The sequence below is a fragment of the Maritimimonas sp. 2304DJ26-3 genome (assembly GCF_056591635.1).
Genome location: NZ_JBWQOK010000004.1, coordinates 1 through 230686 on the forward strand (window position 1 = coordinate 1; position 230686 = coordinate 230686).

Here is a 230686-nt window from a genome sequence, read left to right on the forward strand (position 1 = left end):
TATAAAAAGACAAACATCAAATTATGAAGAAATATCTTTTAATACTTTGTATACTTAGCTTAACATTTGCATATGCGCAAGAGGGTTCAGGTAAATACAGTATCAAAAACTTAGAAGTCAATACTGAAAATTCAGATTTTGGTACTTCCTTTTTAGGAGATGGTAAACTTGTATTTACATCACCAAGAAAAGGTTTTAGAATAATTAGAGATGTTTGGGAACCGAACGGACAACGATTTTTAGATCTCTATGTTGGTGATATTGGTGAAGGAGGTGATATTGCAAATAAAGAAAGATTGCAAGGAGAAGTAAATAGTAGATATCACGAAGGAAACGCTGTATTCACTAAAGATGGTAAAACAGTATACTTTACAAGAGATAATTATTATAGAAAACGTCTAGCGCAAGACAATAAAGGTTGGACAAATTTAGCCATGTTTAAGGCGACGGTAAATGAAGAAGGCGAATGGATTAATATTATACCAATGCCTTTTAACAATGTAGAATATTCTGTTGGCCACCCTGCATTAAGTGAAGATGAAAAAACACTTTATTTTGCATCAGATATGCCAGGAACTTTAGGTGAAACAGATATTTTTAAGGTAGATGTTAATCAAAGCGGTTTTGGTGTTCCAGTTAATTTAGGCCCGAAAGTAAACTCAAAAGCTAAAGACTGGTTTCCATTTGTAGACGGAGAAGTATTATACTTCACTTCCGATCGCTATGGCGGAAAAGGTGGAGCTGATATTTATGCAAGCAAATTAACAGGGTATACACTTGATCCAGTTTTACTAAATGAACCGATCAATACAATCAACGACGATTTTGCGTTTATTATAGATAAAGAATCAAGAAAAGGATACTTTTCTTCAAACAGACCAAATGGTAAAGGTGATGACGATATATATTCATTGATCGAAGAAGAGCCTGTAGAATTTAAATGTAAGCAATTAATTGTAGGTGAAGTTTTAGATAAAAATAGTGGTGATTTCCTACCTGGTGCAGAAGTTACATTACGTGACAACGAAGAAAATATCCTGCAAACAGTTACTGCAGACGACAAAGGAACTTTTTCAGTCGATATCGTTTGCGAAACGGAATACCAGCTAGAAGGAAAAAAAGAAGGATATACGCCTCAAATAAAAAACTTTACTACTTCAGATGTTGGAGATATTGAACTCAAGATTAGAATATTATTAGGTGAGGGAGATATTAACTTAACTGCAGATGGCAGAACTACAGAAGATCAAGGTGAAGATGTAAAACCAGAAGGATTACCAGACGTTTTACCAGACGAAATAGTTCGTTTAAGAGCGAGTACTTATGCAGTAAATATTGAGCCGATTTATTTTGACTTAAATTCATCTTATTTAAATAAGAAAGCACAACAAGAGTTACAAAAAGTGATTGACTTGATGAATAAATATCCTAAGATGATCATTGAGTCAGCTTCACATACAGACACAAGAGGTCCTGATGGGTATAATATGTGGTTGTCTGATCGTAGAGCTAAATCTACAGTAAACTTTATTATAGAAAGAGGTATTGACCCTAGAAGAATTACAGGTAAGGGTTATGGAGAAACACAATTAATAAACCAATGTTCAGAAGGTGTTGAATGTACAGAAGCCGAACATGAAAAGAACCGAAGAACTGAGTTTGTAATTATAAGAATGTAAAGATTAAATAATTAAATATTTTGAAAGCCTGTGAATTCTCACAGGCTTTTTTTTACTAATGACAATACTTTTATTCACTTTTACGTTAGAATAAGAGTAAAATTTAGGTGTTATGAGATTTTTAATTTTATTTTTTATGTTAATGAGTATCTCTATAAGTGCTCAGGATCAAAAAATAGATGTTATTGAGGTTGTAGATACTGTCAAGAGATGTAATCAAATTGTTAAAGGTGAAGTGAGAGACAAAGCCACAAATGAACTCTTATCAGAAACTATAATCACTTTAACAGATAAGCAAGGCAATCCTCTAGAAACGCAAATGACTTTAGAAGATGCGATTTTTTCTTTTGATCTAAATTGCGAGACTACATATGTTATTACGGCTAGTAAAGATTCGTACACATCTCAATCAAAAGAATTTACAACCAATAGCTTGGCAGAAACAACATTAAGAACTATTATTTCGCTAGACAAAGGTAGAATAGATTTTATAAAGAGTCCTGTTGAAACGGAAACAGCACAATTAGCAGATATTAAGTCTAATATTGTTGCTGAATCAATCGAAGTTAAAAAAGAACTTCCTCTATCACAACAAATTACTCTAAAAAAAGAGACTACTACGGTAATAGCTAAAACAACTACAGATAATAACTTAGATACAGATATAAAAATTAGTTCAGTAGAAGTACAAGATAAGGTTTTAACAAAAGTAGTTCCAGAAGTAAAGACGATAAAAAATTCTGAAAACAAAGATGTTTTGGTTATAAAACCAGTATTTTTTGAATATGAGTCTTCGTATTTAACAAAGCAAGCAAAAGAAGAATTGCTAAAAGTGGTTGATATAATGAAAAAGAATCCCGATTTGGTTATTCAAGCTACTTCGCATACAGATGCGAAAGGCCCAGAGAAATATAATATGTGGATGTCTGAAAGAAGAGCCAAAAGAACCATAGAGTACATTGTTAAAAGAGGAATTGACAAGAAAAGAATATCAGGTAAAGGTTATGGTGAATCAAAATTGATTAATGATTGCACGGATGGAGATGATTGCACTGATGAACAAAGAGCTATCAACCGTAGAACCGAATTTGTAGTTATAAAAAAATAATAGTTTAAAAATATTGTAAAGGCCTTCGTTTATCGAAGGCTTTTTTTATTTAGAACATATAGTTTATTACTTTTGGTACAGCATTTGATTTACACTCTAAAAATTGTCTAAATGAAGCTATTATTTAAAATTATAATTGTTTTAAGTCCTTTTATTTTGTCAGCTCAAATTGAAAGAGCAGATTCAATAAAAGCTGCTACTTACAGCGTAAAAAACCTTAAGGCAAATACTAAATATCAAGATTTTGGATCTACTTTTTATGGCAAGAATAAAATTGTTTTTTCTTCTACTAGAAAAGGCGGTTGGAAGGCAAAGACAAAATCTTACTTAGATTTATATATTGGTGATGTTTCTGAGAGTGGAGAAATATCTAATGTAAAATCATTTTCTAATGATGTAAACACAAAATATAATGATGCCTTTGTTGCATTTTCTCCAGACTTAAGAGAAGTATATTATACCTCCAATAGTTATAACAGAAAAACAAAGTCTCCAAACTTAAAAATATTTAAAGCAACAGTCTCTAGAAATGGCCAGTGGCAAAACCCAGTGTCTTTACCATTTAATAGCGACGATTATGATACTGGTCACCCTGTATTAAGTGATGACGGAAAAACATTATATTTTGTTTCAAATATGCCAGGTACTCTTGGTGATAAAGATATTTTTAAAGTATCTGTAAATAATGGGCATTATGGAGAACCGGAGAATTTAGGACCAACTATCAATTCTGAAAAAAAGGAATATACGCCTTACATTGATGGAAACATTATTTATTTTTCTTCCAACCGAAAAGGAGGTAAAGGGGGATTTGATATTTACATGAATAAACTGGACGGATCTGTAGCGAACCCAATAAATTTAGGTGCGCCAATGAATAGTAAAGGAGATGATTTTTCCTTTATAATTGATAACGAAAAACAGAAAGGATACTTTTCTTCAAATAGAAATGGTGGTGAAGGTGATGATGATATTTATTCGTTTATTCAAGAAACAGTGATCCCTATTTGTGATCAATCGGTTACCGGAGTAGTTAAAGATGCTGTTACTGGCTTTGTGGTACCGAACGCCTTTGTTGCTTTAATAGATGCCAACGGTAATCAATTAAGAAAAGTACAGACAAAAGCTGATGGTTCTTTTTACTTCGGTTTAGATTGCGCGTCAACCTATGAACTTGAAGCTACTAAACCGGGATATTTCGATACTTCTTCCATTGTAGGTACTTCTAATGTAAATGGATATTCAAATAGAGCAGAATTGATTATAGAAGAGAAAGAGTTTATTATAAGAAATGGTAAAGAAATGCTGAATGTAGCTAATATCAGTTTTGAGTTAAACAAATCAGATATAAAAGAAATATCTAAGAAAACATTAGGAAAGGTTGTTCGCTTAATGAATAAATATCCTAAAATGATTATTGATTTTGGAGCTCATAACGATTCTAGGGGTCCAGATGGTCTTAATCTATCATTATCACAAAGAAGAGCAGTAGAAACTATTACTTATTTAATTAACCAAGGTATAGACCCAGTAAGAATAACAGGTAAAGGATATGGGGAAACGAGATTGTTAAATAAATGTTCAAATGGTGTTAAATGTACAGATGCAGAGCATAGACAAAATAAGCGAACTGAGTTTGTGGTTGTAAAGAAAGGATAATTTTTAAAAAATGACTAAAATCCCAATAATAAATTGTATATGAATTTAAGCAACTTAATTAATAGAGGGCTTTTATTAGTTTATGGGCCATTGGTTTTATTTGTTATTATTAGTGGCTTAGTGGCAAATTGGGTTGCAGTGAATATTTTGAATTCAGATAAACCAGATTTTATTGTTGCTATGACAGTTATAGTGGCTATAATAATTGATTGGTTATGGTGGAGTTATAAAGTTGTAAAATGGAAATATTGGGCGTTTTCTCAAATTGCAACTAATGAAAGTTGCGAATTATATGAAAGAGCAATAGATGTTGGATTAATTTGGCCAACGGGGAGTATTTTTAATAAAACAGAAATTTGGAGTAAGTCAGATAAGTATAAGTGGAAAAGCATAAAACCAGAAATTCGACAGTTATTTGAAAAAAGATAATAAAACACCTCAAGAGAGGTGTTTTTTTTATGCTATAATCACTAGTTATTAATAAAATATGTAATTTCGCGAGTCCAATAGAATTTTGATAGAAAAATGAGTGCTAAGTTCAAAGAATATAAGGGTTTAGACCTGGCAAATGTAGCTGAGGAAACACTACAATTTTGGGAAGAAAACGATATTTTTCAAAAAAGTATCACTTCTCGAGATGAAAATAAACCATACGTGTTTTATGAGGGGCCACCTTCAGCAAATGGATTGCCTGGTATACACCATGTAATGGCGCGTTCTATTAAAGATATTTTCTGTCGATATAAGACATTAAAAGGTTATCAAGTAAAGCGTAAAGCTGGTTGGGATACTCATGGTTTGCCTATAGAATTAGGCGTAGAAAAAGAATTAGGTATCACTAAAGAAGATATTGGAAAAAAAATATCTGTAGAAGAATATAATGCTGCTTGTAGAAAGGCCGTGATGCGTTATACTGATGTTTGGTTAGATCTAACAAAAAAGATGGGTTATTGGGTAGATATGGAAGACCCATATATTACCTATAAATCTAAATATATTGAGTCGGTATGGTGGCTGTTGAAGCAGATATATGATAAGGGATTACTCTATAAAGGATATACTATTCAGCCTTATTCGCCAAAAGCAGGTACAGGTTTAAGTTCTCACGAATTAAACCAACCAGGAACCTATCAAGACATTACTGATACTACAGTTGTCGCACAGTTTAAAACAAAGGAAGAAACGCTTCCAGATTTTCTTCAAAATGAAGGAGATATTTGTTTCTTAGCTTGGACGACCACTCCATGGACATTGCCAAGTAATACAGCATTAACAGTTGGACCTAAGATTGACTATGTCTTGGTAGAAACGTATAACCAATATACATTCAAACCGATGAATGTTGTGTTGGCTAAGAACCTTGTAGGTAAGCAATTCTCAGGTAAGTTTTATGAAGTTGAAGCAAAATCAGACTTACTAGCCTACTCCGATGGTGACAAAAAGATTCCTTACCATGTGGTAAAAGAATTCAAAGGAAAGGATCTAGTAGGTATACAATATGAGCAATTGTTGCAATTTGCGTTACCCTATCAAAATGCTGAAAATGCATTCAGAGTAATATCAGGTGATTATGTAACCACGGAAGACGGTACAGGTATTGTACATACAGCGCCTACTTTTGGTGCTGATGATGCTTTGGTAGCTAAGCAGGCAGTACCAGAAATACCACCAATGTTGGTATTAGATGATAATGATAATCCAGTACCATTAGTTGATCTGCAAGGTCGTTTCACAAAACATATGGGTGAGCATGCAGGTAAATATGTAAAAAATGAATACTATGCCGATGGCGAAATTCCAGAAAGATCTGTAGACGTTGAATTGGCGATTCTGTTAAAAGAAGAAAATAAAGCCTTCAAGGTTGAAAAATACAAGCATAGCTATCCTAACTGTTGGAGAACTGACAAGCCTATTTTATACTATCCTTTAGATTCTTGGTTTATAAAAGTGACTGAGAAACGTGATAGAATGTTTGAGTTGAATGAAACTATAAATTGGAAGCCTAAATCAACTGGAGAAGGACGTTTTGGTAATTGGTTAAAGAATGCAAACGATTGGAATTTATCACGTTCGCGTTATTGGGGTATTCCATTACCTATCTGGAGAACTGAAGACGGTGCCGAAGAACTAATGATTGGCTCTGTAGAAGAACTGAAGCAAGAAATGAAGAAGTCAGTTGAAACTGGTTTGATGGACAAAGATATTTTCAGTGAGTTCGAAGTTGGCAACATGTCTGAAGATAATTACGATTCAATCGATCTTCATAAAAACATAGTTGACAAAATTGTATTGGTTTCCAAAAAAGGACAACCAATGAAACGCGAATCTGATTTAATAGATGTTTGGTTCGATTCTGGTTCAATGCCATACGCACAATGGCATTACCCTTTTGAAAATAAAGAATTGATAGATGATAATAAGTTCTATCCAGCTAACTTTATTGCAGAAGGAGTAGATCAGACTCGAGGATGGTTTTATACATTACACGCCATTGGGTCGCTGGTTTTTGATTCAGTTGCTTACAAGAACGTTGTATCAAATGGATTGGTACTTGACAAAGAAGGTAAGAAAATGTCTAAACGATTAGGCAATGCTGTAGATCCGTTTTCTACTATGGAAAAATACGGGCCAGATGCTACACGTTGGTATATGATCTCAAATGCCAATCCGTGGGATAATCTAAAGTTTGATATTGAAGGTGTAGATGAAGTGCGTCGTAAGTTCTTCGGAACCTTATATAACACATATTCATTCTTCTCATTATATGCTAATATAGATGGTTTCTCTTACGAGGAAGAAAATATAGTCACAGAGAAACGCCCCGAAATCGATCGTTGGATACTTTCTGAATTGAATACATTAACTAAAAATGTAGATAATTTTTATGCAGACTATGAACCGACAAAGGCAGCTAGAGCAATTCAATACTTTGTAACTGAAAATTTAAGTAATTGGTTTGTGCGTTTAAGCAGAAGACGTTTCTGGAAAGGCGAATATGGTCAAGATAAGATTTCAGCGTACCAAACTTTATATACTTGTATGACGACGGTTGCTAAATTAGGATCACCAATTGCACCATTTTTTATGGATCAATTGTATCGAAATTTAACAGAAGTTTGTGCTAAAAATAGTGCAGAATCGGTACATTTAGCTGATTTTCCTGCATACGAAAAAGAATTGATTGACGTTTCATTAGAACGTAAGATGCAAAAGGCACAAGCAATTTCGTCTATGGTATTGTCATTGCGTAAAAAGGAAATGATCAAAGTACGTCAACCTTTACAGCGTATTATGATACCTGTGTTAGATGCACAAGACAAAGAAGATGTAGAAGCTGTTGCTGATTTAATTACGGCTGAGGTAAATGTTAAAGAGATAGAATTGATTGATGATGCTTCAGGTATTCTTGTTAAAAACGTTAAGCCAAATTTTAAGGTGTTAGGACCTAAATTTGGAAAAGATATGAAGTTGGTGGCTGCTGAAATTCAAAAGCTTACTCAGGATGATATTATAGCTGTTGAAAAAGAGGGGCAATTAAGTATTGAAATTAATGGTAAAAATACTATATTGAGCCTCGCTGATCTAGAAATTTCATCTCAAGATATTGAAGGTTGGTTGGTTGCTAACCAAGGCAATTTAACAGTAGCATTAGACGTTACTATATCTGATGAATTAAAAAAAGAGGGCATTGCTAGAGAATTAGTAAATAGAATACAAAATTTACGTAAAGAATCTGGTTTAGATGTAACAGATAAAATTAAATTAAGTGTTAAAAAAGATGGTGTCATAGATGATGCTATTTTAATTAACGAAGAGTATATTAAAACTGAAACCCTGACTAATGAGTTGGTGTTAGAAGACGAGGTTAAAAGCGGTATAGAAATTGCTTTTGACGATGTAAACACCAAGTTATTAATCGAAAAAAATTAGAGTATTATGACAGATAATAAAGTAAGATATTCTGACAAAGAATTACAAGAATTTAGAGAGATCATAGAGAAGAAGATTGCTACAGCTCAAGAAGATTTAGAGTTAATTAGAAGCTCTTATATGAATAACAGTAATAATGGTACTGATGATACATCGCCTACTTTTAAAGCATTTGAAGAGGGTTCAGAAACCATGTCTAAAGAAGCTAACGTTCAGTTAGCTATTCGGCAAGAAAAGTTTATTCGTGACCTTAAGAATGCCTTATTGCGAATTGAAAATAAAACATATGGTATTTGCCGTGTCACAGGTAAATTGATACAGAAAGAACGTTTAAAACTAGTGCCTCATGCTACTTTAAGTATTGAAGCCAAAAAACGTCAATAAGAATTTATAGAGCTTCCTAACTAGGGAGCTTTTTTTTGGTCTACATTCTATAATAATATTCTTATTTTTGTGGACTTTTTAAAAATGTTTCGTTGAAGAAAGCAGTATTCATCATTATTATAATTCTCTTAATAGACCAGATCAGTAAGATCTGGATAAAAACTCATTTTGAATTAGGAGATGAAATTAAGGTATTAGGTTTAGATTGGTTTCGTATACACTTTCTTGAAAATAACGGAATGGCTTGGGGTAAAGAATTTGGTGGTGAAAATGGCAAACTATTTTTAACCCTATTTCGTCTTGTAGCTATTACAGGTATTGGGTACTGGTTATATACTGCTGTTAAAACTAATTCTCCAAAAATTTTAATCACTTCTATAGCATTAATTTTTGCAGGAGCTTTAGGTAATATTATAGATTCTGTTTTTTATGGTCAGCTTTTTGGAGAAAGCACGTATAACTCAGTAGCAACTTTTTTACCTGAAGGTGGAGGTTATACTTCTTGGTTTCATGGTAAGGTAGTAGACATGTTATATTTCCCATTAATAGATACACAATTACCAAGTTGGATACCAGCTATAAGTTTTATTTGGCCAGATTGGCTACCTTTTTTAGGAGGTAAAGATTTTAGCCTTTTTGTAGATAGACGTTTCTCTTTTTTCGACCCTGTGTTTAATATTGCAGATATGGCAATTTCTACTGGAGTAGGAATCTTATTAGTATTCAATAAAAAAGCGTTTCCTAAAAAAATTGAAGAAGAAAGTGATTATATTAAACCACCTGTAGAGGTAAAGCATTACGAAAAACCTAAATCGTAATTTTTAAAAGAAGTTAAAATGTTTAACTTCGCTCAGTGTCAAATTCCGCTTTAGAAATACAACTTAAAACCTTACCAAATTCACCAGGAGTTTATCAGTATTTTGATAGAGATGATACTATTTTATATGTAGGTAAAGCAAAGAATATTAAGAAGCGAGTGGCATCTTACTTCACTAAAAATCATGAGTACGGTAAGACTAAGGTTTTAGTTAAAAAAATTGCTTCAATAAAGCATATTGTAGTTGAAACCGAAACGGATGCTCTACTATTAGAAAATAACCTGATAAAAAAATATCAACCGCGTTATAATGTAATGCTTAAGGATGATAAAACCTATCCTTGGATCTGTATTAAGAAAGAATTTTTCCCTAAAGTATTTTTAACAAGGAATGTTATAAAAGACGGATCAGAATATTTTGGCCCTTATACATCTGTAAGAACCGCAAAAGCCTTATTATCATTAATTAAAGAATTATATCCGCTACGTACTTGTGCTTATGACCTTTCGCCTATAAATGTTGAAAACAAAAAGTATAAGGTATGTTTAGAATACCATATTAAAAATTGCAAAGGTGCTTGTGAAGGATTGCAACCAGAATCTGAATATTTAGAAGATGTAAAAGCAATTAGAAATATTATTAAAGGAAACTTTAAAGAATCATTACAACGATTTAATCAGTTAATGAATGATTTTGCAACTAATTTAGAGTTTGAAGAAGCTCAAAAAATTAAAGAAAAGATTGATTTGTTAGCAAATTATCAGGCAAAATCTACTGTTGTCAATCCTTCAATAAATAATGTAGATGTATTTTCTATTATTTCAGATGAGAGCTACGCTTATATAAACTTTTTTAAGATTGCTAATGGTGCTATTATTCAATCGAATACTACTGAGTTAAAAAAGAAATTAGATGAATCTGATAAAGATCTTTTAGAGTTAACTATTGTGGAAATAAGGCAACGATTTAATTCACAATCTAAGGAAATTTATGTTCCGTTTGGAGTTGATTTAGGAGATGATATAAAAGTTACAATTCCAAAGCTAGGAGATAAAAAGCGAATTGTAGAATTATCTACAAGAAATGCTATGTATTTCCGCCAAGAGCGATTTAAACAGATAAAGATTGTAGATCCAGATCGTCATGTAAATAGAATTATGACGCAGATGCAAAAAGATTTAAGGTTGAGTAAACAGCCAAGACATATTGAGTGTTTTGATAATTCTAATATTCAAGGATCAAACCCAGTGGCTTCTTGTGTTGTATTTAAAAATGGAAAGCCAAGCAAAAAAGAATATCGACATTTTAATATTAAAACTGTAGAAGGACCAGATGACTTTGGATCTATGGAGGAGGTAGTGCACAGACGATACAAACGACTACTAGAAGAAGGACAAGACCTACCACAATTAATTGTTATAGATGGAGGAAAGGGTCAATTATCATCGGCTTTAAAAAGTTTAGACGTATTAGGTTTAAGGGGTAAGATTGCTATTATTGGTATTGCCAAAAGATTAGAAGAAATTTATTATCCAGGTGATTCGATTCCTATGTATTTAGATAAGAAATCAGAATCGTTAAAGATCATTCAACAATTAAGAAATGAAGCACATCGGTTTGCGATTACTTTCCATAGAAATAAACGAAGTAAAAGTGCTATACAAACTGAGTTAGAATTGATTCCTGGTATTGGTAAACAAACAATAGTGACACTGCTGAAACAATTTAAATCTGCTAAACGAGTTAAGAATGCATCGTTGGATGAGATAACTAAAGTAATTGGTAAGGATAGAGCAACTAAAATATTTAACTTTTACAATACCAAATAATGCTATACATTTATATCAAAATTGATAGATGAGGAGGCTTCTAATTTTTATACTTCTATTTACTGTTTTTAGCGCTTTTTCTCAAGATTTAACTTCAGAAAATAAGGATTTAAAAGTCGGTTTGGTGCTTAGTGGAGGAGGTGCTAAAGGCTTTGCACATATTGGCGTTTTGAAAGTGCTAGAAGAGGCTGGTGTTCGTATTGATTATATTGGTGGCACTAGTATGGGGGCAATTATAGGTTCGTTATATGCATCTGGTTACAACGCGTCAGAATTAGATTCTATAATTAATTCGTATGATTTTAATGAATTGATGCAAGATAATTTACCTAGAAGATCAAAATCAATTTATCAAAAAGAAAATTCTGAACGTTATGCACTTACTCTGCCAATTAAAAACGGTAGCATAGGCTTGCCTTCTGCATTATCTAAGGGGCAGAATGTATTTAATGAATTGTCTAAATTAACAGAACATATCCATTTTATAGATGACTTTACTCAGTTACCAATTCCTTTTTTTTGCGTCGCAACAAATTTAGAAACAGGTCAACAAGAGATCATTGAAGAAGGATTTTTGCCAGAAGCAGTTAAAGCTAGCGGCGCTTTCCCTACATTGCTTGACCCCGTAGAGATTGGCAATAAGTTATTGGTAGATGGAGGGATAGTAAATAATTTTCCTGCAGATATTATGCGTCAAAAAGGGGTAGACATTGTTATAGGAGTTGATGTTCAAGATCAGTTAAAAGTAAAAGGAAGCTTAGATTCTGCACCCACCATTTTAATGCAAATCGTAAATTTTCAGATGTATGATGATGTTGAAGAAAAAAAAGCTTTGGTTGATAAATATATGCACCCAGATATTACTGGTTATACTGTAGTTTCATTTGATGATACTAAAAAAATTATTAAACAAGGCGAAACTATTGCTAAAGAACAACTCTCATATTTTAAAGAGCTAGCAAAAAAACAAAAACCAAGTAATATAATTCAAGGTAAAACAATCCGTGTAAAACGGAAAAACCTACAAATAGACAATGTAATAATTAAGGGAGCAAAGAATTATACAGAAGAGTATATTCTTGGTAAATTAGGAATTAAAGAAGGTGAACCACTGACATATGAAGAATTTTCCAAGGGTATCAATCAATTATCAGCCACAAAAGATTTTAAAAGCATTCAATATAAATTTGTAGATAATAAGACGGTTGAATTTAAACTAAAGGAGAACGATGTGGCCTCTTTTTTACAAATCAGTGCTCATTTTGATGATCTTTACAAGACATCTGCTTTGTTAAATGTAACGTCAAAACACTTCTTATTTAAAAATGATGTGATTTCTGCTGATCTTATTTTAGGAGATAACATTCGCTATAATTTCGACTATTTTATTGATAATGGGTTCCATTGGAGCTATGGTTTTAATTCACAGTTTAATAGATTTGATAAAGGTATCTTTAAAAGCACATTTGCTAGTTTGATAGATGATGAAATGGATGCTAAACTTACTACCAAATACAATGATTTCACTAATCAACTATACGTACAATCATCTTTTACTAATGGCTTTGCTTTACGACTTGGTGCTGAAACAAAATATTTGAGAGTTCTTACCGAAAGTGTTACTAATAATCAAACCATTAAAACTTTTTACGATAATACCACTTATGGAAACGCTTTCGCAGAAGTAAAAGTTGACACCTATGATAAAGCATTATTCCCTAAGAAAGGATTTTTTTTAGATGTAAATTACAAAGCATATTTGCTTTCTATTGATGATAATAATATAGATAGAGAGTTTAATCCGTTTACTCAATTAAAAGGCAAGTTAGGTTTTGCTCATACCTTTGGAGATAAATTAACAACACATATTATTTCGGAAGCTGGTGTTACAATTGGCGAAAATGATATTAAAGTTCATAATTTTCATTTAGGCGGAAATAATGAAAATTTCGTAAATAATTTTACAAGCTTTTACGGGTATGATGTTGGAGATTTAAGTGGAGAAGGGTATTTAAAATCAGCATTGACCTTAAGATATGAGCTTTTTAAGAAAAATTATTTATCATTTACGGCTAATGCAGCAAGAGTAGATGATGATTTATTAAATAAAGGAGCAATATTTGAGGATACTAGGCTAGGTTATGCTGCAGGTTATAGTATTGAATCTTTTTTAGGCCCAATAGAAGTAAAGTATACTTGGTCACCAGATACTTCTAGCAATATTTGGTTTTTTAATGTAGGATTTTGGTTCTAAACCAAAACCCTACATCTCATTGTTAACCAAAACAAAAAATCTTATTTATCTAAAGCCAAATCAGACGCAGTTTCTACTATTTCTGTAGAAGTTTCTGATTTACTTCTTAACCACATTTTAAATTTTGTTGCTAAAAAGAATAAAATAGGTACAACTATTAATGTTAAGAATGTAGCGATAATCAATCCGTAGATTACGGTTTTTGCTAAAGGACCCCAAAAAATCACATTATCACCACCAAAATAAATGTGAGGATTAAACTCACTAAATAGCGTAAAGAAGTTAATATTAAAACCAGTAGCAAGAGGTATTAATCCTAGGATAGTGGTAATAGCAGTTAGTAATACGGGACGTAGACGCGCTCTACCTCCTCTAATAATTGCTTCGCCTAAATCCTCAGCCTCTAAGTAGTTGTCTTCTTCTACACTTTTCTCCACCTTTTTTCTATCGATCAATAACTGCGTATAGTCTAATAGTACAACACCATTATTTACTACAATTCCGGCTAAAGAAATTATACCCATCATGGTCATCATAATTACAAATGGAGCTCCAGAAATGATTAATCCGCCAAATACACCTATTAAGCTTAAAAAGATTGCCAACATAATTATTGCCGGCTTTGATACAGAGTTAAACTGGAATATTAGAATAAAGAAAATTAATCCTAACCCAGTAAAGAAAGCACCCATTAAAAATGCCATTTGTTTATTTTGTTCTTCTATCTGCCCTGTATAATCAATCTTTACAGAAGCTGGTTTTTTAGTGAAATTTTTCATTTCATTTTGTACCTGGGCAACAATAGCACCTGCATCAGTATAACCTGGAGCTAATGCCGAATATACCGTTACAACTCTCTTAACATCTTTGTGTTTAATAGCGCTAAAACCTGAGTTGTTTTTCTGTTTTGCCACTGCCGAAACAGGAACTTCTTTTACAGTGCCAGAAGACTGATCTCTGAATATTATTTTTTGATTAAAAAGAGCGCTCGTATTGTACTTGTCTTCTTCATTAAATCGAACATAGATATCATAATCATCACCATCTTCTTTGTAGACACCTGCTTTAGCACCGAAGATTGAATTACGCAATTGTTGGCCTACTTGACCAGCACTAACGCCTAATTCGCCAGCTTTTTTACGATCTACTTGAACCAACATACCAGGCTTTGATTTATTAACGTCAATTTTTAATTCGTCAATGCCTTGAATATTTTTTGAATTAATATAATCGCGCATTTCTTCAGCCGTAGCAATTAGCTCATTATAATCTTTACCTTCTAGTTCTATATTAATTGGGTATCCTGCTGGAGGTCCAACCGCCTCTTTTTCAACTGAAATTGCCACCCCAGGGTAAATATCTTTTAAAGCTTCTTGAACTTTCTTTTGTAGCTCTTTACTATCAGCTCCTCTACGGTATTTATACTCTCGCATTGATGCGGTAATTTTACCTCTATGTGGCATTTCTGCTGCAGAACCACCATCTGTTTGAGGGTTACCCGCTCCTTCGCCAACCTGAGATACAGCACTTTCAACTAAAAAGTTATAGTCACCATCTACGTAAGTTCCATCATTTAAGATGTTGTATACTCTGTCTTCAATTTCTTTAGTAATGGTATTGGTTTTTTCAATATCTGTACCTTGAGGATATTCAATATATACAATAATTTGATTGGGTGTATTATCAGGGAAGAATTCCACTTTGGTTCTTTGGCTTGCAACGGAAGCACCGAACCCGCCAAAAGCAACAAATAATAGTAGAAAAGTACCTATGGAGATTGCGTATGGTCTCCATCCCGTTAAGGCTGAACGAAGCATACGTTCATAAAAACGTTCCCATCGAGGTAACGTCTTATTTTGAAAAGTATTAGCCCACTTTCTTAAGAATAATCTATATGCCCATAGTAAAATAGCAGTAGTGAACATCAATGAGCCTAATGCTCTATATGCACCACCAAAGACCATAATTAGACCACCAATTATCACTAAAATAGCTGTAATTCGAATCATTCTGTTCATCGGCATTTCTTGATCTTCAGTTTTCATAAATTGAGAAACCATTACTGAATTGAAGAAAATAGCAACAAACAACGATGAACCTAATACTACCGATAGAGTTACAGGAAAATAAATCATAAACTGCCCCATTACACCTGGCCATAAACCTAATGGTACAAAGGCGGCAACTGTTGTGAGCGTAGAAATAATAATAGGGAAAGCGATTTCACCAATTCCTTTTTTTGCCGCTTCAATTCTTGGCATGCCTTCATCCATTAAACGATAAACATTCTCTACTACCACAATACCATTGTCGACTAACATACCTAACCCCATAATTAACCCGAAAAGGATCATCGTATTCATGGTGTATCCCATAGTGCTTAAAATCATCAAAGACATAAACATAGACATAGGTATCGCGAAACCAACAAATAATGCATTTCTAAATCCTAAAAAGAACATTAAAACGGTTACTACTAATATTACCCCAAAAATGATATTGTTTACTAAATCATCAACTTGTCCGATAGTTCTAGACGACTGATCATTTGCTATAGTAACTTTTAAATCCTGTGGAAAAACATTGTCAATTGCATCTTTGACAATTACTTGAATTTTCTCTACAGCCGCTACCATGTTTTTGCCTGAACGTTTTTTAACATCTAGCATAACAACTGGAGCACCTAACTCTCTAGCATAAGTGGTTTTTTCTTTATCTTTAAAAGCAACAGTCGCAATATCTTTTAGATAAATTGGGCTGTTTTTTTCTGATTTTACTACAAAATTTTCTAACTGCTCTGGCGTGTCTATTTCACCTATAATGCGTATTGTACGTCGTTGACCACTGCTAACCATATTACCAGCAGACATGGTTAAATTACCATTTCCAATAGCGCCAATCACATCATTAAAACTCACTTTGGCAGCCATCATTTTATAGATATCTACAGCTACTTCAACTTCTTTTTCTTGAGCCCCACGTATATCCGCTTTTTTGATTTCAGATAAATCCTCGATTTCATCTTGTAGATATTCAGCAAACTCTTTAAGCCTATTTACCGGATAGTCGCCAGAAATATTAATATTAAGTATTGGCATCTCTTCAGACATACTTAATTCAAAAACATTTGGTTCTACCTTAGCATCGTTAAAAGTTGGCCAGTCTTCGCTGGAAGTTTCTGTGTCAATTTCGTTTTTAACCTTTTGTTTAGCTTCTTCTACAGTAATGTTCTCATCGAATTCTACAATAACCATAGAATAATCTTCTTGTGAAGTAGAAGTGATTTCAACTACATTGCTTACTGTTTTAAGCTTATCTTCTAGCGGATCCGTAATTAATTTCTCAATATCTTCTGCTGTGTTACCAGGAAATAATGAACTGATATAGATCTTTGTTTCTCTAATCTCAGGAAAGTTTTCTCGCGGCATACTAAAGAAAGCAGAAATACCTAAATAAAGGAATACCGCAATCAACACATACATAGTAGTTTTGTTATTGATTGCCCAAGATGATAAACCAAATTCTTTATCGACTTTCTTTTTTTGTTTTTCAGTCATGATGCAGTTATGCTTTTAATATTTTCACTTCTTGTCCATCTTTAACACTACGAGCGCCTTCTTGAATAATTTCAGCACCGTTTTCTAATCCTTTTAGAACTTCAATTACATCACCTTGCGTTTTACCAGTCTCTATAATTACTCGCTTAGCTATACCTTGTTTTTTACCTTCAATTTCTTGAATGTTGTCTACTACATAAATATACTGATGACCAGATGCGTCTTCAGAAATAATACTTTGTGGAATTAGCAAAGCGGTATTATTAGTATAGTCGTTTATTTTGAGTTTTGCTGTTAGGTTTGGCTTAATGCTTTTATCCTTATTAGTAATGCCAATTTCTGCTTTAAAAGTTCTATTTGCAGGGTTAATAAAATTTCCCGCTTGACGGACTTTTGCATCAATGGTTTTGCCTAAAACAGGAAATTCAACTTCAACTTTTTTACCTTTAGTAACATTGGTAACATAGCTTTCTGGCACATCGGTTTCTATATACATATTACTGAGGTTTACGATTCTAAATACCTCAGACCCTTGTCCTGGAGCTACAACAGTACCTTGTTCTTTTATCACATCATCCACAACACCACTAAAAGGAGCTCTTATTGAATATTTAGACACTGTTTTTTTAAGTGATTTTAGTGAACTTTCTAATGATTTATAATTGGTTTTAGTATTTAAATATTGAATTTCACTACCTATTTTTTGATCCCATAAACGTTTTTGACGATCATATGTAGTTTTTGCAAGAGCCACTTGAGCTTCCATTTGAGCAATATCGCTATAAGCCCCACCATCATCTATAGTTGCCAGTAGCTGTCCTTTACCAACGCGTTGACCTTCTTTAACATAAACACGTAAAAGAGTACCTGCCATTTCTGGATATACAAGTACATTTTGCTTTGTTTGAACATTGCCTTGTAATTCTAAGTAATGATTAAAAACCTGCTCACTAGCTTTAAAAGTTGTGATCAATGGGATTTTTTGAGTTGGATCTAACTCAGCTATCTTTTCATCTAATCGCTTTAATTGATCAGCAATTTCTTGTTGTTGAGCAACAACTTCTGTTCTTTTGGTTCTAATTGCCTCTAAATTTCCTTCAGAAATAATAGATTCAACAGTTTTTTGTTCACCTCCTCCACACGAAGAAAGGACTAATGCTGCTATTAAGATTAAATATAAATTTTTCATTGTTGATTTTATTTTAATGGAATATTTAGTGCGTTTTCTAATTTTGCTTTGTTAGCGATAATATCTAATATTGATTGTAGGTAACTGTTTTGTTGAGAGTACAATTGATTTCTAGCTTGAAGTAAATCAATACTCGTTGTAACACCTTCGTCAAATTTTATTTTTTGTTTTTTTTCTATGCGCTCGGCTAAGCCTAGATTTTTCTTAGCTGTTTCGTAGTTTTCAATACTCAATTCATAATTACTACGTGCTTGATCTTCTTGTAAATTCAGTCGTTGTATTGTTTCTTCTAAACGAATGTCAGCACTTTCTAAAGCAATCTTTGCTTGTTGAGTTTTGGCACTTCTACCTAAGCTACTAAAGATGGGAACATTTAAGCCAACACCTAACATTGATGTTGATATCCATTGCTGAGAAGAATTTAATAAATTAAAGGTATTTGAATTAGCTAACTTGGAATAATTTACAAAAGCACTTAGTCTTGGTAAAGACTTGCTTTTTTCCAACTTTAATAATAATCTACTGCTTTCGCGATCATTTTCGGCAATTTTAAAATCAATATGACTGTTTAGATTAAACTCTTTAGAAAGCAACTGTAAATCCGTATTGCTTAGAACCAAATCATCTAATGTTTCTGTTAAATTTAGCTTAGTGTCAATCTCATTGCCTAAGGATAGATTTAACAATTTGTATGCAATTTCTTTATTTCTATCTGCATTTCTCTGTTGCGCTATAATGTTTCCCTGTGTAATTTCGAATTGTTCAACTGTTTCCAACTCGACTAATCCATTTTTAAGCCCTTCACGAGCACCTCTTAGTTGGCGATCAACAGTTCTTTTGTTTCGCTTTAGAATTTCTATACGTTCTTCGGCTACTAATACATTTCCATAAGCATTAATTACTGCTTCACGCGTAGCTAATTCAGTCTTCTCCTTAGCTTGTTCTGTAATCTTTAAAAAAGTTTTTGCTGATTGTAAACCCACTAAGTATGATCCATCAAACAATAATTGCTCTAATGTAACAGTACCTGTGATATTATGTTTAGCTGCAAAATCGATAGTACCATCTTGATCAAAATCAACACCAGGAAATTGTTGTTTTAAATTGTTTGTATAGTCTATTTTACCATTTACCTGAGGCAAACCTATAGTGGTAGTTTCCCATTTTCTCTTAATAGCCGCCTCAATATCGTTTTCAGCAACTTTTATGTTGTAACTATTTTTGATTGCATAATTAATAGCTTCTTGTAAGGATAAATTCATTTCCTTTTCTTGAGCTCTTATAAATACTGATGAAAACAAGAACAGTATTAATATCAAATTAAATTTTCTCATTCAATTTTATTTTTTCAATTGATTTTCAATTTCTTCAATTCCTTTTGAGGTACAGATTCCACGTAAGTGATATTCTAAATAATGATCCATAAGTTCATTCATAGAAAATTGTTGCAACGGAAATAAATCTTTGTCTTTAATACCGATCATTCCATTAAAATACAGTCTAGAGATAAAGTCTATATTAATAGTCTTTCTAAATAACCCCTGGCCAATACCTTTAGTTAAATTTTCTTGAATAGATTTTTGCATAAACTCGAATTGCTTTTGTTTAATGGATGCATAAATCTTAGGGTAATATTTTTGTAATTGATATTGCGGTGATGATTTTTCATCTTTTAAATGATGCATCACAAAGCGTTTGATTTCGAATAATTCGACAATAGGATTCTTTTGTTGTTCATGTATTAAGTCTATTCCATCGCAAATTGTACAAAACATTGTAGAAGTGACCTCATCTATCAAATCGGTTTTGTTCTTAAAGTGAGTATATATGGTTTTTTTAGAAACACCAATTTCTTTAGAAATATCGTCCATTGTCACACTCTTAAACCCAAGAGTTAAGAACATTTCTGTAGCTTTATGTAAAATCTTTTCTTTCATAAATTATTGGCAAATATATTCAGGAAACTTTAAAAACAAAAAAAGTTTCCAAAGTTTTACAAAAAATTAACATTTGAATATTTTCATTCTATATGATTACTTTATTTTTACAAAAAATAAAAATTTTGATATTAGAAGATTATAAAGAGATCTTTTTGAATTACTTATCAGAAAAAGTAACTGTTAAAGAACCAAAAGGCCTTTACGAGCCAATAGAGTATATTGTGAACCTTGGTGGAAAAAGACTTCGACCTATATTAACTTTAATGAGTTGTAATGCTTTTGGTGGTAATTATGAAGATGCTCTAGATGCGGCTCTGGCCATTGAGATGTTTCATAATTTTTCTTTAATTCATGACGATATTATGGACGAGGCTCCCTTAAGAAGAGGTCAAGAAACTGTTCATAAAAAATGGAATCTTAATACTGGGATTCTCTCTGGTGACGCCATGATGATTTTGGCTTATCAGTTATTTGAAAATTATGAATCAGAGAAGTTTAAAAATTTAGCAAAACTATATAGTAAAACTGCATTACAAGTTTGCGAAGGTCAACAATATGATATTGACTTTGAAACCAGAAATGATGTTCAAATTGATGAATATTTGCAGATGATAGAATATAAAACTGCAGTATTAGTAGCAGCTTCACTGAAAATGGGTGCTATAATAGCAGGCGCTTCCGAAAAAGATACGGATTTTATTTACAATTTTGGATTGAATTTAGGAATCGCGTTTCAATTGCAAGATGATTTTTTAGATATATATGCGGAAGAAGATTTTGGAAAAATGAGGGCTGGAGATATTATTGAGAATAAAAAGACATGGTTATATCTTAAAGTGTTGAGTTTAGCTGATGATAACGACAAAGAAAAATTAAAAAAGTTGTATTCCAATCAAAACGAAAGCAATGACCATAAAATTAGTGAAGTAACAAAGATTTTTAATAATTATAATGTTCAAAGTTTAATTAACTCAGAAATCGAACTTTATACAAATAAAGCACTTTCAGCATTAGAGGCTTCTTCTTTAACAAATATTTATTTAAATGATTTTAGAGATTTGAGTAAAACTTTAATGACTAGAGAGGTATAAAAGTATTTAATTAATCGTTGTGTAAAACATAAATAATTGGTAATATTGCACCCTTAAAATAGGTCCTATAGCTCAGTTGGTTAGAGCACCTGACTCATAATCAGGGGGTCCATGGTTCGAGCCCATGTGGGACCACAAAAGAATATATTAAGTTAAAAATAAACTTTACTTAACACTAAAAGTTATATATTAGTGGTTTGTGGTTAAAAAGAATTTATATATTTGCAATTAATTAACGTTTTAAACGTTACTTGTTAAGTAAAAAGGGGAAGTTTATGTTTAAAAAATACAATACATTATTACTTGTTTTAGTATTATTTTTCACTACAAGTAATATGTTTGCTCAAACATGTCCACCAGGATGTAGACCACATCCAACAAGGCCAGGAGTATGTATTGGTCCTAGTTGTCCACCTGGGCCTCCAGGTTTGCCAATAGATGGCGGATTAGGATTTTTATTGGTTATGGGTGCCGCCTATGGTATCAAGAAACTGAATTATAAGAAATGATTTTTATTGTTTAAGAAGTTTAGCAACATACTTACCTACTACATCAAATTCTAAATTAACAATATCATTAATTTTTAAAGTTTTAAAATTGGTGTGGTCATATGTATAAGGTATAATCGCCACACTAAAACTATTTATTTTCGAATCAACAACAGTAAGGCTTGCACCATTAACTGTTATAGACCCTTTTTCGATTGTAAGATTGTTTGATTTACTATTATATCCGAAAGAAAAAATCCAACTTCCATCAGCTTGTATAATATTTAAACATTTGCCAGTTTGATCTACATGTCCTTGTACAATATGCCCATCTAATCGATCACCTAGCTTCATGGCACGTTCAAGATTAACGTTATCTCCGATACTAAGATTACCTAAATTGGTTTTTGAAAGAGTCTCATCAATAGCAGTTACGGTATAAATAGATTTATTAATGTCAACAACAGTTAAACAAACACCATTATGTGAAATACTTTGGTCTATTTTTAACTCAGTTGTTATATCACTTTCTATTGAAATATGCAGATTATTGTTTTGCTTTTTTAAAGCAACTACTTTTCCAATTTCTTCAATAATTCCAGTAAACATATTCGGTTATTTTAAATAAGATTTAAAGAGGTTATTCGGTAAGTTTTGCTACTTTCGTTGTAGAATAACAAGGTGTTACCTTAGTCCTCAAAAATAATAATTATTAAATTGTTCAATGGGAAAAGATGAAAAAATAAAAGTTGGTATATCTGTAGGAGATATTAACGGAATAGGGTTTGAAATTATTTTAAAAACGTTTCAAGATTCTAGAATGTTAGATTTTTGCACGCCTATTATTTTTGCTTCATCAAAGCTTGGAAGTTTATACAAGAAAATATTGGGATTTAATGACTTAAAAATTTATTCAACAAATGATTTGAACAAATTAGATGCTAATAAGTTGAATCTTTTTAATGTTTGGAATGAACCTGCCAATGTAGAAGTTGGAAAAGAAACTCAAGATGGAGGTAGGTATGCTTTTTTGTCATTGCAAAGTTCTGTAAAGGCCTTAAAAAATGAACAAATAGACGTTTTGTTAACAGCTCCAATAAATAAGCATAATATTCAATCTGATAAATTTGACTTTAAAGGTCATACGGAATATCTTGAATCGGAATTTGAAGGAGAAAGTTTAATGATTCTTATGACAGACGAAATTAAGATCGGTTTAGTTACAGGTCATATACCTATTAATAAAGTTGCTGAGACAATTTCTTCTGAATTGATAGAGAAGAAAGTGAACATTATGTATAACTCGTTAAAGCAAGATTTTGGAATATCAAAACCAAAGATTGCTGTTTTAGGTCTTAACCCACATTGTGGTGATAACGGAGTTATTGGCGAAGAGGATGATGAAATAATTAGACCTACATTAGAGAAAATGCAATCTGAGAGAAAACTGGCATATGGGCCGTATTCGGCAGATAGTTTTTTTGGCTCAGAAATGTATAAAAAATTTGATGGTGTTCTGGCAATGTATCACGATCAAGGCCTTGGGCCATTTAAGACTTTGTCTTTTGGTAACGGTGTTAATTTCACTGCAGGTTTAAATATTGTTAGAACTTCGCCAGATCATGGTACAGCCTATGAGATTGCTGGTGAAAATTTGGCAAGCCATAATTCTTTTAAAGAAGCACTTTTTAATGCGATAAGTATTTATAAAACGAGAAAGTCTAATAAAAAGTTAGAGGAGAATAAGTTGGTGGAAAGCAAGTAATTAAAAGTTTATTTTTTTTAGTTAGAATTGTAATTATTTTTTATCTTTGCGCGCTCAAATTGATGTTGATAGAAAATGGATAAAATGTTTATCATTCCTTTTGTAGGATTAAAAGAAGGAATTCATCGATTTGATTACGTTGTAAATAACACGTTCTTTGAGTCTTATCCTTATGATGAAATATTAGGAGCAGATATAAAAATCGCCCTTAATTTTGTTAAAAAGAGTACTTTGCTAGAGTTAAGTTTTAGTACTCAAGGAAATATTGAAGTTGCTTGCGACCTTACTAACGAACGTTATAAAGAACCTATAGAAACCTCGCTAGATATAGTAGTTAAATTTGGTGACGAATTTAATGATGAGAATGAAGATATATTAATTATTCTTCATTCAGAACATCAGCTAGATGTTTCTCAGTTTATTTACGAAATGATCGTGTTGGCTGTTCCTTTAAAGAAACAACACCCAGGTATTGCAGCAGGAACTTTAAAATCAGATATTTTAGATAAACTCGAAGAATTACAACCAAAAGAGAATAATAATAGTCAAGATACAGATCCAAGATGGTCTAAGTTAAAAGACTTGTTAACAGATAAAAAGAAATAACGATGGCACATCCTAAAAGAAAAATATCAAAAACTAGAAGAGATAAAAGAAGAACTCATTACAAAGCTTCTACACCTCAAATAGCTGTTGACCCAACAACGGGTGAAGCACACTTATATCATAGAGCTCACTGGCACGAAGGTAAGTTATATTATCGTGGCCAGGTAGTAATAGATGGAGCAGAAGTAGAGGCTTAGTATTTAAAATTAAAAACCTTCAAAAACCCTCATTTTTGAGGGTTTTTTTTATGTTTTATGTTAAAAATGAGTAAAAAACAAGACTTTTTTGTCAAAAAACCCAAATAATTTTTATTACTTTGACCCCACTTTTGTGAAAGATAAGACCTAAAAATTATCTAAACCGATTACTATGAGTAAGATTACTGCAGCGATCACAGCCGTAGGGAAGTATCTTCCAGAATATGTGCTTTCTAACCAGATTTTAGAAACAATGGTAGAAACCAATGATGAATGGATTACCACCAGAACAGGAATTAAAGAACGCAGAATCTTAAAAGAAGATGGTAAAGGATCTTCGTTTATGGCGATCAAAGCAAGTGAAGACTTAATTTCTAAGACAAATCTTGACCCTAAAGAAATTGATCTGGTTATTGTAGCATCAGCAACACCAGACATGCAAGCGGCATCAACAGCAGCATTTGTAGCATCTAGTATTGGAGCAACAAATGCTTTTTCATTTGATATGGATTCTGCTTGTTCAAGTTTTTTATACGGTATGTCTGTTGCTTCAAGTTTTATAGAAGCTTGTAAATACAAAAAAGTATTGTTGATTGGCGCTGATAAAAATTCATCAATGATTGACTATAGTGATAGAGCAACATGTATCATTTTTGGAGATGGAGCAGGTGCTGTATTATTTGAAGCAGATTCTGAAGGATATGGCTTACAAGATGAATACTTAAGGACTAATGGAGAGGGAAGAGAATTTTTACAAGTTCAAAAAGGAGGATCTGTCCACCCATTTAGAAAAGGAGAAGTTTTTGGTGATGGAGAGGGTTATTTTGTAAAGCAAGAGGGCAGAACAGTATTTAAAAATGCTGTATTTAATATGGCAGATGTTTCTGAGAAAATTCTTGAAAGAAATAATTTAGTTAAAGATGATGTTGCATGGTTGGCAGCGCATCAAGCTAATAAGAGAATTATAGATGCTACCGCAGAGCGTATGGGTTTAGAAGAATCTAAAGTGATGATGAATATTCATAAATACGGAAATACCACATCTGCAACATTACCATTATTACTAAACGATTACGAAAATCAACTTAAAAAAGGAGATAATATAATTTTTGCTGCTTTTGGTGGTGGTTTCTCTTGGGGAGCCATTTATTTAAAGTGGGCGTATAATTCATAACTTAAGAACTAACTACTAACTCTAATATAAAATGGATTTAAAAGATATTCAGAATCTAATAAAATTCGTAGCCAAGTCAGGTGCTAGCGAAGTGAAATTAGAAATGGAAGATGTTAAAATTACGGTTAAAACTGGTACTGGTAAGACCGAAACTACTATTGTACAACAAGCTCCGATGGCCCAAGTTCCTGTTACTCCTGTTGCAAGTGCTCCAGCTCCAGTTACAGAAGCACCTACTAAAGCAGAAACACCGGCAGATGATGATTCTAAATATGTGGTGATCAAATCACCAATTATTGGAACCATGTATAGAAAACCATCACCAGATAAGCCTATGTTTGTCGAAGTAGGTAGTACTATAAATGTTGGTGATACAGTTTGTATTATAGAAGCAATGAAATTATTTAACGAAATTGAATCTGAAGTTTCTGGAAAGATCGTTAAAGTATTAGTTGATGATTCATCACCTGTCGAGTTTGACCAACCTTTGTTCTTGGTTGACCCATCATAATTTCGTACTAACCTAACATTAGAAATTATGTTTAAGAAAATTTTAATTGCCAATAGAGGTGAAATAGCTCTTCGTGTAATTCGAACATGTAAAGAGATGGGCATTAAAACTGTTGCTGTTTATTCTTCGGCAGACGAAGAAAGCTTGCATGTAAAGTTTGCCGATGAAGCTGTACGTATTGGTCCTGCTCCAAGTAATGAATCTTATCTTAAGATTTCTAACATTATTGCAGCGGCCGAAATTACGAATGCTGACGCCATTCATCCTGGTTATGGATTTTTATCAGAAAACGCAAAGTTTTCAAAGATATGTGAAGAGCACGGCATAAAGTTTATTGGCGCTTCCGCGGAAATGATCTCAAAAATGGGAGACAAAGCTACTGCTAAAGCTACGATGAAGGAAGCTGGTGTACCATGTGTTCCAGGGAGTGATGGAATTATCAAAGACTTTAAGGAGTGTGAGAAGATAGCGAAAGAAACAGGTTATCCTGTAATGCTTAAGGCTACCGCTGGGGGAGGTGGTAAAGGAATGCGTGCTGTTTGGAAGAAAGAAAACTTAAAAGATGCCTGGGATTCTGCTAGACAAGAATCTAAAGCTGCTTTTGGTAACGACGATATGTATATGGAAAAGCTTATAGAAGAGCCACGCCATATTGAAATTCAAGTTGTGGGAGATTCTACGGGTAGAGCATGTCATTTATCTGAAAGAGATTGCTCTGTACAACGTCGTCATCAAAAATTAACTGAAGAAGTACCTTCTCCATTTATGACAAGTGCTTTACGTAAAAAAATGGGAGAAGCTGCTGTAAAAGCTGCTGAATATATAAAATATGAAGGTGCTGGCACAGTAGAATTCTTAGTTGACAAGCACAGAAATTTTTATTTCATGGAAATGAATACACGTATTCAAGTAGAGCATCCTATTACTGAACAAGTAATAGATTTCGATTTGATTCGTGAACAAATTCTAGTAGCTGCTGGTGTGCCAATTTCAGGTAAAAATTATACTCCTAATTTACATTCAATTGAATGTAGAATTAATGCGGAAGACCCATACAATGATTTTAGACCATCACCCGGAAAGATTACTACATTACATGCGCCAGGTGGACATGGAGTGCGCCTAGACACACATGTATATGCAGGATATATGATTCCACCAAATTACGATTCTATGATTGCTAAATTGATTACCACTGCTCAAACCAGAGAAGAGGCAATTAATAAAATGAAGCGCGCATTAGATGAATTTGTTATTGAAGGTATAAAAACTACAATTCCTTTCCATAGACAGTTAATGGAGCATCCAGATTATTTGGCTGGTAATTATACCACTAAATTCATGGAGGATTTTGAAATTGAAGCAGAGGATTAACAAATTTCATTTTTTAATAAATAGTAAAGGGTATACTTAAGTATATCCTTTATTTTTTTAATTTTATATCAAAATCAGAATAAGATGAAAGAAAAAGGCTTACACATTGATGGTATTGATAAAATTATCCTTAAAAATTTAATGAGTGATGCTAGAGCTCCTATTTTAGGTATCGCTAGAGAAGTAGGTATCTCTGGTGCCGCTATTCATCAACGATTACGAAAATTAGAAAAATCTGGGTTATTAGCTGGTTCTAAATTTATAATAAATCCAAAGGTTCTTGGTTACAAAACATTAGCTTTTGTAGGAATCTTTTTAGATGCTGCTAGTACTTATAAAGAAGCGATAAAGAGACTTAAGGAAATTGATGAGGTGATAGAAAGTCATTATACTACTGGCAACTATGCTATTTTTGCAAAGATATTATGTAAAGATAATGAGCATTTAATGCATGTATTAAATAAGCAAATACAATTAATAAAAGGTGTAGCAAGAACAGAAACTTTTATATCACTAGAACAACAGATAGATAGACAAATTAAAATATAAAAAACCCCGCTTAAGCGGGGTTTTTTATATGTTACTAATATGCTTAATCTCTGCCTAAAATTTGCCAAGCCCAATATAAAAGTGTCGCAAGAGAACCTAATGCAGCCACTAAATAAGTGCGAGCTGCCCATTTTAAAGCATCTTCTGAACCTTTATATTCTTCTTGGCTTACTATGTTTTTATTTTTTAGCCATGCTAGAGCTCTATTGCTAGCATCATATTCTACAGGTAAAGTAATAAAGCTAAATACAGTACCCAGAGCCATAGCTACCAAACCAGCTATAGCTACCATATAACCAATACCTGTACTGCCTGAAGCAGCCCCTAAAACCAGCCCTCCAATTACTAAGTAAGTTGAGAAACGTGACGTAATACTTACTGCAGGAACTAATTTAGAACGCAATGTTAACCACTCATAAGCTTTTGCATGTTGTACAGCATGACCAACTTCATGCGCTGCAACAGCAGCAGCAGCAGCATTTCTTTGATTATAAACACCTTCACTTAAGTTCACTGTTTTATCTTTAGGGTTGTAATGATCGGTTAACATTCCCTTAGTAGAAATAACCTTAACATCATTTATTCCATGATCTGCTAACATTTTTTCTGCAATTTCTGCACCACTCATTCCATTGCGCAACTGTACTCTAGAGTAATACTTGAATTTACTTTTTAATTTATTGCTTATGATCCAACTTACTAGAGCAATAATTCCAATAAGTGCATAAAATCCCATCATAATATGTATGTTTTTTAATTGTTAATTTAATAATCTTGATAAATTTACAACATAAATTATTCCAAAGTTCTAAAAGGATTCTTAATTTGTCCTTTAAAAGAAGATGTTTTAATTATTTTATTGAAATTCAACTAATTATATTTATTCTCTATTCGATTTAGTCGAAAATAAAAGCATGACAAAAGTTCCTGAAATATTACTGATATATACTGGTGGTACCATTGGTATGATAAAAGATTATGAAACCAATGCCCTTAAAGCATTTGATTTTAATCACTTATATGAAAAGATACCTGAGTTAAATCAACTGAATTGTAATATAGAAGCTGTTTCGTTTAACGAACCTATCGATTCATCTAATATGAATACGAAGTATTGGATTGATATTGTAGATATTATTGAAGAGTATTATTATCAAAAGGATGGTTTCGTAGTGCTTTCAGGTTCTGATACGATGTCATATACATCTTCTGCAATTAGTTTTATGGTTGAGAATCTAAATAAACCAATCATTTTTACTGGCTCTCAGCTGCCAATAGGAGATTTAAGAACTGATGCTAAAGAAAACTTGATTACTGCTGTACAGATTGCAGCTTCAAGAAACAAAAATGATGAACCATATATTAAAGAGGTAGGTTTATATTTTGAATACAAGTTATATAGAGCTAATCGTACAACTAAAATTAATGCAGAACAGTTTGAGGCATTCACTTCGTCGAATTATCCTCCGTTAGCAGAGAGTGGTGTGCATTTAAAATTTGATGAGAACTCCTTACTTAAGGAATCTGAAAATGGTAGGTTAACAGTTAGAAAAAAATTAGAAGATAAAATTGTAATATTAAAATTGTTTCCAAGTATTACCAGAAATGTAGTTGAAAGTATTTTGAACATTCAAGATTTAAAAGGAGTTGTTCTGGAAACGTATGGATCGGGTAATGCTCCTTCAGAGAAATGGTTTATAGAATTACTAAAAGAAGCATTAAAAAAAGGATTAGCTATAGTTGATGTAACTCAGTGTGCAGGCGGAAGTGTTATACTAGGGCAATATGAAACCAGCGTTCAATTAGAAAAGATAGGATTGATAAATGGCAAAGATATTACTACAGAATCTGCGGTTGCCAAACTTATGTATCTTTTAGGTGAAGATATCCCTAAACAAGATTTTAAAACTATTTTCGAAACTTCTTTGAGAGGAGAAATGAGCTGATTTTTATCTTAAAACTTTTATTAAACAATTTTTTTTTTGTTACTTGCTCATCCTTAAATTAAAAAAAAGCATTTTTAGGAGAGATGGCCGAGTGGTTTAAGGCGCATGCCTGGAAAGCATGTTTACGAGAAATTGTATCAAGGGTTCGAATCCCTTTCTCTCCGCACATAATAGCTTTTTTTAATAAAAATTTATATCTTTAACCCGTTAACTAATTTAATTAATTAAGATTTACACAATGAAAAAAGTATTTACTATCCTAGCAATCACAGGATTATTTTTAGGTTCAGTTCAAAGTAGCTTTGCTGCTGTAGCAACTGTTATGCAAGAAGAAGCTGCTGCAGAGCAGACATTTCACCAAATTGTTAAGCAACGTTTTATAGAAGGAGGTCCATTATTTATGGGTATTGTTCTTGTTGTATTGATTCTTGGTCTAGCAATTGCTATCGAAAGAATTATCTACTTAAACATGGCAACTACAAACACTAGCAAATTGGTAAGTAGTATCGAAGATGCGCTTTCTTCTGGCGGAGTAGAGGCTGCTAAAGAAGTAGCGAGAAACACTAAAGGCCCTGTTGCTTCAATATTCTATCAAGGTTTAGATAGAATGGATGAAGGTGTAGAACAAGCTGAAAAAGCTGTTGTAAGCTATGGTGGTGTACAAATGGGATTGTTAGAAAAAAATATTTCATGGTTATCATTATTTATTGCATTAGCACCAATGTTAGGTTTTATGGGTACTGTAATTGGTATGATTGATGCTTTTGATGCAATTGCTGCTGCTGGTGATATTTCTCCAGGAATTGTTGCAACTGGTATTAAAGTGGCATTATTAACTACAGTATTTGGTTTAATTGTTGCAATAATTCTTCAGATATTTTACAATTATATTATCTCTAAAGTAGATGGTATTGTAAATAATATGGAAGATGCTTCAATTTCACTTGTTGACCTATTGGTTAGACACAAAAAATAATCAATACTATGGATTTATATAAAATATTTAAATATGTAGCCGCTGCTGTTGGTATCATCGCAATCATTTTTTTGGTTCGAATGATGATGATCGGTGGTGATGCTATACAAGATGATCCGAGTCAACAAGGAGTAGCAAACGCTTTTGTAATGTTTGCATATTGGTTGCTAATTATTGTTGCTGGAATAACGATTGTTTTATCAGTTTTGAACTTGGTGAAAAATCCACAAAACTTAAAAAAGACCTTAATGGGATTAGCAGCTCTTGGAGTTTTATTGGCTATCTCATATTTTATGTCTTCAGGTGATGCAGTTATAGATGGTTTTGGTAATGTTGTTAAAAACGGAGAAGCTGGTAGTACCTCTAAATGGGTTGGTACATTAATAACATTTACTGGAATTTTAGGAGCGATAGGCTTAATAACTATTGTTTTGGGCTTTTTTAAAAGATTAAAATAAACTTATGGCTAGAAGAGACACCCCAGAAATTAATGCAGGATCGATGGCAGACATTGCCTTCTTACTATTAATATTCTTTTTAGTAACAACTACGATGGATATTGATACTGGGATTCCTCGCAAATTGCCAGAGAAACAACCAGAGGACATTACACCTCCAATATTAAAAGAAAAGAACGTTTTTGAAGTTAATATCAATAGACGTAATGAAATTTTAGTAGAAGGTGATCAGTACATGCAAGTTGATGAATTGAGAGAAGCTGCTATCAAATTTATTGATAATGGTGGGGGTACTGCAGCTGATATGGCAAAAGAGAACTTAAAGGTTTGTACTTGGTGTGAGGGAGAGAAAGATCCTACTTCATCAGATCATCCAAAAAAAGCAATTATTTCACTACAAAGTGATAGAGGTACGTCTTATGCTACTTATATTGCTGTTCAGAATGAATTGGTAGGCGCGTATAATGTTTTAAGAGATAGATATTCAAACAAAAAGTATGGCAGAGATTTTGATGATTTAAACAAAGATCAGCAAAAGGAAATTAAAATTGATATTTATCCTCAAATTATCTCTGAGGCAGAACCAACAAAATAGAAGAATATGTCTAAATTTAGAAAAAAGAAAAAAGGAATGCCTGGTATATCTACGGCATCTTTACCAGATATCGTATTTATGTTATTGTTCTTTTTTATGGTTACCACAGTAATGCGTGAGACCGAAATGAAGATTAAAAAACCTACGTTGCCTAAAGCAACAGAAGTTAAGAAGTTAGAAAAGAAGAGTTTAGTAAATTATATCTATGTTGGTAAATCTAAAGATGGAGCAACTAAAGGAGATAAAGTTCAATTAAACGATAAAATTGCATCTGTTGATGAAGTTCCAGCTTTTATTTTTCAAGTTAGAGCTAAGCATTCAGAAGAAGATATCCCTAAATTGACAACTTCTATTAAAGCTGATGTTGAAGCTAATGTTGGTACGATTACAGATATTAAACAAAAATTAAGAGATGTAAATGCTCTTAAAATTAACTATTCTACGCTCAAAGGAAGTGCGCTAGATAATGTGAAGAACTAATTAAATTAGTATATAATTAAAAAGGCAATCAATTATTGATTGCCTTTTTTTATTTTGATACATTTGTTAGTATATCATGAAGAAAATTACATTAATACTTCTATTCTTTTGTGCATTAAGCGGGGCACAGTCAGATGATTCTAGATATTTAGAAGACCAAATTTATTTCGGGTTGTCTTATAATATTATGAACCAGCGACCGGATAGTATTTCTTCTAATGGATTCTCTAACGGTTTTTTTATTGGCTTTATTAAAGATATTCCTATCAATGAAGAAAGAAACTTTGGCTTTGGTTTAGGATTAGGATATGGTAGAAATACCTACTTTCAAAATTTAAAGATATCTGAATTAAATGATAATACTATTTTTGAGTCTTTAGAAGGCCAATCTTTTTCTCGAAATAAATTTTCATTGCATAGTATTGAAGTCCCTTTTGAAATTAGATGGAGAACATCAACTCCAACTCGGTATAAATTTTGGAGGGTGTATACTGGTATTAAATTTGGATATATTTTCTCTTCTGATGCAAAATTAAAACAGGGTGCCACAGTCAAGGTTCGAGGAATCGATGAGATCAATAAGTTTCATTATGGGTTGACTTTAGCGGCAGGTTATGGTACTTGGAATGTAAATGTATACTATGGCTTGAATAAAGTTTTCTCTGATGCATATCTCGCTCCATCAAATGAGAAAATTGATATTAGAGAATTAAGAATTGGTCTGATATTTTATATACTATAAGATAGATATAAACTGTAAGAAGCAAGTTGAGCTACTACTCCTATTAAAAAACCAATATAGACTTCTAAATTTTTATGGGCTTCGAGTTTTAGTCTAGAGGTCGAAATCAATCCAAACAAGGCAAACAAGAATATAATCAGCCCTAATAAGTTTAATTCGTAATGATAGCTTAAAACTGCCGTAAAACCTATTAATCCACCAATACTGATTGTGTGTAAACTAGACTTTATTTTCAAATAAAATAAAATGTAAACAATAATTAATGCTATACCACATCCAAAAAAAGAAAATGCTAGCAGGTCAACAAAATTTGGGGTTAGTAGTAACTTTCCTAATAAGAAGAAAAGAAAGATCATAAACAGTACCGGAAACTTTCGCTCATTTATCGTTTTTAAATGATAATCTTCTACCAGTTTTAACCTCTTTAAAAAGAACAATAATAGTATAGGTAAAATATAAGTTGATGAAAAAACAATACCTAAAACAATGCGTTCACTATCATCGGGAATATGAGAGGGTATAATTATGAAATATAAAAAAGATGCAATAGTAGAAAATAAAACCGGATGGAAAATGTAAGATACAGCGCGCCAGAATAACATGTTAGATTTCTTTACGCAAACGAGCAACAGGTATACTCAATTGCTCTCTATATTTTGCAACCGTTCTACGAGCAATTAAATAACCCTTTTCTTTGAGGAGAGCAGCTAATTTATCATCGGTTAATGGTTTTCTTTTGTCTTCATCTTCAATAACAGTTTGAAGAATTTTTTTAATCTCTCTAGTTGAAACGTCCTCACCTTGCTCGTTCTTCATAGATTCAGAGAAGAATTCTTTAATCAATTTAGTACCGTATGGAGTATCTACATATTTACTGTTAGCGACCCGCGATATTGTTGAAACATCCATATTAATTTTATCAGCTATATCCTTTAAAATCATTGGTTTTAGTTTACGCTCATCACCAGTTAAAAAATAGGCCGATTGATGATGCATAATGGCGTTCATGGTTAATAACAACGTTTGTTGACGTTGCTTTATAGCATCAATAAACCATTTGGCTGCATCCAATTTTTGCTTAATAAATAGCACAGCATCTTTTTGAGATTTCGATTTGTCTTTAGACTCTTTATACCCTTTCAACATATTATTATACTCAGAAGATACATGTAATTCTGGGGCGTTTCTAGAGTTTAAAGTCAACTCTAATTTTCCTTCGATAATTCTGATAGAAAAATCAGGCACAATTTGCTCAACAATTTTATTAGAACTGGCATAAGAACCGCCTGGCTTAGGATTTAATTTTTCAATTTCTTGGATTGCAACTTTTAATTGCTCTTCAGAAATATCAAACTTTTGAAGTAGTTTTTTATAATGTTTCTTAACAAAATGGTCAAAAGCAGTATCGAGGATTTTAGTAGCTAATAACCTGCTTTCTGTTTCTTCTTTACGCTTCAATTGGATTAGAAGGCACTCTTCTAGATTTCTAGCACCTACACCAGCAGGATCTAACTGATGTACCACATCTAACATTTGCTTTACCTCATCTTCAGATGTGTAGATATTAGCTGTAAAAGCAAGGTCGTCTACAATATCTTCTACAGATCTACGTATGTAACCACTTTCATCTATACTCCCTACTAAAAATTCAGCTATTGTTCGTTCTTGTTCATTTAAACGAAACGTATTTAATTGATTCTTTAGATGTTGATTAAATGAAGTACCCGCTGCATAAGGTATATGTTTTTCATCGTCGTCCCTACTGTAGTTATTTGCATGGAGTTTATAACTAGGCGTTTCATCATCACTTAAATACTCATCAATATTGATATCAGTCTCAATAGAATCATTACCAGAATCGTCATATTCATCTTGAGATGTATCACTAAAGTCATCTCTTTCGTCTTTACCACTATCTAAAGCTGGATTCTCTTCTATCTCTTGTTTTATTTTTTCTTCAAAAGCCTGAGTTGGCAACTGAATCAATTTCATTAATTGAATCTGTTGCGGCGATAATTTTTGTGATAATTTATATTGTAAATGTTGCTTTAACATACAAACTTAACTCTGATTAAAATAAAAATACAAAAAAGTACTAATATCATTTTCGCTAATGCGCAATCTTATTAAAATTCTGCATTCTGAGGTGTTCTAGGAAACGGGATTACGTCTCGAATGTTGCCCATTCCTGTAATGAACATGACTAGACGGTCAAACCCTAAGCCGAAACCTGAATGAACAGCTGTGCCAAATTTACGAAGATCTAAATACCACCATAATTCTTCTTCGGGTATATCTAAATCTGCCATTTTTTCTTTCAAAACGTCTAAACGCTCTTCGCGCTGAGATCCACCGACAATTTCTCCGATACCTGGGAATAAAACATCCATTGCGCGAACTGTTTTTTCATCTTCATTTAAACGCATGTAAAATGCCTTAATACTAGCAGGATAATCAAATAGAATCACAGGACACTTGAAATGTTTTTCTACCAAATAGCGTTCATGTTCACTTTGTAAATCGCTTCCCCAACCTTCTATTAAATACTTAAACTTCTTTTTCTTATTTGGTTTAGAATTTCTAAGAATATCTATAGCTTCGGTATAAGATATTCTTTTGTAGTTATTGCTGACAACAAAATTTAGTTTTTCAGAAAGCGTCATTTCATTTCGTTCTGTCTGAGGTTTGTGCTTGTCCTCGTTAATTTGACGCTGTTCTAAAAAAGTGATATCATCTTTGTTATGTTCTAAGACATAAGAGATGGAATATTTTAAGACATCTTCTGCCAAATCCATATTTCCATCTAAATCCATAAATGCTACTTCTGGTTCTATCATCCATAACTCTGCCAAATGCCTAGAAGTATTAGAATTTTCAGCTCTAAATGCAGGGCCAAACGTATAGACTTTACCAAGTGACATTGCATAAGTCTCTGCTTCTAGTTGACCAGAAACAGTTAGATTGGTTTCTTTTCCAAAAAAATCTTTTTCAAAATCTACTTTTCCGTCTTTATTATTTGGGACATTTTCTAAGTCTAATGTTGTTACCTTAAACATTTCTCCTGCACCTTCGGCATCACTTCCTGTAATAAGAGGTGCATGCATATGAAAAAATCCATTTTCATTAAAATATTTATGAATAGCAAAAGATAATGAAGATCTTAAACGCATTACAGCGCTAAATGTATTTGTACGCGTTCTTAAGTGAGCATTTTCTCTTAAGAATTCAAGTGAATGCTTCTTTGGTTGTATGGGGTATTCTTCGGGATTAGAATCTCCCAATATTTCAATACTTGAAACTTGTATTTCAACCGATTGACCTTTACCTTGACTTTCAACTAAAATGCCAGTTATAGCTACGGCTGCTCCAGTAGTAATACGTTTTAACAACTCTTCATTGGTATTTTCAAAATCGACAACGCATTGAATATTTTTAATGGTAGATCCGTCGTTTAAAGCAATAAACCGATTAGCCCTAAAAGTACGCACCCATCCTTTTATATTTACTTCTTGGGAAAATTTATTTGATTGTAATAATTCAGCAACGTTCTTTAGCATTCTTCTAAATTTTATCGAATGGCAAAGATACTAATTGCTTTATGATTCACGAATTAAGAAATGTGAATTATTTAATAAGGTTCATTAAATATTGGCCATAACCACTCTTTAATAAAGGTTCAGCGATTTCTTCTAATTGAGACTTAGAAATAAAACCTTTGATGTATGCAATTTCTTCTATACAACCGATTTTTAACCCTTGCCTTTCTTCTATAACTTGCACAAATTGTTGCGCTTGTATTAATGAATTAAAAGTGCCCGTATCTAGCCAGGCAGTACCTCTACTAAGTGTACTTACTTTTAATTTACCTTGCTTTAGATATTCTTTATTTACATCTGTAATCTCATATTCACCTCTAGCTGATGGTTTCAGATTTTCAGCAATTTTAACTACATCATTATCATAAAAATAAATACCCGGCACTGCATAGTTCGATTTAGGTTTCTCAGGCTTTTCTTCAATTGAAATTACATTATTGTCTTTATCGAACTCAACAACTCCATAACGTTCAGGGTCAGTTACTGGATAGGCAAATACTGTTCCACCACTATTCTCAGAAGCATTAATTAAAGCACGGTGCATTCCTCCTCCATAAAAAATGTTATCACCTAAAACTAGTGCAACTTTATTATTACCTATAAATTCTTTACCAATTACAAATGCTTGGGCCAATCCATTAGGTATTTCCTGAACTGCGTATCGAAAATTACAGCCCAGTCGCTTACCATCTCCTAATAAGCGCTCAAAAAGAGGTAAATCATGAGGAGTTGAAATGATTAAAATATCTTTTATGCCAGCCAACATTAATGTTGAAAGAGGATAATAAATCATTGGTTTATCATAAATAGGCATCAATTGCTTACTTACGGCTAACGTTAATGGATGTAGTCTAGTTCCACTGCCACCGGCTAAAATAATTCCTTTCATATTTCTTCTTTAATAACTTCTTCTAATTCTTCAATCTGCCCATCTTCATCTTCCTTTGGTAGGATTTTCATAGCAGGCTCCTTAAATACTTTTTTATTTGCTATTCGCTGCTCTAATGATAATAATAACGATGGTAGCAATAATAAATTTGATACCATTGCAAATAATAAAGTAACAGACACCAACCCACCTAAGGCAATTGTTCCTCCAAAGCTAGAAACGATGAATACTAAAAACCCAAAGAAAAGAACAATAGATGTGTAAAACATACTTACACCAGTTTCTCTTAAAGCGGCATAAACAGATTTTTTCACACGCCAGTGATTTGCTTGTAACTCTTGTCTGTATTTTGCTAAAAAATGAATAGTATCATCAACCGAAATACCAAAGGCTATACTAAACACTAAAATTGTAGATGGTTTAATAGGTACACCCAAAAATCCCATTAATCCAGCTGTTACCAATAAGGGTAAAATGTTAGGCAAAAGAGATATTAATATCATTTCAAAAGACCTAAACATCCAAGCCATAAAAATCGAAATAAGTAAAATAGCTAATGATAAAGAAACCACAAGATTTCGTATTAGATAGTTAGTTCCTTTTAAGAAAACCAATGCTTTTCCAGTCATTTTAACATCATAACGTTCTTTGGGGAATTCTTTGTCAATTCTAGCTTGTAAACGTTCTTCAATACGCTCCATTTTTTCAGTACCAATATCTTTCATAAAAGTAGTGATACGGGCATATTGACCAGTTGAGTCTACAAAGTTATTTAGCAGATCAGAATTGGCATCAGAGTTTTTTGTAAACTCTAAAATAAAAGCGCGTTCTTGCCCGTTAGGTAACTGATAGTATTTTGGATTTCCATTGTAATATGCTTGCTTAGAATATTTTACTAAGTTTAAAACAGAAACTGAAGGAGATAATTCGGGTATTTCATCTATAATTTCATTTAGCCTATCCATTCGCTTGAGTGTGGCTAATTTCATAACACCTTTTTTGCGTTTGGTGTCAATAATTATTTCTAAAGGCATAATACCACCAAATTCCTTTTCAAAGAATATAATATCTTTAAAAAAGGGTTTTCCTTTTGGCATATCTTCAATCATACTACCAGAAATACGAATCATATAAACCCCGATAATACTCGTCACTATAATAAGGACAGTAGAAATATAAATTGCAATACGCTTATGGCGCACCATATTTTCCATCCAATCTACAATGCTTTCTATCCATTTTTTTTCAAGATGCCTTAAATGCTTATCCTTTGGTTTAGGTTGGAAACTATATATAATCGGAATTATAAGAAGTGACAACATAAATATTGCAAGAATATTAATTGAGGCTATAATACCGAACTCATTTAATAATTGACTCTTGGTGAAAATAAATGTAGCAAAACCAGAAGCTGTTGTTACGTTGGTCATTAATGTGGCATTACCAATTTTTGAAATTACCCGCTGTAATGATTTTGCTTGATTGCCATGACTCTTTACCTCGTGTTGATACTTGTTGATTAAGAAAATACAATTAGGAACACCAATGACAATTATTAATGGAGGAATCAATGCCATTAAAACAGAAATTTCATATTGAAATAAGCCGATAAACCCTAACGCCCAAATTACACCGATACTAACAACAAGCATGGTGATAAATGTGGCTCTAAATGACCTAAAAAAGAAAAAGAAAATCAATGAGGTGACTAACAATGCTAGACCAACAAAGATGCCGATTTCATCAATAATATTTTGGGCATTCATAGTACGTATGTAAGGCATTCCAGAAATGCGAACGTCAACTGTATTGTCTTTTTCAAATTTTTCTATAGTAGGATTGAGAATATTGAAAATAAAATCTTTACGCTTTATAGTATTTACTATATCTTTTTTTACATAAATAACAGAACGAATTGTGCCTGTTTCTTTATTGAATAGGAAATTGTCAAAGAAAGGTAAGTTATCAAAAAGCTCTTTTTTAATTTTTAAAACTTCAGTATTGGTTTTAGGATTTTCTTTATAAAGTGATTCAACAGTGAACTTTTTATTTGCATTGTCCTTTTTTAACTTCTTGATATCACCTATAGAAACACTAAAGTCAACTTCTGGAAACGTATCTAGTTGTTGAGAGAGCTTATTCCAGTTATTAAATTTTTCAGCAGTAAAAATGGTAGAATCTTGAACTGCTAAAATGATAATGTTACCTTCTTCACCAAAAATATCTAAGAACTTGTTATACTCAACATTTACTGGATGATTAGATGGTAAAAGATTAGCCTCAGTATGAGAAAATCTAATATTCTCAGTTTGAGTATATAAAAAATAGGTTATAAGACTTAAAATGATAAGAATAGGGATTCTTCCTTTTAAAATTATTCTAGAAACAACTGGCCAAAAGTTCATCAAAATCGCCTATTTTTTAAGATTAACAAAGGTAATAAAATAGTTTAGGTAATTTGAAGTGTTGGTTTAAAAACCTAAGCTTAAAACATAGGTTAATTTTACAGCTAAATTATCTGAAAATTTATCATTGCTATAAGCACCATATCTGTAGAATGAACTGATGCCAAACCCTTTAAATAAATGGTTTAGAACAAAGCCAGATTCTAAGTAGCCTTTATTCATTTTTTTGATAGGAATACTGTGATTTTGTGGCTCATCAATTGTGCCAATTGCAAATCTAGATATAAGGCTTAAGCGAGGTCTAAATTTTTGACTGATTCTAAATCGTTTAAAATTATGTCTTGCATGTAATGAAACATATCGTTCAGAGATAAATTCATTGAAAGTCATGGTCTCAAAGGCATTAGCGCCAGAAAAATTGATTCTCTTCCGCCAAGGATTTCGTAACGAATAATTAGGCGTTGCATTATATAAATGCGTTAGTGGGGCGTTTCCTCCAACAATGCCTCCTTGAAGCAAGAAAGATGTAGAGCTATTTCTTAAAAGTTTTATCACATGTTCTATTTTAAAATTGAACTGTGTAAAATCAACATCTCCACCGATTATATTTTCAAAACTTTTGGTTAATTGAGCAGTTATTTTAGGATACCCTTTTTTAATTGCAATTTTACCAACTGGCGAGTTCATATATTTACTAAAAGGCGTCCATTTTACAGCTAGAGTTGCAGTAGTTAAATTATAATCTTCAAAAATTTGCCCACCATTTGTGAATAGATAATCGAATTTGGTATTAAATCTACCATGATTTAATTTTAGTTTTGATTCAACATTCGGAAAAACATCATGCTCAATATTTATATCGTAAGAACGATACCCATAGAATTGACTAATGTTCAAATTTCTAGGATTTATTAACGAAAAAGAAGTGTCATCAAACAAAAAATCTATTTTTGCAGCTTCTTGTAAGTCGTCTGTATAACTAAAAACCAACCAAGTATTATTGTATTTGTTTAATCTGAAGGCTGCCCCAATTCTATATTTAAATTTAGCGTCTTTAAAACCATAAGCGGTATAACCTTCTAATCGAAATTTACTTGAAAATTTCGGATTTGTAACCCCTCCAAAACCTAATCTAAAGCCTTCATAGTTATTAAAGTTGATGAGTTGACTTAGATCAAAATCGAAGTATTTAGTAGGATAATATCCTTTCAATATTTTTCTGGCAATATTTAGTTTTTTTTCAGCACCTTCTTTATGTGAAATACTATCAATGATTCTATAAGTTTCTATTCCTCGCAGAGAAATGGAATCTGTTCTAAACTGATTCCAATATGTTTCATTACGATTGGCAATATCATCATGTATTTCAATACTAGAAGCTGAGTTTAGGACTTTGACAGGTTCGTTAATACTAATATCAAAGTTCTTGGTTCTAGAAATTAAATACGAAACATCACTAGGGTCTTTCTTATTTGTTTTTACAATTGAGTCATTTCCTTTACTAGCACTAAATACAATTGAGCCAAATAATTTTACTGGAGTTTTGTTATTTCCTTTGCGGAGAGAGATTTCAGTTTCTTTAGGGAACCAAATATTATACTTGGGTCGATACTCAAAACTTTGTATAGCTTTTACATTTACAGCGCCTTTAAGCTGCGCAATACCTTTTTCTAGGGCAAATTGATTTGAATTAATGTATAGAACACCTTCGAGGCCGATATCATCACTTGCTTTTTTTGGCTTGTAATAAACCATAAAAGTTGAGTCTTTAGAATGCTTAATGGTGTCTAATATTTTATAATTATATTTTTTAATTGCATTCTTTGCTAGTGGATTTATGTATTTGTTACCTAACAATGAATAAATTTCTTCATAAAAAGTAAAATTTTCTATATCTAAAGCTAAGAATTCATAAATAGGTTGTTTAAATCCTGCCATTCGAGAAGCTAAAACGGTTTCTTTTTTATTTTTTCCTCTTTTATATGTGTGTTCAGATATTTTTTCTGAAAGATATAAATGACTTTTATCTATTCGTTTTTTGAATTCATAGTTAATAGAGTCGATCCTTTTAAATACTTTTTTATTGTTTTTTAAAACGAAAACTGAATCAATATTACCAGAAATTGAATCTGGATCAGCGCTAACAATAAATTTGTTATAAGATGTGTATTTAAAGGAGTTTAATTCTTTTTGAATGTAATTTTTATTTCTATTGTATATAGTATTCTGTATAATTCTTAAAGCAGGATTCTCTTTTGCAACTACAACGACTTCGTTTAAACTTTCTTGACTTGGTTGCAATAGTATGGTAATATAGTTCTGGGATTGATTTATGGAAATTTTTTGAGATTTATACCCAACATAAGAAACGGAAAGTTGGGTTATTGTTTTTTTTGACCGAATAAAAAACTTACCGTCGGCATCAGATAGTTCCCCTAAACCATTATTTGTAATTATTGTAGCAAAAGGAAGTGGTGTGTTGGTCTTAGCGTCTTTAATAATTCCTGAAAAAGAGCTTTGAGCAAGAAAAAAAATAGGATAGAATACTATAAATAAAAAGACCGATCGCTTCATTTAAAATTTTTGGCACTCAAAGAAATACCAGATAAAATTAAAAAGCAACCTCTGCGGTTGCTTTTAACATAAGTTTATATTTGATCAAATGACTCACAATTACACAGTCATTATTTCTTCTTCTTTTTTAGCATACATTTCATCAATAACCTTTATATATTTATCTGTCATTTCTTGAACATCAGCTTCAGCATTTGATTTCATATCTTCAGAAACATCTAATTTTTTAATATCATTATTGGCATCTTTTCGCGCATTACGAACACTTACTTTGTCATTTTCGGCTTCAGCTTTAGCTTGCTTAGCTAGTTCACGTCTACGTTCTTCTGTTAATGCAGGAACATTTATAATTATAGATTCACCATTATTCATTGGGTTAAAGCCAATATTGGCTATCATTATTCCTCTTTCAATTTCTTGAAGCATGTTTTTTTCCCAAGGCTGAACTGTAATAGTACGAGCATCGGGCGTATTTACATTTGCAACTTGATTTAAAGGTGTTTGAGAACCATAATAATCTACCATCACACTTCGTAGCATTGCTGGGGAAGCCTTACCGGCTCTTATATTTGCTAGCTCCTTTTTTAAGTGAGCCACGGCATTGTCCATTTGTTCTTTTGCAGTATCTATTATAAATTCAACTTCTTCGTTCATGTTAAAAAAATTTCTAATTCGAATTTAGCAAATCAAAAAGTAAGCCACAAATTATAGATTTACTTTTGTGCCAATATTTTCTCCAGAAAGCACTTTCATTAAATTACCTGGCGTATTCATGTCGAAAACAACAATAGGTAACTCATTTTCTTGACTTAGAGTAAAAGCTGTTGTATCCATTACTTTTAATCCTTTTTTCAATACATCATCAAAAGAAATATCATCAAATTTTATGGCATCGCTATTTTTTTCTGGATCTGATGTATAAATACCGTCTACTCTAGTTCCTTTAAGAATTACATCTGCTCCAATTTCAATTGCTCTTAAGACAGCAGCAGAATCTGTAGTAAAATAAGGATTGCCTGTACCACCACCAAAAATTACGACACGACCTTTTTCTAAATGTCTCATTGCTTTTCGTCTTATAAAAGGCTCAGCAACTTCATTTATTTTTATAGCAGACTGCAGTCTTGTTTGTATTCCAGCATTTTCTAAGGCACTTTGTAAGGCTAGTCCGTTTATAACAGTAGCAAGCATACCCATATGATCTCCTTGCACGCGATCCATGCCATTGCTGGCTCCAGCCACGCCTCTAAAGATATTGCCGCCGCCAATTACAATAGCAACTTCTACACCTTTCTCTACTACATCTTTAATTTCATCAGCGTATTCTGCTAAGCGTTTAGGGTCTATGCCGTATTGCCTTTCTCCCATTAAGGCTTCACCGCTTAGTTTTAATAAAACTCTTTTGTATTGCATTTTTTTGAAAGTTTGACAAATATACAAATTATAGAAACAAAAAAACCTCGCCATTTGGCGAGGTTTTAATTCCACGAAAGTGAAAAATATATTATCCTAAAGCAACTCTTTTAAAATCACTTACAGTTACATCTCCAATAGATTTTACATATTGAGCAACACTAACTTTACTATCTTTAATAAACGCTTGGTTTACCAATGTGTTATCTTTAAAGAAACGCTTGATCTTACCTTTAGCAATATTATCTAACATAGTTTCTGGCTTACCTTCTTGACGTAATTGATCTTTAGCAATCTCAATTTCTTTTTCGATTACTGAAGCATCAACACCTTCTTCGTTTAAAGCGATAGGGTTCATTGCGGCAGCTTGCATAGCAACATCTTTTGCAACAACATCAGCACCTTCAACGTTTGCAGATAAACCTACAATTGTAGCTATTTTATTACCGGCATGTATATAAGAACCTACAAAAGGAGCTTCTACTTTTTCGAATGCATTGATATCTAATTTTTCACCGATAACACCTGTTTGTTCGATTAATTTATCCGCAACAGACATTCCATTGAAATCAGCAGCTAAAAATTCCTCTTTAGAAGAAGCATTTAATGCTAATTCAGCTAATTCATGTGCAAGGCTTACAAAGTTTTCGTTTTTACCTACAAAGTCAGTTTCGCAACCTAACACGATAGATACACCTACTGTGTTATCTGCATTTACTTTTGCAATAGCAGCACCTTCAGTTGACTCACGGTCAGCTCTTTTAGCAGCTACTTTTTGTCCTTTTTTACGTAAAATTTCAATTGCTTTATCGAAATCACCTTCAGCTTCTACTAATGCATTTTTACAATCCATCATACCAGCTCCAGTGGTCTTTCTTAATCTATTTACTTCAGCAGCGGTTATTTTAACCATTGTACTCATTCTTTATAAATATTATTAAACTTTTATTTTTCTTCTTTTACTTCTGCAATAGCTTCTGCTACTTTAGCTTCCTCAACTTTTGGAGCGGCAGCAGCTTCTTTTGCAGCAGTAGCTTTATCTTTGTCAGCTTTTCTTTCTGCTAAACCTTCCGCAATTGCGTCAGTTACAAAAGATAAAATCTTATCAATAGATTTAGATGCATCATCATTTGCAGGAATTGCAAAATCTACTGGTCTAGGATCTGAATTTGTATCTACCATTGCAAAAATTGGAATATTCAATTTTTGAGCTTCTGCTATAGCAATATGCTCACGCTTAGTGTCAACAACAAATACAGCGCCTGGTAAACGAGTCATATCAGTAATAGAACCTAAGTTCTTTTCTAATTTAGCTCTTTGGCGATTGATCTGTAAACGTTCTCTCTTTGATAAAGCATTAAAAGAACCATCTTGTTTCATTCTATCTATTTGAGCCATTTTTTTTACGGCTTTACGGATAGTTACAAAGTTTGTCAACATACCACCTGGCCATCTTTCTGTGATGTAAGGCATGTTTACGTTCTTAGCTTTATCTGCAACGATGTCTTTTGCTTGCTTTTTAGTAGCTACAAATAATATCTTTCTACCAGAAGCCGCTATCTTATGAAGCGCCTTAGAAGAATCTTCAATTTTAGCAGCAGTTTTATACAAATCTAAAATGTGAACACCATTACGCTCAGTATAAATATACGGAGCCATGTTTGGATTCCATTTTCTAGTCAGGTGACCAAAGTGTACACCTGCATCTAATAAATCTTTAATTTCAATGTTTGCCATCTTGTTTTTTAGTTTACGTTCCGTTTAATTAGCAATAATTAAGTAGCCACTAGGTGAGTCTTAACTATTTGGGTGCTAAACTTATACGATAACAGTTTATAATTAATAATATATGATTAACGTTTAGAGAATTGATATTTCTTACGAGCTTTTTTCTGACCGAATTTCTTGCGCTCTACCATTCTAGGATCACGAGTTAGTAACCCTTCTGGTTTTAATACCGTTCTGTGTTCTTCATTAATAGAAACTAATGCTCTGGTGATCGCCAAACGAATTGCTTCTGCCTGACCTGTTACACCACCTCCATAAACATTTACGCTGATATCGAAAGATTTTTCGTTGCCAGTTAACATTAATGGTTGCATTACTTTATATTGTAAAGTACCAGTAGTAAAATAATTTTTTAATTCTCTTTTATTGATAGTAATGTTTCCTTTACCTTCAGAAACATATGCACGAGCTACAGCCGTTTTTCTTCTACCTATCTTGTGTATTCTTTCCATTATCTAAGATCGTTTAGGTTTAATGCTTTTGGATTTTGAGCTTCGTGTTTGTGCTCAGCACCAGCATATACATGTAAATTTCTAAATAAAGCGCTACCTAATTTATTTTTAGGTAACATTCCTTTTACTGCTTTTTCTACTAATCTAGTAGGGTTTTTGTCAAACATTTCTGTTGCAGTAAGCGATCTTTGACCTCCTGGGTAACCTGTATGGCGGATATATGATTTATCTTCCCACTTGTTTCCAGTTAAATTAATTTTTTCTGCATTGATAATTACAACATTATCTCCACAGTCTACATGAGGTGTGTAGTTTGGCTTGTATTTACCTCTAATTAGCATTGCTACTTTAGAAGCTAAACGACCCAATGTCTGCCCGTCCGCATCAACTAAAACCCACTCTTTGTTTACTGTGGCCTTGTTAGCTGATACTGTTTTGTAACTTAATGTGTTCACACTATTAGTTTTTGTCTGTTAATAATTTATTTTATCCCTTTTCTAAGGGAGTGCAAATCTACAACTATTTATTTATATAACAAACAGTGATTTAGCTATATTTTTTATGATTGTTTTTTAACGTAAACAAAAAGTTAATTAACAGAATTTTAAGACAGGTAAATGATAATTTCGGGAGTTTGAATGTAACACTCAGAAATTAGTGTGGTCTTTACTATCAAACAAACTAAATAATACATCAGCAGCCGCATGAAAAATCTACCTATCTTATGTTTTTTTGCATTTCTTATGTCTTTTAATGTTCATTCGCAAAAAGAAGATAAGAAGAAAGAAATAATTACTAAGAGGATATATACAACCAAGTTTCTCGGTCAAGAAAAGGCACCAGTGATCGATGGTTTGTTAGATGATGTTAGCTGGAATATCGTTGAGTGGGATGGAGATTTTATAGAATGGAGACCTGACGAAAATACACCTCCACATCAGCAAACTAAATTCAAAATAGTTTATGATAAAAAAAACATTTATATAGCAGTAAAGCTATATGATAAACAACCAGATAGTATAGTGAACCGTTTATCTAGACGAGATGGATTTGCTGGCGATTGGATCGAAATTAACTTTGATAGTTATCATGACCTTAGAACAGGTTTTTCATTTAATGTTACTTCGGCTGGTGTTAAAGGAGATGAATTTATTTCAGCAAATGGTAACAACTGGGATTCTAGCTGGAATCCCGTTTGGTACGCAAAAACTAATATTGATAACGAAGGTTGGACGGCCGAAATGAAAATACCATTAAGTCAATTAAGATTTGGAAAGGCTAAAGAGCAAATTTGGGGATTACAATTAAATAGAAGAATTTTTAGAAAAGAAGAAAGATCTTTATGGCAACGTGTGCCACAAGATTCTCCAGGTTGGATTAGTGAATTAGGTGAATTACATGGACTCATAGATCTTGAACCTCAAAAACAATTAGAAATACAACCTTTTACCGTAACTAAAGCAGATAATTATCCTCGCGAAGACGGCAATCCTTTTCGGGATGGTAGAGACTCTGAATTGAATGGAGGATTAGACGCTAAAATTGGCATTACAAATGATCTTACTTTAGACCTAACTGTTAATCCTGATTTTGGTCAAGTAGAAGCTGACCCTTCCGCTATTGCATTAGACGGGTTTGAGGTCTTCTTTAGGGAGCAGCGACCATTTTTTGTAGAAAATAATAATATTTTTAATTACCAATTTTCTAGATCTAATGCAGGAGATACATTTGGATCTGATAATTTATTCTTTTCTAGAAGAATAGGACGTAGCCCACAAGGGTTTCCAGATACCGTAGATGGTGAATATGTAGATCAACCTGTTAACACTACAATACTTGGAGCAGCTAAGTTTAGTGGCAAGACCAAAAATGGTTGGTCTATAGGTGTTTTAGAAAGTATGACTGCAAAAGAATATGCCGATATTGCTGAGGTGGTAGATGGAGAAATTGTTTCAAGAAGAGATGAGGTTGTTGAGCCCTTAACTAATTATTTTGTAGGTAGATTACAAAAGGATTTTAACGAACGGAATACATTTATAGGAGGTATTTTTACGGCTACCAATCGTAACCTACCAGAGCATTTGGAATTTTTACATGAAGCTGCTTATTCAGGAGGTTTAGATTTCAAACATCAATGGAAAAACAGAGCTTGGTATTTAGGCGGAAATGTGGTTTTTAGTCATGTTAAAGGTACTAAAGAAGCTATTCAAGATACTCAAAATTCATTCAGACATAGATTTCAAAGAGTTGGAGCAAGTTATTTAGATTATGACCCAGAACGTACCTCATTAACGGGAACAGGAGGTAATATTCAAATAGGTAAACAAGCACAAGGTAATTGGCGTTTTGAAAGTGGTTTTACTTGGCGATCTCCAGAATTAGAATTGAATGATTTAGGTTTTCAACGTCAAGCGGATGATTTAAGACATTATACTTGGGTAGGCTATAGATTCTTAAAACCGTTTTCGATTTTTAGACAGCTTGGTTTAAATTATAATCATTGGTCTGCTTGGGATTTTGGAGGAAATCATAATTTATTGCAGTTTAATGTAAATAGTTGGGCAAATTTTAAGAATAACTGGTTTGGTAATTTGGGCGTCACATATGTAGGTGTAAATCAGTCGAATTTTGCCTTACGAGGTGGTCCGAGACTACGTTTTACGCCAAGTATATTCTTTTGGAATAATCTTGGCACAGATAATCGAAAAAAAGTGCGATTCAATATTGGACATAATGGAAATAGATCTTTCGATAATTCACGAAATAGATATCGAGTATATTTTGGCATTTCGTATCAACCATTAAATTCATTGAGGTTATCTTTAAATCCATCGTATAATCATAACAGTGATAAAATACAATATGTTGAAAATGTTGAAGTAGGTAATGATATAAAATATATTAATGCTACTATAGACCAACGAACACTAAGTGCTTCCCTAAGGGTTAACTATACAATCAATCCAAATTTAACAGTGCAATATTGGGGGCAACCTTTTGTGTCAAGAGGTAGGTATATGAATTATAAATACATAACGAACCCTCAAGCGAGTGATTTTGAAAATAGATTTCAACCAATTACAGATACTCAAATGAGTTTCGATGAGGATGAACAAACTTACCTTATTGATGAAAATTTAAATGGAACTACTGATTATTCTTTTGGTAAGCCAGACTTTTCTTTTGTGCAATTTCGCTCGAATTTAGTTGTACGTTGGGAGTATATTCCAGGCTCAGAAGTATTTCTTGTTTGGTCTCAAGGAGTAACTGGAGATGGAAATCCATCCAATGATCTTTTAGCTAATCTTGACAATCAAATTCTCGGTCAAGAAAAAGAGAACACATTTTTAATTAAGGCAACCTATCGTTTTAGACTATAAACTTTAACAAATTGACGCGTTGAATTAACAAAAAGTTAAGATACCATTATAGTACCTTGCCAACGCATAATGGTGGTGAATGGAGAGGCATAAGTTAACCATACACTATGTTCATAAACCGATTAATTCAAAGTTATTTAGCTTTTTTTTGTTTAATTATTTTTCAATTCTCTTTAGCTCAAGAAGATGAGAAATCAAGAGTTCCTAAACGTATTTACACAACTCACCATGTTACACCAGACAAAGTACCGGTAATAGATGGTAAACTTGATGATGAGGGTTGGAATGTGGTTGAGTGGGCAACAGATTTTATAGAAAATGAACCCGACGAAAATACTCCACCAACTTTTCAAACACGCTTTAAGATTGTTTATGATGACAAAAATCTATATGTAGGCATTCAATGTTTTGATAAAGCTCCAGACAGTATTATTAATCGTTTGTCTAGACGAGATGGATTTGTAGGTGATCGTGTAAATGTGCTTATAGATAGTTATCATGATGAACGAACTGGTTTTGTATTTACTACTACAGCAGCTGGTGTAAAAGGCGATGAAATAGCAACTGATAATGGCGATAATATAGATGATAGTTGGAATCCCGTTTGGTATACAAAAGCAAATATTGATAGTGAAGGATGGACTGCCGAAATGAAGATACCTTTAAGTCAGTTACGTTTCGGAAAATCTAAAGAACAAATTTGGGGATTGAACGTTGTTCGCAGAATTTTTAGAAATAATGAGACTTCTTTGTGGCAACGAATTCCTGTTGATGCCCCAGGCTTTATAAGTGAAGCAGGCGAGTTACATGGATTAATAGGTTTAGTACCTCAAAGACAATTAGAAATACAACCTTTTACGGTTTTGCAATATGACACCTTCCCAAAAGAGGAGGGCAACCCTTTTCGTGATGGCGATGATTTCACATTGAATGGAGGACTAGACGCTAAAATTGGAATTACAAATGACCTTACACTAGATTTAACAGTAAATCCAGATTTTGGACAGGTTGAGGCTGATCCAGCGGCAATTGCCTTAGATGGTTTTGAGGTGTTTTTTAGAGAACAAAGACCATTTTTTGTTGAGAATAAAAATATTTTTGACTTCCGTTTTGGTGGTAATCAGGATAATTTGTTCTTCTCCAGGCGTATAGGTAGAAATCCGCAGGGATCAATTACTACAAATGGCAACGATTTTATAGATAGAAAAGCGAATACAACTATTTTAGGTGCAGCTAAATTTAGTGGAAAAACCAAAAATGGTTGGTCTATTGGGTTGTTAGAAAGTTTGACATCAAGAGAAATTGCTGAAGTTGCAAACTATGATTCTCCCGATCAAAGAAGAGAAGCTATTATTGAGCCACTAACAAATTACTTGGTAGCTAGAATTCAAAAAGATTTTAACAATCGCAATACTTTTGTTGGAGGTATTTTTACAGCAACAAATAGAAATTTAGGAAGTCAATTTAGTTTCGATTATGATTCAGATAATGAAGAATACACAAATTCTCAAGATGAGGTTGTTAATCCTTTTACTATCGATAGAAAAGAAAATAATTTAAATTACCTGCGAGAAGCTGCTTATACAGGAGGTCTTGATTTTAGACATCAATGGAAAGATAGAAAATTTAATATTGAAGGTAATTTGGTATTTAGTCACGTCAGAGGAAGTAAAGAAGCCATTGAGCGTACCCAATCTTCTTTAACACATTTATTTGGTAGAGTAGATGCAGAACATGTTGAAATTGATCCTAATAGAACTTCTTTAACAGGAACAGGAGGTAAATTAGAATTTAGTAAGCAAAGTACTGGCAATTGGCGTTATGGAATTGGTGCGAATTTCCGCTCGCCTGAATTAGAATTGAATGATATTGGTTTTCTCCGTCAAGCGGATGAAATACGTCAATATGCTTGGTTAAATTGGAGGTTATTAAAACCAACGAAAACCTTTAGAAATATATGGACTGGGATTAATATGTTTACCACTTATGATTTTCAAGGTAATTATAATCGTATTCAGTATCGTTTAGGAGGATTTGTACGATTTAATAATAATTGGTGGCTAGATGGCGCCGTATTTCATAAACCTAGAATTTATACCAATACCATATTGCGTGGAGGACCAAGATGGCGTTTTTCAAGAGAAAACATAAGCTTTTTATTTGCAGGTTCTGATCAAACTAAAAAACTGAGCTTTAGAGCTGGTTATATATATTCGCAAGCCAAACAAAATAATTTTTCCTTCTTTAAGTTAGAGGCTGGTATAACATACCAACCTATAAATTCATTTAGTATATCGTTTTCACCAGAATATGAAAAGAATCCAAACAAAACCCAATATGTAACAGAGAGAGAGTTTGAACAAGTTATAAATGGCGAAACAGTTACCGAATCTCGATACATTTTAGGAAAGATTGATCAGCAAACCTTAAGTGCAGCTATAAGATTAAATTACAATGTTAATCCTAATTTAACAGTTCAGTATTATGGGCAACCTTTTGTTTCGAGAGGTAGATATTCAGATTTTAAATATGTTTCTAAAACTCCTACCGCGAATGACCTATATGATCGCTTTGTACAATATGACTCAAATGAGATAGAAGAAGTAGATGGAACTTACTTAATTAATGAAAATGGAGGTGATATTGACTATGAATTCGGAAACCCTGATTTTTCTTTTGTTCAATTCCGTTCAAATTTAGTTGTTCGTTGGGAATACATTCCTGGCTCTGAAGTTTTCTTGGTATGGTCTCAAGGTGTTACAGGTTCTGGAAACGCAAATAATCACTTATTTAGAAATTTAAATAATCAAATTCTAGATCAAGAAAAGGACAATACTTTTTTAATTAAAGCGACTTATCGATTTAGAAGGTAATTTAATGCGCCTCTAACCAATTCTCACCAATACCTAATTCTACATCTAATGGTACAGCAAGCTTGTAAGCGTTTTCCATTTCGGATTTGATGATTGGTTTAATAATGTCTAATTCATCTTTATGAGCATCGAAAACTAATTCGTCATGTACTTGTAAAAGCATTTTTGACCTAAAGTTTTCTTTACGGAAACGTTCATGAATATTGATCATAGCAAGTTTGATAATATCAGCTGCACTACCTTGTATAGGCGCGTTTACAGCATTACGTTCTGCTGCACCTCTAACTACAGCATTTCTAGAATTAATATCTTTTAAATAGCGTCTACGCCCTAGAACAGTTTCTACATAGCCATTCTCTCTAGCAAAATCTACTAATTCAGACATGTAATTTCGTAGTTTAGGATAGGTTTTGTAATAGGTATCGATTAATTCTTTAGACTCACTTCTTGTTAGAGAAGTTTGATTACTCAAACCAAAAGCCGAAACACCATAAATGATTCCAAAATTTACAGTTTTTGCATTGCCGCGTTGTTCTCTAGTAACATCATTTATAGTAACATTAAACACCTTTGCAGCGGTTGAAGCATGAATATCTTCACCATTTTTAAATGCTTTTATCATGGTTTCCTCTTCACTTAACGCTGCAATAATGCGAAGCTCAATTTGCGAATAATCGGCAGCTAATAAAACATAATCCTTATCTCGAGGAATAAATGCTTTTCTTACCTGGCGACCTCTTTCAGTACGGATTGGGATGTTCTGTAGGTTAGGGTTATTTGAGCTTAATCTACCTGTTGCGGCTACTGCTTGTGCATAAACGGTATGAATTCTTCCAGTTTTAGAATTTATTTCATTTGGTAAAGCATCTACATATGTACTCTGCAATTTTTTATATTGTCTAAACTCCAAAATATCAGATACAATTTTATGGTCTTTAGCTAGATATGACAACACATCTTCGGCGGTGGAGTACTGACCCGTTTTTGTCTTTTTTGGTTTATCGACTAATTTTAATTTATCAAAAAGAATAGGACCTAATTGCTTAGGCGATGATAGATTAAATTCTTCTCCTGCCTGCTCGTAAATACCTTTTTCAAGCCTATTTATATCATCGGTTAAATCCAAAGAAAGCGAAGCTAAAAATTCGGTATTAATATTTATACCTTCTATTTCCATAGCGGTTAATACAGATACTAAAGGAATTTCAACATCATCAAATAATTTTGTCACTTTTCCACTGGTTAATTCTTTTTCAAAGTGTTCTTTTAGTTGCAAAGTAATGTCAGCGTCTTCTATAGCATATTCAGTTTGATCTTTTAAAGGAACCACACGCATAGAGAGTTGATTTTTACCTTTTTTACCAATTAATTCTGTAATAGAAACAGGTTGATAATTTAGATATGTTTCAGAGAGCACATCGATATTATGACGCATATCTGGGTTAATCAGATAATGAGCGATCATTGTGTCAAATAATTTTCCTTTTACAGGAATATTATAATTTGATAACACCTTAATATCATACTTTAAATTATGCCCTATCTTTTCAATAGATGTGTCTTCAAAAAAAGGTCTAAACTCTTCGAGGATGGTTTGCGTTTCTTTTTGATCTTCTGGAAATGCCACATAATAACCCTTGCCTTTTTCCCAAGAAAATGCAATACCAATCAGTTCAACTTCTAAAGCTTTTAATCCGGTAGTTTCGGTATCAAAACAAACAGATTTTTGCTTGAGTAACTTTTCAAGTAATAACTTTCTTGAAAGCTTAGTATTAATAAATTGATAAAAATGAGATGTGTTCTCAATAGTTTTATAACCAGTTGTTTCAGCAGCTTCTTGTGTAACAGCTCCTGCTCCTGGTGTTGCAAATAAATCAAATTGACCGTTAGTAGGAACTGCCTTTTTAGGCTTAATTTCGGTTATTTTTGTTTGGGGCGCATCGCTAGTTTCTGTACCAAAAGTTTTGATAAAATTTTCGGTTAAACGTCTAAATTCTAATTCGGTAAAAACTTCTTTTACAGAATCTATATCTGGTTTTGAAAGCTCAAAATTTTCTTCATGAAAGTCTACAGGAACATCAAGCATTATTGTTGCTAGTTCTTTAGAAAGTAAGCCTAATTCTTTATTAGCTTCTACTTTCTCTTTCATTTTTCCTTTTAATTCATGAGTATTAGCTAGTAGCCCTTCCATGCTTCCATAAAGACCAATAAACTTTTTTGCTGTTTTTTCACCTACTCCAGGTAAACCAGGAATATTGTCTACAGAATCTCCCATCATTCCTAAAAAGTCTATGACTTGCTCGGGTCTTTCGACTTCAAATTTTTCTTGCACTTCTTTAATACCCCAAGTTTCGTAGCCGCCACCAAAGCGAGGGCGATACATAAAAATATTTTCTGATACCAATTGGGCAAAATCCTTGTCTGGTGTAACCATAAACGTTTTATAGCCTTGCTTTTCAGCTTTTTTCGCCAACGTACCTATAATGTCATCGGCTTCATAACCTTCCTTTACAATAATAGGTATATGCATGGCTTTTAAAATCTGCTCTATATATGGAACAGCAATTTTAATAGCTTCAGGTGTTTCATCTCGATTTGCTTTATAAGCTTCGAACATTTCAACACGGTCTACACTACCACCTTTGTCAAAACAAACCGCTAAATGATCTGGTCGCTCACGTTTTATTACATCTAATAATGAATTTGTAAAACCCAAAATAGCTGAGGTATCCATACCTTTTGAATTGATTCTTGGGTTCTTTATAAATGCATAATAGCCTCTAAAAATTAGAGCATATGCATCAAGTAAAAAAAGACGTTTTTGTTCTGACATGAGTGAAAGTTGATAAGAGAATCAAAGCTACGAAACTTTAACAGGATGTTAAAATAGATTCTTTGTTTTAGGTTTATATTTGTTAGAATTTTACAAAAATTGAGGTATGCTTCGTTGGATTATTTTTATTACCATTTATTTAGTTATTGATTTTTATGCTTTTCAAGCATTTAAAACAACTTTTAGAAATAAGTGGTTGCATTTTATTTATTGGTTAATAACAGTTTTGATTATCGGTAATTTTGTATATCAAATGGTAACTTATAATCGTGGTGTTGGATTAACTACTTCGGTAAATAATTCTATTGGATTTTTCTTAACGCTTATGGTGCCTAAACTGCTCATTGTTATTTTTATGTTTGGCGAAGATATTATTCGTGTGCCACAAGCTTTATATAGAATGGCCACTGAAGGAAAAGCAGCTGAAGGCAATTATTTTCCGTCTAGACGTAAATTTATTAGTCAAATTGCATTGGGCTTAGCCGCGATACCGTTTACTTCTTTACTTTACGGAATGTATAGAGGAAAATACAATTACAAGGTTTTAAAATATTCATTAGAGTTTGACGATTTACCAAATGCTTTTGATGGATTTCAGATAACTCAAATATCAGATATTCATAGCGGAAGTTTTGACAATAAAAAGAAAATAGAATACGGTATTGATTTGATCAATCAGCAAGATTCTGATATTATTTTATTTACAGGAGATATGGTAAATAATCGTGCAGACGAAATGTTGCCATGGTTAGATTCTTTTAAAAAGCTAAATGCTAAAAAAGGAATGTTTTCTGTACTAGGAAATCATGATTATGGAGATTATGTTCAATGGGAAAGTGAAGAAGCAAAGGCTCAAAACATGGATAAACTAAAAGATATCGAAAAAGAAATTGGTTTTGATCTTTTGTTGAATGAGCACCGGTTTTTAGAAAAAGATGGCGACAGAATTGTATTGGTTGGTGTTGAAAATTGGGGAGCTGGTGGATTTAAAAAAGTTGGTGACTTACAGAAAGCATCGTCTGGCGTTGAAAAAGATGATTTTAAAATTCTTCTGAGTCATGATCCAAGTCATTGGGAGGAAGAGGTGAGAAAAGATGAGAAAAAATACCATTTAACATTAAGTGGTCATACTCATGGAATGCAGTTTGGTATTGAAATTCCTGGATGGATTAAGTGGAGCCCCGTTAAGTGGCGCTACAAGCATTGGGCGGGCATTTATGAAGAAGCTGGTAGATACATAAATGTAAATAGAGGCTTTGGGTTTTTGGCATATCCAGGTCGAGTTGGTATATGGCCAGAAATTAGTGTTATTACCCTAAAGAAAAAGCAAAAAGGAATGGTTTAATCAATAGCTAGTTAAAATGGCCTTAAGTAAGTTGTTGAAAAAGAGCTATAAAAACGGTTTGATTAATAAAAAAGTATATTATATTTGCTTGTAGATAGTATTATTAGCCCAAATGTTATTGTCTAAATAAAATTCATGCTTATGGCAAAATTTGGCGAATTAATTAATTCGAACATTCCAACGTTGATCGATTTTTATGCTGATTGGAATGAAAATAACACAAGTCTTCACTCTGTGCTAAGAGATGTTGCGGCTGCACTTGGCGATAAAGCTAAGGTTATCAAAATAGACATTGATAAAAATGAGACTTTGGCTAATGCATTACGTATAAAAGGCAACCCTACTTTTATTATCTATAAAAATGGCGAAATGAAATGGCGGCAGTCTGGTGAACAAGATGCGAATACACTCATTAGTTTAGTACAGCAGTACGTTTAGAGAGCCCTTATTTTTTTAAAAATATAACCTTTTTTACTGAAATACTCAAGCACTTTTGGTAGCACATACAATACATTTTTTGAAGCTTTTTTACTATCGTGAAATACAATGATACTGCCAGATTTGGTGTTGTTTATTACATTTTCAACTATTTTTTCAGGATGTAAGCTCGAATCCCAATCATAGGACAAAACATCCCACATAATAATTTTATAGCCTAATTTTCTTAGTTGTCTTGCTTGTGAGTTTTTTATTTTTCCGTATGGGGGTCTAAACAGCTTAGAGTCTATTTTCTCTTTGGCTTTTTGAACATCATCAATGTAAGTTTGAATATTGGCTTTCCAACCTTTTAAATGACAGTAGCTGTGATTACCGATTGCATGCCCTTCTTTAACAATTTGATTAAAAATAAATGGATTTTTCGATACATTGTTACCAATACAAAAGAAAGTACCTTTAGCATTGTAACTCTTTAAAATATTTAATACTTGCTCAGTAACTTCTGGTGTTGGTCCATCATCAAAAGTGAGATATAAAGCTTTTTCGTTAGAATTTTTATTAGTTATGTTCCAAACATAGTTCGGAAATACTTTTTTAAAAATCCATGGAGTTTTTACCAGCACTAATTGTAGGTTATTCTAATAGACCTTCAAACATCTTTACAGATTCGATATATCCTTTCTTTAATTCATCAGCAAAAGGCTCATCGAATTCATCAGCTGTTGCAACTACATTATTATACATAATAAGTGTAGTTTCTATGTCATCATAATTTTTTGCAATACCATATTTGTCTAAACTACTATAATAATCAAGGCGATCTCTAAAAATATTAACCAGTGTATTGGCAACATTTTGAGCTTTTTCTTTTTTGTCTATTTTATAATAGTTTTCAATATACCCTAAGACCATTCCAAAGTGACCGTAACGAGCAATCGGCATTTTTTCGATTGATAAATCTAAAATTTCTTCGGCTTTAACCTTTTTATTTTCTTTTATCAGGGCTTCCGCTAGACGAACTAAATTATTTCTAAAAGAGATTCCATTCTTACGTGTTTCTACATCTACATAAATGTCATCACTGTTCGAATTTTTCCAATCCCATTTCTTAACGTTATTGTACATTATGTCTGTATTGATGCGACCAATATCTAATATGCTTCTGGGGCGCCCATCTGCATAAGTACTTGGCGTTTTGATAGGGACAAACTTATATGCCAAACCTTCTAATTGTAGATAGTCTTTTAACCAGATATACTCTTCTGCTGCATGCGCACCACCCGTAAAATAAATAGGACGTTCCCAATTAGTATTAGCCAGAACATCTAACATTAAAATTCTGTTTTTAGTCAAACCGTTTTCATCAATGTCAAAATCGATATATGGTAAGATTTTATCTGCATCTTCTGGAGCTACAATACCATTCTTTAATACAGCTTCTTTATCAACATACAATCGTAATTTATTAGTGGGATAGATCTTTTCAGGGTTTCCATCTTCATCAAAATCAATAAATGTTCTTGGGTTATCACTTTTTAACCATTTCATAAAGAAATCGATATCTACTCTATTTTCAAATGGTTTTTCCTTTGTAGAATCTCCTTCAAATAAATTGATAGTATCTTTTACTGCAACATTTCTTAACTCAATAGGTATATGATAAGCTACATCTAAAGTACCTGTTCTATATTCATTATGTGTTAATTCAGAAGGAATAGGATCGGCATCATATGTTTTGCGTTTTTGTTGATCTATATACCAATCTGTAGCAAATAAACTTGTATTTACTAATTTAATATCTGTTCGGTAGTTTTCAACCTCCTGCATATACCATAAAGGGAATGTGTCGTTATCACCGATGGTGAACATGATGGCGTTTTTATCTGTAGAATCTAAGTATGCCTTTGCGTTATTATGCGTTGCCCAGCGACCTGAACGATCGTGATCATCCCAGTTTTGGAAACCCATTAGTATGGGTACTGCTAATAGCGATACCCCAGTTATAGTGAGCGCGGCTATCCTTGGGTTCAATTTATCTTTGAGCTGTTCAAATAATGCAAGTACACCAAAGCCTATCCAAATAGCAAAAATATAAAAGGAGCCTACAACAGCATAATCACGTTCTCTAGGTTCAAATGGTTTCGGGTTGGTATAGAAGATAATAGCTAATCCTGTAAAAGCAAAGAAGAGTAGTAAGACGTAAAAACTCTTTTTATCAAACTTTATATGGAACAATAAACCGATTAATCCTAAAATAAGAGGTAAGAAATAGTATGTATTTCGCCCTTTATTATCTGCCATTTCTGGAGGTAAATTATCTTGTGAGCCTCTTAGAAAATTATCAATAAAACTAATGCCACTTATCCAATTACCGTGATTATCTAAATTACCTTGAATGTCATCTTGACGTCCAACAAAATTCCACATAAAGTAACGGCCATACATATAACCGAACTGATAGTCGAACATAAATTTTAAGTTCTCAGCAAAAGTCGGTCTACGTTTACTTCGTTGAGGTATCCCCGCAACAGCTTTATAATTTGCAACTACGCTTGGTGATGGATCTACCATTCTAGGTATAAACCCTTTGTGTTTATCTGTGTAGTTTGGTAATGCGTTCTTATATCTATTTACAATTACATATTTACCAGCTTTTTTGTCTTTTTCGTACTTAGGTTTATCATCTCTGTACGGATCATTTGGATCTTGTTGACGTGTTTCAGAATAATAAGAGTCATAAAAAATACTAGCATCACCATACTGTTCACGATTATAATATGCTAGTAATTCTCGAGCACTAGAAGGATTATTTTCGTTGATTGTTGTATTTGCATTTGCACGGATTGGTAGCATTAACCAGGAAGAAAACCCGATCATAACAAATAGTAAACAAAGGATGATCAAATTGGTATTGAACAATTTCTTCTTACGAGTGTGACGAATACCAAAATAAAATGCCGCAATTAAAATAATTCCAGCGATGATACTACCAGAATTAAATGGTAACCCGATTGAATTAACAAAGAACAATTCTGACGCACTAAAAAATGATAGTGTATATGGGAATAAGAATTTAAACACAAACACAAGTACTAGTACAGAAACTATGTTTGCAATTATGAATTTTTTTGATGTGATATTATCATACTTTTTATAGAAATAGATAAAAACGATAGACGGAATTACCAATAAAGATAAAATGTGAACACCAAAAGATAACCCAACTACAAAACTAATAAGCAATAACCATTTATGACCACGGGGTTCATCCATTTCAGCTTCCCAACGTAGACCCAACCAGAATAACAAAGCCATTAAAAAAGATGACATAGCATATACTTCTGCTTCAACAGCACTAAACCAAAAACTGTCAGAAAATGTATAAGCTAAAGCACCAATCAAACCACTTCCTAAAATTGCAATTGTTTTTCCATCTAATAATTCTTCTGTTCTACCAACAATTTTTTTAGCCAGCGCGGTAATCGTCCAAAATAAAAATAGAATTGTAAATGCACTCGCCAAGGCAGACATAAAATTTGTCATTTTTGCTATTTGAGTAACGTCACTAGTAAACATTGCAAAAAAGGCACCTAGCATTTGGAATAAAGGTGCACCTGGTGGATGCCCTACTTCTAATTTCACAGCAGTAGAGATATATTCCCCTACATCCCAATAACTTACTGTTGGTTCTAATGTTAATGTATATGTAATGAGTGCAATTGCAAAAGCCACCCATCCTAAAATAATGTTTAACTTTTTATAATTGAAGTTGTTCATGAATTCATTTTTGTACTGTGGGCGAATTTACTAATAATTATCGATTAAAGCTGGTGAATTATTGTGTGTAAGGCTGGATACACTTATTAAATTTGTGTTAAAGTTGGTGTTGAATTTTTTTATAAAAAAATTTGCTGAATAAAAAGATTGAATTAAATTTGCACCCGCATTGGCCCATGGTGTAATTGGCAACACACCGGTTTTTGGTACCGACATTCAAGGTTCGAGTCCTTGTGGGCCAACAGAAAAGCTCTCAGTTATGAGGGCTTTTTTATATTTTAAAAGTCATTACTGGTCGTAAAGCATGGTTTGCTAAGTCTTTACTAATACTTTCACTAAATAAATTGTACAAACCACTTCTACCATGTGTATTTATGGCTATAACATCTGCATCAATTTCTCTAGAAAAATTTAAAACACCTTCCTCTATAGTAGTATCGTTATATACATTCATAGTATAATTGCTAAGCTCATAATTATCAATGAATTTATATAATCGCTCGTTCGACTTTTTAGTAGATTCAAATTTGTGAATGGTATTGATATATAGTAAATGAAGTTTTGCATTAAAAAGATCTCTATACTCTAAAACTGTAGGGAAAGTTTTTTTGCTTTCATCACTAAAATCTGAAGCAAAAACCATATCCTTTACTTCAAAACTATCAATATCTTCTTTAATAACTAAAACCGGTATATGAGAATGTCTAACCACTTTTTCTGTATTAGAACCTACTAACATTTCTTTTAGGCCAGTAGCCCCTTGAGAACCCATAACAATTAAATCAACATCTAGCTTTTTGCTTTCTTCAATAACACCTTCAAAGGCTTTGTGAAATCGAACATCTTCTTTAACCACTAATCCTTCAAAAAACGGGAATGCCATAAATTCTTCAAACTTTTTATGTACTCCTTTCATATAATAAATAGCTTGAGCACCGCTACTAGAACCGCTAGAATTTCCTGGATCTATCGTTTCAGAAGGTACATCAAACATATGTAGTAAAATAACTTCACTATTTGTTTTATTGGCAATACTAGCAGCAACTTTACATGCGTATTTTGCCTGATCGGAAAAGTCAACAGGAACTAAGATTCGATTCATAATTAGTTGATTTAATGTTAGCTCTATAAATATAGTAATATTAACAATACAATCTTGTTTTGCTAGTATTAAAATTAGTTTGTATATTTGCACCGAAAATAAAGGTAATAGAAATAGGAGGGGACGGAGAGTCCCCTCTTTTTATACAGAAAATGAACCAAGAAGCGGTCAAGAATTTAGTAGACGAAGCGATTTTAGAGAATGAACGATTGTTTTTAATCGACCTTAAATTTTCTGCAGATAATAAAATTATTGTTGTTGTAGATGGTGATGATGGAGTTCCGTTAAAAGAATGCATACGGATTAGCCGTCATGTAGAACACAATTTAGATAGAGAAGAAGAAGATTTTTCTCTTGAGGTTACCTCGCCAGGAGCTACCGAACCATTGGTTAACAATAGACAGTATAAAAAGAATATTGGTAGAACCTTAAAAGTAAAAACCGAAACTGAAAGTTTAGAAGGTAAACTTACTAGTACAAATGAAGATGAAATTGTACTTGAGTGGAAGGCTAGAGAACCAAAATCTCTTGGTAAAGGAAAAGTTACTGTTGTAAAACAAGCAATAGTTAAATATATAGATATTAAACAAGCAAAAGTGAAAATAAATTTTTAATTTAAGAATGAAATGGAAAACATCGCATTAATTGAATCTTTTTCAGAATTTAAAGACGATAAAAGTATAGATAGGGTTACCTTAATGGCTATACTTGAAGATGTGTTTAGAGCAGCATTAAAAAGAAAATATGGTTCTGATGAAAATTTCGACATCATTATAAACCCTGATAAAGGAGATTTAGAAATTTGGAGAAATAGAATTGTAGTTGCTGATGGAATGTCAGAAGATGATAATGAAGAAATAGAGTTATCAGAAGCGAGAAAGATTGAGCCAGATTTTGAAATAGGTGAAGATGTGTCTGAAGAGGTTAAATTAGTAGATCTTGGTAGAAGAGCAATTTTAGCATTACGTCAGAATTTGATTTCTAAGATTCATGAACACGACAATACAAACGTGTTTAAACAATTTAAGGATCTCGAGGGCGAAATATATAGTGCAGAAGTACATCATATTCGTCATAATGCGGTAATATTACTAGATGACGAAGGAAATGAGATTATTTTGCCTAAAAGCGAGCAAATAAAATCTGACTATTTCCGAAAAGGAGAATCTGTAAGAGGAATTATTAAATCGGTAGAATTAAGAGGTAATAAGCCTGCAATTATTCTTTCGAGAACATCACCAGATTTCTTAACAAAACTATTTGAACAAGAAATTCCTGAGGTTTTTGATGGTTTAATTACTATAGAAAGAGTAGCTCGTATACCTGGTGAAAAAGCAAAGGTGGCGGTAGATTCTTATGACGATAGAATAGATCCTGTTGGAGCTTGTGTTGGCATGAAAGGTTCTCGTATTCACGGTATAGTTCGTGAATTGGGTAATGAAAATATAGATGTTATCAATTACACTAAAAACGATAAAATATTTATAGCTAGAGCATTAAGCCCTGCTAAGGTTGCTTCAATGGAAATTAAAGAAGCTGCCGAGGGAGAAAAATCTCGTGTAGATGTTTATTTAAAACCAGAAGAAGTTTCAAAAGCAATTGGTAAAGGCGGTGTAAATATCCGTTTGGCTAGCCAGTTAACAGGTTATGAGTTAGATGTTCAACGTGAAGGTATTGAAGATGAGGATGTTGAATTAACGGAATTTACCGATGAGATAGAAGCATGGGTAATCGAAGAATTCAAGAAAATAGGTTTAGACACGGCTAGAGGTGTTTTAGATCAAGATGTAAATGATCTAGTAAAAAGAACAGATTTAGAAGAAGAAACAATTATTGATGTTCAGCGTATTTTAAAAGAAGAATTCGAAGATTAATCTAAAATTTAGAATACCAAGAAAATAAGAAGTAAAATTATAGTATTATATGGCTACATTGAGGCTAAATAAAGTTTTAAGAGAATTAAATATTTCATTAGATAGAGCTGTTGAGCATCTTACAAAGCAAGGCTTTGAAATAGAGGCTAGACCAACAACTAAGATTTCTGATGAAATATATAATGTGCTCTTAGACGAATTTCAAACCGATAAAAGTAAGAAAGTTGCTTCGCGTGAGGTTGGAGAAGAAAAGCGTAAAGAAAAGGAGGCACTGCGTATTGCTCATGAGAAAGAGTTAGAGAAGAAACGGTTAGAAGAAGAAGCCAAAAAAGAAGTCTTTAAGCCCGAGACTGAGAAGTTGTCTGGTTTAAAAACTGTTGGTAAAATTGATCTTGATAACAAGAAACCAGCCAAAAAAGAAGAGCCTGTAAAGAAAGAAGAGGTTAAGGCAGAAGTTGAAGCACCAAAAAAAGAGATTGAAACTGTTCAACAAACAGAAGAAACTCCGGCAGAAGAAAATGCTGAACCTGCTAAGATTGAAACAAAATACAAGAAACTTTCTGGGCCAAAACAGGTGGGTGAAAAGATTGATTTAAAGCAATTCGAGAAACCTAAAAAGAAGCCAGAAGATAAAAAGAAAGCTGAAGCTGAGGCAAATAAAAAGAAGAGAAAACGTATCAGTAAGCCTGTAAACTACAATCAAGGTCAAGGGCAACGTGGTGGACAACGTGGAGGTGGAAACAATTTTAGAGGCAGAAATGATAATAGAGGTAATAATGCCGGTAGAGGTAGAAAGGCTGTTGTTAAAGAAGAGCCATCTGAAGAAGAAATCCAAAAGCAAGTACGTGAGACTTTAGAAAAACTTCAAGGTAAATCTAAAAAAGGTAAAGGAGCAAAATATAGAAGAGAGAAAAGAGATGCTCACCGTCAACAAACAGAAGTTGATGCAGAATTACAAGCAGCAGAAAGCAAAACATTAAAAGTAACAGAGTTTGTTACGGTTAGTGAGATTGCTACCATGATGGATGTTGCTGTTACGCAGGTAATTTCAGCTTGTATGTCTTTAGGTATGATGGTGACTATGAATCAGCGTTTGGATGCTGAAACCTTATCTATTGTAGCCGAAGAATTTGGGTATGAAGTTGAATTTGTAAGTGCAGAAGTAGAAGAAGCTATCGAAGAGGTAGTTGATCAAGAGGAAGATTTAACTCCAAGAGCTCCAATTGTAACGGTGATGGGTCACGTAGATCATGGTAAAACATCGTTGTTAGATTACATTCGTAATGCGAATGTTATTGCGGGTGAGTCAGGTGGAATTACACAGCATATAGGTGCTTATGCCGTAGAATTAAAAGACGGTCAAAAAATTACATTCTTAGATACACCAGGTCACGAAGCCTTTACAGCTATGCGTGCTCGTGGTGCTCAGGTAACCGATTTGGTAATTATTGTAATTGCGGCGGATGATTCCATAATGCCACAAACAAAAGAGGCTATCAGTCATGCCCAGGCAGCTGGCGTGCCAATTGTATTTGCTATAAATAAGGTTGATAAACCGGATGCAAATCCTGATAAAGTTAAGGAAGAGTTAGCAGGTATGAATCTATTAGTAGAAGACTGGGGTGGTAAAGTACAATCTCATGATGTTTCTGCTAAAACAGGTCAAGGTATCGATGAGTTGTTAGAAAAAGTATTGTTAGAAGCTGAATTATTAGAACTGAAAGCAAATGCAAGTAAAAATGCTATTGGTACTGTTGTAGAAGCTTTATTAGATAAAGGGAAAGGATACGTTTCTACCGTATTGGTTGAAGCTGGTACATTACGTATTGGTGATTTTATGCTTGCCGGTAAGAATAGTGGTAAAGTAAAAGCTATGCACGATGAGCGTGGTAATGCATTGACTGAAGCAGGACCTTCAACACCAGTATCAATTTTAGGATTGGATGGAGCTCCGCAAGCAGGTGACAAGTTCAATGTTTTGGATGATGAGCGCGAAGCGAAACAAATTGCTTCTAAGCGTTCGCAATTACAGCGTGAGCAATCGGTTAGAACACAACGTCATATTACATTAGATGAAATTGGTCGTCGTATTGCCTTAGGTGATTTCCAAGAATTGAATATTATCCTTAAAGGTGATGTGGATGGTTCGGTAGAGGCATTAACAGATTCATTACAGAAATTATCTACCGAAGAAATTCAGGTGAATATTATACATAAAGCCGTAGGTGCTATTACAGAATCAGATGTTTTGTTAGCATCGGCTTCAGATGCGATTATTGTTGGTTTTAACGTAAGGCCTTCTGGTAGTGCAAGAACCTTAGCAGATAAAGAAGAAATTGATATCAGAAATTACTCAATTATTTACGATGTAATTAATGATGTTAAAGATGCTATGGAGGGTATGCTATCACCAGAAATGAAAGAAGAAATTACTGGTAATGCCGAAATTAGAGAGACTTATAAGATTTCTAAGATTGGTACCATTGCAGGTTGTATGGTTACAGATGGTAAGATCTTTAGAAATTCTAGAATAAGAATTATTAGAGAAGGTGTGGTTGTCTTTACAGGTGAATTAGCTTCATTAAAACGATTTAAAGACGATGTTAAAGAAGTTGCTAAAGGTTACGACTGCGGTATGCAGATCAAGAACTACAATGATATTAAAGAATTAGATATTATTGAAGCCTACCAAGAAGTAGCTGTTAAGAAAACGCTGAAATAATTAGTGTCAGATTGAGTGATCTTGATATTTGTCAAGATTGTATCGAAATCTAAATAAAAAGTAAAACCCAAACATCAACGTTTGGGTTTTTTTATACTTAAAATTTTTAAGTTTCGCTTATCGGTTGCGTGTATGATTTTTGCGGAACGTTCCGCGAGGAATATTCCGATGGAAATCATATTTTACTAAAAGTAAGAAATTTTCTTATGCTTAACCAACTGAAGCAACTAATTATACACGTTGTTACCTGCTGGCAGTTTCATTTTATTGATCAACTTTTAGTTCATATAATTATTCTCTTATTATAGTGTAAAGTGATGGTGTTGGTTTTAGTCCCTCGACAGGAACAATGTTAGGTTGTTGCATCATTTTTTTAATTGCTTCCATAAACGCTTTCGGGCTTTCCCAAACAGCTACATTAATCAGCTCAAATTTAGCATCGTCTTTTATTGACTGATGTAATTTTGTAGATACATAACCAGGTTGCGTTTTTAAAAAATCTCTACAATCTTCCCAATATTTAATTGAGGCTTCTAGTTTTCCAGCTGGCACTTCAAATGGATTAATTAGCACTGTATGATTTTTGTTCTCACTTGTCATAGTTTTTTCGTTTTTAATTGTTGTTTCAGTTTTTTTCTCGTTGTTACACGATGTTATTCCTAAAAATAAAAGTGCAATAAAAATTGTTTTTGTGATGTTTACTGTGTGTTTCATATTGTTTAATTTTAATTCGTTAAGAGTAAAAGCTAACAACATCCTAACTAATATTTTGTCTTATCTTATTAATGACAGATAGAAAAACTTCTATCTCGTTTTTAGCAATACCTTTTGTAGCGTTGTCTATAAAAATCTTGGCGATTTTGTTCGCTTTTTTAATTTCTATTGTTCCTTTTTCTGTAATATGAATGAGTTTTAATCTTCGGTCAGTTTTAGAGGGTTTTCTTTTTACAAACAGTTGTTTTTCAAGAATGTCTACCATTCGTGTTGTTGCAGAGTTATCTTTGTTTGTAATAGTTGTAATTTCTTGCATCGAACGGTTATTTTTTTCGAATAGCACGTTGAGTAACTCTAATTGTTCTGGTGTTATTTTTAATCCATTCTCTTTTAAATGCCTTTTAAATTCTTTAAGAATAATTATTCTTGTCGCTACTATTTGATAAGTTGGACTTTGCTCTCTGAATGATTTCATATTAATTTGACTAATCAATATTTGACTATGCAAATATAATTATAATTTTTTATAACTCATTTTAATTTTTTCAAGTGAGAACTTTCGTTGGGTTTAAAAACTGTCCTTTCGGATTTGGTTGCTTGCAGGTAATGCTTAGATATGGTTTCGTTTTAATGAGCTATATCGGTCGATAAGCGAAGTTCGAAGAAGTTAAGTTAAGAAACAAAATAAATTACTTTCTATGAAAGTTCTTAATTTCTTATGCGACTTAGCTCACTAATAGTTAACTTAATTAAATTCACAATCAAAATGAAGAAATTAGTATTGCTTATTGCACTTGTAAGTGTTATTGCATGTAAAAAAAAGGAAGAAACTCCTAAAGAACCGCAAGTAGAAGAAACTGTAGAATTAGTAAAAGAAGAACCAAAAGTAGATTATGCTAGTTATGGTATGAAAGACAATGACGCTCCTAAAGGTTTAGAAAAAGGCTCAAAAGCGCCAGAAGTAAATCTAACAATCGACGGTAAACAAGTTGCTTTAGCAGATTTATATAAAGATCAAAATGTAGCTGTTATCTTTTATAGAGGTTATTGGTGTCCATACTGTAGTAAACATTTAGCTGAGTTCGCTACACGTGCAAAAGAATTAGAAGATAAGGGTATTAAGTTAATAGCTATAACGCCAGAAACCGAAGAAGGTATTGCTAAAACGAAAGATGCTTCTAAAGCAGAATTCACCATTGTTTCTGATACAGACGGGAGTTTACAAAGAGCTTTTGATGTTGATTTTGGAGTTACAGATGGTTATGCCGGCAAGGTTAAAGAAAAACTTAGTGTTTCGATAAATGAAAACAATGCAAATGGTGAAGCAATATTGCCTGTGCCTGCAACTTATGTGATCAATAAAAATGGCGAAATTATCTATGCTCATTTTGATCCAGATTATAAAAAGAGAGCTAGTGTAGATGATATTTTAGGAGCAATCTAGTTTATAACTAAACAAGAATAATAAAAAAAGCCGCTTGTTAAGCGGCTTTTTTATGTTTTATAAGGGAGCTTTACCCCTTAATTTTTGAAAGGTCTATAGATTTAGTATTGTTGTTTTTGTTTAAATCTGCCATTCTATTTTCAGGATCTATCTCTACAGATTGTACTTCTTTTTTTGCAGTAAAAGTATAATTTGTTTGTACCCAAGCCCAGTCGTTTATTATTGTAGCTTCTGTAGGTTTTTGACCCAATAACATTCTTAATGGTATGTAAAAGTTCTCTACAGTTCCGTCAGTATAAGTTACTTTTATATCTATAGGCATTGGTAAATTACCATTACGTTTTAAAGACACTTTTTTACCTTCAATTTTATCAACTCCATAGTCTATTACATTGGTGCTCTGTGTCCAATAGTTCAGATACCAATCTAATTGTAAACCAGACACTTTTTCTGCAGTACGCTTAATATCATTAGGCGTAGGATGTTTGAATTTAAAATCTTCGTAATATTTTTTAATGGTTTTTTTAAGATTATCTTCACCAATTATATAACCTAATTGCACTAAAAACAACTGCCCTTTGCTATAAGCCGAAGATGAATAAGATGTATTAAAGTGATAACGATCTGCGTGCATACTTTGAGGTTCTTCGATGCCTAGTCTTACCATTTTTTCATAGCTACTAAAAGCACCCAAATGCGGATTTTTTTCTTGTTTATTCAATACTTTATCTACAGCAAGATCTGAGATGTAAGAAGTAAAACCTTCATCCATCCATTCATGTTTTTGTTCATTGGTTGCCAATAAGAACTGAAACCAAGTGTGTGCTAATTCGTGAGATGTCACACCAACTAAACTGCCAAAAGTACGTTCGCCAGTGATTAAGGTACACATGGCATATTCCATACCCCCATCTCCAGCTTGAATAACAGAATATTGCTTGTAAGGATATTGACCAATATTCTTATTAAAGTAAGTCAATAACTCAGCAGTTTTTGGCTGTAATTCTTTCCAATTCTTTAAATATGTTTTAGACAGCGTATTTTTATAAAAAAAGTGTAGCGTTACATCGTTTTCACCCTTTATTTTATCATGAATGTATTCTGGATCTGCCGCCCAAGTAAAATCATGAACTTTAGGCGCTTTAAAATGCCATGTCAATTTTTTTCCTTTCGGACGAATTACTTTTCCAGTTTCATATCCATGTCCTATTTTATTAGGGTTTTGTAAATACCCACTTCCACCAATAACATAATCTTTATCAATACTAATTTTTACATCAAAATTACCCCAAACACCATGAAATTCTCTGCCAATATATTGGCTTGCATGCCAGCCTTCAAAATCATATTCAACTAATTTTGGATACCATTGTGCCATTGATAAAGCAACGCCTTCTTTGTTATTTCTACCAGAACGACGAATATGAACAGGTACTTGACCTTTAAAATTCATATCGAATGTTACTTTTTCTCCTGGTGCAATGGGTTTATTCAGCGTTACTTTTAGGATAGAACCAATAGTTTCATGTTTTACATCTGCGCCATCTTGTTTTAGAGATTGTACCTTTATATAACCTATTTCATTTGGTTTTAATTTAGAAATTCTACTTTCAAAGATTGGTTTCTCTGCTGAGCCTATATTATTTACCATTTTCGGACTAGGATCGGCAATAGTCTGCAATCTAATATCCATTTCACTTCCCGGTTGAAAAGCATTAAAAAATAAGTGATAAAAAACCTTATCTAATGTATCTGGTGAATTATTAGTGTAAACTATTTTTTGAACACCATCATATTGAAAGTTTTCAACGTTCATGTCAATTTCCATTGTGTAATCAACATGTTGTTGCCAATAAGTGGTGTTTTGAGCATTCAATGAAAATGCAATAAGAGTAATTATTGAAAGTAATACGTTTTTCATGTTTTAAAATTTGTTCTGCAAGATACCAATATCAAGATTGATACCAAAAAAGGCACACTCTATTTGAGTATGCCCTTTTTAAATGTTTGTGTTAAAAACGAGATTATGATTTGTTTGCTAATTTCTCTGCCATTTTTAAAGCATTATAGGCATTTAATATTTTACCCGAAACTGATAAATCTTTAAATGGAACCTTTTCAGTTTTGCTTCCCGGCAGTAATACTTCACCTTCATATTCGATACCAGAATCCATGATAATAATTTTAACCTGCTTGGCTGTTAAAGTAGGATAATATGAACGTATAAGAGCAGCTACACCTGCTACCTGAGGAGCTGCCATAGAAGTACCTTGAATAGATTCATAAGAATCTTTAGGGAATGTAGAATAGATCTCTGAACCAGGGGCAAAAACATCTACATTTTTCTTACCATAATTAGAAAAAGACGATACAAGATTCTCATTATAATTACGTGTCATAGATCCAATAGTCAAGACATTATCAGAAATTTCTACATTTTTGTCTTTAGAATCATTAGGAAAATTATCATCAGTATCTAAATCCTCACTACTATTTCCTGCTGCATGCACTAATAATACATCTTTGTCAGCTGCATATTTTATTGCATCAAAAACCCATTCTGCATTTGGCGAGTAGCTCTTACCGAAACTCATATTCACCACTTTTGCTCCGTTATCAACTGCATAACGAATAGCCAAAGCCACATCTTTATCATACTCATCACCATCTGGTACAGCGCGTATTGCCATAATTTTTACATTATGTGCAGCACCATTCATGCCAATATTATTATTTCGCTTTGCTGCTATAATTCCTGATACATGAGTACCATGACTTTCATCATCTTTAGAGCCAATTACGTAGCCATTGCCGTAAATTTTATCATTAATATCATCAGGGTTATCACCTGCCAATCTACCATTAAAATCTAATTTATATTGTGCATTTACTTGGTTGCCATAATGATCAGCAACATCATTGTTATGCTCAATTATTCCATCCAGGTCCTTTAGAGCATCTTCGACAGTTGCGCCTGCATCTAAAATTTTCATAATAACCATTTTACCACTCATCAATTTTTGATCCGCAAGCGTTATTGAATTTAAATTGTTTAAATTCAATTCTTTATCTCCTAAGAGTGTTTTAATGGAATCATTAGTTTTAATGATTATTTCTTTAATATTTTTATACTGATCTTTTTCACTAATAGCCTTTTCAATTTGACGATTGGCGTTAGCGTTTTTATCGTCTACTATTTTTTTAAGTTTTACATAAAGATCATAATCAGCCTTATTTTCTTCAGTAATTTGATCTGCTGATTTATCTTGAAAACGAGGCATCCATTTTTTTACAATACGAGTCAATTCTAATTGCTCAGGATTTGCTTGCCCTTTTTCACCGCCAAGAAAATTCCAACCATAAAGATCATCTGTATAACCATTACCATCATCATCTTTGCCGTTGTTTGCTATTTCATCTTCGTTAATCCAAACGACATCTTTAAGATCTTCATGTTCAACATCGATACCAGAATCTATAACACCAACAATTACAGTTTTACCAGCTTTTCCGTTTAAGAATTCATAAGCTTTAGCCAAACTCATACCGGGTACAGAATCTTTGTGGATATCCATATGTGGCCAAGATTGTATTTCTGCTTCTGTCATCTCTCCTTTTTTTGCTACTGGTTGTTGTGTTGTAACAACAGTTTGAGGAGCTGGAGTTTTTGGAGGTGCGGGTTTACTTTGAGTTGTTTGTGTAGTTGTTTTTGCAGAAGCGCAACTTGCCAAAATAATTATAGCAAATGCAGCAACAGAAATCGATTTTAAAATCCTCATCTTCATTAATTATTAATTAAATATTTCGTTAAATGTATGTGTGTTTTTTACTCGTACACCTTTTACCGAGTGTTGAACTGTACAAATCTCATTAATTGAATCATGTTCTAAGAATAGATAGTATTCTTTTTCTACAGCCTCATTTAAAAACTTTGATTTCTCATCCATAGTTAGTAAAGGTCTTGTATCATAACCCATAACATAGGGTAGAGGGATGTGCCCAACAGTTGGCAATAAATCTGCCATAAAAACAATGGTTTTACCTTTGTAATTTATGTGAGGTAACATTTGTTTTTCTGTATGACCATCTACAAATAAAATGCCAAAACCTAACTCGGTGCTGTCTTGATAAGCTTCGCTTGTTAAAGAAACAAAATTCAATTGTCCACTTTCTTCTATCGGTAAAATGTTCTCTTTTAAAAAGGATGCTTTTTCGCGTGAGTTAGGCTCGGTAGCCCATTGCCAGTGATTTTTATTACTCCAGAACTTGGCATTTTTAAAAGCGGGCTCATAGCCTGTTTTATCTTTATTCCACTGGATGCTTCCACCACAATGGTCAAAATGTAAATGTGTTAAAAATACATCAGTAATGTCATCTCTATGAAAGCCATGTTTAGCCAAGGAAGTATCTAAAGAAAAATTTCCAAAAAGATAATAGTAGCTAAAGAATTTTTCAGACTGTTTATTGCCTAAACCTGTGTCTATTAAAGTTAGACGATCTCCATCTTCTATAAGCATGCACCGCATACTCATATCGATCATATTATTATTGTCAGCAGGATTAGTGCGTTGCCATAAAGATTTAGGAACCACTCCGAACATTGCACCACCATCTAGCTTAAAATTCCCAGTTTCTATAGGATAAATCGTCATTTTTTTGTAAAAAGTTTACAAATATGCTGAAAATTAGCTAAATAAATGTTAAAGAAAAGAAAAAACCTCACTTGGTTAGTGAGGCTTTAGAGGCGTCGAGCGGATTCGAACCGCTGTACAAGCTTTTGCAGAGCTCTGCCTAGCCACTCGGCCACGACGCCATTTTTAATGGGCTACAAATTTAAGTAAATTAACTTTTCGTGCAATAAAAATGTAAACTATTATCGTTTCTTAGACATTTTAATGGTAACCATAGCAACGTTACCTCCAATAGGTGGATTTAATTTAGAAACTTCTACAGTAGCTTTTTTAACTAATGCTATTTCTTTTAAGATTCTTGTTAAAATCTTATCGGCAACAGTTTCTAATAATTTAGTACGTATTGCCATTTCTTCTTTAACAATTTTGTTAAGATGTACATAGTCAACAGTATCAGTTAATTTATCTGATTTAGCCGATTTAGATAAGTCTGCTTTAATTGCTAGATCAACACGATATTCAGATCCAATTTTCCCTTCTTCATCTAAACAACCGTGATAAGCATATACCCTAATATTTTTTACTTCTATAATTCCCATGTACAAAATTTCATCAAAGATATGATTCTTACAAATATCATTTTTGATCAAATCATTTTATTAAATTTAACCTCAAATTTTAGTGTATGAAAGTTCGTGAGCAATTTATTCTATTATCACTTGTAGTAGTTGCATCTATTATAGGTGTTTCTTTTTTTTGGAAACCTATTTTATGGAGTTTTATTCTTGTAGCTCCGCTATTTTTTATGGGTTGGTACGATGTCTTGCAGAGTAAACACACTATACGTCGCAACTTTCCATTACTTGGAAGATTTCGCTATGCTTTAGAATCAATAAGACCAGAGATTATGCAGTATTTTGTTGAAACTGATACTGAAGGACGTCCTTTAAATCGCATTTTTAGGTCATTGGTATATCAGCGTTCAAAAAAAGTAAATGACACAGCACCATTTGGTACACAAATGAATGTATATCGTTCTGGTTATGAATGGATGGATCATTCAATGTATGCTAAAAATAGTCCAAAAGAAATAGGTGAATTTCCTCGCGTTCGAATTGGAGGCAAAGATTGTAAACAACCATACTCTACGAGCTTATTAAATATTTCTGCTATGAGTTTCGGTTCATTAAGTAAAAATGCTGTAATGGCTTTAAATAAAGGGGCAAAGATTGGTGGGTTTGCTCATAATACAGGTGAAGGAGGTGTAAGTCCGTATCATTTAAAACATGGAGGCGATTTAATCTGGCAAGTAGGTACTGGTTATTTTGGTTGTCGAGACGAGCAAGGTAATTTTAGTGAAGAAGGATATCAAATGAATTCCACAAGGCCCGAAGTTAAAATGATTGAATTAAAACTTTCACAAGGGGCAAAACCAGGACATGGCGGAATTCTACCTGCCAAAAAGAATACTGATGAAATCGCAAAAATAAGACATGTAAAATCTGGCGTAGCAGTGCATTCACCGCCATCTCATTCTGCGTTTTCAGACGCTGAAGGATTATTGAAATTCATTAAAAAACTTCGAGATCTTTCAGGGGGGAAACCCGTAGGATTTAAATTATGTGTTGGTAAAAAGCAAGAATTTATAGACATCTGTAAAGCAATGCTAGCAACAGGAATTAACCCAGATTTTATTGCCGTAGATGGAGGAGAGGGCGGTACTGGTGCGGCACCAATTGAGTTCTCAAATTCTATCGGTATGCCGTTACGTGAAGGACTTGTTTTTGTTCACGATACATTGGTTGGCTTTGACCTTAAAAAAGAAATTAAAATTATAGCTTCAGGCAAGATTATTACTGGTTTTCATATGGCGAGAGCTATTGCGTTAGGAGCCGATGTTTGTTATAGTGCTCGGGCTATGATGTTATCAGTCGGTTGTATTCAAGCGTTACTTTGTAATAATAATACCTGTCCTGTAGGGGTTGCAACACAAGATAAATCGCTAATGAAAGGTCTAGTTGTTGATGATAAAGCACCACGTACCGCCAATTTTCATGAAGAAACCATTCATAGTTTATTAGAAATGGTAGCTGCTTCTGGCTTAGACAGCCCAAATGACATTAAGCGAAAGCATATCAATAAGCGAATGGGAATAAGTAAAGTGGTAAAATATGATGAAATGTATCCTGAAATGAAACCTGGTGCGTTACTTTCCGGATCAACTCGACCGGACGAGTACAAAGAATATTTTACTGAAAAAGAATTACAAGCGATGGTTTAATAATTCGCATCATCAGGATACTTAGCCATAAATTTTTCGGCGTCAACTACCATGTTCTTACTCCCGCAGAAAAAAGGAACACGTTGATGTAATTCAGTTGGTTTTATATCCATAATGCGCATATAACCATCAGTTGCTTTACCGCCAGCTTGTTCAGCTAAAAAAGCCATAGGATTACATTCGTAAAGTAACCTCAGTTTTCCTTTTGGAGCTTTAGAACTTGTTGGATAAATATAGACGCCTCCTTTAATCATATTTCTATGAAAATCAGACACTAATGATCCGATATAACGTGCTTTATAGGGGCGATCTCCTTCTTCTTCTTGGCAGTATTTTAGATAATCTTTCACTCCTTGTGGAAAATGCACATAATATCCTTCATTGATAGAATATATATTCCCATTTTCAGGAAACTTCATATCAGGATGCGACAAGTAGAACGTTCCAATTGCAGGATTTAATGTGAATCCATTAACACCATGACCGGTAGTATAAACTAACATGGTTGAGGTTCCGTATACTATATATCCTGCGGCAACTTGCTTGTTACCTTTTTGTAAAAAATCCTCTTTTTGAACAGGAGTTCCTGGTTTAGTGACTCTTCTATAAATAGAAAAAATAGTACCTACAGAAACATTTACATCTATATTCGAAGATCCATCTAAAGGATCGATCAACACTACATATTTATTGTCATTCTTTTCTTCACTTCCAGAAATGGTAACAAAGTCATCCTCTTCTTCACTTGCAATACCACATACTATCTGTCTGTTGGTCAATTTTTTCATGAAGATCTCATTAGCATATACATCTAATTTTTGTTGATCTTCACCTTGAACATTGGTCTCACCAGCTCCTCCTAAAATATCTACTAAACCAGCTTTATTTACCTCATGATTTACAACTTTAGCTGCTAATCGAATCGAATTTATAAGTCTAGAAAGTTCACCTGAAGAGTATTTGAATTGTTTTTGGTGACCGATGATAAATTCACCTAAAGTACTGTGCTTTTTCATTGCAAGTTGTGATGTTGTATTTTTTACAAATATCGTTTTTCTTGTTTAAATAGCGTAATGTTTAAAAGATCTTTTATTAAAGTTTTTTACTTTAGCTTGCGAAAGGTAATTCACTAAAAAACAATGAATTTTTTAATACGAAAAGGGCTTAAAGAAGATATGCAATTGGTGTATAAACTGATACATGAATTGGCAATTTATGAAAACGAACCAGAAGCTGTTAAGATTTCTGTAGATGATTTAATTAATGATGGTTTTAAAGAATTACCGGAGTTTGAAGTTTTCGTAGCAGAAGCAAATCAAACTATTGTTGGAATGGCTCTGTACTATAAGCGCTATTCTACTTGGGAAGGAAAGTCATTGCATTTAGAGGATCTAATAGTAAACCAAGAATTTAGAGGTGAAGGCATAGGGAAAGCTTTGTATTTAGAAGTTATGAAAGTTGCTTATAATAATGATATAAATCGTGTTGAGTGGGAGGTAATTGACTGGAATAAACCTGCAATTGATTTTTATTTAGGTACCGGAGCTTCAATGATTGAAAACTGGAACCTATGCCAGATGAATAGAACAAGCATGAAATCCTTTTTAGAAAAAAATGAGAGTATTTAAGTTTGGTGGTGCATCAGTCAAAGATGCAGATGGTGTAAAAAATCTGGCTCATGTTTTACAACAAGTAGGTTATACAGATGTATTTTTAGTTGTTTCAGCAATGGGTAAAATGACCAATGCTTTTGAAAAATTGACACAAATATATTGTGACCGAAAGGAAGAACTTTCGGACACTCTAAAACATATTCAAGAGTATCATTATACTATTGCTAATGAACTTTTTGAAGATAAAAATCATGAAGTATTTAACAAGTTGAACTTATTATTTTCTGGATTGACAGGCTTCTTTATTAAAAATGAATCGAGGGATTATGATTTTGTTTATGATCAAGTTGTAAGTAGAGCAGAACTGATATCGACCACAATAGTAAGCGAATATTTAAATAATATCAATATTGAAAACACGTGGTTAGATGTTCGTGATTTTATAAAGACAAATAGCGATTATCGTGACGCTAAAGTGGATTGGATCGATACCGAAAAAGAAATATCTAGTATTAAGACTAATGGTACACTTTATATTACTCAAGGGTTTTTAGGTAGGAATCAAAATAATAATACCACCACGTTGGGTAGGGAAGGTTCTGACTATACAGCGGGCATTTTTGCTTATTGTTTGAATGCCGAAAGTGTTACAATTTGGAAAGACGTAGACGGAGTTTTAAATGCCGACCCTCGACATTTTAACGAGACACAATTATTAGAGCAAATCTCTTATACAGAAGCTATAGAATTAGCTTTTTATGGAGCCTCAGTTATACACCCTAAAACCTTACAACCACTTCAAAAGAAAGAGATTCCTCTGTATGTAAAATCATTTATTCACCCTAAAAATGATGGTACTTCAGTACGTAGAGGCTTGCGTATTTTTCCTGAAGCACCTTGCTTTATAGTAAAGAATCAACAAATTTTATTATCCATTTCTTCATTAGATTTTTCTTTTATAGTTGAACGAAATATTAGTGAGATCTTTAGCTTACTTCACAATTATAAAATGAAGGTAAACCTGATTCAAAATTCAGCAATTAGTTTTTCAGTTTGTTTAGATGATAAGTATAGTAACTTTAATCAGCTGTTAGATCAGTTAAAAAGTAAATTTAAAATTAGTTATTATAAAGACGTTTCATTGTTTACTATCCGTCACTTTACTAAAGCTGCAATTCAACAAATTGAGAAAGATAAAAAGGTGTTATTGAAGCAGTTAAGTCAAGAAACTGTTCAGCTAGTAATTGAATAGAATTTTCTATCTTAGCGAGTCCCAAAAAAAATAGATGAGCTTAGTATCTGCTAAAGAAATCGCTAGAGTTATTAATGTTGATAAATATGGGTTTCTAGGAACCTTTATAGGATGGCTTTTACTAAAAACACTTCGCATTTCTAAACTCAACGAAATCTACAATAAGCATAAGAATAAAAAAGATCTTGTTTTTTTAAATGCAATTTTAAATGAAATTCAGATCCAATTTGAAATCCCTGAAGAAGATTTAAAAAGAATACCAAAAGATGGTGCATTTATAAGTGTCTCTAATCACCCTTTGGGCGGCATTGATGGAATTCTATTGTTAAAACTATTAGCTGAGAAAAGACCTGATTATAAAATAATAGCAAATTTCTTACTTCATCGAATTGAGCCGTTAAAGCCTTACGTCATGCCAGTAAATCCGTTTGAAGATAGAAAGGATGCTCAATCGAGTGTGGCTGGTATCAAAAATGCGTTGCTACATTTAAGAAGTGGAGCACCTTTAGGTATTTTTCCAGCAGGTGAAGTGTCTACTTATAAAGACGAAAAGTTGATTGTAGATAAACCTTGGGAAGAAAGTGCTATTAAGTTGATACACAGGGCTAAAGTACCTATTATTCCTATTTATTTTCATGCGAAGAATAGTAGATTGTTCTATTTCTTATCGAGATTGAGTGGTACCATGAGAACGGCAAAGCTACCTTCGGAATTACTAACGCAAGGTAGTCGTGTTATTAAAGTAAGAATCGGTAAACCTATTTCTGTTAAAGATCAAGAGGTTTATGATAATATTGATGACTTTCATGCATTTATTCGTAAGAAAACCTATATGCTCGCCAATCCTTTTTATGCGCAGGGGCCTTTAATTAAAACACCAAACCTAAAATTACCTAAACAACCAAAAGAAATTATTGCTCCAGTTTTAACTGATAAAATGATTAAGGAAGTAGAAAAGTTGCGCGATAGTAACTCAAGACTTTTAGAGAGCAAGAATTATGAAGTTTACTTCGCTCCAAGTAGTGATATTCCTAATATAATTAGAGAGATAGGCAGGTTACGCGAAATTACTTTTCGTGAAGTTGGCGAAGGAACTAATAATGCCATTGATCTAGATGAATATGATAATTATTATCATCATATGTTTTTATGGGATGCTGATAAAAATATGGTAGTTGGTGCTTACAGAATGGGTCTAGGCAAAAAAATATTTAAGCATTACGGTATAGAAGGATTCTATATAAATACCTTATTTAGATTAGAGCCTGAATTGTATGATATGATGGAGCAAACCATTGAAATGGGAAGGGCTTTTATAATTAAAGAATATCAACAAAAACCAATGCCTCTATTTTTATTATGGAAAGGAATTGTACATGTAACACTACGATACCCTGAACATAAATATTTAATAGGAGGGGTGAGTATTAGCAATCAGTTCTCTAATTTTTCTAAATCATTGATGATTGAGTTTATGAAATCTCATTATTATGACCCTTATTTAGCTCAATACATACATCCTAAAAAAGAATACAAGGTAAAATTAAAAGATGCTGACAAAGATTTTGTTTTTGATGCAAGTAAAGCTGATATGGTTAAATTTGATAAGATAATTGATGAAATAGAACCAGGTAATTTACGAATGCCTGTATTGCTTAAAAAATATGTCAAGCAAAATGCACGCCTGGTAGCTTTTAATGTTGATCCTAAATTTAATAATGCAGTAGATGGTTTAATGTATATACGAATTGCTGATTTACCCGAAAGTACTGTTAAACCCGTTATGGAAGAATTTCAAGCTGAACTAGAAAGAAAACTAACAGAAAAATAAAAGAGCTTCGAATTTCGAAGCTCTTTTATTTTATATTGATTTAAACCATTCTTGAAATTGCTCACCCAATAAAAAGACTGGCTTCTTATTTCCACCGAGAGCACCAACTAAACTAACTAGCCATAGAACAAATACTAAAATACTAGCTATCCAACCAATAACAGGAATAATCCAAACTAAACTAAGAAGAAAAATTCCTAAGGTTTGTCTTATGTAATAACTTCCAAATTCTGTTTTATTTCCATTATTCATTAAAAAGGCTATGATCCACCCAATTACAGTTAAATGTGCAATAATAGCAATGGTTTTACCATCACTAAGGGTATCTTTAGCATCTTCAACAAATTCTTTAGTTGCTTCTTTAGCATCATCAGCAAATTCACTTGCCTTTTCTTTAGCATCTTCAAATGCTTCTTTGGCATCTTCTTTTAGTTCAGAAGCTTTTTCGCTAGCTTTATCAGCGGCATTTTTTGCAGCTTCTTTAGCTTCATTTAAAGCATCTTCTGCTTTATCTCCTAAATCTTTATTTTCTTCAGACATTTTTTCAGTTTTAATTGGTTAATACACAAAGTTATAAAATAATAAGATACGAAAAATCTATATCAGTTATGCGTTATCTTATGATTATCAAGGCTGATGTTAAGTATGTTTGCTTATTTTAGCAAATTATAACATTTGGTTTAAAATTAAACAATGAAAACAATTCAAGATGCTGTTACTAGTATAATTAATAAAACTCCATTTATTGAAGAATCGTTGTACGAAAAATTGATTAACGTTTCTTCATTAGCTAGATTGATTCAGCCAGAAGTTGAGAAATTATTAAAAAAAGAAGTAAAACCTGGTGCTATAATGATGGCTATTAATAGAATTTCTCCATCAAATATTCTAAAGATTAGAAAGAACATAAGAAAAATCACATTTTCTGCTGGTGATTTCATAGTGCGTTCAGATCTAAGTGATTATACGTTTAAAAATTCACCAACCTTACTTCAGAATATATCAAGATTGCTAAAAGAAATTGAAAAGAAAGATGTGTTTTTTACTATATCTCAAGGAGTTTTTGAAACCAATTTGGTTGCAAGTAGAATTTTAGATGATCAGATTTCAGAGATATTCAAAAATGAAATTAAAATACTACACTTACCTAATCTAGCTTCAGTAACTATTAAGCTACCTCCTTCTAATATGGAACAATCGGGTATTTACTATTTTATTTTAAAACAGTTAGCCTGGGCTAATATTACAGTTCAAGAAGTCATTTCAACTACTCACGAGATTACTATTGTTGTTAAAGAAGTAGATATTAATCAGACATTTTCGATTTTAATGGATTTAAAGTTAGGGTAGGAAACTATTGTATATGAAGAAAAAAGACCCCTATGCTTCGTTAAGAATTAGAGAATTCAATATTTTTTTATTGGTTAGATTTGTTTTGGTATTTGGCTGGTCGATGCAATTTATAATTGTAGAATGGCAAGTTTATAGTATGACCAAAAACCCATTGTCTCTTGGTATTATTGGTTTAATGGAGGTGATTCCTGCAGTATCTATGGCGCTTTTTGCGGGGCATATAGTTGATCAAAAGGAAAAGCGCAATCTGCTGGCAATTTGTATTGCAGCCTTTTCATTAATTAGTTTAGGCTTATTCTTTTTAACATGGCCACAGTTTGTTCAAGGATGGTCAACACAATCAATTTTATATTCCATTTATGCCTTGGTTTTTTTCGGAGGATTTTTGCGCTCGTTTTTTGGCCCTACTATATTTTCTTTAATAGCATTGATTGTTCCAAAAAGATTATATCCGAATGCGGCAACATGGAGCAGTTCTACTTGGCAAATAGCTACAGTTTTGGGTCCTGCTTTTGCAGGATTTTCAATTCATTGGATAGGTGTACATTGGTCTTTGGCTATAGTTTTTGGTTTGGTGGTGCTTTCATTGTGTTTGGTATTTTTTATTAGAAAAAAACCAATTCTGAACCCTAAAATAGGTGAGCCTGTATGGCAAAGTTTAAAAGAAGGTGTAAAATTTGTGTATAATACAAAAGCAATATTTGGAGCAATAACTTTAGATATGATCTCAGTTTTATTTGGTGGGGCTGTAGCCTTATTGCCAATCTATGCTCAAGACATTTTAAAAGTTGGCCCCGAAGGATTTGGAGCCTTAAGAGCAGCGCCAGCCATAGGTGCTTTTTTAACCATGTTAATTACTGCATATATTCCGATAAGTAAAAATGCAGGAATGAAATTACTAATAGCAGTTTTCGGTTTTGGAATAAGTATTATTGTCTTTGGCGTTTCAACAACTTTTTGGATATCTATTGTAGCACTGTTTTTTAGTGGAGTAACGGATGGTGTTTCAATGGTGATTAGACAAACTATTTTGCAATTAAAAACACCAGATAATATGCGAGGTAGAGTGGCTTCTGTAAATTCAATGTTTGTGGGTTCATCAAATGAACTAGGTGCTTTTGAAAGTGGACTAACGGCCAAGCTAATGGGTACTGTTACCGCTGTTGTTTTTGGCGGAACGATGACATTAATTACTGTTCTAACAACAGGATTAGTATCATCATCTTTTAGGAAATTGGATCTAAGTAAAGACTTAGAAGCTCATGAAAATGACGAAGAAATGGATTAATTTATTGAAAAGAAGTCGTAAGACTAATCTTCTCATTTAACTCTTTAAGATGTTTTTTTGAAGTTTGTTGATTCCATTTAAAATGAGAAGTAAATTCATCAAGAATAATTTCTTTAAATTTTTCGACACTAGATTTATCGAAAAATAAACGACCAGTTCTTCGAGTAAAGAAATCAATAGGTGTACAAACCATTTCGCTTTGCAAACAAAATTCTAATTCAGCTTTTATCAGTTTTAATTGAATATCCCTATCTGTATAATTATCAAATTTTTGAATAATTTCTTTAGTTTGTCTACCATAATTATAGACTAAATATTCAGCATCTTTTTGGTTTAAGCCTAAATGGGCTAATTGCTTCGCAATTGTTGTTACATAACGCTTAACAGATTTAAAGTTTTTAAATGAATTATTAGTTAAGTTTATCTGGTCAGTTTTTACATCATCAAACTCTTGTTCAAATCGTTTGCGTAGTTTTCTCGCAACCATGTCAACAACACGTTCTGCCATCTTACGATAACCAGTCAATTTCCCTCCTGCTATAGAAATTAGTTTACTATCTGAATAAAAAATTTCATCTTTTCTAGAAAGCTCTGAAGCAGATTTACCTTCTTCATGTATCAAAGGCCGCAAACCAGCCCAACTTGACTCTACGTCATCTAAAGTCAATTCAATATCTGGAAACATATTGTTAACTGCGCTAATTAAGTAGGTTGCATCTACTAAACTTATATCTATATTATTTTTATCCTTATCATAAAAAGTATCTGTAGTTCCGAAATAAGTTACTTTTCCACGCGGTATAGCAAACATCATTCTACCATCTGGAATATCAAAATAAACAGATTGCTTTACTGGCAATTTTTCATGAGGAACAACTAGATGCACTCCTTTAGTGAGATGTAATCGTTTTCCTTTATTCGATTTATTAATTGCGCGTAGTTCATCAACCCAAGGACCAGCAGCATTTACCACGTATTTTGCATTAATATTGAAGGTTTCATTGGTCAACACATCAGTAACTTTTGCACCGACTACGCGTTTCTTTTTGTAAATAAATTGATCGGCCTTTACGTAATTTAAAGTTTGAGCGTCATAACCAAAAGCAGTCTTAATGATCTCAATAGTTAACCGAGCATCATCGGTTCGATATTCGGCATAATAGCCCGCGCCTTTTAAAATATCTTTTGGTAATAATGGTTCTTTTCTTAATGCTTGCTTTTCATTAAGCATTTTGCGCTTATCATCTCCCTCAACACTTGCTAATATGTCGTATACTTTTAAGCCTATAGATGTAAGCCATGTACCGTAAGTTCCGCCCTCTATTAAAGGGAGTATCATTTTTTCTGGAATAACTAAATGTGGTGCTAATTTATGAACAATGGCTCTTTCTGTTCCAACTTCTTTTACCAACCAAAAATCAAATTGTTTTAGATATCGAAGCCCACCATGAATTAATTTAGTAGATTTACTGCTTGTGCCAGAAGCAAAATCATTTTTTTCAACTAATGCAACTTTCATTCCGCGCGAAGCGGCATCTAAGGCGATACCTGCACCAGTTATACCACCACCAATAATAAGAATATCAAACTCTGTAGATTTTAACTCTTCGGTGATTTTTGGTCGATCAAAAAAAGAAAATTGCTGCATAAATTAATCTAAAATTCCTGTTGGTAAACCATCAATACTCTCAATATTTTTATCTTTCCAATATTGCTCTATAGCTTCTGGGCCTCTTTTAATCATATTTTCGTTTAGTTGATTGCGTTCACCAGTATATTCATAAAATGGAATCGACATGCCACAAGAAGTTTGTACATACTCTACTTCAATATCAAATATTTGTCGTGTTCCTGGAAGTCTTGGAAAAAGAGAAGCGACTTTATTCCATTCTGCATCTTTAGGATGTATGGTTTTCCCTTTTCCGTAGATACGTAAAATATTTGGGGCACCTTCAAACGCACAAAACATAATAGTGATTCGTTTGTTTTCTAGCAAATGTGCGGCTGTTTCATTACCACTACCAGTAACACTAAGCCATAACACTCGGTTTTCATTAATTACACGAAATGAATCCATCCCTTTTGGGGAAAGATTAATACGTCCGTTTTTTGGTGCAGTAGCTACAAAAAAGATTTTCTGTGCTTCTATAAATTTTTGATTTCTACTATTGATAGATGTTTGAAATTTTGCCATTTTATTTTGCTATAATTCCTTGCTTATCTAATATTTTAATATGTCTTAAAGCGCTTTCTTTAATGGTATTTTTTTTGAACAAAAAAGTTTTTTCATACAGTTTGTTATCTACAAAAAATGTTAGTTTAAACTCATTATTCAACTTTAGAACCTCATCTTGCATTAGTTCTATTTTCGCACCAGAATTGGCTGGTAACTTTTCTAGTTTATGACGCATTGTTGAAGTTTTGACTTCACCATCAAAACCATGCGAAACGATCAATATTATTTCTAGTGCTTCATTTCTGTTGTTGATTAGAAATGCATTCCAATCATTGGTTTTAAAAGTAGAGTTAAATTCATGCGTAATTGCCATATACACATCTTTCACCTCAGGTATTTCTATATCTTTTCTCATATTTATTTTCCATGAAAATGGAAATCTAATTTATTCTTCAATCCAATTCATACTGCGCTTTACCGCTTTTTGCCATGTTTTATACTTTTTTTCACGTTTTTTGACATCCATTTCTGGAATAAATTCACGTTCGATAACCTTATTTTTAAGGATGTCTTCTTGTTTCCACAATCCAATTGCTATTCCAGCTAGGTAAGCAGCACCCAAAGCTGTAGATTCAACATTTTGAGGGCGCTCAATAGTAGTATTTAAGATATCTGCTTGAAATTGCATCAATAAATTGTTAGCACATGCACCACCATCCACTTTAAGTGATGACAATTGAATTTTACTATCCTCTTGCATGGCACTCATTAAGTCTCTTGTTTGATATGCTAATGATTCTAAGGTTGCTTTCACCAAGTGATTTTTACTAGTATCTCTAGTTAATCCGAAGATAGCACCACGAGCATACATGTCCCAATATGGTGCACCTAATCCTGCAAAGGCAGGTACTACATATACCGAGTTTTCACCTTCAACTTTTTCAGCAAGTAATTCACTTTCCTCAGCGGAATTGATCAATTGCAATCCATCTCTTAACCATTGAATAGCAGCACCCGCAATAAACACGCTACCCTCTAAAGCATAATAGATTTTATCATTTAAACCCCAGGCGATTGTAGTTAGCAGACCATTTTTTGATGTTTGTAATTCTTCACCTGTGTTCATTAACAGAAAACAACCTGTGCCGTAAGTATTTTTGGCTTCACCTTTATTAAAACACGCCTGGCCAAATAAGGCAGCTTGTTGGTCGCCAGCAATTCCAGTAATTGGAATTTTAACTCCACCAATGTCATAATCGCCAAAATAGTAGCTTGATGGTTTAACCTTGGGCAACATTTCTTTAGGAATATCAAGCTCATTGAGCATCTTTGTATCCCATGAAAGTGATTTGATATTATAAATTAAAGTTCTTGAAGCATTACTATAATCTGTTACATGAACATTATCTTTTGTGAGATTCCAGACAAGCCAAGTATCAATGGTTCCAAATAATAATTCACCATTTCTTGCTTGCTGTCTAGCCCCGTCTGCATGATCCAAGATCCATTTAATCTTAGTGCCAGAGAAATAAGAATCGATAACCAATCCAGTATTTTTACGTACGTAATCTTCAAGACCTTTTTGTTTTAGATCTTCGCAAATGTCGGCAGTACGTTTATCTTGCCAAACAATGGCATTGTAAATAGGTTTTCCATTGGTTTTATTCCAAATAACAGCGGTTTCGCGTTGATTGGTAATGCCGATGGCGGCAATATCTTCATAACCCAGATTGTTATCTTTTACTAGATCATGAAAAGTTTTTAATTGTGTCTCTAAAATTTCTATCGGATCGTGTTCTACCCAACCTGATTGAGGAAAAATTTGAGTAAATTCTTGTTGTTCAATGGCAAGTTGTTTACCGTTTTCATCAAATAGAACTGAGCGAGAGCTAGTAGTACCTTGATCAAGCGAAACAATATATTTTTGTGACATTTATTTAAGAGGCATTTTCTTGAAATGTAGCTGTATCAGTAGTTACATTTCTATCGATCTTTCGCATCAATCCACGGAGTACTTTGCCAGGACCAACTTCTGTGAAGTTTGTGGCTCCATCTGTAATCATCGCTTGCACGGATTGCGTCCATTTTACCGGAGCCGTTAATTGGGCTATCAAGTTATTTTTTATTTCAGCAGCCGAATGAACAGCATTTGCAGTTACATTTTGATAAATTGGACAAGTAGGTTCATTAAAATTGGTATCTTCAATGGCTGCAGCTAACTCTTCCCTAGCTGGTTCCATTAATGGTGAGTGAAATGCTCCTCCTACGGGTAGTACTAAAGCCATCTTTGCTCCTTCTTCTTTCAGTGAATCACAAGCTTTATTGATTGAGTCTATTTCACCAGAAATTACTAATTGTCCAGGGCAATTATAATTAGCAGGTACTACTACCCCTTTAATCATTGAACATGTTTTTTCTACTATATCATCATCTAAACCTATAATTGCTGCCATGGTTGAAGGCTGTAACTCACAGGCTTTCTGCATCGCCAAAGCACGTTGAGATACTAATTTTAAAGCTGATTCAAAATCAAGAGTGCCATTAGCAACTAAAGCAGAGAATTCACCTAAAGAATGACCAGCAACCATGTCTGGGTTAAAAGTATCTCCTAAGGTTTTTGCCAAAGCCACAGAATGTAAAAAAATAGCTGGTTGAGTAACTTTTGTTTCTTTAAGTTGTTCATCAGTTCCTTCAAACATAATATCAGTGATATGGAAGCCTAAGATCTCATTGGCTATTTCGAAAACTTCTTGAGCTATTGGAGATTTTTCATATAAATCGAGACCCATTCCAGAGAACTGAGCACCTTGACCAGGGAAAATATATGCGTGCATGTTATTTGATTTAGTTTATTACAAAAATAAGTAATTTGTTAGTAACGGATATTTTATATTTTAGCTAATAATAAATCATGAATATTCAACAACAGAAGTCAGCTTATCGAATTTATTTAATATTAGGATCACTATTTATTTCTTCATTAGTTGTTTCTAATTTAATCTTTCAGAAATTCTTTTATTGGAATCCGTTTGGGTTATTTCGTTTTGAAATTTCAGTTGGTATTTTGCCATATCCAATTACTTTTTTAATTACCGATATTATTTCAGAAATATATGGAAAGAAGAGAGCGAATGAAGTAGTTGTTGCTGGTATTTTTGCTTCGTTCTTTTCAATGCTTATTATTTTAGTTGCTGATAAAGTTCCTGCAATTGAAGCTTCTCCGGTTAACAATGAATTGTTTACTAAGGTATTTGGATTATCACCTTTAGCAGTTTTAGCTTCTATGTTAGCTTATTTATTTGCGCAGTTTATAGATATTAGAATTTTCCATTTCTGGAAAGATTATACCAAAGGAAAACACTTATGGTTGCGTAATAATTTTTCGACGTTTACTTCACAGTTTATCGATACACTAACGGTTTTACTATTACTGTGCTCTTTTGGTGTATTGCCTTGGAATATATTTTATAGTCTCCTTTTAAGTGGATTCTTATTTAAGATAGTTGTAGCTGCTTTAGATACTCCTCTGTTGTATTTTTTTGTACATCGGTTACGAAAGAAATTTAATTTAGAGACTGGCGAAGAAATAAAATTATTTGACGACTAAACTTCGTAATGGCCATTTTTAATTGCATAAAGAACTAAACCTGTTCTACTTTTTACGCCAATCTTTTTAAACAACGTATCTCTATAACCATCAATTGTTTTAGGGCTTAAAAACATATCTGCAGCAATTTCTCTATAGGTCTTTTCGGTACAAGCTAATTTTAAAAGAGTCAATTCATTTTCTGAAAGCTCAGATTCATCCTTTATTTCATTATGCATCGATTTTTGTAACACTTTAGAAACCTCTTTAGTGTGATAAAACCCATCGCTTACCACCTCCTTAAGAGCCGTATGTAATTCTGTTGGATGGATGTCTTTTAATAGATAACCGCGAGCACCTTTTTTAATCATTTTTATGATGTGATTTTCATCGTCCTCCATAGAAAGTGCCAGTACTTTTATCTTAGGTTTATTTTTTTTAAGCCAATATGTAGTTTCAACTCCATTCATCACTGGCATTTTTACATCCATTAAAACAACGTCTGGTACGTTAGAAATCGTTGTCAATTTATCAATTAGATCTTGCCCGTTCGTAGCATGATACAACACATTAAAATCATCGAAGGTGTCTACTAATCCTTTTAAAGATTGTGCAAATAACAAGTGGTCATCTACTATAGCAACATTATATTTCTTCATGTGTTGTTTTTAAGGGATAGGTTAAAGTTAAGGTTACTCCTTGGTTTTCTTTCGATTTTATGCTAAAATCTGTATCGATAAGTTTTGCTCTGCTTCGCATGTTAATAAGACCAGAGCCTTTAATAATTTTTTTCTCATCAAACCCAACTCCTGAATCTTTTGCACTTATAATAAGTTTTTCAGGTCGATAATCAAGCGTCACTTTTAAAAATTTTGCTTTAGCATGTTTTACAGAATTGGATAAAAACTCTTGTAATATTCTGAATAGAATAATTTCGTCTTTTTGATCTATTGGTATTTGTTCACCTTTTATTTCTAAGTTAGCTTCTAAAAAATTTAGTCGATTGAATCGATGTAATTCTAATTCAATAGCCTCTTGAAGTCCCATGTTTTTAACTGTTTCTGGGTTCAAAAGTTTTGACAATGTTCTTATTTCTTGCAAGCTTTTAGAAATAATATCTCCTGTTTCATCAAGAATGCTTTTTTGACCATTTGCAACATCTGGTTGTAACATGTTGAGTTGCATTTTTGCTACAGAAAGTAATTGCCCTACATTATCATGTAGTTCCCAACTAATATTTTGAAGCGTTTGCTCTTGAGTTTCTAGTTGAGACTTAATAATCTCTTCTTCAAAACGAATTTCATCAGCTCGCTTTTCTAATAAGAATTTCATCTTTCTGTTCTGAAAAATACTAAAGATCACAATGATAACTACCACTAATAATATAACCATTAATGTGGTAATTAAAATAACAATTGTTGTGCCTCCTGCATCCATAGAATTCTACTAAATTACTCAATCTTTTCTTCTTTATCACTCCATATAAAGCCGAAGGTGAAAATAAGATACATCGTAATTGCTAGAATCGTGTTTATCAAAAATAATTTATGAGTTCCCGGAATTAACATATAACCATTCCATTTTAATGTAAAGGGAATGGTGCCAGAATAATATAACAATAATCCGATACTTATCCAAAACAGTAAAGTCTTATGGAATTGAATAACTTTTTCTGATTTTAATAATTCAACAAAGTAAAGTATTACAGTAATCACTATGAAAAGAGAGCCCATTATTTTAGGTAATTCAGACATTTCAAAAGCAAAATTTTGAATGAATAACCAGTTAATTATTATTAGAATTAAATAAATTGACCATAAAATTTTTATTGTCGTTTTAAATTTTTCAGTTTTAATAGATCTTAAATAGATGTAGAAATAGGTTGAAAAAGTAAATATTCTCAATAAGTTATATAGCCATAATGTATACGCTCTTCCTTTTTCATCAAAGAATAATAAACTTTGTATTCGGTTAGAATAAATTATTGGGCCACTTAACTCTGTGATAGTGATATACCAAAGAAGAAAGAGTAAGTATTTAACTCCAGAATTTTTATATTTATAGAAATATATGGTGCCAAAAATAGCCGCAATCAATTCTGAGTATACTCCTAAATATCTAAAATTTTCTACTGACATTTAAATAATTTTAGATTAAATGTCGAAAGATGGTAACTTACTTTTTATAACATCACGCAATGATTTATTGTCTAATAGCAGTCTGTTTTTAATATTTTGGAATATGCTAAACAGCACTATCATAGCAATGGCAAAAACCAATACTACAATAGTGCTAATTAGTATTATTAATGTTACTCTTTCTTGCTCCATATAAAACCAAATGTGAATATTAAATACATAAGAATTGCTAGAATGTAAATTATTAAGAATAATTTGTGAATTCCAGGAATGAGTTTATACCCGTTATATTCTAAAATAAAAGGTATTGTTCCAGCATAAAATAAAATTAAACCAATACTCACCCAAAAGAGTAATGTTTTGTGAAATACTATTATTTTTTCTGATCGTAAAAGTTCTATAAAAAAGAATATAATGATAACTACAAGTAAAATAGACCCTACTACTTCGGGTAAGGTAGCACTCTCTTTTAGAAAATTCTGAAAAAAGACCCAGTTCGCGATATATATAAATATATAAATTACACCAAATACCTTTATCCATTTTTTGAAAGATTCATTCTTGAGATAACTCCAGTACATATAGAAAAGAGTAGCAAAAGTCACAAAGCCCAAGACGTTATATACCCAAGTATTATAAGCTCTACCTTTTTCGTCAATAAAACCTGCAAAATTTCCACTAACACGAATATATGCTCCAAGAAATTCTGAAAAAGTAATAAACCATAATAAGTAGAGAAAGTACTTCAATGAAGTACTTCTATATTTGTAAAAATAGAAACTACCTATAACAGCCGATAGTAGTTCAAAATATTTTACTGAGTATTTTATTACACTTATGTCCAATTATTACTTTTAATTATTAGGATAGGGTGGATTTTCACCACCTTTATTAAATAAATAGCCCTCATTTTGTACAGAAAGATTGAATAAGCTTGCCTTCTGAACATTCGTAGCATTTGTACTTTCTTGTTTGTCTTTGTACTTAGTATATAAGAATACTCTTTCACCATTTACTATAGTATAGCCAGACTGAATAGTGTCGCCATCGACTACATTAGAAATAGTAGGTGCAATAAAAAAACTCTGTTGATTTTTTTGATTTCCTTTATCAGAGTTTACTCCAAAATAGAACGCCAAGCCTTCTGCTTCACTAGTCTCTTGTTCTAAATAGGCCAAATAGGCTCTTACGTCATTAATGTCAAACCATACCATACGTGTATCTTTAAATTTTGGATCCTTATATTTTTTTTCTAATGTATCTTTTAAAATCTTCGTTCTATCTTTGCTATACTTTTTATACATTTTTACGGCGTCACTTAAATTGATAATATGTTCTTTTACCATAGCATCTATATCGGTCTGAGATACTGACTCTTTATTTATATGTTTTTGCTCACAAGAAAACATAAGTGTAGCAAAGAGAAAAATTGAAAGAACTACTGAGGTTTTTGTAAAAAAGGGTTTGAAAATTTTCATAATAAAATGGTTTAGGATTATGTATTTGCAAATTACCAATTAATAAGGATATTAGGAAAGGGGAAAATTCCCCTTTTTGCTATAAGGGTTTTTCCCCTAAAATTTTAGGAGTTTACCTCTTGTGTAATTATTGCCAAGAGCGCAACTTTGTAGTGTAAATTTTAGAGTTAATTATTTGGGTTAGTAATTAGAAACTTATATTTTAAAATCACACCTAACTATTTCTACGAAAAAGAAAATTTCGATGTTTAAATAACTAAAGAGTGGGATTATTGCTATGAAAAATTTAAAATATAAGTTTCTTTACTTTTAAAGAAGGCTCAACCTAACAACGGTACCTTCGTTAGCTCTAATGTTATAAACCGTTTGATCTTCAAATAGTAAGTATTGCCCTTTCACCCCTTTTAAAACACCAGTATAACTAGGTGTTTTTTCTAAATTAAGACTTTTAGGCTTTATTGGATATTGATGTACTGGAAATTCTATATTTGTTTCTTTAGATTGTCTTTCAAGATAATATGGTTTTACCTCTTCAGGAATATAAGCTTCTAAACGATTTTTTTCATCAATCAAATCAAGATCTTCAATTTCATTTTTTAGCATTTTTCGCCAATTGGTCTTGTCGGAGATATGCTCTTTTAATGCAACTTCTGTAATACCGGCTAAATAACGATTGGGTACTTCTACTATTTCGATAGCTTCGTGTGCTCCTTGATCTATCCAACGTGTTGGTACTTGTTGTTTTCTTGTGACACCTACTTTTACATTACTAGAATTTGCTAAATACACAATATGAGGTTGTAATTGCATCTCTTTTTCGTAAGTCAAATCACGATCTTCTTTGTCTAGATGAGCAGTGCTTAACTCTGGACGCATAATCCAATCACCAGCTCTAGGTGTTTCGTAAAAACAACTTTTACAAAATCCTTGTCTGTATATAGGTCTATTTAAATGACAATTTAAGCACTCATGACCTATAAAATCAAGCTGTATTTTTTTATTTAAAAGTTGATTAACATTAATGAAATCTGAACCCATATCTAAATAATATTCAATAGGATTCAAAAACTCAGTTCGCATTTTTCTTAAAACACCTTGATACTGCATTTATTTGCTAATTACTTTAATTGTTTGTTTCACTTCTTGTGCTATTTTTCTAGCCTCATTAATGTCTTGGTGTACAATAGTTATATGCCCCATTTTACGAAAAGGTCGAGTATCTTTTTTGCCATAAATATGTGGAGTAACACCACTAATACTTAGTACCTTTTCAATATTTTGATATACAACTTCTCCTTTGTAACCTTCAGCACCAACCAAATTTACCATAATTCCACCAACTTTACTAGAAGTGTCTCCTAGAGGTAAATTTAAAATTGTCCGTAAATGTTGTTCGAATTGATTTGTAAAGGATGCTTCTATGCTGTAATGGCCACTATTATGGGGTCTTGGGGCAACTTCGTTTACTACAATTTCATCGTCTTGAGTTAGAAACATTTCTACTGCCAATAGCCCAACATGTTTAAATGCCTTTGCTACTTTTAGTGCAACTTCTTGTGCCTTTTTTGCAATGTCTTCCGAAATTCTTGCAGGACAAATAACATATTCAACTTGATTTGCTTCTGGGTGAAACTCCATTTCTACAGCAGGATATGTTTTTACTTCACCATCAACATTTCTGGCTACAATAACTGCCAATTCATTCTTAAAAGGAATCATATCTTCCGTTAAGCATTCCACATTTGGTAAACCTTCTAAATCTTCTATTGATCTAATAATTTTTACTCCTGTACCATCGTAACCAAATTGGGCACTTTTCCAAACAAATGGAAAAAGGATACCACCATTATTTATTGCATCTTTAATCTCTTCCGTGAAAGCGAAACGAGAAAAGTTAGCAGTAGGAATGTTATGGTCTTTGTAGAAAAGTTTTTGCCTAGCCTTATTTTGTATAGTTCTAATTGTTTTAGAAGAAGGATATACTTTTATACCATCTTGCTCAAGTTTTTCAAGCGCATTAACGTTTACATTCTCAATTTCTATAGTTAAAATATCTACTTTTTTACCAAAATTATAAACGGTGTCGAAATCTAATAAACTGCCCTGATGGAATTCATTGCAAATGGCTGCACATGGAGCATCATTTGATGCATCAAGTATTAATGTATAAATATCAAATTTTTGAGTTTCTGTTAAGAGCATACGCCCTAATTGACCTCCACCTAAAATACCTAATTTAAAATCTGAAGAAAAGTAGTTCACTTGATAAGCTTTTGGCAAAAATAAACATCTTAACCTTAGTAAAAGCTATTGAATTAAAAGTTTGTTATAATTAAAGAATCACCATTTTTAACCACTCTGTATTGTCGAGCTGCTTGTGATGTTCCACTTTGTGGTTGACCACCTAAAGCTAAAGCAAATTCGGCACCGTCGCAGGGGCATTCCATTGTCAGCCCGTTGTTTACAACCATTGGTTGACAATCACCAGGAGCTTTATGAGGGCACGCTCTATCGTATGCAAAATATTGAGAGTTATTTAGATTATATACAACAATACCCGAAATACCTCCAGGTATCATTATATAGCCTCCAGGTACTAAAAGAGGCTGAGATGAAGGGTTATTTAGAAATACTTTTTCGTTAACCGTAACATTTGGTAACAACGGATTACCATCATCTGAACTCCCACAACTAAAAAGGAATATAAAAAAGGTAACTATTAGGAAGTTTTTCATTAAAAATTATTATGCCGCAAGTTAGCAATTACAACTAGAAATTAAAAAAATTTGTACATTTGCATACTGAATCTCATTCGGAATTTATTCTCGGCGTGAGATTTTTTATTTTTTATTAAAACGAATGAATTATGAGTAAAGTATCGTACTATACAGCTGAAGGACTTAAAAAATTAAAAGAAGAACTAGAACAATTAGAACATGTTGAAAGACCACGTGTTTCTAACGCAATTGCTGAGGCAAGAGATAAGGGCGATTTAAGTGAAAATGCTGAATATCACGCTGCCAAAGAAGAACAGTCACTATTAGAATTTAAAATAGCACAATTAAAAAATGTAGTTGCATCAGCTAGAGTAATTGATGAAAGTCAACTAGATTTGTCTAAAGTGCTGGCTTTATCTACTGTTAAGATAAAGAATACTACCAATAAAATAGAGTTTAAATATACATTGGTTGCTGATTCTGAATCTGATTTTAAAGCAGGTAAAATATCAGTTAATTCTCCTATCGGAAAAGGATTGTTAGGTAAGTCTGTAGGAGATATTGCTGAGGTTCAAGTACCAAACGGTACTATGAAGTTTGAAATCTTAGAAATTACCAGAGAATAATGGCTTCTATTTTTACTAAAATCATAAATGGAGAAATACCTTGCTATAAAGTAGCGGAGGACGAAAATTTCTTTGCTTTTCTAGATATAAATCCTAATGCTAAAGGGCATACTTTGGTAGTGCCAAAAAAGGAAGTAAATAAGATTTTTGATCTGGATCAAGAAACTTATTCTGGTCTGATGGAATTCTCTAGAAAAGTGGCTATCGCTTTAGAAAAAACGGTGCCTTGTCTACGTGTAGGAATGTCTGTAATTGGCTTAGAAGTGCCACATGTGCATGTGCATTTAATTCCATTAAAATCAATGAGTGATATCGATTTTAAGCATAAAGTGAATTTAACCAAAGAAGAGTTTGAAGCTACAGCTAAAGGTATTGCTGATAATCTATAATTCTTTTAGTAGTACAGAGAAGGTTGTGCCTTTATCTATTTCAGATTTTTCAACGTAAATTCTACCATCATGGTAGTCCTGTATAATACGTTTTGTAAGAGATAAACCAAGACCCCAACCACGTTTTTTGGTAGTATAACCTGGATCAAAAATCTTTCTAAAAAGCCCTTTAGATATACCTTTTCCAGTATCAATTACATTGATCTTTACGAACTTATCGTCTTTAGAACCGATTTGTATTTTAATGCTTCCTTTACCTTGCATGGCATCAATAGCATTCTTAACCAAATTTTCAATCACCCAACTAAATAATTGATGATTGATCATTGCATAGATTTTTTCTTTATTCACAATCTCAAAAGTAAAGTCTACTAATTTAGAACTTCTAGATTCGTAGTAATCAAATGCTTTTTTGGTTTCTTCAACTAGCTCATAACGTTCTAGTTTCGGTATAGATCCTATTTTAGAAAAACGATCTGCAATGGTATTTAAACGTTCTACATCTTTTTCAATTTCAACTACTGTTGCTTCGTCTGCATTTTCCATACGCAGAATCTCTACCCATCCTAATAAAGAGGATAATGGTGTTCCAATCTGATGTGCAGTTTCTTTCGCCATACCAGCCCAAAGCCTATTTTGCTCGGCAGCTCTGTTGGATTTAAAAACCATATAAATAATAGTTCCAAAAAGAAATAGAATTAAAAGTAATGCTAGGGGGTAGTATTTTAATTTATTTAAAAGATCAGAGTCTCTATAGTAGATGTTACCAGAGATGTTTTCGCTATTATGTTCTTTTATGATTAAAGGTTTATTCTGCCCTTTCATAATAGCTAGCTGTTTAGTAAGATATAAACGCTGCTGTGTACTTAAGTCATTAAAATTTGAAATTCTTTCAAACTCTAAATTTCCCCATCTTTCTATATTACCTTCCTCATCAGTTAAGATCATTGGTATGTTCTTATTACTCTCAATGATTTCACTTTCAAGAGTAATATCAACATCTAAATCAGGGTTATTCATGTTTTGGTAAGCCTTTGCTAAGACCTCCATTTTTTGGCGTTCTTCTAATTTAAATTTTTGAAAGAAAATATTAGTATTCCACAAAATAAGAGTAACAACCAAAAAGGCAGTAATAACGAGTATCCAACGAAGTAAGGTCTTGTTTTGCGGGAGATTCATTCTCACAAATATAAAATTATCTTACGATATAACTAAAAAATTAAATTGATATTATAGTTGCTATTTAATAATTACTTTTACTGCTAAAAATTTATTGATGCTTAGTATAAACCCTAAAGATATCTCAACTGCTAAATTGCATGGTTATTTATTAAGTGCCGTAGCTCCAAGACCTATTGCTTTTGCCAGTACTATAGATAAAGATGGCAACCCTAATTTGTCACCCTTTAGTTTTTTTAATGTATTTAGTGCTAATCCGCCAATTATGATATTCTCTCCAGCAAGGCGCGTTCGTGATAATACTACCAAACATACATTAGAAAATGCAGAAGAAATAGATGAGGTTGTAATTAATGTTGTAAATCATGCTATAGTACAACAAATGTCTTTATCTAGCACAGAATATGCTAAAGGAGTAAATGAATTTGAAAAAGCAGGTTTTACAATGTTAGATTCTGATATGGTGAAACCATTTCGTGTTGCTGAATCTCCAGTTCAATTTGAATGCAAAGTGAATGAAATAGTTTCTCTAGGAAAAGAAGGTGGAGCTGGTAATCTTATTATTTGTGAGGTGTTAAAAATGCATATAAGTTTAGATGTGCTAGATGAAAATAATATAATTGATCAACATAAACTTGATTTGGTAGCTAGAGCGGGAGGAAGTTATTATTCACGAGCTAATAGTGGTTTTTTCGAAATTCCTAAACCATTATCAACATTGGGTATAGGTGTAGATAAATTGCCAGAGGAAGTTAGAAGTAGTAGTACCCTTACGGGAAATAATATAGGAATGCTAGCAAATGTTGAATCATTACCGAATCAACAAACTGTTGATAACTTTGCGGCTGATAATACTCAATACAGCAGATTAAACACGCAAGAAAAACATACATTTGCCAAAGAGTTTTTAGAAAATAATGACGTAGAAAGTGCTTGGAAAGTACTTTTAATAAAATAACAAATATGGAAATTACAGGAAAGATTAAACTAATAGGTGAAACGCAAACATTTGGTGCAAGCGGGTTTAGAAAACGTGAGTTAGTAGTAACTACGGATGAACAATATCCTCAGATGTTAATGATAGAATTTGTTCAAGATAAAACTGATATTTTGAATAATTATAATGTTGGAGAAGATGTAAAAGTGAGTATTAACCTGAGAGGTAGAGAGTGGATCAATCCTGAAGGAGTTGCTAAGTACTTTAACTCTATTCAAGGATGGAGAATAGAAAAATTACAAGCCAATGCACCAGCAGAAATGCCTCCAATTGAAGCTGTTGATGCTTTTGAACCTGCAGATTCTGTTTCTGATAACGAACCAGACGACTTACCATTCTAAATTGTAGATTAGAATAATATAATATTAAGGCTTCATTAGAAGCCTTTTTTTATTCCTTAAAAAGAAGTAATTTCAAACTCTATTTACAATTAATGAACATTACAAAATCTATAGAAACACTCTTTAAGCGTTTCTTGCCCTCACCTTTTACCATTGCTATTTTATTAACATTGTTTACAATGTTAATGGCATTATTATTTACAGAAAATAATACGGGTGAAAATCACTTCTTAGCTGTTCTTTCTCATTGGGAAAATGGTATTTGGAATAATAGTTTGTTAGTGTTCGCCTACCAAATGATGTTGATTTTGGTACTTGGTCATGTGTTGGTTTTGAGTAAACCTATGAGTTGGTTGATATCTAAAATTACTAATCTGGTTACCAATACTCAAAATGCAGTTGTTTTGGTAAGCGTAACAACAATGTTAGTTTCTTTTTTTAATTGGGGGTTGGGGTTAATATTTGGAGCCATTTTAGCAAGAAAAGTAGGTGAACATGCGCAACAAAATAATATAAGAATCAACTATCCTTTAATAGGTGCGGCTGGTTATGTAGGTTTGATGATCTGGCATGGAGGTATGAGTGGTTCTGCTCCTTTGAAAGTAGCCGAATCTGGTCATTTAAAAGGATTAATGCAAGGTGTTTCTAATGCAGGATTCATAAACCAATTACCAGAATTAGTTTCAACGTATAGCACTATTTTCAGTTGGTGGAATCTAGTGATTTTTGGTGTTCTCTTGATTGTAATTCCATTTACTTTAAAATTGTTGGCTAAAAAAACTGAACCAACATTGTTGAGTTTACCCGAATATCAGTTTGAATCTGATAAGACTGATGCTCTTGAGGGAGCAGAAAAATTAGATTATTCTAAATGGTTTGCAATATTCTTTGGGGTAATTGTTTTAGTAGCTTTTACATTTCAATATTGGGTGAAATTGGTAGATTTTATTATTACACCTAACATGCTTAATTTTTTTATGATTGGTTTAGCAATCGTACTGCATGGCAGTTTTAAGAGTTTTTTAAATGCAGTTGAAGAAGCTATAAAAGGTGCCTCTGGTATTTTGATTCAATTTCCATTGTATTTTGGCATTATGGGTATTATGAAAAGCACTGGAATGGTGAATGGAATTTCAGACTTTTTTGTATCTATCGCTAGCGAAACCACCATGCCTATTTTTACTTTTTTTAGTGCTGGGTTGGTGAATATTTTTGTACCTAGTGGAGGTGGTCAATGGGCAGTACAAGGCCCCATAGTTATTGAATCTGCTTTAAAGTTGGGAGTTCCATTACCAAAGGCGATTATGGCATTGGCTTATGGTGATCAAATTACAAATATGCTACAACCATTTTGGGCTCTACCATTACTAGGGATAACTAAATTAAAAGCTAAAGAAATTTTACCTTATACACTATTGCTAATGTTAATTGGTAGTGCAATTTATATATTTGGATTGTTATTATTTTAAAATTATAGGTTTATAATTCATAGCTGTATTGACTACTTCTTCTACGGTTGGATTATAATTTGATAGATTATCCTTTCTTGCATTATAGTTTTCAGGATAAAAAAATAAATTTGCGCCATTAGGATGTGGTACGCTTTCATTAAACACTTTAATCAATTTATCTATTTCATCTTCGGATTCTTTTGCTGAAGAAATTATATTTCCAATTCTAATTAATTCGTTTTTATCCATATTGTTTATATTTTTAAGGGAATTTAATCAAAAATTTAAAATCTAGGTGTACTTATTATCTAAAAAAATATGGTTTCCACCGGTTAAAGAAGCAACGCCAGAAGGTATTTTAGCAATTGGCGGAGACTTATCGGTTGAACGATTACAATTAGCATATAAAAGTGGTATTTTTCCTTGGTTTTCGGAGGGTGACCCCATTGTTTGGTATAGCCCAGACCCTAGAATGGTATTGTTTCCTGATAAATTAAGAGTTTCAAAAAGTATGAGGCAAACTCTTAGAAAAGAAGATTTTAACGTCACCTATAATCAAAATTTTGAGGCTGTTATTCAAAATTGTAAAATGATAGATCGAAAAGATCAAGCAGGAACTTGGATTACAGATGAAATGAAACAAGCTTATCTAGAATTACATAAAATAGGCATGGCAAAATCTGTTGAGGTATGGCAAAATGATGAGTTGGTTGGAGGTTTATACGGAGTTGATTTAGGAACTGTTTTTTGTGGAGAAAGCATGTTTAGCATAGTATCAAATGCTTCAAAAATTGCATTTATTCATTTAGTTAAAGAATTAAAAGAACAGAATTATAAGTTAATTGATTGCCAGATATATAATGATCATTTGGCTAGTTTAGGAGCCGAAGAAATGCCAAGAAAAGAATTTTTAACCTACCTTTGAGCCAATCGAATTTAAGAATAATGAAAGTGAGTCCCTTAACAAGAATTGTACTTATTCTTGCATTGATTTTTCTAAATATAAGCTGTGATCAAATCTCCAAACATTTGGTTAGAGAAAAGATAAACCCTAACGAGCGTATACAGGTAATTAAGCATAATTTAATACTTACTAAAGTAGAAAATTCGGGTGGAGCTTATAGTTGGGGATCTAACCTAAGCCCGGTGGCCAAGAAAATTATTTTACAGATAATACCAGCTGTGGTACTGATTATTTTATTAGTTATGTTATTGTTTAAAAATGAATACTCTAAAGAAGTAATTTTCGGTTTTTGTTTTATCGTTGGTGGCGGCATAGGTAACATCTTCGATAGAATTGTTCATGGTTCGGTTACTGATTTTATGTATGTAGATCTTGGTTTTTTTGATACAGAAATATTTAATATGGCAGATGTTTCTATAGTTTTTGGAACTTTGATTGTTATTTCATTTTCTTTTTTTGATAAAAGGAAAAAGTCTGAATTAGAAGAGAATATAGCTTAATATGGATATAAAAAATGCTCAATTAGCAGTTGATAAATGGATTAAAGAGCATGGTGTTCGTTATTTTAATGAACTAACCAATATGGCGCAACTTACAGAAGAAGTAGGCGAGGTAGCACGTATCATTGCAAGACGTTACGGTGAGCAAAGCGAAAAAGAATCAGATAAGAATAAAGATTTGGGTGAAGAGTTGGCTGATGTATTGTTTGTAATACTATGCTTGGCAAACCAAACGGGGGTTGATCTGCAAGATACTTTTGATAAAAAACTAGACCTAAAAACTAAACGAGACCATAATAGGCATCATAATAATGAAAAACTAAAATAAATGACTTTTTTAGAAAAAATAAAAACACCACTTTTTTGGAAGCATACATTAAGAATTGCTTCTATGTTTTTTATTCTTTTAATAATTATATCACTATTGATAAATAGTTTTTCAGATATCTTAAAATTCGACACTGAAGCAATAATAGCTAAAAATTTTGCTAATGGTAATTGGGTACGTTTCTTTGTTACGAAATTAATTATAAGTGTTGCCTACGGAATGTGGATAATAAATAGAAATATGAAATAAAAAAAGGGCGAAAAGCCCTCTTTTTTTATTTATTTAATTGAATCAAATCAATTTCACTTTCTTTTACTTTTTTATTAAGCTCTTTAACATCATTATTAAAGATGTTATAAAGATCAGTTAGTTCTTTATCAATCTGATTTGTAATTTCATTTTTAAAAGCAATAGCTTGATCAGTTGGCTTATAATTACCTATAGATGATAAGGAATTTAAATGCCCTAATTTATTATTTAGTTTTATAGGAAAATTTAAAGGGTCTTGATTACTCTTACTTTTCGTTTGGTATAAGTTATTTTCAATTTTAGTAACATCTTCAGATATTTTAGAGGCGAAATTAAGTAACTCTTTATGTTTGTCTTTATCAGAAATAGATTTGTTTAACTGTGCTATTTGATCTTTAACTTTTTTTACATTTTTTAGAGCTTTGTGTATTTCCGTCATTTTATCTCTAACAGAAATCATAAAGTCAAATTGAGCTTTCATATCATCTTCGGTTACCTCGGTTCTTGGGTCTTTTAAAATTGTAAACTCTTGAGATTTTGTATTTCCATTTTTTGTTAATTCTACGATGTAATTACCTGGTAAAGCTTTAGGGCCGCTTAAAGATGCCCACCATAAGATCATACCTTTTACCTTTTCGGCATCAGGATACACCATATTCCAGTTAAATTGATTACTACCTGGTTTTACTTTAAGTTTTTCTTCTTTCTTCTCCTTGTCGGGATGTGTAGTATATTTCTTTATTAAATTTTTGTTTTTATCTAAAAATGATAAAGAAATTGTATCTGCTTTAGTAGTGTCTTTTACATAAAAATTGACAGATACACCACCATTATGATTTTGCCCTTGGGTTTTTGACGTTGCTCCATTTCCTCCCGTCATACGGTAACTTTCAATTGGTTTAAAAACAAAGAACTCTTGATTGGTTAACTCATTCTTCATTTGATGTAATGGTGTTAAATCATCGATTATCCAAAAAGAACGTCCTTGTGTCGCAGCAATTAAATTATTGTTTTTAATTGCTAGATCAGTAATCGGTACTATCGGAAGATTTAATTGAAACTTAGACCAACTAATTCCATCATCAAAACTCACATACATACCTCTTTCTGTACCAGCATATAATAACCCTTTACGTTTTGGGTCTGCTCTTAAAGCTCTTGTAAAATCTTCATTACCAATTCCGTTTGTGATCTTTTTCCAAGTTTGCCCATAATCTGCAGTTTTATAAAGATATGGTCTATAATCCCCAGTTTTATATTTAGTGCCTACAAGATAGGCACCTCCTTTATTAAACGGATCGATTTCTATACAGTTTATCATCATCCATTCGGGCATATTTTTAGGTGTAACGTTTTGCCAATCTTTACCACCGTTTTTTGTTATGTGCACAAGACCGTCGTCTGAACCTACCCAAATTAAATCTTTTTCATATGGCGATTCCGCAGCGGCGAAAATGGTTCCATAATACTCAACACCAGTATTATCCTTTGTAATAGGTCCCCCAGATGGCCCTAATGTTTTAGGATCATTTCTGGTTAAATCTGGACTGATAATTTCCCATGATTGCCCTTCGTTAGTTGTTACATGTAAGTGATTAGAAGTTGCATATAATTTTTTTGGATTATTTGGTGAAAAGAATATTGGAAAATTCCATTGAAAACGATATTTAAAATCTTCAGCTCCGTGCCCCATAGGATCATCTGGCCAAACATTTATAGCGCGCACTTCATTGGTTTTATGATTTACTCTTGTTAAAAAGCCACCATAACTACCACCATAAACAATATCATTATTAGTTGGGTCTACTGCAATATGTGCACTTTCCCCACCGGCTGTAGCTTCCCAATCTTTATCAGATATAAACCTTCCATTTGAACGGTGAGAAATTCTAACTGTAGAATTGTCTTGCTGAGCGCCATATATGCGATACGGAAAATGATTGTCGGTTGTTACTCGATAAAACTGAGATGTAGGCTGGTTGTGATATGTTGTCCAATTAGTACCGGCATCAAAACTTACTTGTGCGCCACCATCATCTCCAATAATCATTCGTTGGTTATTTTTAGGCGCAATCCAAAGATCATGATGATCCCCATGTGGAGCATTAAAAGTTTTAAAAGTTTTACCACCATCTGTAGAGCGATGATATCTTACATTTAGAACATATAATATGTTTTCATCTTGTGTATCAGCATACAATCTTGTATAATACCAAGCCCTTTGACGGAGTTTACGTTCTTTATTTATAAGCTTCCAAGTCTTACCGGCATCGATAGATTTATAAACGCCACCATCCTTATTTTCAATAAGTGCCCAAACAATATCAGAATTTACTGGCGAAACAGTTACGCCGCTAATTCCCCAGATACCTTTCGGGAGCCCTTCATTTTCAGAAATATTCATCCATGTTTCTCCACCATCAATACTTTTCCATAAAGCGGAGCCTACACCACCACTAGACAAACTGTAAGGTGTTCGTCTAACATTCCAAGTTGTAGCATATAAAACTCGAGAATTATTAGGATCGATAATAAGATCTATTGCTCCGGTATCATTATTTGCAAATAAAACTTTCTTCCATGTAGTTCCGCCATCAATAGATTTATAAACACCCCTTTCATTAGACGATTTGTACAAATCTCCTAAAACTGCAGCATAAACAATATCAGGATTTTTAGGGTGGATGCGTATCCTTGGTACATGTCTAGAATTTTTTAAACCAATATGTTTCCATGTTTTTCCAGCGTCAACAGATTTCCAAATACCGTCTCCAGATGATACATTACCTCGAACAGTTTTTTCTCCAGTACCAACATAGATTACATTATTGTCCCATTCGCTTAAGGCTACAGAACCTATGGAACCTCCAAAAAATTTATCAGAAATATTTTCCCAAGTATTACCAGCATCTGTGGTTTTCCAGACACCTCCACCGGTTGACCCCATATAAAATAGGTTCGCTTTACCAGGTACACCAGCTACTGCACAACTACGACCACCTCTAAATGGTCCAATGTTTCTCCATTGAATAGAGTTGTAGAATTTTTGATCAAACTGAGTTGTGTTTTGTTGTTTTTTTCTTTTGTACTTTTGGGCGTTAACTTGAAAACTTGCTAGAAAAAGCACACTAGCAAGCAGTAAAATGGATTTTTTCATAATGTTAAGTTAGTTGTAAAGGATGCTAAATTTAATAATAAAAAAACAACTCTTTTTAATTCTGTGAATTTACACTTAGATTATACAAACAGTAAAAAGGTAAATGCTAAGATTCAGATATCTGGATCAAAAAGTGAGTCGAATAGATTATTAATTTTAAAGCAATGGTTTCAGAATCTTGAACTGGAAAATTTATCAGATTCAGATGATTCCAATCATTTACAACATGCTTTGTTAACAAGAGATACTATTGTAGATATTGGTCATGCTGGTACCGCTATGAGATTTTTAACATCTTATTTTGCAGCAACTCCAGGTAGGGAAGTTATTTTAACGGGCTCTGAGCGTATGCAAAATAGACCTATTAAGATTTTGGTAGATGCTTTAACTATGCTTGACGCGAATATAACCTATGAAGAAAAGGATGGGTACCCTCCTTTAAAAGTTAAAGGTAAAAAACTAACAAAGAGTAAAGTTTCTATTCAAGGTAATGTTAGTAGTCAGTATATTTCTTCATTACTGTTGATAGCTCCTAGTTTAGAAAATGGTTTGGGAGTTGAGTTGTTAGGAGAAATTACCTCTAGACCCTATTTAGAAATGACACTTTCTTTACTTCATCAAGTTGGTGTAAAAACGACATGGACTGAAAACATAATTAAAGTGTTTCCTAAAAAGCAAATTGATGTTACTGTTGTCACGGTTGAATCAGATTGGAGTTCTGCTTCTTATTATTATAGCTTAATAGCTATGAGTGAAGTAGGGGCAACTATAACATTATCATCTTATAAAAAAGATAGTTTGCAAGGAGATTCTTGCTTAGCAATTATTTACGAAAAATTTGGTGTAGATACGGTGTTTAATAAGAACTCTATTGTCTTAACAAAAAAGAAAGTTCATAATGCTGAGCTTATAAATCATAATTTAAAGAATGCACCAGATATAGCTCAAACTATTGCTGTAACTTGCTTTGGATTAGGGTTACCCTGTGATTTGGCAGGGCTGCATACATTAAAAATAAAGGAAACAGATCGTTTAATAGCTCTTCAAAATGAATTACAAAAGTTGGGGGCCGAAATAGAGATTACAGAAGATAGCCTTCATTTAAAGCCATCAAGTAATATAAACCAAAATATCGCTATCGAAACCTATAACGATCATCGTATGGCGATGGCATTTGCACCTTTAGCTTTGAAAGTGCCAATTGTTATTTTAGATGCCGATGTAGTTACCAAATCTTATGTTCGATTTTGGGAAGATTTTGAACAAGTGTTAAATTAAGTAAATTATTATCGGCATTGCCAAGTTCTTAGAATTTTGCTTCTTTTTTTATCCCTGTAAATGTTAAAGTATGTAACAGACTTTAAATAGTAGCGTCTTTACAATAAACAATACTGTTTCTTAACTAAATCAGAAATAATATCATGCTAGGGTATCTATCAACCAACAAACAAGGGGTTTCTAGTAATTATCTTGATTCCATCAATTATTTATTAGGGAGCTATAATGTAGCGCTTTATATGTATCAGTCAGATTTTTGGACAAAAGTTGGTATCGGAAAATCTAAAATATCATCGAATGACAAATTAATGTCTGAAGAGATTGAGATATTAAAGGGAGATGAAATTATTGCTATAAATAATACTATTGGGCATGATGATAGAGATAGCTATAAAATGCTAAATATGAATATGACAACAGGCACTATGGAAGTCTATAAAGGAAAGCTTTTAGATAAAAAGCTAGTATTTTGTAATTCTGATTCCACTTCAAGTAAATCAAAAGATACTTCTTATGTATTTAAAATGATCTATAATCAGTTGTCTAAATCAGAAAATCAAGTTGTAATTGGTCGTTCTAAAGACGAAGGGCGTACTTGGGTCCCTTTTATTAAAACACATTATATTAGAAAATAAAAAAGCTCCTAATCTATAGACTAAGAGCTTTAAGTACTGAAGGCGGGACTTGAACCCGCACGGCCATTACTGACCATTGGATTTTAAGTCCAACGTGTCTACCAATTCCACCACTTCAGCAAGTGTATTTTTAAATTGAGCGAAAGACGGGATTTGAACCCGCGACCCTCACCTTGGCAAGGTGATGCTCTACCCCTGAGCTACTTTCGCAGAACATCTTTTTAAAAGAACATACATTTGTTTCAAATGCGAGGGCAAATTTAATATATTTCTACGAATCGCAAAGCCTTTTTTTAAGTTTTTATAAATCTATTTTATAAAGACTTATTTTTAACATGGTTAATCGTGATTTATTGGGTATATTTGCATCCGATTTTTAGAAAAAGCACATGCAAACTACATATAGTTCTACTGCAAAAAATACTTCTATAGCAACTGTATTCGATGATTTAAAGCAATTAACCAAATTTGGTTTATCAATTAGTGTAGTATTTTCGTCTATTTCTGGATATTTATTGGCAGTAGATACCATTCATATACCTACTTTATTAATGTTAACTTTTGGTGGGTATTGTATGGTTGGTGCCTCTAATACATTTAATCAAATTATCGAAAGAGACACTGATAAATTGATGAAACGCACAAAGAACAGACCAATACCAGCTGGTAGAATGTCTGTAAATACTGCTATGTTTATTGGTGTGCTATTAACCTTAGCGGGAATAGTAATTCTATACAATATCAATGCAAAAACAGCAATGTTTGGTGCTATTTCTATTTTTTTATATGCTAGTATTTATACACCTCTAAAATCTGTTACACCGTTATCAGTTTTTGTTGGTGCCATACCTGGTGCAATACCTTTTATGTTAGGATGGGTAGCTGCCACCGGGAGTTTTGGTATAGAGCCCGGCATGCTTTTTATGATTCAGTTCTTTTGGCAATTCCCGCATTTTTGGGCAATTGGTTGGTTGGGTTATGATGAGTACAAAAAAGCAGGATTTAATATGTTGCCAACTGGCGAGAAAAATAAAAAAGCAACAACTCAAATTTTACTTTATACGGTATGGATGGTTTTGGTGTCTATAATCCCTGTATTTAAATTAACGGGTAGTTTGTATATATCACCTATTGCCGCTGTATTTGTATTGTTGTTAGGTGTTTATATGTTATATTTCGGTATACAATTGCATAAAAAACAAACGGATAGCATAGCAAGAAAATTAATGCTAGCAAGTGTTCTTTATATTACAGCTTTACAGGTAATTTACGTAGTTGATAAATTTTTACACTAATGGAAATGGATTTAAGACTAAAGGAAAAGACTTCAAAGCAAATGCTATATGTTTCTATGATAAGCATGGTTATGATGTTTGCTGGATTGACAAGTGCCTATGTTATTAGTAGTAAAAGAGAAGATTGGGTTTCATTAGAAATGCCACAAGCTTTATATATTAGTACACTTTTAATTATTTTAAGCAGTATTACTTTCTTTTTAGCTAAAAGAAGTATTGCAAAAGATAATCGTACATTAACATCTGTTTTTTTAATCTTAACTTTTTTACTAGGGTTAGGTTTTGTTGCTTCACAAATTCAAGGATTTTATGAATTGCGCGAAGCAGGTTTTTATATGGCTGGAAAAGAGAGTGTTGTTTCTTCATCACTATTGATGGTTATTTCTTTTGCACATTTACTTCATATTCTGGTTGGGTTAATAGTGATTTTGGTTGTATTCTTTAATCATTTAAGACAACGATATAATTCTACAAATTATTTAGGATTAGATTTAGGAGCCATTTTTTGGCATTTTGTAGATATACTTTGGATTTTTCTATTTCTATTCTTTTTTTTAGCTAAATAGAAATAATCTAAATAGACTAAAAAACAATTTTAAACCGTTGGTTTATCTGTCTAAGTTTTTTACTTTTGCTATCTAAATAGAATGAGATCATTATATGGTTTCAAATAACCAAATTAACTATTCAACTTTATATGGAAGCAACAGTGGCTACTGAAGAATCAAAAGGAGGATTATGGAGCGGAGGCGGAAGCAGACCTTTTGGTGCCAGTTATGGTAAAATGATGATGTGGTTCTTTATCATGTCAGATGCATTAACTTTTTCTGGATTTTTAGTGGCGTATGGTATGATACGCTTTAAATTTTTAGATAGCTGGCCAATAGCCGATGAAGTATTTACGCATATACCATTTGTTCATGGTGAATTTCCTATGATTTATGTGGCATTTATGACCTTTATCCTTATTTTTTCTTCTGTAACTATGGTACTGGCCGTTGATGCTGGTCATCACATGAAGAAAGGAAAAGTAATCCTTTACATGTTGCTAACCATTATAGGAGGGTTAATTTTCGTTGGTTCTCAAGCTTGGGAATGGAAAACATTTATTAACGGATCGTATGGAGCGGTAGAATTAACAGACGGACAAATTGTTCAATTTGTAAATAAGGAAACAGGTAAACAAATAGCATTAAGTGAATTTGTTAAAGGCCATAATAATGAACAACAATTAAAAAGAAATGAAGGCACATGGTTTATGACAACACCTTCGGTAGCTCCATTTAGTGTTAATGAGGTTGTTGAGAGTTTTAATGCGAATCCAAGTGTAAATCTTCGTACTGAAAAAATTGATTTAACCACAAAGAAAAAGACGATAGTTTCTAAAGAAGAAGCAAAAGCACTTTTAGCTAAAGCTAAAGATGTTGTAACGGGCGCAAATCTTAAAGTAAATGAATACGGTAAAACGTTGTTTGCTGATTTCTTTTTCTTCATTACGGGCTTTCATGGTTTTCACGTATTTTCTGGTATTGTAATCAATGTTATTATTTTCTTTAATGTAATTATTGGCACATACGAAAAAAGAAAGCATTACGAAATGGTTGAAAAAGTAGGTCTATATTGGCACTTTGTAGACTTAGTTTGGGTATTTGTATTTACATTCTTCTATTTAGTTTAAAAAACACAATATTTAAAAATGGCACACGCAGAATCTCATACAGCATTAATTTGGAAGGTTTTTGGTTTTTTATCGTTAGTTACTATAGTCGAAGTAGTTTTAGGTATTTATAAACCAGAAAGCCTACACTTAGTACAGTTTTTAGGGACTAGTTTACTAAACTGGATATTCTTAATTCTAACACTAGTAAAAGCATACGGTATTGCTTGGTATTTTATGCACTTGAAGGAAGAAAAAACTTGGTTCAGAAGAGCGATAGTTTGGACAGTAGTTTTCTTAATAGTCTACTTAACAACCTTGGTTCTTATAGAGGGCGATTATAGTTTCGAAGAGCTAGCTCCTCTTATGCGATGGGGTTAAATAATTTATAAATGAGCGGTTTTTAAACCGCTTTTTTTAGCATATAACACATGTTTAGTTTTTTAAAGAATAAAAAATTTTGGGTATTATTTATCCTTTTTTTCTTTCCGTTAGCATTGTATCTATTTTTGATTACTGGGACAAATAATTTTGCAAAGCTTCCAGTATTAACAGAAAATATTGATGACGTTACTCATTTTATTTCAGAAGATAATTCAGATATTTCTTTAAAGAATAAGATCTCTATTATTAGTTTTTTGGGCGACGACCTTGAGCACTCTCAAACCAACGCTCTAAATCTAAATCAAAAGATTTACAAGCGATTCAATGACTTTGATGACTTTCAATTTTTAGTGATTCTTCCTAAAGGAATGGAAGAAGAAGCTCAGCAATTAAAAAAGAAGGTTGCTTTCGCAACTGATATGAAACGTTGGAAATTTTTGTTTGGTGAACAAGAAGAAATCAGAGATTTGTTCAATAGCTTTAAAACAAGTTATCAAATTGCTGATAATGGTTATTCTAAATATGCTTTTATAATAGATAAGAATAAGCACTTACGTGGAAGAACAAATGATGAAGATGAGCCTGAAGGAATTTTATATGGTTATTCGGCTGAAACAGTATCTCCAATTCATAATAAGATGCTCGACGATGTAAAAGTATTAGTAGCCGAGTATAGAATGGCGTTGAAACAGAATAGAAAAAAACGTAAAGATTGGTTAAAGAATGAAGAATAAATCATATATAGCTATATCATTCATTATATTAATTTTTGGCATTTATGCTGTACCAAAAATTATTGATCGAGTAAAAGATAAATCTGTGACTGAAGGGACTCGCATGAATAAGGTGGTGGAAGGAAAACTATCATATCTGGTGATTGATAATGAAAAACGTAAAATGCCCGATTTTGCATTTATAAATCAAGATAGCTTACTAATTACTAATAATGACTATAAAGATAAGGTCTATGTTGTTGAATTCTTTTTTACAACATGCCCAACTATTTGCCCAGTTATGAATCGAAATATGCTAAAGTTAGAGAAAGAATTTGGTAAGAGAAATGATTTTGGTATTGCATCTTTTTCTATAGATCCTGAGCATGATAGACCATTAGTATTAAAACAATATGCCGAAGATTATGGAGTTACATCGCTAAACTGGAATTTTTTAACAACAGACGATAGAGATAAAGTATACGAGTTATCTAATAAAGGATTAAATATTTTTGCGGAGATTAATCCAGATGTTGCTGGCGGATTTGAACATCAAGGTTTTTTTGCATTAGTCGATAAAAAAGGATATATCAGATGTCGTAGAGATGAGTATGGTAATCCAATTGTGTATTATCAGGGTACAGAGGAAGATCAAATAGAATTATTAAAAGAAGATATTCAAACGTTATTAGAAGAGTAAATGAGTCAAGAAATTACGTCGACTAAAAAATATAATAAATGGATAGTTATTCTTTCTATTGCCATTCCGTTAATAGTGGCAGCATTGTTCGGGGTAAAAATTCCAAATGCAGAACCGTTAACATTTTTGCCTCCAATTTACGCAACAATTAATGGTATAACAGCTTTATTATTGATAGTAGCTGTGTGGGCAATTAAAAATAAAAATAGAAAATTACATGAACGATTAATGAAAACAGCTATTGCTTGTTCTGTAGTTTTTTTGGCAATGTATGTAGCTTATCATATGACTTCTGACTCCACTTCTTTTGGTGGGGTAGGAACGATTAAATATGTGTACTATTTTATCTTAATTACACATATTTTATTATCAATAGTAATTATTCCTTTTGTTTTGATTACTTATGTTCGAGCAATTACAAATGATTTTGAGAAGCATAAAAAAATAGCCAAAATCACTTTCCCTTTATGGTTGTATGTGGCTATTAGTGGTGTTGTAGTATATTTAATGATATCACCTTATTACTCATGAAGAAACTGTTTCTTATAATATTGTTACTTGCTGCTCAGTTATCTGAAGCACAGTGCGCCATGTGTAAGGCTGTTGTTGAATCTGGTGATGCAGAAATGGCTGAAGGTGTTAATTCTGGGATCGTATACTTAATGGCATTCCCATACATTTTGGTTGCTTTGGTTGGTTTTTTGATTTATAAAAACCGTAAAAAGTTAAAATTTTAACAGTTCGGTAATAAATAAAGTGTAACAAGTTTTACTTTTAAACGTCATATAATAGATCTAAAATTGAAAACTAACCAAATAAACAATAGTTTTTGGTGAAATATTATACATTCATGAAAACAAAACTTACTACTGTAATAGCTGCATTGGCTATTACTTTTTCATTTGCACAAGATAAAAACTGGACATTAAAGCAATGTGTAGACCACGCTTTAGAAAACAACCTTTCGGTTCAAAGAGCGAAATTCACAACAGATTTACGCAACGAAGATATAAATACAGCTAAGGGAGACTTTTTGCCTGGTGTATCAGCTTCTGCTTCTCAAAATTTTAACTGGGGGTCTGGAGTAAACCCAATTACAGGAACTAGGGTGGCCAATACAAGATCTAATAATTTTAGTGTCGGTACTCAGATGACGGTTTTTAACGGATTTAGAATTAAGAACGCTTATAAGCAATCTAAGAATAGTTTTGAGGCAAGCTTATTAGATCTTGAAAAAATGAAGAATGATATTTCTTTGAACATTGTGAATTCATATTTGAACGTACTTTTTAATAAAGAAAATTTAAAAATCGCTGAAGCACAAGTAAAGATTAGTGAAGAACAGTTTAAAAGAACTAAAGAACTGGTAGATGAAGGTGTACAACCAAAAGGAAACTTACTTGAAGTAGAAGCTACAAAAATTAATGATGAAAACGCAGTTGTTACAGCCGAAAACAATGTTGCTTTAGCGTTATTGGAACTATCACAATTACTGCAAATACCCAATCAAGGATTTGATGTGCAAGAAATACCAGTCACTATTAACTCTATTGCTCTTTTATATGATAACACTAATGAAATTTTTGAAAAAGCGGTAGCTAATCAGCCAGAAATTAAGAGCGCAGAACTAGGAGTAGTTAATGCAGAAACGGGTATAGAAATTGCCAAATCTGCATATCTACCAACATTGTCTATGAATGCAGGTTTAGGTACTGGATACAATCACACTCAAGGAAGACCAGATAGATTTACATTTACAGACCCTGATACTGGACAAACAATTCAGGTTGACAATAGTTTTGGGGAGCAGTTAGATAATAACTTTGGCCAAAGTTTTGGGCTAAATTTAAATATTCCGATCTTTAATAAAGGGCAAGTAAAAGCAAATGTTAATAGAGCAAAAATTAATGAGGAAATTGCTAAAGTGAATCTTTCTGATCAGAAACGTGCTTTACGCGAAGCGATTGAGCGTGCATATATTAATGCCAAAGCTACTTTAAAAGAATATGAAGCTGCACAGAAATCTGTTGAAGCTCAACAATTATCATTTGATTATGCCAAGCAACGATATGATTTAGGAGCAACAAATTCTTTCGATTTTGAACAAGTAAGAAATAGATTAGTAAATGCACAAGCAACACTAACTAGGGCTAAATACAATTTTGTATTTAGAACTAAAGTTTTGGAATTCTATTATGGTATTCCTATCATAAACGAATAGATTTTATTAGTTAACGAGAAAGACCTGTTTGGTATATAATGCCAAGCAGGTCTTTTTTATATTTGCAAAATGTGTTTTATTCTTAATATAGAAACGGCTACTAAGAATTGTTCTGTAAGTATCTCTAAGGACGGAAGAATAATAGCGATAAAAGAACTGAATGATGGTAACTATTCTCATGGTGAAAACTTGCATGTTTTTATAGAAAAGGTAATTAAGAAAGCCAATATTAAATTTTCTAATCTTAATGCCATAGCTGTAAGCAAAGGTCCTGGCTCTTATACCGGATTACGAATTGGCGTTTCTACTGCGAAAGGGTTATGTTATGGCCTTGATAAACCTTTGATTTCAATCTTAACACTTGAGGCGTTAGCTAATTCAATTGAAGTAGAAAATGAAGCTGTCATTATCCCTTTATTAGATGCACGTAGAATGGAGGTGTATTCGGCAATATTTGACAGTGCATATCAACAAATACGAGAAACACAAGCTGAAATTATTAATGAAAATTCTTTTGCTAATTTCCTAGAAAAAAGTAAAGTCTATTTTCTTGGAGATGGTGCTGAAAAATGTAAAGAAGTTATTCAGCACGAAAATGCTATTTTTTTAGATGGTTATTTCCCATCCTCGAAAGAGATGGCAAAACTATCTTACAAAAAGTATAAAAAAAGCGACATCGAAGATGTCGCCTATTTTGAACCTTTTTATTTAAAAGACTTTATTATTAATAAGATTACTAATTAATGGTCAATGACTCGTAATACTTAAGCAGCTTTATTACATCTTTTTCATTTTTCAAATCAATGCTTTCATCTTTGATGAATTTTTTAAGTTCACTTTTTTTATTAGAGAACTGATTGAGAATACCTTTCTTTTTATTAGACAAAGGGAATAAAACTCTATCTTTTTTATAATAAAATCGATTAATATCTTTAAAAGATGGAGGTATAGCATCTCTAAAGGAATCTTTGGCTGGTCGCCCAGGATTAAACCTTTTTGTTTTTCTCAAGTAGAGATGATTTTTTAAGTCTTTAGAAATTAATATGAAATATCCTTCATTGATTTCATTTTCCTTGCTATAAGAAAGGTAATGATACTCTTTATTTTTAATAATTGCATAATTATTCAAAGATTTAATAAGTCCATAGATATTCATATCCTCTAAACTTGCTTTCATTTGTATTTCATCATTATAGACATTATATCTTAGATAATAATTTTTAATAGTATTAGATATTTTATCTCCAGCTTTTCCAGACACAAATTTTTTTTGCTCATATGGACTTCCTTTTGCCTTAGATAAATCAATTTTATTCTTTTGACCATTAGCTAAAATATGATGCATGTCATAAGGATCGATTAACGAATTCCCTAGTCCAGAGAAGCCTGATTGACCATAGACAAAAGTTGAAGAAATTAGAAATTGAATAATTAATAAGAGATATTTTAATTTCATTATACCAAGATTTTAATTTTAACCTTCTTTCTGAATTTCTACAGCATGTGGATAAGGTATCTCTATACCAGCAGCATCTAATGCTTCTTTTACATTTTCAGTCACTTCAAAATAAACATCCCAATAATCTTCTGGGTCGCACCAAGGACGAACAGCAAAATTTACAGAACTATCTGCAAGCTCTGATACGTTAACGGTAGGTGCAGGATCTTTTAAAACTTTGTCAGTAGCATTAATAGCTTTCATCAATACTTCTTTTGTTTGCTTTATATCAGCATCATAAGCAACACCAAAAGTTAAATCTACTCTCATTTGACCTTCATCTGAATAATTGGTAATATTTCCATTTGATAGTGCTCCATTCGGTATTATTACTAATTTGTTTTCCGCTGTCAACATTTTGGTAACAAAAATTTGAATTTCTTTTACTACGCCAGTTTCACCTTGTGCCTCAATTTTATCTCCAACCTTAAAAGGTTTAAAAATCATAATAAGCGCTCCTCCTGCAAAATTTGCTAGAGATCCTTGTAATGCAAGACCTATTGCTAAGCCAGCAGCACCGAGTATAGCCACAAACGAAGTTGCAGGAACTCCTAATTGAGAAACTACAGTGACAAATAATAATGCTTTTAGAGTCCAATTTAAGAGGTCACTTAAAAATCTCATTAAAGTTTCTTCCATACCGCGTTTTAACATCATTTTTTTGGCATACTTGGTAATGATTTTTATTAACCATAAACCAATAATTAAAATAATTAATGCAGTAATGATTTTGGGAGAATACTCTAGTAAAAGACTCCAAGCTTTGTCTAAATAAGTTTCTATATTTTCCATTTATTTGAATATTAAAATTAAGAGTGCAATAATAGCAGGAATCGATTGAATAAAAAAGATCCTTGGTTTTTTCGTAGTATAAGACCCATAAATACCTGCAATGGTCACACAAATTAAGAAGAAAATTGCTATTTCATTTCCATAATTTTTGTCTATCAAAGACCATATTAATCCGGCAGAAAGAAATCCGTTATATAATCCTTGATTTGCAGCTAAAACCTTAGACTGTTCTGCTAGCTCTTTTGTTAACCCGAAAGCCTTCATTCCCTTAGGCTTTGTCCAATAAAACATTTCTAGAATCATAAAGTAGAAGTGTAATAAAGCTACTAGACCTATTAAAATTTTTGCTATTAATTCCATTTATAAGTTGATTTTAATTTGTTTTAAAGCTTTTGAAATTTCCGTAACCGGAAGCTTGCATGCACCATCTATACATACATAAATAGTGGTTTGATTATCATTAAATTTATTCTCCAACAGAGGTAACTTGCTGTCTTTTGTACTGCCAACGACTAATTTATTTGGAATATATTCTTGATCTAATTCCTTTAAAATCGATAGAGCATTTTTTCCTGAAATAGCCACTTCATAAAATTCATCCAAATAGTTAAGATATAGGTTTAACCAATTTGAAGAACCAGCTCCATAGCGAATCGCTTTTTCTTTTACATTATGAAGCATTTGTTTTGCAGTATTAGTATATTTTTTATTGTAGTAATAATGTCCTAAAAGAAATAAGTTATTCGCCATTATTGAGTTAGATGATGGAATAACATTGTCGTCGGTATCTATTTTTCTGGCAATTAGAGCATCATCTTCATCAGATGTGAAATAAAACATACCACTCTTTTCATCGTAAAAATGATCAAAACTATAATCAGTTAGTTGTTTAGCTGTTTGCAACCATTGTTCATCTAAGGTTACTTGATATAATTGAAGAAAAGCATCGATTAAAGTTGAGTAATCTTCTAGGTAAGCATTAATTGAGCTCTTTCCATTTTTATAATTTCTATATAAGCCTCCATCTTCTCTTAATTGATTTTTAACAATGAAGTTTCCATTCTTAACTGCCATTTCTAAAAAATGATTATCATTAAAAACACGATAAGCATCTACATAGCCTTTTAACATTAGAGCATTCCAAGAGGTCAATATTTTATCATCCAATCTCGGGCGACTACGTTTTTCGCGCTCTTTCAATAAAATACTTTTCCAATTCTTAACCTTTTTTGAAAGCTTTTCAAATGTAATATCATGCATTTTTGCAATATCTACATTGCTTAAAGTTGTATGTAAATTATAATTTTCATGTTCCCATTTCCATTCATTTGAGATGTTGTAGTAATCTTTAAAAATTGAGAAATCATCCTTTATTAATTCTTTAAGTTCTGCTTCACTCCATACATAAAAAGCTCCTTCTTCTAATTCGCCTTTTTCATTATTACTATCTGCATCAAGCGAAGAATAAAAACTATTAGACTTATCCAGTAATTCTCTTTCTACAAATTGAGTAGTTTCATACACAATTGTTTTATATAGAGGATTTTTTGTAACTAAATATGCATTTGAATAGATGCTTACCATTTGGCCATTATCATAAAGCATTTTTTCGAAGTGGGGTATATGCCATTTAGAATCAACCGAGTAACGCGCAAAACCACCACCAACTTGATCATAGATGCCTCCCATAGCCATTTTTGATAACGAATTATTTACGTAGAAATCTATTTCTTGGTTGTCGGTTTGTTTGGCATATCTTAATAAGAATTCAAAATTACTCGGAATAGGAAATTTAGGAGAACCAACACTTCCACCGAGATCAAAATCCATATACTTTTTCCATTTTTCAATAATGGTGTCTAATTCTATTTTTGAAAAGTTAGTTTCAGAGGTATTTAATTTTATAAGATCAGACTGTTGTACGCCAGCAGTTAATTTACTCGCATATTCTTCCATTTTTTCTGGCTGCTCGTTATATACTTTAGTAATTTGATTGAGTGCATCAACCCAGTTTTCTTTAGGAAAATAAGTGCCTCCCCAAACTGGCCTACCATCTGGTAAAGCAATACAGTTTAATGGCCACCCTCCACGACCTGTCATAAGCTGAACAGCATTCATGTAAATTTGATCAATATCTGGGCGCTCTTCGCGATCAATTTTTATATTAATAAAATTCTGATTCATGATTTTTGCAACAGCACTATCCTCAAAGCTTTCACGCTCCATAACATGACACCAATGACAAGCTGCATAGCCAATCGAAATAAGAATCAACTTGTTTTCTTTCTTAGCCTTTTCTAGCGCCTCTTTTCCCCAAGGATACCAATCAACAGGATTATGAGCATGCTGTAAAAGATAAGGGCTTGTTTCATTAATCAGAGCATTGGTGTGAGTATGATCAGACATGGATTTTGATTTAGAGTTACAGCCAAAAAAGAGAACAATAAATATGGAAAATGCTACTAAATATCGCATATAAAAATTCTAAATTTGTTCAAAGATACACAATAAAAAAGCGCTTTTGAATTAACAAAAGCGCTTCTATTTTTTACGATGAATTTACTTTACCTCGAAGGTAATTTTAACGTTTACTCTAAACTCTTCTACATCATCACCATTGACCACTACACTTTGAGATTGTACAAATGCAGACTTAATATGCTTAACACTTTTTGATGCATGTTTCACTGCTTTTCGAGTAGCCTCTTCCCAACTTTTGTCTGAATTAGCTAGTACTTCAATAACTTTCATTACTGCCATAACTATTTAGTTTTAAGATTAAAAATTTGTTGAAAAGTAAAGCTACAAAATTTAGCCATTAATAGCAACGACTTCTTCAACCTTGTTTGGCAGTAATTGCTTTAATGTGGCTTCAATACCATTTTTTAAAGTTACGGTAGAAGATGGGCATCCACTACATGCACCTTGTAATACAACATTTACCGTTTTACTATCTGTATTATATGATTGAAACATAATATTCCCACCATCTGAAGTTACAGCTGGTTTTATATATTCATCTAAAATAGAGATAATCTCTTGAGAAATATCATCTAAGTTTTCAGTGTTTACAGGTTCAAACTCTGGCTTAGCAACTTGTTTTGGTTGATAATTTTCTGTGATGATTGGCTTGCTTTCGCGGAGGTATTCTTTGATGAAATCACGAATGGCAGTAGTTATTTCAAACCACTCAATCGAATCGTTTTTAGAGATTGAAATATAATTTTCTGATATGAAAACTTGAGTCACAAAAGGAAAGTCAAATAACGCCTTAGCTATTGGCACTTCAGCAGTATCCTCTAAATCTAAAATTTCTATATTTTGAGAAGTCAAAAGTTTGTTAGTTACAAACTTCATTGCAGCCGGATTTGGCGTACTTTCAGCATAAACTTCAACCACTTTTGGTGTGTTTTCAGAACTTCCAAATAAACTTTCGTGTTTGTTTAGGTAATTTTCAATAACATTCTTCAGTTCTTCTTGTACATCCGGCCATTCAACAATGTTGTAACGTTCAACGGCTATAAAATTAGCGGTAACAAATACCTTTTTTACAAAAGGTAAATGGAAAAGCTGCTGAACCAACGTAGAATTTTTTGCTTCGTCAACATTATTATATTCAAAGCTTCCATCTGTTAAAATTTTATTAGCTACAAACTTTATAATTGCCTCGCTGGATGTATTTTCTATAGAAATTGTTGTCTGCTGCATCTTTCAAAAAGTTTGCCACAAAGGTAGTGAACATTGCAATAAAAAAAGCCCGCAATTGCGAGCTTTAATTTACCAAACATAATTCTTCTTTTTAGCTTGCTTTTTAATGGCTTCTATCATGGCTTTATCTAAACTTTTTGTATTTGCCTCTTTTTGCTTTTGAGCTACATATTTATTTCGCTTAATATTTAAAGCGTTGATCTTTTTTTGAATCTCTTTACGTTCTATTCGTTGTTTAGCTACATATTTTTTGATTTCAGCTTTAGATTTTCCTTGTAAACGTTTAGGTAATGTTTTTTTATTAAGCTTATCATAACTAAAACCTTTTTCTTTTTCAGCATCAACTAAATCCCATGATGAATTTTTATATACCCTAGAGCTTTTGCTAACAGCACGTTTTACAACAACAACTTCATCTAAAGTCTCTGCATTTGCATCTTGCTCCGATTGTAATTGCATTTTACTGGCACCTTGATTTCCATAATGGATATAGGTATTATTCAACTTTTTGTTAAGAATAATAATTTCTTGATCATAAGGTGAAGCAACGTGAACAATTCTCTCATTATGGTCAATAACCATATAGTCACCATTTGTTAAACGAGCACCATCTTGCCACTTTCCATAAATTCCATTTTGATAGTTGCCACAAAAGATAGTATTTACTATTACATCTTGTTCATTGGCTTGTGTAGCTGCATCTTTGTAATTGATTTTCCCTTGCGTAAAGGGCTCATTACCGGCGATAAAAATTAACTTGAGATCATTCTTAGATTTGCCCCAATCTAATTGTTTTAAAGAGGTTTGAATTACTTCTCCACAAAACTCATTACCGCCATTCGTTCTGAGGGCAAATAGTTTTTCTGAAATTTCATCTAGATCAGAACTAAATCCTATTACCTGACGAATATATCCTTCATGTGATGATAAATTGTCATTTCCATATTCATACAAAGCAATTTCAAGATTAGGGTTTTCATGCTCACATTTAGCATATGAAAGCTCGTTAACTATATCCCATAATTGTGTTTTTGCTTGATTGATCAATCCATCCATTGAGTTACTAGTGTCTAATAAAAGAGCAACTTTAATAGTATTCTTTTTAGGATTGCCATTAGTTGCAAATAAAAAAGTAGAGGTTAAGGTTAGTAGAAAAATGAGTGTGATTTTTAAATTTTTCATGATGCTATTGTTTAATTTTTAAGTAAAAGTATTTTCAACTCTTTTTAAAAAAAAATCAAAATGAGTGAAATGGATTAAGTAATGAGTAATTACCAGCTATAAATGAGTAAACGAGAAATGTTGTGAAATTAAAAATCTACGATAAGACCAAATCTTGGTAAAATAGTTCCGCTAGAATTCTCAATACTTTCTAAAATATATCTTGAATTATCTGAAGGATCTATAATATTGTTTCCATTATTATCTCTTGTAGGAATAAGATATGATTGTTCAACAGCTTCACTACCATAGATGTTTTGAATATCTATGTAGAGATTTAAAGAAAACTTTTTACTATACCATGTTTTGTCTAAACGAATATCTAATTGAGTATAATTTTTAAAGCGTTCTGTGTTTAATAAATTATAATCTAAAATTCCTCTATTGGCAATATCGTAATTTGCGATTAATGACGACGCATTTAGATCATAAGGTGTGAAAGGCCTGCCGCCTACAAAGCGGAATTTTGCACCAAGCTCCCAATTTTTAGTAAGCTTTTTTCCGCCTGTAATGGTTAATAAATGTCTATTGTCCCAGGTAGATGGAATGTAATTATTTAGTCTGTCTTTAAATTCACTTATAACAAAAGTGTATGAGAGAATTCCGTAAAGACCATCATAAGATTTTTTTTGAGAAAAAATTTCAAATCCATAAGACCTTCCTTCAGAAATTGAAGTAACTTGTTCATTACCAATTACTCCAAAATCTGAACCTAAATTAGCGAGGCTAATTTGATCTCTAATAGAAAAAGGATAATTTTTATAACTTTTATGAAACCCCTCTAAAGCAATTTTTAAACTTTCACTTGGCTTAAATTCTAAACCTAAAACCAGGTGATTAGATTGTATATATTTTAGGTTGGATTGATTGGCTAGCGTATTGGTGTTATCTCTAAAACCTAAAATAGTATAAGCAGGTAATTGGTAATAATTACCTAAAGAACTATTTATAGACCATTTATTATTGATAGCATATGTAGCTGAAAATCTTGGCGAAAATTGATTTAAAACATTTTTCATTTCATCATTATAATCGTTGCCGTCTAAACGAAATCCAAAAGAAAGCCCCAATTTAGAATTGAAATAATTTTTCGAGATTTGACCAAATAGACCATACTTAAATAAATCTAATTCAGATGAAAAATCTTGTATGCTTATGCCCGATGAATTTGCAATTCTATTAAATGTTTCATTGGTGTAAGTTCCCTTTTCTAGATTAAAACCAATTGTTAATTTGTAATTATTTTTTAGATCAGAAGCATTTTCAAAACGAAACTTATTTTCAATTTCTTTCGAGGAGTAATCAAGTAGTAAATCTGATGGACTTTGAGTGTTGTTAAAGAATTTTTCTGCGGTATTATTCCATACGTTTCTACTTAAAATATATTGCTGCTTAGAGTTTTGACTAAAATGTTTGTAATTGATACCGAATGTGTAATTCCATTGTTCTTGTATAGGTATATTATTTAAAATGTATCTATTTCTTTTTAAGGTTTCTTCGTCTTCTACACCATCATTTACGTCTTCATTAAGCTCAAAATTATCAATTGCACCTAAACCAATAATTGATAATTCACTTTTGTCTGAAAGTTGAGATTTTACATTAAACTGAAAGTCGTTATAAGTTGGTAAAAAAGGAAGTTTTATTAATTTAAATAGAAATTGCAAATAAGATTGACGCGCTGAGGCTATAAAGCTTGTATTTTTACTAATAGGACCATCTACTGTGATGCCAGCATCAGAGGTTCCTAAAGTTGCTCTAACACCAAAACGATTTGGGCTTCCAACCTTTTGAGTAAATTCAATTACTGAGCTTAAGGTGTTGCCTCTATTTGCAGGAAAAGCACTAGAATAAAAATCTGTTTTTCGTATTAAATCTGCGTTAATAATACCCACAGGGCCGCCGGTAGCACCTTGTGTTTGAAAATGATTTATAACTGGTATTTCTATCCCGTCGATATAAAACTTATTTTCTGAAGGAGCCCCGCCTCTTATTATAATATCATTTCTAAATCCTGGATTCGAAGCAACTCCTGGCAATGATTGAATTACTTTTAATATATCTCTATTGCCTCCGGGATTTTTCTCTATTTCGGCTAGACCTAAAGTTTGTCGAGATAGAGGGCTTTCAATAGGCTTTTCAAATAATTTTCTTCTAACAATTACCTCGCTCAATTGCGAAGATTCTTCAGCTAACTCAACAATAATAAAAGGTGTTTTTTCTTGAGTAACTAAATAATCATCAGATAAATTGGTTGTATAGCCTACTAATGAGGTTTGAATTTTTAGATAACCAACCGGAGCGTTATTAATTGTAAATTCACCATTTTCATCTGATGAAGCTCCAATTGTAGTTCCTTCAACTAAAATATTAGCAAATGGTAATGCTTCTCTACTTTTTAGATCGATAACTTTTCCTTTAATAGTCCCTTGAGAAAAAGAGTTAAAGTAAAACAAAACAGAAAATAATAGAAAAAAGAACCTCATTTTTGCCAAAAAGTCCAAAATTAGTGAAATAGTCGTTTCATTGAGTAAAACTAACTGATAAATAAGTAAAGCAACTTTTTAAATAAGTTTTGACTTTAAAATTCCACCCTCGAGTGTTAAGCACATTTTATTATACCGTTTAAAGTGTGTAGTTTTACCCTAATGAAGCAACGATTTTGCATAGTAATTCTCTTGATTTTTTCTTCTGTTTATGTGTCTTACGGACAGATACAATTAAATAAAACTAAAGAGAACGGTTATTATTCAGACAGAATTACTGATGCTAATGGCGAACCTCTTTCCGGTATTACTGTAAAGGTTCGTGGTAAAGATGGTTCTACTAGAACAGATTCTAATGGTGAGTTTACTATTAAAGCTCAACTCGGCGATTTAATTATATTAAGTAAGAATGGTAAAACAATTGATTCTTATAGATATGATGGTAGTTTAAATTATGAGGTGAAGGATGAATCTGATGCCTTGGGAGTTCCTGAGTTTGAAAGTAGGTCAAAACCTATAAAGAAATCAAAAATTGACCTGAATAAAAGAAACAATAATAATTACTTTAAAGTTCAGCTAGATTCTGCTTTGTTTTATTCAAATACTAACCCAACAAAAAGTATTGATTATGTTGGCGCTGCCATAAATTTTGCAGGAAACAATAAACAACAATTATCACAATCATATAATGTTTTGGGCGATCTATATATGAGCCTTAAACAATATGATTTGGCTGCAAGTAATTATAAAGTGGCAAATGATAACCTATCAATAATTAACTCTCAGCTAAAACTGGCGAATGCTTATTTGGAAAATAGAGAACTTAGGAAAAGTGAAAATTTATATAAAGAACTCTTAAAAATTAGTTCTATTAGTGCAACTCAAAAAATAATAGTTTATGAGGGTTTGGGGGATGTGTATTTCAATCAAAAAAGCTATCAAAAAGCATTAACAGAATATAGAACAGCTTTAAATTTAAATGAGAGAGTTTCGAATATTTCTAAAGGAACAAGTTTAAATTCTAAAATTGCGTTAACGCTAGATGCTTTGGGTAGGCAAGGAGAGGCAGAAGGTTATTTAAATCGTTCTATTCAATCTGCAAAAACCGAGAGCCCACAAAAAACGATTGTTCAAAATCAAAAAGCAGCAGAGTTTTATAGTAAAAATAATAGTCTAAATAAAGAAGCTCAGTTCCGAAAAAAAACTTTAGAAACCTTAGAAAATGAAGCTTTAGAAGAAGTGGTGGTGTCTGATGAAAAGAAGATTACTAAATCACGTGCCAAGTTAGATTTAGGGAATGTGTATTTAAAACAAAATAAAGTTAATGAGGCAATTCCGTTATTGGAAGAAAGTATTGCAGATGCTGAAAAAGATGAAGATTTAGAAACGCAAAAAGATGCTATTCAGAAATTATCTGAAGCATATGTCTCTTTGGGTAATGATGATAAAGCACTAATCAACTATAAAAAATATGTTTCGCTAGTCGATCTACTGTATAAACAAAAAGAGGCTGAGATTGCTACAGCTGTAAACTTAAATAGAGATCTTTCTGAAAAGCAAAATAGAATTACTAGTTTAGAAAAAGATAGGGCACTTTCTGAAAGCAAGATTCAATTATATCAAACAGAAAACCAATTAACAGTAGAGAATGACAGACGTCAAAGACTAACAATATATGGCTTAGTATCCGGATTAGTTTTACTCTTACTTTCTTTATTCTGGATGTTGCGTAGTAACAGACAACGAAAATTGACAAACAATTTGTTGGCGCTAAAGTCACTACGTACTCAAATGAATCCGCATTTTATTTTTAATGCGTTAAACTCTGTAAATAGTTTTATTGCACAAAATGATGAACGAACAGCAAATCGTTACTTAACTGATTTTTCTACGTTAATGCGTAGTGTATTGGTCAATTCTGAAGAAGATTTTATTCCGTTAGAGAAAGAAATCGAATTGTTAGAATTATATTTAAAATTAGAACATTCTAGATTTCAAGATAAATTTGATTTCGAGCTAATAATCGATAAAGAAATTGAACAAGAACAATTTCAAATTCCACCAATGTTGTTACAACCCTACGTAGAAAATGCTGTTTGGCATGGATTACGTTATAAGGAAGACAAAGGGCTTTTAAAAGTTGAATTGTCTAAAAAAGATGAAGGAACTATTACTATTGAAATTTCTGATGATGGTATTGGCAGAAAGAAATCTAAAGAATTAAAGACAGAACATCAGAAAAAGCAGCAATCAAAGGGGATGCAAAACATTAAGCAGCGAATAGCTATTTTAAACGAAATGTATAAAGATAAGGTTGATGTGTTTATTGAGGATTTGCATAACGACGAAACAGGTACCAAAGTAATTTTGACTCTTAAAAAAGATTAATGAATTTAAAAACCATCATAGTAGAAGATGAGCAAACCAGTAGAGATATCTTAAAGAATTATCTTTCAAAATATTGCCCTACTGTTGAGGTGTTGGGTGAAGCTAAGAATATAGATGAGGCATTGGTTTTAATTCGTAATAATGAACTAGATTTAATTTTTCTAGATGTAGAGATGCCATACGGTTCTGGTTTCGATTTGCTCGACAAATTAGGGAAAACTGACTTTGAAGTGGTGTTTGTTACAGCTTATAATCAATATGCCATTGAAGCACTTAATAAGCATGCTTCCTATTATTTATTAAAGCCTATTTCTATTGATGACCTAATTAAGGCTGTAGACTACGTTACTGAACTAAAACAGAAAGAAAACGAATTACAGAATACTGTGTTGATTCCTAAAACAAATCCTACTAATCAAAAAATTACGATTCCAACCCAAGACGGATTCGAGGTATTAGAAATGAAAGATATTATCTATTGCAAAGCTGATGATAACTATACAGAAATATATCTTGAAAATGGACTTAAAAAACTAGTGAGTAAAACACTTAAATATTTTGAAGATATTTTAAAAGAAAATGGCTTTGCCAGAATTCATAAATCGTATTTGGTAAATGTGTCTTGTATTTCTTCTTACAGAAAAGGAAAAGGAGGAACTGTTTTCCTAAACAATGGAAAAGAATTGAGTGTTTCTACCTCTAGAAAATCGGAGTTGTTATCTTACTTTAAGTGAATTAGATTCTATTGCCCAGTCTAGTGCTGTTAACACATGAATTTTTGTAGTATCAAATGAAGGAATATCAAGTTCATTTTCTGGAATTAATAATGGAAATTCTGTACAACCTAATATGATTCCTTCAATACCTTTAGATTCCAATTTTTTTATGATCTCTTTGCATTTATTCTTTGAGTCTTCAGTGAATATACCTTTAATAAGTTCTGAATAGATAATATCGTGTAATATTTGACGATCGTTTTCATCACTAGGTATAAGTACTTCTACATCGAAATTTTCTGAAAGATATTTTGTATAAAAGTCTTTTTCCATGGTGTATTTTGTGCCAATGAGCCCCACTTTACTTAAATGTTGCTCTTTAATTTTTCGACCAGTTGCTTCTGCAATATGAAGAAAGGGTATATTTATAGCTTTGCGGACAGAGCCACTTACAATATGTATTAAGTTAGAGGCTATTAGTATAACATCAGCACCAGCTTTTTCTAAACTAATCGCCGCTTGTTTTACTATCTCACCTATTGCATGCCAATTTTCTTCATGAGTTAATTGAGCAATCTCTGAAAATTCAACTGAATAAAGGATGGTTTTACTAGAATGTAAACCTCCTTTCATTATGTTAGCATGTTCATTCAGTAGCTTGTAGTATTCCATAGAAGATTGCCAACTCATTCCTCCAATTAATCCAACTGTTTTCATAATTTTTATTTTGTTTTAGACATTTTTTCAGCTCCTTTAATTCTTATACTCTCTAAAAATCGTTCTAGTTGACATTTCATAAGTTCTAGAACTGATTTTTTTGGTTTTACTTTTTTTGAATCTGTGTATTGTTCTACAATGCATTCCATAGTGTTAGTTTTATATAATTGTATATTTAGAAATATAGATATGATTATTTAAAAAATTATATCATATTTATGTTCTCTTTATATAGTTGAATTACTTCTTCATTTCTTCTGTAATAAGTCCATTTACCATGTCTAGTAGGTATAATTAAACTCTCTTTTTGCATAGCAGTTAAATAGGTCGAAATAGTTGACTGTGATAGGCCTGACTTATCTTTAATGTACCCAACACAAACTCCATCCTCAAAACCTTCAATATCAACATGAGGGGGAAAATGTTTTTCAGGCTCTTTAAGCCATTCTAAAATATTTAATCTTGTTTTATTTGATAGTATTTTACTAATTTCTACTATATTCATGCTACAAAGATATAAAATATTTTTATATATCTAAATATATAGATTTGCTATTTAAATAACTGTATGGGAATTATCAAAAAATTAAAAGGAAAAGAACCTCAGTTTGGTAACGATTGCTTTATTGCAGAAACGGCTGTTATTGTAGGTGATGTAGAAATGGGCAATCAATGTAGTATTTGGTATAGTGCTGTGCTTCGAGGGGATGTACACTATATTAAAATGGGTAATAAGGTAAATGTACAAGACAATGCAACGGTACATTGTACGTATAAAAAGAGCCCAACAAATATTGGGAATAATGTTTCTATAGGCCATAATGCTATTGTTCATGGTTGTACCATTCATGATAATGTATTGATCGGCATGGGTGCCATTGTGATGGATAATTGTATAATAGAAAGTAATGCTATTATTGCTGCTGGAGCAGTTATAACCAAAGGTACTCGAGTTGAATCAGGAACAATCTATGCAGGTATGCCTGCCAAAAAAATTAAAGATGTTTCCCCGGAAATGATTTCTGGAGAGATAGATAGAATCGCAAATAATTATGTGAAGTATTCAAGTTGGTATAAATAAATGATACGATATCTTATACTACTTCTGCTATTAATATTTTCCTGTAAAAAACAGGAGCCAGAGAAGGTTTCTTTAAAATTTCTAGACGAATATATCTTAGCAGATAGTTTAATGATTGATAGCACTTTGGTTGGAGGGTTGTCAGGCGTAGACAACCTTAATGGAATTTATTATTTGGTATCAGATGATTCTAAAAATCCAAGATTTTATCAAACTAAGATTGAAATTAAGAATGATAGAATTGACACCATTTTCTTTGATAAAGTAATAACTGTAAAGGATAACTCAAGACATTATGATCTCGAATCAATTCTTTTCGAAGACGATAAATTATTACTTACTTCTGAAGGGTTGATTAGAGAAAGTAAAGATCCTTCTTTCTTTTCTGTAGATAAAAACGGTGAAATAATCAATGACTTTCAACTTCCAAAGTATTTTAAAGCAGACAGTCCGCAAAAACCAAGAACCAATGGTGTTTTTGAAGGCTTAACCAGAAGTTTCGATAAAAAAGGATATTGGATTATTACTGAACTACCATTAGAAAGTGATGGTATAGCTCCGACTCCCAAAGAATCTGATTCTCCAGTTCGCATGACTTATTTTGATAAAATATCTAGAAAATCTGAAAAGCAGTTTGTCTATCAGTTAGATAAAATTGCAAAAGCTCCTTTAGGTAATTTCTCTGTAAATGGTGTTACCGATCTACTTGCTTATTCACCAAATAAATTTTTAGTTATTGAGCGTAGTTTTTCATCAGGACATGGTGCTAATGGTAACGATATTAAGGTTTATGATGTTGATATTTCTAACGTTACTAATTCTCTTGATATTTTGAGTTTAAAAGATGCTGAATATACTTCGGTTACCAAAGAACTACTTTTTGATTTCGAATCGGTTAGAGATCAGCTGACTAATGGTATGATTGATAATGTAGAAGGCATCTGTTTTGGGCCAAAACTTTCAAATGGAAATCAATCAATTATTCTCATTGTTGATAATGACTTTAATAAACAAGGTAATCGTTTAAATCAGATTATTTTGATGGAAATGTTAGTAAATTAACGATATTTCGTGACTTTTCTAATTAATGGTATCTTTAGCAAAGATTTATTGACTTAAGAATGTCTAAACAAGAATCAGATACTATTGTAAAGTTCTTATCTCAGGTTCCTTTTTTCATCCATGTCTCAAAGGATTCTTTAGAACACCTCGTTGGAGGTGTAAAGCAATTGCAGTTTAGAAATAACGAAAAGATTTTCAGCAAGAATGATGAAGGAGATTCTATGTATGTAATTGTAGATGGGTCTATTAAAGTGCATGAAGATGGCTACATTTTTAGTAAAATGTATAAAGGCGATTGTTTTGGTGAATATGCCTTAATAGATAATCAAAAGCGCTCCGCTTCCATTTCAACTTTAGAGCCAACTACGGTACTTCGTATTGAGCGCGATTATTTTCAAAATTTATTGTTTTCTGATGAAGGTTTTACGCAAGGAATCTTATCTGTTCTTATAGATCGTCATAGAGATATAGATGCTGTGCAAGAACGTTTGTACAACGCAAATAGAGATCTTGAAGTAGCAGGTACAAAGATGAGGGGGTTGATCAATGGCGCTATGGATGCCATTATAATGTTTGATAGTAAGTTTAGAATCCTTTTAACGAATCCTTCGGCAAACAGCCTTTTAGAAAATGAAGACGTATTGCAGCGTAATGTCTTATTCTTTTTTGATGAACCAAGTACGAAACTCTTAGAGGATATTATTAAAGATGAAAATAACGAGCAGAATATCAATACACATTTACCTAAAGTTGTAAAGGTTATTGGTTCTAATGAAACCGAAACCTTAAACGAAGGTACACTTAGTAAATATGGTACCAAAGAAGAGACATTTTACACACTTATTTTACGAAATATAGAAGAACGTATACTTGCGGAGAACACTATTAATTTACTAACCAATCAAACCGAATATCTCGAAGAAGAGATTAAAGAACTGACTAGTAACTATGGTATTATAGCCGAAGATTTAGGGATGAAAAATGTGCTGAATCTGGTTGAGCAAGTAGCAAAGACAGACGCTACTGTTTTAATTACGGGCGAAACAGGCACAGGTAAAGAATTAGTGGCTAGAGGTATACACGAGGCAAGCCATAGAAGTGATAAGCCACTTATCAGAATTAATTGTGGTGCTATACCAGCTAATTTAATTGAAAGTGAATTGTTTGGTCACAAAAAAGGAGCCTTTACAGGAGCGACTTCAGATAGAAAAGGACGTTTTTTATTAGCAGATAAGGGCACTATTTTTTTAGATGAGATAGGCGAGATGCCATTAGATTTGCAGCCAAAATTATTGAGAGTAATTCAAGAAGGTGAGTTTGATCCTGTGGGTAGCTCTGAAACTATAAAAGTAGATGTTCGCATTATAGCAGCAACACATCGTGATCTGCTAAAACATGCACAAGAGGATAAGTTTAGAGAAGATTTGTATTACAGGCTTAATGTATTTCCAATAAGTGTACCTCCTTTACGAACTAGAGGAAATGACATTATTTTGATTGCCCAAGAAATGATTCGTCAGTTTTCAAAAAAACTAAACAAACCTATTGCTGAGCTATCAGAAAATGATAAAAGTGTATTGTTGAATTATAACTGGCCAGGTAACGTTCGAGAATTGCAAAATCTTATTGAAAGAGCTGTAATTGTAGCTCAAAACGGAAGCATAAACTGGCAGACAATTGTACCAAGTTCATCTAACGGAGATGAAATTAGTTTAGAAACAGTTCAACAAAAAATATTGACTTCAAAAGAGTTGGTTACTCTGGAAAAGGAAAATATCCTTAAGGCATTAAAACAAACTCGCTGGAAAATTTCCGGCAAAGGTGGTGCCGCAGAATTACTAGATATGCGCCCCACAACATTGGCTTCTAAAATTAAAGTGTTAGGTATCGAACGTCCTATATAACTCGTATTCAGTTCGAGTGTTTTGTAATGCAAAATGTATCGAGAACTACTTAAAAACAATAAATTTTAATTTTTTGTAACTTTAAAGAGTAATTATAACAGTATTAACTGTTTATAGTAACCTAACTAAACCATGTTTAAATCCTTTCACCCAATTAGGCATTTGCCCTTCTTTAAAAACAAATAGCCTAAATACAATCAAGATTACTTTCTTAATAAAACCTAACTAATATGAAATCGAATAATAATTGGACAAAAACTGAACTGCAAACTTATATTATGCTAATGTGTGCCAATGCTGATGGTGAAGAAACTAAGCAAGAATTAAGAATGGTGAAGTCTAAAACCAACGATGAAATTTTTAAAAGGATCTACGAAGAGTTTTCTAATGATAGTGAAGATGAGCGTTTCCAGAAAATAGATGAAGCTATACATCAGCACGAATATTCTGCTAAAGAATTAAGCGAGTTTAGAAGAGATATTTACAAGATATTCTTTTCAGACTGCTCTTTTGGGGTTATGGAGCAAAACCTCGATCGTATTTTAGATAACATCCTTTATTAGAGATTTAATTTTTACACTATTTCAATCATAAATAAAAATGCTATGGGAATATTTTGGGATCTCATTCAACAAGACCAATTACAAAAACAAAAAGATAAAGCTAATAGTCTAGAGGATCGTGTTGATCAACTAGAAGAAGAGCTTAGTGCAACGAGAAGCTTATTGAGAAAAACATTAGAGGCTTTAGAGAATTATGTAGGAAAAGATATTGACGGCGATGGTAAGACAGGCTGATTTAATAAATAAATTATGATCAAACTCTTCCGTCGTATCCGCCAAAAACAACTTATGGAAAACAAAACATCTAAATATTTTAAATACGCTATAGGAGAAATTATTCTTGTAGTTATTGGAATTTTAATTGCCCTTTGGATAAATAATTGGAATGAAGAAAAAAAGATTCAAAAAGCGGTAAACACCTCTGTACATATGATAAGAGATGAGATTGTTACCAATCAAAATAAAATTAATGGAGTGAAAGACTATCATATTATGGTAAGAGATACATTGCGAAAAATTAATCTTCCGAATGATTTAAAAGGAATAAATGATGCATTAGGTTTTTGGAGCGGGATGAGAGTTCCAGAACTTCAAAGCGCGGCTTTTCAATCTAGTATTCAATCTGGTATGGCTAAGGAAATTAATCCCTTGATTTTAAAGATTTTAAACAGCCTTTATGCGCAACAAAAAAGCTATAACGATTTTACTTCTCAATCTTCACAGATTTTTTTTAATACTGATTTTACAGATGGAAAAAGCGTAAGAAAAGCTATGGGATCTGTGCAAATGACAATGAATGATCTTTATTATTATGAAAGCGGCTTAAGCGATAGTTATGTTACTTCGTTAAAGCAACTAGATTCAATTTATAAAATTAAAAGTGATAGTATAAATAGATGATTAAATTCTTTCGCCGTATCCGCCAAAAACTAGTTGCTGAAAACCACTTCAGTAGATACCTAATTTATGCTATTGGAGAAATAATTCTTGTTGTTATTGGAATTATGATTGCACTTCAAGTTAATAACTGGAATCAAGAAAAAATTAAAGACAAAAAAACAAAGGTTATTTTTAATCAGGTACTGAGTGATCTTATTCTAGAAATAAAGAACATTAAAACAATTAATAAAAATTATTTAGTAAAGGATTCTTTAATTAGAAATTATCAAAAAACAGATTTTAAAACGTTAGAAAATGACACAGATGGTTCTTACTTATTTAATTTAATTAGAACTCATTTCACTTCAGATATTGATAATAAAAGTTATAATCTTTTAATAAATCATACAGATCAATTAGATGATAATTATAAAGAATATATTGATGAATTGATGATTGTGTATCAAGACCTAAGGCAACAAATTCTTGATTATGGTAAAGGGATGAGCGAGATGTTAAAAGAACATAGACGTTATAAAATTAACAACAAGAATTGGTATTCTAATAATTTCGCTAATAACCAAAAATTAAACGAACTACAGATGGACTATTACAAATATGACCCTATTTATAAAAACTATGTAAGCTATTATAGAGAAATGCTTATAAATATTGTTATCCCATCTCGCACATTTGTAGATAGAGCTATTAAGCTCTGTAAAAAAATAAATACAGATTTTGGCTTTAGTAGAAATATAGATAAAGAAATTTCATATTTGTATCCACCAAAGAATCTTCTAGATACTATTTCCGGGAGCTATTTAGTAAGAAATAATTCAAAAGTAGTTTTAGAAGTAAAAAATGGAGAGCTTTATAAAATTATTTCTCATCCTAAAAAGGAAGAATTTCTAAGCCTGTATGCATTACTTTTTTTTGATAATGGAAAGCTAAGATATTTAGGCAATAGTACTTTTTATTATAATGCCTCAACTAATTTAAAAGTGAATAAGGATGGAAGTTTATCTATTGTTCCTCTTTTAAGTGATGGAATTACTACATTAACTCCTATTAAAAATGATTAAATTCTTCCGTCGCATCCGTCAAAAACTACTAGCTGAAAACCGTTTTAGCAAATACTTAGTTTATGCGATTGGGGAAATTATTTTGGTAATGATAGGTATTCTTTAGCACTTCAAGTAAATAACTGGAATGACATTAGAATTGCCAAAAAAAACTCAAGAGCTTTTTTACAAGAAATGCTTTTAGATTTAGCAATAGATACTGCTTATGTAAATTATGCTATTAGAAATATTGAAAAGCAATTAGTATATCAAGAAAATGCATTAAGCAGAACTAAACAAACGGAAAAAAACTTAGACTCATTAGCCTTAGCCGTTGATGGAACTTACTATGATTTTTATATAACTGATAGAACATTTCAAAAAATACAAAATAATGCCCAATCTAAATTAATCGGATTTGATTCTTTATATAAATCAGTTTCTAACTATTATACTTTTAGAAAATCTCGTGTGCAAAAAAACACAGAATATGAGATAAAAGTGGCTGATGCCGAATATGATAATTCCCAGCAAGAGTTTGATAAAACAGAGCATGCGTATGCAACATATATTAGAGAAATTAATGGCAAAGAGGTAAAAAAATCTTTTCCTTCTCTAACTTCAGCTAAAGAAAGTGATAAAAATTTTTTGAATTTTTATAATAGTATAAAAGGTAGAAATTCATTAAGGCAACTATATTCTATGCGCTTATTTTCTCTTAGGGGATTTAAAGGTTGTAAGAAAGAAGCAGATGCTTTAATTATTAGCATTAATAAAGCTTTACAAGATGATTAAATTCTTCCGTCATATCCGTCGCTCACTAATCAACCAAAACCAAATGGGAAAATACTTTAAATACGCCATTGGTGAAATTCTACTTGTTGTTATTGGAATTCTCATTGCATTACAAATTAATAGTTGGAATCAAAATAAAAATGAGAAAGTATTAGAACAGCAGTATTATTGTCGATTATTAGAAGACGTTAGGCAAGATTATGCTAACTATAAAAACTCTTTTAGTTTACTTAATTCTAAAATTAGTGGATCAAATGAACTTTTAGCAAGATTACAAGATACAAGCATGCCTTTAGATAGTATTGCACCTTTCATTATGAAATCGATTAAGTATTCAATAAGAGATGTTAGTGCTACAACGAATGCATTTGAAGATATTAAATCTAGTGGTAACTTAAATTTAATAAGGGATTTATCATTAAAAAATGATCTAACATTATATTTTGAAACGCTGTTAAGTGTAAATTCTGTGATGGAAAGTAATGGAAAAGCTATAACTCAACAGCGCCTATTTTCTCATGAGGATTTAATAAATTCTGGTTGGTTACAACTTTTAGAAGACTTTGGAGGACTTGATAGAAACAAGGTTGACTTTAGAAAGCTTAAAGCTCAGGTAAACTTTACTGACGAAATGCGCCTAAAAATGACAAATGATGCTATATTTTATCAAGCTATAAATGCCCGTAACAAGAACCTACTTGTGTCTATTGAAGATAACATCTTAACTATGATTAAAAAGTTAGAATCTAAATGTTCTACTCATAATCAATAAATTCTTTTATTTAATCCATTAATTACTTTATTAAAATTACGAAATATCGTAAATAATTAACGAAATATCATTAATACGCGAAATTTCAATAGTTTTATATTTTTCATTTTTACATATAATCATCTGTAAATCATCATTTTAAATAGTTTGGCACGCCAATCGCATTAAACAAGTCAAATAAAAATTGTTTAATCATAAAATTTAAAAAAATGACAACTACAGAAAACATTAAAAACGGAGTAAACGTAGATCAATTAGTAGAAACTATTCAACACATTCAAGCTGAGCCTTCTTTGGCAAAGTTCGAATTTAGAGCAAAAAACAACTGGATTACTGGTGGTCACTGTGTAACAAGTGCAAAGAGTTTTTATGGTGCAGGTCAAGAAGACACTACACGTCAAGAAACATTTACAATGGAGTGTGATCACCCAAATGTATTATTAGGTGAAGACAAAGCTGCAACGCCTGCAGAAGTAGTCTTACACGCTTTAGGTTCTTGTTTAACAGGCGCTATGGTATATCATGCTTCTGCAAACGGAATCGATATTGAAGGTGCAGAATCTACGTTAGAAGGTGGATGTGATTTACACGGTTTCCTAGGCTTAGATGCAGAGGTGCGTAAAGGATTCGATGGTATTAAATTCAAATTAAAAGTAAAATCTGATGCGTCAGTAGAGCAGTTAAGAAACTTAGCTAAGTTCTCTCCTGTATTCGATATGCTTACCAATCCTACTCCAGTTTCAATTGAAATTGTAAAGTAATTTTCTAAAGAGAATTGACTGCTCGTTCTCCCTTTTTCGGGTAGTCTTTTTTCTTTTTTTCAACACCACCAATGAAAACTAACAACAAACATATTACTACAGGTTATCAAGCAGTTACTGAGATTGCGTATAAAACCAATGAGGTTTTCCCTATTTACCCATGTACACCAACTTCAGAAATGTCTGCCTTAACGGAAGAGTGGAGTGCAAAAGAGCAACAAAACATTTTCGGTTCTGTGCCTACAACTTTCGAAATGCAAAGTGAGGCAGGTGTTGCTGGAACAATGCACGGAGCTTTACAAACAGGTGCTTTATCTAGCACATTTACAGCTTCTCAAGGGTTGTTATTGATGATACCCAACATGTATAAAATTGCTGGTCAGTTGCTGCCAAATGTTATCAATGTAGCAACCAGATCTATAGCTACACATGCATTATCGGTATATGGAGATCATAGTGATATTATGGCTGCACGCCAAACAGGTTATGCCTTTTTAGGTAGTGCCTCAGTACAAGAATCTCAAGATTTTGCTTTAATTGCGCAAGCCGCCACCTTAAAATCTAGAATCCCGTTTGTTCATTTTATGGACGGATTCAGAACTTCTCATGAAACAAATACTATTCAGTCAATTTCTGATGAGATTATAAAAGAAATGATCGATGAGGATTTTGTACAACAACATAAGGATAGAGCATTAAATCCAGATAATCCCGTTTTACGAGGAACATCGCAAGGAGCAGATGTATTCTTTCAAAGCAGAGAAGCTCAAAATATATTTTACAATGCTTGTCCGACAATTGTGCAAAATACAATGGATCAATTCTATACTTCAACAGGAAGACAATATAATTTATTCGATTATGTAGGTCATCCAGAAGCTGAACAAGTAGTAATCTCTATGGCTTCTTCATGTGAAACTATAGAAGAAACCATCAATCAATTAAATCAACAAGGACAAAAATTAGGACTTATAAAGGTTCGATTATTTAGACCATTTAGTAAAAAGCATTTATTAGAAGCTTTACCAAAAACAGCAGAATCTATTGCTGTTTTAGATAGAACAAAAGAACCAGGTTCATCAGGCGAACCTTTGTATTTAGATATCGTTCAGTCAATAACAGAAGCTTTTCAAAATAAAGAAATAGAAAATCTACCAAGAGTAGTTGGTGGCCGTTACGGATTATCATCTAAAGAATTTTCACCAACTATGGTAAATGCAATCTTTGCAAATCTTAAACAAGAGGAACCAAAGAATAACTTTACAGTTGGTATAACAGACGACGTAACAAACTTGAGTTTAGAACTTAAAGAAGATATTCAACTTTTAGCTCAGACATATCAAGCTGTTTTTTACCAAGATAAATCAAAAAACAATACAGAAAACTACGAAAACATCCTGCAAATTGCAGGTGAAAAAAAATATGTGCAAGGTTATGTAGAATGCGATTATAAAAAATCGAATTCTAGAAATGTAGCACACTTAAGAATTGATGCTAAATCAATTAAAGCACCTTATAAAATTGAACAAGCTGATTTTGTGTCTTGCCAGCATACACACTTCATTACTAATGATAATGCAATAGCAACACTAAAACCTAACGGAATACTTCTGGTTAATTCTCAACTGACTTCAAAAGCATTCTGGCAGACATTATCGGCTAAAAAACAAGAAGAAATCAAAGCAAAAAACATTCAAGTATTTGTTATAGATAATGAATGGTTAAAAGAAGAGTACGTGGTTAACGGCTATAAACTAAATAGCTTATATGCAGCTTTTTTAAGCCTTAAAAATGATATTGTCTATACTGATGAAGTAGCCGATTTAAGAGATAGTATTTATAAGGTAGATACTACAATTGCTAAAAAAGATTTAGTAGAAAACAATGATGAATTTTCAAATACCTTATTGGGGAAATTGCTAAGAAACAAAGGAAACGAAGTTTTGGTTAGTGAATTTCCGGTAGACGGAACTTATCCTACGGATACTTCAAAATATAATCATGCAGTAACTGCTAACGAAATACCAGTTTGGAGTCCTGATTCTTGTACACAATGTGGAGCATGTTCTATGGCTTGTCCACAAAGTACCATTAGAATTAAAGTGTATGGTGATTCTTATGTAAAAACAGCTCCCATAAACTTTAAATCTACTAAATCTGTAGAAGCAGATTTTGATCTATTGAACTTCACATTGCAAGTAAACCCGAATCAATGTACTGGTTGCAACAATTGCGTAGATGCTTGTCCTGTTAAAGGAGCATTACAACTGGTAGAGAGTAAAGAAAATGCAGAAATAGAAAAAGAAAACTGGAATTATTTTGAAGTTATTCCAGAGCTAGACAGAGGAAAAATAAATACAGAAAAGGTGAGTCAGCAGCAGCTGCAAGAACCTTTATTCAACTATTCAATTGGTGTTGAAGGTTGTGGGGAAGCGCCGTACCTTAAATTATTGTCGCAATTAATTGGAAGTAGGTTATTAGTTGCAAATGCAACTGGCGCTAGTTCAATTTTTGGTGGCGCTTTGCCTACAACACCTTGGTCTAAAAATAAAGAGGGTAAAGGTCCGGCTTGGGCAAATTCACTCTTTGAAGATAATACGGAGTTTGGTTTGGGCTTTAGATTAGCTTTAGATCATCAAGAACAAAAAGATAAATCTGTATGGATTGTTGGTGGTGACGGTTGGGCATATGATATAGGTTATGGTGGATTAGATCATGTATTGGCATCTGGCAAGAATGTAAACATACTTGTGATGGATAATGAAGTATATGATAATACCGGAGGACAAATGTCTAAAGCTACACCTTACGGAGCACAAGCTAAGTTTGCTTTTAACGGAAAGCAAAAGCAAAAAAAAGATTTAGGTTTTTTAGCTATGCAATATGAAGATGTATATGTAGCTTCAGTAGCTATTGGTGCGGACCAGGAGCAAACATTAAAAGCTTTCAATGAGGCTGAGGGTTATGATGGTCCGTCAATCATAATTGCTTATTGTCATAGCACTTCACATGGTATTGATATGAAGAATCCAACTAAATATCATAAAGCTGCAGTAGATTCTGGTCAATGGTTATTATATAGAAATGATCCGAGAAGGTTAGAGAAGGAATTGAACCCACTACAATTAGATTCTAAAGTTCCATCTTTAAATATTGAAGAATATTTAAAACTAGAAAATCGTTTTTCTAAGATATTTCAACAAGATGATGTGTCCTTAAGATCTGTAATAAGGAATATTCAAAAGCAAGTTGATAAGAGATTTAATAAGTATCTGCAATTATCTACAATTACGGAAATAAATCGTAATAAATTAATTCAAAACAAAAGAATTAAAGATTCTATAACACATCATTAGTTTTTGTAATTTAGTTAGCTCAACTAACTCAAATTATAATGAAAAGTATCCTTTCACTTTTATTAATTCTTTTTTTTAATTTTTCTATTTTTTCACAAGAATATTTTTATGGGAATCAAGGTCCTTTTGATGATAAAATTCCAAGCCCCGAACAATTTTTAGGGTACCCAATTGGTGAATATCATACAAGACATGATAGAGTAGTACAATACTTTAGAAAACTTTCTGAAAGTTCTGATAATGTAACTCTAACGATCTATGGTAAAACACATGAAAATAGAGAATTGGTAATTCTTAATATTTCTAATGAAGATAATATAAAAAACCTTGAAACTTTAAGACAGCAGCATTTAGCACTAGTTGACCCTAATAAACCAATGCCAGATATTGGCAGTTTGCCTGTGTTTATCAATTTAGCATATAATGTTCATGGTAATGAACCTTCAAGTACTGAGGCGGCAATGCTAACAGCTTATACGCTCATTGCCTCTAAAAATGAAAAAGTTAAAGAATATTTAAATAATGCTGTAATCTTTATTGACCCTACCATAAACCCAGACGGTAGAGATCGCCATACGCATTGGGCAAATTCTCGTAGAGGGAATCCTCTTGTTGCTGATAAATATGATATGGAACATAACGAGCCAAACCCTAGTGGACGAACAAACCATTATTGGTTTGACCTAAACAGAGATTGGTTATTAGCCGTGCATCCAGAAAGTCAAGGAAAGTTAAATTGGTATCATCAATGGTATCCTAACGTGGTAACCGATTTTCACGAAATGGGAACAAATAGCACCTATTTTTTCGAACCGATGAAGCCCAATGCATCCAAAGACCCTATAATGCCCAAAGAGAATTATACAACATTAAATGATTTGTTTGCAGAGCAATTTTCAAAAGATTTAGATGCTATTGGTTCGTTATATTTCACTAAAGAAAGGTTTGATGGCACGTATCCAGGTTATGGTTCTTCATACCCTGATTTACAAGGCGCATTAGCATTACTTTTTGAACAAGCTAGTTCACGAGGACATTTGCAGGAAACAGAAACTGGGAATATCTCTTTTAAATTTACTATAAGAAATCAATATGTGTCAAGTCTTGCCACCATTAAAGCTGCTATTAAAAATAAAGAATATTTACATAAGTATAAACGAGAATTTTTTAATTCTGCTTTATCGAGAGCAGCAAGAAATCCTGTTAAAGGATATGTTTTCGGCGATGAATACGATCGTAATAGAACAAAAAGGTTTGTTGATTTTCTATTAAAGCATAAGATTGATGTTTATAATTTGGATAATTCAGTAAGACTGAATAATAGATCTTTTAAAAAAGGAAGTTCTTTTTTAGTTCCAGCTAAGCAAAAGCAATATAGAATGGTTCAAACAATGTTTGAAACTTACGAAAAATATAGAGATAGTGTATACTATGATGCTTCGGCTTGGTCTGTGGCAAATTTTTATAATATGCCACATGCTGAGATTAAAAAAATCATCAAAAAAGGGCAGCGAATAACCTCAGGAAAAGACCTCTTTAAACTAAATGATTTTAATAAATCTAATTATGCATATGTAATTTCATGGGATGATTATAATGCTCCTGCTTTTTTACAAAAATTACAAAAGAAAGGAATTAAAGTAAAGGTAGCTTATAAACCTTTTAAAATTAATAATACACAATTTGACCGAGGAGCATTACTAGTAGCCATTAGTGATCAAAAAATAAATAATGATAAGTTGTTTAAGCTTTTAAAATCAACGTCAAGTAAATTGATGGTTGATGTGCATTCTTTAAATAGTGGATATAGTGAACAAGGAGTTGATTTGGGAAGCCCTAATTTTAGAACTATTATAAAACCTAAACCATTAATGTTAGTTGGTCAAGGAATTTCATCTTACGAAATGGGTGAAGTATGGCATTTATTAGATACTAAATTAAATATGCCTTTAACAAAAGCGCCATTAAGAATTTTTAATAGTATTAATTTAAATAAATACAATACGTTAATATTAGTTTCTAGTACTTATAATGAATTGGATAGTTTAAAACGCAAGAAAATTAAAGATTGGGTTTCTCAAGGCAATACACTTATTACAACAAGACAGGCAAGCGAATGGGCGGTAAAGAAGAAAATAGTAAAAGAGAGATTGTTTAAGAAACCGAAAGATTCTAATAAGGTTGTTATAAGACTACCTTTTATTGATGCTAGTGAGCATATAGGTAGAGAACGTTTGGGCGGAGTTATTGTTAATGTTGATTTAGATATTACTAACCCTATTGGATTTGGTTATAAAAATAATGAACTACCAATTTATAAAAACTCTACGGTGTGGCTAATGCCGAGTAAAAATCCATATGCCACCGTTGCAAAATACTCGAAAGATCCACATGTTGATGGATATATAAGTAAAAAGAATCTTGAAAAAATGAAGAAATCAGCTTCTATAGTTGTAAGCCCTATAGGAAAAGGGCGTGTAATTTTATTTGCTGATAATCCTAATTTTAGAGGATCTTGGCTCGGAACTAATAAATTATTCTTTAATGCATTATTTTTTGGCTCTCAAATAATTATACCTAAAATAGATTAAATAATAACTAGTACAATTTTACTAAATTGCTTAACAATTAACTAAACTTCTTTCGAGAAGCCCTAACTCTTTTAAATTAAATGAAAACATTACTCAAGACAGTAATGCTATGTCTTTTATTATGTAGCATTACATTTTCGCTTCAAGCACAACAAATTAATGAAGATACATTTAAAGGCTTAGAATTTAGAAGCCTTGGCCCTGCGCTAACATCAGGCAGAATTGCAGATATTGCTATTCACCCTAAAAATGAAAATATTTGGTATGTTGCCGTTGGTTCTGGTGGTGTCTGGAAAACTACTAACTCTGGTACTACTTGGACACCAATTTTCGATAAGCAAAAAAGTTATTCTATTGGTTGTATTACTATAGACCCTAACAATTCGCATACTATTTGGGTAGGAACAGGTGAAAATGTTGGTGGTCGTCATACAGGTTATGGTGATGGGATTTATGTAAGTCATGACGATGGTCAAACATGGAAAGATATGGGTTTGAAAGAATCAGAACATATTTCTAAAATTATGGTGCATCCAGAAGATTCAAATATTATTTGGGTGGCAGTGCAAGGACCTCTTTGGAGTAAAGGTGGAGAACGTGGTCTGTATAAATCTATGGATGGTGGAAAGACCTGGAAGAAAACTTTAGGAGATAGTGAGTGGACTGGAGTTACAGATGTAGAGATAGATTATACAAATCCAGATGTGCTATATGCTGCAACCTGGCAACGTCATAGAAATGTAGCTGCTTATATGGGCGGTGGTCCAGGCTCAGGATTACACAAAAGTACTGACGGAGGTGAAACCTGGACAAAATTAACAACTGGCATTCCAAAATCTAATTTAGGTAAAACTGGATTGGCAATTTCTCCTTTTAATAATGAAGTGATCTATGCAGCTCTTGAATTAGATAGGAGAAAAGGAGGCTTATATATGTCTACTAACAGCGGCGCTTCTTGGGTAAAGCAATCTGATGCCATTTCTGGAGGTACAGGCCCACATTATTATCAAGAATTATATGCTTCACCACATCAAGAAGGAAAATTATATTTAATGAGTAATACGGTGCAGATTTCAGATAATCATGGTAAGAAGTTTTACCCAATGAATGAAAAAAAGAAGCACGTAGACAGCCATGCTATGGCATTTAAAAAGGATGATCCGAACTATGTGCTGTTTGGAACAGATGGAGGATTATATGAGTCTTTTGATCTTACCAATTCTTGGAAATATATTGATAATTTACCAGTAACACAGTATTATAAAGTTGCAGTAGATGATTCAGCCCCATTCTATAAGATTTATGGAGGGACACAAGATAATGGTTCACATGGAGGGCCTTCGAGAACAGCGAAAGCTTCTGGAATTGCTAATGAAGATTGGTGGATTACGCTTTCAGCAGATGGTCATCAGTCAGCAACAGAACCAGGTAACCCAGATATTACTTATGGCGAATTTCAAGAAGGTTGGTTATGGCGAATAGATCAAAAAACAGGAGAAACTGTATTTATTCAGCCTCAAGCTGCAGAAGATGAGGTAGCAGAGCGATTTAATTGGGATGCACCAATTTTGGTTAGTCAGCATGATCCAAAACGATTGTATTTTGCATCACAACGTGTGTGGCGATCAGACAATAGAGGTGATTTTTGGAAAGCTATTTCTAATGATCTTACAAGAAACCAAAATAGATTGGCTTTACCAATTATGGGTAAACAACAAAGTTTTGACAATGCTTGGGATGTGTTGGCTATGTCTAATTACAATACAATAACTTCATTGGCAGAATCACCAAAACAAGAAGGGTTGTTATATGCAGGTACGGATGATGGTATTATTCAAGTAACTGAAGATGGAGGTACTAATTGGCGTAAGATTGAAGCTAGTTCTATTAAAGGAATTCCAGCGACTGCTTTTGTAAATGATATTAGAGCAGATTTGTTTGATGCCAATACTGTTTATGCGGCTTTAGATAATCATAAATATGGCGATTTTAAACCTTATTTAATAAAAAGCACTGATAAAGGAAGAACATGGACTTCTATTAACGGAAATCTTCCAAGTAACTTAATAACTTGGCGATTGGTTCAAGATCATATTAAAAAAGATCTACTTTTTGCAGCAACAGAATTTGGAGTTTATTTTACAAATAACGGCGGTAGAAAATGGATGAAATTAAATAATGGGATTCCGCCAATATCAATTAGAGATATTACCATTCAACGTAGAGAAAATGATTTGGTTGCGGCATCATTTGGTAGAGGTTTCTTTGTGTTAGACGATATTACGCCTATCAGGAATTTTGATAGCAACGCAAGTAATGCTGAGGGTACATTATTTGATGTAAAACCTGCTTATTGGTACGTTGAAAAGCCTGAAATTTATGGGCAAGGTAATGATAAGTATTTAGCACCAAACCCTCCTTTTGGAGCAGTATTTACCTACTATTTATCTGATAAAGTAAAATCTTTAAAAGATAAAAGAAAGGAAAGCGAAAAAGCTGCTATTAAAGGCAATAAAGCTGTCCAGTTTCCAGGATGGGATGCTTTAGATGCTGAAAATAGACAACAGAAACCTATGATTGTTTTAACGATAAAAGATAGTAACGGGAATGTTGTAAATACTGTAAAAGGAACAAATAAAAAAGGATTCAATCGAGTTAGTTGGAAATTAGATGTAGCAGATAGGAGTGGTGAAAAATTGAATCCACCGAAACCAGTTGAGCAGTATTTTAATTTTAATATGATGGCTACTCCCGGAGATTATACAGTTTCTCTATCTAAACTTGTTGATGGGCAACTTACAGAATTATCACCAGCTAAATCGTTTAAAGTTGTTCCGTTACGCAAAGGAGCTTTAGAAGGTGCTTCTTATGATGAGATCAATGCTTTTAGAGAAAAATTCGAAGTGTTTGAACAAGATTTAAAGTCTACAGGCTTAGTTTTAAATGAAGCTATATTAACGGTTAACGCAATGCAGAGAGCATTGCAAAAAGCTAAGAACCCTTCAGCTTCTTTATTAAGCGAAATATATCAACAAAGAGAAGCTTTAGCAAAATTGGATAAACAATTAAATGGTAATAAAGCTAAAAATGAAGTGGGTGAAAAGAATGATCCGAGTCCAGCAGGAGTTGGTTTTATAGCTAAAGCTGCATTAGCATCTTCAACTTATGGTCCGACAAAAATGCATAAGAATACGCTTAACTCAGCAGTTAGTCAATTGTCAAAAATTAAAGCTGGCTTAAAAGAAATTGTTGACAATCAAATCTCTTCTTTAGAACGTAAATTAAAAGCTGCAGGTGCTCCTTGGATTGAAGGACAAGGACTTATTAATAACTAAAATGATAGACATGAATTCATTAAAATTATTCAACTTAAGAAGATTAATGTGCGTTTTGATTGTTGTATTGTTAGTTAGTTTTAATTATTCAAATGCACAAAAATCAAAAAAAGAAAAGAAGCAACCTTTAGACTCAATAAGTATTGCTGGATTAAAATGGAGAAGTATTGGTCCTGCATTTACTTCGGGTAGAATATCTGATATTGCTGTAAATCCTGACAATCCTTTTGAATATTATGTTGCTACATCTTCTGGTGGCGTTTGGAAAACTATAAATTCTGGAGTTTCATATATACCACTATTCGATAGTCAAGGATCTTATTCTATAGGATGTGTAACGATGGACCCTAATAATTCTAACGTGATTTGGGTAGGAACGGGAGAGAATAATAATCAAAGATCTGTGGCTTATGGCGATGGTGTTTATAAATCTATAGATGGAGGTAAGAGTTGGAAAAATATGGGTTTAAAAACCTCAGAACATATTGGTAAAATAATTGTGCATCCAGATAATTCTGACGTGGTTTTTGTAGCAGCTATTGGTCCTTTATGGAGTAAAGGAGGAGAAAGAGGGTTGTATAAAACAGAAGACGGTGGTAAAACATGGAAAGCCGTATTGACTGTAGATGAGCATACTGGTGTGAATGATGTTGTAATGGATCCTCGTAATCCAGATGTACTCTATGCATCAACACATCAGCGTAGACGACATGTTTTTACCTATGTAGGAGGAGGCCCAGGTTCTGGGTTGCATAAAAGTACAGATGGAGGCGAAACTTGGGTGAAGGTCAATAAAGGGCTACCAAAAACAGAACTAGGTAGAATAGGTTTGGCAATTTCTCCAGCAAACCCAGAAATTATATATGCTATAGTTGAAGCTGCAGATGGCAAAGGCGGTTTTTACGCTTCCACTAACAGAGGAGCTTCTTGGGAAAGAAGAGGAGATCATAGGACAAGCGGAAATTATTATCAAGAAATTATAGCTGATCCTGTTGATGAGAATACGATTTATTCTATGGATACGTGGATGTCTGCAAGTAAAGATGGTGGTAAAACATTTAAAAATGTAGGTGAAACCTATAAGCATGTTGATAATCACAGTATGTGGATAAATCCGAAGAATAATAAACATTGGTTGGTAGGATGTGACGGTGGAATATATGAAACTTTTGACGCTGCTAAGACATGGGATTTTAAAGAAAACCTTCCGGTAACTCAATTCTATAAGGTGGCTGTAGATAATGATGCACCATTTTATAATATTTATGGAGGAACACAGGATAATTTTAGTATTGGTGGTCCATCAAGAGTATTAACTGATCACGGAATTACAAATAACGATTGGTTTATAACTAATGGAGGTGATGGCTTTGAATCTCAAGTTGATCCTAATAATCCTAATATTGTTTATGCACAATCGCAATATGGTTTTTTGGTAAGATATGACAAGTTGAGTGGAGAAATTGTTGGGATTCAACCCAGAGAGAGAGAGGGTGAAGACGCTTATCGATTTAATTGGGATTCGCCATTGGTGGTTAGTAAACATGTGCCTGGTAGACTTTATTTTGCAGCAAATAAATTATTTAGAACAGATGATTATGGAAATAGTTGGCAGGTTATTAGTGATGACCTAACACAGCAAATAGATAGAAATAAACTAAAAGTTTATGATAGAATTGTGAGTGTTGATGCCGTTGCAAAAAACGGATCTACATCTCTCTATGGAAGTATTGTTGCTTTGTCTGAGTCTCCTATTAATAAAAATTTAATAGCGGTAGGCACAGATGATGGTTTAATTCAAATTACAGAAGATGGAGGAGCTACATGGCGAAAAGTGAGTGTTATACCTGGAGCACCTAAGCAATCTTATGTAAATAGTATTTACCTGTCTAAACATGATGAGAATGTTATATATGCAGCATTCAATCATCATAAATATGGAGATTTTAAACCCTATATTTTTCGATCGAACGATAAAGGAAGAACATGGTTTAAAATAAGTAATAATTTACCAAAACGAGGAAGCGTATATGCTATTGAAGAAGATCATGTTGACCCTAATTTGATTTTTTGCGGAACAGAGTTTGGTGCATTTTTCTCTCCTAATGGAGGACAACGTTGGAAACAATTAAAAAATGGTTTACCAACCATAGCTGTTAGAGATATTGCTATACAGGAGCGAGAGAATGATCTAGTGTTGGGTACATTTGGTAGAGGTTTTTATGTGCTAGATGATTATTTTTCTTTACGAAAGGTTAAAAATACCTATCCAACAGAAACTGCAATAATTTATCCTATAAGAGATGCATTATTATGGGAAAAAAGCCGCCCATTAGGTTTACCTGGAAAATCTTTCCAAGGAGATAATTTTTATAGCGCTGATAATTTGGGTCCAGAGGCTATGATTACTTATTATTATAATGATAGTTATGCTTCTCTAAAAGATAAAAGAACGAAAAAAGAGAAAGGTTTAGTTAAAAAAGGAACTGATACACCATATCCGAGTTACGAATCATTAAAAAAGGAAACAGAGGAGGAAGCGCCACAATTGGTTTTTACGATAAAAGATGCGAGCGGTAAAGTTGTAAAGAAGCAATTTCAAAAACCTAAAAAAGGCTTGCAACGTTTCCATTGGAATTTAAGATACATGCTTCCAGATCCTATAAATTTAAATAAGCCAGCTTTTTACAACCCTTTTTCTTCAAAAGATGAAGGAACTTTAGTTGAACCAGGTAATTATACTGTTGAGTTAGATTTATATAGTAATGGGAACTTTAAACAATTAGTTGCTCCAATTTCTTTTAAAGTAAAGGCATTAAAAAACACTACGATGCCAGCTGAAGATAGAGCAGAGAAAGTAGCTTTTCAAAAACAAGTTGCAAAACTTAGAGCAGATTTTGTAGTGTGTCAAAATATTTTGAATGAAACCCGTAATAGATTAAAGTATATTAAATCTGCAATTAAGCGAGCAGAATTACCTTACAATTCTTATGCAAATTCAATTCATGATATTGAACAAAAACTGAGAAAGATGAACACGTCATTGAATGGAGATGGCCTTAAAAGGAGGTTAGATATAGATCAGCCACCATCTCCTGGTTTTAGAATTGGTGTTATGAGTTTTGAGCAAAAGTATACAACATCATCACCGACCAAAACGCATAGAGATAATTATACAATAGCTAAAAAAGATGTCGATGTTATTAAGAAAAAAATTGAAAATATTTTTAACGTAGATCTTAAGAAATTAGAAGAGGCTTTAATTAAATCTGGTGCGCCATATACACTAGGTAGAGGTCAAGAAAATTAATAGTAAAAGATAAATAAAATAGCAGGTGTTCGTGAGCATCTGCTATTTTTTATCCATCATATTTATGCCTTCCCAGTCTATTGGAATTTCTTCTAGATATTGTTCAGATTTCTTTGAAAAGTAATTTGCAACGTTATCTTGAGGGTTGTCTGTTAAGATGTCGCCAAAAACGTGTATTGCTTTTGCGAATTCTTTATTAAAAAAGTGTTTTAAGCCTTTATCAAAGCTTTCAACTGATTCTTTTTTAAGCTCTATTTGTTCTAATCCATCGCCATCATAGCACTCATAAATATCTATAATTTTTCCTTTTCCTTTAGCTTGTACTTTACCTAGATATCGTAAGTTATATTGCTCTTTATTTTCAATATTTTTTAAACTACTACCACTTACAATAATACTGGCGCCATAATGTTTGGTTAAGCCTTCCATTCTTGAAGCAGTATTTACCGTATCAGCAATTATCGCAGTATCATTTCTATTTATATCACCTATGATTCCCATAACTAATGGGCCAGTATGTAAGCCCATTCCAACGGATAACGGTTCATATCCTTCAGAAATTCGTTTTTTATTATAAGTTGCAAGCTTCTTTTGCATATCGATTGCCGCTTGTATGGCATGATAGGGCTGGTGAGGGAAAAGAGACATAATACCATCACCTAAATATTGATTTACAAACCCCCTATTTTGCTGAATTAGAGGTCCCATTCGACGAACATAAGCATTCACAAATTTGAAATTTTGCTCAGGTGTCATGCCCTCAGCCAAATTAGTGTAACCACGTATATCGGTAAACAATACAGTTACTTTCTTTTGAGTATGATCACCTAAAGAAACATCAGTAATTGCATCTTTATCAATAGATTTTAAAAATTCTCTTGGTATAAATTTACTAGTGGCGTTATGTATATTCTTAAGATTTATATGAGTCTTAATACGACTTAATAATTCATTTTTAGAGAAAGGCTTTGTAAGATAATCGTTTGCCCCAGCGTTAAAACCAGTTACAAGATCGCTTACTCTATTTTTTGCCGTTAACAAGATGATAGGAAGCTCACTTGCACTGTATTTTTTTCTAATGATTTCACAAACTTCGTATCCAGACATGCCAGGCATCATAATATCTAACAAAACAAGATCATATCTGTCACCTTGTTTAAAATAAGATAAAGCATCTTTACCATCTTTAGCTTCTTTAACCATGTAGCCAGCCAATGACAAATGATTTTGTAATACTCTTCTATTAATTTGTTCATCATCTACAATCAAAACTTTGAGAGCGTCTGGTTTTATATGTGGAGTTGGACTGGAGATAGTTTTTGAATACGCAGATTCTTGAATCTTCTGTAATTGTCTATCATTACTTATGTGATTATCTCTAAGATTGATTTTTTTAGAAGTACTCTTGTTTAAAGTAAACATAAATGAAGAGCCCTCATTAACTTTTGATTCAAATCTAATAGTTCCTTCATGTAATTCTACTAATTGTTTTGTTATAGTCAAGCCCAGGCCAGTACCGCTATACTCTCGAATAGTTGATCCATCACCTTGCTCGAATTCTTTAAAGATTAAATCATACTTTTCCTTTGGAATTCCAATGCCAGTATCAGAAACTGTAATTTCTATCTTATTTCCAATATCTTGTGCAGATACTTCAACACTTCCTTTTTTTGTAAATTTAATAGCATTTCCAATAAGGTTATATAATATTTGCTGTAATCTATTTTCATCTGCATTTACCAAAGAAATATCTTTAGGCACATCATTTAATAGCTTAATATCTTTAGAAGTTATTAAGGTCTTAGATAATTTTAAAACTATAGCCGTAGTAGCGTGTAAATCAATGGGGTTTAAACTCAAATTTAAATCTTGATTCTTTAGTTTAGAGAAATCTAATATGTCATTTACTAAGTGCGATAGTCGTTTACCACTGTTAGCAATCATTTCTAAGTTTTCGATTGCCGTGTCAGGAAGCTGACCAGCAATGCCATCTTTTAATGATTCGGTTAAGCCAATGATTCCTGTTAAAGGCGTTCTTAATTCGTGAGAGGTATTTGCTAAGAATTCATCTTTTAATTTATCAATTTTTTGAAGCTCCAAAACGCGTTTTTTTTCTACTTCTGTACTAGCTATTAGTTGCTGTTTCTCTACTTTATCTTGCTTTTGCTTTTGCTTGTATTGGTAGCGTTTAAATAAAATAAAGGAAAGTAATATAGCAGCAAGAGTTATAGCGATAATTATATTTCTAAGTGTTGCTTGTCGCTTAAGCTTTAAGTTTTTTATTTCTGCATCTTTTTCAAGCGAGGTTATTTCATCTTGCTTTTTTTCTAGATCAAATCTGGCCTGTAATTCTTCTATTTGTTTCGACTTTGTTTCGTTAAACAAACTATCTTTAATAGCTATAAATTTATTGTTGTATTCTAAAGCTTTTTTGAAATCGCCTTTTTCAGTATATAAACTGCTAAAGATTTTATATGCATCTTTCATCTCTGACTTAACTCCAATATTTTCTGCAATTCCGATTGATTTTTTTAAAAAGGATTCAGCTTTGTTATAGTCTTTCAACTTTAAATAGGTTTTACCTATCTCGTTATAACTTAGTGAAAGTTCACGTTGTTGATTTAATCTTTTGCGTAATTCAAGCGCTTTTAGATGGTATGCAAGTGCCTGGTTATAATCTCCCTTAAGGTTAGCAACTTTACCTAGTGATGTATAATCATATGCCATACCCCAATCACTTTTTAACTCTTGATCTAAAGTCAACGCTATATTAAAAAAGTTAAGGGCATTATCATAATCCTTAAGTTGCATGTGAGTATCTCCTAAATTGTAATTAACATTAGCTAATTCAATCTTATTATCAAGCTGAATGAAAATATTTAAAGCTTTATTATAAGATTCAAGAGCTTCTTCTATTTTTCCTGTTTTTTTTAAAATTTCACCTAATGCATTAAGTGTTGTCCCTATGCTAAATAAATCATTTTTAGCTTCATAAATTTTTAATATTTCATAGTAAATTTTTAAAGATTGTTCTTGATTGCCTTTATCATCAAGTATAATTGCTTTTTGGTATAAACCGTTAGCGTAAGCGTTTTCATCGGTTTTTATATGATCATAGTTTAAATATCTCTCTATATAATCTAAAGCCTCAATGTAGTTTCCTTTTTGTCGTTCATAAACACAATATTGATAGTTGGCAAGAGAAATTCCCCATATAAGATTTCCTTTTTTACTTAATAAATAGACACTATCGATATAGACTTTAGCTTGATCGCCATCATTACGATTATTGAGATATTCCCAAGAAATATCTTTTAAAATTTTTATTCTAGATGAATCAGTAGTGACTTTAATAAGCTCATTCTTTAAACTGTCAATTTTAGTGTTTTGACTATATGAAAAACTATTGCAAAGGATACTAATGAATAATATGTAGTATAATTTTTTCACTATTTGAAGGGGAAAATTAGCATCAGATAAATTTAGTACAATAATAACAAACAATAAACAACTGATAAACAGTAGATTAAAAATTATTTATTTAATTTTAAATAATAAGGTAGGAAAAATAGGTATACTGTTGTTTAATAGACGTAACAATGTTACAAGCGACGTTAAAAAATAAATTTTGCCGAAAGGGAAAATTGCTAAAAAAGAAACAAACTATTTAAGACTTTTTTTCATGATATAATAAGGGTTCTCAATTTTGAGAGCCTTTTTTATTTTTAAGCAAAAAAAGCTTCCTTATGATTCCATGCAATTACTACAAAGTAGATTAAGAATCCAAAACTAACTATAAACTTAAGCGTTACAGAAGCTAAAAACCCTAAAAAAGAACCAAAAGCTGCTTTCAAGGCTCTATTAGTGTCTTTACTATCGTGAATCATTTCACCAATTAATGCGCCTACAAAAGCACCAATAATAAATCCACCAGGTATAGGAACAAAAAACAAACCAATTAAAAGCCCTAAGGTGGTGCCAATAACACCATGCTTACTACCTCCAAATTTTTTGGTACCCATTGCTGGAATAAAATAATCGAGTAGCCAAACTATTAAGGCTATTGCTAATGTTATTCCTAGAACTGTCCAATCCATAGGAATTACATTTGTTAGATGTAGCACTAGTAAACCCAGCCACCCAGTTAAAGGTCCTGGTAAAACAGGTAAAAAAGAGCCGATAAGACCTAAGAACATTAAACCGAGCCCTAAAATCAATAATAAAATATCCATAGTTTTTGTCTACTAGACGTAAATATAAGATGTTTGTTACAATTTTTCAACTATAAAATTAGTTTAAACTAAATATTTAGTTATATTTGTTTTATGAAACTAGGGAATTAGTTGAAAAATGTCTAAACAATTAACAAAAGCTGAAGAGCAGATCATGCAAATTTTATGGGAACTAGAATTGTGCACTGTTAAGGAGATCATAGAAAAACTACCTAACCCTAAACCTGCTTATAATACTGTCTCAACAATTGTTAGGATTTTAGAAAGCAAAAATTTTGTTGACCATCATCCCTTTGGTAAAGGATACAAATACTATCCAGTAGTTGAAAAGGAAATATACAGTAATCAAAGTATTCACAAATTAATAGATGGTTATTTTGGAGGATCGTTTAAAAGCCTTGTCTCATTTTTTGTAGAAAAGAACGATATAGATTTAAAAGAAATGGAAGCTATTTTAAAAGAGATGAATACAAAAGAATAAAGAGATGCTAGATTATTTTATAAAAGTACTATTGTTCCAAATCTTATTTTTAATAGTATATGATTTTGTGTTAAAAAAGGAAACATTCTTTCAATGGAATCGACTTTATTTAATTATAACTTCTGTTTTGGCTTATATAATTCCACTAATTAAAATTAATCGTATACAAGATGCAGTATCACAAAAACATATAGTTTTATTACCTGAAGTTGTAATATCACCTCAAACTGTAATAAAAGAACAGATTGATTGGTCAGCTTTATTGTTTTCTTCATTAAAATGGGTTTTTATTTTAGGTATGATGTTTAGTACTATACTTTTTATAAGTAAACTCTTAAAAATAATTCAATTGATTAATCAAAATGAAAAAGAAACTAAGCATGATTATCAATTAGTGTATTTACACGAGAACATTCCATTTTCCTTTTTTAACTATATTTTTTTAGGTAAACAATTATCTAAAAAAGATAAGAATCATATAATTGATCACGAATTAGTTCATGTAAAACAAAAGCATACAATAGACCTGTTGTTTTTTGAGCTACAAAAAATTGTCTGTTGGTTTAATCCTTTTAGTTATATCTACCAAAACCGAATTTCTGAGTTACACGAGTTTATTGCAGATTCTATATCTATCAAAGAACATAATAAATCTGATTATTTTCAAAATATACTTGCTACTTATTTTGGTGCTTATAAAATATCATTCATTAATACATTTTTTAAACATTCATTAATTAAAAAACGAATCATTATGTTAAACAAAGAACAATCTAAACAGTTATTTAAGTTCAAATACTTGTTTTTATTACCCTTGTTAGCAGGGATGCTTATTTATGCTTCTTGTTCAACAAAGAAAAATACTGTACTGTCAAAAAATGAGAAGAAATTGATGACGTTTTATACTGGTAACGCTAATGAAGAAGTTAAAGAAATTAAAAGTTATTTTGATATATTTCATAAAGGAGCGAAACCTAAATCAGGAAAAGAAATATCTTACAATGATTTAACAGTTGAAGAAAAAGAAGACTTTAAAAAATTTAGAAAACCACCATCAGAGGATGAAAATGAAAAGTATTTTCACGATTATAAAATATATCAACTAAAGAATGGTAGAAAAGCTATATATGAAGATGTAGATTGGGATACCTCTTTTCATAACCTACAAAATTCTCCATTGTTTGCAGATTGTCAAGATGAAAATAACCCTAAAAACTGCACTGCAGATAAAATTAAAAGACATGTAAATATGAAATATAATACCTCTTTGGCTATGAGTTCTGGTATTAAAGGTATAAATAGAATTTTTGTGAAATTTACTATTAATAGAGATGGCAAGATTACTAAAGTTAGGGCTTTGGCTCCTAATAAGGTTCTTGAAGATGAATCGATTCGGGTGGTGAAAAGTTTACCAGAAATGATTCCTGGAAGAAAGGATGGAACAAAAATAGAAGTTACATATAAATTCCCCATAACTTTAAATGTTCCGTAGCCAAAGAAATTAAAAAAGCATTGTTCATAAATGGTCAATCAGTAGATTAGACAAACGCAAAAAAATTGTACTTTCACATAGTCAATTAATTAACAATGTTTTTGCGAACGGTAGCAGCAATTTTATTGATTCTATTCTTTTTTTCTTGCGATACTACGTCGTCTAAAATAACTACTGCAAATAATAATTTTAAAGTTTTAGATACTGTTATTGATTACACTTCCGTAGATGTGTATCCTTTGTTTTCTAATTGTAAAGATATAGCTAAAAAAAATACTCAAAAAGATTGTTTTGAGGCCGCTTTAATTGAACGCTTATCTAATTCTTTAAATAGAGTAGATTATAAAGTAAAACTATCTATTAGTGATTCTTCTTATGTGAATCTTTTGATTAACAACAACGGAAAAGCAAAAGTGGTCTCTATTGATTCGCCTCAAATAATAATTGATAATTTACCTCAATTAGATAGTCTTATTAAGGATAGTGTAGATCAATTGCCTTTATTAAAACCGGCTTTAAAAAGAGGAATACCTATAAAATCACAATATAAGCTGGCTGTGGTAGTAAGAACTAATTAAAACCGTATTGCCAGTTTTTTCATTAGCCTAAGTACTTCTATATATAGCCAGATTAAAGTAACCAATAGCCCCCAAGTTGCTACCCATTCATAATATTTAGGCGCTCTACCGGTTTTTCGATCTATAAAGTCAAAATCTAATAACAATGAAAAAGAAGCAATAATAGCGGCTACAACATTAAAACCTATGGCAAACCAAGATGTTCCCCAAACAAAAGGTAAACTCAACCCAAAAAAAATCAATATCCAATTGATAATATAAATAAAGAAAATAGTAACGGCCGCAGATATAACAACACTTCTAAATCGTCTAGTAACAATAATAATTTGAGCTTTGTAAAGAATGAGCATTACAAAAAAAGTGAGAATAGTAATGCTAACGGCTTTCATTGGCATACCAGGAAATCGGTTTTCTGCATAAGCAGAAATTCCCCCAAGAAAAAATCCTTTAGATAAAGCATATAAAGGTGTGGTAAATGGCGCCCAAGTACGCTTGAATGACGTCAATAAACTGAAAAAAATGGCAGCTAGCATTCCGCCAGAAGTATACCATTTTACATCTACTCCTTTATTTACCAAACCCCAAACATACCAAGTGGTAATACCAACTAGAATAATACAGAAAAAAGATTTTAAGAAAATACCACCAAGAGTCATTCTATGCGATTTTGAACGATAGTTTTTCCAGATATAATTACTAAATGCCGGGTTTGAAGTAGTATAATTGAGCAGAGACATGTTGATTTGGTTATCGCTTAAACCGCCTGCCTTTCCATTGATATTCAGAACTTAAGGAGGCGATTATTACAAACATACTAAAAAATGGATAGATAAAACTGCTAAATAAATACCAAATTAGTACCTTTTTCTGATTGAAAAATGAAGATGTTTTGTATAATAAAACAGCGTCAACCAAAAATTTCAACAAGAAAGAAACGAGTAAATAATTCCAATTAGAATAACCACCAATGTTCAAAATAAAAAGAATAATAAGTAGCACATTTATACTCAATACAGACAAAGCTACTAGTTTACTAAAGTTATTGTTATAATCAGTTGACTTTGCTGCCCAGCGCATTCTTTGGTGTATCAATTCTTTAAAAGTAGTTTGTGGTTTAGTAGTAACTATAGCTTCTTTAGATTTTAAATAAAATACTTTATCAGGATGTTTTTTTACCACCTTATGAAGTAGAAAAATATCATCACCACTAGCTATACTTTCATTACCTTCAAAACCATTTACCTTTTTAAAAATTGACTTTCTATAACAAAGGTTAGCACCATTGCACATAAATGGTTTTTTAATGCTAAACCCACCTATAGTTACACCTTGCAAGCTTAAAAAGTCGAGCAACTGAAATCCTTTAAAAAAAGTTTTTGATGAATTATATGTAACAGGAGCAACAATTAGTTCTACTTCTTTCATTTCAATAAAGGCATTAAAAGTCTTAAGCCAATTTTTTGGAACAATGCAGTCGGCATCAGAAGTAATAATCCAATTAAATATAGCTTGGTTTAATGCAGTATCTATGGCGTCTTTTTTTGGTGAATTGGTTTTACGAAAGTTAGAAGTTATCTTAATGTCATTTTGAGTGGTTGTGATAAACTTTTTAATTATATTCACTGACTCATCTTTAGAATTATCATCTACAAAAATGATTTCAAATTTATCTTTAGGATAATCTAGCTGATTCAAGCTTTTAAGTAATTCGGGTAAATTCTGATCTTCATCCCGAAAAGGAATAATAATAGAAAAACCATTTTTTGACTCGAGCCCATCTATCGACTTAAATTCCTTAATTCGATCAAAACCTAATGTAAACGCTAAAATAAGTAGACAATAACAAAGAACTATAATGGAGGTTATCATGATCATTTATCATTCTGTTTAGCTTCAAAAACAGAGGCAAAATTAAAATTCAGCACGAAATAACTTCCAAAAATTGATGGAATAGCAAAATTCAAGGCCCACATTAATAAAGTAATTGTTACAATTACCAGCTCATTTACAGGATAGAACCCAAAGATCCACACAGCTACTGAGCCTTTAATCAACCAATCAAAAAAAGACAAGCTAGGTATTAACGAAGCCAGTAAATACATGCTAGAAATAAATGCCATAGCAGTTAAATAATCTGCTTCTATATTAAAAATTGTTAGTAGAAAGTAAAATTGAAATGAAAAAACGAAATATCTAGCAATAGAAAAAAAACCATTTTTTATATGAAATGACCATGGTAACTCTTTTATAAATGTAATGATCTTATCTATGTAAAATCCTCTAATCTTTTTATAGCCAAACTTTCTTCCAAAAAGAACAAAAGCTATAAAAAAAGCAACAATATAGACTAGTTTTCTCAATCTTAATATTTCTATATCAACAGAATAATGCGTTAAAAAATAGATCAGCCCTGCAGTGCCAAAAATTACAGTTGCAGTCATCTGAGCAATATTACCTAAAAGATTAAGTAGCATAATTTTTCGCCTGTTTCCTTTTTTGTAATAAATGGCTTTAGCACCATATTCGCCAATACGGTTTGGAGTAAACAATGATGCGGTTAAAGCTCCTAAGCTTTGCTGTGATGATTTAAAGAATGTAATGGGTTTAAGGCTAGAAACTAGCGATTTCCACTTTAAAATTTCTAAGCACCAGTTTAGCATTGTTAATCCAATGAGGATAAAAATAGTTTTTGTACTTGTAACTATACTTGCTTCTAATTGAGTCAAAAAATCAACAAATTTTATGTGCTCATTATGTACAATTTTATTGTAAACAAAATAAAACGCACCAACTACAATAGCCAATTTAAGTAGAAGAATAAAGAATTGTTTAGTTTTGTAAGGCAGCGATTTGTACATTGCCGCAAAGTAAAGAAATTAACTTAAATGTTACTTCTAGTTTATCTAAACGATCAGCGAATTTGACTTCAGAAAAAATAATATTAGGTATCGATCCTGGAACCACAATTATGGGCTTTGGGTTGATAAAAGTGGTTAATAAACAAATGCAGTTTATGCAATTAAATGAACTGCAATTAAAAAAATATGAAGATCATTACACCAAGCTCAAACTTATTTTTGACCGTACCATTGAACTTATCGATACCTACCACCCAGACGAAATCGCCATTGAGGCCCCTTTTTTTGGTAAAAATGTACAATCAATGTTAAAACTTGGGCGAGCTCAAGGTGTAGCGATGGCCGCTGGATTATCTAGACAAGTGCCGATTACTGAGTACTCACCAAAAAAGATCAAAATGGCTATTACAGGTAACGGAAATGCTAGTAAAGAACAAGTAGCAAAGATGTTGCAAAGTACCTTACAATTAAAAGAATTACCTAAAAATCTAGATTCTACCGATGGTTTGGCAGCTGCCGTTTGCCATTTTTATAATGCAGATAGAGTTGAGGTAGGTAAAAGTTATTCTGGCTGGTCAAGTTTTGTAAAGAACAATCCTAAAAAAATAGGATAATTGGCCGGAGTTTATATCCATATCCCTTTTTGCAAACAAGCTTGTTATTATTGTGATTTTCATTTTTCTACTTCGCTTTTACGCAAAGATGAATTGTTCGAAGCTTTAACTAAAGAGTTAGTACTCAGAAAGAACGAATTTTCTAATGAAATTGTAGAGACCATCTATTTTGGTGGTGGAACTCCGAGCTTATTAAATACTGAAGAAATTAAGTTACTAATTGATGCTATTTATCAAAATTATAAAGTTATTGATGAGCCAGAAATTACTTTAGAAGCAAATCCTGATGATTTAACTGATCAGAAAATTTATGAGTTAAAAGAGTCTCCTATTAATCGATTGAGCATTGGTATTCAATCTTTTTTCGATGAAGATTTAAAAGCAATGAATCGTGCTCATAACTCAAAAGAAGCTAAAAATTCTTTGTCTGAGGCAATTCGTTATTTTGATAATATTACAATCGATTTGATCTATGGAATTCCGAACATGAGTAATGATCGTTGGAAAGAAAATATAAAAACGACACTTGATTTTGGAGTTAATCACATTTCTAGTTATGCCTTAACAGTTGAATCTAAAACAGCTTTAGAATCGTTTATTAAAAAAGGAAAATATCCACCTGTTTCTGAAGAATTAGCTCAACAACATTTTAATACGCTGGTTGAAGAAACTGATAAAGCAGGATTTATTCAATATGAGATATCAAATTTTGGTAGAGAAAATTATTTTTCAAAGCACAATACATCGTATTGGTTAGGAAAATCGTATTTAGGTATTGGCCCTTCAGCTCATTCCTTTAACGGTAGTCAGCGTAGTTGGAATATTGCTAGTAATATTAAGTACACCAAAGAAATTCAACAGAATAAGTTACCACGCGAAGTAGAAACGTTGTCAAACAAAGACAGATTCAATGAATATATAATGACGGGGTTACGAACTATTTGGGGAATTTCTTTAGAAAAAACAGAGAAAGAATTTGGACTTTCTGTGAAAGAGCAATTGCTGCAAAATGCTCAAAAGTTTATCGATGAAGAATTAATAATTAATTCAAATAATAAATTAAAGACTTCCTTGAAGGGGAAATTTTTAGCTGATGGAATTGCCTCTGACTTATTCTTGATTTAGTATATTTGAGATATGATTGCTACGATAGAATTTAATTCTAAAAAACACAAAATAGATCTGTCTAAACCTATAGATATTTCTATGCCTTTGCGTGCGTCTAATGATAATGTAAACGTATGGTATATTGATGAGCCAAGTATTAAACCAGAAGAAGTAGATGGTGCAACTATAAGTGTTGAGAAAGGTGCCTCGGTAAATTTTAATACCATAAATTTTAATCCACATGCGCATGGTACACATACCGAATGTGTAGGTCATATTACAGAACAAGTATTTTCTATTAATAAAGCTTTAAAGCAGTTTTTCTTTTTTGCTGAAGTTGTTACTGTAGCTCCAGAAAAATATGGTGATGATTTTGTAATTTCTAAAAAGCAATTGCAATTTATAATTGGTAATAAAAAACGAGATGCTATTATTATTAGAACAATGCCAAATACTAAGGACAAAAAAAACAGGCATTATTCATATACCAATTGGCCATATTTATTAGAAGAAGCTGCTATTTATTTGCGATCAAAAAATATAAAGCATTTGCTTATAGATTTACCAAGCGTAGATAAAGAAAAGGATAATGGAGAGTTGTTATGTCATCATGCGTTTTGGAATACCTCAGAAAAAATACGCAAAGAGGCTACAATTACAGAACTAATCTATGTGCCAAATAGAGTAAAGGATGGAACGTATTTTTTAAACCTTCAGATTTCTCCATTTGAGAACGATGCATCACCGAGTAAGCCAATTCTGTATGAAATTCTTCAATAATGCATATAGAAGAACTTCGTGAATATTGCTTAAGCAAAAAAGGAGTAACAGAACATTTTCCTTTTGATGAAACTACACTGGTTTTTAAAGTATTAGGTAAAATGTTTGCTTTAACAGGATTAGAACGGAAACCACCTCAAGTTAATTTAAAATGTGATCCAGAATGGTCTATTGAACTTCGTGAAGAATATGATGGACTAATTTATGGTGGTTATCATATGAATAAGCGTCTTTGGAATACAGTAGAATTCTCAAATCTACCTTCATATTTCATTAAACAACTTGTTGACCATTCATATAGTTTGGTAGTTGAAAACATGCCTAAAAAATTAAGAGATCAACTAAATTAATACTTGTAGAATTCTAATATTCAATTAATTGTGATAAATTTTGTATATTTGTATACATCAGTAAGTTTCCCCGCCTAACGTGTAGCAGAATCTATGCCAAGTAATAGATAGGTAACCCTTAACCTACGGTTGTACATAATTACTTAGAATATTAACCAAACTTGAATATTAATTATGAGAACAACTAGAAAAAATCTAGTAGTGACCTTGTTGCTATTAGTAATGTGTAGTGCTGTAAGTTTTGCACAAGAAGAAACACCAAAAGCTCCAGAGTACATTGTAGTTACTACTAATCACTGGAATATGGATTACCAAGATTTCGATAAAGCCAAATGGTTAGCTACTGAAAAAGAATTTTTAGATAAGGTCATAAAAAAGAATGAACACATTATGGGTTCTAGCGTATATACACATCGTTTTACGCCAGATAATACAGAAATTATAAGTGTTCAAGCCTTTGCTAATTGGGATGCTATAGATAAGGCAGCGGCAAGAACAGCAGAGTTAGTTAAAGAAGCTTGGCCAGATGAAGATGCTAGAAAAGCATATTTTAAAGGGAGAAGAGCATATTATTCTAATGATCATTCTGATGAGATTTATGCTACTATGCCACATGCTAAAGTAATGGCACCAACTGATAAAGAAACTGTATGGCTAGTACGTAGAAGTCACTTTGCATTTCCAGAAGATGGTTCACAAGAAGAATTTAGAGAATTAAATAAAGAGTACGTAGAAAATGTGTTTCATAAGAATGAACACATAAAAGGTTACTATCCTAATGCACATGCTTGGGGATCAGACAGAACTGAATTTGTTGAAGCTTTCGCAGTAGAATCATTAGATGCTTTAGATAAGATGTTTAAAAAGAATGGTGAACTTTATAATGCGCATTGGTCTGACGAAGCAAAAAGAAAGGAAATGGATGAGAAGGGTAGAAAGTATTTTACCGGAGTACATGGTGATTATATTTATACTTCAGTACCAGAACTATCCAAATAAGATATTTCTTTGACGCAATACTAAAGAGGATGCTCAAAAAGCATCCTCTTTTATTTCTTTATTATCTTTCTTTCAAAGAAGCTTCCATAAAATAAATTTAAACACTTTTTCTATAAGCTAGCGGTGTTAATTGCTTTAGGTTTTTAAACTGTCTATTAAAATTTGATAGATTATTAAAACCAGATAATTCTGCAATCTCAACTATAGATAACTCATCTTGAGATCTTAATAACTTACAGGCATTTTCGATTCTTAACTCGTTTAAGAACGAAAAATAGGTTTTATTGGTTCGCTTTTTGAAATATTTGCAAAAGGCATTTGTAGTCATGTTAGCTTTAGATGCTACTTGATTTAAGGTAATGGGTTTTTCATAGTTATTTGTAGTAAACTCCATAACAGCACTCATGCGTTTTCCTTCATTATCGGAATATTGTTTATGGTAGACAAAAGATGATAAGGTTTCATATTTTGTTTTTGATAACCCCTGAAGTAATTTCATTAACGAAAGAAATCGTTCGAATTTATTTTGATTTTTAAGTTCAAGAAAAACACTATCAAGTTTATGATTGGTAATTTTAAACCCATTTAAAGCTCTTTTAAAAAATGCTGAAATGAATTTCATTTCTTCTAATTCAAAAAAATATTCACCAAATGAATTTTGCGTGAAAAATAACGATAGCATAAGTGATTTTTCTTTAGAGGCTTCACTCTTAAATACATGAGGCAAGTTACTACCAACAATAAGAATATCTCCCCTTTTATAGGTGTTAACACTATCTCCAACAATTAAAGTTCCTGAGCCTTTTGCTATATAGCTTAATTGAATTTCTTCGTGTTGATGTAATTTATCATAGAAAATAAACTCATGGTCTTCTTGATAAATGATGGCGTCATCATTTGGTTTAGGGATTTTAAAAGGTAATACTTTCATGATGCAAAATTAATCATAATTTAATTAAATTATTTCATAAAGGATAATATAGTATTAGAAATGGATAAATACTAATTATTGAATTGATAGGAGTCTCATTAATTTTGTCTTATAAATTATTATAGTATGAGTATACAATGGAAAGGCGTAATGCCAGCTGTGTTTACATGGTTGAAAGAGTCAAAATCTGGCGTTCTTGAAATTGACCTTGATGCAACACAAAAATACGCCGCAGGTATTTTAAAAGTTCAAGGGAAGGGCGGAAGTAGAATGAGCGGACTTGTCGGTTCTGGAACTCTGGGTGAGAATAGCTACCTGAGCAATAAGCAGCGTCTTTCCTTACTTAAAGCCCTTTCTGAGGTTGCTAAAGAATACAATGTCCCGTTGATTAGCGGAGCTGCGGCAGAAACAAAAGAAGAGCTTGCCAAAATCGTTGAAGAGCTTGCTAAAGTTGGGGTGGATACAGTAATGGTTATGCCGCCAAAAACTAAAGCTGTTCCTTCTGAAGAAGAAATGTATGCGTACTATGCGCTTTCTGAAACAACTGCAAAAGATGCAGACGTAACTATTATGCCTTACAACAATCCTGACGCAGCTGGTTACCATGCACTTTCAACTGAGCTTCTTCTTAAGCTTGCTACTCTCACTAATGTAAAAGCACTAAAAATATCGACTATTGATGTTTCAATTATTGAAACAATGATGTTAGAGAACAAAGATTTAAAAGTTTTGGCAGGAGTGGACACAGTCACTGTACACGCAGGACTAGCCGGAGCAAGTGGTGGAATTACAGGTGTAGGTTGTATTTTTCCAAAAGCTAGTGTTACGATGCAAGAGTACGTTACAAAAGGAGAATGGGCTGAGGCAAACAAAATTTCTCAGGCGATGAATTCTATATCGTACCTGGATGCTCAGCCATTGCTTCTAGAATACCTAAAGTTTGCTTTTGGAATTCATCATAATGATGCCGATGGAGGACTTCGTACCTATGGTAAGAAATTAACTCAACAGCAAATTGATGATGTTCGTGCAAGATATATTCTGGCAAAAGAAAGACTTGAAGTGCTGAACTTAATAGACTAATCTTTTCAAATATCATAAAAGAGATAACTTTGTTTTTGCAGAAGGCATACTATAGACATTATAACACGTTTAACATAATTCTAGAGATGATTATGAGAAATTTTTTCATCTCAAGGTATTATTACAAAAATATCTAGTATCAAAAAAAGTAGCTTACAAACTAGTAAATTTGAAAAAAATATTTAAAAAATAAGTGAAGATGATTACAGGAAAAAATTATATAGGAAACAATTTGTCAGCAAAAGGAGATAGAACATATAAAACGTTTAACCCTCAGTTGAATATTGAAAATCAACACGAATTTATTGAGGCAACCGAAGAAGAAATTAATAAAGCAGTCGCCTTAGCCTCTAATGTCTTTGAACAATTTAGAACTTTACCGGGAAAGAAAAAAGCAACTTTTTTAAACGCTATGGCTGATGAAATTTTAGATTTAGATGAAGAACTGATTGAAACATATTGTTTAGAAACTGGATTGCCGGAAGGAAGGGCTAAAGGAGAGAGAGGAAGAACAGTTGGTCAATTAAGAATGTTTGCTGATTTAGTTTTAGAAGGATCATGGGTAGACGCAACAATAGATACAGGTTTGCCAGATAGAGAACCATTACCTAAACCAGATACTCGCAAAATGTTGGTGCCGCTAGGACCAGTTGTAGTCTTTGGAGCAAGTAATTTTCCATTGGCATATTCAACTGCTGGTGGCGATACTGCTGCGGCGCTAGCTGCTGGTTGTCCAGTTATTGTTAAATCGCACCCCATGCATGCAGGTACTGGTGAGTTAGTATCTTCTGCTATTATAAAAGCTGCTCAAAGAACGGGTATGCCAAATGGTGTATTTTCTAACTTAAATAGTTCTGGAATTGAAGTTGGTGTTCAATTAGTAGAACACCCAGAAGTAAAAGCAGTTGGCTTCACAGGAAGTATAAGAGGTGGTAGAGCTTTATTTGATCTAGCTTCTAAACGAGAAGAGCCGATACCTGTTTTTGCGGAGATGGGTAGTGTAAATCCAGTTGTGATCTTACCAAATGCTCTTAAAAATAGAGTAGATTCTTTAGCAAAAACGTATGCTAAATCGATTACGTTAGGTACAGGGCAGTTTTGTACAAATCCAGGATTAATATTAGGAATTAAAAGTGCTGAATTAAGCAGTTTTATTTCTAAGCTTTCTGAAGAAATTCTTTTATTAGAACCTTCTTGTATGTTACATCCTAATATTATTGGAGCGTATGAAAGCAATAAATCGAATGCTATATCACAATCAGGACTAGAAGTTGTGGTTGATTATAAAAATGAAGTAAAAAGCAATTATGCAAGACAAACCATAACCACTGTAGAAGGGAATACATTTTTAGAAAATTCTACATTACATCAAGAAGTTTTTGGTCCATTTTCAATGGTAGTACAATGTGAAGATGCAGATCAGTTAGAAGAAATTATATCTAAACTCGAAGGTCAACTCACAGGAACAATTATTTCTGATAATAATAACGAAGCTTCTCAATATTCAGGTGTCATAGAATCGCTTAAAAATAGGGTAGGGCGTATTATTTTTAATGGTGTGCCAACAGGTGTTGAGGTGTGTCCTGCTATGTTACATGGAGGTCCTTATCCAGCTTCTACTGATAGTCGTTTTACAGCAGTAGGAATTCACTCTGTAAAACGTTGGGTTCGCCCATTTAGCTATCAAGATTGGCCAAGTGAATTACTTCCAGATGAACTAAAAAATGAAAACCCTTTGGATATTTCAAGATTAATAAATGGGCAACAAACAAATGCTAAAATTTAATTATGAAACACTTAAAATTTTATCTTACTATTTTTACTTTACTATTATTATTTGCTTGTGAACAGGAAAAATTAAATGAAAATAAACTCCAAAAAATAATAGAAAGTTATCAAGATTATGAAGGGTATGACAAAGAAGAATACCCTTTAGGATTATTTGCTAAAGAATATTATAAATCTGAAGCTGAATTCGCTAAATCTAAACTGGATGAGCTTTCAGAAATTAATAGTAATGGATTAAGTGAAACGGAAAACATATCCTTAGAACTTCTAAAATTTGTACTTCAAGATAAAATAGATTTTTATGAGTTTGAAAGATATTTAAATCCGCTTTTGTCAGATGCAGGCTTTCATAGTAGTTTGAATTATATGGTACGCCCTTTAGCGAATTATGAAAAAACGAAAGAATATTTAGATAAATTAAATGCGCTACCAACTTTTGTAGATCAACATTTTGTAAACCTGAGTGAAGGTTTAGAAAAAGGGGTATCTCAACCATTAGCAATTTTTAAAGGATATGAGTCGACGTATGATGATCATATTGTTGATAGTTTCGATAAAAGTTATTTTTATTCACCTTTCACAAATTTACCTCAAACTTTAACCCAGCATCAAAAAGATTCTGTTTTAAGTGTAGCTAAGATAGCTATAGAAGAAAAAGTTATTCCGCAATTTAAGCGTATCAAAGAATTTTTTGAAAACGAGTATTATCCGAAAACCAGAGAAACATTGGGCGCTTCAGACACTCCTGATGGTAAAGAATATTACCAGAATAGAATTAACTTCTATACTACTAGCAAACAATATACAGCTGATGTTATTCATGAGATTGGTTTAAAAGAAGTAGCTCGTATTAAAGCTGAAATGGAAAAGATCATAGCCGATTTAGACTTCAAAGGAAGCTTTGAAGATTTTTTTAAATTCTTAAGAACTGATGAGCAGTTTTATCCAAAGTCTGGAGAAGAATTATTAAAGACTGCTAGAGATATGGCCAAACGAGCAGATGAGCAATTACCACGTTTTTTTATTAACCTACCAAGAAAGCCTTATGGCGTTGCACCTGTACCAGAAGCAATAGCTCCAAAATATACAGCTGGTCGATATATTGGTACTGAAAAAAACAGCACATATCCAGGCTATTATTGGGTGAACACCTATGATTTATCAAGTAGAACACTATATACTTTACCAGCGCTAACGGTACATGAGGCTGTTCCAGGACATCATTTGCAAGGATCTTTGAATAATGAATTAGGTGATAGCATTCCAAAGTTTAGAAAAGATCTATACCTCTCCGCTTACGGAGAAGGCTGGGGTTTATATACAGAATTCTTAGCTGATGAAATGGGTATGTATACCACACCATACGAAAAATTTGGACAATTAACTTATGAAATGTGGCGTGCTTGTAGATTAGTAGTTGACACAGGTATTCATGCTAAAGGCTGGACAAGAGATCAAGTTGTAGATTTTATGGCTAATAATACAGCCCTATCATTACATGAAATTAATACTGAAACAGATCGCTATATCTCTTGGCCTGGCCAGGCATTATCCTATAAAATTGGAGAATTAAAAATTCGAGAACTACGTAAAAAAGCTGAAACTGAACTGGGTAGTAATTTTGATATTAGGGAGTTTCATGAAGTTATTTTAGGACAAGGAACAGTGACACTTTCCATATTAGAAGATAGAGTCAATAACTATATAGAAAAAGCAAAAAATGCCTCGTAATGTTTTTAAATGTATCGATGGTCATACATGCGGGAATCCAGTTCGCGTTATAAAAGAGGGAGCTCCAGAACTTAAAGGGGCAAATATGAGTGAAAAGCGCCAACACTTTCTAAAAGAATACGATTGGATTCGCAAAGGACTCATGTTTGAACCACGGGGACATGATATGATGAGCGGTAGTTTTATCTATCCACCACATAATCCAGAAAATGATTTTGCTATTTTATTTATTGAAACTTCGGGTTGTTTACCAATGTGTGGTCATGGAACTATAGGAACCATCACCATAGGTTTAGAAGAAGGCTTATTAAACCCAAAAATCCCTGGTAAAATTAGAATGGAATCGCCTGCTGGACTTGTAGAAATAGAATACCAACAATCAGGTAAAAAAGTAGATTGGGTAAAATTAACGAATGTTAAAAGTTATTTGGTTGCTGAAAATTTAACTGTTGATTGTCCAGAATTAGGTGAAATTACTTTTGATGTTGCTTATGGAGGGAATTTTTATGCTATAGTCGATCCTCAGACTAATTTTTCAGGAGTTCAAGATTTTACGGCGAGTAAACTAATTCAGTATTCTCAGATCGTTCGTAAAAGGATTAATCAAAAATACCCCAACAAGTTTATCCATCCAGAAAATCAAACGATAAGAGATGTAAGTCATATGTTATGGACTGGAACTCCAATTGATTCAACGTCCTCTGGTAGAAATGCTGTTTTTTATGGTGATAAAGCTATAGATCGTTCACCTTGTGGAACGGGAACATCAGCACGTATAGCGCAATTGCATGCCAAAGGTAAGCTCAAAAAAGGAGAAGAATTTATTCATGAAAGTTTTATAGGAAGCAAGTTTATTGGTGCTGTTGAAGAGGAAACAACTATAAGTGGTAACTTAGCTATTGTGCCAAGCATTAAAGGATGGGCAAAAGTATATGGTTACAATACTATTATTATTGATGATGAAGACGATCCGTATGCTCACGGATTTCAGGTAATTTAATTCAAATACATGCAACAAAAAATTGCACATATAGCATTGGTTGTAAAAGATTATGATGAAGCTATTCACTTTTATGTAAATAAACTACAATTTGATTTAGTAGAAGATACCAAAATGTCTGAAACTAAGCGTTGGGTGTTGGTAAAACCAAAAGGTGGAAACTCTGGTAATTTGTTATTAGCAAAAGCGGCTAATAAGACTCAACAAGAAAGCATAGGCAATCAAACCGGAGGTAGAGTGTTTTTATTCTTGCAGACTAATAATTTTGAAAAAGATTATAATAATCTTATAAAACATAATGTTAATATTGTCATTGGACCTAGAGATGAAGTTTATGGAAAAGTATTGGTTTTTGAAGATCTATACGGAAATCTTTGGGATTTAATAGAACCTAAGTAAATTGCTATTTCTTTATTAGATAGAAATCTATGAGTAAGGAAGTTATTGTTATAGGAGGAGGGATTATAGGATTATGTTCTGCATATTATCTTTATAAAGAAGGTCATCAAGTTACTGTTGTTGATCAATCTAATATGAATGCCGGAGCTTCCTATGTAAATGCTGGTTATTTATCACCTAGTCATATTATTCCTTTATCCGCTCCAGGAGTAATGAAAAAAGGGTTAAAATGGATGTTTAATCCCTCTAGCCCATTGTTTATTAAACCTCGTTTACAAACAGATTTTTTAAAATGGGTATGGGCATTTAATAAATCATGCAACCCAAAACATGTAAGGAAATCTATTCCAGTAATTAAAGATATAGCAGTTTTAAGCCAAGATCTGTATGATGATATTAAGGACTCAGAAGATTTTAGATTTCATTATAAAAAGAAAGGATTACTAATGTTGTGTAATACCGAAAAGGGATTAGAAGGAGAAATTAAGGTTGCCAATTTAGCAAAAGAACAAGGTTTAGATGTTGAAATTTTAAGTCAAACAGATCTCAAAAATCTTGAGCCAAATATACAAATGGATACAGTCGGCGCTACTTATTATAAATGTGATTCTCATACCACTCCAAATGAATTTATGGAGGATATGAAGACCTATTTAAAAAAGGTAGGAGTTACTTTTTATAAAAATGAAAAAGTTGAAGATCTAGAGATCAATGACAACACTATTACTGGTATAAAAACAAATAAACAAACCTTAAAAGCAGACGAATTTGTATTGGCAGCTGGATCTTGGACTTCTATATTAAGTAAGAAGTTCGGATTAAACTTATTGTTACAAGCGGGTAAAGGATATCGAATTAATTCAGAAAGAGATTTTGGTATAACTATACCAGCTATTTTAGCGGAAGCTAAAGTAGCAATTACACCTATGCATGGATTTACACGTTTTGCTGGAACGATGGAAATAGCAGGCATCAATCAAACCATTAATAAAATAAGGGTAGATGCAATTGCCAACGCTACTCAAAAGTATTACCCTGAGGTAGTATTAACCAAAGAAGAAAAAGAAAATGTAGCTAGTGGATTACGTCCTGTTTCTCCAGATGGATTACCTTATATAGGGAAATCTAAAAAATGTAAGAATTTAACTATAGCAACTGGTCATGCTATGATGGGTTGGAGTATGGCCACGGCAACTGGGAAATTGGTTTCTGAGGTGATATCTAACAAAAGACTGTCGCTCGATATAGAGATGTTTAATCCAGATCGCACCTTCTAAATCTTTAGATTTCCTTTAGATTCGGTTTGTATTTTAGCACCAATCATAGCAAGAGATAAATCTAAAGTATTAAATATCAGGTTTTTAGTTATTTGTGGTAATAAAGCAAAAAACTCCCCGAAAACCATGAATTTTAAAAATCACCAAATTATCTATTGACTTATGTATGTCGAACTAAGTATGTTTGTCATGTAAGTTTTTTAATAGAATTAATAACTATTTTAATAATAGTTTACAATTTAAGGGGAGAAAGGAGAAAAGTCACAATTTTTTATAGCTAAACATTCTACACGTTGCTTTTCTCCTTTTATATTACAATACTTTAGAAAAAAAAGAGTTTAAGAATTAGGAGTTTTTAAAACTTAATTGTTTTATAAACGAATAAACCCAAAATAATTAATAGTATGAATCATAATTTTAAAATCGGCGAAGTTGTAGTTTGTGTAAACGCAAGAAGAAGATGGTATCGTTTAGGTGGTTTAAAGAAAAACGAGTTATATACTGTTGCAGGTTTTAATCCTTATGATGGAGGTTTAGTATTAAAAGAGTCAAAGTCACCTCGTAGTGGTTATAACGCTTATAGAGCTGACCGCTTTAGAAAAGTTGATTATGCTTTCGCAGATAGTGTATTAAATAATATTAAACCAGAAGTGCAAGAAAAAGAAACGATTCATATTAAAGAAAGAGATTTTTCGATAGCTGCAATTTTGAATTAAATAGCAAATTCGTTAACAAATATATTTTAATGACCTTCTCAATAAGAGAAGGTTTTTTTAGTTCTGAACTTTAGACTGATTCATCTTTCAATTCTTTGTAAATTAGCTTTAAATCATATAACTAAATGCTTATACAAGGAAATATTGTAGATATACCCAATCGTACTATTTATAAAGGAGTGATAGAGATTTCTAATGGAAAAATTATATCCCTAAAGGAAGCTGATCACACAATAGAACAGTTTATTTTGCCGGGCTTTGTAGATGCACATATTCATATAGAAAGCTCTATGTTAGTGCCTTCTGAGTTTGCCAAAATAGCCGTTACTCATGGCACTGTAGCCACAGTTTCCGACCCACATGAAATTGCCAATGTCTTAGGCGTAAAAGGAGTGGAGTTTATGATTGATAATGGAAAGAAAGTACCATTAAAATTCAATTTTGGAGCTCCGTCTTGTGTGCCAGCAACCTCTTTCGAAAGTGCTGGAGCTGTTATTGATTCTGATGATATTAAAACAATGATGGAAAATCCGGATATTAAGTATTTGGCAGAAATGATGAATTACCCAGGTATACTTTTTGATGATAAAGAAGTATTACAAAAAATAGCTTGGGCAAAACACTTTAAGAAACCAATTGATGGTCACGCACCAGGTTTACGCGGAGACGACGTAACAAAATATATAGATGCGGGAATTTCAACAGATCATGAATGCTTTACTTATGATGAAGCTTTAGAAAAGTTACAAAAAGGCATGAAAGTTATCATTCGTGAAGGAAGTGCTGCTAAAAATTTTGAGGCATTAATCGATTTACTATCAGAACATTATGAAAACATGATGTTTTGTTCAGATGATAAACATCCTGATGATTTGTTATTGGGACATATCAATCAATTATGTGAGAGAGCAGTTGCCAAAGGAATTGATGTTTTCAAAGTATTACAAGCCGCTTGTATTAATCCTGTAGAGCATTATAATCTAGATGTTGGCTTATTACGAGAAGGAGATCAAGCAGATTTTATTATAGTTGAAGATTTAGAGAAGTTTAACGTCTTACAAAATTATATTAATGGAGAATTGGTTGTCGAAAATGGGAAAACGTTTGTAAAATCAGTAGATTTTGAAGTATTAAATAATTTCAATACTGATAAAAAACGAGTTTCTGACTTCGAATTTTATTCAGCTTCAGATAGAATTAGAGTAATAGAAGCTTTAGATGGTGAATTGGTTACTAACGAAATTGAAGCTGACTCTCTAATTAAAGACGGAAACTTAGTTTCTAATGTTAGTAGCGATGTTTTAAAAATGACGGTAGTAAATCGATATAAAAATGCTCAACCATCAATAGCTTTTATAAAGAATTTTGGGCTAAATGAAGGAGCGATAGCTAGTTCTGTAGGGCATGATTCTCATAATATTATTGCTGTTGGTGTATCTGATGAAGCAATTTGCAAAGCAGTTAATTTACTTATTGAAAATAGAGGAGGAGTTTGTGCCGTATCGGGTTCAGAAGAAAAAGTGGTGGCATTACCAGTTGCGGGAATTATGAGTGATCAGCCCGCCGAGGTAATTGGTAAAGCATATGCTGAATTAGATAAAATGGCTAAACAAATGGGTAGTCAATTACGAGCACCATATATGACCTTATCTTTTATGGCTCTATTAGTTATACCTTCATTAAAGTTAAGTGATAAGGGGTTGTTCGATGGTAATAAATTTAAGTTTACCTCTTTAGAGGTTAAATAATTTTAAAAAGTATATTCATAAACGGCATCTTTACCATCTTCAAAAACAGCCTTTAAGCCTATATATTTAAAATTAAGATTTTTCAATAATTTTTGAGATTTTTCATTTTTAGGCATTGTAAAAGCATAGACTTTTTTCTGTTTAAATTTTTTTCTTACATATTCCATAATTAATATGGTAGCTTCTGTTGCATAACCTTTTCCTCTCCCTTTTGGTAAAAAACCATATCCAACATCTATAAATTCTAATTTTTCCCTTTGTAAAGCTGTTGACGCGCCTATGGGTTCATTAGTTTCTTTTAGAACAACGGTGAAAAACCCTAATCCATTTAATTGTAAATTTTTCAATAGAATATCCTTTAAATAAGTTTTTGTTTCTTCTATTGTTTTTAATCCTTTATCATTAATAAATTCTTTCCAATCGGAGTCATTAAACAATTCAAAATAAAATGATGCATCACTTACTTTAGCGTCCCTTATTATTAGTCGATCACTTTCTAAATTCATATGATAAAAATAATCAGATAAATTTAAAAGGCTACTTTTGCTATGCTAAATTTATAGGATGAGTTTGCTACAAGACTTGGAAGAAAGAAGTGGAAAACAATGTGAATTGTGTTCGGCAACAACTGATTTAAAAATATATGAAATACCACCTATTTCTGCAGGAGGTGTTGATGGAAACCTTTTAGGATGCGTTATTTGTATTAATCAAATAGAAAACTCTGATATAACTAATGTAAATCATTGGCGTTGTTTAAATGATAGTATGTGGAGTGAGCATAGAGCGGTAAAAGTTGTGGTTTGGAGAATGTTATCTAGATTAAAATCTGAAGGTTGGCCGCAAGATTTATTAGATATGATGTACCTAGATGATGATGATCTAAAATTTGCAAAAGCTACTGGTGAAGGATTAGAGGAAAGCGAAAAAATAATCCATAGAGACTGTAATGGAGTTATTTTACAAGCTGGTGATTCTGTGGTGTTAATTAAGGATTTAAAAGTAAAAGGATCCAGTATGGTTGCTAAACAAGGAACGGCAGTACGTAGAATTTCTTTAGACAGAGACAATGCCAATTATATTGAAGGTAAAGTTGGTGCTACTCAAATTGTAATTATTACAGATTACGTTAAAAAACTATAATGTCACTTCGAGTGATTTTCTTTAGAAAATTGTATAGAGAAGCTTTATTTACCAGTTCTCGATACAAAATTGAAACAATTTTACTCGAACTGACTATAATAAATCAGTTTGTTTTTTATAAAAAGCATCAGACTGTTTATTAAATAATTCTTTTGCTTTTTTCTTCTTGTAATCATATACTTCTTGATCTTCAGATACATCATAGTATACTTTTTCATTTAGAGTAGTATCTGTAGCCAACATAGCAGCACGTTGATTTTTTTGCTGCGTAACCCAAACTGATAAAGCGTTTTCTTGTTCTTCTAGCTTTAGATCATATGCCCCTTTTGGAGCCATTACTTTAGCAAAAACTGGAGCAGTTTCAATAGCTAAAAAGAGTAATAGAATAAAAAATGATGGAAACCAAGCCAATTCACCTAAAGCATTTATTCTTGCCATCAATCCGTCAAAACCATCAATAATTGGTTGACTTGAAGTTACCTGAGAATCTTGCTTGGCTCTTAGTGTGGCTATTGTAGTTTCTTTTTCAGAAATTTTGGTTTTACTGTCCTCTTTTAATTGTTGTAACTCCTGCAGAAGAACATCATGCTTTTCTCGTTTTTCTTTATAAACAGGTCCTTTACCTAAAAGCAAGGTGCCTTTTCTTCCTTCGGCTTCAGCGATATAAGTTTCATAAAGATCATTTACCTCTTTTTCTTTAGCGTCAACGGTATTTTGTAACGATTGAATCTCAGAATTAATTCGTGCAATTTCTGGTGTAAATTGTTGAGCTATTTGATCCTGATTTTGTAATGTCAATTCATTCTTTTGTTCCAGTAACACCTGATTGATCTCCTTTTCAAAAATTTTCATCTCTAAAGGTTTAGAAATTACAATGGCAATAATAACTGCCAAAATAATCCTTGGCGAAGCCTGAATTAATTCCTTCCAAACATTATCACGTTTTTTAATAGTGGAAACTATAAAACGATCAAGATTAAAAATCAACAAGCCCCAAATAAGGCCAAAAGCAATTGCTAAATAAACATTGTCAAAGACTGTAAATAAAGCGTAAGAACCAGAAATAAGGGCCATCACTGCTGTAAAAAATACAGTTCCGCCAATACCAGCATATTTAATTTGTTCAGATTTTGGGCTTTCGTTGAGTAAGTCAGGATCTGCGCCAGAGCACATCCAAAAGAAATTTTTGATCATGAGAAAAGGAGTATATTATAATTTAACGCTAAGAATCATAAAATGTTACGATTAAAAAGTTAAAATTATGTTTATGTAGACACTTTTTATCTTTACTTGCTAAATAATTTTTTTTTCCACTCTAGCCATCTAGTTCCAACTATGAGTAACCATAGCATTGTACCCATCTCACCAATCATTGCTGCGTATGACAGTATTTCATAAATTACATTTGTATTAATGTCAGGAATTAGAAAGTAGCGTAATACTTCTAGTAAATAATAAAAACAGCCTAGCATGAGTGCGATGCCAAGTAACTTTGGTAAAAAGCCAGACTTGTATACTAAATAACCGAATGGAAAAAGCCATAATCCCCAAAAAATTTCTGCCAACGTAAGGCCACTTCCATAGGCTTTTAACGATAAAAAAGCTTCGGTTGCTAATTCTTTATTGCTATAAGATGATAAATGTTCACCCCCATTTATTAGCGGAATAATTTCTGCTAAATGTGTTAGTGCTGAAAATGTAAAAGGAATACTTGCAAAAACAAAAACCATTAAACTTATTGTGGCAAATTTTGATGTTTGGTGAAATAGTTTATATAGCCAAACAGCTAAAAATATATAAGCTGTATAACCAATTATTCCTGAAACTATTCCAAGAAATAATAATCCTTTCCCATTAAGAAGGTTGAAAAAATATATTTTCTCTGGGCTACTTATTTTTGACCAAGTATCTAAATAATCATTCCAATTAATTAATTGAGAGGGGACGATCATGATGCTTATAACACCAAAAATGGCAAGCAGTAAATAGAAGAATCCTGCTAAATGAGCTACTCTTTTGGTTGAATCCATGGATAAGTGATTTGGTTGTATTAATATGACGAATAATTAGAAAAGATGTTACTTATTTAATAGTACAAACCGCCGTTTAATATGTAGATAACCTTTTTTAACATTTCTGTAGTTAGGAATTATTGCTCTTTAGTTGTTATTAATACAAAAGCACAAACAATATTAAAATGTCAGAATTGGATTATAAAAGACTCAAGTCAGAAATATTTAAATTATCTACTTTAAGTAAGCTTGTAAAAAAGAATAAAAAAGAAAGTAAAAATCACCTAGATCGTAAATCTTTAAGAAAAGGTAATGATGAACTAGGCTATTTTAACTCCTTAGATAGTTTATAGATAATTAAGATTTTAATTCAGCAAAATATTTATAAAACCAAGGAATGGTTTCTATTCCTTTTAGGTAATTCCAAACGCCAAAATGTTCGTTCGGCGAATGTATAGCATCGCTATTCAAACCAAAGCCCATTAAAATAGTTTTACTTTTCAATTCTTTTTCAAAAAGTGAAACAATAGGTATACTTCCACCACTTCTCTGTGGAATTGGAGTTTTCCCGAAAGTTTCAGCGTAAGCTTTACTTGCAGCTTGGTAACCTATGCTATCAATTGGTGTTACATAGCCTTGACCGCCATGGTGAGGTTTTACTTTGACTTTTACACCCTTAGGAGCAATACTTTCAAAATGAGTTTTGAATAGTTGAGTAATTTCTTCCCAGTCTTGATTAGGTACTAATCGCATAGATATTTTAGCATATGCCTTACTTGCAATAACTGTTTTAGCGCCTTCACCAATATAACCACCCCAAATACCATTTACATCTAATGTTGGTCGAATAGAATTTCGTTCGTTTGTGGTATACCCTTTTTCACCATAAATATCTTCAATATCTAGAGCAGATTTATAGTCTTCTAAAGAGAAAGGTGCCTTGGCCATTTCAGCTCGCTCTTCGGCGGAAAGATTTTCAACTTTATCATAAAACCCTGGAATAGTAATATGATTGTTATCATCATGTAATGACGCAATCATTTTTGTTAGAATATTGATAGGATTGGCAACAGCACCTCCATATAAGCCAGAATGAAGATCTCTATTCGGTCCAGTAACTTCAACTTCTACGTAGCTTAAACCCCGTAATCCTGTAGTAATTGATGGAATATCATTAGCAATCATTCCTGTATCAGAAATTAAAATAACATCATTGGCTAATTTTTCCTTATTTCTTGGAACAAACCATGCTAAACTTTCGGAACCAACTTCCTCTTCGCCTTCTATCATAAACTTTACGTTACATGGCAACTGATTGGTAGAAATCATATATTCTAGAGCTTTAACATGCATGTATAATTGCCCTTTATCATCACAAGATCCTCTTGCAAAAATAGCTCCCTCGGGATGCTTATCAGTACTTTTAATAACCGGTTCAAACGGTGGTGAATCCCATAAATCTAATGGGTCAGGTGGTTGTACATCATAATGTCCATACACCAATACAGTTGGCAAATTTTCATCAATAATTTTCTCTCCGTAAACTATAGGATATCCAGGAGTTTCACAAATTTCAACAATGTCACAGCCAGCTTTTTCTAAAGAATTTTTAATTGCCTCTGATGTCTTAAGAACATCTTTTTTATAAGCAGAATCTGCACTTATTGAAGGTATTTTAAGTAATTCAATTAACTCATTTAAAAAACGATCTTTATGTTGATCTAAATATGATTTTACTGTGTTCATTAGTTGAAAATTATAAGAATTTCAAAAGTAATAAAAATATAGATGGGCAGCTTTGCTATTTAGCTAGATTGATTATATTTGCACCCACAATTCTGCGGCTGTGGTGGAATTGGTAGACACGCTAGACTTAGGATCTAGTGCCGCGAGGCGTGGGGGTTCGACTCCCTTCAGCCGCACAAGAGCTCTCAAATTTTTGAGAGCTCTTTTATTTAAGAATATTTTAATATACATGTAAGCGGTAAATCTTATATTTGCATTTCAAAAAATCAAACAGAAGTGTTTAGAAAATATCTTTCTTTTTTCTTTTCATTGCTTTTTCTTGCTAGTGTTGTGGCACCAAGTATACTTTATATGTGCGATGATTCTCAGGATATTGTTTTTATATTAGATATATCTGAAGAGGAAAATAAAGAAAGAGAAACACTTAAAGATGCTGAAGTTAAATTTTTAGAAATAGCTAAAATTACTCCTTCAGAATTGTTTAGTAATAATGGAAAAGAAAACCATTATTATTCAAAATTATATTCAGGTTCATATAGTAATATAACCTCACCACCTCCTGATTTAAGCTAAGAATCTATTTTAGACAACAATCAATTAATTAGTATAATCTTACAGAATTTATTTAAATGAAAAATTTATTTTCAAACATAAAAGGTGATGCTTTTGGTGGTATCACAGCTGGTATTGTAGCTTTACCGTTAGCGCTAGCATTTGGTGTTTCATCAGGTTTAGGGCCTAGTGCAGGTTTATATGGTGCTATTTTTATCAGTTTCTTCGCTGCTCTATTTGGAGGAACAAACACTCAGATCTCAGGACCTACCGCACCAATGACGGCAGTGAGTATGGTAATTATTGCAGGAATAATTGCAGCCAATGATGGTGATGTTAATAAAGCGTTGCCTGCAATTTTAACTGTGTTTCTATTAGCTGGTTTAATGCAAATAGGTTTAGGAGCTATAGGTTTAGGAAAATATATTAGGTATATTCCTTATCCAGTAGTTTCTGGCTTTATGACCGCTATAGGTGTAATTATTTTAGTTACTCAGATTCTTCCTGCTTTAGGATATTATCCTAAAGAGGATGCAGAATACGTTGAAAGGTTTAAACCTCAAGCTGAAGAAGTAATCTTGGAGAATATTCTTAAAGAAGAAGCTGGCGAAGGAATCTTAGTTTTAGAAAACTTTAAAGAAACAATAACAAGAGCAGAAAAAGTCACTCAGGCTGATATCCTAAAAGAATCAAAAACCTTAGCTGCTAAAAATGCATCTGGTGTACTAGGATCTCTTAAAGTATTGCCAAGAGCATTGCAAAATATTAGCTGGCTAGAGCTTATATTGGCACTTGGAACCATTTTTATTATTTATGGTTTTAAACGAATAACAACTAAAGTTCCAAGTACATTGGTCGCATTAGTTGTCATGTCGGCAATAGCTATACTTGGAGGTTTAGATTATAAGCCAATACCAAAAATTCCAGAAGGTCTCCCTATGCCAAATTTAGGAATTATTACAGATTTTAAGTTAAGTTCTATAACGCCATATATTTTTACGGCATTAGCATTGTCCCTTTTAGGTGCAATAGATTCTTTATTAACGAGTATTGTTGCGGACAACATGACCAAAACAAAGCACAAGCCAAATAAAGAATTAGTAGGTCAGGGTATAGGTAATAGTATTGCAGCACTTTTTGGAGGTATTCCTGGAGCGGGAGCAACTATTAGAACTGTTGTAAATATTAATTCTGGAGGTAAGACTAAATTGTCTGGTATGATTGCTGGAATTTTATTATTCAGTATTTTGATGATTCCTGGTTTACCTAATTTAGCCTCGCAAATTCCTGCAGCTGTATTAGCTGGAATTTTAATAACGGTTGGTATTGGTGTAATGGATTACAAAGGACTACGAGCTATACCTGCTTTACCTAAGGATATAAAGTTAGGACCATTAAAATTGAGTTCAGAAGTATTAATTATGTTGATTGTATTAGTACTTTCTTCTTTCTGGGACTTAGTTTTCGCGGTTGGAATAGGTTTAGTTATCGCATCATTAATGTTCATGAAAAAGATTGGAGATCTTACTGCTGAACGCTCCGATGTTAAAACCTTAAAAAAGGAAAAAGCTTGGGCTGATGAGAGTAGCTTTCCTGAAAATTTAAAAGAGGAAGTCTTTATAAAGCATATTAAAGGACCCTTATTTTTTGGTTCAACAAGTGACTTTCAAGCGTTAGCGCAACAAATACCTAATACGGCTGAAATGGTAATTATGCGTTTAGATAGAATGCAGTATATGGATCAGTCTGGTCTTTATGCTATGGAAGACATGCTTCAAGACCTTAAAAAGAGTAATGTTGAGGCATTATTTGTTGGATTGCTTCCTCAGCCAAAATATATGATGGAACGAATTGATATTATTCCTGATTTTATACCAAATGAGCATATATTCGAAACATTTGATGAATGTATTGCTTGGGTAAAAGAAAATGTAAAAGATAGTAAGTAAACTTAAAAAATAAAATTATGGCAATTAAAAATATAGCTGTTACAAAAGAGATGCAAAGTGCTTTAACACCATCGAGTGTTTTGCAAGATTTATTGGATGGTAATAATAGATTTACAGGCGGATCATCGAATACATTAGATAATGCTGCTTTGGTAAGTCAAACAACAGGTGGTCAGTTTCCTAAAGCTGTTATTTTATCTTGTATCGATTCAAGAGTTCCTGTAGAAACAGTTTTCGATCAAGCAATTGGTGATGTATTCGTAGCTCGTGTAGCTGGTAACTTTGAAAATACGGATATTCTTGGAAGTATGGAGTATTCGTGTAAAGTAGCAGGAAGTAAACTTGTTTTGGTTCTTGGTCACGAAGCTTGTGGAGCTGTAAAAGCTGCTTGTGATGGTGTTGAACTAGGTAATATTACCTCAATGTTAGGTAATATTTTACCAGCTGTTAAAAAATCTTCTGATGAAGTAGATGGAGAATTGAATTCATCTAACAGTGCATTTGTAGCAAAAACTGTAGAAAACAATGTAAAAATGACTATTGATCGAATTCGTGAAGGAAGTTCTATTCTTAAAGAAATGGAAGACAATGGCGAAATTCAAATAGTTGGTGGAGTTTACAGTTTGCAAACTGGTAAAGTAGAAATGGTATAATAATATTTTAACTTAAAATAAAAAGCCGCTTATTGAGCGGCTTTTTATTTTTATACATTGAATGAACTTAAGCTTCTTTTGCTGAGGTAGCTTTATAAGCAAAGGCTATAGCCATTCCTATTAACCCGAAAAGAATAATACTAATAAATCCGTCTGCTAAGTGCCCAGTTAAGTCAGAAAGATTCATAACGCCATAATTCAATAGCCCTATACCAAATCCTACAAAAACACCAACAAGAGCACCAAATTCAAACCCTTCTTTTAAGCTGTGAGCTCCTCGAGCCCATTTAGAGTATAATGTCGCCATAATAAAAGATTGAACTAAACAACCCAAAGCTATATACAACATCTCTCCTTCCTCTTTCATAACCCCATCAGTTAATGCATGGCTTGCAAAAAAGTCATGAGTAAGGATTCCATAAATTAAATAGCCTAGGAAAAAACAAACTATAAATCCAGCAAGAGTAGCTAATAAATTCGATTTTGAAAACATAATTATTTAAGTTTAATTGGTTAATGGTCAGAAAGTTAATGAAAAGAATTTTAATTGATGGTAGGAATCTCCTCTTTATAGATGTTTTTATTAAGTACAACTACGAACCATTATGAAAAAAATTACTTAAAAGACTGCTTCAATTATTATAAACGGAACGACTATGATTCCTTTAATGGCCTTCTTGTTATTTACCAGTCAGAATAAAGAATTAGATAGATTAATAGGGATCTTAAAGGAGAGTATTTCAATTAGCTAAAAGCTCCAATTTTTATAGCTAGAAGATTGTTCTAGTTTTTTTTCTAGATCATCAGGAAGAGCAGGGAAAAAATCTATTCCTGTTAAAGATTCAATTTTATCAATTGAGGTTGCAAATTCATAAAGGGGGCGTTTAGATGCTGTATGGGGTACTAAAAAAGCAATGGCTTTAATTTCTGGTTCAGAATAATCCAACAATATTTTATAGAATTGGCTTGGTACAGTAACTTTTTCACGACCAATAGTTTTTAAATTATCTTTTAAAATACCTCCAGTAACTACATACAGATGTCGTTCTTTACTAGCCCAATAACGTACTTTTTGTTCTAGCCGATTCCAAACACCAACATTAAAATCATGTTTTTGAGGTGAGATATTACTCGTTAAAAAGGTATTATTATAAGCGCTTTTAGAAAATTTACGATCTCCGGCAGGTAATAGATGTCCTTTGCTATAACCAGAATTTTTAAAATTACCCCAATGGGCTGATTTTGTTTTTACTTTTTTATCCAATTCAAATAAAGGACGTTTTCTATTAGTATTAGATAGATGCTCTTTTTTTAACTCATAAGCTACCCATTCTGCTTGTTCATGTGGCTCACTATATGAGAGCGTATAATAATTATGTTTTATAACCTGATTAGTTGTAGAAGTTGGTAAAAAGTTAAAATGAGTTGTTGATTGTTGTTCTTCTTTTTTTACAGATTCATTAGTGATAGTTTCCTTGTCGGATGCTGGAGTAACTAAATATAAAATAGTAGCTACCAGAAGGATAATTAACGGATAAGCAATTGCTTTATTCTTAAGCATTAAGACTTACTTTTAATTAAAATATCTTGATAATCTTCGGTACGTTGTAATGACTTAAACATTTTAATTGCTGCTTCAGGGGGAGCAGTCAATTTTCGTTTTTCAAGATCAATCCAAGCTGCATAAATTTTAATTTCTGCAGCTAAGGTTCCATCTTGTTTATAGATACGATGAAACATTTTGAAACGTTCACCTTTATCAGACATTCCTTCTAAGAGAAGATCAACAGAAATATCTTCCCCTAATTTTATTTCTCTAACGAAAGATGTTTCTTCTTTAAACAAAATTGGTCCAAAATTTTCTTTTTCAAAACGTTCAACTCCAAAACCATGTTCGTTAAAAAAACGTATTCTACATGCGGCGGCATAATCATTATAGGCCGTATGACGCATATGTTTATTAGCGTCAAAATCTGCCCATTTTGTATGATAGTTAATTTTAAAAATCATTAACTAAGTACACTCTTAATTCGTTTAAATGCTTCTTTTAATTCTTCAGTTGAGGCTGCGTACGAAATTCTGATATTGTTAGGAGCACCAAAAGCATCACCGGTAACGGTTGCCACATTTGCTTTTTCTAACAAAAACAGGGAAAAATCGGTTGCATTATTTATTTTATAATTATCAATGGTTTTTCCAAAAAAAGAAGAAACATCAGGAAAAACATAAAACGCTCCACTTGGTATATTGGCAGACATACCATCTATTTCATCAAGTAAATTCAATACTATGTTTCTACGCACCTTGAATTCATCTACCATGTATAGAATCTTAGAAACAGGAGCGTCTAAAGCGGTAATGGTCGCACGTTGAGCTATACAATTTGCTCCAGAAGTTATTTGTCCTTGCATTTTTGTACATGCTTTGGCAATCCAAGCGGGTGCGCCGATATAACCAATTCGCCATCCAGTCATAGCAAAAGCCTTAGCAACACCATTTACCGTAATGGTTCTATCATACATGCTTTCAATTTTTGCAAAACTGAAAGTTGGTTCACCGTAATTTATATGCTCATAAATTTCATCCGACAGAATGTAAATTTCTGGATGTTTCTCCAATACGGTTGCCAATGCACGATATTCATTTTCGGTGTATGAAGAACCACTTGGGTTATTAGGCGAATTAAAGAATATCATCTTTGTTTTTGGCGTAATAGCGGCTTCTAATTGGGCTGGTGTAATCTTAAAATTAGTTTCAATTGACGAAGGTATTTCTGTATACGTTGCCTCTGATAACATAGCAATTGCAGAGTAACTTACCCAATATGGTGCGGGTAATAAAACTTCATCACCAGGGTTTAGCAATACTTGAGCAACATTTGCAATTGATTGCTTCGCTCCTGTAGAAACTACAATTTGATTTTCATTATAATCCAAATCATTATCGCGTTTAAATTTTCTACAAACAGCTTCTCGTAATTCTAAATATCCGTTCACAGGAGTATAAGAATTATAATTTTCATCAATAGCTTGCTTAGCGGCTTCTTTGATAAAATCTGGTGTGTTAAAATCAGGTTCACCTAAACTTAAACTAATTATATCTTTACCTTCAGCTTTTAATTCTCGGGCTTTAGCAGCCATTGCAAGCGTTTGAGAAACAGGTAAATTATTTATTCTATCTGAAAGTAATTGCTGTGTTGCGATCATTATTAAATAATTGATAGGCAAAAATAAATATTTATACCTTATAAATAATCAGACAGAATTACTTTTAATTGCAAAAAGTTATGAATGCAACTAAAATTAAAATAATGTGAAATATAACTAGGCTAAAGCAGGCTTTTTACCTAATTCTTTTAATTGTTGAAAATGAGAAATAATAGCCGCTCTAGTTGTTTGATATTCGTTGTATGGTAAATTAAACTCTAGGGCGGTTTTCTTTACAATTTTAGCCAAATCTTTATAATGAACATGACTAATATGAGAAAACAAATGATGTTCTATTTGCCTGTTTAATCCACCGGTAAACCAACCCACTATTTTGTTTTTTGGTGCAAAATTTGCGGTCGTAAATAATTGATGAATTGCCCAAGTGTTTTTCATGTTTCCTTCAGAATCTGGTACAGGCATGTCGGTATCTGGCATAACATGTGCTAATTGAAAAACTACACTTAAAATAATACCTGCTGTATAGTGCATAATTAAAAAACCAATTAAAACTTGCCACCAGCTATAGCCAACAGCTAGAGGTAGTACAACCCAAAGTGAATAGTAAATGATTTTTCCTATAATTAACTTTGTCCACTGAGTGGCTGGATTTGGCATTTTGCCATAAGACAATTTTCTTTTTAGATATAAATAAGTCTGCTTGAAATCGGTTGTAATTGCCCAATTAATTGTCAGCAAACCATATAAGAAAATAGAATAATATTTTTGGTATCTATGAAAGCTATACCATTTTGCATGTCTCGAAAAACGAATTACTCTACCAGCATCTATATCTTCATCATGTCCTTGAATGTTTGTATAAGTGTGATGTAAAACATTGTGCTGTACTTTCCAGTTGTAATCATTCCCAGCGAGGATATGTATACTACTACCCATTAATTTATTGATCCATTTTTTACTAGAGTATGATTCGTGATTGGCATCATGCATAACATTCATACCAACTCCAGCAATACCAACTCCGGTTATGACCATAAATAGTATTTGTACCCACCCCGGTAAGTCTAATGTGAGTAGAAGTATAAATGGAGCTAATAATAGTGTGAACATTACAACTGTTTTTAAATATAGTTTCCAGTTGCCTGTTTTTTTTATTTTTCGTTCTTTAAAATAGGAGTTGATTCTTTTGTTAAGTGTTCTAAAAAATTTAGCAGAATCGACTCTCGAAAATTTTACAGCTATAGAATTTGACATAGTGAGTTGTTATCTTTTTTAGATGGCGCAAAGCTACATCATTTTTGATTTATAGGATGTTTACTGCACTAATTTATTAAATTTTTAACAAGATAGTGTAGTTTTGCATTCTGAATATGAAATTGATTACTACTTATTTTACTGATTTAGACGACCAACAGTTATCACAATTTGCTAAACTGGAAGAGCTTTATAAGCATTGGAATGCTCAAATAAATGTTATTTCTCGCAAGGATATTGATGAGCTTTATTTGCGTCATGCGTTACATTCATTAGGTATAGCAAAGGTGCAAGAACTTAAGCCAGGTTCTAAGATTTTGGATGTTGGTACAGGTGGTGGTTTTCCTGGAATTCCGCTGGCAATTTTATTTCCCGAAACTAAGTTTTATCTAGTAGATTCTATTGGTAAAAAAATAAAAGTGGTGAATGAAGTGGCTGCTGCTATAGGATTACAAAATATAAAAGCTGAGCACGGTCGTGCTGAAAAAGTAAAAGGAGAATTCGATTTTATTGTAAGCCGAGCTGTTACCAATATGAACGATTTTGTAAAATGGACACGTAAAAAGGTTGCAAAAAAACAAAAACATGAATTGGCGAATGGAATTCTTTATTTAAAGGGTGGCGACCTTAAAGAAGAACTTGCCAATTTTCCAAAGGCAACACTTTATAATCTATCTGATTATTTTAAAGAAGACTTTTTTGATACTAAAAAAGTAGTGCATTTACCGCTAAAATATAAGCCTTAATTATAACTTTTTTATTTGATCCAAATTTGGTTTATTTGTTCACTAAACCAAAAATCAATTATGAAAAAGATATTATTATTAATATTTACAATTACTTGTTTTCAATTTTCTACTGCTCAAAAGGCTACTTTTGGGGCAAAAGGAGGGGTTAATTTTTCAAGTTTAAGAGGATCAAACGAAACAATAGATTTTTTGAACGACTCTGGTCTTGCTCACAAAATTAGAGTAGGATATCATTTAGGAGGGTTTGTGAAAATTGAACTTTCAGACAAACTTTATTTGCAACCAGAACTTCTTTTTTCTCTACAGGGAAGTACTCAAAAAATAAGTGATATTTTTCTTGAAAATCAGTTTGGAAATGCTATAACCAATTCTTTGGAAGTTAGGGTTAATACAAATCTATCTTATTTAAATCTGCCAATATTGGTAAGGTATTATTTAAATAATCAAATTAGTGTTGAAGCTGGTCCTCAAGTTGGATATATGTTGAGTGGAAAATTTAATAATAAAATTATAGATAGCGGAGGAGTTTCAGACGAGATTATCGAATCTTTGGGTGAAGGAAAGGTTGATATTGAAAATAAGAATGAGTTTGATTTAGGATTAAGCGTCGGACTGGGTTATGATTTTTATGATAATCTTAATTTAGGGCTTAGATATAACTATGGTTTCACAAAAGTTTTTCAAGGTTCTCCATTAAAAAATTACACAATACAACTGAGTTTAGGTTATAATTTTGAATAAAATGAAAAAAATAACTCTATTTTCTGTTCTCTTTTTATGGTTTCAGTTCGGATTAGCTCAAAAAGTAATATTTGGAGTAAAAGGAGGAGTTAACTTAGCAGCATTTACTGAAAATTTTAATGGTCCATTTGATTACAAGTATAAATTAGGTTTTCAATTAGGTGGATTTGCGAGAATTGAATTAGCTGATGGATTATATCTGCAACCTGAATTGCTTTATAGTTTACAAGGGACAAGCTACGATATTTCTTTATCAAATATTATTCTACCTCAAACACCAAATGACCCTTTTTTTATCAAAGGTGATATTAATGGGAAACAATCTGAATCTAATATCATTTTACCTATAATGATAAAATACTATGTGTCAGAAGATTTTAGCGTTGAAGCTGGTCCACAGCTAGACTACGTATTTCGTATAAAGTCAGATAGAATAGTGGTTACCGATCAAGGGGTTGTAAATGAAGGTAATGAATTGGTCGACGAGAGTGATTTTAACTTCGGTATAAACCTAGGTATAGGTTATGATATAAATGATAATCTAGGATTTGGGCTTCGATACAATTATGGGTTTAATAGATTATTTAAAGGTGAATTGGCGATTTACGATAATGGAGATAAACGAAGAAATTCGGTATTCAGTTTAAATTTTGAATATCGATTTAACTAATTAGGTATTTCAGCAATTTTTTTCTCAAATAAAGATTGTTCTTGTTTTGATTCCTTAAAAATACCTTCTCTTTTAGCGTCTATATGAAATAGATGTTTAATTAAGTGTCATATTCTTTGTTTTAAGTTATACGTGCTTATGACGGATTCAATTACATGTTTGTACAGATGTATTTGGCTTTATTAAAAGTTTAACAATTTTATTTTCAATAAATAATATATAATATATTATTTTTGCTTATGATTCAAAAAATAGCACTTAGAGAACAGGTTAAAGAATATTTACAAAGGCAAATGCTAGAGAGGAAACTTTCTTTTGGGCAAAGACTCTCTCTGCCTAAAATAGCTGAACAAATAAATGTAAGTTTAACACCAATACGTGAGGCGTTAACTCAACTTCAGCAGGCGGGGATAGTTGAGGTAATACCAAATCGTGGCTTTTTTTTGCCTGAATTATCAGCACAAGAAGCGTCAGAAATCTATCCTTTGATAAGTTGTTTAGAGTGTCTTGCTGTAGAAAATAGCACTTTTTCTTCCACGCAAATTGAAAAACTTATAACTATTAATAATAAAATTTTAAATGCCAAAAAGATAGACCAAGTGGTTAAATACGATCTTAAGTTTCATAATACTCTTATTAAAAATTTTAATAACCATATAACAAAACAAATCTTGAATGATATGAAGATAAGAGTCTTTTTTTATGAATTAGAATACATGAAGAAGGATGGAAGTATTTTGCGCTCTACCAATGGTCATAATCTTATCATTGAGGCGTTAAAAAAGAATGATATTATGGCTGCTATAGCTGCAATTAAGAAAAATTGGTTGACAAGTGAATATTTTATAACCGAAAATTATTTTAAGAATGCGTAACTATTTATTAATGCTTAATTTGTTAATGTTAACTATTATCACGGCACAGAAAAATGATGAGAAGGAATTTATATTTGACACCAAAATAATAAATCAGTATAATGATGCCGTAAATGATATTGTTTATATAATGGCTGATTATTATGAGGGAGTTGAATACGGCAATGAAGAAAAGTTGAACGCTTCATTTCATAGTTCATGGCAGATGAGGGATAATGATGGAACCGATAATAATTTTATACATATTGAGGATAAGCAAACATTCATAAATCGAGCTAAAAATCGCGGTAATTTTGAAGATTATGCTAGCCAACGTAAAATTGGAGCGGTAGAGGTGATTCATGATCAATTAGCATTTGTCAGAATTGACAAATCGCCATCCAGGAGCGCTACATTATTCTTTTTGGCCAAAATTGATAATGCTTGGATAATTATAGACAAACTTTGGGTGTATAAAGAAAAAAAATATAATGCTTTGCCATCTGATCAATTATTGGAAAGTATTGAACGTTTTTATAGTACCCAGATAAAAGATAAAAGTTTTGATTCAAAACTTTTATCAAAAAATACTTATATAATAGCTAATGAACCTCAACTAACAGATCATGAAATAAAATTGGTTTCAATAACCGGCGTTTATGATAGACTAGCTATTGTTAGGACAGATTACCCAGTTATAAATACGACACGATACCTTGTGTTATTTAGATTAAATTCAGGCTGGAAAGTGGCTTGCGAACGTATTTCTGAACGAAAATAACTCTATTGCATTTTAACAATACGTAATAATGAGACTAGTTTGCCATTTATCCTCTTTTTCAAGATAAACCTTGTCAAATAAGGAAGCCAAACACAAAAAACCACATCAAACGATGTGGTTTATAGATTCTTTTGGGTCAGAACAATATTATCCTAAGAAAGGATATCTATAATCTTCTGGAGAAACAAATGTTTCTTTTATCAATCTAGGTGATACCCAACGTAATAAGTTTTGAGCAGAACCTGCTTTATCATTTGTTCCTGATGCTCTGGCTCCACCAAATGGTTGTTGGCCAACAACTGCTCCAGTTGGCTTATCGTTTATATAGAAATTACCAGCACAATTTTCTAATGCTTTAGTAGCTTCTACAACTGCATATCTATCAGTAGAGAACACAGCTCCTGTTAGAGCATATTCCGATGTACCATCAACTAACTCAAGTGTTTTTACCCAGTCTTTATCTTTATACACATAAACTGTAACTACTGGCCCAAATAATTCGGTACACATAGTTGTATATTTTGGGTCTTTAGCTAAAATAACTGTTGGTTCTATAAAATATCCTTTAGATTTATCGTAACTACCACCAGCAATAATATCGGCATCATCATCTGCCCTTGCACCATCTATATATTTTGCTAGTTTATCAAATGAGCCTTCATGAATAACAGCTGTAATAAAATTGCTCAAATCTTCTGGAGATCCCATTTTAAATGACTTTACATCTTCTCTTACAAAAGCTAATACTTCGTCTGCAATAGATTCTGGTAAATACACTCTCGAAGCTGCAGAACATTTTTGTCCTTGAAACTCGAAAGCACCTCTAGAAATTCCTGTAGCTACTTGCTTAGGATTAGCTGACGGGTGTGCAATAATAAAATCTTTACCACCAGTTTCTCCAACTATTCTTGGATAGGTTTTATAGTTATGAATATTAGCACCAATATTTTTCCAAATCTCTTTAAATACAAAAGTAGATCCTGTAAAGTGTAAACCAGAAAAATCTGGTGAAGCCAACATAATTTCGGTAATCATTACTGGATCTCCATAAATTACATTGATAACTCCATCTGGCACACCAGCTTCTTTAAATACATCTACAATTACTTTTGCGGAAAATATCTGACTGTCTGAAGGCTTCCAAACTACTACATTGCCCATCATGGCTGCAGAAGCAGGTAAATTACCGGCAATAGCAGTAAAGTTAAATGGTGTAATAGCATATACAAAACCTTCTAATGGTCTATACTCAACACGGTTCCAAATACCTTCAGCCGAATCTGGTTGTTCAGCATAGATCTGAGTCATAAATTCTACATTAAAACGTAGAAAATCGATAAACTCAGCCACTGCATCAATCTCAGCTTGATGTACTGTTTTAGATTGTGCAATCATTGTTGCTGCATTGATTTTTGCTCGGTATGGACCAGCTAATAAATCGGCAGCTCTTAAGAAGATAGCTGCACGTTGTTCCCATGGCATTTGCGACCACTCTTTTCTAGCCTCTAAAGCGGTTGAAATTGCTTGCTCAGCATGCTTTTTTTCTGCTAAATGATATTGACCTACAACTTGTTGATGATCATGTGGAGGAGTCATATTACGAGTGTTTCCTGTTTTAATTTCTTCGCTACCAATGTACATAGGCACATCTACCGATCCATTAAAATATGCTTTGTATTGCTTTAAAACAGCATCTCTTTCGGGTGAACCAGGAGCATACCCTTTTACAGGTTCGTTTACAGCTACCGGTACTTGAAAAAATCCTTTACCCATTATTGTATGTTTTTAAGTGTTAATCGACTAAATTTGAAGCGCAAAGTTAAGAAAATTGAAGCGATAAATAATGTGTACTGTAAGTTATCTTCCTTTAGGAAATTCTGATTTTATTTTAACGTCTAGTAGAGATGTTCCGTATGCTCGAGAAAGGGCTGAACATCCGCAAAAATATACTGAAGATGATGTGGATTTGTGGTATCCAAAAGATGGCAAAGCTGGAGGTACATGGATAGGAACGAGCTCTAAAAATAGATTGATCTGTTTGTTGAATGGAGGATTTGAATATCATACATCACTCAGTCATTACAAAAAGAGTAGAGGTCTTATTGTAAAAGAGTTGCTAAAAGTAGGAAATATCCGTAGAGGATTAGAAGCTGTAGATTTAAATGGCGTTGAGCAATTTACCTTAGCAATTGTAGATTGGAATAATACTTTAGAATTGATTGAATTTGTTTGGGATGGCAAACAAAAGCGTACAAAGACAATGCCTCAAGAACCTGCTATTTGGTCTTCGTCTACTTTGTATGATAATGGTATAAAACAGTTACGAAGAGATTGGTTTTCTGGTTGGCAAAAAGAGAATGAATTTGATACTGAATCTATTTTAGAATTTCATCATAATGCCGGTATTGGAGACCCAAGAATTGATGTGTTAATGGATAGAAAATTAGGAGGTACTGTGAGTGTAACTTCCATAAAACGGGTCTCTGGAAGGATTGCAATAAACTATGAAGATATTTTTACTAAAGAAGTTTCAAAAACTAATATTTAGTAAAAAATAAAAGAGATTGCAGTTAATAGTGTTAACCCTATTGTGGCTATTATTGTAAATGCAAAGTTTGCCATCATATATTTTATGATAGTTTTAATCCACCCTTGTTTATAAAAAACCTTCATGGCTATTAGTAGATAAACAGAAAATAGAGCTGGTACAATTAAAAATAATTCATCCTTTCCATTCGAGAAAAAATGTATTATCATAAATAACAACAATAATAAAAAGAAAACAGTTTGTGTATAAAACACAAAAACTAAATGCTCCATGTAAGTGTATTCTCTACGCAAATAGATAAATTTTAAAAACAAAGCGAATACAGGTAGAAATAAGAAGATGGCTAAAGATAAATTAGAAAATATATGCTCATTAAAACTTTCACCTCTATCTTCCATCATAGTATAAGAGTCTTTGGCTTTATCATAGTAAAATCGATTCCAAAATGTATTTTTATAATCTAGACTGTCTAATGCTTGATCTACCGAGTGATCTTCATTTTTCTTATGGTAATCATAAAAATCATTTAGTTTCTTAAAGAAAGGATTGGTTTTTCTAAAGTTACTCTTTAAAGAATCTAAATCTGTATTTTGCTTACTTAAACTATCAAGATCTACATTATTTGCTTTTAAGGTAGAATCAATATCGATAGGAATACTTTTCTGAACCCGATCTAATGTAGCCTTTGTAATAGAATCTTTTTGTTTAACAGATAATGAATCAGTTTTTTCATTTTGCGCATCAAAATTTACAATATTTGCTTTAAACTGACTTTTACCATCATCTCTGAATTCACTTATCTTTCCAAGTATTCCATAAATCAAAAAGAAAATCAGTGATATAGTTAAATAAGTTCGAAAAGGATTTACAAAGTTTTTTCGCTTTCCAGAAATAAATTCGTAAGCAACTTTACCAGGTTTAAAAATAAGAGGTACCGTAGTGTTCCAAACACGAGAGTCAATTGATATAAAATTATCTAAAAATTCATCAACAACTAACTTGAAACTTAAAGGGTTTGTGTTGTTACGTTGCCCACAATCTGGACAAAAGTTTTCTTCACCACTTAACGGAATTTCACAGTTTAAACACGTGTTACCACGCAATCTTGCAGGTAGTTTTTCTTTTTTCTTCTTTTTAAACAATGAAATCATCGCCTAAAAGTAGCGTATTTTTTAGAATTAGAAAATGATTAAAAGAGTAGTTCTAATTTAAAACAGCAGGTACGTTCAATTGAAACGACGGGATTATAACCTTAAAGTTTTTGGTTGTAGTAAAGTTTATCATGTTGTAATAGCCACGCATAGAACCAGCAGGCGATACCAAATTACAATAAGAGTTATATGTATGACTGGTTTTAGGTTTTAAAATAGGTTTTTTACCTATTACACCTTCACCATCTACCACTTCTCTCTTTTTAAGTGAATCGAAAATATCCCAGTGACGGCTAATCAATTGTACAGAATCATTACTTTGATTTTCGATAGTAACACTATAGCTAAATGTGTAATACATTCTGTAGTTTTGATAGGTTGTGCCTTCAAAATTTGTGTCTACAGATATTTTAATGCCGTTTGTTACTTGTTGTACCATGATAGAATACTAATAAATGGTGATTGCAAAGATATAAAACAAATTATAACTTGCTTATAATTAGGTATTAGATGGCTTCTTGTAAATTTAGTTGCGTAAATTTTCTGAATTAGCATTGCCAATACCAATAACTTGTTGATATCGGGTACCTAAAGGTTTATAATAAACAAGTACAGAATAATTGTTTTCCGTTTGATAAAATGACCCTTCAATAGAATGGTTATTTATATTACCTTCTTTATTCGCAGTGACGTATTGATAGTTATAAAACCCTTGCTTTAAGAATAACTTACCATGATATAACCTTGTCTCATCATTATAGGTTAGTTTATTTTCTTCAGTTAGTTGCCAATCATTAAAATCACCATAAATGTAGATAGAATCATCACCTATATTTTCAAAAGTTTCTAATGAAAAATGTACCCAAGAATAATCACCTTCAAGATTTATGTCATCAGTGTCTACAGTTCTTAAAACAAAATTTCCATTAACATCTGGGTAATAAGTATAGGGTCTATGTAATCTTTCTTCGTCAGTATATAAGTATGTATTGAATTGGTCTTTTAATTCGCTTTTGGCTATATTATTGGTAGCGCCTCGAATTTGCTTAGTATCAAAAAATAAAAATTCATTACCTGCCCAAAAATTCACATTCGCTCCATATTTGTATAGTAATTGATTACCGCGAATGAATTGTGGTTTTACATCTTTTATGGCAGTATTCCAATCATTATTTTGATAGACAACTACTTTTAGTTCTAAGCTAGGATTATTGATCAACAAATCAGGATGATTTATAGAAAACTGAACATTTTGCTTGGTGTTTATTGTAGCAATATCTCTACTTCTATGTACGCTAACACCAACATTTACTTTTGGTTGATATATTATAAATGGCCTTGTAAAAACAGTTTCATCTTCTTCGTCTAAAACACTAATAACATAATTACCAGTTATTTTTATACGTACATTATCGTTAGGTAGTCGTAATTTATAATGGGTATATCCTTGAATGGAATTAAAAGAATTATCGAAGTTGCGAATCCAATCAGATGTAAATCCATCTAAATATTCGGTAGTATTAAGATTCGATTTTTGCCAATTATAATCGTAGTGTTCAATTTTATAAGAATATTGTTGTTGATCACCATTAAGATCATCAAATTCTAGAACAAGTGTACCTCCTAATTTAATAATGGACGCGTAATCATTTGTTAATGTGGATCGTAGTACAATTGATTTAATATTTTCTGGTGGATCTACAATAACGCTAGATTGTGCCCATAAAAAACTTCCCGTAAAGGAAATTAAAATCAATAAAAGAAATGATGCTGTTTTTTGTTGCATTACTAAATTTTAAAGCTCTAAATCAAAAGCCATACCGATTTTAGAAAACAAAAATAGCGAAACAGAATTAGTATTTGGAACTAGCTTATTTAGAATAAATATAAATAATGTTTTAAACCAGCTAAATGCTTAAAAAACACAGACAAAATTTTTAAATTTGCACCTCTTTTAAAGACAATAAATTTCAATTTATAAATATGTCAACAGACATTCGTATTAAAAAGGGCTTAGATATTAAGCTTGTTGGCGAGGCTGAAAAGACAACTACCAATCTTCCTTTAAGTAGTGTGTACGCCGTAAAGCCAGACGATTTTCATAAAATAACTCCAAAACTCTTAGTAAAAGTTGGTAACGAAGTAAAAGCTGGTGAAGCTTTATTTCATTCTAAAGCTAACGATCAAGTTCTATTTCCATCTCCAGTAAGTGGTGAAGTAGTTGAGATAGTTCGTGGTGCTAAACGAAAAGTTTTAGAGATTAAGATTTTAGCTGATAAAACTCAGCAATATCAAGATTTTGGTAAAAAAGATGCAGCCAATATGAATGGTGATGAATTAAAAGCTCATTTACTAGCTTCTGGTTGCTGGCCATTTATTAAGCAACGTCCATATGACGTGGTTGCAAACCCAGATAAAACGCCTAAGGCAATCTTTATCTCTGGTTATGCAAGTGCTCCATTAGCGGCTGATCTAGATTATGTATTGGCTGGTAAGGATGCTGAATTACAAGCTGCTGTTTCTGCTTTAGCAAAACTAACCGAAGGTAAGGTTCATATTGGTGTTGGTAAGAATGCTAGTAATCCATTAGCAAATCTTTCAGGAGTTATATTGCATAAAGTTTCAGGACCACATCCAAGCGGAAATGTGAGTACTTTAATTGCTAAAACTGATCCAATCAATAAAGGTGAAACAGTTTGGGTGGTAAATCCACAAGACTTGGTAATTATTGGCGAGTTATTATTGACTGGTAAGTTCAATGCGAAACGTTTAGTTGCTTTAACAGGATCTAAAATTATCAGACCACAATATGTAAAAACAATTGCTGGTGCTAAAATTGAAGATTTAGTTGTTGATAATTTAGACGAGCAAAACGAGCGAATCATTAGTGGTAACGTATTATCTGGCACACAAGTAACCAAAGAAGGATTCTTAGGTTACTATGATAATCAGATTACTGCAATTCCGGAAGGTGATGATTATGAATTCTTTGGTTGGAACAAGCCAATCTTTAATAAGATATCGAACTCTAGAGCATTAACATTTTCTTGGTTAAACCCTAAGAAAAAATACGATCTAAATACAAATACTAATGGAGAACATAGAGCTTTTGTATTAACAGGTTCTTACGAAGAAGTATTTCCCTTAGATATCTATCCGATGCAAATCTTAAAGGCATGTTTGTATAAAGATTTAGACGAGATGGAAGCATTGGGTATGTACGAGGTTGCACCAGAAGATTTTGCTTTAACAGAATTTATCTGTGTTTCTAAGCAACCACATCAACATATTATTAGAGAAGGTTTAGACTTAATGCTAGAAGAAATAGGTTAACACGTTATGGGATTAAAACAAAACTTACATAATTTAAAAGAGAAGTACAAAGGCACTAAAATGGCACCTGCGTTTAACGCGATCCATACTTTTTTGTATTTACCAAATGAGACTACACATGGTGGTACTCATATAAAAGCTGCAGATGATCTAAAACGTACTATGAATATTGTGATCATGGCGCTAATACCATGTCTTATTTTTGGTATGTTCAATGCAGGTTATCAACACTATTTAGCGGCTGGTGAAATAGAAAGAGCGACTAGTTTCTTTAGTGGTGAATTCTGGAATATGAACAATTTTCTAATTGGTTTAACTAAAATTTTACCATTAGTACTAGTTTCTTACGGAGTTGGTTTAGCAGTAGAATTCGTATTTGCTGTTATTAAAGGACACGAAGTTGAAGAAGGATACTTAGTTACTGGTATGTTAGTGCCATTAATTGTTCCTGTAGATATTCCATTATGGATGTTAGCAGTTGCAGTTATTTTTGGTGTAGTTATCGGTAAAGAAGTATTTGGTGGTACGGGTATGAACATTTTAAACCCAGCCTTAACAGTAAGAGCATTCTTATTCTTTGCGTATCCTACTTGGATGAGTGGCGATAAAGTTTGGGTACACGATGCTGTGAATAGAGTAGGGCAACCAGATGCAATTTCAGGTGAAACTATGCTCGGTAGTCTGGCACAAAATATTACACCAAGCTATAATACTTGGGAATCTTTTATGGGCTTTATACCAGGTTCAGTTGGTGAAACATCGACTTTATTGATCCTTTTAGGAGGTCTATTCTTAACATTTACGAAGATAGGAAGCTGGAGAATCATGCTAAGTGCCGTACTAGGTGCGTTGATAATGGGCTTCATATTTAATCAAGTTGTAGATGCTGGTTGGATCACTAGCGGAAGTAAATTCTACGGATTAATGTCTGTAGATTTTTGGCAACATTTATTAATTGGTGGTCTGGCTTTTGGTATTGTATACATGGCTACTGACCCAGTAACGGCATCACAAACCAATAGAGGTAAATGGATTTATGGTTTCTTAATTGGTTTTATATCAGTAATGATTAGAGTATTTAATCCTGCTTACCCAGAAGGTGTAATGTTGGCAATTCTATTAATGAATGTATTTGCACCAACAATTGACCATTATGTGGTTCAAGGTAATGTTAAGAGAAGACTAAAACGTTTAAAAGCAAAAACAGCATAAGTTATGGCTAAGAAAACAGATGGTAATTTATACACAGTTCTATTTGCAATTGCAATGGTAACTGTAGTTGGTTCGCTGCTGGCATTTACAGCATCGTATTTGAAGCCTACAATTACTCAGAATATGAAAACCGAAAAGCAACAAAATATTTTGTTTGCTATGGGTGTAAACGAGGCTACAGTTTCTGGTGATGAATCCGATGCTAATAGTTTTGTTTCAGCCGATAAGGCTTCAGCTGAGTTCGAAAAGTATATTACAAAGCAATATTATATAGAAGGTACAACAGCTACAGAAGATGACCAAGCTTATTTAATTGATATTAAAAAGGAAGCAGATAAGGCAAAGTCAGGTGATTATACTAGAAAACTTCCTTTATTTGTTGGTGAAAATGATGGAAAAAAATTCTATATCGTACCAATTAGAGGAGTTGGTCTTTGGGATGCAATTTGGGCATATGTAGCTTTAGAAGAAGACTTAGAAACTGTAAAAGGTGCTTATTTCGATCATAAAGCTGAAACACCTGGCTTGGGTGCTAATATCACAGAAGGATATTTTAGAGACGACTTTCAGGGTGAATCCTTATTTTCTAATGGAGAATTCAAAGGAATTACTGTAGCAAAAGGAAATAATGACCCTACAAACAACGATAAAACAGATAATGAGGTTGATGCTATTGCAGGAGCTACCATTACTGGCGATGGTGTTACGGCAATGATCAAAAAAGATTTAGCAATGTATCTACCTTATTTTAATACTTTAAAGAAATAACAAATGGCAGAAGTAGCAGAGCAAGAAAAAGTAGTAAAGACTCCGAGCGAACCTTTGTTTTCTAAGAAAAATAGAAAATTAGTTACTGATCCGTTAACAGATAATAACCCCATTACCATTCAGGTATTAGGTATTTGTTCGGCACTGGCAATTACGGCACAATTAAAGGCATCTATTGTAATGACCTTGGCAGTGTTTTTTGTAATGGGTGTTGGTAATGTGGTGATTTCGCTTATGCGGAATATCATTCCTTCTAAGATTAGAATCATCGTTCAGTTAATTGTAGTTGCGTCTTTGGTAATTATTGTTGATCAGGTTCTAAAAGCCTATTCGTATGCTTTGAGTAAAGAGTTAGCAGTATTTATCGGATTGATTATTACCAATTGTATCATTATGGGACGTTTTGAAGCCTTTGCTTTGGCTAATGGTACATGGAGATCTTTCCTTGACGGGATAGGAAATGCGGCAGGTTACGGTTTGATATTGATCATTGTTGGATTTTTTAGAGAATTACTAGGATCAGGAACTTTATTAGGATTCCCAGTATTGGGTGATCCAATTGCAAAAACAGGTTTATACGCTTTAGGATATGAGAATAATGGATTTATGTTATTATCGCCTATGGCATTGATTATAGTAGGAATATTAATTTGGGTGCAGCGTACTAAAAATCCTGCATTAGTAGAAGATCATTAAGATATGGAACATTTAGAAATATTTTTTAAGTCGGTTTTTATACAGAATATGGTATTTGCCACATTCTTAGGAATGTGTTCTTACCTAGCTGTATCTAAAAAAGTATCAACAGCAGTTGGTTTAGGTGCCGCGGTAATCTTTGTACTAGCAGTAACTGTACCTTTAAACTGGTTGTTAGATCAATATATATTACAACCTGGCGCTTTAGCAAAAACTATGGGCCCAGAATATGCAGATTACGATTTAAGTTTCTTATCGTTTATCATGTTTATTGCAACTATTGCAACCATGGTACAATTGGTAGAGATCATTGTAGAAAAATTTGCTCCGGCATTATATAATTCATTAGGTATATTCTTGCCTCTTATTGCTGTAAACTGTGCCATTTTAGGTGGTTCATTATTTATGCAAGCACGTGAGATTCCTACATTAGGTTTGGCATTGAATTACGGTGTGAGTTCTGGTATAGGTTGGTTCTTAGCCATCCTAGCTATTGCAGCTATCCGTGAAAAGATTCGTTATTCGGCAGTTCCTGCTCCGTTAAGAGGATTAGGTATTACATTTATAATTACCGGATTAATGGGTATTGGTTTCTTAAGTTTTGGTGGTATGTTAACTGGTGATGAAGGAAATGGTAAAGAAAAGATAGAAGAAGTCGTTAAAATTGAGGATGAGCCTAAAGAAGAATTGAAAGAAGAAATTGAAAATAATACAACAGCATTAAATCAATAATATGTTTTTAGCAGTTAGTACAACAGGAGTAATTCTAGCCACGGTAGTTGCATTTATGGCAATTACATTATTATTGGTTGGCCTATTATTATTTGTTAAACAAAAATTAGCACCTTCTGGGCCAGTAAAGATCACCATTAATGGCGAAAAAGAAATTGAGGTTCCATCTGGTGATTCTCTATTAACGACATTAGGTGGACAAAAAATATTTTTGCCATCTGCTTGTGGTGGTGGTGGTACATGTATTCAGTGTGAATGTCATGTTTTAGAAGGCGGAGGTGAAGCTTTACCAACAGAAACACCACACTTTACACGTAAAGAATTAAAAGCAGGCGCTCGTTTGTCTTGTCAAGTTAAAGTGAAGCAAGACATGAATATTACCATACCAGAAGAGGTGTTTGGTATTAAAAAGTGGGAAGCGACCGTTGTTCGTAATTATAATGTAGCATCGTTTATTAAGGAATTCGTTGTAGAAATTCCTGAAGATATGGGGTATAAAGCGGGTGGATATATTCAGATTGAAATCCCTAACTGTACCATTAATTATAAAGACATCGATATTACTGCACACCCAGAGGAGCATGAAACACCAGATAAGTTTCAAGCTGAGTGGGATAAATTTGGTTTATGGCCATTGGTAATGAAAAATACCGAGACGGTAGAGCGTGCTTATTCTATGGCCTCTTATCCTGCAGAAGGGCGTGAGATTATGTTAAACGTTCGTATTGCAACTCCGCCATGGGATCGCAATAAAAACGGATGGATGGATGTAAATCCTGGTGTAGCTTCATCATATATTTTTGCGCAAAAACCAGGAGATAAAGTAACAATTTCTGGGCCTTATGGCGAGTTCTTTATCAATGAATCTGATGCCGAAATGTTATATGTAGGTGGTGGAGCAGGTATGGCACCGATGCGTTCGCATTTATATCATTTATTCAAAACATTAAAAACTGGCAGAAAAGTAACCTATTGGTATGGTGGTCGTTCTAAACGTGAATTATTCTACCTAGAGCATTTTTATGCGTTAGAAAAAGAGTTCCCAAACTTTAAATTTTACTTGGCGTTATCTGAACCATTGGAAGAAGATAACTGGAAAGTAAAAGACGGTATTGATGGTGAAGGTGATGGATTTGTTGGTTTTATTCACAATTGTGTGATCGATAATTATTTGAATCATCATGAAGCACCAGAAGATATAGAATTGTATTTCTGTGGGCCACCATTAATGAACAAAGCTGTTCAAAAAATGGGTGAAGATTTTGGTATACCAGACGAAAGTATCAGATTCGATGACTTTGGAGGATAAACACAGAGTGTCATTAAGTATAAAAAGCCGAGCAAATTGCTCGGCTTTTCTTTTTATTTATATTCCATAATTAGAAACACAGCGGTGGTTTTTCCAATATTTAACACCTCATGCGTAGTGATTTCTTTATTACTAAAGCTATAGCCTGTTGGTACATCAACTTCTCGTGTTCCGGTGGCGTCTGTAATTTTAAATTTTCCACCAGCAAGTGTATACCCAAAATGTGGATTATGATAATGCTTTTCGTGCCCTACGCCTGGCTCAAACGTACATTTTAATACCCTCAATTCTTTGTTATCTTCTAACACTTCGCAAACGGCTTTGCCTTTCCAACCTGCTTCTAATGGGTCTGGCAATGTTTGTTCTTCTTTACAACCAAATAGCAACATGAGTATGACTAAAGAATTTGTATAATATATTTGTGTGCTATTAATATGTTCAAAGAACTTTATCATTCTAATAATTCATTGATATTTTTGTGATAGTCTTCTGCTATTTTGATATAAAATTTGATTTGATTTATGAAAAAACTTTTTCGGCCATAATCTTGTTTCAACATATTTCTAACTCTAGGAGATTTTAATAGCTTAAGGAGTTCTTTTTTTCTTATAGATTCACTACTACTAATTGCATTATTGGGATTTTCTAGTTTAAGCTCATAAGAATTCTGTTCATATCGCCAAAAGCGATCTTCAAAATCAACTTGATCATTATGCCATTTTTTTAATTTTTCAAATTCAGGCCAGTGATATCCATAGAATTCTTGTAGTGCTATAAATATAGAATCGTATTTTCCATAAGAAGTAATTTGCGAATTTTCAAAGCGTTTCAATAAAGAAGGATTGTAAGCTACTCTTAAGTATCTTGTATCTAGTGCTTGTTCTATTGAATCTGATGAAATTGTATCTAAGCGAGAGTTTAGGAGAAGGTTGTTCTTTATCTTCATTTCTTTTTCGATTGTTTTTAAATCAATCCTAAAATCTTTGATGTTTAATCTCAACTCATCTTTAAATTCTACTAAAAATTGCTTGAGTGTTGCTTCTTGACTTTGTTTTTGATTCCAATTGTTAATCTGTAATGCAATTAAGATCCCGATTACTACTAAAAGAATCTCGCCAACAGCATATTTAAAGTATTTTCCCATGTTATTTTGGTTAATTAATGAACGACGTATATGACGTAAGAATTTAATCATTTGTTATTTTTTTATCTCATCATCTAGCATATTTAACACGTTTGTTGCTCTTGATAAATCTTCATTAAAAGCTATAAAAATACTTTGTAATGCTCCTTTTCTATATCTAAAAGCATTTCTAAAGAATGTGTTTTGACCATACGTAAATGGCCGTTTTTTTTGAATATCATTATTAATAGAGTCAGAATTAGGAGAAAACATAGAAAAGTCGTCTAATTCGAAAAATTTAGGAGCTATAATATTTCTGTTATAATCTGTAAATCCTTCAGTCCAAGCATTTGAATTATATTCAAATTGAATGTAATAATTTTCCAAAGAATCAATCATCTCAGTGTTTTTTATTAAATTGATTTCTCCAGTGGACTTTAGATTTTCCCAAGCCGTAGTTTGTAAATCTATCCTGATAAGGGCCAATAATGGTAGTGTTATATCAATTGAAAATTTATCTAATTCATTATTGTTCATTTCATTCTCTATCACATTTAATTTATTTAAATAACGTTCGATACGAGCAATTCCTCGACGAAAGGATGTCGTGTCGGTTTGAATATTAGTTTTAAGCTTCTTTAAAACAAGCAATTCCCTTTTTGAGTCTTGGTAATTTTGATTCCAGGAGTTAATCTGTAGAGCTAGCAAAATACCAATGACCACAAGTATAATTTCGCCAACGGCGTAAATAAGGTATTTGCTGAAGCGATTTTCAGCAAGTAATTTTTGGCGGATTTTTCTGAAAAGCTTAATCATTAGATAATTCTTTATCAATTAATTCAATAACCTGCTGGGTTTTTTTCCTTAAATCAGTCAGATTCTGAGCATAGAAATATTTTTCTTCCGTGAAGTTTAAAAGATCTGCAAAAATTTTTTGATCTTTTGACTTTTTTAGATCTGTGTAGGTCCAATGTTGCTTTTCCTTAGGGTAGGCCCAAACGATCTTAGATTCTTGATCTTTCAAGCTCGTATACACACTCGTGACACGTTCATGAAATTCATTGTATATTTTTTGAATTTCCTGAAAAAGAGCTCTATTCTTGATCAATCCAGATTTACCATCAGAAATGAGAGATTTGTAGGTGCCATTAATAGATCTAAATGAAAGATCTCTGTAAAATATTCCTTCAATATGTAAAGTGTCTGGTTTGATGAATAAGCTATTAAATTTCTCTGTATCGTAATAATGCTTTTTATGGAAAACGGAGTCAATACTGGTAATAATACTTATACTATGTGCATGTATTTTTAGTATATCATCTATCAAAATAATATCTTTTTCAAGGTCATTACGTATATCTTGTAAATACTGAACACCCGTTTGATGAGCTTTACGCTGTTCATTCCAAGTATTAATCTGTAGTGCGATCAGAATACCAATAACTACAAGCAATATTTCACCGACGGCGTATTTAAAATATTTACCTATTTTGTTTTCTTGTATTAATGAACGACGGATATGTCTGAAGAATTTAATCATTCTATTTAGGTTCTGTTAGTCTAATAATATCATTAATCATAGCAATTACACCCTCTTCTTCTACTGTATTTAAATTATTAAATAAATCTCCTGCTCTTTGGTTTATAAAATTTCTATGTTGCTTACTAAAAAGAGCCTTTGTATTTTCAGGGTCGTCAGTGAGATCTGGATCGAAACTCGCCCTTGCCCATGGACCATATTCATTGAATAGAAAATTAATTGCAAACTGCTCTTCTTCTAAATAATCTCCTAAAACATCTTTCCATGAAATTAAATTTCGTCTTAAAGTGTCATTTTTTATAAGATCAAAAGAAGATGAATTTAAAAGTGCTTCTACAGCTCCATTTTTAGGATTAAATGATTTATTTCTCCATACCAAACGGTTATAAACTTTGATACTATCTGCTAAATGAGCATTAGTCTCATTTCTTTGAGGGTTTTGTAGGTCAAATGTTCCAATTATTTCTAGTAGCCTAACTGCTGCATGTAAACTTACTTTGTTGTAACTAATTATTGAGTCAAGCTGTGTTTTATTAGATTTAAAATCTAGATTTATTTCTTTTAAAAAAGCTCGCTCTTTAGCACGTTCTTTTTTTATTTCATTCCAGTTATTTATTTGTAGTGCTATAAGAATACCAATCACCACAAGAATGATTTCACCGATGGCGTATTTAAAGTATTTTCCCATTTTGTTTTGGTTGATTAATGATTTGCGAATATGACGGAAGAATTTGATCATTCGATTATTTTAAATACGGTTTTAATTGCGGTAAAATATCTCTAATGCTCTTTTGTGTGGTTTCTAACTCGTATTTAGCATTTCTATATAACACATTATAAGCGGCAAATAAAACTGCTGTTCTTGGTGTGAAATCTTTAGCATCAACATTCGTCCAGGTACTATTGTACATATAGCTGTTGTTATAATTATCATCATATAATCTGCCAATAATATTGTAGCGTTTAACAAAATCGTCTAAATGCGTACGATACTGATTTAATAATTCGTTAATTAGATTTTCATTTGATTCTACAGTTGTATAATAATTTGATAAAGAAAGCTTGATATCGTTAGGAAGAATATCGAAAGCTCCCGTACTTTTTAAATTGTCAAACGTATTGGTATTATATGCTGGAGAGCTATACCAACGTACTGGAAACTCGTTTTGCATAATTGTAATTAAAGTGTCTAGATTAGTTTCTGTAGCATATGAGCGGCTTATTAAATTTTTGATTACACTATCACGTGAATTGACTAATGGCATGGCTTGATACACTAAAAGACTATCAGAGACCATATCATTATAGACCGATTGCAAAGCAGATTTTAATTGAATGTTTACTTTTCTAGATTCATTCCAATTATTAATCTGTAGTGCGATGAGAATGCCTATGACCACAAGAAGGATTTCACCAATAGCATATTTAAAATATTTGCCCATATTATTTTGTTCTAATAATGATTTTCGAATATGTCTAAAGAATTTGATCATTCTTTTAAGTGATTTTGAATATTATTTCGCATGTCTATAATGCGCTGTTCCATACGTTGCATAATATCTATATGAACGCTACTATTTCGACCTCTTTGAGCAACATGATTAAGAAGCACAAACAGGTACTCTTTATCTTGTAACTTATTTTCTTGTAATTTTTTTGCCCAAGGAATTGTTATGGTGTTTACTGACCAATCTATATCACCTGCTACCTTTACAGTATCCTTATAGTTTAAATTAACTATTGGGTTTTTTAGTAGAAAATCTCTAAACTCCGAAATGCCTTGTTCGTTACTTGTTTGTATAACCAGTGCGCTATAATCTAAATATTGGTAAAATGATAAAATATTTTTCCGTAAAATGTTGTTTTTAATAAGTAATATATTGCCAGAACTTTTAAGATCTTGAAAGGTAGGATCGTTTACCACAAATGATTTTCTGGTAATATCGGATAGATATGTATTTAAAGTATCGGCATTAATTATCTCTGAATTAAGATGAATCAGAGCTTTTTCAACTTTTGATTTCATTTTTTTTTCATGAATAATCTGATTACTCACAAGCTCTTGTTGAATTTTAATGTCTTCTATAAGATTGTTTAGATATTCTTGTTCTTTACTATTATCTATACGTTGTGTATTCCATGTATTGATTTGAAGTGCTATGAGTATTCCGATAACTACAAGAATTATTTCACCGATAGCATATTTAAAATATTTGCCCATTTTGTTTTGGTTTATGAGTGAGCGACGTATATGGCGGAAGAATTTAATCATTTCAAGATTTGTCTAAAACTATTTTTAATTCTTCTGTAATGTCGTTAAGGGTTTTTACTGACATTTTTAAAGCGGCAACATAATTGGCATACCTTAAATTGTAATTATTAACAACGTGATGCTTATATTCTTTACTGTAAAGAAAATAATCTTGTAATTCTTTACTGCTATTATTTTGCATAATGGTTTTACTCATATATTCAGGATACCAATCATACTTCTCCATAAATATCTTTTGTAAATCTTCACTCTCCTGATTAATATCTATCTCCAAATTGTCAATAATTACAAGCTTCATTTGGTCATAAATTTCAATTATTTTAAGAGACAAACTATCATTAGTATTCAACGATTTTAATTGATTTACACCTGCTGTATTTAAAGTTGTTATGGCTGAATTTGCTGTTATTAGCCTTGATAATCCAACATCAAATAAATCCGGAGTAATAGAATCATTAATCACTTTTTTAAAAATATATTCAATGCTATCGTGATGTTTTACGATTGCCGTGAACTCCTGTATGTCATTATCTATATCTATCAACGTGCGCTCATATACAGCCATTAATTGTTTTTGTTGAAGTCTGTTTTCATTCCAATTATTAATCTGTAACGCTATCAAAATACCAATTACAACCAGTAATATTTCACCAATAGCATATTTAAAGTATTTGCCCATTTTGTTTTCGGATATTAAGGTTCGACGTATATGGCGGAAGAATTTAATCATGATTTATCTGTTGTACATTTCTTTTCAAGTAACCCAAACGGCTTCTCCATTTTAGTGACAATTCTGTTAATATGCTGTATTTGTCTTTCTAACAGTGCAATATTTAAAACCATATCATTTTGAAATTTTTTAAAAATTTCACTCTGGGGATTATTAACCCAATCAACATTAGGTAATAAATTAATTATTTCTTCCCCTAACGATTCTGTCAAATATTCAAAGTTTTGAATCCCAAATTCTGCGGGCTTAAATTGATATGAGCTCTCTACCAGCATGTCTCGGTTTTGATTTATTTGAGTTAAAATGTTTTCAAGATCAGCAAAATAGATAGTTAAACTATTTTTAAGTTCTACATCTTTAAGAAGTTTTAAATTTCCTGATGATAAAAGATCCTGATAAGCGTTATTACTAGGTACAAATTTTTGAAGTCTAATAAATTTTAGCCAATCATTTAGTATCGTTTTTTTCGTTTTATCACTCCTGTGTAAATCAACTAATATTTGCTTCCCGTGTTCAATTTGTTTAGCAACAATTATTTTAGTGTCTTCTATAAGATTCTTGGTTAGTTGAAAATCTTCTAGAATTCTACAATAGTAATCTTGTTCTAGCTCACGATTTTTTCTGCTTTCATTCCAATTATTAATCTGCAATGCTATTAAAATACCAATAACTACAAGCAGTATTTCTCCAATAGCATATTTAAAATATTTGCCCATTTTGTTTTCGGATATTAAGGTTCGACGTATATGCCTGAAGAATTTAATCATAAGTCTTAATGCTTGAGTTCTTCGTCAATTAGGTTGATTATATTCTGAGCTTTCTTAATTAAATCTTCGGTCTCATAATTTGAAATATCGCAGAAGGAGGCTCTACGGCTTAATAAATTTAAAAACCGTTTGTTGTTGAGCAGTGAAACATAATCACTCGACACTATTGGATTATCGGGCATAACCTGAAGGTTCATTTGCCTAAAACGCACTCCAGGCATGGTGTACTGTTTTACTAAATCGTTCCAAGAGAGGAAACTTTCCAGAATTTCAGAATACGGTCCAATATACATTTCTCTATGAGAAATTTCATCTTCAATCATATCGGTAACATCTCCGGGCCATGCTATAAGCTCGTTCTTTAGGTTTTCGTTTGATATAAGATTTATTTTTCCTGAAGTCAATAAAACATTTAAAGATCCAGCCTCATTATTGAATGTTGGCGCTGACAAAGTTTTACTAAATATACTATCTAAGTAGTTTGTTGGGTATTTGTCTATTTCGTTTGGATTAATGGCAGTGATTTTCTTCGAGGCTTCAATAATAGTAGCACGAATTTTATTTAACCATTGAAACTCAAGGATGGCATTTTTATAATCTTCCTTTAAATTTTGAAGAATTACTTTTTCTTCATTTCGTTGTAAGCGATTTTCATTCCAATTATTAATCTGTAGTGCTATCAAAATGCCAATTACCACAAGCAGTATTTCTCCAATGGCATATTTAAAATATTTATTCATTTTATTTTCTGAGATTAGAGTTTTACGAATATGTCTAAAGAATTTAATCATCAATAAAATTAGTTTTTAAGGGTCTGAATAGCAATTTCTGCTTCTTTAGAAATTCGTTTTTTTAATCTTTCAGTGTGATAAAACAAACTTGAATATGAGCTCAATGCATTGTGTTGATATAATAAGCCTTGTGCTAAATTTGCATCAGATTGTTTCATATTAATTTTATCAAAAAAGTTACTTGATGACATATCTAAATCTAGATAAGCTTTAGCTTTTCGCTCATATTCAATAATGCTTGATATGCTCTTTTCAAAAACTATCAAAAAATACTCTTGAGTGTTAGATAAATTGACAAGAGCAGACTTTTGTTCTTCATTCAATAATGTTGAATTTCCAGAGGTCAGCAAATCATTAAGCGTATAATTATTTGGAGTATATCTGTATTTATTTATATCAATAATAATTTTTTCGCATGAATCTATTAATTTTTGAATGTTTGTATGTTCTTGATTTTCAAAGTAATTAAAATAGTCGTTAACTACTTTTTCATTCTGCTTTCCTACGGTAATTAAACTATCAATGTTAGTTAAATCTGTTTTAAGATCATTGATAATCTTATTTCTGTAATTAGATGCTAATATGTTCTCTTTTCTGCGCTCATTCCAATTATTAATCTGAAGCGCAATTAAAATCCCAATTACCACAAGTAATATTTCACCAATTGCGTATTTAAAGTACTTACCCATTTTGTTTTCTGATATTAAGGTTCGACGTATATGACGGAAGAATTTTATCATTTAATATTAGAATCTATGAGTTTTAAGGTATCATTTAGATATGTCTCTATTTTCTTATAAGCATCCAAAACATAAACTACATTTAATGCATTATTATATACTTGATTCTCAAATTCGAGTGTTCTTACAGTCTTATCATAATCAATACTAAATTTTGAGTTGGAAATGTTTGGTAGGCCAACTTTTTTTATTAAACGCTCAGGTACAGCCATGTTTCTTAAAATGAACTTATTTGTTAAAGAGGGAATAAAAAAATCGAACATATAATTATAATATATTTCAATATCATCTTCAGAATCGGCTTCAATAAATGACCAATTTGATAGTTGTTTTCTAAGTTGAGTATCTTTAATAATATTAAGGGAGCCTGAATTTTTTATTTCATCTATTGATGCCGAATTCAAATCAAGCGAATAAAAGTCGTTGATAATAGAGTTGAATAATGAATCGATTTCAATTGGATTTATTTTACTATCATCTTTAATAATCTCTAACAGCTTTAATGAAGATTTATATGAGTTTGCTGTACTGTTATATATTCTGTCAAATTCAGCAATGTTATGGTTAAAATCTGAGCGTAAATTTTTTAAGACAGTTTGCTCTTTATTGGCTTCAAGTCTTTGGTTATTCCAGTTATTAACCTGTAAGGCAAGTAATATACCTATCATTACTAAAATAATTTCACCAATTGCATATTTAAAGTATTTACCCATTTTGTTTTGTTCTAATAATGATCTGCGTATATGTCTGAAGAACTTAATCATTGGTTAAGTTCATTATCAATTAGTTTAATAAGTTTCTGATTCTTATCTATTGCTCTATTTCTTGTTTGAATATCTATTTCTCTCGACGAACGCAAAAAGGATAAAATACTTCTAAACATTCTTGAATCAACAACCTCTTGATAATCGAATGGTTTAGATTTAAGCTCGAAAAATTTTTTAGAAGGAATTGACTCTCTTTCAATAAATTCAATAATTTTAGGTGTCAATGATGCATTCATATCTTCAGCAAGTCTTGTGTATTCTGCTATTTCTGGATAAGAAATTTCATATAAATCAATAATTGCTTCTCTAAGTTCTTTTGATTCAATTATTTCAACGCCATGAGATATAATAGCTTTATAACCAGAAGATTTCCATCTTGATGTTTCCCAATATGTTACCCGACGAAAATGTTTATCAAGTGAGTCGTTATAAATTTTAGTGATTTTTATATTATTTAATATAATGTCTATTGAATTAATTACCTCTCTTATAATATTTATATCGTTTTGAAATTGAACAGTATTAGACTTGACATTTTCTCTTATATCAACAAGAATTTCGCGACCCTTTTTAATACTCTTTTTTTGTTCATTCCAATTATTCACTTGTAAGGCTAATAGGATACCAACCATAACAAGGATAATCTCACCAATAGCGTATTTTAGGTACTTCCCTGTTTTGTTTTGTTCCATAAGGTTATATCGTATTTTTCTAAAAAACTTAATCATTGTTATTAGGATCTGATAGTTCAATTATTCTATCTAACTTCTCAACTAGCAATTCCAATTCACCACTTGTATTCAAGATTTGATCGAGTAGATCATAATTATTATGCGTCAAATAATCAAATTCTGAACTCAGTAAAGCATTAAGGTTATTTCGGGAATCCTCATTAAACTTTAAATTCCATGTAAAGTGTTTAGAGAAAAAAGCCTCATAGTCATTTACAGCAAAGTCTTTGGCATATTTCTCTTCTTCTTGGTAATCTTTCACCAAATCGTTCCAAGAGATTAATAGATTGCTTAACTCGTCATTACTAATAATATCAAAAGAAGATGTATTTATTAGCGCAGTAATACTTGTTTGAGAAGGATTAAAAGTATATCCTCCAAAAGAGTTCCACATATAATGAGATAATGAATCTAAAACTGCTGGTTCTGGTATTGATGCTATAGGAAAAAGGTTGATAATTTTAGTAGTATAAGTTTGTGCGTCTTGATGTCTTTTTACAACTCTTTCTAATTGAATTTTGTTTGCCTTAAACTCCTCATGAATATTTGCTAAAATGGCTGCTTCTTTATTGGATTTAATACGATCTTCATTCCAGTTATTTACTTGCAGTGCTAGGAGAATTCCTATCATTACAAGAAGTATTTCACCAATGGCGTATTTAAGGTATTTTCCCATCTTGTTCTCTGAGATTAAAGTTTTGCGAATATGTCTAAAGAATTTAATCATCAATATCAGTTTCAGACAATTCAATGATTTGGTTTATTGTTTTAAGAACTAAATCTCCCTCACCTGACTCACTACCTAAAATTTCTTTAAGATCAAAATGTCTATCACGCACATAATTTTCAAACTCGAGAGTTTCGAGAAAACTAAGATCTATTCGTGGGTCATTAAAAGAGTTATTATAATTATTCCAACCAAAAGCCATGTGTTTTTTTTCATAAGGTTTTAAGTGGTTTTTATAATTAGATACAGCTAATATTTCTTCTTCTTGATAATCTTTAAGGATGTCATGCCAACTTATTAGTGTTTTACGCAAATCATTATTGGAAATAAGATCATATGACGAACTACTTGATAACGCATTTGTAATACCTTCTGATGGATTAAATGTATAATACCAACGCATATAATGACTATGTAAACCTAAAGAGTCAAAGTCAATTGTTTTTAAATCGATTGGAAATTTTGATATGATGTATTCTGCAGAATTTAATGCCCTATTATGATAATATTGTGCCGAATCAAATTCAATTCTGTTGAGTTTGAATTCAGTATTTAATTCTTTTAGAAGCAACTTTTCCTTGTTTCTTGCAATTCTGTTTTCATTCCAATTACTAATATTCAAGGCGATAAGGATTCCAATGACCACAAGGATAATTTCACCAATAGCATATTTTAGGTATTTGCCTGTTTTGTTTTGTTCCATTAGGTTGAATCGTATTTTTCTAAAGAACTTAATCATTGATTATTTTTTAATTTCTTGATTTAATAAATCTAAAATTTCTAGAATGCGTTTATGTAATACTTGAGATTGAAAGTTGGCTGAATAATTAACTGAAATAACTAAAGAGGATAATCCTTCTAATTCTTTGCTTTTTAAAATTTCATTTGTTCTTAAGGCCTTACTGGATTTAGGTTTTTGAAATGGATTTACATTAGTATTCTCCTTTAACCATTTAAGATTTTGTTCATCATTCCACCATTTAAAAAATCCATTACGCAATATGCCAAATTCGGTAAACATTGGTACAATTGATTCCCACATTCTTGTAAACCATATCTGTTCAATTTCTTGTACTCCAAGAACCTCTGAAGGCCAATGAATTAATAATTGCTTTAACTTTTTATTCTTAATTAGATTTATGTCGCCTGAATTAATTAAATTGTTTTGAATAGGTTCTATAGTTGGAGTACCAATATATATGTTCAATTTATTAATTAGGCTGTCACTATTTACATTGGTTGGTTCATCAATATATTGAAGTACTTTATTAGCGGCTGCAATCATTTTTTTCCGATGCGCAATTTTTTGCTCTAATTGTAAAATATTAGAAGTATACTCACCTTTTAGTTGACTTAATATTTGTTGCTCTTTCACATTATTTTTTCTCCCTTCATTCCAATTATTAATCTGTAGTGCAATAAGAATACCTATTACCACCAGTATAATTTCGCCTATAGCATATTTAAAGTATTTACCCATTTTGTTTTCACTCATAAGGTCGTATCTAATTTTTCGAAAGAACTTTATCATTGATTATTTTTTAATTTCTTTTTCCAATAGCTCTAAAATTTCAGCAACTAATACTAATCCTTTTCTATGGCTTTGTATAAGTTTGTCATTCTGATAAATAGTGTTTTCTGTATTGTTTTCAAATTCAAGTTCATTTAATAAATTTCTATTGTCAATATCAAAACCAGAATTTGGAAAGATGTTATTTTGAACAACCTCGTCTGTTGAAACGGCATCGGCATTTAACCAACTTCCTTGTTTAATAATCATATTAGTGACTCTATCTCTACCTTTCTCTAGTTCTATTTCGCGAGATTTAATAAAATTGTATATGGGATGCCATGAGGACAGCTTATTTCTTAACTTTTGATTTTTAATAATCCCTAAATTACCAGAGCTTATTAAATCATCTAAATAGCCATTCCTTGGATAATATTCATTTATATCAGCCAATTTGTTGAGCGAAGTGTTAAATTCAGATCTAGATATGGCTTTTGATTTATTTCCCGTATAATTTAAAAGAATAAATTGAGCTTCTACGTTACTTTGGGTTTCAGCTAAGATGCTATCTAAAGCCTTATGATTATAATTAAAATCTTGACTCAAATTTTTCAAAGCCACCTGTTCTTCATTGTTTTGGATACGTTGTTGATTCCAAGTATTGATTTGTAGTGCTATGAGTATTCCGATAACCACAAGAATTATTTCACCGATAGCATATTTAAAATATTTGCCTATTTTGTTTTCGGTTATTAGGGTTCGACGTATATGTCTAAAGATTTTAATCATTGGTAAATACTTAATTAAACTTCTTAATTAAGTGGTACGAAAATTCAACAATTTCTTTGTAATTATCTTTGCTAATTTTTTCATCAATACCATGAAAACGAGTCATACTCTCTGGCCCAATTCTAATAGGGTAAAATCGATAAACATCATCTGAAATGTCATAAAAATAACGTGCATCGGTACCACCACCTACTAAACCCGGTACAACAATGCTGTTAGGGAACATATTACGTATGGTTTGTTCTAGCTTTTTAAAGGCTTCAGAATCTATACCAGATACAGGTGAAGGGTTGGTTAAAAAGCCAACAGGTTCAACTCTAATTTTATCTGATATGGTACTTTCTATATGCTCTTTTACAGATTCAATTGTTTCCCCAGGTAGAATTCTAAAGTTAACTGTAGCTGAAGCTACAGTTGGTATTACATTATTTTTAACACCGCCATTAATGATGGTTGGGGCAGTAGTAGTATGGGCATTTAAAGCTTTTAGAATTGGTTTTTTAAATAACCATGGGTTCGCAAATGCCAACCTTTTTAAGAAAGGTAATTCGGCACCCATATATTCAAATTGATAATCTATAGGTTTTACCAATTTATAAGGGCGTTGATTATTCTCTAAATCTACAATGGCTTTGGCCAGCATACCAATAGTATTTTCCTTTGGTGGTGCTGAGCTATGACCTCCTTTGGTTTCAACAATAAGTTTAAAAGAAGAGAATCCTTTTTCTGCTAAATTGATCATGGCAACCGGATTGTCTATACCAGGAACCAAACCTTCGGCTAAGAAGCCACCTTCGTCTAAAACTAAAGCTGCATGCACACCTTTTGCCTTTAAATGCTTTGCTATTTCTCCTGCTCCTTTGCTGCCGCCAACTTCTTCGTCATGACCAAAAGCAAGATAGATGGTTTGCGAAGGTGTAAAAGATTCTTCTAATAACTTTTCTACAGCTTCTAACAAACCAATCAGAGTTCCCTTATCATCTAAGGTTCCTCTACCAATAATATGAGCATCGGTTATTTTTCCTTCAAAAGGACCGGCTTCCCAATCATTTAAAGTCGGTTGATCTACAGGAACTACATCCATATGAGACATTAATATAATAGGTTTTTTTGAAGCATCAGAACCTTGCCAAGTATATAATAAACTATAAGAATTAATTTTTTCTAATGATAGTTTTTTATGCACTAGCGGAAAGGTTTCTTCTAAGAATCGATGAAAACCAAAAAAAGCAGTAGAATCTGGTATAGCATCTTCACTAAATGAGATGGTTTTGTACTGTATACCTTTTGAAAGGTTCTTATAAATAGCATCAGTAAAGTTTACGTTTTCTAATTTCTCTGAAGCAACTTGTTTAGAGCTTAATCTTAGTGTGTTAAAAACTAATACTCCTAAAATGATTACAATAACAGCTAAAATTGCAAGGATAATTTTTTTCATATGGTTAGTAAAAAAGGTTGTTTAAAAATTTAATTATTGGTTATCTGCTAAAAGTTTTATAATTTCTTTAGCTGCATCAATGAGATTACGATTATCTATAATAGAGATTTTTAAATGAAGTTCTTTTGTGGCCAAATAATTTTCTAGTAAAGGGTCATTTAACAAACCTTTATAATTTTCTTTTAAAGTTACAGTCTTACCTTTCGGTAACTCATAATTACGGACATTAAAATTCTCATATAGTCTACGGTTAGAAATGTATTTGTCAAGTAATGGTCCAAACTTGGTGAGATTGTCATTTTGAAAAATGCGTTGTTCTTCTAGCATTTCTTCTACAAGCTGTGGCCATTCAATAAGGCGCCTTTTTAGTTTTTCGTTTTTAATATCATTAATTAAACCGGTATTAAAAACACCTTCTAGCAGTTTAAAGTCTTCATTAAAAGTGAAATTATTGACCAAAGATGCTAGTATCGAAATTATTTCTGATTCATCAATTTCACTTTTTTTATCTGAAATAGTAGTATTTAATTTATGAATATTCTGTACAGCTTCTTTTTTCATTACAAAAAAGGCTTCTAATTCATCAAGCCGATTTTCAAAATCAATTTTTAGATTGGTAAATAGCTTTTTTTGATTTTCGGCTTCCTTTCGATTCTCATTCCAATTATTGATTTGTAATGCAATAAGAATACCTATTACTACAAGAATAATTTCGCCAATAGCATAAATAAAGTATTTACTGAAACGGTTTTCAGATAGTAGCTTTTGACGTACTTTACGGAAGAATTTGATCATATTTCTTAAAATTAATTTGAATCAGTTTCTTTCTTAAGCAAAACAATTATATCATCAATCATAACTAAAGCTTCTTCAAAAGAACTAAATTGAGATTGTGCATTGTAAGTAATCCCCACCACACCATTAATAAATTCTTTATCATTTATTAATGCTATCAAATCTTTTTGAAATTGATTGAAATAAATTCCCATTTCTTCTTGAGAAAGTTTGCGCTTAATAACATTTCTCTGATTTGGGTCTGTAACAAAAGCATTACTCGTATTTATGATTTTCATTGTGGGGTGATGTAACCTATCATTATGTTCAGCTTTTAATACTTCTTGATTATTTAAAATTGCTTTGTAAAGTTTGTCTAAATTTAACAGTTTGATTTTTATAGAATCATTAGTTATTAGATTTAAATTTCCGCTACTTACCATTTCGTTAAATGTAACTTGGTTAATATTAATATCCTTCCAAGTTCCTAAACTTTGAAAGTGAGGTAAAATCTTAATTATGGTATCTTGATTTTTGCTAAATCGAAAGTTTAAAAAAATGTGAGCTGCTTCCAATTGTTTTTTCTTACGTTGCAATGTTTTTTTCCAAAGTGTTTTATTTTCTTCAAGATCAATTACTAGTCTATTTAAATAACTTAATTCTATAGTTCTCTCCTTTCTGTTTTCATTCCAATTATTAATTTGCAATGCAATGAGAATTCCAATTACTACAAGAATAATTTCACCGATAGCGTACAATAAGTATTTCGAAAATTTATTTTCAGACACAAGAGATTGTCTGATTCTTCTAAAGAATTTGAGCATAGGGGCTTGGTTGAGTTGTTTAATAAATATGTAGCATTTAATTAAAAATAGTTACAAATCATTAACTGTCATAAAGTTACAAATTTTTTATATGATTAAGAGATATGGCAGTTTATATGCTATAAAACTGGCATATAATTTGCTATAAGGCCTTATATATCCTTCATTTTAAGAAAATATTTTGACGTTCAGAACGTTAGTTATGAAAAAGGGAGACATTATGAATTGCTATAGATGTAACTTTACATTAGAAAGAGTACGTCGTAAAAAATACCAACGAATGCTATTACCAAACAGCAAAAGGTATGTGTGTTATAGTTGTAATAAGACGCACTTAAAGCTCGGTTTACTAGATAGCCTTATTAATTTATTAAGGTTAGGCTTTAAATAGAGATCAATCTTTATTGATAGATTACTTCAAACTTATATACTGGGTTTTCTTGCTCATACTCAAATATTTTTGAGTAATCCATTACGTTAGCTAAACCATCTAATTCACAAAGAAAGGCTACCACCTTAGATAAGCCTTTAAACAATACTTCTTTATCTTTAAGATTTGGAGGGTTTGGATTATAGTGACATAATGGAACTTTATAACCACAAGCTTCTAAAAATATTTTTTCTATTTGTAGTAATTCATGTGGTGTGTACCCATTAAAAGTTCTACCCAATTGCTGATGTACCCTGCCAATATAACTTAGTTCTAGCGAACCATGTGAATCGGATAGATGTTTCCAACTATCATAATTATCCAAAATATTACCAACTGCGCATGCTGAACAACATTCAGGATTTAATTCATCATTATGAAAAGCATTATATAATTTAATTAGTGCTTGTTCTAATCGGTTAGAAATTTCCATAGTCACAAATTGTTTTGTTTAAATTATACTATTTAAACGTAAATTAAAAGCCTTAAGTACAAAATAATTAACAGGGTTATTAAGATATAACTAATGTTAAGTTACATGCTGCCATAAACATAGTGTAAAAGCATACCTTTGCATAAAATTAGAATTAATGAGCACTTTTGCAGATTTGAATTTGTCAAATCAATTACAATATGCAATTGATGATTTAGGGTTTAAACAACCTACACCTATACAAGAACAATCTTTCTCTACCATTTTATCAGGTAAGGATATGGTTGGTATTGCGCAAACAGGTACCGGTAAGACATTTGCTTATATGCTACCTATTCTTCGTGATTTAAAGTTCTCAAAACAACTAACGCCAAGGGTATTAATATTAGTGCCGACACGTGAGCTTGTTTTACAGGTTGTTGAAGAAATTGAAAAGATAGCCAAGTATCTTAATGTAAGAAGTTTGGGCATTTATGGTGGTACAAACATAAATACCCAGAAACAGGCTATAGCCCAAGGTGCCGATATTGTTGTAGCAACACCTGGTAGACTCTATGATCTCGCTTTAAGCGGAGCTTTAAAATTAAAGTCTATTCAGAAATTAGTGATAGATGAGGTAGATGTAATGTTAGATTTGGGTTTTAGATTTCAGTTAAAAAATATATTTGAAATTTTACCCGAACGTCGGCAGAATATTATGTTTTCGGCTACAATGACCGATGATGTAGATGCCTTGATTGATGATTATTTTATTGCACCTGCCAAAATTTCTATTGCTGTAAGTGGTACACCTTTAGATAATATAAATCAACAACGGTATTCGGTTAAAAATTTCTACACTAAGGTAAATTTATTGGCTCATTTATTAGAGGATAAAGAAACCTATCATAAAGTATTAGTTTTTGTTTCTAATAAAAAAGATGCTGATAGAGTTTTTGAAACCTTAAAAGAAAGATATAATGATGAACTATGCATTATTCATTCTAATAAAACTCAAAATTATAGAATACGCTCAATTAAGCAGTTTGATGCTGGTAAGAATAGAATATTGATTGCTACGGACGTAATGTCTCGCGGGCTCGATTTAAGTGAAATCAGTCATGTTATTAATTTTGATACACCAAAATTTCCTGAGAATTATATGCATCGTATTGGTAGAACGGGCAGAGCGGAGCATGAGGGCGTATCTCTCTTATTTTCAACAGAGAAAGAACAACAGGCAAAGGAGAGGATTGAAAAGTTGATGAACTATAAAATTCCTAAAATAGATTTTCCAACTGAGGTTGAAATTTCAAAAAAGCTAACACCAAACGAACAACCTAAGGAAGTTGAAATTGATAATCCGCATAAGCGAAAAACAAAAGATTTTGTTGTAGGTGAAGCTTTTCATGAAAAGAGTGAAAAAAATAGTAAGACAAATCAAGGCGGGTCATATAGAAGAGAAATTGCTAAAAAGTATAAAAAACCAAAGACAAGAGGCGATAAAAATTATAACAGACGCAAAAAAAAATAACATTATAAGCTTAAACTGATAGGTAAATACAATACCAGCTTTATTTTTCTGTTTTAATTAGATGTTTAAAAATATAATGACACCACTTACCGAACAAGAACTGCATAACTTAGCCATGAATACAGTAGGTAAGAAACTTCAAGAAATGGGTTATGAATTTGTTGCCGTAAACAGTAAATTAAAAAAACACCCTCAATTTGTATTATATAAAAAAGGAGAACCGACCATTTTTGTATTGGTAAAAGCAACCAATAACATTCAACAGGCTAAAGAATATGATAAAATATGGATGGAAACCTTTGTGCAGCATGCCAAAGAACAAAAAGCTTCTGTTTGGTTTGCCGGTGTAGGTCTTGCAAATGCAGAAAGTGTAGAAATGCCAGTTTTTAAAGATCGTCCGTACTACATAGCTTTTGAAGATTTTGTGAAAGTACATGAATAGTTAATATTTGTATCTTAGTTCATTAAAGATGAACTGGCCACAAATCATATTAATTGCTGTAAGTATTATTATAGCCTTAAGCATTTTTCTTTATTTCTTTCAAGAGCGCTTTATTTTTCATCCTGAAAAACTACCCAAAGACTTCGTGTTTCAATACGAAAACCAACAAGTAGATGAGTATAATTTAGAATTAAAACCTGGTGTTCTTATTAATGGACTACATTTTAAAGTAGAAAACCCAAAAGGCGTTGTTTTTTATCTAAAAGGAAATTCAAAAAGTATAAAAGGTTGGGGCAAGTTCGCTGTAGATTTTACATTGCATGGTTGGGATGTGATTATGATAGATTATCGAGGTTTTGGTAAAAGCACTGGTAAGCGTACCCAACAAGCTATGAAAGATGATGTACAGGTTGTTTATGATAAGATAAAAGAAAATGTTGACGAAAAGTACATTATTGTTTATGGGCGCTCTTTAGGTACCGGCTTGGCAACTAAAATAGCATCGGTAAACAACCCAAGAATGTTGGTCTTAGCTTGTCCGTATTATAGTATGTCTAACAATATAAAACGCTATTTACCATTTATACCTATCGGACTAGTAATGCGGTACTCTATGCCTACTTTTAAATGGATTAAGCATGTTAAATGCCCCATAAAAATAATTCATGGCACTAATGACCGCGTAATATTAATGAAATCTAGTGTTCGGTTGTCTAAAGTGAACCCAAAAAGAACAAGATTGTATCCTATTATTGGGGGTGGTCATAAAAATCTACACAATTTTGAAGGTTATCATAGAGCTTTAAAAGAGATTTTAGAATCAAAACCTTATAAGGAAATCGATCGTGAGGGTACTAGTATAGATTTCATTAGAAAGAAGCATAAACAAAAAGACTATAATGATTAAGAGTATTTTAAGAGCAGTAAAATGGCTCTTAGTCATATATGTGTTGTTATTAGTAACGGCTTATTTTTTTCAGGAAAAATTAATTTTTCATCCAGAAAAGTTAACTCAAGAACATCAATATTCTTTATCAGGAAATTTCGAAGAGGTAAATCTAGCTACAGAAGATAACAAGGTAATAAATGCACTGCATTTAAAAGTGGAAAATCCTAAGGGCGTAATTCTATATTTTCATGGAAACGCAGGTAGTTTAGAACGCTGGAGTAAAATAGTTTCAATCTTTTCTGAATTTAATTATGATGTTTTTGTGATTGATTATAGAAGCTATGGTAAAAGCACGGGGATATTTAGTGAAGCCAACATGTATAAAGATGCTCAATTAAGTTATGATTATTTAAAAGAGAGTTATAAAGAAAAGGATATAGTAGTATATGGTAGATCTTTAGGTACTACGTTCGCAACCAAGGTTGCGTCAGAGAATAATCCAAAACAATTGATTTTAGAAGCTCCTTTTTTCAGTTTAATAGATATTGCAAAAGGGCGTTATCTTTTAATCCCATCATTTTTATTAAAGTATAAATTTCAAACCAATGAGTTTATAAAGAATGTAAAATGCCCCATTACTATTATACATGGAACTGAAGATGGAGTTACTCCTTTTGAAGGCGGAAAAAAACTATTTGAAGAAGCTGTAGTTGAGGATAAACAATTTGTTACAATTGAAAATGGTGGTCATAATGATCTGATTCAATATGATTTGTATAAAGAAAAATTAAAAACACTTTTAAATTAGCGACGAAATTTATAACTTGGTCAATAAACAAAAATTTAAACAATTAAAACATGGGAAAATTCGAAATGTATACCGATAAAGGAGGTAAGTACAGATTCAGATTAAAAGCTGGTAATGGTCAAACTATTTTGGCAAGTCAAGGTTATGCGTCAAAATCAGGATGCGAAAACGGAATTGAGTCTGTACGTAAAAATTGTACAGATGATGCTTGTTTTGAAAGATTAGAAGCAAAAAACGGTGATCCTTATTTCAATTTAAAATCTACTAATGGCCAAGTTGTTGGTACTAGTGAGCAATATTCTTCTACTTCAGCAATGGAAAATGGTATTGCTTCGGTTAGAAGTAATGCGCCAGATGCTTCAGTTGAAGAAGTATAATTAATTTCTTCTTTAAAACATAAAAAAGCCGCTAATTAGCGGCTTTTTTATGTTTTAATATAGAGATATCTGTTAGTTTCCTGTAGAAGAAGCATCAGGTTTTTGCTCTAAGATATCAAAGAACTGATCTAGCTTAGGTAATATAACAATTCTAGTTCTTCTGTTTCTTGAACGACCATCGGCCGTATCATTGGTTGCTAAAGGTAAATATTCACTTCTACCAGCAGCAATTAAACGTTTAGGGTCTATTTTATAATCATCCTGTAAAACACGGATAACCGAAGTCGCTCTTTGCGTACTTAAATCCCAATTATCTTTAGTTTTGGCAGTATTTATAGGTCTATTATCAGTGTAACCTTCAACCATAACTTCCATATCTGGTTTTTCAGCAATAACGGTTGCTACTTTTTGTAATAAAGCTTTCGCCTTATTAGAAATAGTTGAACTACCACTATTAAATAATAATTTGTCAGAAATTGAAATATAAACTACTGTTTTTTCAACATCTACTAATATATCTTCATCTTGAATGCCATCCGCCAAAGCACTTTTTAAATTAACCGCAAGAGCAAGATTGATAGAATCTTTACGAGACATAGCACCTCTAATGCCGTTAATGTATTTATCCTTTTCGCTTAATTGAGCAATAACATCTTTAATATTACTACTTGCAGATTCAGACAATCTACTTAGGCTTTCAATTTGTCTAATATTATTCTCGTTATTCTGGTTTAATAATTTGTTTTGAGCTTCTAAACTAGCTATTTGACCAGCGATTTTATCTTTTTCTACTTGGCACGCTAACACTTTTGCATTGGCATCTGTTAGTTGTGATTTTGTGGAATCATAATCAGCTTGTAATTCGGCAAATTTCTTTTGTGAAACACAAGATGAAAGTAGAATAGCAGAAACCACAGAAAGGGTAATAATTCTCTTCATGATGGGATAGTTATTTAATTATGACACGAAGTTATTAAAATATATTTAGTATTAAGTTTTATCTTTCTATTTAATACTATTTTAACAACCATACAATTATCTTTGCAATGTTAACCATAGATTCTAAAGCAATTATGAAGTTTAGGATATACTTTTTTCTTTTTTTAATCTTTTTTTTGAGCCTTTCTTGTCGTCAAGCGGAAGAACAAATGTATACTAATTTAAAAGGCCATGCCTTTGGAACAACGTTTCATATTACCTACGATCATAACAATGACTTTACAAAACAAATAGATAGTTTGTTTCATTTAGTGAATAGATCATTGTCGACTTATATTACTAATTCTGATATTTCTAGGATAAACCAAGGAGATACAACTGTTGTAGTTGATGACTATTTTATTGAAGTTTTTAATAAGTCTTTAAAAATCTATAAGGAAACAAAGGGTGTTTTTGACCCTACAATAGGTGTTTTAGTTAATGCTTGGGGCTTCGGTCCAAAAAAAGTTCTGATCAAGCCAGATTCAATTAAAATTGAGAAATTATTACAATTAGTAGGATTTGATAAGGTTTGGGTAGAAGGTAGAAAAATAAAAAAGGAAAACGATAGTATTTATTTTGATTTTAATGCTATTGCTAAAGGGTATGCAGTTGATATTGCTGGCCATTTTCTTGAATCTCAAAATGTAGCTAATTACTTAGTTGAAATAGGAGGTGAAATAAGAACAAAAGGAATTAAAAAAGATGGCTCTTTATGGAAAGCGGGTATTGAGGATCCTAATTTTGATGGAACACGCTCCATTCAAAAGGTGATTGAATTAAAAGATGAATCTATGGCTACTTCTGGTAGTTATAGAAAGTTTAAGATAGATTCGGTAACGGGCAGGAAATATGTACATATTTTAAACCCCGAAACAGGTTATTCTACCAAAAGCAGTTTATTAAGTGTTTCTATTATTGGTAAAGTAGACTGCGCAGATGTTGATGGTTATGCTACTGCTCTAATGGCGATGTCTTTAGAGAAAGTAAAACAGTTCTTGAATAAACATCAAGAACTCAAAGCATATCTAATTTTTAGTAATGCAAAAGGTAATTTAGAAACGTACGCTACAGCTAATTTAAATTTTTAGTGTTTTTAAAATTGCTTCTAATTCGAACATATAATCACGCTTATTAACATTCGGAGCGTAAGTAAATCCTTCTGCTACTAACAAACGATTATTCTCTTTATCTACAACCGTATAACTTAAAAAAGGACCAGCCATATAATCTCCTTTCACTTCCCATTTACCACGTGCTTCGAAAGCCTCTTTTTCATCTAGTTTCGTTTTTTTTATGTGCGGTGAATATGCAACTTCAGTGATCATGTGTGAACCATCTGGTCCACCAGGTATGAACATTTTTCCTATAGTGTCTCTAGCAGCAACTATGTTGCTTCCTAAAATATCTTCTTTAGAATTTATAGGTACAGAATAAACCAAAATATTCTTACTCACGTTGTCATACTCATCGCGCAGCCATAAAAAATCTCCATTATCATCTACTGTTCTATAATCACTAGGTATGCGCATAGAAACCCCAAGTTTGTTAAAAGTTTCAACTTTACTAGCATCTAAATGTTTCTTTGTTAATTTATTTTGAAAGAATTTTAAATCACCTTCTTTAAAAACAGAAATTATTTCCTCTTTATGATCTTGTATTTGTTCTATAAGCGATGCTTCATCTTTACCTAAGATGGTCATTGCTATTTGAGGAGTAGCATATAACTCTTGACTAACATTAAAAGTATCAGTCTTATCAATACCAACAAATAATATATTTCTATTTGCCTTAAATAATTTTGTAAATGTTTTAGGTGGAACCTGATGTACTGTAAATTGATTTTCTTCTTGAGGTAGACCTAAAACTGGCGAAGCTATTATGTCCCTTAATACGTCACCAGCTTTGCCTTGCCATTCGCTATTATTCATAACAATTAAAAGACCGTTCATACTACCAGTAGATTGTCTTAAGATGGCTTTACTGTTATTTGTACACGAAGCAAAAGTTGCAATTATTAATGCAAAGAAGAATAATTTTTTCATTGATGTTAGTTTATGATAACAAACTCAAAAATTATCCTTTGTAGATTTTAAGCTTGGTACCTGGTTTTAGACTTTTTACACTCCAAATATTGTTCCATTTTTTAATTTGACTAACAGAAACTTTTGGAAACTTTTGAGAGATCAACCAAAGAGAGTCTCCTTTTTTTACAATGTATGTCGTGTATTTTCCTTTTGGAGCTGCTGAAGCAGTCACTTTTTTACTGCTAGAAGTACTATTCTTCGTTTTAGTAGATGTAAAACCTCTAGGATAAATAGTTAATCTTTGCCCAATTCTTAAACGACTACTTCGCAAACCATTCCAACGTTTTATTTGAGATACACCGACGCCATAACGTTGTGCTATTTTGCCTAAATAATCGCCATTTCTAACACGGTAACGTATTCTATTCTTTGGCTCAAAATATTTTGGTAGTGGTTTTTCTCTTTTGGCATCATCTGCTTCCGCGTAAGCATAGATTTCAGTTTCGTTAGAAACAAACTTACCCAACAGATCTTTTGGTAAACGTAAAGTGTAATTCTTATCCTTTACAAAAGGAATGATGTTCAGTTTGTATTGTGGGTTTAAAAATTCTAATAATTCATCATTGGTATTAAGCACTTTATTTATTTGCTCAAAAGTCAATTGCCTTTTTACATGAATAGTATCTGTTTCAAACTTATTTATGTAACTTTTAGAAACATTAATATTGTGTTTATCTGCATATTCTAGAATATAGTAAGTTGCATAAAATGCAGGTAAATATCCAGCTGTTTCACGAGGTAAATAATGACGAATATTCCAGTAATTTTTGTTGCCACCTGACCGTCTGATTGCTTTAGAAACATTACCAGGCCCGGAATTATAAGCAGCCAAAGCAAGATCCCAGTCTCCAAAAATTCCATAAAGATTTGATAAATATTTACAAGCCGCTTCTGTTGCTCTCAGCGGGTCATGACGTTCATCTACATATGAGCTTACATCTAGTCCGAATTGTTTACCTGTGTAGTACATAAACTGCCATAAGCCAGAAGCGCCAACGCGAGAGCGAGCTCTTGGTCTTAAAGCTGACTCTACAATGGCTAAATATTTTATTTCTAAAGGTAAATCGTACTTGTCTAAATGTTCTTCGAACATCGGAAAGTAATATTTTGCCTTAGCCATCAACTCAGCCAATGATTTTTGACGATGCTTTAAATATGACTTTATAATACGTTCTAATGAAGGATTGTATTCTACATTAAAAGGTGTTTTACTATTTAAATATGCTAAACGTTCTTTTAAAATTTCGGTCGATAAATCTATATTTGCCTGTTCAATAATCTTAGACTCTGGTAATACATATTGAATAGAATCGTACAAAGGTGAGTGATACATAGAACTTAACCATAAACTATCTATGAGTGTAGCTTCATTGTGATCTTTTAAAGTTAAAGTATCTTTTGATTTCCCTTTGGTTTTTGCTTCTACACTTCCTCCGAAATCAACATTTTTTACTTGAAGGTTTTCTTTAGAGTCTAAAGATTTTGCATTATTCTCTTCTTGAGCCATTACAGCAAAAGAGAGAAGTGATAAAAAGGTAATAAGAAGGGGTTTCATCATCATCTCGTACGTTATAATTAGGCTCGCTTTTAATTAACGGCGCGAACAAAAATAGTTAAATTATTTAAATCAATTTTTTAAGTAACTTTCTAGGCAGGGTGATTAGGTATTTTAGGTTACTAACATCAGTTAACGGTTTAATGAAGCCAAGATTATATTTTTTTTGTTAAAATTTTGAGCTTAGTGCCAGGCTTTAAAAAGGATACTCCCCATAGATTATTCCAACTTTTTAGATTTGTAATAGTGGTATTTGGGAATATTTTAGAGATGCGCCAAAGGGTATCACCTTCTTTTACAACATAGATTTTGTGTTCATCGTTTGAGATATCTAGGGATTCTAATTCTTGGTAATTAGTGATTTTTTTGTCAGTAATAACGAGTCGTTGCCCTTCTATAATATAATTGGTTTGTAAACCATTCCACTTTTTTAATTGTGAGATTGTTATATTAAATTTCTCAGCTACTGAGCTCAAATTGTCATTTGATTGAACAATGTAACTATTTGACTTATTAGGTGTGTAAAAATTTATAGGTTCTCTTTGAGCATTGTAACGCGCAAGTTTATAAATTTCACTTTCGTTGGAAACAAATTTGCTAATCATAGATTTTGGCAAAGTGAGGTAATACTTTTTCTGTTTAGAAAACGGAATAATACCCAATCGATATTGCGGATTTAAAAACCGCAACAATTTATCTTCAATATTGAAGCGTTCTTTGATTTCTTTAAATGTGATTTTGTTTTTTACTAAAATAGTATCTGTTTCGTAATAAGTGATTTCACTATTTTTAGGATGTATTTGATGATCTTTTCCATATTCAAATAAATAAAAAGTAGCATAGAAAGTTGGTAAATAACCACGCGTTTCGGCTGGCAAATACTTACGAATATTCCAATAATTTCGCAATCCACCAGACCTTCTAATAGCTTTTGATACATTGCCTGGGCCAGAATTATAAGCTGCTAATGCAAGGTCCCAATCTTTAAAGGTTGTATGTAGACTTTTTAGATACTGACAAGCTGCTTGCGTTGCTTTTATAGGGTCAGTGCGTTCATCTATATAAGAAGTTACATTTAAATCAAATTGTTTACCCGTATGGTACATAAACTGCCACAATCCTTTAGCTCCAGAAATTGATCTTGCATTAGGCTCTAAAGCGGATTCCACAATAGCTAAGTATTTAATTTCTAATGGCAAATCATACTTATCCAAATATTCCTCGAACATCGGAAAGTAGTACTTGGCTTTATCCATTAAATTAGAAAAATCATCTTTTCTAGTCTTTAAATAAACACGTATAAAGCGTTCTACAGTTGCATTGTAAGGAACATTAAAAGGTGTTTTTTCATCAAGTTTATTTAGTCTTTCTTTTAATATTTCTGAATTAAAAATTTCTTTATGTTCTATCGGTAAAGTCTCATTATTTAATGAGAATTCGAAAGATGAAGACACAGTTGTTTCCAGATTTATAGTGTAGAGTTGACTATTTAAATTTTCAGTAGATGGACCATCTTGTGACCATAAAAAATTAGTTAATAAAAGTAGAAGGGTAATAAAGGAGAGTCTCTTCATTTAATTGACTTGATTTATAATCCAGTTAGTAATAGTTTGTATAAATTTTTCTTTTTCGAGATCATTATGCAATTCATGATAACCGCCCTCAAATAACTGTAATTCAGCTTTGCGATTACTATTTGTCACAAATTCTTCAGAAGCAATGTGACTCGTTATTTGATCACCCGTTCCATGAATAATTAGTGTTGGAGTATTGGCTTTATCAGCGTTAGCAATAGCCCATTCACCTTCATCAAAAACAGATAGTGAATAATTAGCACTTATTTTATCATGTACTAAAGAATCATCAGTATATTTCTTTACTTCCTCAGAATCTCGAGAAATAGCACTAGCATCTAACTCACTAGGCATTGTAATAGCTGGAGCTACTTTTTGCAAAAATCTACCCGCTGTTAATTTCCATTTTGGTGGTTGAAAGGCAAGACGTAGTAAAGGGCTTGTGGCAATAACACCTTTAAAGGGATGTTCTCTTTTTAAGGTATAATTTATCACCACGTTGCCACCCATACTATGACCGTATAAGAACATAGGTAGATCTGAATAGAGCTCTTGTGCTTTTTTTATAATAATTTCTAAAGAATCTAATAAATAAGAATACCCTGGATTGTGACCTTTTTTACCTTCGGTTTTTCCATGACCAAATTGATCATAGGTTATAACGGCGAAATTATTTTCAATAAGTTTAGGAATTACAAAGGAAGTATAACGTCCTGAGTGTTCGCCCATACCATGAACTAAAACAACAACACCTTTTATAGTATTTGGTTGAAAGTATTGACCATAAAATTTTGTCTTGTGAAAATTAAAGTCAAATTCTTGATGCGTCATTTAGTTTGGTTTGTAACCAAAAATAGATAATGACAATCCTCAAATTGCAAAAATGTTAAAAACTGCTAAAAACTTTGAATTGAAATTTTATGCGAAAGAGGAAGAATTATTAACCAATTACACCATTTTCTTCGTAATCGCCAACTTTAGTAATATTGTTTTTGCCATCAACTAATACAACGGTTGGCCTATGTTTTTTGGCTTCATTATTATTGAGTTGACAATAAGCCATAATAATGACTTCGTCGCCAATTTCAAAATGACGGGCTGCTGCTCCATTTAGGCAAATAATACCACTGCCTGGTTCTCCACGAAAGGCATAGGTCTCTATTCGAGCGCCATTATTACCATTAACTACCTGCACTTTTTCATACTCTAACATACCAGATGCATCCAGAAGATTACTGTCTATAGTAATACTGCCTACGTATTTTAAATTTGCCTCTGTAACTGTCGCATTGTGTATTTTGCATTTAAGCATATTAATATCCATTGTAAGTAGCTTTGAAATTTTTTGCAAATCTAAGATTTATTAAAAACTTATTATAAAAAAGAAAAAACAAATATTTTAAGGCAACCATAGATTGGAATTAGAATCTAAAAGATAAAATCAAAAATCAAAATGAAACCACTTTTAAAAGTATTAGCCGTTATTTCTCTTTTATTCAGCTGTAGTTCTGATGATAACCTTGATCTCAATAACCTCAAAACATTATGTTCTGTAGAAGATCCAACTATCGATTTAGCATGGCTGGTAGAAGAAATAAACGAAAGAGAATCTAATATTACAGATTTTTCGAAATACGCATATATAAGTCAATCAGTATATAAAGAGCAAACGGTTATTATTTATAGAAACTGTTGTCCTATTTGTAATTCAATAATTACAGTATATAACTGTAATGGAGAGTTCATTGGAATAATAGGTAATAGAGAGGAAGATATACCAGTCGAAGTACTAGAAGATGATGAAATAATTTGGAAGCCTAATAATTTTGCATGTGCTTCTTAAACTTTCAATGCTTTTTTCATAGCAATAGCTTTTAATAAACATTCTTGATATTCTTTTTCGGGGTCGGATTTTGCAGTAATAGCACCACCCACAGAGTAGGAGAGATATTTTTTTGATTCATTGTAAAGTATGCTACGAATCACAACATTAAAATCAAAATCATCAACAGGTGTAAAATAACCTAAAGCCCCAGAGTATAATCCACGTTTTGTACTTTCTTCTTTTTCGATGATTTTCATTGCTGATATTTTCGGTGCGCCTGTCATGCTACCCATAGGAAATAAACTTTCAATGACATCCATACTATCTGTTTCATTATTCACTTCCGAAACAATAGTAGAAATGAGTTGATGTACTTGCTTAAAGGAATACACTTTACATAATTCTTCTACTTGCACAGAACTTTTAATAGCAGTTTTAGATAAATCGTTTCTAACCAAATCGACAATCATAATATTTTCTGAACGCTCTTTTTGATCATTTTCGAGTTGATCGGCTAACTTCTTGTCGAACTTTTTCTTTTTTAAGCGCTTTGCTGTACCCTTAATTGGCTGAGAAATTATCTTGTTGTCGTCTCGTCGAGCAAATCTTTCAGGAGATGCAGAAAGTAAATAGTTGTCAGCTATTTTTAAAAAAGTTGCAAATGGAGGTGACGAAATTTTATTAAGATGATTATAAACTTTAAGTGGATTGATAACAGCATCTTCAGCATAAAATTCTTGACAAAA

Annotated in this window: 220 protein-coding genes and 7 tRNA genes (1 of these 227 cut by a window edge); 120 read left to right on the top strand and 107 right to left on the bottom strand. The window is 32.2% G+C overall.

What is annotated here, in order from left to right:
• Positions 1 to 23: 23 nt before the first annotated feature.
• From AC1EUV_RS11660 to AC1EUV_RS11700, 9 genes are all read left to right on the top strand, one after another.
• Complete coding sequence (locus tag AC1EUV_RS11660) at positions 24 to 1679, top strand: OmpA family protein (protein ID WP_480198896.1); 1656 nt, start codon at positions 24 to 26, stop codon at positions 1677 to 1679.
• A gap of 112 nt (positions 1680 to 1791) precedes the next feature.
• Positions 1792 to 2787 carry an OmpA family protein gene (locus tag AC1EUV_RS11665; protein ID WP_480198897.1) on the top strand — a complete coding sequence of 332 codons (996 nt, stop codon included), beginning with the start codon at positions 1792 to 1794 and terminating at the stop codon, positions 2785 to 2787.
• A gap of 111 nt (positions 2788 to 2898) precedes the next feature.
• Complete coding sequence (locus tag AC1EUV_RS11670) at positions 2899 to 4446, top strand: OmpA family protein (protein WP_480198898.1); 1548 nt, start codon at positions 2899 to 2901, stop codon at positions 4444 to 4446.
• A gap of 39 nt (positions 4447 to 4485) precedes the next feature.
• Entirely contained in the window at positions 4486 to 4875 is a 390-nt protein-coding gene (locus AC1EUV_RS11675; RefSeq protein WP_480198899.1) for a hypothetical protein, read from the top strand.
• A 96-nt stretch (positions 4876 to 4971) separates the two neighbouring features.
• A complete protein-coding gene (gene ileS, locus AC1EUV_RS11680; protein WP_480198900.1) occupies positions 4972 to 8376 on the top strand; it encodes an isoleucine--tRNA ligase in 3405 nt (1134 codons plus the stop codon).
• Between the two features lie 6 nt (positions 8377 to 8382).
• Complete coding sequence (locus AC1EUV_RS11685) at positions 8383 to 8760, top strand: TraR/DksA family transcriptional regulator (protein ID WP_480198901.1); 378 nt, start codon at positions 8383 to 8385, stop codon at positions 8758 to 8760.
• 92 nt (positions 8761 to 8852) lie between these two features.
• On the top strand, positions 8853 to 9578 hold the full coding sequence (locus tag AC1EUV_RS11690) for a lipoprotein signal peptidase (protein WP_480198902.1): 726 nt from the start codon (positions 8853 to 8855) through the stop codon (positions 9576 to 9578).
• A gap of 35 nt (positions 9579 to 9613) precedes the next feature.
• Positions 9614 to 11407, top strand: a complete 1794-nt coding sequence (gene uvrC, locus AC1EUV_RS11695; RefSeq protein ID WP_480198903.1) for an excinuclease ABC subunit UvrC — start codon at positions 9614 to 9616, stop codon at positions 11405 to 11407.
• A 28-nt stretch (positions 11408 to 11435) separates the two neighbouring features.
• Positions 11436 to 13661 carry a patatin-like phospholipase family protein gene (locus tag AC1EUV_RS11700; RefSeq protein ID WP_480198904.1) on the top strand — a complete coding sequence of 742 codons (2226 nt, stop codon included), beginning with the start codon at positions 11436 to 11438 and terminating at the stop codon, positions 13659 to 13661.
• Between the two features lie 41 nt (positions 13662 to 13702).
• Here AC1EUV_RS11700 and AC1EUV_RS11705 read toward each other — a convergent pair whose 3' ends face one another.
• Genes AC1EUV_RS11705 through AC1EUV_RS11720 form a run of 4 tightly spaced genes read right to left on the bottom strand, consistent with a single transcriptional unit; the run spans position 13703 to position 20344 of the window.
• Positions 13703 to 17218 carry an efflux RND transporter permease subunit gene (locus AC1EUV_RS11705; protein ID WP_480198905.1) on the bottom strand — a complete coding sequence of 1172 codons (3516 nt, stop codon included), beginning with the start codon at positions 17216 to 17218 and terminating at the stop codon, positions 13703 to 13705.
• A 7-nt stretch (positions 17219 to 17225) separates the two neighbouring features.
• Positions 17226 to 18407, bottom strand: coding sequence for an efflux RND transporter periplasmic adaptor subunit (locus tag AC1EUV_RS11710; protein WP_480198906.1), 1182 nt, complete (start codon positions 18405 to 18407; stop codon positions 17226 to 17228).
• A gap of 8 nt (positions 18408 to 18415) precedes the next feature.
• Positions 18416 to 19741 (bottom strand): TolC family protein, encoded by a 1326-nt coding sequence (locus AC1EUV_RS11715; RefSeq protein WP_480198907.1) that lies wholly within the window; start codon positions 19739 to 19741, stop codon positions 18416 to 18418.
• A 6-nt stretch (positions 19742 to 19747) separates the two neighbouring features.
• Positions 19748 to 20344 (bottom strand): TetR/AcrR family transcriptional regulator, encoded by a 597-nt coding sequence (locus AC1EUV_RS11720; RefSeq protein WP_480198908.1) that lies wholly within the window; start codon positions 20342 to 20344, stop codon positions 19748 to 19750.
• A 125-nt stretch (positions 20345 to 20469) separates the two neighbouring features.
• Between AC1EUV_RS11720 and AC1EUV_RS11725 the strand changes: the two genes are divergently transcribed.
• From AC1EUV_RS11725 to AC1EUV_RS11735, 3 genes are all read left to right on the top strand, one after another.
• The gene (locus AC1EUV_RS11725; RefSeq protein WP_480198909.1) at positions 20470 to 21438 is read left to right on the top strand and encodes a polyprenyl synthetase family protein; all 969 of its coding nucleotides are present in this window, start codon (positions 20470 to 20472) and stop codon (positions 21436 to 21438) included.
• Positions 21439 to 21499: 61 nt separating this feature from the next.
• A tRNA-Ile gene (locus tag AC1EUV_RS11730) sits at positions 21500 to 21573 on the top strand.
• A gap of 140 nt (positions 21574 to 21713) precedes the next feature.
• Entirely contained in the window at positions 21714 to 21947 is a 234-nt protein-coding gene (locus AC1EUV_RS11735) for a PID-CTERM protein-sorting domain-containing protein (protein ID WP_480198910.1), read from the top strand.
• A gap of 3 nt (positions 21948 to 21950) precedes the next feature.
• On the opposite strand, the gene AC1EUV_RS11740 is transcribed toward AC1EUV_RS11735, so the two are convergent.
• The gene (locus tag AC1EUV_RS11740) at positions 21951 to 22535 is read right to left on the bottom strand and encodes a riboflavin synthase (RefSeq protein ID WP_480198911.1); all 585 of its coding nucleotides are present in this window, start codon (positions 22533 to 22535) and stop codon (positions 21951 to 21953) included.
• 115 nt (positions 22536 to 22650) lie between these two features.
• Here AC1EUV_RS11740 and pdxA point away from each other — a divergent pair, with 115 nt between their 5' ends.
• The 7 genes from pdxA to AC1EUV_RS11775 all read left to right on the top strand — a co-directional run bounded on the left by pdxA (position 22651) and on the right by AC1EUV_RS11775 (position 28102).
• A complete protein-coding gene (gene pdxA / locus AC1EUV_RS11745) occupies positions 22651 to 23691 on the top strand; it encodes a 4-hydroxythreonine-4-phosphate dehydrogenase PdxA (protein WP_480198912.1) in 1041 nt (346 codons plus the stop codon).
• A gap of 75 nt (positions 23692 to 23766) precedes the next feature.
• Positions 23767 to 24297: a YceD family protein gene (locus AC1EUV_RS11750; RefSeq protein WP_480198913.1), complete on the top strand. Its 531-nt coding sequence runs from the start codon at positions 23767 to 23769 to the stop codon at positions 24295 to 24297.
• A 2-nt stretch (positions 24298 to 24299) separates the two neighbouring features.
• A complete protein-coding gene (gene rpmF / locus AC1EUV_RS11755; protein WP_480198914.1) occupies positions 24300 to 24494 on the top strand; it encodes a 50S ribosomal protein L32 in 195 nt (64 codons plus the stop codon).
• A gap of 172 nt (positions 24495 to 24666) precedes the next feature.
• Positions 24667 to 25668, top strand: coding sequence for a beta-ketoacyl-ACP synthase III (locus AC1EUV_RS11760; protein WP_480198915.1), 1002 nt, complete (start codon positions 24667 to 24669; stop codon positions 25666 to 25668).
• 31 nt (positions 25669 to 25699) lie between these two features.
• A complete protein-coding gene (gene accB / locus AC1EUV_RS11765; protein ID WP_480198916.1) occupies positions 25700 to 26179 on the top strand; it encodes an acetyl-CoA carboxylase biotin carboxyl carrier protein in 480 nt (159 codons plus the stop codon).
• Between the two features lie 27 nt (positions 26180 to 26206).
• Positions 26207 to 27553 (top strand): acetyl-CoA carboxylase biotin carboxylase subunit, encoded by a 1347-nt coding sequence (gene accC, locus AC1EUV_RS11770; protein WP_480198917.1) that lies wholly within the window; start codon positions 26207 to 26209, stop codon positions 27551 to 27553.
• 84 nt (positions 27554 to 27637) lie between these two features.
• Positions 27638 to 28102, top strand: coding sequence for an Lrp/AsnC ligand binding domain-containing protein (locus tag AC1EUV_RS11775; RefSeq protein ID WP_480198918.1), 465 nt, complete (start codon positions 27638 to 27640; stop codon positions 28100 to 28102).
• Positions 28103 to 28145: 43 nt separating this feature from the next.
• Here the strand turns inward: AC1EUV_RS11775 and AC1EUV_RS11780 are convergent, their stop codons facing one another.
• A complete protein-coding gene (locus AC1EUV_RS11780; protein ID WP_480198919.1) occupies positions 28146 to 28841 on the bottom strand; it encodes a zinc metallopeptidase in 696 nt (231 codons plus the stop codon).
• A gap of 175 nt (positions 28842 to 29016) precedes the next feature.
• Between AC1EUV_RS11780 and AC1EUV_RS11785 the strand changes: the two genes are divergently transcribed.
• From AC1EUV_RS11785 to AC1EUV_RS11815, 7 genes are all read left to right on the top strand, one after another.
• Positions 29017 to 30048, top strand: a complete 1032-nt coding sequence (locus AC1EUV_RS11785) for an asparaginase (protein WP_480198920.1) — start codon at positions 29017 to 29019, stop codon at positions 30046 to 30048.
• Between the two features lie 77 nt (positions 30049 to 30125).
• Positions 30126 to 30212, top strand: a tRNA-Ser gene (locus AC1EUV_RS11790).
• A 74-nt stretch (positions 30213 to 30286) separates the two neighbouring features.
• Entirely contained in the window at positions 30287 to 31024 is a 738-nt protein-coding gene (locus AC1EUV_RS11795) for a MotA/TolQ/ExbB proton channel family protein (protein ID WP_480198921.1), read from the top strand.
• A gap of 8 nt (positions 31025 to 31032) precedes the next feature.
• Positions 31033 to 31482 carry a hypothetical protein gene (locus AC1EUV_RS11800; RefSeq protein WP_480198922.1) on the top strand — a complete coding sequence of 150 codons (450 nt, stop codon included), beginning with the start codon at positions 31033 to 31035 and terminating at the stop codon, positions 31480 to 31482.
• A 4-nt stretch (positions 31483 to 31486) separates the two neighbouring features.
• Positions 31487 to 32077: an ExbD/TolR family protein gene (locus AC1EUV_RS11805; protein ID WP_480198923.1), complete on the top strand. Its 591-nt coding sequence runs from the start codon at positions 31487 to 31489 to the stop codon at positions 32075 to 32077.
• Positions 32078 to 32083: 6 nt separating this feature from the next.
• Positions 32084 to 32557, top strand: a complete 474-nt coding sequence (locus AC1EUV_RS11810) for an ExbD/TolR family protein (protein ID WP_480198924.1) — start codon at positions 32084 to 32086, stop codon at positions 32555 to 32557.
• A gap of 76 nt (positions 32558 to 32633) precedes the next feature.
• Complete coding sequence (locus AC1EUV_RS11815) at positions 32634 to 33299, top strand: porin family protein (RefSeq protein WP_480198925.1); 666 nt, start codon at positions 32634 to 32636, stop codon at positions 33297 to 33299.
• Here AC1EUV_RS11815 and AC1EUV_RS11820 read toward each other — a convergent pair.
• The 12 genes from AC1EUV_RS11820 to rplM all read right to left on the bottom strand — a co-directional run bounded on the left by AC1EUV_RS11820 (position 33287) and on the right by rplM (position 46871).
• Entirely contained in the window at positions 33287 to 33901 is a 615-nt protein-coding gene (locus tag AC1EUV_RS11820) for a hypothetical protein (protein ID WP_480198926.1), read from the bottom strand. The genes AC1EUV_RS11815 and AC1EUV_RS11820 overlap by 13 nt on opposite strands.
• A gap of 1 nt (position 33902) precedes the next feature.
• Positions 33903 to 35354, bottom strand: a complete 1452-nt coding sequence (gene rpoN, locus AC1EUV_RS11825; protein ID WP_480198927.1) for an RNA polymerase factor sigma-54 — start codon at positions 35352 to 35354, stop codon at positions 33903 to 33905.
• A gap of 71 nt (positions 35355 to 35425) precedes the next feature.
• Positions 35426 to 36856 (bottom strand): asparagine--tRNA ligase, encoded by a 1431-nt coding sequence (gene asnS / locus AC1EUV_RS11830; RefSeq protein WP_480198928.1) that lies wholly within the window; start codon positions 36854 to 36856, stop codon positions 35426 to 35428.
• Between the two features lie 67 nt (positions 36857 to 36923).
• Complete coding sequence (rfbA, locus tag AC1EUV_RS11835; RefSeq protein ID WP_480198929.1) at positions 36924 to 37784, bottom strand: glucose-1-phosphate thymidylyltransferase RfbA; 861 nt, start codon at positions 37782 to 37784, stop codon at positions 36924 to 36926.
• Positions 37781 to 40189: an efflux RND transporter permease subunit gene (locus AC1EUV_RS11840; protein WP_480198930.1), complete on the bottom strand. Its 2409-nt coding sequence runs from the start codon at positions 40187 to 40189 to the stop codon at positions 37781 to 37783. The genes rfbA and AC1EUV_RS11840 overlap by 4 nt, the downstream gene beginning before the upstream one ends.
• 66 nt (positions 40190 to 40255) lie before the next feature.
• Positions 40256 to 42763 carry a DUF5686 and carboxypeptidase-like regulatory domain-containing protein gene (locus AC1EUV_RS11845; protein ID WP_480198931.1) on the bottom strand — a complete coding sequence of 836 codons (2508 nt, stop codon included), beginning with the start codon at positions 42761 to 42763 and terminating at the stop codon, positions 40256 to 40258.
• Between the two features lie 99 nt (positions 42764 to 42862).
• On the bottom strand, positions 42863 to 43417 hold the full coding sequence (gene frr, locus AC1EUV_RS11850) for a ribosome recycling factor (protein WP_480198932.1): 555 nt from the start codon (positions 43415 to 43417) through the stop codon (positions 42863 to 42865).
• 51 nt (positions 43418 to 43468) lie between these two features.
• A complete protein-coding gene (pyrH, locus tag AC1EUV_RS11855) occupies positions 43469 to 44176 on the bottom strand; it encodes a UMP kinase (RefSeq protein ID WP_480198933.1) in 708 nt (235 codons plus the stop codon).
• A 91-nt stretch (positions 44177 to 44267) separates the two neighbouring features.
• Positions 44268 to 45089 carry a translation elongation factor Ts gene (gene tsf, locus AC1EUV_RS11860; protein ID WP_480199291.1) on the bottom strand — a complete coding sequence of 274 codons (822 nt, stop codon included), beginning with the start codon at positions 45087 to 45089 and terminating at the stop codon, positions 44268 to 44270.
• Between the two features lie 32 nt (positions 45090 to 45121).
• Positions 45122 to 45913: a 30S ribosomal protein S2 gene (gene rpsB / locus AC1EUV_RS11865; RefSeq protein WP_480198934.1), complete on the bottom strand. Its 792-nt coding sequence runs from the start codon at positions 45911 to 45913 to the stop codon at positions 45122 to 45124.
• 116 nt (positions 45914 to 46029) lie between these two features.
• The gene (gene rpsI, locus AC1EUV_RS11870; RefSeq protein ID WP_480198935.1) at positions 46030 to 46416 is read right to left on the bottom strand and encodes a 30S ribosomal protein S9; all 387 of its coding nucleotides are present in this window, start codon (positions 46414 to 46416) and stop codon (positions 46030 to 46032) included.
• On the bottom strand, positions 46416 to 46871 hold the full coding sequence (rplM, locus tag AC1EUV_RS11875; protein ID WP_480198936.1) for a 50S ribosomal protein L13: 456 nt from the start codon (positions 46869 to 46871) through the stop codon (positions 46416 to 46418). The genes rpsI and rplM overlap by 1 nt, the downstream gene beginning before the upstream one ends.
• Positions 46872 to 47120: 249 nt before the next feature.
• On the opposite strand from rplM, the gene AC1EUV_RS11880 reads away from it, so the two are divergent.
• Both AC1EUV_RS11880 and AC1EUV_RS11885 read left to right on the top strand, forming a co-directional pair.
• Entirely contained in the window at positions 47121 to 49796 is a 2676-nt protein-coding gene (locus tag AC1EUV_RS11880) for a DUF5916 domain-containing protein (RefSeq protein ID WP_480198937.1), read from the top strand.
• 107 nt (positions 49797 to 49903) lie between these two features.
• The gene (locus AC1EUV_RS11885) at positions 49904 to 52669 is read left to right on the top strand and encodes a DUF5916 domain-containing protein (RefSeq protein ID WP_480198938.1); all 2766 of its coding nucleotides are present in this window, start codon (positions 49904 to 49906) and stop codon (positions 52667 to 52669) included.
• A gap of 1 nt (position 52670) precedes the next feature.
• On the opposite strand, the gene polA is transcribed toward AC1EUV_RS11885, so the two are convergent.
• Positions 52671 to 55502: a DNA polymerase I gene (gene polA, locus AC1EUV_RS11890; RefSeq protein ID WP_480198939.1), complete on the bottom strand. Its 2832-nt coding sequence runs from the start codon at positions 55500 to 55502 to the stop codon at positions 52671 to 52673.
• A 106-nt stretch (positions 55503 to 55608) separates the two neighbouring features.
• Between polA and AC1EUV_RS11895 the strand changes: the two genes are divergently transcribed.
• Both AC1EUV_RS11895 and AC1EUV_RS11900 read left to right on the top strand, forming a co-directional pair.
• Complete coding sequence (locus tag AC1EUV_RS11895; protein ID WP_480198940.1) at positions 55609 to 56847, top strand: metallophosphoesterase; 1239 nt, start codon at positions 55609 to 55611, stop codon at positions 56845 to 56847.
• A 141-nt stretch (positions 56848 to 56988) separates the two neighbouring features.
• Positions 56989 to 57285, top strand: a complete 297-nt coding sequence (locus AC1EUV_RS11900; protein ID WP_480198941.1) for a thioredoxin family protein — start codon at positions 56989 to 56991, stop codon at positions 57283 to 57285.
• Here AC1EUV_RS11900 and AC1EUV_RS11905 read toward each other — a convergent pair.
• Both AC1EUV_RS11905 and AC1EUV_RS11910 read right to left on the bottom strand, forming a co-directional pair.
• Positions 57282 to 57908 (bottom strand): polysaccharide deacetylase family protein, encoded by a 627-nt coding sequence (locus tag AC1EUV_RS11905; RefSeq protein WP_480198942.1) that lies wholly within the window; start codon positions 57906 to 57908, stop codon positions 57282 to 57284. The two genes, AC1EUV_RS11900 and AC1EUV_RS11905, sit on opposite strands and share 4 nt — an antisense overlap.
• A gap of 10 nt (positions 57909 to 57918) precedes the next feature.
• Entirely contained in the window at positions 57919 to 61062 is a 3144-nt protein-coding gene (locus AC1EUV_RS11910; RefSeq protein WP_480198943.1) for a glycosyltransferase family 117 protein, read from the bottom strand.
• Positions 61063 to 61232: 170 nt separating this feature from the next.
• Between AC1EUV_RS11910 and AC1EUV_RS11915 the strand changes: the two genes are divergently transcribed.
• A tRNA-Gln gene (locus AC1EUV_RS11915) sits at positions 61233 to 61304 on the top strand.
• Positions 61305 to 61333: 29 nt separating this feature from the next.
• Here the strand turns inward: AC1EUV_RS11915 and AC1EUV_RS11920 are convergent.
• On the bottom strand, positions 61334 to 62164 hold the full coding sequence (locus AC1EUV_RS11920; protein WP_480198944.1) for a universal stress protein: 831 nt from the start codon (positions 62162 to 62164) through the stop codon (positions 61334 to 61336).
• A gap of 152 nt (positions 62165 to 62316) precedes the next feature.
• On the opposite strand from AC1EUV_RS11920, the gene rimP reads away from it, so the two are divergent.
• Genes rimP through infB form a run of 3 tightly spaced genes read left to right on the top strand, consistent with a single transcriptional unit; the run spans position 62317 to position 66760 of the window.
• On the top strand, positions 62317 to 62778 hold the full coding sequence (gene rimP, locus AC1EUV_RS11925; RefSeq protein ID WP_480198945.1) for a ribosome assembly cofactor RimP: 462 nt from the start codon (positions 62317 to 62319) through the stop codon (positions 62776 to 62778).
• A gap of 12 nt (positions 62779 to 62790) precedes the next feature.
• A complete protein-coding gene (gene nusA, locus AC1EUV_RS11930) occupies positions 62791 to 64038 on the top strand; it encodes a transcription termination factor NusA (RefSeq protein ID WP_480198946.1) in 1248 nt (415 codons plus the stop codon).
• Positions 64039 to 64087: 49 nt separating this feature from the next.
• On the top strand, positions 64088 to 66760 hold the full coding sequence (gene infB, locus AC1EUV_RS11935) for a translation initiation factor IF-2 (RefSeq protein ID WP_480198947.1): 2673 nt from the start codon (positions 64088 to 64090) through the stop codon (positions 66758 to 66760).
• 291 nt (positions 66761 to 67051) lie between these two features.
• Here the strand turns inward: infB and AC1EUV_RS11940 are convergent, their stop codons facing one another.
• Both AC1EUV_RS11940 and AC1EUV_RS11945 read right to left on the bottom strand, forming a co-directional pair.
• Positions 67052 to 67474, bottom strand: a complete 423-nt coding sequence (locus tag AC1EUV_RS11940; RefSeq protein ID WP_480198948.1) for an antibiotic biosynthesis monooxygenase family protein — start codon at positions 67472 to 67474, stop codon at positions 67052 to 67054.
• A 43-nt stretch (positions 67475 to 67517) separates the two neighbouring features.
• Positions 67518 to 67949, bottom strand: coding sequence for a MarR family winged helix-turn-helix transcriptional regulator (locus AC1EUV_RS11945; protein ID WP_480198949.1), 432 nt, complete (start codon positions 67947 to 67949; stop codon positions 67518 to 67520).
• 291 nt (positions 67950 to 68240) lie between these two features.
• On the opposite strand from AC1EUV_RS11945, the gene AC1EUV_RS11950 reads away from it, so the two are divergent.
• Complete coding sequence (locus AC1EUV_RS11950) at positions 68241 to 68918, top strand: peroxiredoxin-like family protein (RefSeq protein ID WP_480198950.1); 678 nt, start codon at positions 68241 to 68243, stop codon at positions 68916 to 68918.
• Between the two features lie 70 nt (positions 68919 to 68988).
• Here the strand turns inward: AC1EUV_RS11950 and AC1EUV_RS11955 are convergent, their stop codons facing one another.
• The 5 genes from AC1EUV_RS11955 to folB form a co-directional block, all read right to left on the bottom strand.
• Positions 68989 to 70839: a M1 family metallopeptidase gene (locus tag AC1EUV_RS11955; protein ID WP_480198951.1), complete on the bottom strand. Its 1851-nt coding sequence runs from the start codon at positions 70837 to 70839 to the stop codon at positions 68989 to 68991.
• 103 nt (positions 70840 to 70942) lie between these two features.
• Positions 70943 to 72703, bottom strand: a complete 1761-nt coding sequence (locus AC1EUV_RS11960; RefSeq protein ID WP_480198952.1) for a S8 family peptidase — start codon at positions 72701 to 72703, stop codon at positions 70943 to 70945.
• A gap of 6 nt (positions 72704 to 72709) precedes the next feature.
• Complete coding sequence (locus AC1EUV_RS11965; RefSeq protein ID WP_480198953.1) at positions 72710 to 73570, bottom strand: MBL fold metallo-hydrolase; 861 nt, start codon at positions 73568 to 73570, stop codon at positions 72710 to 72712.
• A 90-nt stretch (positions 73571 to 73660) separates the two neighbouring features.
• Positions 73661 to 73731 (bottom strand) — tRNA-Cys (locus AC1EUV_RS11970).
• 60 nt (positions 73732 to 73791) lie between these two features.
• The gene (folB, locus tag AC1EUV_RS11975; RefSeq protein ID WP_480198954.1) at positions 73792 to 74148 is read right to left on the bottom strand and encodes a dihydroneopterin aldolase; all 357 of its coding nucleotides are present in this window, start codon (positions 74146 to 74148) and stop codon (positions 73792 to 73794) included.
• An 86-nt stretch (positions 74149 to 74234) separates the two neighbouring features.
• Between folB and AC1EUV_RS11980 the strand changes: the two genes are divergently transcribed.
• On the top strand, positions 74235 to 75830 hold the full coding sequence (locus AC1EUV_RS11980; protein WP_480198955.1) for an FMN-binding glutamate synthase family protein: 1596 nt from the start codon (positions 74235 to 74237) through the stop codon (positions 75828 to 75830).
• Here AC1EUV_RS11980 and fbp read toward each other — a convergent pair.
• Entirely contained in the window at positions 75827 to 76846 is a 1020-nt protein-coding gene (gene fbp, locus AC1EUV_RS11985) for a class 1 fructose-bisphosphatase (protein ID WP_480198956.1), read from the bottom strand. The two genes, AC1EUV_RS11980 and fbp, sit on opposite strands and share 4 nt — an antisense overlap.
• 123 nt (positions 76847 to 76969) lie before the next feature.
• On the opposite strand from fbp, the gene AC1EUV_RS11990 reads away from it, so the two are divergent.
• Genes AC1EUV_RS11990 through AC1EUV_RS12000 form a run of 3 tightly spaced genes read left to right on the top strand, consistent with a single transcriptional unit; the run spans position 76970 to position 80526 of the window.
• Positions 76970 to 77458 carry an N-acetyltransferase family protein gene (locus AC1EUV_RS11990; RefSeq protein ID WP_480198957.1) on the top strand — a complete coding sequence of 163 codons (489 nt, stop codon included), beginning with the start codon at positions 76970 to 76972 and terminating at the stop codon, positions 77456 to 77458.
• Entirely contained in the window at positions 77445 to 78695 is a 1251-nt protein-coding gene (locus AC1EUV_RS11995; protein ID WP_480198958.1) for an aspartate kinase, read from the top strand. The genes AC1EUV_RS11990 and AC1EUV_RS11995 overlap by 14 nt, the downstream gene beginning before the upstream one ends.
• A gap of 34 nt (positions 78696 to 78729) precedes the next feature.
• Positions 78730 to 80526: a GNAT family N-acyltransferase gene (locus AC1EUV_RS12000; protein WP_480198959.1), complete on the top strand. Its 1797-nt coding sequence runs from the start codon at positions 78730 to 78732 to the stop codon at positions 80524 to 80526.
• Positions 80527 to 80556: 30 nt separating this feature from the next.
• Here the strand turns inward: AC1EUV_RS12000 and AC1EUV_RS12005 are convergent, their stop codons facing one another.
• The gene (locus AC1EUV_RS12005) at positions 80557 to 81066 is read right to left on the bottom strand and encodes a YtxH domain-containing protein (protein WP_480198960.1); all 510 of its coding nucleotides are present in this window, start codon (positions 81064 to 81066) and stop codon (positions 80557 to 80559) included.
• Between the two features lie 153 nt (positions 81067 to 81219).
• Between AC1EUV_RS12005 and AC1EUV_RS12010 the strand changes: the two genes are divergently transcribed.
• Both AC1EUV_RS12010 and AC1EUV_RS12015 read left to right on the top strand, forming a co-directional pair.
• Entirely contained in the window at positions 81220 to 81876 is a 657-nt protein-coding gene (locus AC1EUV_RS12010; RefSeq protein WP_480198961.1) for a hypothetical protein, read from the top strand.
• A 13-nt stretch (positions 81877 to 81889) separates the two neighbouring features.
• The gene (locus AC1EUV_RS12015; RefSeq protein WP_480198962.1) at positions 81890 to 83167 is read left to right on the top strand and encodes an MFS transporter; all 1278 of its coding nucleotides are present in this window, start codon (positions 81890 to 81892) and stop codon (positions 83165 to 83167) included.
• A 1-nt stretch (position 83168) separates the two neighbouring features.
• Here AC1EUV_RS12015 and AC1EUV_RS12020 read toward each other — a convergent pair whose 3' ends face one another.
• From AC1EUV_RS12020 to fabD, 5 genes are read right to left on the bottom strand one after another with little or no spacing between them, the layout of a single operon-like run.
• Positions 83169 to 84815: a glycerol-3-phosphate dehydrogenase/oxidase gene (locus tag AC1EUV_RS12020; protein WP_480198963.1), complete on the bottom strand. Its 1647-nt coding sequence runs from the start codon at positions 84813 to 84815 to the stop codon at positions 83169 to 83171.
• Between the two features lie 3 nt (positions 84816 to 84818).
• Positions 84819 to 85361 carry a pyridoxamine 5'-phosphate oxidase family protein gene (locus AC1EUV_RS12025; protein WP_480198964.1) on the bottom strand — a complete coding sequence of 181 codons (543 nt, stop codon included), beginning with the start codon at positions 85359 to 85361 and terminating at the stop codon, positions 84819 to 84821.
• 1 nt (position 85362) lies between these two features.
• The gene (locus AC1EUV_RS12030) at positions 85363 to 85758 is read right to left on the bottom strand and encodes a hypothetical protein (protein ID WP_480198965.1); all 396 of its coding nucleotides are present in this window, start codon (positions 85756 to 85758) and stop codon (positions 85363 to 85365) included.
• Between the two features lie 30 nt (positions 85759 to 85788).
• The gene (glpK, locus tag AC1EUV_RS12035; RefSeq protein ID WP_480198966.1) at positions 85789 to 87276 is read right to left on the bottom strand and encodes a glycerol kinase GlpK; all 1488 of its coding nucleotides are present in this window, start codon (positions 87274 to 87276) and stop codon (positions 85789 to 85791) included.
• A gap of 4 nt (positions 87277 to 87280) precedes the next feature.
• On the bottom strand, positions 87281 to 88177 hold the full coding sequence (gene fabD, locus AC1EUV_RS12040) for an ACP S-malonyltransferase (protein WP_480198967.1): 897 nt from the start codon (positions 88175 to 88177) through the stop codon (positions 87281 to 87283).
• Positions 88178 to 88254: 77 nt separating this feature from the next.
• Between fabD and AC1EUV_RS12045 the strand changes: the two genes are divergently transcribed.
• Positions 88255 to 88950, top strand: a complete 696-nt coding sequence (locus AC1EUV_RS12045; RefSeq protein WP_480198968.1) for a queuosine precursor transporter — start codon at positions 88255 to 88257, stop codon at positions 88948 to 88950.
• Here AC1EUV_RS12045 and AC1EUV_RS12050 read toward each other — a convergent pair.
• The 8 genes from AC1EUV_RS12050 to AC1EUV_RS12085 form a co-directional block, all read right to left on the bottom strand.
• Positions 88947 to 89588 (bottom strand): response regulator transcription factor, encoded by a 642-nt coding sequence (locus AC1EUV_RS12050; RefSeq protein WP_480198969.1) that lies wholly within the window; start codon positions 89586 to 89588, stop codon positions 88947 to 88949. The genes AC1EUV_RS12045 and AC1EUV_RS12050 overlap by 4 nt on opposite strands.
• Positions 89575 to 90366 carry a sensor histidine kinase gene (locus tag AC1EUV_RS12055; protein WP_480198970.1) on the bottom strand — a complete coding sequence of 264 codons (792 nt, stop codon included), beginning with the start codon at positions 90364 to 90366 and terminating at the stop codon, positions 89575 to 89577. Before AC1EUV_RS12055 ends, AC1EUV_RS12050 begins: the two co-directional genes overlap by 14 nt.
• Before the next feature lie 14 nt (positions 90367 to 90380).
• Positions 90381 to 91067 (bottom strand): hypothetical protein, encoded by a 687-nt coding sequence (locus tag AC1EUV_RS12060; protein WP_480198971.1) that lies wholly within the window; start codon positions 91065 to 91067, stop codon positions 90381 to 90383.
• Positions 91068 to 91240: 173 nt separating this feature from the next.
• Positions 91241 to 91816, bottom strand: a complete 576-nt coding sequence (locus tag AC1EUV_RS12065) for a hypothetical protein (RefSeq protein WP_480198972.1) — start codon at positions 91814 to 91816, stop codon at positions 91241 to 91243.
• 105 nt (positions 91817 to 91921) lie between these two features.
• The gene (locus tag AC1EUV_RS12070; RefSeq protein ID WP_480198973.1) at positions 91922 to 92545 is read right to left on the bottom strand and encodes a hypothetical protein; all 624 of its coding nucleotides are present in this window, start codon (positions 92543 to 92545) and stop codon (positions 91922 to 91924) included.
• A gap of 309 nt (positions 92546 to 92854) precedes the next feature.
• Entirely contained in the window at positions 92855 to 93652 is a 798-nt protein-coding gene (locus AC1EUV_RS12075) for a DUF2797 domain-containing protein (protein WP_480198974.1), read from the bottom strand.
• Positions 93653 to 94807, bottom strand: a complete 1155-nt coding sequence (locus tag AC1EUV_RS12080; RefSeq protein ID WP_480198975.1) for a 5-(carboxyamino)imidazole ribonucleotide synthase — start codon at positions 94805 to 94807, stop codon at positions 93653 to 93655.
• A 53-nt stretch (positions 94808 to 94860) separates the two neighbouring features.
• Positions 94861 to 95280: a Rieske 2Fe-2S domain-containing protein gene (locus AC1EUV_RS12085; protein WP_480198976.1), complete on the bottom strand. Its 420-nt coding sequence runs from the start codon at positions 95278 to 95280 to the stop codon at positions 94861 to 94863.
• 131 nt (positions 95281 to 95411) lie between these two features.
• Between AC1EUV_RS12085 and greA the strand changes: the two genes are divergently transcribed.
• Complete coding sequence (gene greA, locus AC1EUV_RS12090) at positions 95412 to 95888, top strand: transcription elongation factor GreA (protein WP_480198977.1); 477 nt, start codon at positions 95412 to 95414, stop codon at positions 95886 to 95888.
• Positions 95888 to 96277, top strand: coding sequence for an HIT family protein (locus AC1EUV_RS12095; RefSeq protein WP_480198978.1), 390 nt, complete (start codon positions 95888 to 95890; stop codon positions 96275 to 96277). The genes greA and AC1EUV_RS12095 overlap by 1 nt, the downstream gene beginning before the upstream one ends.
• On the opposite strand, the gene AC1EUV_RS12100 is transcribed toward AC1EUV_RS12095, so the two are convergent.
• The gene (locus AC1EUV_RS12100) at positions 96272 to 97456 is read right to left on the bottom strand and encodes a sensor histidine kinase (protein WP_480198979.1); all 1185 of its coding nucleotides are present in this window, start codon (positions 97454 to 97456) and stop codon (positions 96272 to 96274) included. The genes AC1EUV_RS12095 and AC1EUV_RS12100 overlap by 6 nt on opposite strands.
• Before the next feature lie 97 nt (positions 97457 to 97553).
• Between AC1EUV_RS12100 and AC1EUV_RS12105 the strand changes: the two genes are divergently transcribed.
• The 3 genes from AC1EUV_RS12105 to AC1EUV_RS12115 all read left to right on the top strand — a co-directional run bounded on the left by AC1EUV_RS12105 (position 97554) and on the right by AC1EUV_RS12115 (position 100263).
• Positions 97554 to 98414: a flavin reductase family protein gene (locus AC1EUV_RS12105; protein WP_480198980.1), complete on the top strand. Its 861-nt coding sequence runs from the start codon at positions 97554 to 97556 to the stop codon at positions 98412 to 98414.
• Positions 98415 to 98419: 5 nt separating this feature from the next.
• Positions 98420 to 98794 carry a DUF3127 domain-containing protein gene (locus AC1EUV_RS12110; RefSeq protein ID WP_480198981.1) on the top strand — a complete coding sequence of 125 codons (375 nt, stop codon included), beginning with the start codon at positions 98420 to 98422 and terminating at the stop codon, positions 98792 to 98794.
• Positions 98795 to 98886: 92 nt separating this feature from the next.
• Entirely contained in the window at positions 98887 to 100263 is a 1377-nt protein-coding gene (locus tag AC1EUV_RS12115) for a short-chain fatty acid transporter (protein ID WP_480198982.1), read from the top strand.
• Here the strand turns inward: AC1EUV_RS12115 and AC1EUV_RS12120 are convergent.
• On the bottom strand, positions 100255 to 100494 hold the full coding sequence (locus AC1EUV_RS12120; protein ID WP_480198983.1) for a bacteriocin immunity protein: 240 nt from the start codon (positions 100492 to 100494) through the stop codon (positions 100255 to 100257). The two genes, AC1EUV_RS12115 and AC1EUV_RS12120, sit on opposite strands and share 9 nt — an antisense overlap.
• A 46-nt stretch (positions 100495 to 100540) precedes the next feature.
• Between AC1EUV_RS12120 and aat the strand changes: the two genes are divergently transcribed.
• The 4 genes from aat to AC1EUV_RS12140 are packed head-to-tail and all read left to right on the top strand — an operon-like array spanning position 100541 to position 102286.
• Complete coding sequence (aat, locus tag AC1EUV_RS12125) at positions 100541 to 101170, top strand: leucyl/phenylalanyl-tRNA--protein transferase (protein ID WP_480198984.1); 630 nt, start codon at positions 100541 to 100543, stop codon at positions 101168 to 101170.
• A 20-nt stretch (positions 101171 to 101190) separates the two neighbouring features.
• The gene (lspA, locus tag AC1EUV_RS12130; protein ID WP_480198985.1) at positions 101191 to 101709 is read left to right on the top strand and encodes a signal peptidase II; all 519 of its coding nucleotides are present in this window, start codon (positions 101191 to 101193) and stop codon (positions 101707 to 101709) included.
• A 1-nt stretch (position 101710) separates the two neighbouring features.
• Positions 101711 to 102037, top strand: coding sequence for a nucleotide pyrophosphohydrolase (locus AC1EUV_RS12135; protein WP_480198986.1), 327 nt, complete (start codon positions 101711 to 101713; stop codon positions 102035 to 102037).
• On the top strand, positions 102038 to 102286 hold the full coding sequence (locus AC1EUV_RS12140; protein ID WP_480198987.1) for a hypothetical protein: 249 nt from the start codon (positions 102038 to 102040) through the stop codon (positions 102284 to 102286).
• Between the two features lie 25 nt (positions 102287 to 102311).
• On the opposite strand, the gene AC1EUV_RS12145 is transcribed toward AC1EUV_RS12140, so the two are convergent.
• Positions 102312 to 105443, bottom strand: a complete 3132-nt coding sequence (locus AC1EUV_RS12145) for a WD40/YVTN/BNR-like repeat-containing protein (RefSeq protein WP_480198988.1) — start codon at positions 105441 to 105443, stop codon at positions 102312 to 102314.
• A 63-nt stretch (positions 105444 to 105506) separates the two neighbouring features.
• Here AC1EUV_RS12145 and AC1EUV_RS12150 point away from each other — a divergent pair, with 63 nt between their 5' ends.
• Entirely contained in the window at positions 105507 to 106721 is a 1215-nt protein-coding gene (locus AC1EUV_RS12150; RefSeq protein ID WP_480198989.1) for a 3-phosphoshikimate 1-carboxyvinyltransferase, read from the top strand.
• A gap of 143 nt (positions 106722 to 106864) precedes the next feature.
• Positions 106865 to 107356, top strand: coding sequence for a hypothetical protein (locus AC1EUV_RS12155; protein ID WP_480198990.1), 492 nt, complete (start codon positions 106865 to 106867; stop codon positions 107354 to 107356).
• A 34-nt stretch (positions 107357 to 107390) separates the two neighbouring features.
• Here the strand turns inward: AC1EUV_RS12155 and AC1EUV_RS12160 are convergent.
• A tRNA-Leu gene (locus AC1EUV_RS12160) sits at positions 107391 to 107476 on the bottom strand.
• 18 nt (positions 107477 to 107494) lie between these two features.
• Positions 107495 to 107566 (bottom strand) — tRNA-Gly (locus tag AC1EUV_RS12165).
• A 179-nt stretch (positions 107567 to 107745) separates the two neighbouring features.
• On the opposite strand from AC1EUV_RS12165, the gene cyoE reads away from it, so the two are divergent.
• The 10 genes from cyoE (at position 107746) to tsaB (ending at position 115070) form a co-directional block, all read left to right on the top strand.
• Positions 107746 to 108651, top strand: coding sequence for a heme o synthase (gene cyoE / locus AC1EUV_RS12170; RefSeq protein ID WP_480198991.1), 906 nt, complete (start codon positions 107746 to 107748; stop codon positions 108649 to 108651).
• A gap of 5 nt (positions 108652 to 108656) precedes the next feature.
• The gene (locus AC1EUV_RS12175) at positions 108657 to 109217 is read left to right on the top strand and encodes a cytochrome c oxidase subunit 3 (protein WP_480198992.1); all 561 of its coding nucleotides are present in this window, start codon (positions 108657 to 108659) and stop codon (positions 109215 to 109217) included.
• Positions 109218 to 109348: 131 nt separating this feature from the next.
• A complete protein-coding gene (locus AC1EUV_RS12180) occupies positions 109349 to 110329 on the top strand; it encodes a cytochrome c oxidase subunit 3 (protein ID WP_480198993.1) in 981 nt (326 codons plus the stop codon).
• Between the two features lie 18 nt (positions 110330 to 110347).
• Positions 110348 to 110689 (top strand): cytochrome C oxidase subunit IV family protein, encoded by a 342-nt coding sequence (locus AC1EUV_RS12185; RefSeq protein WP_480198994.1) that lies wholly within the window; start codon positions 110348 to 110350, stop codon positions 110687 to 110689.
• 50 nt (positions 110690 to 110739) lie between these two features.
• Complete coding sequence (locus AC1EUV_RS12190) at positions 110740 to 111426, top strand: hypothetical protein (RefSeq protein ID WP_480198995.1); 687 nt, start codon at positions 110740 to 110742, stop codon at positions 111424 to 111426.
• A complete protein-coding gene (locus AC1EUV_RS12195) occupies positions 111416 to 112105 on the top strand; it encodes an SCO family protein (protein ID WP_480198996.1) in 690 nt (229 codons plus the stop codon). The genes AC1EUV_RS12190 and AC1EUV_RS12195 overlap by 11 nt, the downstream gene beginning before the upstream one ends.
• Positions 112106 to 112636, top strand: a complete 531-nt coding sequence (locus AC1EUV_RS12200) for a DUF420 domain-containing protein (protein WP_480198997.1) — start codon at positions 112106 to 112108, stop codon at positions 112634 to 112636.
• Positions 112633 to 112842: a hypothetical protein gene (locus tag AC1EUV_RS12205; protein ID WP_480198998.1), complete on the top strand. Its 210-nt coding sequence runs from the start codon at positions 112633 to 112635 to the stop codon at positions 112840 to 112842. The genes AC1EUV_RS12200 and AC1EUV_RS12205 overlap by 4 nt, the downstream gene beginning before the upstream one ends.
• Before the next feature lie 113 nt (positions 112843 to 112955).
• Positions 112956 to 114326 carry a TolC family protein gene (locus AC1EUV_RS12210; protein ID WP_480198999.1) on the top strand — a complete coding sequence of 457 codons (1371 nt, stop codon included), beginning with the start codon at positions 112956 to 112958 and terminating at the stop codon, positions 114324 to 114326.
• Positions 114327 to 114395: 69 nt separating this feature from the next.
• Positions 114396 to 115070 (top strand): tRNA (adenosine(37)-N6)-threonylcarbamoyltransferase complex dimerization subunit type 1 TsaB, encoded by a 675-nt coding sequence (gene tsaB / locus AC1EUV_RS12215; protein ID WP_480199000.1) that lies wholly within the window; start codon positions 114396 to 114398, stop codon positions 115068 to 115070.
• Here the strand turns inward: tsaB and AC1EUV_RS12220 are convergent.
• From AC1EUV_RS12220 to AC1EUV_RS12255, 8 genes are all read right to left on the bottom strand, one after another.
• Entirely contained in the window at positions 115063 to 115782 is a 720-nt protein-coding gene (locus tag AC1EUV_RS12220) for a hypothetical protein (RefSeq protein ID WP_480199001.1), read from the bottom strand. The two genes, tsaB and AC1EUV_RS12220, sit on opposite strands and share 8 nt — an antisense overlap.
• 18 nt (positions 115783 to 115800) lie before the next feature.
• Positions 115801 to 116616, bottom strand: coding sequence for a mechanosensitive ion channel family protein (locus tag AC1EUV_RS12225; protein ID WP_480199002.1), 816 nt, complete (start codon positions 116614 to 116616; stop codon positions 115801 to 115803).
• Positions 116617 to 116976 (bottom strand): DUF1304 domain-containing protein, encoded by a 360-nt coding sequence (locus AC1EUV_RS12230; RefSeq protein WP_480199003.1) that lies wholly within the window; start codon positions 116974 to 116976, stop codon positions 116617 to 116619.
• Positions 116977 to 119022, bottom strand: a complete 2046-nt coding sequence (locus tag AC1EUV_RS12235) for a thioredoxin domain-containing protein (RefSeq protein ID WP_480199004.1) — start codon at positions 119020 to 119022, stop codon at positions 116977 to 116979.
• A 153-nt stretch (positions 119023 to 119175) separates the two neighbouring features.
• Positions 119176 to 119376: a dodecin family protein gene (locus AC1EUV_RS12240; RefSeq protein ID WP_480199005.1), complete on the bottom strand. Its 201-nt coding sequence runs from the start codon at positions 119374 to 119376 to the stop codon at positions 119176 to 119178.
• A gap of 51 nt (positions 119377 to 119427) precedes the next feature.
• Positions 119428 to 120324 carry a NifU family protein gene (locus tag AC1EUV_RS12245; RefSeq protein WP_480199006.1) on the bottom strand — a complete coding sequence of 299 codons (897 nt, stop codon included), beginning with the start codon at positions 120322 to 120324 and terminating at the stop codon, positions 119428 to 119430.
• 69 nt (positions 120325 to 120393) lie between these two features.
• A complete protein-coding gene (locus tag AC1EUV_RS12250) occupies positions 120394 to 121506 on the bottom strand; it encodes a vWA domain-containing protein (RefSeq protein ID WP_480199007.1) in 1113 nt (370 codons plus the stop codon).
• 128 nt (positions 121507 to 121634) lie between these two features.
• Positions 121635 to 124031, bottom strand: a complete 2397-nt coding sequence (locus tag AC1EUV_RS12255) for a TonB-dependent receptor (RefSeq protein ID WP_480199292.1) — start codon at positions 124029 to 124031, stop codon at positions 121635 to 121637.
• Positions 124032 to 124193: 162 nt separating this feature from the next.
• Here AC1EUV_RS12255 and AC1EUV_RS12260 point away from each other — a divergent pair, with 162 nt between their 5' ends.
• Both AC1EUV_RS12260 and AC1EUV_RS12265 read left to right on the top strand, forming a co-directional pair.
• Positions 124194 to 126419: a tetratricopeptide repeat-containing sensor histidine kinase gene (locus tag AC1EUV_RS12260; RefSeq protein WP_480199008.1), complete on the top strand. Its 2226-nt coding sequence runs from the start codon at positions 124194 to 124196 to the stop codon at positions 126417 to 126419.
• Positions 126419 to 127153, top strand: a complete 735-nt coding sequence (locus tag AC1EUV_RS12265) for a LytR/AlgR family response regulator transcription factor (protein WP_480199009.1) — start codon at positions 126419 to 126421, stop codon at positions 127151 to 127153. Before AC1EUV_RS12260 ends, AC1EUV_RS12265 begins: the two co-directional genes overlap by 1 nt.
• On the opposite strand, the gene AC1EUV_RS12270 is transcribed toward AC1EUV_RS12265, so the two are convergent.
• Genes AC1EUV_RS12270 through AC1EUV_RS12280 form a run of 3 tightly spaced genes read right to left on the bottom strand, consistent with a single transcriptional unit; the run spans position 127136 to position 128357 of the window.
• A complete protein-coding gene (locus tag AC1EUV_RS12270; protein ID WP_480199010.1) occupies positions 127136 to 127852 on the bottom strand; it encodes an aspartate/glutamate racemase family protein in 717 nt (238 codons plus the stop codon). The two genes, AC1EUV_RS12265 and AC1EUV_RS12270, sit on opposite strands and share 18 nt — an antisense overlap.
• Before the next feature lie 5 nt (positions 127853 to 127857).
• Positions 127858 to 128001 (bottom strand): hypothetical protein, encoded by a 144-nt coding sequence (locus tag AC1EUV_RS12275; protein WP_480199011.1) that lies wholly within the window; start codon positions 127999 to 128001, stop codon positions 127858 to 127860.
• A gap of 56 nt (positions 128002 to 128057) precedes the next feature.
• Entirely contained in the window at positions 128058 to 128357 is a 300-nt protein-coding gene (locus tag AC1EUV_RS12280) for an ArsR/SmtB family transcription factor (RefSeq protein WP_480199012.1), read from the bottom strand.
• A gap of 63 nt (positions 128358 to 128420) precedes the next feature.
• Between AC1EUV_RS12280 and AC1EUV_RS12285 the strand changes: the two genes are divergently transcribed.
• The 14 genes from AC1EUV_RS12285 (at position 128421) to AC1EUV_RS12350 (ending at position 149322) form a co-directional block, all read left to right on the top strand.
• Positions 128421 to 128933 carry a gamma carbonic anhydrase family protein gene (locus tag AC1EUV_RS12285; protein WP_480199013.1) on the top strand — a complete coding sequence of 171 codons (513 nt, stop codon included), beginning with the start codon at positions 128421 to 128423 and terminating at the stop codon, positions 128931 to 128933.
• A complete protein-coding gene (locus AC1EUV_RS12290) occupies positions 128934 to 129995 on the top strand; it encodes an esterase-like activity of phytase family protein (protein ID WP_480199014.1) in 1062 nt (353 codons plus the stop codon).
• A 59-nt stretch (positions 129996 to 130054) separates the two neighbouring features.
• Positions 130055 to 131899 carry a sigma 54-interacting transcriptional regulator gene (locus AC1EUV_RS12295; protein WP_480199015.1) on the top strand — a complete coding sequence of 615 codons (1845 nt, stop codon included), beginning with the start codon at positions 130055 to 130057 and terminating at the stop codon, positions 131897 to 131899.
• Positions 131900 to 132129: 230 nt separating this feature from the next.
• Positions 132130 to 132462 (top strand): hypothetical protein, encoded by a 333-nt coding sequence (locus AC1EUV_RS12300; RefSeq protein WP_480199016.1) that lies wholly within the window; start codon positions 132130 to 132132, stop codon positions 132460 to 132462.
• A gap of 42 nt (positions 132463 to 132504) precedes the next feature.
• Entirely contained in the window at positions 132505 to 132696 is a 192-nt protein-coding gene (locus AC1EUV_RS12305; RefSeq protein ID WP_480199017.1) for a hypothetical protein, read from the top strand.
• 15 nt (positions 132697 to 132711) lie between these two features.
• The gene (locus AC1EUV_RS12310; protein ID WP_480199018.1) at positions 132712 to 133362 is read left to right on the top strand and encodes a hypothetical protein; all 651 of its coding nucleotides are present in this window, start codon (positions 132712 to 132714) and stop codon (positions 133360 to 133362) included.
• On the top strand, positions 133359 to 134423 hold the full coding sequence (locus tag AC1EUV_RS12315; RefSeq protein ID WP_480199019.1) for a hypothetical protein: 1065 nt from the start codon (positions 133359 to 133361) through the stop codon (positions 134421 to 134423). Before AC1EUV_RS12310 ends, AC1EUV_RS12315 begins: the two co-directional genes overlap by 4 nt.
• Before the next feature lie 174 nt (positions 134424 to 134597).
• Entirely contained in the window at positions 134598 to 135197 is a 600-nt protein-coding gene (locus AC1EUV_RS12320; protein WP_480199020.1) for a hypothetical protein, read from the top strand.
• Positions 135190 to 135969, top strand: a complete 780-nt coding sequence (locus AC1EUV_RS12325) for a DUF6090 family protein (RefSeq protein WP_480199021.1) — start codon at positions 135190 to 135192, stop codon at positions 135967 to 135969. The genes AC1EUV_RS12320 and AC1EUV_RS12325 overlap by 8 nt, the downstream gene beginning before the upstream one ends.
• Before the next feature lie 209 nt (positions 135970 to 136178).
• Complete coding sequence (locus AC1EUV_RS12330) at positions 136179 to 136730, top strand: OsmC family protein (protein ID WP_480199022.1); 552 nt, start codon at positions 136179 to 136181, stop codon at positions 136728 to 136730.
• A 71-nt stretch (positions 136731 to 136801) separates the two neighbouring features.
• Entirely contained in the window at positions 136802 to 140086 is a 3285-nt protein-coding gene (locus AC1EUV_RS12335) for a 2-oxoacid:acceptor oxidoreductase family protein (RefSeq protein ID WP_480199023.1), read from the top strand.
• Positions 140087 to 140124: 38 nt separating this feature from the next.
• On the top strand, positions 140125 to 142677 hold the full coding sequence (locus AC1EUV_RS12340; RefSeq protein ID WP_480199024.1) for a M14 family metallopeptidase: 2553 nt from the start codon (positions 140125 to 140127) through the stop codon (positions 142675 to 142677).
• Positions 142678 to 142757: 80 nt separating this feature from the next.
• Positions 142758 to 146012: a WD40/YVTN/BNR-like repeat-containing protein gene (locus tag AC1EUV_RS12345; RefSeq protein WP_480199025.1), complete on the top strand. Its 3255-nt coding sequence runs from the start codon at positions 142758 to 142760 to the stop codon at positions 146010 to 146012.
• Positions 146013 to 146022: 10 nt separating this feature from the next.
• On the top strand, positions 146023 to 149322 hold the full coding sequence (locus tag AC1EUV_RS12350) for a glycosyl hydrolase (RefSeq protein WP_480199026.1): 3300 nt from the start codon (positions 146023 to 146025) through the stop codon (positions 149320 to 149322).
• A 42-nt stretch (positions 149323 to 149364) separates the two neighbouring features.
• On the opposite strand, the gene AC1EUV_RS12355 is transcribed toward AC1EUV_RS12350, so the two are convergent.
• Together AC1EUV_RS12355 and AC1EUV_RS12360 are read right to left on the bottom strand one after the other, a co-directional pair.
• The gene (locus AC1EUV_RS12355) at positions 149365 to 152772 is read right to left on the bottom strand and encodes a response regulator (RefSeq protein WP_480199027.1); all 3408 of its coding nucleotides are present in this window, start codon (positions 152770 to 152772) and stop codon (positions 149365 to 149367) included.
• 275 nt (positions 152773 to 153047) lie between these two features.
• Positions 153048 to 153554 carry a DUF456 domain-containing protein gene (locus AC1EUV_RS12360; protein WP_480199028.1) on the bottom strand — a complete coding sequence of 169 codons (507 nt, stop codon included), beginning with the start codon at positions 153552 to 153554 and terminating at the stop codon, positions 153048 to 153050.
• Between the two features lie 118 nt (positions 153555 to 153672).
• Between AC1EUV_RS12360 and AC1EUV_RS12365 the strand changes: the two genes are divergently transcribed.
• The 3 genes from AC1EUV_RS12365 to AC1EUV_RS12375 all read left to right on the top strand — a co-directional run bounded on the left by AC1EUV_RS12365 (position 153673) and on the right by AC1EUV_RS12375 (position 156105).
• Entirely contained in the window at positions 153673 to 154035 is a 363-nt protein-coding gene (locus AC1EUV_RS12365; RefSeq protein ID WP_480199029.1) for a BlaI/MecI/CopY family transcriptional regulator, read from the top strand.
• Positions 154036 to 154039: 4 nt separating this feature from the next.
• A complete protein-coding gene (locus tag AC1EUV_RS12370; protein ID WP_480199030.1) occupies positions 154040 to 155527 on the top strand; it encodes a M56 family metallopeptidase in 1488 nt (495 codons plus the stop codon).
• Between the two features lie 95 nt (positions 155528 to 155622).
• Positions 155623 to 156105 (top strand): hypothetical protein, encoded by a 483-nt coding sequence (locus AC1EUV_RS12375; RefSeq protein WP_480199031.1) that lies wholly within the window; start codon positions 155623 to 155625, stop codon positions 156103 to 156105.
• On the opposite strand, the gene AC1EUV_RS12380 is transcribed toward AC1EUV_RS12375, so the two are convergent.
• Genes AC1EUV_RS12380 through AC1EUV_RS12390 form a run of 3 tightly spaced genes read right to left on the bottom strand, consistent with a single transcriptional unit; the run spans position 156102 to position 158963 of the window.
• A complete protein-coding gene (locus tag AC1EUV_RS12380; RefSeq protein WP_480199032.1) occupies positions 156102 to 156842 on the bottom strand; it encodes a Bax inhibitor-1/YccA family protein in 741 nt (246 codons plus the stop codon). The genes AC1EUV_RS12375 and AC1EUV_RS12380 overlap by 4 nt on opposite strands.
• Before the next feature lie 10 nt (positions 156843 to 156852).
• Positions 156853 to 157980 carry a glycosyltransferase family 2 protein gene (locus AC1EUV_RS12385; RefSeq protein WP_480199033.1) on the bottom strand — a complete coding sequence of 376 codons (1128 nt, stop codon included), beginning with the start codon at positions 157978 to 157980 and terminating at the stop codon, positions 156853 to 156855.
• On the bottom strand, positions 157977 to 158963 hold the full coding sequence (locus AC1EUV_RS12390; protein WP_480199034.1) for a hypothetical protein: 987 nt from the start codon (positions 158961 to 158963) through the stop codon (positions 157977 to 157979). The genes AC1EUV_RS12385 and AC1EUV_RS12390 overlap by 4 nt, the downstream gene beginning before the upstream one ends.
• A 62-nt stretch (positions 158964 to 159025) precedes the next feature.
• Between AC1EUV_RS12390 and ruvC the strand changes: the two genes are divergently transcribed.
• The 5 genes from ruvC to AC1EUV_RS12415 all read left to right on the top strand — a co-directional run bounded on the left by ruvC (position 159026) and on the right by AC1EUV_RS12415 (position 162813).
• Positions 159026 to 159577, top strand: coding sequence for a crossover junction endodeoxyribonuclease RuvC (gene ruvC, locus AC1EUV_RS12395; protein WP_480199035.1), 552 nt, complete (start codon positions 159026 to 159028; stop codon positions 159575 to 159577).
• The gene (gene hemW / locus AC1EUV_RS12400; RefSeq protein WP_480199036.1) at positions 159578 to 160702 is read left to right on the top strand and encodes a radical SAM family heme chaperone HemW; all 1125 of its coding nucleotides are present in this window, start codon (positions 159578 to 159580) and stop codon (positions 160700 to 160702) included.
• 12 nt (positions 160703 to 160714) lie between these two features.
• Positions 160715 to 161464: a cyclase family protein gene (locus tag AC1EUV_RS12405; RefSeq protein ID WP_480199037.1), complete on the top strand. Its 750-nt coding sequence runs from the start codon at positions 160715 to 160717 to the stop codon at positions 161462 to 161464.
• Positions 161464 to 161814, top strand: coding sequence for an MmcQ/YjbR family DNA-binding protein (locus AC1EUV_RS12410; RefSeq protein WP_480199038.1), 351 nt, complete (start codon positions 161464 to 161466; stop codon positions 161812 to 161814). The genes AC1EUV_RS12405 and AC1EUV_RS12410 overlap by 1 nt, the downstream gene beginning before the upstream one ends.
• A gap of 174 nt (positions 161815 to 161988) precedes the next feature.
• Positions 161989 to 162813 (top strand): hypothetical protein, encoded by an 825-nt coding sequence (locus AC1EUV_RS12415; protein ID WP_480199039.1) that lies wholly within the window; start codon positions 161989 to 161991, stop codon positions 162811 to 162813.
• 97 nt (positions 162814 to 162910) lie between these two features.
• Here AC1EUV_RS12415 and AC1EUV_RS12420 read toward each other — a convergent pair whose 3' ends face one another.
• Entirely contained in the window at positions 162911 to 163744 is an 834-nt protein-coding gene (locus AC1EUV_RS12420; RefSeq protein ID WP_480199040.1) for an AraC family transcriptional regulator, read from the bottom strand.
• Between the two features lie 126 nt (positions 163745 to 163870).
• Here AC1EUV_RS12420 and AC1EUV_RS12425 point away from each other — a divergent pair, with 126 nt between their 5' ends.
• The 8 genes from AC1EUV_RS12425 (at position 163871) to ade (ending at position 173486) form a co-directional block, all read left to right on the top strand.
• Complete coding sequence (locus AC1EUV_RS12425) at positions 163871 to 164827, top strand: dihydrodipicolinate synthase family protein (protein ID WP_480199041.1); 957 nt, start codon at positions 163871 to 163873, stop codon at positions 164825 to 164827.
• Positions 164828 to 165026: 199 nt separating this feature from the next.
• Positions 165027 to 166613, top strand: a complete 1587-nt coding sequence (locus AC1EUV_RS12430) for an aldehyde dehydrogenase (NADP(+)) (RefSeq protein WP_480199042.1) — start codon at positions 165027 to 165029, stop codon at positions 166611 to 166613.
• Between the two features lie 2 nt (positions 166614 to 166615).
• Positions 166616 to 168346 (top strand): DUF885 domain-containing protein, encoded by a 1731-nt coding sequence (locus AC1EUV_RS12435; protein WP_480199043.1) that lies wholly within the window; start codon positions 166616 to 166618, stop codon positions 168344 to 168346.
• Positions 168336 to 169346, top strand: coding sequence for a 4-hydroxyproline epimerase (locus tag AC1EUV_RS12440; protein WP_480199044.1), 1011 nt, complete (start codon positions 168336 to 168338; stop codon positions 169344 to 169346). The genes AC1EUV_RS12435 and AC1EUV_RS12440 overlap by 11 nt, the downstream gene beginning before the upstream one ends.
• 9 nt (positions 169347 to 169355) lie before the next feature.
• Positions 169356 to 169745: a VOC family protein gene (locus tag AC1EUV_RS12445; RefSeq protein WP_480199045.1), complete on the top strand. Its 390-nt coding sequence runs from the start codon at positions 169356 to 169358 to the stop codon at positions 169743 to 169745.
• A gap of 29 nt (positions 169746 to 169774) precedes the next feature.
• Entirely contained in the window at positions 169775 to 171022 is a 1248-nt protein-coding gene (locus tag AC1EUV_RS12450) for an NAD(P)/FAD-dependent oxidoreductase (RefSeq protein ID WP_480199046.1), read from the top strand.
• A gap of 404 nt (positions 171023 to 171426) precedes the next feature.
• Positions 171427 to 171738: a hypothetical protein gene (locus AC1EUV_RS12455; RefSeq protein WP_480199047.1), complete on the top strand. Its 312-nt coding sequence runs from the start codon at positions 171427 to 171429 to the stop codon at positions 171736 to 171738.
• A 125-nt stretch (positions 171739 to 171863) separates the two neighbouring features.
• Positions 171864 to 173486 carry an adenine deaminase gene (gene ade / locus AC1EUV_RS12460; protein ID WP_480199048.1) on the top strand — a complete coding sequence of 541 codons (1623 nt, stop codon included), beginning with the start codon at positions 171864 to 171866 and terminating at the stop codon, positions 173484 to 173486.
• Between the two features lie 2 nt (positions 173487 to 173488).
• On the opposite strand, the gene AC1EUV_RS12465 is transcribed toward ade, so the two are convergent.
• The gene (locus tag AC1EUV_RS12465; RefSeq protein ID WP_480199049.1) at positions 173489 to 173992 is read right to left on the bottom strand and encodes a GNAT family N-acetyltransferase; all 504 of its coding nucleotides are present in this window, start codon (positions 173990 to 173992) and stop codon (positions 173489 to 173491) included.
• A 58-nt stretch (positions 173993 to 174050) separates the two neighbouring features.
• Between AC1EUV_RS12465 and AC1EUV_RS12470 the strand changes: the two genes are divergently transcribed.
• Positions 174051 to 174629, top strand: a complete 579-nt coding sequence (locus AC1EUV_RS12470) for a PhnA domain-containing protein (RefSeq protein ID WP_480199050.1) — start codon at positions 174051 to 174053, stop codon at positions 174627 to 174629.
• Positions 174630 to 174722: 93 nt separating this feature from the next.
• Here AC1EUV_RS12470 and AC1EUV_RS12475 read toward each other — a convergent pair whose 3' ends face one another.
• Both AC1EUV_RS12475 and AC1EUV_RS12480 read right to left on the bottom strand, forming a co-directional pair.
• A complete protein-coding gene (locus AC1EUV_RS12475) occupies positions 174723 to 175823 on the bottom strand; it encodes a DUF4407 domain-containing protein (protein ID WP_480199051.1) in 1101 nt (366 codons plus the stop codon).
• A 92-nt stretch (positions 175824 to 175915) separates the two neighbouring features.
• Entirely contained in the window at positions 175916 to 176659 is a 744-nt protein-coding gene (locus AC1EUV_RS12480; RefSeq protein WP_480199052.1) for a DUF4386 domain-containing protein, read from the bottom strand.
• A gap of 167 nt (positions 176660 to 176826) precedes the next feature.
• Here AC1EUV_RS12480 and AC1EUV_RS12485 point away from each other — a divergent pair, with 167 nt between their 5' ends.
• Positions 176827 to 176994 carry a hypothetical protein gene (locus AC1EUV_RS12485; protein ID WP_480199053.1) on the top strand — a complete coding sequence of 56 codons (168 nt, stop codon included), beginning with the start codon at positions 176827 to 176829 and terminating at the stop codon, positions 176992 to 176994.
• Between the two features lie 4 nt (positions 176995 to 176998).
• On the opposite strand, the gene AC1EUV_RS12490 is transcribed toward AC1EUV_RS12485, so the two are convergent.
• Positions 176999 to 178387 carry a dipeptidase gene (locus AC1EUV_RS12490; protein ID WP_480199054.1) on the bottom strand — a complete coding sequence of 463 codons (1389 nt, stop codon included), beginning with the start codon at positions 178385 to 178387 and terminating at the stop codon, positions 176999 to 177001.
• 94 nt (positions 178388 to 178481) lie between these two features.
• On the opposite strand from AC1EUV_RS12490, the gene AC1EUV_RS12495 reads away from it, so the two are divergent.
• From AC1EUV_RS12495 to AC1EUV_RS12510, 4 genes are all read left to right on the top strand, one after another.
• Positions 178482 to 178563: transfer RNA gene (locus AC1EUV_RS12495), tRNA-Leu, on the top strand.
• 175 nt (positions 178564 to 178738) lie between these two features.
• A complete protein-coding gene (locus AC1EUV_RS12500) occupies positions 178739 to 178960 on the top strand; it encodes a hypothetical protein (protein ID WP_480199055.1) in 222 nt (73 codons plus the stop codon).
• 56 nt (positions 178961 to 179016) lie between these two features.
• Positions 179017 to 180888 carry a SulP family inorganic anion transporter gene (locus AC1EUV_RS12505; protein WP_480199056.1) on the top strand — a complete coding sequence of 624 codons (1872 nt, stop codon included), beginning with the start codon at positions 179017 to 179019 and terminating at the stop codon, positions 180886 to 180888.
• Positions 180889 to 180905: 17 nt separating this feature from the next.
• Positions 180906 to 181541, top strand: a complete 636-nt coding sequence (locus AC1EUV_RS12510; protein ID WP_480199057.1) for a carbonic anhydrase family protein — start codon at positions 180906 to 180908, stop codon at positions 181539 to 181541.
• 67 nt (positions 181542 to 181608) lie between these two features.
• Here the strand turns inward: AC1EUV_RS12510 and AC1EUV_RS12515 are convergent, their stop codons facing one another.
• The 5 genes from AC1EUV_RS12515 to AC1EUV_RS12535 form a co-directional block, all read right to left on the bottom strand.
• Positions 181609 to 182034 (bottom strand): hypothetical protein, encoded by a 426-nt coding sequence (locus tag AC1EUV_RS12515; RefSeq protein ID WP_480199058.1) that lies wholly within the window; start codon positions 182032 to 182034, stop codon positions 181609 to 181611.
• Positions 182035 to 182289: 255 nt separating this feature from the next.
• Positions 182290 to 183102 (bottom strand): DNA/RNA non-specific endonuclease, encoded by an 813-nt coding sequence (locus tag AC1EUV_RS12520; protein WP_480199059.1) that lies wholly within the window; start codon positions 183100 to 183102, stop codon positions 182290 to 182292.
• On the bottom strand, positions 183102 to 183551 hold the full coding sequence (locus AC1EUV_RS12525; RefSeq protein WP_480199060.1) for an acyl-CoA thioesterase: 450 nt from the start codon (positions 183549 to 183551) through the stop codon (positions 183102 to 183104). Before AC1EUV_RS12525 ends, AC1EUV_RS12520 begins: the two co-directional genes overlap by 1 nt.
• A complete protein-coding gene (locus AC1EUV_RS12530) occupies positions 183551 to 184681 on the bottom strand; it encodes a pyridoxal phosphate-dependent aminotransferase (RefSeq protein ID WP_480199293.1) in 1131 nt (376 codons plus the stop codon). The genes AC1EUV_RS12525 and AC1EUV_RS12530 overlap by 1 nt, the downstream gene beginning before the upstream one ends.
• A gap of 183 nt (positions 184682 to 184864) precedes the next feature.
• Entirely contained in the window at positions 184865 to 185962 is a 1098-nt protein-coding gene (locus AC1EUV_RS12535) for a fatty acid desaturase family protein (protein WP_480199061.1), read from the bottom strand.
• A gap of 116 nt (positions 185963 to 186078) precedes the next feature.
• Between AC1EUV_RS12535 and rsmG the strand changes: the two genes are divergently transcribed.
• From rsmG to AC1EUV_RS12560, 5 genes are all read left to right on the top strand, one after another.
• The gene (rsmG, locus tag AC1EUV_RS12540) at positions 186079 to 186708 is read left to right on the top strand and encodes a 16S rRNA (guanine(527)-N(7))-methyltransferase RsmG (RefSeq protein WP_480199062.1); all 630 of its coding nucleotides are present in this window, start codon (positions 186079 to 186081) and stop codon (positions 186706 to 186708) included.
• 60 nt (positions 186709 to 186768) lie between these two features.
• Positions 186769 to 187452, top strand: coding sequence for a porin family protein (locus AC1EUV_RS12545; protein WP_480199063.1), 684 nt, complete (start codon positions 186769 to 186771; stop codon positions 187450 to 187452).
• A gap of 1 nt (position 187453) precedes the next feature.
• Positions 187454 to 188122 carry a porin family protein gene (locus AC1EUV_RS12550; RefSeq protein WP_480199064.1) on the top strand — a complete coding sequence of 223 codons (669 nt, stop codon included), beginning with the start codon at positions 187454 to 187456 and terminating at the stop codon, positions 188120 to 188122.
• Between the two features lie 239 nt (positions 188123 to 188361).
• Complete coding sequence (locus AC1EUV_RS12555) at positions 188362 to 188997, top strand: GntR family transcriptional regulator (protein ID WP_480199065.1); 636 nt, start codon at positions 188362 to 188364, stop codon at positions 188995 to 188997.
• On the top strand, positions 188990 to 189757 hold the full coding sequence (locus AC1EUV_RS12560) for a nuclear transport factor 2 family protein (protein WP_480199066.1): 768 nt from the start codon (positions 188990 to 188992) through the stop codon (positions 189755 to 189757). The genes AC1EUV_RS12555 and AC1EUV_RS12560 overlap by 8 nt, the downstream gene beginning before the upstream one ends.
• A gap of 147 nt (positions 189758 to 189904) precedes the next feature.
• Here the strand turns inward: AC1EUV_RS12560 and pruA are convergent, their stop codons facing one another.
• On the bottom strand, positions 189905 to 191530 hold the full coding sequence (pruA, locus tag AC1EUV_RS12565; RefSeq protein ID WP_480199067.1) for an L-glutamate gamma-semialdehyde dehydrogenase: 1626 nt from the start codon (positions 191528 to 191530) through the stop codon (positions 189905 to 189907).
• A 70-nt stretch (positions 191531 to 191600) separates the two neighbouring features.
• Between pruA and AC1EUV_RS12570 the strand changes: the two genes are divergently transcribed.
• Positions 191601 to 192305, top strand: a complete 705-nt coding sequence (locus AC1EUV_RS12570) for an NRDE family protein (protein ID WP_480199068.1) — start codon at positions 191601 to 191603, stop codon at positions 192303 to 192305.
• Here the strand turns inward: AC1EUV_RS12570 and AC1EUV_RS12575 are convergent.
• The 3 genes from AC1EUV_RS12575 to AC1EUV_RS12585 all read right to left on the bottom strand — a co-directional run bounded on the left by AC1EUV_RS12575 (position 192302) and on the right by AC1EUV_RS12585 (position 195242).
• A complete protein-coding gene (locus AC1EUV_RS12575) occupies positions 192302 to 193456 on the bottom strand; it encodes a DUF3667 domain-containing protein (protein WP_480199069.1) in 1155 nt (384 codons plus the stop codon). The genes AC1EUV_RS12570 and AC1EUV_RS12575 overlap by 4 nt on opposite strands.
• Positions 193457 to 193508: 52 nt before the next feature.
• Positions 193509 to 193895, bottom strand: a complete 387-nt coding sequence (gene apaG / locus AC1EUV_RS12580) for a Co2+/Mg2+ efflux protein ApaG (protein WP_480199070.1) — start codon at positions 193893 to 193895, stop codon at positions 193509 to 193511.
• Between the two features lie 87 nt (positions 193896 to 193982).
• Entirely contained in the window at positions 193983 to 195242 is a 1260-nt protein-coding gene (locus tag AC1EUV_RS12585; RefSeq protein ID WP_480199071.1) for a type IX secretion system plug protein, read from the bottom strand.
• 197 nt (positions 195243 to 195439) lie between these two features.
• Between AC1EUV_RS12585 and AC1EUV_RS12590 the strand changes: the two genes are divergently transcribed.
• From AC1EUV_RS12590 to nqrF, 6 genes are read left to right on the top strand one after another with little or no spacing between them, the layout of a single operon-like run.
• On the top strand, positions 195440 to 196789 hold the full coding sequence (locus AC1EUV_RS12590; RefSeq protein ID WP_480199072.1) for a Na(+)-translocating NADH-quinone reductase subunit A: 1350 nt from the start codon (positions 195440 to 195442) through the stop codon (positions 196787 to 196789).
• Positions 196790 to 196795: 6 nt separating this feature from the next.
• The gene (locus AC1EUV_RS12595; protein ID WP_480199073.1) at positions 196796 to 198001 is read left to right on the top strand and encodes an NADH:ubiquinone reductase (Na(+)-transporting) subunit B; all 1206 of its coding nucleotides are present in this window, start codon (positions 196796 to 196798) and stop codon (positions 197999 to 198001) included.
• A gap of 3 nt (positions 198002 to 198004) precedes the next feature.
• Entirely contained in the window at positions 198005 to 198769 is a 765-nt protein-coding gene (locus AC1EUV_RS12600; RefSeq protein WP_480199074.1) for a Na(+)-translocating NADH-quinone reductase subunit C, read from the top strand.
• Between the two features lie 3 nt (positions 198770 to 198772).
• On the top strand, positions 198773 to 199465 hold the full coding sequence (locus AC1EUV_RS12605; protein ID WP_480199075.1) for an NADH:ubiquinone reductase (Na(+)-transporting) subunit D: 693 nt from the start codon (positions 198773 to 198775) through the stop codon (positions 199463 to 199465).
• A gap of 3 nt (positions 199466 to 199468) precedes the next feature.
• The gene (gene nqrE / locus AC1EUV_RS12610; protein WP_480199076.1) at positions 199469 to 200197 is read left to right on the top strand and encodes an NADH:ubiquinone reductase (Na(+)-transporting) subunit E; all 729 of its coding nucleotides are present in this window, start codon (positions 199469 to 199471) and stop codon (positions 200195 to 200197) included.
• A 1-nt stretch (position 200198) separates the two neighbouring features.
• Positions 200199 to 201506, top strand: coding sequence for an NADH:ubiquinone reductase (Na(+)-transporting) subunit F (gene nqrF, locus AC1EUV_RS12615; RefSeq protein ID WP_480199077.1), 1308 nt, complete (start codon positions 200199 to 200201; stop codon positions 201504 to 201506).
• A gap of 53 nt (positions 201507 to 201559) precedes the next feature.
• Here nqrF and AC1EUV_RS12620 read toward each other — a convergent pair whose 3' ends face one another.
• From AC1EUV_RS12620 to AC1EUV_RS12720, 21 genes are all read right to left on the bottom strand, one after another.
• Positions 201560 to 201961, bottom strand: a complete 402-nt coding sequence (locus tag AC1EUV_RS12620; RefSeq protein WP_480199078.1) for a cupin domain-containing protein — start codon at positions 201959 to 201961, stop codon at positions 201560 to 201562.
• Positions 201958 to 202701, bottom strand: a complete 744-nt coding sequence (locus tag AC1EUV_RS12625; RefSeq protein ID WP_480199079.1) for a DUF6090 family protein — start codon at positions 202699 to 202701, stop codon at positions 201958 to 201960. Before AC1EUV_RS12625 ends, AC1EUV_RS12620 begins: the two co-directional genes overlap by 4 nt.
• A gap of 3 nt (positions 202702 to 202704) precedes the next feature.
• Positions 202705 to 203445 (bottom strand): hypothetical protein, encoded by a 741-nt coding sequence (locus AC1EUV_RS12630; protein WP_480199080.1) that lies wholly within the window; start codon positions 203443 to 203445, stop codon positions 202705 to 202707.
• A complete protein-coding gene (locus AC1EUV_RS12635; RefSeq protein WP_480199081.1) occupies positions 203438 to 204169 on the bottom strand; it encodes a DUF6090 family protein in 732 nt (243 codons plus the stop codon). Before AC1EUV_RS12635 ends, AC1EUV_RS12630 begins: the two co-directional genes overlap by 8 nt.
• A 1-nt stretch (position 204170) precedes the next feature.
• Complete coding sequence (locus AC1EUV_RS12640) at positions 204171 to 204908, bottom strand: DUF6090 family protein (RefSeq protein WP_480199082.1); 738 nt, start codon at positions 204906 to 204908, stop codon at positions 204171 to 204173.
• A 4-nt stretch (positions 204909 to 204912) separates the two neighbouring features.
• On the bottom strand, positions 204913 to 205662 hold the full coding sequence (locus tag AC1EUV_RS12645; RefSeq protein WP_480199083.1) for a DUF6090 family protein: 750 nt from the start codon (positions 205660 to 205662) through the stop codon (positions 204913 to 204915).
• On the bottom strand, positions 205659 to 206390 hold the full coding sequence (locus AC1EUV_RS12650; protein WP_480199084.1) for a DUF6090 family protein: 732 nt from the start codon (positions 206388 to 206390) through the stop codon (positions 205659 to 205661). The genes AC1EUV_RS12645 and AC1EUV_RS12650 overlap by 4 nt, the downstream gene beginning before the upstream one ends.
• 52 nt (positions 206391 to 206442) lie before the next feature.
• Complete coding sequence (locus AC1EUV_RS12655) at positions 206443 to 207171, bottom strand: hypothetical protein (RefSeq protein ID WP_480199085.1); 729 nt, start codon at positions 207169 to 207171, stop codon at positions 206443 to 206445.
• Entirely contained in the window at positions 207168 to 207938 is a 771-nt protein-coding gene (locus tag AC1EUV_RS12660) for a DUF6090 family protein (RefSeq protein WP_480199086.1), read from the bottom strand. The genes AC1EUV_RS12655 and AC1EUV_RS12660 overlap by 4 nt, the downstream gene beginning before the upstream one ends.
• Positions 207939 to 207943: 5 nt before the next feature.
• Positions 207944 to 208729, bottom strand: a complete 786-nt coding sequence (locus AC1EUV_RS12665) for a DUF6090 family protein (RefSeq protein WP_480199087.1) — start codon at positions 208727 to 208729, stop codon at positions 207944 to 207946.
• Between the two features lie 8 nt (positions 208730 to 208737).
• Positions 208738 to 209469, bottom strand: a complete 732-nt coding sequence (locus AC1EUV_RS12670) for a DUF6090 family protein (protein ID WP_480199088.1) — start codon at positions 209467 to 209469, stop codon at positions 208738 to 208740.
• Entirely contained in the window at positions 209466 to 210233 is a 768-nt protein-coding gene (locus AC1EUV_RS12675; RefSeq protein ID WP_480199089.1) for a DUF6090 family protein, read from the bottom strand. Before AC1EUV_RS12675 ends, AC1EUV_RS12670 begins: the two co-directional genes overlap by 4 nt.
• The gene (locus AC1EUV_RS12680; protein ID WP_480199090.1) at positions 210230 to 210928 is read right to left on the bottom strand and encodes a DUF6090 family protein; all 699 of its coding nucleotides are present in this window, start codon (positions 210926 to 210928) and stop codon (positions 210230 to 210232) included. Before AC1EUV_RS12680 ends, AC1EUV_RS12675 begins: the two co-directional genes overlap by 4 nt.
• A gap of 28 nt (positions 210929 to 210956) precedes the next feature.
• Entirely contained in the window at positions 210957 to 211694 is a 738-nt protein-coding gene (locus AC1EUV_RS12685; RefSeq protein WP_480199091.1) for a DUF6090 family protein, read from the bottom strand.
• Positions 211687 to 212433 (bottom strand): DUF6090 family protein, encoded by a 747-nt coding sequence (locus AC1EUV_RS12690; RefSeq protein WP_480199092.1) that lies wholly within the window; start codon positions 212431 to 212433, stop codon positions 211687 to 211689. Before AC1EUV_RS12690 ends, AC1EUV_RS12685 begins: the two co-directional genes overlap by 8 nt.
• A 3-nt stretch (positions 212434 to 212436) precedes the next feature.
• Positions 212437 to 213225, bottom strand: coding sequence for a DUF6090 family protein (locus AC1EUV_RS12695; protein ID WP_480199093.1), 789 nt, complete (start codon positions 213223 to 213225; stop codon positions 212437 to 212439).
• A gap of 3 nt (positions 213226 to 213228) precedes the next feature.
• Entirely contained in the window at positions 213229 to 213993 is a 765-nt protein-coding gene (locus AC1EUV_RS12700; RefSeq protein ID WP_480199094.1) for a DUF6090 family protein, read from the bottom strand.
• Between the two features lie 10 nt (positions 213994 to 214003).
• A complete protein-coding gene (locus AC1EUV_RS12705) occupies positions 214004 to 215431 on the bottom strand; it encodes a M20 family peptidase (RefSeq protein WP_480199095.1) in 1428 nt (475 codons plus the stop codon).
• 33 nt (positions 215432 to 215464) lie between these two features.
• Positions 215465 to 216226 carry a DUF6090 family protein gene (locus tag AC1EUV_RS12710; RefSeq protein WP_480199096.1) on the bottom strand — a complete coding sequence of 254 codons (762 nt, stop codon included), beginning with the start codon at positions 216224 to 216226 and terminating at the stop codon, positions 215465 to 215467.
• Positions 216227 to 216237: 11 nt separating this feature from the next.
• The gene (locus AC1EUV_RS12715; RefSeq protein WP_480199097.1) at positions 216238 to 217029 is read right to left on the bottom strand and encodes a DUF6090 family protein; all 792 of its coding nucleotides are present in this window, start codon (positions 217027 to 217029) and stop codon (positions 216238 to 216240) included.
• A 401-nt stretch (positions 217030 to 217430) separates the two neighbouring features.
• A complete protein-coding gene (locus AC1EUV_RS12720) occupies positions 217431 to 217892 on the bottom strand; it encodes a Na(+)-translocating NADH-quinone reductase subunit F (protein WP_480199098.1) in 462 nt (153 codons plus the stop codon).
• A gap of 157 nt (positions 217893 to 218049) precedes the next feature.
• Between AC1EUV_RS12720 and AC1EUV_RS12725 the strand changes: the two genes are divergently transcribed.
• The 5 genes from AC1EUV_RS12725 to AC1EUV_RS12745 all read left to right on the top strand — a co-directional run bounded on the left by AC1EUV_RS12725 (position 218050) and on the right by AC1EUV_RS12745 (position 221921).
• Complete coding sequence (locus AC1EUV_RS12725) at positions 218050 to 219405, top strand: DEAD/DEAH box helicase (protein ID WP_480199099.1); 1356 nt, start codon at positions 218050 to 218052, stop codon at positions 219403 to 219405.
• 76 nt (positions 219406 to 219481) lie between these two features.
• Positions 219482 to 219847 (top strand): Na(+)-translocating NADH-quinone reductase subunit F, encoded by a 366-nt coding sequence (locus AC1EUV_RS12730; RefSeq protein ID WP_480199100.1) that lies wholly within the window; start codon positions 219482 to 219484, stop codon positions 219845 to 219847.
• Positions 219848 to 219875: 28 nt separating this feature from the next.
• Positions 219876 to 220754, top strand: coding sequence for an alpha/beta hydrolase (locus AC1EUV_RS12735; RefSeq protein WP_480199101.1), 879 nt, complete (start codon positions 219876 to 219878; stop codon positions 220752 to 220754).
• Positions 220747 to 221544 carry an alpha/beta hydrolase gene (locus tag AC1EUV_RS12740; RefSeq protein WP_480199102.1) on the top strand — a complete coding sequence of 266 codons (798 nt, stop codon included), beginning with the start codon at positions 220747 to 220749 and terminating at the stop codon, positions 221542 to 221544. The genes AC1EUV_RS12735 and AC1EUV_RS12740 overlap by 8 nt, the downstream gene beginning before the upstream one ends.
• A 50-nt stretch (positions 221545 to 221594) precedes the next feature.
• On the top strand, positions 221595 to 221921 hold the full coding sequence (locus AC1EUV_RS12745; RefSeq protein ID WP_480199103.1) for a YegP family protein: 327 nt from the start codon (positions 221595 to 221597) through the stop codon (positions 221919 to 221921).
• 72 nt (positions 221922 to 221993) lie between these two features.
• Here AC1EUV_RS12745 and AC1EUV_RS12750 read toward each other — a convergent pair whose 3' ends face one another.
• Positions 221994 to 222860: an OmpA/MotB family protein gene (locus tag AC1EUV_RS12750; protein WP_480199104.1), complete on the bottom strand. Its 867-nt coding sequence runs from the start codon at positions 222858 to 222860 to the stop codon at positions 221994 to 221996.
• A gap of 107 nt (positions 222861 to 222967) precedes the next feature.
• Here AC1EUV_RS12750 and AC1EUV_RS12755 point away from each other — a divergent pair, with 107 nt between their 5' ends.
• Positions 222968 to 223990 (top strand): FAD:protein FMN transferase, encoded by a 1023-nt coding sequence (locus AC1EUV_RS12755; RefSeq protein WP_480199105.1) that lies wholly within the window; start codon positions 222968 to 222970, stop codon positions 223988 to 223990.
• On the opposite strand, the gene AC1EUV_RS12760 is transcribed toward AC1EUV_RS12755, so the two are convergent.
• From AC1EUV_RS12760 to panD, 5 genes are all read right to left on the bottom strand, one after another.
• Positions 223979 to 224944, bottom strand: coding sequence for a DUF4837 family protein (locus AC1EUV_RS12760; protein ID WP_480199106.1), 966 nt, complete (start codon positions 224942 to 224944; stop codon positions 223979 to 223981). The two genes, AC1EUV_RS12755 and AC1EUV_RS12760, sit on opposite strands and share 12 nt — an antisense overlap.
• A gap of 31 nt (positions 224945 to 224975) precedes the next feature.
• A complete protein-coding gene (locus AC1EUV_RS12765; RefSeq protein WP_480199107.1) occupies positions 224976 to 226541 on the bottom strand; it encodes a lytic transglycosylase domain-containing protein in 1566 nt (521 codons plus the stop codon).
• 155 nt (positions 226542 to 226696) lie between these two features.
• Positions 226697 to 228115 (bottom strand): lytic transglycosylase domain-containing protein, encoded by a 1419-nt coding sequence (locus AC1EUV_RS12770; RefSeq protein ID WP_480199108.1) that lies wholly within the window; start codon positions 228113 to 228115, stop codon positions 226697 to 226699.
• Positions 228116 to 228946, bottom strand: a complete 831-nt coding sequence (locus AC1EUV_RS12775; protein WP_480199109.1) for an alpha/beta hydrolase — start codon at positions 228944 to 228946, stop codon at positions 228116 to 228118. It abuts the gene before it with no gap.
• 109 nt (positions 228947 to 229055) lie between these two features.
• Positions 229056 to 229466 (bottom strand): aspartate 1-decarboxylase, encoded by a 411-nt coding sequence (panD, locus tag AC1EUV_RS12780; RefSeq protein ID WP_480199110.1) that lies wholly within the window; start codon positions 229464 to 229466, stop codon positions 229056 to 229058.
• Between the two features lie 102 nt (positions 229467 to 229568).
• Here panD and AC1EUV_RS12785 point away from each other — a divergent pair, with 102 nt between their 5' ends.
• Positions 229569 to 229958, top strand: coding sequence for a hypothetical protein (locus AC1EUV_RS12785; protein WP_480199111.1), 390 nt, complete (start codon positions 229569 to 229571; stop codon positions 229956 to 229958).
• Here AC1EUV_RS12785 and AC1EUV_RS12790 read toward each other — a convergent pair.
• On the bottom strand, positions 229955 to 230686 hold the 3' portion of the coding sequence (locus AC1EUV_RS12790; RefSeq protein ID WP_480199112.1) for an anthranilate synthase component I family protein. The gene runs 561 nt beyond the window's last position; 732 of the gene's 1293 nt are visible here — the last part of the coding sequence; its start codon lies off the right edge, out of view; its stop codon occupies positions 229955 to 229957. The two genes, AC1EUV_RS12785 and AC1EUV_RS12790, sit on opposite strands and share 4 nt — an antisense overlap.

Bases quoted from the DNA above. Each gene is read 5' to 3' on its own strand.
- AC1EUV_RS11660 (WP_480198896.1), top strand. From the start codon at position 24: ATGAAGAAATATCTTTTAATACTTTGTATACTTAGCTTAACATTTGCA.
- AC1EUV_RS11665 (WP_480198897.1), top strand. From the start codon at position 1,792: ATGAGATTTTTAATTTTATTTTTTATGTTAATGAGTATCTCTATAAGT.
- AC1EUV_RS11670 (WP_480198898.1), top strand. From the start codon at position 2,899: ATGAAGCTATTATTTAAAATTATAATTGTTTTAAGTCCTTTTATTTTG.
- AC1EUV_RS11675 (WP_480198899.1), top strand. From the start codon at position 4,486: ATGAATTTAAGCAACTTAATTAATAGAGGGCTTTTATTAGTTTATGGG.
- ileS (WP_480198900.1), top strand. From the start codon at position 4,972: ATGAGTGCTAAGTTCAAAGAATATAAGGGTTTAGACCTGGCAAATGTA.
- AC1EUV_RS11685 (WP_480198901.1), top strand. From the start codon at position 8,383: ATGACAGATAATAAAGTAAGATATTCTGACAAAGAATTACAAGAATTT.
- AC1EUV_RS11700 (WP_480198904.1), top strand. From the start codon at position 11,436: ATGAGGAGGCTTCTAATTTTTATACTTCTATTTACTGTTTTTAGCGCT.
- AC1EUV_RS11705 (WP_480198905.1), bottom strand. From the start codon at position 17,218: ATGACTGAAAAACAAAAAAAGAAAGTCGATAAAGAATTTGGTTTATCA.
- AC1EUV_RS11710 (WP_480198906.1), bottom strand. From the start codon at position 18,407: ATGAAAAATTTATATTTAATCTTAATAGCAGCATTAGTCCTTTCTTCG.
- AC1EUV_RS11715 (WP_480198907.1), bottom strand. From the start codon at position 19,741: ATGAGAAAATTTAATTTGATATTAATACTGTTCTTGTTTTCATCAGTA.
- AC1EUV_RS11720 (WP_480198908.1), bottom strand. From the start codon at position 20,344: ATGAAAGAAAAGATTTTACATAAAGCTACAGAAATGTTCTTAACTCTT.
- AC1EUV_RS11735 (WP_480198910.1), top strand. From the start codon at position 21,714: ATGTTTAAAAAATACAATACATTATTACTTGTTTTAGTATTATTTTTC.
- AC1EUV_RS11740 (WP_480198911.1), bottom strand. From the start codon at position 22,535: ATGTTTACTGGAATTATTGAAGAAATTGGAAAAGTAGTTGCTTTAAAA.
- pdxA (WP_480198912.1), top strand. From the start codon at position 22,651: ATGGGAAAAGATGAAAAAATAAAAGTTGGTATATCTGTAGGAGATATT.
- AC1EUV_RS11750 (WP_480198913.1), top strand. From the start codon at position 23,767: ATGGATAAAATGTTTATCATTCCTTTTGTAGGATTAAAAGAAGGAATT.
- rpmF (WP_480198914.1), top strand. From the start codon at position 24,300: ATGGCACATCCTAAAAGAAAAATATCAAAAACTAGAAGAGATAAAAGA.
- AC1EUV_RS11760 (WP_480198915.1), top strand. From the start codon at position 24,667: ATGAGTAAGATTACTGCAGCGATCACAGCCGTAGGGAAGTATCTTCCA.
- accB (WP_480198916.1), top strand. From the start codon at position 25,700: ATGGATTTAAAAGATATTCAGAATCTAATAAAATTCGTAGCCAAGTCA.
- accC (WP_480198917.1), top strand. From the start codon at position 26,207: ATGTTTAAGAAAATTTTAATTGCCAATAGAGGTGAAATAGCTCTTCGT.
- AC1EUV_RS11775 (WP_480198918.1), top strand. From the start codon at position 27,638: ATGAAAGAAAAAGGCTTACACATTGATGGTATTGATAAAATTATCCTT.
- AC1EUV_RS11780 (WP_480198919.1), bottom strand. From the start codon at position 28,841: ATGATGGGATTTTATGCACTTATTGGAATTATTGCTCTAGTAAGTTGG.
- AC1EUV_RS11785 (WP_480198920.1), top strand. From the start codon at position 29,017: ATGACAAAAGTTCCTGAAATATTACTGATATATACTGGTGGTACCATT.
- AC1EUV_RS11795 (WP_480198921.1), top strand. From the start codon at position 30,287: ATGAAAAAAGTATTTACTATCCTAGCAATCACAGGATTATTTTTAGGT.
- AC1EUV_RS11800 (WP_480198922.1), top strand. From the start codon at position 31,033: ATGGATTTATATAAAATATTTAAATATGTAGCCGCTGCTGTTGGTATC.
- AC1EUV_RS11805 (WP_480198923.1), top strand. From the start codon at position 31,487: ATGGCTAGAAGAGACACCCCAGAAATTAATGCAGGATCGATGGCAGAC.
- AC1EUV_RS11810 (WP_480198924.1), top strand. From the start codon at position 32,084: ATGTCTAAATTTAGAAAAAAGAAAAAAGGAATGCCTGGTATATCTACG.
- AC1EUV_RS11815 (WP_480198925.1), top strand. From the start codon at position 32,634: ATGAAGAAAATTACATTAATACTTCTATTCTTTTGTGCATTAAGCGGG.
- AC1EUV_RS11820 (WP_480198926.1), bottom strand. From the start codon at position 33,901: ATGTTATTCTGGCGCGCTGTATCTTACATTTTCCATCCGGTTTTATTT.
- rpoN (WP_480198927.1), bottom strand. From the start codon at position 35,354: ATGTTAAAGCAACATTTACAATATAAATTATCACAAAAATTATCGCCG.
- asnS (WP_480198928.1), bottom strand. From the start codon at position 36,856: ATGCTAAAGAACGTTGCTGAATTATTACAATCAAATAAATTTTCCCAA.
- rfbA (WP_480198929.1), bottom strand. From the start codon at position 37,784: ATGAAAGGAATTATTTTAGCCGGTGGCAGTGGAACTAGACTACATCCA.
- AC1EUV_RS11840 (WP_480198930.1), bottom strand. From the start codon at position 40,189: ATGAACTTTTGGCCAGTTGTTTCTAGAATAATTTTAAAAGGAAGAATC.
- AC1EUV_RS11845 (WP_480198931.1), bottom strand. From the start codon at position 42,763: ATGAAGCGATCGGTCTTTTTATTTATAGTATTCTATCCTATTTTTTTT.
- frr (WP_480198932.1), bottom strand. From the start codon at position 43,417: ATGAACGAAGAAGTTGAATTTATAATAGATACTGCAAAAGAACAAATG.
- pyrH (WP_480198933.1), bottom strand. From the start codon at position 44,176: ATGCAATACAAAAGAGTTTTATTAAAACTAAGCGGTGAAGCCTTAATG.
- tsf (WP_480199291.1), bottom strand. From the start codon at position 45,089: ATGGTTAAAATAACCGCTGCTGAAGTAAATAGATTAAGAAAGACCACT.
- rpsB (WP_480198934.1), bottom strand. From the start codon at position 45,913: ATGGCAAACATTGAAATTAAAGATTTATTAGATGCAGGTGTACACTTT.
- rpsI (WP_480198935.1), bottom strand. From the start codon at position 46,416: ATGGAAAGAATACACAAGATAGGTAGAAGAAAAACGGCTGTAGCTCGT.
- AC1EUV_RS11880 (WP_480198937.1), top strand. From the start codon at position 47,121: ATGAAAAATCTACCTATCTTATGTTTTTTTGCATTTCTTATGTCTTTT.
- AC1EUV_RS11885 (WP_480198938.1), top strand. From the start codon at position 49,904: ATGTTCATAAACCGATTAATTCAAAGTTATTTAGCTTTTTTTTGTTTA.
- polA (WP_480198939.1), bottom strand. From the start codon at position 55,502: ATGTCAGAACAAAAACGTCTTTTTTTACTTGATGCATATGCTCTAATT.
- AC1EUV_RS11895 (WP_480198940.1), top strand. From the start codon at position 55,609: ATGCTTCGTTGGATTATTTTTATTACCATTTATTTAGTTATTGATTTT.
- AC1EUV_RS11900 (WP_480198941.1), top strand. From the start codon at position 56,989: ATGGCAAAATTTGGCGAATTAATTAATTCGAACATTCCAACGTTGATC.
- AC1EUV_RS11910 (WP_480198943.1), bottom strand. From the start codon at position 61,062: ATGAACAACTTCAATTATAAAAAGTTAAACATTATTTTAGGATGGGTG.
- AC1EUV_RS11920 (WP_480198944.1), bottom strand. From the start codon at position 62,164: ATGAATCGAATCTTAGTTCCTGTTGACTTTTCCGATCAGGCAAAATAC.
- rimP (WP_480198945.1), top strand. From the start codon at position 62,317: ATGAACCAAGAAGCGGTCAAGAATTTAGTAGACGAAGCGATTTTAGAG.
- nusA (WP_480198946.1), top strand. From the start codon at position 62,791: ATGGAAAACATCGCATTAATTGAATCTTTTTCAGAATTTAAAGACGAT.
- infB (WP_480198947.1), top strand. From the start codon at position 64,088: ATGGCTACATTGAGGCTAAATAAAGTTTTAAGAGAATTAAATATTTCA.
- AC1EUV_RS11940 (WP_480198948.1), bottom strand. From the start codon at position 67,474: ATGAAACACACAGTAAACATCACAAAAACAATTTTTATTGCACTTTTA.
- AC1EUV_RS11945 (WP_480198949.1), bottom strand. From the start codon at position 67,949: ATGAAATCATTCAGAGAGCAAAGTCCAACTTATCAAATAGTAGCGACA.
- AC1EUV_RS11950 (WP_480198950.1), top strand. From the start codon at position 68,241: ATGAAGAAATTAGTATTGCTTATTGCACTTGTAAGTGTTATTGCATGT.
- AC1EUV_RS11955 (WP_480198951.1), bottom strand. From the start codon at position 70,839: ATGAAAAACGTATTACTTTCAATAATTACTCTTATTGCATTTTCATTG.
- AC1EUV_RS11960 (WP_480198952.1), bottom strand. From the start codon at position 72,703: ATGAAGATGAGGATTTTAAAATCGATTTCTGTTGCTGCATTTGCTATA.
- AC1EUV_RS11965 (WP_480198953.1), bottom strand. From the start codon at position 73,570: ATGACGATTTATCCTATAGAAACTGGGAATTTTAAGCTAGATGGTGGT.
- folB (WP_480198954.1), bottom strand. From the start codon at position 74,148: ATGGGAATTATAGAAGTAAAAAATATTAGGGTATATGCTTATCACGGT.
- AC1EUV_RS11980 (WP_480198955.1), top strand. From the start codon at position 74,235: ATGAAAGTTCGTGAGCAATTTATTCTATTATCACTTGTAGTAGTTGCA.
- fbp (WP_480198956.1), bottom strand. From the start codon at position 76,846: ATGAAAAAGCACAGTACTTTAGGTGAATTTATCATCGGTCACCAAAAA.
- AC1EUV_RS11990 (WP_480198957.1), top strand. From the start codon at position 76,970: ATGAATTTTTTAATACGAAAAGGGCTTAAAGAAGATATGCAATTGGTG.
- AC1EUV_RS11995 (WP_480198958.1), top strand. From the start codon at position 77,445: ATGAGAGTATTTAAGTTTGGTGGTGCATCAGTCAAAGATGCAGATGGT.
- AC1EUV_RS12000 (WP_480198959.1), top strand. From the start codon at position 78,730: ATGAGCTTAGTATCTGCTAAAGAAATCGCTAGAGTTATTAATGTTGAT.
- AC1EUV_RS12005 (WP_480198960.1), bottom strand. From the start codon at position 81,066: ATGTCTGAAGAAAATAAAGATTTAGGAGATAAAGCAGAAGATGCTTTA.
- AC1EUV_RS12010 (WP_480198961.1), top strand. From the start codon at position 81,220: ATGAAAACAATTCAAGATGCTGTTACTAGTATAATTAATAAAACTCCA.
- AC1EUV_RS12015 (WP_480198962.1), top strand. From the start codon at position 81,890: ATGAAGAAAAAAGACCCCTATGCTTCGTTAAGAATTAGAGAATTCAAT.
- AC1EUV_RS12020 (WP_480198963.1), bottom strand. From the start codon at position 84,815: ATGCAGCAATTTTCTTTTTTTGATCGACCAAAAATCACCGAAGAGTTA.
- AC1EUV_RS12025 (WP_480198964.1), bottom strand. From the start codon at position 85,361: ATGGCAAAATTTCAAACATCTATCAATAGTAGAAATCAAAAATTTATA.
- AC1EUV_RS12030 (WP_480198965.1), bottom strand. From the start codon at position 85,758: ATGAGAAAAGATATAGAAATACCTGAGGTGAAAGATGTGTATATGGCA.
- glpK (WP_480198966.1), bottom strand. From the start codon at position 87,276: ATGTCACAAAAATATATTGTTTCGCTTGATCAAGGTACTACTAGCTCT.
- fabD (WP_480198967.1), bottom strand. From the start codon at position 88,177: ATGCACGCATATATTTTCCCTGGTCAAGGTGCTCAGTTCTCTGGAATG.
- AC1EUV_RS12045 (WP_480198968.1), top strand. From the start codon at position 88,255: ATGAATATTCAACAACAGAAGTCAGCTTATCGAATTTATTTAATATTA.
- AC1EUV_RS12050 (WP_480198969.1), bottom strand. From the start codon at position 89,588: ATGAAGAAATATAATGTTGCTATAGTAGATGACCACTTGTTATTTGCA.
- AC1EUV_RS12055 (WP_480198970.1), bottom strand. From the start codon at position 90,366: ATGGATGCAGGAGGCACAACAATTGTTATTTTAATTACCACATTAATG.
- AC1EUV_RS12060 (WP_480198971.1), bottom strand. From the start codon at position 91,067: ATGTCAGTAGAAAATTTTAGATATTTAGGAGTATACTCAGAATTGATT.
- AC1EUV_RS12070 (WP_480198973.1), bottom strand. From the start codon at position 92,545: ATGAAAATTTTCAAACCCTTTTTTACAAAAACCTCAGTAGTTCTTTCA.
- AC1EUV_RS12075 (WP_480198974.1), bottom strand. From the start codon at position 93,652: ATGCAGTATCAAGGTGTTTTAAGAAAAATGCGAACTGAGTTTTTGAAT.
- AC1EUV_RS12085 (WP_480198976.1), bottom strand. From the start codon at position 95,280: ATGAAAAACTTCCTAATAGTTACCTTTTTTATATTCCTTTTTAGTTGT.
- greA (WP_480198977.1), top strand. From the start codon at position 95,412: ATGAGTAAAGTATCGTACTATACAGCTGAAGGACTTAAAAAATTAAAA.
- AC1EUV_RS12095 (WP_480198978.1), top strand. From the start codon at position 95,888: ATGGCTTCTATTTTTACTAAAATCATAAATGGAGAAATACCTTGCTAT.
- AC1EUV_RS12100 (WP_480198979.1), bottom strand. From the start codon at position 97,456: ATGAATCTCCCGCAAAACAAGACCTTACTTCGTTGGATACTCGTTATT.
- AC1EUV_RS12105 (WP_480198980.1), top strand. From the start codon at position 97,554: ATGCTTAGTATAAACCCTAAAGATATCTCAACTGCTAAATTGCATGGT.
- AC1EUV_RS12110 (WP_480198981.1), top strand. From the start codon at position 98,420: ATGGAAATTACAGGAAAGATTAAACTAATAGGTGAAACGCAAACATTT.
- AC1EUV_RS12115 (WP_480198982.1), top strand. From the start codon at position 98,887: ATGAACATTACAAAATCTATAGAAACACTCTTTAAGCGTTTCTTGCCC.
- AC1EUV_RS12120 (WP_480198983.1), bottom strand. From the start codon at position 100,494: ATGGATAAAAACGAATTAATTAGAATTGGAAATATAATTTCTTCAGCA.
- lspA (WP_480198985.1), top strand. From the start codon at position 101,191: ATGAAAGTGAGTCCCTTAACAAGAATTGTACTTATTCTTGCATTGATT.
- AC1EUV_RS12135 (WP_480198986.1), top strand. From the start codon at position 101,711: ATGGATATAAAAAATGCTCAATTAGCAGTTGATAAATGGATTAAAGAG.
- AC1EUV_RS12140 (WP_480198987.1), top strand. From the start codon at position 102,038: ATGACTTTTTTAGAAAAAATAAAAACACCACTTTTTTGGAAGCATACA.
- AC1EUV_RS12145 (WP_480198988.1), bottom strand. From the start codon at position 105,443: ATGAAAAAATCCATTTTACTGCTTGCTAGTGTGCTTTTTCTAGCAAGT.
- AC1EUV_RS12155 (WP_480198990.1), top strand. From the start codon at position 106,865: ATGCTAGGGTATCTATCAACCAACAAACAAGGGGTTTCTAGTAATTAT.
- cyoE (WP_480198991.1), top strand. From the start codon at position 107,746: ATGCAAACTACATATAGTTCTACTGCAAAAAATACTTCTATAGCAACT.
- AC1EUV_RS12175 (WP_480198992.1), top strand. From the start codon at position 108,657: ATGGATTTAAGACTAAAGGAAAAGACTTCAAAGCAAATGCTATATGTT.
- AC1EUV_RS12180 (WP_480198993.1), top strand. From the start codon at position 109,349: ATGGAAGCAACAGTGGCTACTGAAGAATCAAAAGGAGGATTATGGAGC.
- AC1EUV_RS12185 (WP_480198994.1), top strand. From the start codon at position 110,348: ATGGCACACGCAGAATCTCATACAGCATTAATTTGGAAGGTTTTTGGT.
- AC1EUV_RS12190 (WP_480198995.1), top strand. From the start codon at position 110,740: ATGTTTAGTTTTTTAAAGAATAAAAAATTTTGGGTATTATTTATCCTT.
- AC1EUV_RS12195 (WP_480198996.1), top strand. From the start codon at position 111,416: ATGAAGAATAAATCATATATAGCTATATCATTCATTATATTAATTTTT.
- AC1EUV_RS12200 (WP_480198997.1), top strand. From the start codon at position 112,106: ATGAGTCAAGAAATTACGTCGACTAAAAAATATAATAAATGGATAGTT.
- AC1EUV_RS12205 (WP_480198998.1), top strand. From the start codon at position 112,633: ATGAAGAAACTGTTTCTTATAATATTGTTACTTGCTGCTCAGTTATCT.
- AC1EUV_RS12210 (WP_480198999.1), top strand. From the start codon at position 112,956: ATGAAAACAAAACTTACTACTGTAATAGCTGCATTGGCTATTACTTTT.
- tsaB (WP_480199000.1), top strand. From the start codon at position 114,396: ATGTGTTTTATTCTTAATATAGAAACGGCTACTAAGAATTGTTCTGTA.
- AC1EUV_RS12220 (WP_480199001.1), bottom strand. From the start codon at position 115,782: ATGAAATTAAAATATCTCTTATTAATTATTCAATTTCTAATTTCTTCA.
- AC1EUV_RS12225 (WP_480199002.1), bottom strand. From the start codon at position 116,616: ATGGAAAATATAGAAACTTATTTAGACAAAGCTTGGAGTCTTTTACTA.
- AC1EUV_RS12230 (WP_480199003.1), bottom strand. From the start codon at position 116,976: ATGGAATTAATAGCAAAAATTTTAATAGGTCTAGTAGCTTTATTACAC.
- AC1EUV_RS12235 (WP_480199004.1), bottom strand. From the start codon at position 119,022: ATGTCTGATCATACTCACACCAATGCTCTGATTAATGAAACAAGCCCT.
- AC1EUV_RS12240 (WP_480199005.1), bottom strand. From the start codon at position 119,376: ATGGCAGTAATGAAAGTTATTGAAGTACTAGCTAATTCAGACAAAAGT.
- AC1EUV_RS12245 (WP_480199006.1), bottom strand. From the start codon at position 120,324: ATGCAGCAGACAACAATTTCTATAGAAAATACATCCAGCGAGGCAATT.
- AC1EUV_RS12250 (WP_480199007.1), bottom strand. From the start codon at position 121,506: ATGAAAAATTTAAAAATCACACTCATTTTTCTACTAACCTTAACCTCT.
- AC1EUV_RS12255 (WP_480199292.1), bottom strand. From the start codon at position 124,031: ATGAGGTTCTTTTTTCTATTATTTTCTGTTTTGTTTTACTTTAACTCT.
- AC1EUV_RS12260 (WP_480199008.1), top strand. From the start codon at position 124,194: ATGAAGCAACGATTTTGCATAGTAATTCTCTTGATTTTTTCTTCTGTT.
- AC1EUV_RS12265 (WP_480199009.1), top strand. From the start codon at position 126,419: ATGAATTTAAAAACCATCATAGTAGAAGATGAGCAAACCAGTAGAGAT.
- AC1EUV_RS12270 (WP_480199010.1), bottom strand. From the start codon at position 127,852: ATGAAAACAGTTGGATTAATTGGAGGAATGAGTTGGCAATCTTCTATG.
- AC1EUV_RS12275 (WP_480199011.1), bottom strand. From the start codon at position 128,001: ATGGAATGCATTGTAGAACAATACACAGATTCAAAAAAAGTAAAACCA.
- AC1EUV_RS12280 (WP_480199012.1), bottom strand. From the start codon at position 128,357: ATGAATATAGTAGAAATTAGTAAAATACTATCAAATAAAACAAGATTA.
- AC1EUV_RS12285 (WP_480199013.1), top strand. From the start codon at position 128,421: ATGGGAATTATCAAAAAATTAAAAGGAAAAGAACCTCAGTTTGGTAAC.
- AC1EUV_RS12290 (WP_480199014.1), top strand. From the start codon at position 128,934: ATGATACGATATCTTATACTACTTCTGCTATTAATATTTTCCTGTAAA.
- AC1EUV_RS12295 (WP_480199015.1), top strand. From the start codon at position 130,055: ATGTCTAAACAAGAATCAGATACTATTGTAAAGTTCTTATCTCAGGTT.
- AC1EUV_RS12300 (WP_480199016.1), top strand. From the start codon at position 132,130: ATGAAATCGAATAATAATTGGACAAAAACTGAACTGCAAACTTATATT.
- AC1EUV_RS12305 (WP_480199017.1), top strand. From the start codon at position 132,505: ATGGGAATATTTTGGGATCTCATTCAACAAGACCAATTACAAAAACAA.
- AC1EUV_RS12310 (WP_480199018.1), top strand. From the start codon at position 132,712: ATGATCAAACTCTTCCGTCGTATCCGCCAAAAACAACTTATGGAAAAC.
- AC1EUV_RS12315 (WP_480199019.1), top strand. From the start codon at position 133,359: ATGATTAAATTCTTTCGCCGTATCCGCCAAAAACTAGTTGCTGAAAAC.
- AC1EUV_RS12320 (WP_480199020.1), top strand. From the start codon at position 134,598: ATGCTTTTAGATTTAGCAATAGATACTGCTTATGTAAATTATGCTATT.
- AC1EUV_RS12325 (WP_480199021.1), top strand. From the start codon at position 135,190: ATGATTAAATTCTTCCGTCATATCCGTCGCTCACTAATCAACCAAAAC.
- AC1EUV_RS12330 (WP_480199022.1), top strand. From the start codon at position 136,179: ATGACAACTACAGAAAACATTAAAAACGGAGTAAACGTAGATCAATTA.
- AC1EUV_RS12335 (WP_480199023.1), top strand. From the start codon at position 136,802: ATGAAAACTAACAACAAACATATTACTACAGGTTATCAAGCAGTTACT.
- AC1EUV_RS12340 (WP_480199024.1), top strand. From the start codon at position 140,125: ATGAAAAGTATCCTTTCACTTTTATTAATTCTTTTTTTTAATTTTTCT.
- AC1EUV_RS12345 (WP_480199025.1), top strand. From the start codon at position 142,758: ATGAAAACATTACTCAAGACAGTAATGCTATGTCTTTTATTATGTAGC.
- AC1EUV_RS12350 (WP_480199026.1), top strand. From the start codon at position 146,023: ATGAATTCATTAAAATTATTCAACTTAAGAAGATTAATGTGCGTTTTG.
- AC1EUV_RS12360 (WP_480199028.1), bottom strand. From the start codon at position 153,554: ATGGATATTTTATTATTGATTTTAGGGCTCGGTTTAATGTTCTTAGGT.
- AC1EUV_RS12365 (WP_480199029.1), top strand. From the start codon at position 153,673: ATGTCTAAACAATTAACAAAAGCTGAAGAGCAGATCATGCAAATTTTA.
- AC1EUV_RS12370 (WP_480199030.1), top strand. From the start codon at position 154,040: ATGCTAGATTATTTTATAAAAGTACTATTGTTCCAAATCTTATTTTTA.
- AC1EUV_RS12375 (WP_480199031.1), top strand. From the start codon at position 155,623: ATGTTTTTGCGAACGGTAGCAGCAATTTTATTGATTCTATTCTTTTTT.
- AC1EUV_RS12380 (WP_480199032.1), bottom strand. From the start codon at position 156,842: ATGTCTCTGCTCAATTATACTACTTCAAACCCGGCATTTAGTAATTAT.
- AC1EUV_RS12385 (WP_480199033.1), bottom strand. From the start codon at position 157,980: ATGATCATGATAACCTCCATTATAGTTCTTTGTTATTGTCTACTTATT.
- AC1EUV_RS12390 (WP_480199034.1), bottom strand. From the start codon at position 158,963: ATGTACAAATCGCTGCCTTACAAAACTAAACAATTCTTTATTCTTCTA.
- AC1EUV_RS12405 (WP_480199037.1), top strand. From the start codon at position 160,715: ATGATTGCTACGATAGAATTTAATTCTAAAAAACACAAAATAGATCTG.
- AC1EUV_RS12410 (WP_480199038.1), top strand. From the start codon at position 161,464: ATGCATATAGAAGAACTTCGTGAATATTGCTTAAGCAAAAAAGGAGTA.
- AC1EUV_RS12415 (WP_480199039.1), top strand. From the start codon at position 161,989: ATGAGAACAACTAGAAAAAATCTAGTAGTGACCTTGTTGCTATTAGTA.
- AC1EUV_RS12420 (WP_480199040.1), bottom strand. From the start codon at position 163,744: ATGAAAGTATTACCTTTTAAAATCCCTAAACCAAATGATGACGCCATC.
- AC1EUV_RS12425 (WP_480199041.1), top strand. From the start codon at position 163,871: ATGAGTATACAATGGAAAGGCGTAATGCCAGCTGTGTTTACATGGTTG.
- AC1EUV_RS12430 (WP_480199042.1), top strand. From the start codon at position 165,027: ATGATTACAGGAAAAAATTATATAGGAAACAATTTGTCAGCAAAAGGA.
- AC1EUV_RS12435 (WP_480199043.1), top strand. From the start codon at position 166,616: ATGAAACACTTAAAATTTTATCTTACTATTTTTACTTTACTATTATTA.
- AC1EUV_RS12440 (WP_480199044.1), top strand. From the start codon at position 168,336: ATGCCTCGTAATGTTTTTAAATGTATCGATGGTCATACATGCGGGAAT.
- AC1EUV_RS12445 (WP_480199045.1), top strand. From the start codon at position 169,356: ATGCAACAAAAAATTGCACATATAGCATTGGTTGTAAAAGATTATGAT.
- AC1EUV_RS12450 (WP_480199046.1), top strand. From the start codon at position 169,775: ATGAGTAAGGAAGTTATTGTTATAGGAGGAGGGATTATAGGATTATGT.
- AC1EUV_RS12455 (WP_480199047.1), top strand. From the start codon at position 171,427: ATGAATCATAATTTTAAAATCGGCGAAGTTGTAGTTTGTGTAAACGCA.
- ade (WP_480199048.1), top strand. From the start codon at position 171,864: ATGCTTATACAAGGAAATATTGTAGATATACCCAATCGTACTATTTAT.
- AC1EUV_RS12465 (WP_480199049.1), bottom strand. From the start codon at position 173,992: ATGAATTTAGAAAGTGATCGACTAATAATAAGGGACGCTAAAGTAAGT.
- AC1EUV_RS12470 (WP_480199050.1), top strand. From the start codon at position 174,051: ATGAGTTTGCTACAAGACTTGGAAGAAAGAAGTGGAAAACAATGTGAA.
- AC1EUV_RS12475 (WP_480199051.1), bottom strand. From the start codon at position 175,823: ATGATCAAAAATTTCTTTTGGATGTGCTCTGGCGCAGATCCTGACTTA.
- AC1EUV_RS12480 (WP_480199052.1), bottom strand. From the start codon at position 176,659: ATGGATTCAACCAAAAGAGTAGCTCATTTAGCAGGATTCTTCTATTTA.
- AC1EUV_RS12485 (WP_480199053.1), top strand. From the start codon at position 176,827: ATGTCAGAATTGGATTATAAAAGACTCAAGTCAGAAATATTTAAATTA.
- AC1EUV_RS12490 (WP_480199054.1), bottom strand. From the start codon at position 178,387: ATGAACACAGTAAAATCATATTTAGATCAACATAAAGATCGTTTTTTA.
- AC1EUV_RS12500 (WP_480199055.1), top strand. From the start codon at position 178,739: ATGTGCGATGATTCTCAGGATATTGTTTTTATATTAGATATATCTGAA.
- AC1EUV_RS12505 (WP_480199056.1), top strand. From the start codon at position 179,017: ATGAAAAATTTATTTTCAAACATAAAAGGTGATGCTTTTGGTGGTATC.
- AC1EUV_RS12510 (WP_480199057.1), top strand. From the start codon at position 180,906: ATGGCAATTAAAAATATAGCTGTTACAAAAGAGATGCAAAGTGCTTTA.
- AC1EUV_RS12515 (WP_480199058.1), bottom strand. From the start codon at position 182,034: ATGTTTTCAAAATCGAATTTATTAGCTACTCTTGCTGGATTTATAGTT.
- AC1EUV_RS12520 (WP_480199059.1), bottom strand. From the start codon at position 183,102: ATGCTTAAGAATAAAGCAATTGCTTATCCGTTAATTATCCTTCTGGTA.
- AC1EUV_RS12525 (WP_480199060.1), bottom strand. From the start codon at position 183,551: ATGATTTTTAAAATTAACTATCATACAAAATGGGCAGATTTTGACGCT.
- AC1EUV_RS12530 (WP_480199293.1), bottom strand. From the start codon at position 184,681: ATGGCTGCTAAAGCCCGAGAATTAAAAGCTGAAGGTAAAGATATAATT.
- AC1EUV_RS12535 (WP_480199061.1), bottom strand. From the start codon at position 185,962: ATGTCAAATTCTATAGCTGTAAAATTTTCGAGAGTCGATTCTGCTAAA.
- rsmG (WP_480199062.1), top strand. From the start codon at position 186,079: ATGAAATTGATTACTACTTATTTTACTGATTTAGACGACCAACAGTTA.
- AC1EUV_RS12545 (WP_480199063.1), top strand. From the start codon at position 186,769: ATGAAAAAGATATTATTATTAATATTTACAATTACTTGTTTTCAATTT.
- AC1EUV_RS12550 (WP_480199064.1), top strand. From the start codon at position 187,454: ATGAAAAAAATAACTCTATTTTCTGTTCTCTTTTTATGGTTTCAGTTC.
- AC1EUV_RS12555 (WP_480199065.1), top strand. From the start codon at position 188,362: ATGATTCAAAAAATAGCACTTAGAGAACAGGTTAAAGAATATTTACAA.
- AC1EUV_RS12560 (WP_480199066.1), top strand. From the start codon at position 188,990: ATGCGTAACTATTTATTAATGCTTAATTTGTTAATGTTAACTATTATC.
- pruA (WP_480199067.1), bottom strand. From the start codon at position 191,530: ATGGGTAAAGGATTTTTTCAAGTACCGGTAGCTGTAAACGAACCTGTA.
- AC1EUV_RS12570 (WP_480199068.1), top strand. From the start codon at position 191,601: ATGTGTACTGTAAGTTATCTTCCTTTAGGAAATTCTGATTTTATTTTA.
- AC1EUV_RS12575 (WP_480199069.1), bottom strand. From the start codon at position 193,456: ATGATTTCATTGTTTAAAAAGAAGAAAAAAGAAAAACTACCTGCAAGA.
- apaG (WP_480199070.1), bottom strand. From the start codon at position 193,895: ATGGTACAACAAGTAACAAACGGCATTAAAATATCTGTAGACACAAAT.
- AC1EUV_RS12585 (WP_480199071.1), bottom strand. From the start codon at position 195,242: ATGCAACAAAAAACAGCATCATTTCTTTTATTGATTTTAATTTCCTTT.
- AC1EUV_RS12590 (WP_480199072.1), top strand. From the start codon at position 195,440: ATGTCAACAGACATTCGTATTAAAAAGGGCTTAGATATTAAGCTTGTT.
- AC1EUV_RS12595 (WP_480199073.1), top strand. From the start codon at position 196,796: ATGGGATTAAAACAAAACTTACATAATTTAAAAGAGAAGTACAAAGGC.
- AC1EUV_RS12600 (WP_480199074.1), top strand. From the start codon at position 198,005: ATGGCTAAGAAAACAGATGGTAATTTATACACAGTTCTATTTGCAATT.
- AC1EUV_RS12605 (WP_480199075.1), top strand. From the start codon at position 198,773: ATGGCAGAAGTAGCAGAGCAAGAAAAAGTAGTAAAGACTCCGAGCGAA.
- nqrE (WP_480199076.1), top strand. From the start codon at position 199,469: ATGGAACATTTAGAAATATTTTTTAAGTCGGTTTTTATACAGAATATG.
- nqrF (WP_480199077.1), top strand. From the start codon at position 200,199: ATGTTTTTAGCAGTTAGTACAACAGGAGTAATTCTAGCCACGGTAGTT.
- AC1EUV_RS12620 (WP_480199078.1), bottom strand. From the start codon at position 201,961: ATGATAAAGTTCTTTGAACATATTAATAGCACACAAATATATTATACA.
- AC1EUV_RS12625 (WP_480199079.1), bottom strand. From the start codon at position 202,701: ATGATTAAATTCTTACGTCATATACGTCGTTCATTAATTAACCAAAAT.
- AC1EUV_RS12630 (WP_480199080.1), bottom strand. From the start codon at position 203,445: ATGATTAAGCTTTTCAGAAAAATCCGCCAAAAATTACTTGCTGAAAAT.
- AC1EUV_RS12635 (WP_480199081.1), bottom strand. From the start codon at position 204,169: ATGATTAAATTCTTCAGACATATCCGTCGTTCATTAATACAAGAAAAC.
- AC1EUV_RS12640 (WP_480199082.1), bottom strand. From the start codon at position 204,908: ATGATCAAATTCTTCCGTCATATTCGCAAATCATTAATCAACCAAAAC.
- AC1EUV_RS12645 (WP_480199083.1), bottom strand. From the start codon at position 205,662: ATGATCAAATTCTTTAGACATATTCGAAAATCATTATTAGAACAAAAT.
- AC1EUV_RS12650 (WP_480199084.1), bottom strand. From the start codon at position 206,390: ATGGGCAAATATTTTAAATATGCTATCGGTGAAATAATTCTTGTAGTT.
- AC1EUV_RS12655 (WP_480199085.1), bottom strand. From the start codon at position 207,171: ATGATTAAATTCTTCCGCCATATACGTCGAACCTTAATATCCGAAAAC.
- AC1EUV_RS12660 (WP_480199086.1), bottom strand. From the start codon at position 207,938: ATGATTAAATTCTTCAGGCATATACGTCGAACCTTAATATCCGAAAAC.
- AC1EUV_RS12665 (WP_480199087.1), bottom strand. From the start codon at position 208,729: ATGATTAAATTCTTTAGACATATTCGTAAAACTCTAATCTCAGAAAAT.
- AC1EUV_RS12670 (WP_480199088.1), bottom strand. From the start codon at position 209,469: ATGATAAAATTCTTCCGTCATATACGTCGAACCTTAATATCAGAAAAC.
- AC1EUV_RS12675 (WP_480199089.1), bottom strand. From the start codon at position 210,233: ATGATTAAGTTCTTCAGACATATACGCAGATCATTATTAGAACAAAAC.
- AC1EUV_RS12680 (WP_480199090.1), bottom strand. From the start codon at position 210,928: ATGGAACAAAACAAAACAGGGAAGTACCTAAAATACGCTATTGGTGAG.
- AC1EUV_RS12685 (WP_480199091.1), bottom strand. From the start codon at position 211,694: ATGATTAAATTCTTTAGACATATTCGCAAAACTTTAATCTCAGAGAAC.
- AC1EUV_RS12690 (WP_480199092.1), bottom strand. From the start codon at position 212,433: ATGATTAAGTTCTTTAGAAAAATACGATTCAACCTAATGGAACAAAAC.
- AC1EUV_RS12695 (WP_480199093.1), bottom strand. From the start codon at position 213,225: ATGATAAAGTTCTTTCGAAAAATTAGATACGACCTTATGAGTGAAAAC.
- AC1EUV_RS12700 (WP_480199094.1), bottom strand. From the start codon at position 213,993: ATGATTAAAATCTTTAGACATATACGTCGAACCCTAATAACCGAAAAC.
- AC1EUV_RS12705 (WP_480199095.1), bottom strand. From the start codon at position 215,431: ATGAAAAAAATTATCCTTGCAATTTTAGCTGTTATTGTAATCATTTTA.
- AC1EUV_RS12710 (WP_480199096.1), bottom strand. From the start codon at position 216,226: ATGATCAAATTCTTCCGTAAAGTACGTCAAAAGCTACTATCTGAAAAC.
- AC1EUV_RS12715 (WP_480199097.1), bottom strand. From the start codon at position 217,029: ATGCTCAAATTCTTTAGAAGAATCAGACAATCTCTTGTGTCTGAAAAT.
- AC1EUV_RS12720 (WP_480199098.1), bottom strand. From the start codon at position 217,892: ATGGAAATTTCTAACCGATTAGAACAAGCACTAATTAAATTATATAAT.
- AC1EUV_RS12725 (WP_480199099.1), top strand. From the start codon at position 218,050: ATGAGCACTTTTGCAGATTTGAATTTGTCAAATCAATTACAATATGCA.
- AC1EUV_RS12730 (WP_480199100.1), top strand. From the start codon at position 219,482: ATGACACCACTTACCGAACAAGAACTGCATAACTTAGCCATGAATACA.
- AC1EUV_RS12735 (WP_480199101.1), top strand. From the start codon at position 219,876: ATGAACTGGCCACAAATCATATTAATTGCTGTAAGTATTATTATAGCC.
- AC1EUV_RS12740 (WP_480199102.1), top strand. From the start codon at position 220,747: ATGATTAAGAGTATTTTAAGAGCAGTAAAATGGCTCTTAGTCATATAT.
- AC1EUV_RS12745 (WP_480199103.1), top strand. From the start codon at position 221,595: ATGGGAAAATTCGAAATGTATACCGATAAAGGAGGTAAGTACAGATTC.
- AC1EUV_RS12750 (WP_480199104.1), bottom strand. From the start codon at position 222,860: ATGAAGAGAATTATTACCCTTTCTGTGGTTTCTGCTATTCTACTTTCA.
- AC1EUV_RS12755 (WP_480199105.1), top strand. From the start codon at position 222,968: ATGTTAACCATAGATTCTAAAGCAATTATGAAGTTTAGGATATACTTT.
- AC1EUV_RS12760 (WP_480199106.1), bottom strand. From the start codon at position 224,944: ATGAAAAAATTATTCTTCTTTGCATTAATAATTGCAACTTTTGCTTCG.
- AC1EUV_RS12765 (WP_480199107.1), bottom strand. From the start codon at position 226,541: ATGAAACCCCTTCTTATTACCTTTTTATCACTTCTCTCTTTTGCTGTA.
- AC1EUV_RS12770 (WP_480199108.1), bottom strand. From the start codon at position 228,115: ATGAAGAGACTCTCCTTTATTACCCTTCTACTTTTATTAACTAATTTT.
- AC1EUV_RS12775 (WP_480199109.1), bottom strand. From the start codon at position 228,946: ATGACGCATCAAGAATTTGACTTTAATTTTCACAAGACAAAATTTTAT.
- AC1EUV_RS12785 (WP_480199111.1), top strand. From the start codon at position 229,569: ATGAAACCACTTTTAAAAGTATTAGCCGTTATTTCTCTTTTATTCAGC.